The organism is Amycolatopsis sp. NPDC005232 (genome assembly GCF_040607795.1).
GTDB lineage: Bacteria > Actinomycetota > Actinomycetes > Mycobacteriales > Pseudonocardiaceae > Amycolatopsis.
The window spans coordinates 112,648-341,547 of the sequence record NZ_JBEXHL010000007.1 but is presented as its reverse complement, the minus strand read 5'-3'; the positions used below and the strand labels follow the sequence as shown (position 1 = coordinate 341,547).

Annotated in this window: 215 protein-coding genes, 11 tRNA genes, 2 pseudogenes and 1 riboswitch (2 of these 229 cut by a window edge); of the genes and pseudogenes, 153 read left to right on the top strand and 75 right to left on the bottom strand. The window is 71.8% G+C overall.

All coding sequences use genetic code 11. The features are described from left to right. From infB to rbfA, 3 genes are all read left to right on the top strand, one after another. On the top strand, positions 1–2,820 hold the 3' portion of the coding sequence (gene infB, locus ABZU76_RS16780) for a translation initiation factor IF-2 (protein WP_220242308.1). 231 nt of this gene lie to the left of the window's left edge; 2,820 of the gene's 3,051 nt are visible here — the last part of the coding sequence; the start codon falls outside the window, past its left edge; its stop codon occupies positions 2,818–2,820. Positions 2,821–2,898: 78 nt separating this feature from the next. Further along, a complete protein-coding gene (locus ABZU76_RS16775; RefSeq protein WP_220242307.1) occupies positions 2,899–3,192 on the top strand; it encodes a DUF503 domain-containing protein in 294 nt (97 codons plus the stop codon). Positions 3,193–3,224: 32 nt separating this feature from the next. Further along, positions 3,225–3,713, top strand: a complete 489-nt coding sequence (gene rbfA, locus ABZU76_RS16770) for a 30S ribosome-binding factor RbfA (protein WP_354869998.1) — start codon at positions 3,225–3,227, stop codon at positions 3,711–3,713. A gap of 179 nt (positions 3,714–3,892) precedes the next feature. On the opposite strand, the gene ABZU76_RS16765 is transcribed toward rbfA, so the two are convergent. Beyond that, positions 3,893–4,375 (bottom strand): MarR family transcriptional regulator, encoded by a 483-nt coding sequence (locus ABZU76_RS16765; protein WP_354869996.1) that lies wholly within the window; start codon positions 4,373–4,375, stop codon positions 3,893–3,895. Positions 4,376–4,445: 70 nt separating this feature from the next. Between ABZU76_RS16765 and ABZU76_RS16760 the strand changes: the two genes are divergently transcribed. Continuing rightward, positions 4,446–5,417, top strand: coding sequence for an amidohydrolase family protein (locus tag ABZU76_RS16760; protein ID WP_354869994.1), 972 nt, complete (start codon positions 4,446–4,448; stop codon positions 5,415–5,417). Between the two features lie 14 nt (positions 5,418–5,431). On the opposite strand, the gene ABZU76_RS16755 is transcribed toward ABZU76_RS16760, so the two are convergent. Further along, entirely contained in the window at positions 5,432–6,475 is a 1,044-nt protein-coding gene (locus ABZU76_RS16755) for an SAM-dependent methyltransferase (protein WP_354869992.1), read from the bottom strand. Between the two features lie 25 nt (positions 6,476–6,500). Here ABZU76_RS16755 and ABZU76_RS16750 point away from each other — a divergent pair, with 25 nt between their 5' ends. The 14 genes from ABZU76_RS16750 to ABZU76_RS16685 all read left to right on the top strand — a co-directional run bounded on the left by ABZU76_RS16750 (position 6,501) and on the right by ABZU76_RS16685 (position 20,993). Then, positions 6,501–7,526, top strand: coding sequence for a bifunctional oligoribonuclease/PAP phosphatase NrnA (locus ABZU76_RS16750; RefSeq protein WP_354869989.1), 1,026 nt, complete (start codon positions 6,501–6,503; stop codon positions 7,524–7,526). After that, positions 7,519–8,658 (top strand): cytochrome P450, encoded by a 1,140-nt coding sequence (locus tag ABZU76_RS16745; protein WP_354869986.1) that lies wholly within the window; start codon positions 7,519–7,521, stop codon positions 8,656–8,658. The genes ABZU76_RS16750 and ABZU76_RS16745 overlap by 8 nt, the downstream gene beginning before the upstream one ends. Before the next feature lie 67 nt (positions 8,659–8,725). Next, complete coding sequence (locus ABZU76_RS16740; RefSeq protein ID WP_354870085.1) at positions 8,726–10,039, top strand: MATE family efflux transporter; 1,314 nt, start codon at positions 8,726–8,728, stop codon at positions 10,037–10,039. A 21-nt stretch (positions 10,040–10,060) separates the two neighbouring features. Continuing rightward, positions 10,061–10,879 (top strand): PhzF family phenazine biosynthesis protein, encoded by an 819-nt coding sequence (locus ABZU76_RS16735; protein ID WP_354869983.1) that lies wholly within the window; start codon positions 10,061–10,063, stop codon positions 10,877–10,879. Positions 10,880–11,002: 123 nt separating this feature from the next. Beyond that, on the top strand, positions 11,003–12,325 hold the full coding sequence (locus ABZU76_RS16730; protein ID WP_354870082.1) for an MFS transporter: 1,323 nt from the start codon (positions 11,003–11,005) through the stop codon (positions 12,323–12,325). A gap of 46 nt (positions 12,326–12,371) precedes the next feature. Further along, complete coding sequence (gene truB, locus ABZU76_RS16725) at positions 12,372–13,286, top strand: tRNA pseudouridine(55) synthase TruB (RefSeq protein ID WP_220242299.1); 915 nt, start codon at positions 12,372–12,374, stop codon at positions 13,284–13,286. A 48-nt stretch (positions 13,287–13,334) separates the two neighbouring features. Further along, entirely contained in the window at positions 13,335–14,300 is a 966-nt protein-coding gene (locus tag ABZU76_RS16720) for a bifunctional riboflavin kinase/FAD synthetase (RefSeq protein ID WP_354870079.1), read from the top strand. Positions 14,301–14,450: 150 nt separating this feature from the next. Continuing rightward, positions 14,451–14,924 (top strand): helix-turn-helix transcriptional regulator, encoded by a 474-nt coding sequence (locus tag ABZU76_RS16715; protein WP_354869981.1) that lies wholly within the window; start codon positions 14,451–14,453, stop codon positions 14,922–14,924. Between the two features lie 4 nt (positions 14,925–14,928). Further along, positions 14,929–15,444, top strand: coding sequence for an RNA 2',3'-cyclic phosphodiesterase (thpR, locus tag ABZU76_RS16710; RefSeq protein ID WP_354869978.1), 516 nt, complete (start codon positions 14,929–14,931; stop codon positions 15,442–15,444). A 141-nt stretch (positions 15,445–15,585) separates the two neighbouring features. Then, positions 15,586–15,855: a 30S ribosomal protein S15 gene (gene rpsO, locus ABZU76_RS16705; RefSeq protein WP_220242296.1), complete on the top strand. Its 270-nt coding sequence runs from the start codon at positions 15,586–15,588 to the stop codon at positions 15,853–15,855. Positions 15,856–16,093: 238 nt separating this feature from the next. Further along, entirely contained in the window at positions 16,094–18,346 is a 2,253-nt protein-coding gene (locus ABZU76_RS16700; protein ID WP_354869975.1) for a polyribonucleotide nucleotidyltransferase, read from the top strand. 93 nt (positions 18,347–18,439) lie between these two features. Continuing rightward, positions 18,440–19,804: a pitrilysin family protein gene (locus ABZU76_RS16695; protein WP_354870076.1), complete on the top strand. Its 1,365-nt coding sequence runs from the start codon at positions 18,440–18,442 to the stop codon at positions 19,802–19,804. Next, a complete protein-coding gene (gene dapB / locus ABZU76_RS16690) occupies positions 19,801–20,550 on the top strand; it encodes a 4-hydroxy-tetrahydrodipicolinate reductase (protein ID WP_354869972.1) in 750 nt (249 codons plus the stop codon). The genes ABZU76_RS16695 and dapB overlap by 4 nt, the downstream gene beginning before the upstream one ends. Beyond that, positions 20,547–20,993: a tetratricopeptide repeat protein gene (locus ABZU76_RS16685; protein ID WP_354869969.1), complete on the top strand. Its 447-nt coding sequence runs from the start codon at positions 20,547–20,549 to the stop codon at positions 20,991–20,993. Before dapB ends, ABZU76_RS16685 begins: the two co-directional genes overlap by 4 nt. Before the next feature lie 88 nt (positions 20,994–21,081). Here ABZU76_RS16685 and ABZU76_RS16680 read toward each other — a convergent pair whose 3' ends face one another. Continuing rightward, positions 21,082–21,609, bottom strand: coding sequence for a hypothetical protein (locus ABZU76_RS16680; RefSeq protein ID WP_354869967.1), 528 nt, complete (start codon positions 21,607–21,609; stop codon positions 21,082–21,084). Positions 21,610–21,775: 166 nt separating this feature from the next. Here ABZU76_RS16680 and ABZU76_RS16675 point away from each other — a divergent pair, with 166 nt between their 5' ends. Then, the gene (locus ABZU76_RS16675) at positions 21,776–22,255 is read left to right on the top strand and encodes a GtrA family protein (RefSeq protein ID WP_354869965.1); all 480 of its coding nucleotides are present in this window, start codon (positions 21,776–21,778) and stop codon (positions 22,253–22,255) included. On the opposite strand, the gene ABZU76_RS16670 is transcribed toward ABZU76_RS16675, so the two are convergent. Next, positions 22,245–22,805, bottom strand: a complete 561-nt coding sequence (locus ABZU76_RS16670) for a GNAT family N-acetyltransferase (RefSeq protein ID WP_354869962.1) — start codon at positions 22,803–22,805, stop codon at positions 22,245–22,247. The genes ABZU76_RS16675 and ABZU76_RS16670 overlap by 11 nt on opposite strands. Before the next feature lie 64 nt (positions 22,806–22,869). Between ABZU76_RS16670 and ABZU76_RS16665 the strand changes: the two genes are divergently transcribed. Continuing rightward, positions 22,870–24,084: a crosslink repair DNA glycosylase YcaQ family protein gene (locus ABZU76_RS16665; RefSeq protein ID WP_354869959.1), complete on the top strand. Its 1,215-nt coding sequence runs from the start codon at positions 22,870–22,872 to the stop codon at positions 24,082–24,084. 569 nt (positions 24,085–24,653) lie between these two features. On the opposite strand, the gene ABZU76_RS16660 is transcribed toward ABZU76_RS16665, so the two are convergent. Beyond that, positions 24,654–25,643, bottom strand: a complete 990-nt coding sequence (locus tag ABZU76_RS16660) for a DUF4097 family beta strand repeat-containing protein (RefSeq protein ID WP_354869956.1) — start codon at positions 25,641–25,643, stop codon at positions 24,654–24,656. A gap of 15 nt (positions 25,644–25,658) precedes the next feature. Then, complete coding sequence (locus tag ABZU76_RS16655; RefSeq protein WP_354869953.1) at positions 25,659–26,165, bottom strand: toxin-antitoxin system HicB family antitoxin; 507 nt, start codon at positions 26,163–26,165, stop codon at positions 25,659–25,661. A 130-nt stretch (positions 26,166–26,295) separates the two neighbouring features. Between ABZU76_RS16655 and thyX the strand changes: the two genes are divergently transcribed. The 7 genes from thyX to ABZU76_RS16620 all read left to right on the top strand — a co-directional run bounded on the left by thyX (position 26,296) and on the right by ABZU76_RS16620 (position 35,162). Further along, positions 26,296–27,048 (top strand): FAD-dependent thymidylate synthase, encoded by a 753-nt coding sequence (thyX, locus tag ABZU76_RS16650; RefSeq protein WP_354869951.1) that lies wholly within the window; start codon positions 26,296–26,298, stop codon positions 27,046–27,048. After that, the gene (locus ABZU76_RS16645) at positions 27,048–27,446 is read left to right on the top strand and encodes an ACT domain-containing protein (RefSeq protein WP_220242284.1); all 399 of its coding nucleotides are present in this window, start codon (positions 27,048–27,050) and stop codon (positions 27,444–27,446) included. Before thyX ends, ABZU76_RS16645 begins: the two co-directional genes overlap by 1 nt. A 153-nt stretch (positions 27,447–27,599) precedes the next feature. Further along, a complete protein-coding gene (locus ABZU76_RS16640; protein WP_354869948.1) occupies positions 27,600–28,841 on the top strand; it encodes an Nramp family divalent metal transporter in 1,242 nt (413 codons plus the stop codon). A gap of 87 nt (positions 28,842–28,928) precedes the next feature. Further along, a complete protein-coding gene (locus ABZU76_RS16635) occupies positions 28,929–30,416 on the top strand; it encodes a serine/threonine-protein kinase (protein ID WP_354869946.1) in 1,488 nt (495 codons plus the stop codon). Positions 30,417–30,519: 103 nt separating this feature from the next. After that, entirely contained in the window at positions 30,520–31,533 is a 1,014-nt protein-coding gene (dapA, locus tag ABZU76_RS16630) for a 4-hydroxy-tetrahydrodipicolinate synthase (protein ID WP_220242281.1), read from the top strand. Then, positions 31,530–33,227: a ribonuclease J gene (locus ABZU76_RS16625; RefSeq protein WP_354869944.1), complete on the top strand. Its 1,698-nt coding sequence runs from the start codon at positions 31,530–31,532 to the stop codon at positions 33,225–33,227. The genes dapA and ABZU76_RS16625 overlap by 4 nt, the downstream gene beginning before the upstream one ends. Before the next feature lie 360 nt (positions 33,228–33,587). Then, positions 33,588–35,162, top strand: a complete 1,575-nt coding sequence (locus ABZU76_RS16620) for a substrate-binding domain-containing protein (RefSeq protein ID WP_354869941.1) — start codon at positions 33,588–33,590, stop codon at positions 35,160–35,162. Here ABZU76_RS16620 and ABZU76_RS16615 read toward each other — a convergent pair. After that, positions 35,159–35,731 (bottom strand): TetR/AcrR family transcriptional regulator, encoded by a 573-nt coding sequence (locus ABZU76_RS16615; protein WP_354869939.1) that lies wholly within the window; start codon positions 35,729–35,731, stop codon positions 35,159–35,161. The genes ABZU76_RS16620 and ABZU76_RS16615 overlap by 4 nt on opposite strands. A 94-nt stretch (positions 35,732–35,825) precedes the next feature. On the opposite strand from ABZU76_RS16615, the gene ABZU76_RS16610 reads away from it, so the two are divergent. Then, the gene (locus ABZU76_RS16610) at positions 35,826–36,566 is read left to right on the top strand and encodes an SDR family oxidoreductase (protein ID WP_354869937.1); all 741 of its coding nucleotides are present in this window, start codon (positions 35,826–35,828) and stop codon (positions 36,564–36,566) included. Here the strand turns inward: ABZU76_RS16610 and ABZU76_RS16605 are convergent. From ABZU76_RS16605 to ABZU76_RS16595, 3 genes are read right to left on the bottom strand one after another with little or no spacing between them, the layout of a single operon-like run. Further along, a complete protein-coding gene (locus ABZU76_RS16605) occupies positions 36,563–37,507 on the bottom strand; it encodes an EamA family transporter (RefSeq protein WP_354869934.1) in 945 nt (314 codons plus the stop codon). The genes ABZU76_RS16610 and ABZU76_RS16605 overlap by 4 nt on opposite strands. Positions 37,508–37,549: 42 nt before the next feature. Next, the gene (wrbA, locus tag ABZU76_RS16600) at positions 37,550–38,170 is read right to left on the bottom strand and encodes an NAD(P)H:quinone oxidoreductase (RefSeq protein ID WP_220242275.1); all 621 of its coding nucleotides are present in this window, start codon (positions 38,168–38,170) and stop codon (positions 37,550–37,552) included. A gap of 29 nt (positions 38,171–38,199) precedes the next feature. Next, positions 38,200–39,039 carry a lysophospholipid acyltransferase family protein gene (locus ABZU76_RS16595; RefSeq protein WP_354869931.1) on the bottom strand — a complete coding sequence of 280 codons (840 nt, stop codon included), beginning with the start codon at positions 39,037–39,039 and terminating at the stop codon, positions 38,200–38,202. Between the two features lie 100 nt (positions 39,040–39,139). On the opposite strand from ABZU76_RS16595, the gene ABZU76_RS16590 reads away from it, so the two are divergent. The 6 genes from ABZU76_RS16590 (at position 39,140) to ABZU76_RS16565 (ending at position 44,465) form a co-directional block, all read left to right on the top strand. Beyond that, complete coding sequence (locus tag ABZU76_RS16590; RefSeq protein ID WP_354869928.1) at positions 39,140–39,481, top strand: DUF732 domain-containing protein; 342 nt, start codon at positions 39,140–39,142, stop codon at positions 39,479–39,481. A 67-nt stretch (positions 39,482–39,548) separates the two neighbouring features. Beyond that, on the top strand, positions 39,549–39,737 hold the full coding sequence (locus ABZU76_RS16585) for a hypothetical protein (protein WP_354869925.1): 189 nt from the start codon (positions 39,549–39,551) through the stop codon (positions 39,735–39,737). Between the two features lie 49 nt (positions 39,738–39,786). Further along, complete coding sequence (locus tag ABZU76_RS16580; RefSeq protein WP_354869922.1) at positions 39,787–42,117, top strand: DNA translocase FtsK; 2,331 nt, start codon at positions 39,787–39,789, stop codon at positions 42,115–42,117. A gap of 84 nt (positions 42,118–42,201) precedes the next feature. Continuing rightward, complete coding sequence (locus ABZU76_RS16575) at positions 42,202–43,419, top strand: ATP-binding protein (protein WP_354869919.1); 1,218 nt, start codon at positions 42,202–42,204, stop codon at positions 43,417–43,419. Continuing rightward, complete coding sequence (locus ABZU76_RS16570; RefSeq protein WP_354869917.1) at positions 43,361–44,017, top strand: RloB family protein; 657 nt, start codon at positions 43,361–43,363, stop codon at positions 44,015–44,017. The genes ABZU76_RS16575 and ABZU76_RS16570 overlap by 59 nt, the downstream gene beginning before the upstream one ends. 4 nt (positions 44,018–44,021) lie before the next feature. Further along, positions 44,022–44,465, top strand: coding sequence for a hypothetical protein (locus ABZU76_RS16565; RefSeq protein ID WP_354869914.1), 444 nt, complete (start codon positions 44,022–44,024; stop codon positions 44,463–44,465). Here ABZU76_RS16565 and ABZU76_RS16560 read toward each other — a convergent pair whose 3' ends face one another. Beyond that, the gene (locus ABZU76_RS16560; protein ID WP_354869912.1) at positions 44,466–45,092 is read right to left on the bottom strand and encodes a nitroreductase family protein; all 627 of its coding nucleotides are present in this window, start codon (positions 45,090–45,092) and stop codon (positions 44,466–44,468) included. Between the two features lie 179 nt (positions 45,093–45,271). Continuing rightward, entirely contained in the window at positions 45,272–45,796 is a 525-nt protein-coding gene (locus ABZU76_RS16555; RefSeq protein ID WP_220242269.1) for an amino-acid N-acetyltransferase, read from the bottom strand. Between the two features lie 167 nt (positions 45,797–45,963). On the opposite strand from ABZU76_RS16555, the gene ABZU76_RS16550 reads away from it, so the two are divergent. The 9 genes from ABZU76_RS16550 to atzF all read left to right on the top strand — a co-directional run bounded on the left by ABZU76_RS16550 (position 45,964) and on the right by atzF (position 58,810). Beyond that, a complete protein-coding gene (locus tag ABZU76_RS16550; RefSeq protein WP_354869909.1) occupies positions 45,964–48,012 on the top strand; it encodes an acyltransferase family protein in 2,049 nt (682 codons plus the stop codon). A gap of 620 nt (positions 48,013–48,632) precedes the next feature. Beyond that, positions 48,633–51,287, top strand: a complete 2,655-nt coding sequence (locus ABZU76_RS16545) for an AAA family ATPase (RefSeq protein ID WP_354869906.1) — start codon at positions 48,633–48,635, stop codon at positions 51,285–51,287. Positions 51,288–51,405: 118 nt separating this feature from the next. After that, positions 51,406–52,854 (top strand): 30S ribosomal protein S12 methylthiotransferase RimO, encoded by a 1,449-nt coding sequence (rimO, locus tag ABZU76_RS16540; protein WP_220242266.1) that lies wholly within the window; start codon positions 51,406–51,408, stop codon positions 52,852–52,854. A gap of 110 nt (positions 52,855–52,964) precedes the next feature. After that, positions 52,965–53,567: a CDP-diacylglycerol--glycerol-3-phosphate 3-phosphatidyltransferase gene (gene pgsA, locus ABZU76_RS16535; RefSeq protein WP_354870073.1), complete on the top strand. Its 603-nt coding sequence runs from the start codon at positions 52,965–52,967 to the stop codon at positions 53,565–53,567. Then, positions 53,567–54,043 (top strand): CinA family protein, encoded by a 477-nt coding sequence (locus ABZU76_RS16530; RefSeq protein WP_354869903.1) that lies wholly within the window; start codon positions 53,567–53,569, stop codon positions 54,041–54,043. The genes pgsA and ABZU76_RS16530 overlap by 1 nt, the downstream gene beginning before the upstream one ends. A 99-nt stretch (positions 54,044–54,142) precedes the next feature. Then, the gene (locus tag ABZU76_RS16525) at positions 54,143–54,613 is read left to right on the top strand and encodes a helix-turn-helix transcriptional regulator (protein ID WP_285965682.1); all 471 of its coding nucleotides are present in this window, start codon (positions 54,143–54,145) and stop codon (positions 54,611–54,613) included. A gap of 239 nt (positions 54,614–54,852) precedes the next feature. Next, positions 54,853–55,698 (top strand): phage shock protein PspA, encoded by an 846-nt coding sequence (gene pspA, locus ABZU76_RS16520; RefSeq protein ID WP_354869901.1) that lies wholly within the window; start codon positions 54,853–54,855, stop codon positions 55,696–55,698. Between the two features lie 35 nt (positions 55,699–55,733). After that, positions 55,734–56,717 carry a hypothetical protein gene (locus ABZU76_RS16515; RefSeq protein ID WP_354869898.1) on the top strand — a complete coding sequence of 328 codons (984 nt, stop codon included), beginning with the start codon at positions 55,734–55,736 and terminating at the stop codon, positions 56,715–56,717. 347 nt (positions 56,718–57,064) lie between these two features. Beyond that, positions 57,065–58,810: an allophanate hydrolase gene (atzF, locus tag ABZU76_RS16510; protein WP_354869895.1), complete on the top strand. Its 1,746-nt coding sequence runs from the start codon at positions 57,065–57,067 to the stop codon at positions 58,808–58,810. Here the strand turns inward: atzF and ABZU76_RS16505 are convergent. The 4 genes from ABZU76_RS16505 to ABZU76_RS16490 all read right to left on the bottom strand — a co-directional run bounded on the left by ABZU76_RS16505 (position 58,779) and on the right by ABZU76_RS16490 (position 62,701). Then, entirely contained in the window at positions 58,779–59,810 is a 1,032-nt protein-coding gene (locus tag ABZU76_RS16505; protein WP_354869893.1) for a quinone-dependent dihydroorotate dehydrogenase, read from the bottom strand. The two genes, atzF and ABZU76_RS16505, sit on opposite strands and share 32 nt — an antisense overlap. A 94-nt stretch (positions 59,811–59,904) precedes the next feature. Continuing rightward, on the bottom strand, positions 59,905–60,471 hold the full coding sequence (locus ABZU76_RS16500; RefSeq protein WP_354869891.1) for a GNAT family protein: 567 nt from the start codon (positions 60,469–60,471) through the stop codon (positions 59,905–59,907). A gap of 550 nt (positions 60,472–61,021) precedes the next feature. Beyond that, positions 61,022–61,825, bottom strand: a complete 804-nt coding sequence (locus ABZU76_RS16495; protein ID WP_354869889.1) for a DNA-formamidopyrimidine glycosylase family protein — start codon at positions 61,823–61,825, stop codon at positions 61,022–61,024. 3 nt (positions 61,826–61,828) lie between these two features. After that, positions 61,829–62,701 carry a ParA family protein gene (locus tag ABZU76_RS16490; protein ID WP_354869887.1) on the bottom strand — a complete coding sequence of 291 codons (873 nt, stop codon included), beginning with the start codon at positions 62,699–62,701 and terminating at the stop codon, positions 61,829–61,831. A gap of 117 nt (positions 62,702–62,818) precedes the next feature. On the opposite strand from ABZU76_RS16490, the gene ABZU76_RS16485 reads away from it, so the two are divergent. The 3 genes from ABZU76_RS16485 to ABZU76_RS16475 all read left to right on the top strand — a co-directional run bounded on the left by ABZU76_RS16485 (position 62,819) and on the right by ABZU76_RS16475 (position 65,541). Further along, positions 62,819–63,556 carry a methyltransferase domain-containing protein gene (locus ABZU76_RS16485; protein WP_354869886.1) on the top strand — a complete coding sequence of 246 codons (738 nt, stop codon included), beginning with the start codon at positions 62,819–62,821 and terminating at the stop codon, positions 63,554–63,556. A gap of 103 nt (positions 63,557–63,659) precedes the next feature. Further along, positions 63,660–64,877 (top strand): DNA polymerase IV, encoded by a 1,218-nt coding sequence (locus ABZU76_RS16480; protein ID WP_354870071.1) that lies wholly within the window; start codon positions 63,660–63,662, stop codon positions 64,875–64,877. A gap of 256 nt (positions 64,878–65,133) precedes the next feature. Then, positions 65,134–65,541 carry a DUF3040 domain-containing protein gene (locus ABZU76_RS16475; protein ID WP_354869884.1) on the top strand — a complete coding sequence of 136 codons (408 nt, stop codon included), beginning with the start codon at positions 65,134–65,136 and terminating at the stop codon, positions 65,539–65,541. Positions 65,542–65,797: 256 nt separating this feature from the next. Here ABZU76_RS16475 and ABZU76_RS16470 read toward each other — a convergent pair whose 3' ends face one another. Genes ABZU76_RS16470 through ABZU76_RS16460 form a run of 3 tightly spaced genes read right to left on the bottom strand, consistent with a single transcriptional unit; the run spans position 65,798 to position 70,629 of the window. Beyond that, a complete protein-coding gene (locus ABZU76_RS16470) occupies positions 65,798–68,368 on the bottom strand; it encodes a DUF3488 and transglutaminase-like domain-containing protein (RefSeq protein ID WP_354869881.1) in 2,571 nt (856 codons plus the stop codon). Beyond that, on the bottom strand, positions 68,365–69,636 hold the full coding sequence (locus tag ABZU76_RS16465) for a DUF58 domain-containing protein (protein ID WP_354869879.1): 1,272 nt from the start codon (positions 69,634–69,636) through the stop codon (positions 68,365–68,367). The genes ABZU76_RS16470 and ABZU76_RS16465 overlap by 4 nt, the downstream gene beginning before the upstream one ends. 33 nt (positions 69,637–69,669) lie before the next feature. Continuing rightward, positions 69,670–70,629, bottom strand: coding sequence for a MoxR family ATPase (locus ABZU76_RS16460; protein WP_255638198.1), 960 nt, complete (start codon positions 70,627–70,629; stop codon positions 69,670–69,672). Between the two features lie 389 nt (positions 70,630–71,018). Between ABZU76_RS16460 and ABZU76_RS16455 the strand changes: the two genes are divergently transcribed. The 4 genes from ABZU76_RS16455 to ABZU76_RS16440 are packed head-to-tail and all read left to right on the top strand — an operon-like array spanning position 71,019 to position 73,254. Further along, positions 71,019–71,399, top strand: a complete 381-nt coding sequence (locus ABZU76_RS16455; RefSeq protein WP_354869876.1) for a hypothetical protein — start codon at positions 71,019–71,021, stop codon at positions 71,397–71,399. Beyond that, positions 71,392–71,937, top strand: a complete 546-nt coding sequence (locus ABZU76_RS16450; RefSeq protein WP_354869873.1) for a DUF3558 family protein — start codon at positions 71,392–71,394, stop codon at positions 71,935–71,937. Before ABZU76_RS16455 ends, ABZU76_RS16450 begins: the two co-directional genes overlap by 8 nt. A gap of 34 nt (positions 71,938–71,971) precedes the next feature. After that, positions 71,972–72,538, top strand: coding sequence for a PPE domain-containing protein (locus ABZU76_RS16445; protein ID WP_220242243.1), 567 nt, complete (start codon positions 71,972–71,974; stop codon positions 72,536–72,538). Continuing rightward, complete coding sequence (locus tag ABZU76_RS16440) at positions 72,535–73,254, top strand: ESX secretion-associated protein EspG (RefSeq protein ID WP_354869869.1); 720 nt, start codon at positions 72,535–72,537, stop codon at positions 73,252–73,254. Before ABZU76_RS16445 ends, ABZU76_RS16440 begins: the two co-directional genes overlap by 4 nt. A 12-nt stretch (positions 73,255–73,266) precedes the next feature. Here the strand turns inward: ABZU76_RS16440 and ABZU76_RS16435 are convergent, their stop codons facing one another. Continuing rightward, the gene (locus ABZU76_RS16435; RefSeq protein ID WP_354869866.1) at positions 73,267–73,719 is read right to left on the bottom strand and encodes an Lrp/AsnC family transcriptional regulator; all 453 of its coding nucleotides are present in this window, start codon (positions 73,717–73,719) and stop codon (positions 73,267–73,269) included. 120 nt (positions 73,720–73,839) lie between these two features. Between ABZU76_RS16435 and ABZU76_RS16430 the strand changes: the two genes are divergently transcribed. The 15 genes from ABZU76_RS16430 (at position 73,840) to ABZU76_RS16360 (ending at position 92,360) form a co-directional block, all read left to right on the top strand. Next, a complete protein-coding gene (locus ABZU76_RS16430) occupies positions 73,840–74,625 on the top strand; it encodes a hypothetical protein (RefSeq protein WP_354869863.1) in 786 nt (261 codons plus the stop codon). Between the two features lie 98 nt (positions 74,626–74,723). Then, on the top strand, positions 74,724–75,827 hold the full coding sequence (locus ABZU76_RS16425) for a lysylphosphatidylglycerol synthase transmembrane domain-containing protein (RefSeq protein ID WP_354869861.1): 1,104 nt from the start codon (positions 74,724–74,726) through the stop codon (positions 75,825–75,827). Positions 75,828–76,403: 576 nt separating this feature from the next. Continuing rightward, on the top strand, positions 76,404–76,835 hold the full coding sequence (gene mraZ / locus ABZU76_RS16420; RefSeq protein ID WP_354869858.1) for a division/cell wall cluster transcriptional repressor MraZ: 432 nt from the start codon (positions 76,404–76,406) through the stop codon (positions 76,833–76,835). 214 nt (positions 76,836–77,049) lie between these two features. After that, positions 77,050–78,006: a 16S rRNA (cytosine(1402)-N(4))-methyltransferase RsmH gene (gene rsmH, locus ABZU76_RS16415; protein WP_354869856.1), complete on the top strand. Its 957-nt coding sequence runs from the start codon at positions 77,050–77,052 to the stop codon at positions 78,004–78,006. Further along, entirely contained in the window at positions 78,003–78,719 is a 717-nt protein-coding gene (locus ABZU76_RS16410) for a hypothetical protein (protein WP_354869853.1), read from the top strand. The genes rsmH and ABZU76_RS16410 overlap by 4 nt, the downstream gene beginning before the upstream one ends. Beyond that, positions 78,719–80,638 (top strand): penicillin-binding protein 2, encoded by a 1,920-nt coding sequence (locus tag ABZU76_RS16405; protein WP_354869850.1) that lies wholly within the window; start codon positions 78,719–78,721, stop codon positions 80,636–80,638. The genes ABZU76_RS16410 and ABZU76_RS16405 overlap by 1 nt, the downstream gene beginning before the upstream one ends. A gap of 310 nt (positions 80,639–80,948) precedes the next feature. After that, positions 80,949–82,508 (top strand): UDP-N-acetylmuramoyl-L-alanyl-D-glutamate--2,6-diaminopimelate ligase, encoded by a 1,560-nt coding sequence (locus ABZU76_RS16400; protein WP_354870068.1) that lies wholly within the window; start codon positions 80,949–80,951, stop codon positions 82,506–82,508. Then, positions 82,505–84,040: a UDP-N-acetylmuramoyl-tripeptide--D-alanyl-D-alanine ligase gene (gene murF / locus ABZU76_RS16395; RefSeq protein WP_354869848.1), complete on the top strand. Its 1,536-nt coding sequence runs from the start codon at positions 82,505–82,507 to the stop codon at positions 84,038–84,040. The genes ABZU76_RS16400 and murF overlap by 4 nt, the downstream gene beginning before the upstream one ends. After that, the gene (gene mraY / locus ABZU76_RS16390; protein ID WP_220242233.1) at positions 84,037–85,119 is read left to right on the top strand and encodes a phospho-N-acetylmuramoyl-pentapeptide-transferase; all 1,083 of its coding nucleotides are present in this window, start codon (positions 84,037–84,039) and stop codon (positions 85,117–85,119) included. Before murF ends, mraY begins: the two co-directional genes overlap by 4 nt. A gap of 3 nt (positions 85,120–85,122) precedes the next feature. Continuing rightward, on the top strand, positions 85,123–86,544 hold the full coding sequence (gene murD, locus ABZU76_RS16385) for a UDP-N-acetylmuramoyl-L-alanine--D-glutamate ligase (RefSeq protein WP_354869845.1): 1,422 nt from the start codon (positions 85,123–85,125) through the stop codon (positions 86,542–86,544). Further along, positions 86,531–88,036 carry a putative lipid II flippase FtsW gene (gene ftsW, locus ABZU76_RS16380; protein WP_354869842.1) on the top strand — a complete coding sequence of 502 codons (1,506 nt, stop codon included), beginning with the start codon at positions 86,531–86,533 and terminating at the stop codon, positions 88,034–88,036. Before murD ends, ftsW begins: the two co-directional genes overlap by 14 nt. Next, positions 88,033–89,157: an undecaprenyldiphospho-muramoylpentapeptide beta-N-acetylglucosaminyltransferase gene (gene murG / locus ABZU76_RS16375; RefSeq protein ID WP_354869840.1), complete on the top strand. Its 1,125-nt coding sequence runs from the start codon at positions 88,033–88,035 to the stop codon at positions 89,155–89,157. The genes ftsW and murG overlap by 4 nt, the downstream gene beginning before the upstream one ends. Further along, a complete protein-coding gene (gene murC, locus ABZU76_RS16370) occupies positions 89,150–90,559 on the top strand; it encodes a UDP-N-acetylmuramate--L-alanine ligase (protein ID WP_354869837.1) in 1,410 nt (469 codons plus the stop codon). The genes murG and murC (ABZU76_RS16370) overlap by 8 nt, the downstream gene beginning before the upstream one ends. Continuing rightward, entirely contained in the window at positions 90,556–91,425 is an 870-nt protein-coding gene (locus tag ABZU76_RS16365) for an FtsQ-type POTRA domain-containing protein (RefSeq protein ID WP_354869835.1), read from the top strand. The genes murC (ABZU76_RS16370) and ABZU76_RS16365 overlap by 4 nt, the downstream gene beginning before the upstream one ends. Positions 91,426–91,526: 101 nt before the next feature. Continuing rightward, a complete protein-coding gene (locus ABZU76_RS16360) occupies positions 91,527–92,360 on the top strand; it encodes an NAD(P)H-binding protein (protein ID WP_354869833.1) in 834 nt (277 codons plus the stop codon). 49 nt (positions 92,361–92,409) lie between these two features. Here ABZU76_RS16360 and ABZU76_RS16355 read toward each other — a convergent pair whose 3' ends face one another. Together ABZU76_RS16355 and ABZU76_RS16350 are read right to left on the bottom strand one after the other, a co-directional pair. Further along, positions 92,410–93,618, bottom strand: a complete 1,209-nt coding sequence (locus tag ABZU76_RS16355) for an MFS transporter (RefSeq protein ID WP_354869831.1) — start codon at positions 93,616–93,618, stop codon at positions 92,410–92,412. 382 nt (positions 93,619–94,000) lie between these two features. Then, positions 94,001–94,435 carry an OsmC family peroxiredoxin gene (locus ABZU76_RS16350; RefSeq protein ID WP_354869828.1) on the bottom strand — a complete coding sequence of 145 codons (435 nt, stop codon included), beginning with the start codon at positions 94,433–94,435 and terminating at the stop codon, positions 94,001–94,003. A 134-nt stretch (positions 94,436–94,569) separates the two neighbouring features. Between ABZU76_RS16350 and ABZU76_RS16345 the strand changes: the two genes are divergently transcribed. Further along, the gene (locus ABZU76_RS16345) at positions 94,570–95,079 is read left to right on the top strand and encodes a DinB family protein (protein WP_354869826.1); all 510 of its coding nucleotides are present in this window, start codon (positions 94,570–94,572) and stop codon (positions 95,077–95,079) included. On the opposite strand, the gene ABZU76_RS16340 is transcribed toward ABZU76_RS16345, so the two are convergent. Together ABZU76_RS16340 and ABZU76_RS16335 are read right to left on the bottom strand one after the other, a co-directional pair. After that, positions 95,066–95,851 (bottom strand): DUF1295 domain-containing protein, encoded by a 786-nt coding sequence (locus ABZU76_RS16340; RefSeq protein ID WP_354870066.1) that lies wholly within the window; start codon positions 95,849–95,851, stop codon positions 95,066–95,068. The two genes, ABZU76_RS16345 and ABZU76_RS16340, sit on opposite strands and share 14 nt — an antisense overlap. Beyond that, complete coding sequence (locus ABZU76_RS16335) at positions 95,851–97,128, bottom strand: cyclopropane-fatty-acyl-phospholipid synthase family protein (protein ID WP_354869825.1); 1,278 nt, start codon at positions 97,126–97,128, stop codon at positions 95,851–95,853. Before ABZU76_RS16335 ends, ABZU76_RS16340 begins: the two co-directional genes overlap by 1 nt. Before the next feature lie 30 nt (positions 97,129–97,158). Here ABZU76_RS16335 and ABZU76_RS16330 point away from each other — a divergent pair, with 30 nt between their 5' ends. From ABZU76_RS16330 to ABZU76_RS16280, 11 genes are all read left to right on the top strand, one after another. Then, positions 97,159–98,508: an FAD-dependent oxidoreductase gene (locus ABZU76_RS16330; protein WP_354869823.1), complete on the top strand. Its 1,350-nt coding sequence runs from the start codon at positions 97,159–97,161 to the stop codon at positions 98,506–98,508. After that, complete coding sequence (locus tag ABZU76_RS16325; protein WP_354870064.1) at positions 98,502–99,248, top strand: DUF1365 domain-containing protein; 747 nt, start codon at positions 98,502–98,504, stop codon at positions 99,246–99,248. Before ABZU76_RS16330 ends, ABZU76_RS16325 begins: the two co-directional genes overlap by 7 nt. Then, positions 99,241–99,849, top strand: coding sequence for an ECF RNA polymerase sigma factor SigK (gene sigK, locus ABZU76_RS16320; RefSeq protein ID WP_220242223.1), 609 nt, complete (start codon positions 99,241–99,243; stop codon positions 99,847–99,849). Before ABZU76_RS16325 ends, sigK begins: the two co-directional genes overlap by 8 nt. Next, complete coding sequence (locus ABZU76_RS16315) at positions 99,846–100,610, top strand: anti-sigma factor (RefSeq protein ID WP_354869820.1); 765 nt, start codon at positions 99,846–99,848, stop codon at positions 100,608–100,610. The genes sigK and ABZU76_RS16315 overlap by 4 nt, the downstream gene beginning before the upstream one ends. A 306-nt stretch (positions 100,611–100,916) precedes the next feature. Continuing rightward, positions 100,917–102,218 (top strand): cell division protein FtsZ, encoded by a 1,302-nt coding sequence (gene ftsZ / locus ABZU76_RS16310; RefSeq protein WP_354869818.1) that lies wholly within the window; start codon positions 100,917–100,919, stop codon positions 102,216–102,218. Positions 102,219–102,305: 87 nt separating this feature from the next. Continuing rightward, positions 102,306–103,013 (top strand): peptidoglycan editing factor PgeF, encoded by a 708-nt coding sequence (gene pgeF / locus ABZU76_RS16305; RefSeq protein WP_354869816.1) that lies wholly within the window; start codon positions 102,306–102,308, stop codon positions 103,011–103,013. Positions 103,014–103,083: 70 nt separating this feature from the next. Beyond that, positions 103,084–103,818 (top strand): YggS family pyridoxal phosphate-dependent enzyme, encoded by a 735-nt coding sequence (locus ABZU76_RS16300; protein WP_354869814.1) that lies wholly within the window; start codon positions 103,084–103,086, stop codon positions 103,816–103,818. 80 nt (positions 103,819–103,898) lie between these two features. Next, positions 103,899–104,495, top strand: a complete 597-nt coding sequence (gene sepF, locus ABZU76_RS16295; protein WP_354869812.1) for a cell division protein SepF — start codon at positions 103,899–103,901, stop codon at positions 104,493–104,495. 126 nt (positions 104,496–104,621) lie between these two features. Beyond that, positions 104,622–104,897, top strand: coding sequence for a YggT family protein (locus ABZU76_RS16290; RefSeq protein ID WP_091616814.1), 276 nt, complete (start codon positions 104,622–104,624; stop codon positions 104,895–104,897). 52 nt (positions 104,898–104,949) lie between these two features. Then, positions 104,950–105,798 carry a DivIVA domain-containing protein gene (locus tag ABZU76_RS16285; RefSeq protein ID WP_354869809.1) on the top strand — a complete coding sequence of 283 codons (849 nt, stop codon included), beginning with the start codon at positions 104,950–104,952 and terminating at the stop codon, positions 105,796–105,798. A 1,053-nt stretch (positions 105,799–106,851) separates the two neighbouring features. After that, complete coding sequence (locus ABZU76_RS16280; protein ID WP_354869806.1) at positions 106,852–107,631, top strand: hypothetical protein; 780 nt, start codon at positions 106,852–106,854, stop codon at positions 107,629–107,631. Positions 107,632–107,643: 12 nt separating this feature from the next. On the opposite strand, the gene ABZU76_RS16275 is transcribed toward ABZU76_RS16280, so the two are convergent. Beyond that, positions 107,644–108,381 (bottom strand): metalloregulator ArsR/SmtB family transcription factor, encoded by a 738-nt coding sequence (locus ABZU76_RS16275; protein WP_354869803.1) that lies wholly within the window; start codon positions 108,379–108,381, stop codon positions 107,644–107,646. 66 nt (positions 108,382–108,447) lie between these two features. Between ABZU76_RS16275 and ABZU76_RS16270 the strand changes: the two genes are divergently transcribed. The 5 genes from ABZU76_RS16270 (at position 108,448) to ABZU76_RS16250 (ending at position 117,387) form a co-directional block, all read left to right on the top strand. Then, on the top strand, positions 108,448–109,779 hold the full coding sequence (locus ABZU76_RS16270; protein ID WP_354869800.1) for an MFS transporter: 1,332 nt from the start codon (positions 108,448–108,450) through the stop codon (positions 109,777–109,779). Between the two features lie 243 nt (positions 109,780–110,022). Beyond that, complete coding sequence (ileS, locus tag ABZU76_RS16265) at positions 110,023–113,193, top strand: isoleucine--tRNA ligase (RefSeq protein WP_354869797.1); 3,171 nt, start codon at positions 110,023–110,025, stop codon at positions 113,191–113,193. Between the two features lie 138 nt (positions 113,194–113,331). Then, a complete protein-coding gene (locus ABZU76_RS16260) occupies positions 113,332–114,972 on the top strand; it encodes a penicillin-binding transpeptidase domain-containing protein (protein WP_354869794.1) in 1,641 nt (546 codons plus the stop codon). A 43-nt stretch (positions 114,973–115,015) separates the two neighbouring features. After that, positions 115,016–115,702 (top strand): helix-turn-helix domain-containing protein, encoded by a 687-nt coding sequence (locus ABZU76_RS16255; protein WP_354869792.1) that lies wholly within the window; start codon positions 115,016–115,018, stop codon positions 115,700–115,702. A 206-nt stretch (positions 115,703–115,908) separates the two neighbouring features. Continuing rightward, positions 115,909–117,387, top strand: a complete 1,479-nt coding sequence (locus ABZU76_RS16250; RefSeq protein ID WP_354869789.1) for a potassium/proton antiporter — start codon at positions 115,909–115,911, stop codon at positions 117,385–117,387. Positions 117,388–117,414: 27 nt separating this feature from the next. Here ABZU76_RS16250 and ABZU76_RS16245 read toward each other — a convergent pair whose 3' ends face one another. Beyond that, positions 117,415–118,785 carry a PLP-dependent aminotransferase family protein gene (locus tag ABZU76_RS16245; RefSeq protein ID WP_354869786.1) on the bottom strand — a complete coding sequence of 457 codons (1,371 nt, stop codon included), beginning with the start codon at positions 118,783–118,785 and terminating at the stop codon, positions 117,415–117,417. An 84-nt stretch (positions 118,786–118,869) separates the two neighbouring features. On the opposite strand from ABZU76_RS16245, the gene ABZU76_RS16240 reads away from it, so the two are divergent. The 6 genes from ABZU76_RS16240 (at position 118,870) to ABZU76_RS16215 (ending at position 124,753) form a co-directional block, all read left to right on the top strand. After that, positions 118,870–120,081: a Tm-1-like ATP-binding domain-containing protein gene (locus tag ABZU76_RS16240; RefSeq protein ID WP_354869783.1), complete on the top strand. Its 1,212-nt coding sequence runs from the start codon at positions 118,870–118,872 to the stop codon at positions 120,079–120,081. A gap of 1 nt (position 120,082) precedes the next feature. Then, positions 120,083–120,904, top strand: coding sequence for a phosphoenolpyruvate hydrolase family protein (locus ABZU76_RS16235; protein ID WP_354869780.1), 822 nt, complete (start codon positions 120,083–120,085; stop codon positions 120,902–120,904). Between the two features lie 79 nt (positions 120,905–120,983). Continuing rightward, positions 120,984–121,098: riboswitch (SAM riboswitch) on the top strand. Between the two features lie 40 nt (positions 121,099–121,138). Then, a complete protein-coding gene (locus ABZU76_RS16230) occupies positions 121,139–122,482 on the top strand; it encodes an aminotransferase class V-fold PLP-dependent enzyme (RefSeq protein ID WP_354869777.1) in 1,344 nt (447 codons plus the stop codon). A 22-nt stretch (positions 122,483–122,504) separates the two neighbouring features. Then, on the top strand, positions 122,505–123,125 hold the full coding sequence (locus tag ABZU76_RS16225; protein WP_354869774.1) for a hypothetical protein: 621 nt from the start codon (positions 122,505–122,507) through the stop codon (positions 123,123–123,125). Positions 123,126–123,245: 120 nt separating this feature from the next. Next, complete coding sequence (gene lspA, locus ABZU76_RS16220; RefSeq protein WP_354870061.1) at positions 123,246–123,827, top strand: signal peptidase II; 582 nt, start codon at positions 123,246–123,248, stop codon at positions 123,825–123,827. Further along, complete coding sequence (locus ABZU76_RS16215) at positions 123,824–124,753, top strand: RluA family pseudouridine synthase (protein WP_220242206.1); 930 nt, start codon at positions 123,824–123,826, stop codon at positions 124,751–124,753. The genes lspA and ABZU76_RS16215 overlap by 4 nt, the downstream gene beginning before the upstream one ends. On the opposite strand, the gene ABZU76_RS16210 is transcribed toward ABZU76_RS16215, so the two are convergent. Beyond that, entirely contained in the window at positions 124,750–125,772 is a 1,023-nt protein-coding gene (locus tag ABZU76_RS16210) for an AsnC family protein (protein WP_354869771.1), read from the bottom strand. The two genes, ABZU76_RS16215 and ABZU76_RS16210, sit on opposite strands and share 4 nt — an antisense overlap. Positions 125,773–125,999: 227 nt before the next feature. Here ABZU76_RS16210 and ABZU76_RS16205 point away from each other — a divergent pair, with 227 nt between their 5' ends. After that, on the top strand, positions 126,000–129,329 hold the full coding sequence (locus ABZU76_RS16205; protein ID WP_354869768.1) for a DUF885 domain-containing protein: 3,330 nt from the start codon (positions 126,000–126,002) through the stop codon (positions 129,327–129,329). Next, on the top strand, positions 129,326–130,531 hold the full coding sequence (gene fahA, locus ABZU76_RS16200) for a fumarylacetoacetase (protein ID WP_354869765.1): 1,206 nt from the start codon (positions 129,326–129,328) through the stop codon (positions 130,529–130,531). Before ABZU76_RS16205 ends, fahA begins: the two co-directional genes overlap by 4 nt. Before the next feature lie 110 nt (positions 130,532–130,641). On the opposite strand, the gene ABZU76_RS16195 is transcribed toward fahA, so the two are convergent. Beyond that, the gene (locus ABZU76_RS16195; protein WP_354869762.1) at positions 130,642–131,913 is read right to left on the bottom strand and encodes an MFS transporter; all 1,272 of its coding nucleotides are present in this window, start codon (positions 131,911–131,913) and stop codon (positions 130,642–130,644) included. A gap of 296 nt (positions 131,914–132,209) precedes the next feature. Here ABZU76_RS16195 and ABZU76_RS16190 point away from each other — a divergent pair, with 296 nt between their 5' ends. After that, entirely contained in the window at positions 132,210–132,803 is a 594-nt protein-coding gene (locus tag ABZU76_RS16190) for a TetR/AcrR family transcriptional regulator (RefSeq protein ID WP_354869759.1), read from the top strand. A 157-nt stretch (positions 132,804–132,960) separates the two neighbouring features. On the opposite strand, the gene ABZU76_RS16185 is transcribed toward ABZU76_RS16190, so the two are convergent. Continuing rightward, entirely contained in the window at positions 132,961–134,271 is a 1,311-nt protein-coding gene (locus tag ABZU76_RS16185) for a glycosyl hydrolase family 8 (RefSeq protein ID WP_354869756.1), read from the bottom strand. Positions 134,272–134,411: 140 nt separating this feature from the next. Between ABZU76_RS16185 and ABZU76_RS16180 the strand changes: the two genes are divergently transcribed. From ABZU76_RS16180 to ABZU76_RS16165, 4 genes and pseudogenes are all read left to right on the top strand, one after another. Continuing rightward, positions 134,412–135,575, top strand: a complete 1,164-nt coding sequence (locus ABZU76_RS16180; protein ID WP_354869753.1) for an ROK family protein — start codon at positions 134,412–134,414, stop codon at positions 135,573–135,575. Between the two features lie 247 nt (positions 135,576–135,822). Further along, a pseudogene (locus tag ABZU76_RS16175) lies at positions 135,823–136,840 on the top strand (LLM class F420-dependent oxidoreductase). A gap of 210 nt (positions 136,841–137,050) precedes the next feature. After that, positions 137,051–138,013 carry an exopolyphosphatase gene (locus ABZU76_RS16170; protein WP_354869750.1) on the top strand — a complete coding sequence of 321 codons (963 nt, stop codon included), beginning with the start codon at positions 137,051–137,053 and terminating at the stop codon, positions 138,011–138,013. Positions 138,014–138,055: 42 nt separating this feature from the next. Next, on the top strand, positions 138,056–138,232 hold the full coding sequence (locus tag ABZU76_RS16165) for a hypothetical protein (RefSeq protein ID WP_354869747.1): 177 nt from the start codon (positions 138,056–138,058) through the stop codon (positions 138,230–138,232). 94 nt (positions 138,233–138,326) lie between these two features. Here ABZU76_RS16165 and ABZU76_RS16160 read toward each other — a convergent pair whose 3' ends face one another. From ABZU76_RS16160 to ABZU76_RS16150, 3 genes are read right to left on the bottom strand one after another with little or no spacing between them, the layout of a single operon-like run. Then, positions 138,327–140,708 (bottom strand): glycosyl hydrolase family 65 protein, encoded by a 2,382-nt coding sequence (locus tag ABZU76_RS16160; protein ID WP_354869744.1) that lies wholly within the window; start codon positions 140,706–140,708, stop codon positions 138,327–138,329. After that, the gene (locus ABZU76_RS16155) at positions 140,705–141,436 is read right to left on the bottom strand and encodes a beta-phosphoglucomutase family hydrolase (protein ID WP_354869741.1); all 732 of its coding nucleotides are present in this window, start codon (positions 141,434–141,436) and stop codon (positions 140,705–140,707) included. Before ABZU76_RS16155 ends, ABZU76_RS16160 begins: the two co-directional genes overlap by 4 nt. Positions 141,437–141,446: 10 nt before the next feature. Continuing rightward, a complete protein-coding gene (locus ABZU76_RS16150; protein WP_354870059.1) occupies positions 141,447–141,815 on the bottom strand; it encodes a metalloregulator ArsR/SmtB family transcription factor in 369 nt (122 codons plus the stop codon). Between the two features lie 177 nt (positions 141,816–141,992). Here ABZU76_RS16150 and ABZU76_RS16145 point away from each other — a divergent pair, with 177 nt between their 5' ends. Then, the gene (locus ABZU76_RS16145) at positions 141,993–142,481 is read left to right on the top strand and encodes an SRPBCC family protein (protein WP_354869738.1); all 489 of its coding nucleotides are present in this window, start codon (positions 141,993–141,995) and stop codon (positions 142,479–142,481) included. Between the two features lie 3 nt (positions 142,482–142,484). Here ABZU76_RS16145 and ABZU76_RS16140 read toward each other — a convergent pair whose 3' ends face one another. Continuing rightward, positions 142,485–143,633 carry an ROK family protein gene (locus ABZU76_RS16140; RefSeq protein WP_354870056.1) on the bottom strand — a complete coding sequence of 383 codons (1,149 nt, stop codon included), beginning with the start codon at positions 143,631–143,633 and terminating at the stop codon, positions 142,485–142,487. Between the two features lie 511 nt (positions 143,634–144,144). On the opposite strand from ABZU76_RS16140, the gene ABZU76_RS16135 reads away from it, so the two are divergent. The 3 genes from ABZU76_RS16135 (at position 144,145) to ABZU76_RS16125 (ending at position 148,329) form a co-directional block, all read left to right on the top strand. After that, positions 144,145–146,421, top strand: a complete 2,277-nt coding sequence (locus ABZU76_RS16135) for a molybdopterin cofactor-binding domain-containing protein (protein ID WP_354869736.1) — start codon at positions 144,145–144,147, stop codon at positions 146,419–146,421. 27 nt (positions 146,422–146,448) lie between these two features. After that, the gene (locus ABZU76_RS16130) at positions 146,449–146,904 is read left to right on the top strand and encodes a (2Fe-2S)-binding protein (protein ID WP_354869733.1); all 456 of its coding nucleotides are present in this window, start codon (positions 146,449–146,451) and stop codon (positions 146,902–146,904) included. A gap of 180 nt (positions 146,905–147,084) precedes the next feature. After that, a complete protein-coding gene (locus ABZU76_RS16125) occupies positions 147,085–148,329 on the top strand; it encodes a helix-turn-helix domain-containing protein (protein WP_354869731.1) in 1,245 nt (414 codons plus the stop codon). Between the two features lie 64 nt (positions 148,330–148,393). Here ABZU76_RS16125 and mgrA read toward each other — a convergent pair whose 3' ends face one another. Next, the gene (gene mgrA, locus ABZU76_RS16120) at positions 148,394–149,422 is read right to left on the bottom strand and encodes an L-glyceraldehyde 3-phosphate reductase (protein ID WP_354869729.1); all 1,029 of its coding nucleotides are present in this window, start codon (positions 149,420–149,422) and stop codon (positions 148,394–148,396) included. Positions 149,423–149,433: 11 nt separating this feature from the next. Then, positions 149,434–149,637: a hypothetical protein gene (locus tag ABZU76_RS16115; RefSeq protein ID WP_354869726.1), complete on the bottom strand. Its 204-nt coding sequence runs from the start codon at positions 149,635–149,637 to the stop codon at positions 149,434–149,436. A gap of 74 nt (positions 149,638–149,711) precedes the next feature. Between ABZU76_RS16115 and ABZU76_RS16110 the strand changes: the two genes are divergently transcribed. Both ABZU76_RS16110 and ABZU76_RS16105 read left to right on the top strand, forming a co-directional pair. Further along, on the top strand, positions 149,712–150,593 hold the full coding sequence (locus ABZU76_RS16110) for a MoxR family ATPase (protein ID WP_354869724.1): 882 nt from the start codon (positions 149,712–149,714) through the stop codon (positions 150,591–150,593). Continuing rightward, a complete protein-coding gene (locus tag ABZU76_RS16105; RefSeq protein ID WP_354869721.1) occupies positions 150,590–151,972 on the top strand; it encodes a VWA domain-containing protein in 1,383 nt (460 codons plus the stop codon). Before ABZU76_RS16110 ends, ABZU76_RS16105 begins: the two co-directional genes overlap by 4 nt. Here the strand turns inward: ABZU76_RS16105 and add are convergent. Then, positions 151,950–152,921 (bottom strand): adenosine deaminase, encoded by a 972-nt coding sequence (gene add, locus ABZU76_RS16100; RefSeq protein ID WP_354869719.1) that lies wholly within the window; start codon positions 152,919–152,921, stop codon positions 151,950–151,952. The genes ABZU76_RS16105 and add overlap by 23 nt on opposite strands. Before the next feature lie 137 nt (positions 152,922–153,058). On the opposite strand from add, the gene ABZU76_RS16095 reads away from it, so the two are divergent. Beyond that, a complete protein-coding gene (locus ABZU76_RS16095; protein WP_354870054.1) occupies positions 153,059–153,265 on the top strand; it encodes an antitoxin in 207 nt (68 codons plus the stop codon). A gap of 273 nt (positions 153,266–153,538) precedes the next feature. On the opposite strand, the gene recQ is transcribed toward ABZU76_RS16095, so the two are convergent. Further along, positions 153,539–155,374, bottom strand: a complete 1,836-nt coding sequence (gene recQ / locus ABZU76_RS16090; RefSeq protein ID WP_354869716.1) for a DNA helicase RecQ — start codon at positions 155,372–155,374, stop codon at positions 153,539–153,541. A 160-nt stretch (positions 155,375–155,534) separates the two neighbouring features. On the opposite strand from recQ, the gene ABZU76_RS16085 reads away from it, so the two are divergent. Both ABZU76_RS16085 and ABZU76_RS16080 read left to right on the top strand, forming a co-directional pair. After that, on the top strand, positions 155,535–155,969 hold the full coding sequence (locus tag ABZU76_RS16085; protein WP_354869714.1) for a DUF6314 family protein: 435 nt from the start codon (positions 155,535–155,537) through the stop codon (positions 155,967–155,969). 41 nt (positions 155,970–156,010) lie between these two features. Beyond that, complete coding sequence (locus ABZU76_RS16080; RefSeq protein WP_354869712.1) at positions 156,011–156,394, top strand: VOC family protein; 384 nt, start codon at positions 156,011–156,013, stop codon at positions 156,392–156,394. 16 nt (positions 156,395–156,410) lie between these two features. Here ABZU76_RS16080 and ABZU76_RS16075 read toward each other — a convergent pair whose 3' ends face one another. Next, positions 156,411–156,578 (bottom strand): hypothetical protein, encoded by a 168-nt coding sequence (locus tag ABZU76_RS16075; protein ID WP_354869709.1) that lies wholly within the window; start codon positions 156,576–156,578, stop codon positions 156,411–156,413. A gap of 182 nt (positions 156,579–156,760) precedes the next feature. Between ABZU76_RS16075 and ABZU76_RS16070 the strand changes: the two genes are divergently transcribed. From ABZU76_RS16070 to ABZU76_RS16060, 3 genes are all read left to right on the top strand, one after another. Continuing rightward, positions 156,761–157,426 (top strand): hypothetical protein, encoded by a 666-nt coding sequence (locus tag ABZU76_RS16070; protein ID WP_354869706.1) that lies wholly within the window; start codon positions 156,761–156,763, stop codon positions 157,424–157,426. A 1-nt stretch (position 157,427) separates the two neighbouring features. After that, positions 157,428–157,898, top strand: a complete 471-nt coding sequence (locus tag ABZU76_RS16065) for a hypothetical protein (protein ID WP_354869703.1) — start codon at positions 157,428–157,430, stop codon at positions 157,896–157,898. Between the two features lie 104 nt (positions 157,899–158,002). Then, positions 158,003–158,509 carry a DUF664 domain-containing protein gene (locus tag ABZU76_RS16060; protein ID WP_354869701.1) on the top strand — a complete coding sequence of 169 codons (507 nt, stop codon included), beginning with the start codon at positions 158,003–158,005 and terminating at the stop codon, positions 158,507–158,509. Between the two features lie 3 nt (positions 158,510–158,512). Here the strand turns inward: ABZU76_RS16060 and soxR are convergent, their stop codons facing one another. Next, positions 158,513–158,980, bottom strand: a complete 468-nt coding sequence (gene soxR / locus ABZU76_RS16055; protein WP_220242179.1) for a redox-sensitive transcriptional activator SoxR — start codon at positions 158,978–158,980, stop codon at positions 158,513–158,515. Between the two features lie 97 nt (positions 158,981–159,077). On the opposite strand from soxR, the gene ABZU76_RS16050 reads away from it, so the two are divergent. Next, entirely contained in the window at positions 159,078–159,659 is a 582-nt protein-coding gene (locus ABZU76_RS16050) for an NAD(P)H-dependent oxidoreductase (protein WP_354869697.1), read from the top strand. An 18-nt stretch (positions 159,660–159,677) separates the two neighbouring features. On the opposite strand, the gene ABZU76_RS16045 is transcribed toward ABZU76_RS16050, so the two are convergent. The 3 genes from ABZU76_RS16045 to ABZU76_RS16035 are packed head-to-tail and all read right to left on the bottom strand — an operon-like array spanning position 159,678 to position 162,270. Beyond that, a complete protein-coding gene (locus ABZU76_RS16045) occupies positions 159,678–160,160 on the bottom strand; it encodes a hypothetical protein (protein ID WP_354869694.1) in 483 nt (160 codons plus the stop codon). Next, positions 160,157–161,587 carry a HAMP domain-containing sensor histidine kinase gene (locus ABZU76_RS16040; RefSeq protein WP_354869691.1) on the bottom strand — a complete coding sequence of 477 codons (1,431 nt, stop codon included), beginning with the start codon at positions 161,585–161,587 and terminating at the stop codon, positions 160,157–160,159. The genes ABZU76_RS16045 and ABZU76_RS16040 overlap by 4 nt, the downstream gene beginning before the upstream one ends. Continuing rightward, positions 161,584–162,270, bottom strand: a complete 687-nt coding sequence (locus ABZU76_RS16035; protein WP_354869689.1) for a response regulator transcription factor — start codon at positions 162,268–162,270, stop codon at positions 161,584–161,586. The genes ABZU76_RS16040 and ABZU76_RS16035 overlap by 4 nt, the downstream gene beginning before the upstream one ends. Positions 162,271–162,381: 111 nt before the next feature. On the opposite strand from ABZU76_RS16035, the gene ABZU76_RS16030 reads away from it, so the two are divergent. After that, on the top strand, positions 162,382–163,287 hold the full coding sequence (locus tag ABZU76_RS16030) for a phosphatase PAP2 family protein (protein ID WP_354869687.1): 906 nt from the start codon (positions 162,382–162,384) through the stop codon (positions 163,285–163,287). A gap of 73 nt (positions 163,288–163,360) precedes the next feature. Next, positions 163,361–164,752 carry a pyridoxal-dependent decarboxylase gene (locus ABZU76_RS16025; protein WP_354869685.1) on the top strand — a complete coding sequence of 464 codons (1,392 nt, stop codon included), beginning with the start codon at positions 163,361–163,363 and terminating at the stop codon, positions 164,750–164,752. Here ABZU76_RS16025 and ABZU76_RS16020 read toward each other — a convergent pair. Continuing rightward, on the bottom strand, positions 164,730–165,701 hold the full coding sequence (locus ABZU76_RS16020; RefSeq protein WP_354869682.1) for a pirin family protein: 972 nt from the start codon (positions 165,699–165,701) through the stop codon (positions 164,730–164,732). The genes ABZU76_RS16025 and ABZU76_RS16020 overlap by 23 nt on opposite strands. A gap of 125 nt (positions 165,702–165,826) precedes the next feature. After that, entirely contained in the window at positions 165,827–166,282 is a 456-nt protein-coding gene (locus tag ABZU76_RS16015) for a hypothetical protein (RefSeq protein ID WP_354869680.1), read from the bottom strand. 63 nt (positions 166,283–166,345) lie between these two features. On the opposite strand from ABZU76_RS16015, the gene ABZU76_RS16010 reads away from it, so the two are divergent. Beyond that, complete coding sequence (locus ABZU76_RS16010; RefSeq protein WP_354869678.1) at positions 166,346–167,173, top strand: alpha/beta hydrolase; 828 nt, start codon at positions 166,346–166,348, stop codon at positions 167,171–167,173. Between the two features lie 23 nt (positions 167,174–167,196). On the opposite strand, the gene ABZU76_RS16005 is transcribed toward ABZU76_RS16010, so the two are convergent. The 8 genes from ABZU76_RS16005 to ABZU76_RS15970 all read right to left on the bottom strand — a co-directional run bounded on the left by ABZU76_RS16005 (position 167,197) and on the right by ABZU76_RS15970 (position 174,163). Continuing rightward, complete coding sequence (locus tag ABZU76_RS16005; RefSeq protein ID WP_354869676.1) at positions 167,197–168,123, bottom strand: Ku protein; 927 nt, start codon at positions 168,121–168,123, stop codon at positions 167,197–167,199. 62 nt (positions 168,124–168,185) lie between these two features. After that, on the bottom strand, positions 168,186–168,605 hold the full coding sequence (locus ABZU76_RS16000; RefSeq protein ID WP_354869673.1) for a DUF6292 family protein: 420 nt from the start codon (positions 168,603–168,605) through the stop codon (positions 168,186–168,188). A gap of 184 nt (positions 168,606–168,789) precedes the next feature. Then, positions 168,790–169,164, bottom strand: a complete 375-nt coding sequence (locus ABZU76_RS15995; RefSeq protein WP_354869671.1) for a response regulator transcription factor — start codon at positions 169,162–169,164, stop codon at positions 168,790–168,792. Further along, positions 169,161–170,588, bottom strand: coding sequence for a PAS domain S-box protein (locus ABZU76_RS15990; RefSeq protein ID WP_354869669.1), 1,428 nt, complete (start codon positions 170,586–170,588; stop codon positions 169,161–169,163). The genes ABZU76_RS15995 and ABZU76_RS15990 overlap by 4 nt, the downstream gene beginning before the upstream one ends. Before the next feature lie 43 nt (positions 170,589–170,631). Beyond that, on the bottom strand, positions 170,632–171,021 hold the full coding sequence (locus tag ABZU76_RS15985; RefSeq protein WP_354869666.1) for an ATP-binding protein: 390 nt from the start codon (positions 171,019–171,021) through the stop codon (positions 170,632–170,634). Positions 171,022–171,092: 71 nt separating this feature from the next. Continuing rightward, a complete protein-coding gene (locus tag ABZU76_RS15980; protein WP_354869663.1) occupies positions 171,093–171,743 on the bottom strand; it encodes a response regulator transcription factor in 651 nt (216 codons plus the stop codon). 96 nt (positions 171,744–171,839) lie between these two features. Further along, a complete protein-coding gene (locus ABZU76_RS15975) occupies positions 171,840–172,940 on the bottom strand; it encodes a glutamate--cysteine ligase (RefSeq protein WP_354869660.1) in 1,101 nt (366 codons plus the stop codon). Between the two features lie 29 nt (positions 172,941–172,969). Further along, positions 172,970–174,163, bottom strand: coding sequence for an amidohydrolase (locus ABZU76_RS15970; RefSeq protein ID WP_354869658.1), 1,194 nt, complete (start codon positions 174,161–174,163; stop codon positions 172,970–172,972). Positions 174,164–174,292: 129 nt separating this feature from the next. Here ABZU76_RS15970 and ABZU76_RS15965 point away from each other — a divergent pair, with 129 nt between their 5' ends. Continuing rightward, positions 174,293–175,234, top strand: a complete 942-nt coding sequence (locus ABZU76_RS15965; RefSeq protein WP_354869655.1) for a hypothetical protein — start codon at positions 174,293–174,295, stop codon at positions 175,232–175,234. Between the two features lie 78 nt (positions 175,235–175,312). On the opposite strand, the gene ABZU76_RS15960 is transcribed toward ABZU76_RS15965, so the two are convergent. The 6 genes from ABZU76_RS15960 to ABZU76_RS15935 form a co-directional block, all read right to left on the bottom strand. After that, on the bottom strand, positions 175,313–176,281 hold the full coding sequence (locus tag ABZU76_RS15960) for an aromatic acid exporter family protein (protein ID WP_354869653.1): 969 nt from the start codon (positions 176,279–176,281) through the stop codon (positions 175,313–175,315). A gap of 151 nt (positions 176,282–176,432) precedes the next feature. After that, entirely contained in the window at positions 176,433–177,146 is a 714-nt protein-coding gene (locus tag ABZU76_RS15955) for a TetR/AcrR family transcriptional regulator (protein WP_354869651.1), read from the bottom strand. Between the two features lie 122 nt (positions 177,147–177,268). Further along, positions 177,269–178,762, bottom strand: coding sequence for a pyruvate, phosphate dikinase (locus ABZU76_RS15950; protein ID WP_354869649.1), 1,494 nt, complete (start codon positions 178,760–178,762; stop codon positions 177,269–177,271). Then, positions 178,759–179,568, bottom strand: a complete 810-nt coding sequence (locus ABZU76_RS15945; RefSeq protein ID WP_354869647.1) for an SDR family oxidoreductase — start codon at positions 179,566–179,568, stop codon at positions 178,759–178,761. Before ABZU76_RS15945 ends, ABZU76_RS15950 begins: the two co-directional genes overlap by 4 nt. Next, positions 179,565–180,986, bottom strand: coding sequence for an aldehyde dehydrogenase family protein (locus ABZU76_RS15940; RefSeq protein ID WP_354869644.1), 1,422 nt, complete (start codon positions 180,984–180,986; stop codon positions 179,565–179,567). Before ABZU76_RS15940 ends, ABZU76_RS15945 begins: the two co-directional genes overlap by 4 nt. Then, entirely contained in the window at positions 180,979–182,196 is a 1,218-nt protein-coding gene (locus tag ABZU76_RS15935; RefSeq protein WP_354869641.1) for a cytochrome P450, read from the bottom strand. Before ABZU76_RS15935 ends, ABZU76_RS15940 begins: the two co-directional genes overlap by 8 nt. Before the next feature lie 150 nt (positions 182,197–182,346). Here ABZU76_RS15935 and ABZU76_RS15930 point away from each other — a divergent pair, with 150 nt between their 5' ends. Beyond that, positions 182,347–183,870: an AMP-binding protein gene (locus ABZU76_RS15930; protein ID WP_354869639.1), complete on the top strand. Its 1,524-nt coding sequence runs from the start codon at positions 182,347–182,349 to the stop codon at positions 183,868–183,870. Positions 183,871–183,873: 3 nt separating this feature from the next. Further along, complete coding sequence (locus ABZU76_RS15925; RefSeq protein ID WP_354869636.1) at positions 183,874–184,494, top strand: MarR family transcriptional regulator; 621 nt, start codon at positions 183,874–183,876, stop codon at positions 184,492–184,494. A gap of 76 nt (positions 184,495–184,570) precedes the next feature. On the opposite strand, the gene ABZU76_RS15920 is transcribed toward ABZU76_RS15925, so the two are convergent. The 3 genes from ABZU76_RS15920 to ABZU76_RS15910 form a co-directional block, all read right to left on the bottom strand. Next, on the bottom strand, positions 184,571–186,310 hold the full coding sequence (locus ABZU76_RS15920) for a PEP-utilizing enzyme (RefSeq protein ID WP_354869633.1): 1,740 nt from the start codon (positions 186,308–186,310) through the stop codon (positions 184,571–184,573). A 69-nt stretch (positions 186,311–186,379) separates the two neighbouring features. Beyond that, the gene (locus ABZU76_RS15915) at positions 186,380–187,537 is read right to left on the bottom strand and encodes an FAD-dependent oxidoreductase (protein WP_354869631.1); all 1,158 of its coding nucleotides are present in this window, start codon (positions 187,535–187,537) and stop codon (positions 186,380–186,382) included. A 3-nt stretch (positions 187,538–187,540) separates the two neighbouring features. Then, a complete protein-coding gene (locus ABZU76_RS15910; protein WP_220242154.1) occupies positions 187,541–187,729 on the bottom strand; it encodes a ferredoxin in 189 nt (62 codons plus the stop codon). Between the two features lie 192 nt (positions 187,730–187,921). Here ABZU76_RS15910 and ABZU76_RS15905 point away from each other — a divergent pair, with 192 nt between their 5' ends. After that, entirely contained in the window at positions 187,922–188,698 is a 777-nt protein-coding gene (locus tag ABZU76_RS15905) for a 5'/3'-nucleotidase SurE (RefSeq protein ID WP_354869628.1), read from the top strand. Between the two features lie 36 nt (positions 188,699–188,734). Further along, a complete protein-coding gene (locus tag ABZU76_RS15900; protein WP_220242152.1) occupies positions 188,735–189,616 on the top strand; it encodes an SMP-30/gluconolactonase/LRE family protein in 882 nt (293 codons plus the stop codon). On the opposite strand, the gene ABZU76_RS15895 is transcribed toward ABZU76_RS15900, so the two are convergent. After that, a complete protein-coding gene (locus tag ABZU76_RS15895; protein ID WP_354869625.1) occupies positions 189,591–190,082 on the bottom strand; it encodes a GNAT family N-acetyltransferase in 492 nt (163 codons plus the stop codon). The two genes, ABZU76_RS15900 and ABZU76_RS15895, sit on opposite strands and share 26 nt — an antisense overlap. Positions 190,083–190,158: 76 nt before the next feature. Further along, positions 190,159–190,608: an Lrp/AsnC family transcriptional regulator gene (locus ABZU76_RS15890; RefSeq protein ID WP_354869623.1), complete on the bottom strand. Its 450-nt coding sequence runs from the start codon at positions 190,606–190,608 to the stop codon at positions 190,159–190,161. A gap of 171 nt (positions 190,609–190,779) precedes the next feature. Between ABZU76_RS15890 and ABZU76_RS15885 the strand changes: the two genes are divergently transcribed. The 3 genes from ABZU76_RS15885 (at position 190,780) to ABZU76_RS15875 (ending at position 196,803) form a co-directional block, all read left to right on the top strand. Continuing rightward, entirely contained in the window at positions 190,780–194,271 is a 3,492-nt protein-coding gene (locus tag ABZU76_RS15885) for an indolepyruvate ferredoxin oxidoreductase family protein (protein WP_354870052.1), read from the top strand. 119 nt (positions 194,272–194,390) lie between these two features. Continuing rightward, positions 194,391–196,238, top strand: a complete 1,848-nt coding sequence (locus ABZU76_RS15880; RefSeq protein WP_354869621.1) for an FUSC family protein — start codon at positions 194,391–194,393, stop codon at positions 196,236–196,238. Between the two features lie 148 nt (positions 196,239–196,386). After that, positions 196,387–196,803 carry a hypothetical protein gene (locus tag ABZU76_RS15875; protein WP_354869618.1) on the top strand — a complete coding sequence of 139 codons (417 nt, stop codon included), beginning with the start codon at positions 196,387–196,389 and terminating at the stop codon, positions 196,801–196,803. An 85-nt stretch (positions 196,804–196,888) separates the two neighbouring features. Here the strand turns inward: ABZU76_RS15875 and ABZU76_RS15870 are convergent, their stop codons facing one another. Next, positions 196,889–198,196, bottom strand: a complete 1,308-nt coding sequence (locus ABZU76_RS15870) for an MFS transporter (protein WP_354869616.1) — start codon at positions 198,194–198,196, stop codon at positions 196,889–196,891. Between the two features lie 45 nt (positions 198,197–198,241). Then, complete coding sequence (locus tag ABZU76_RS15865; protein WP_354869614.1) at positions 198,242–199,171, bottom strand: dihydrodipicolinate synthase family protein; 930 nt, start codon at positions 199,169–199,171, stop codon at positions 198,242–198,244. Between the two features lie 88 nt (positions 199,172–199,259). Here ABZU76_RS15865 and ABZU76_RS15860 point away from each other — a divergent pair, with 88 nt between their 5' ends. From ABZU76_RS15860 to ABZU76_RS15835, 6 genes are all read left to right on the top strand, one after another. After that, positions 199,260–200,285 (top strand): LacI family DNA-binding transcriptional regulator, encoded by a 1,026-nt coding sequence (locus ABZU76_RS15860; protein ID WP_354869612.1) that lies wholly within the window; start codon positions 199,260–199,262, stop codon positions 200,283–200,285. Between the two features lie 115 nt (positions 200,286–200,400). Beyond that, positions 200,401–201,102 carry a phosphatase PAP2 family protein gene (locus ABZU76_RS15855; RefSeq protein ID WP_354869610.1) on the top strand — a complete coding sequence of 234 codons (702 nt, stop codon included), beginning with the start codon at positions 200,401–200,403 and terminating at the stop codon, positions 201,100–201,102. Positions 201,103–201,219: 117 nt separating this feature from the next. Continuing rightward, the gene (gene murC / locus ABZU76_RS15850) at positions 201,220–202,605 is read left to right on the top strand and encodes a UDP-N-acetylmuramate--L-alanine ligase (protein WP_354869607.1); all 1,386 of its coding nucleotides are present in this window, start codon (positions 201,220–201,222) and stop codon (positions 202,603–202,605) included. Positions 202,606–202,678: 73 nt separating this feature from the next. Next, on the top strand, positions 202,679–203,464 hold the full coding sequence (locus tag ABZU76_RS15845; protein ID WP_354869604.1) for a nucleotidyltransferase domain-containing protein: 786 nt from the start codon (positions 202,679–202,681) through the stop codon (positions 203,462–203,464). A 72-nt stretch (positions 203,465–203,536) separates the two neighbouring features. Next, a complete protein-coding gene (locus ABZU76_RS15840; protein ID WP_220242142.1) occupies positions 203,537–203,902 on the top strand; it encodes a hypothetical protein in 366 nt (121 codons plus the stop codon). Positions 203,903–203,922: 20 nt separating this feature from the next. Beyond that, complete coding sequence (locus ABZU76_RS15835) at positions 203,923–204,162, top strand: hypothetical protein (RefSeq protein ID WP_354869601.1); 240 nt, start codon at positions 203,923–203,925, stop codon at positions 204,160–204,162. Positions 204,163–204,347: 185 nt separating this feature from the next. Here ABZU76_RS15835 and ABZU76_RS15830 read toward each other — a convergent pair whose 3' ends face one another. Together ABZU76_RS15830 and ABZU76_RS15825 are read right to left on the bottom strand one after the other, a co-directional pair. Further along, entirely contained in the window at positions 204,348–204,716 is a 369-nt protein-coding gene (locus ABZU76_RS15830; RefSeq protein WP_354869598.1) for a DUF5313 family protein, read from the bottom strand. Between the two features lie 103 nt (positions 204,717–204,819). Beyond that, positions 204,820–204,948 (bottom strand): hypothetical protein, encoded by a 129-nt coding sequence (locus tag ABZU76_RS15825; protein WP_354869596.1) that lies wholly within the window; start codon positions 204,946–204,948, stop codon positions 204,820–204,822. A 233-nt stretch (positions 204,949–205,181) separates the two neighbouring features. Here ABZU76_RS15825 and ABZU76_RS15820 point away from each other — a divergent pair, with 233 nt between their 5' ends. From ABZU76_RS15820 to ABZU76_RS15790, 7 genes are read left to right on the top strand one after another with little or no spacing between them, the layout of a single operon-like run. Next, positions 205,182–206,117 carry an alpha/beta fold hydrolase gene (locus tag ABZU76_RS15820; RefSeq protein WP_354869594.1) on the top strand — a complete coding sequence of 312 codons (936 nt, stop codon included), beginning with the start codon at positions 205,182–205,184 and terminating at the stop codon, positions 206,115–206,117. Further along, positions 206,102–206,890 carry an ABC transporter ATP-binding protein gene (locus ABZU76_RS15815; protein WP_220242138.1) on the top strand — a complete coding sequence of 263 codons (789 nt, stop codon included), beginning with the start codon at positions 206,102–206,104 and terminating at the stop codon, positions 206,888–206,890. Before ABZU76_RS15820 ends, ABZU76_RS15815 begins: the two co-directional genes overlap by 16 nt. Beyond that, the gene (locus ABZU76_RS15810) at positions 206,865–207,734 is read left to right on the top strand and encodes an ABC transporter permease (protein ID WP_354869591.1); all 870 of its coding nucleotides are present in this window, start codon (positions 206,865–206,867) and stop codon (positions 207,732–207,734) included. Before ABZU76_RS15815 ends, ABZU76_RS15810 begins: the two co-directional genes overlap by 26 nt. Before the next feature lie 47 nt (positions 207,735–207,781). Beyond that, positions 207,782–208,879 carry an ABC transporter substrate-binding protein gene (locus tag ABZU76_RS15805; RefSeq protein ID WP_354869588.1) on the top strand — a complete coding sequence of 366 codons (1,098 nt, stop codon included), beginning with the start codon at positions 207,782–207,784 and terminating at the stop codon, positions 208,877–208,879. A gap of 40 nt (positions 208,880–208,919) precedes the next feature. Continuing rightward, entirely contained in the window at positions 208,920–210,098 is a 1,179-nt protein-coding gene (locus tag ABZU76_RS15800) for a CoA transferase (protein ID WP_354869585.1), read from the top strand. 57 nt (positions 210,099–210,155) lie between these two features. Then, positions 210,156–210,773 (top strand): TetR/AcrR family transcriptional regulator, encoded by a 618-nt coding sequence (locus ABZU76_RS15795; protein ID WP_354869583.1) that lies wholly within the window; start codon positions 210,156–210,158, stop codon positions 210,771–210,773. A 55-nt stretch (positions 210,774–210,828) separates the two neighbouring features. Continuing rightward, positions 210,829–211,179 carry a VOC family protein gene (locus tag ABZU76_RS15790; protein ID WP_354869580.1) on the top strand — a complete coding sequence of 117 codons (351 nt, stop codon included), beginning with the start codon at positions 210,829–210,831 and terminating at the stop codon, positions 211,177–211,179. Between the two features lie 25 nt (positions 211,180–211,204). On the opposite strand, the gene ABZU76_RS15785 is transcribed toward ABZU76_RS15790, so the two are convergent. Together ABZU76_RS15785 and ABZU76_RS15780 are read right to left on the bottom strand one after the other, a co-directional pair. Continuing rightward, positions 211,205–211,900 carry a type 1 glutamine amidotransferase domain-containing protein gene (locus tag ABZU76_RS15785; protein WP_354869578.1) on the bottom strand — a complete coding sequence of 232 codons (696 nt, stop codon included), beginning with the start codon at positions 211,898–211,900 and terminating at the stop codon, positions 211,205–211,207. Positions 211,901–212,003: 103 nt separating this feature from the next. After that, positions 212,004–213,077, bottom strand: a complete 1,074-nt coding sequence (locus ABZU76_RS15780) for a nitronate monooxygenase (RefSeq protein ID WP_354869575.1) — start codon at positions 213,075–213,077, stop codon at positions 212,004–212,006. Between the two features lie 27 nt (positions 213,078–213,104). On the opposite strand from ABZU76_RS15780, the pseudogene ABZU76_RS15775 reads away from it, so the two are divergent. The 16 genes and pseudogenes from ABZU76_RS15775 to ABZU76_RS15700 form a co-directional block, all read left to right on the top strand. Beyond that, positions 213,105–213,656: pseudogene (locus ABZU76_RS15775) on the top strand (LysR family transcriptional regulator); the annotation flags it as partial. A gap of 26 nt (positions 213,657–213,682) precedes the next feature. Continuing rightward, positions 213,683–213,994: a LysR substrate-binding domain-containing protein gene (locus ABZU76_RS15770; RefSeq protein ID WP_354869573.1), complete on the top strand. Its 312-nt coding sequence runs from the start codon at positions 213,683–213,685 to the stop codon at positions 213,992–213,994. Between the two features lie 97 nt (positions 213,995–214,091). Continuing rightward, positions 214,092–214,265, top strand: a complete 174-nt coding sequence (locus tag ABZU76_RS15765; RefSeq protein WP_354869571.1) for a hypothetical protein — start codon at positions 214,092–214,094, stop codon at positions 214,263–214,265. 202 nt (positions 214,266–214,467) lie between these two features. Further along, positions 214,468–214,552, top strand: a tRNA-Tyr gene (locus ABZU76_RS15760). A gap of 93 nt (positions 214,553–214,645) precedes the next feature. Next, a tRNA-Arg gene (locus ABZU76_RS15755) sits at positions 214,646–214,719 on the top strand. Positions 214,720–214,732: 13 nt separating this feature from the next. Further along, positions 214,733–214,805, top strand: a tRNA-Asp gene (locus ABZU76_RS15750). A 136-nt stretch (positions 214,806–214,941) separates the two neighbouring features. Continuing rightward, positions 214,942–215,013, top strand: a tRNA-Glu gene (locus ABZU76_RS15745). A gap of 1 nt (position 215,014) precedes the next feature. Further along, a tRNA-Leu gene (locus ABZU76_RS15740) sits at positions 215,015–215,088 on the top strand. A gap of 43 nt (positions 215,089–215,131) precedes the next feature. Beyond that, positions 215,132–215,205: transfer RNA gene (locus ABZU76_RS15735), tRNA-Leu, on the top strand. A gap of 5 nt (positions 215,206–215,210) precedes the next feature. Beyond that, positions 215,211–215,282 (top strand) — tRNA-Gln (locus ABZU76_RS15730). 10 nt (positions 215,283–215,292) lie between these two features. Next, positions 215,293–215,364 (top strand) — tRNA-Gln (locus ABZU76_RS15725). Between the two features lie 18 nt (positions 215,365–215,382). Beyond that, positions 215,383–215,472: transfer RNA gene (locus tag ABZU76_RS15720), tRNA-Ser, on the top strand. Positions 215,473–215,507: 35 nt separating this feature from the next. Further along, positions 215,508–215,597 (top strand) — tRNA-Ser (locus tag ABZU76_RS15715). A gap of 25 nt (positions 215,598–215,622) precedes the next feature. Beyond that, positions 215,623–215,694: transfer RNA gene (locus tag ABZU76_RS15710), tRNA-Arg, on the top strand. Between the two features lie 531 nt (positions 215,695–216,225). Then, entirely contained in the window at positions 216,226–216,672 is a 447-nt protein-coding gene (locus tag ABZU76_RS15705; protein ID WP_354869569.1) for a hypothetical protein, read from the top strand. A gap of 25 nt (positions 216,673–216,697) precedes the next feature. Then, entirely contained in the window at positions 216,698–217,282 is a 585-nt protein-coding gene (locus ABZU76_RS15700; RefSeq protein WP_354869566.1) for a uracil-DNA glycosylase family protein, read from the top strand. Positions 217,283–217,291: 9 nt separating this feature from the next. On the opposite strand, the gene ABZU76_RS15695 is transcribed toward ABZU76_RS15700, so the two are convergent. Further along, positions 217,292–218,203 (bottom strand): glutaminase, encoded by a 912-nt coding sequence (locus ABZU76_RS15695; protein WP_354869564.1) that lies wholly within the window; start codon positions 218,201–218,203, stop codon positions 217,292–217,294. Positions 218,204–218,250: 47 nt separating this feature from the next. Further along, complete coding sequence (locus ABZU76_RS15690; protein WP_354869561.1) at positions 218,251–218,700, bottom strand: group II truncated hemoglobin; 450 nt, start codon at positions 218,698–218,700, stop codon at positions 218,251–218,253. Between the two features lie 272 nt (positions 218,701–218,972). Here ABZU76_RS15690 and ABZU76_RS15685 point away from each other — a divergent pair, with 272 nt between their 5' ends. After that, complete coding sequence (locus ABZU76_RS15685) at positions 218,973–219,860, top strand: alpha/beta hydrolase (protein WP_354869558.1); 888 nt, start codon at positions 218,973–218,975, stop codon at positions 219,858–219,860. Here ABZU76_RS15685 and ABZU76_RS15680 read toward each other — a convergent pair. After that, positions 219,857–220,573: an SDR family oxidoreductase gene (locus ABZU76_RS15680; RefSeq protein WP_354869556.1), complete on the bottom strand. Its 717-nt coding sequence runs from the start codon at positions 220,571–220,573 to the stop codon at positions 219,857–219,859. The genes ABZU76_RS15685 and ABZU76_RS15680 overlap by 4 nt on opposite strands. A gap of 249 nt (positions 220,574–220,822) precedes the next feature. On the opposite strand from ABZU76_RS15680, the gene ABZU76_RS15675 reads away from it, so the two are divergent. Both ABZU76_RS15675 and ABZU76_RS15670 read left to right on the top strand, forming a co-directional pair. Next, positions 220,823–221,830 (top strand): alpha/beta hydrolase, encoded by a 1,008-nt coding sequence (locus tag ABZU76_RS15675; RefSeq protein ID WP_354869554.1) that lies wholly within the window; start codon positions 220,823–220,825, stop codon positions 221,828–221,830. Between the two features lie 15 nt (positions 221,831–221,845). Further along, the gene (locus ABZU76_RS15670) at positions 221,846–223,555 is read left to right on the top strand and encodes a CocE/NonD family hydrolase (protein WP_354869552.1); all 1,710 of its coding nucleotides are present in this window, start codon (positions 221,846–221,848) and stop codon (positions 223,553–223,555) included. A 53-nt stretch (positions 223,556–223,608) separates the two neighbouring features. On the opposite strand, the gene ABZU76_RS15665 is transcribed toward ABZU76_RS15670, so the two are convergent. Together ABZU76_RS15665 and ABZU76_RS15660 are read right to left on the bottom strand one after the other, a co-directional pair. Then, positions 223,609–224,997 carry a hypothetical protein gene (locus ABZU76_RS15665; RefSeq protein WP_354869550.1) on the bottom strand — a complete coding sequence of 463 codons (1,389 nt, stop codon included), beginning with the start codon at positions 224,995–224,997 and terminating at the stop codon, positions 223,609–223,611. An 81-nt stretch (positions 224,998–225,078) separates the two neighbouring features. Then, the gene (locus ABZU76_RS15660) at positions 225,079–226,839 is read right to left on the bottom strand and encodes a sulfatase (RefSeq protein ID WP_354869548.1); all 1,761 of its coding nucleotides are present in this window, start codon (positions 226,837–226,839) and stop codon (positions 225,079–225,081) included. A 158-nt stretch (positions 226,840–226,997) separates the two neighbouring features. Here ABZU76_RS15660 and ABZU76_RS15655 point away from each other — a divergent pair, with 158 nt between their 5' ends. Then, a complete protein-coding gene (locus tag ABZU76_RS15655; RefSeq protein WP_354869546.1) occupies positions 226,998–227,429 on the top strand; it encodes an OsmC family peroxiredoxin in 432 nt (143 codons plus the stop codon). 192 nt (positions 227,430–227,621) lie between these two features. Then, complete coding sequence (locus ABZU76_RS15650; RefSeq protein ID WP_354869543.1) at positions 227,622–228,356, top strand: VIT1/CCC1 transporter family protein; 735 nt, start codon at positions 227,622–227,624, stop codon at positions 228,354–228,356. Positions 228,357–228,371: 15 nt separating this feature from the next. Here ABZU76_RS15650 and ABZU76_RS15645 read toward each other — a convergent pair whose 3' ends face one another. Then, a protein-coding gene (locus ABZU76_RS15645; protein ID WP_354869541.1) for an inositol monophosphatase crosses the window boundary here: on the bottom strand, positions 228,372–228,900 show its 3' portion. Its footprint extends 254 nt past the window's final position; the window shows 529 of its 783 coding nt (coding positions 255–783); its start codon lies beyond the right edge, outside the window; it ends in the stop codon at positions 228,372–228,374.

Genomic DNA, 228,900 nt, shown 5'->3' with positions numbered 1-228,900 from the left:
AACGCTGCCGCTCCCGCTCCGCAGGCCCCCCGGCCCGCGGCCGCGCCCGCTCCGCAGCAGACCCAGCAGCAGGCGCCGGCGGCCAAGGCCGCTCCGTCCGCCGCTCCGCAGCAGTCCGGCCCGCGTCCGGCCACCCCGGGCAGCCGCCCGGGTCCGGGCCCGCGTCCCGGCCCGCGCCCGGCCACGCCTGCTCCGGCCCAGCCGCAGCAGGAACCGCAGCCCCAGGTGCAGGCCCCCGCGGCCAAGGCCGAGCCGTCCGGTGGCAGCACCGCGGCGCCGAAGCACGCGCCGAAGCAGGACGCAGCTGCGTCCGGCTCGGTCGTGCCGCCGAAGCCGCAGGGCCCCAAGCCCGGCGGTCCCAAGCCCGGCCCGCGCACTCCGCGCGTCGGCAACAACCCGTTCGGCGTCGGTTCCGGCGCCCCGGCCCCGCGTCCGCCGGCCCAGCGCCCCGGTCCGGGTCAGGGCGGCGACAACCGTCCGCCGCGTCCCGGCGGTGCCGGTGGCGGCGGTGACCGGCCCGCGCCGCGTCCCGGCGGTGGCGCCGGTGGCAACCGGCCGAGCCCGGGCAACATGCCCCCGCGGCCGAACCCCGGCATGATGCCGGGCCGTACCCCGCGTCCGGCTGGTCCGGGCGGTGGCGCTCGTGGCGGCCCCGGTGGCGGTGCCCGTGGCGGTCCCGGTGGCGGCGGCGGTCGTCCCGGTGGCGGCGGCGGTGGCGGCGGCTTCCGTCCCGGTGGCGGCGGCGGTGGCGGTGGCTTCCGCGGCGGTCCCGGTGGCGGTCCCGGTGGCGGTGGCGGCGGCTTCCGTCCCGGTGGCGGCACCGGTGCTCCTGCCGGCGGTGGCGGTGGCTTCCGCGGTGGCGGCGGCGGTCGTGGCGGCCCCGGTGGCCGTGGCGGTACCGCGGGTGCCTTCGGGCGTCCCGGTGGTCCCTCGCGCAAGGGTCGCAAGTCGAAGCGGCAGAAGCGCCAGGAGTACATGGACAACATGCAGGCGCCCAGCGTCGGCGGCGTCCGCCTGCCCAAGGGCCAGGGCGAGACGATCCGGCTGCCGCGCGGTGCCTCGCTGACCGACTTCGCCGAGAAGATCGACGCCAACCCGGCTTCGCTGGTGCAGGTGCTCTTCCACCTCGGCGAGATGGTCACGGCGACGCAGTCCGTGTCCGACGACATCCTCGAGCTGCTCGGCGGCGAGATGAACTACGTCGTCCAGGTCGTGTCCCCCGAGGAGGAGGACCGCGAGCTGCTGGAGACCTTCGACATCACCTACGGTGAGGACGAGGGTGGCGAGGAGGACCTGCAGGTCCGGCCGCCGGTCGTGACGATCATGGGTCACGTCGACCACGGTAAGACCCGCCTGCTGGACACGATCCGGAAGACGAAGGTGCGCGAGAGTGAAGCCGGTGGCATCACCCAGCACATCGGCGCCTACCAGATCGAGACCGAGCTCGAGGGCACGCCGCGGCTGATCACCTTCATCGACACCCCGGGTCACGAGGCGTTCACCGCCATGCGTGCTCGTGGTGCGAACTCGACGGACATCGCGGTGATCGTGGTGGCCGCCGACGACGGGGTCATGCCGCAGACGGTCGAGGCGATCAACCACGCGCAGGCCGCCAAGGCTCCGATCGTGGTCGCGGTCAACAAGATCGACAAGGAAGGCGCCAACCCGCAGAAGATCCGCCAGCAGCTCACCGAGTACAACCTCGTGGCCGAGGAGTACGGCGGCGACACGATGTTCGTGGACATCTCCGCGCGGGAGAACATCAACATCGATGGTCTCCTCGAGGCGATCCTGCTGACGGCCGACGCCGCTCTGGACCTCCGGGCCAACCCGGACATGGAAGCCCAGGGTGTCGCGATCGAGGCGCACCTCGACCGCGGTCGCGGCCCGGTGGCCACGGTGCTGGTGCAGCGAGGCACGCTGCGCGTCGGCGACTCCGTCGTCGCGGGCGACGCCTACGGCCGCGTCCGCCGCATGGTGGACGAGCACAACGTGGACGTCACCGAGGCGCTGCCCTCGCGTCCCGTCCAGGTCATCGGGTTCACCTCGGTGCCGGGCGCGGGCGACACCTTCCTGGTGGTCGACGAGGACCGCGTCGCCCGGCAGATCGCCGAGCGCCGCTCCGCTCGCACTCGCAACGCGCTCAACGCGTCGCGCCGCAAGCGGGTCAGCCTCGAGGACCTCGACTCCGCCTTGAAGGAGACGAGCAGCCTCAACCTGATCATCAAGGGTGACAACTCGGGTACCGTCGAAGCGCTCGAGGCGGCACTGCTGCAGCTGGACGTCGGCGACGACGTCGAGCTGAACGTGGTGCACCGCGGTGTCGGTGGCGTGACCGAGTCGGACATCGACCTGGCGACCGCGTCCGACGCGATCGTGCTCGGGTTCAACGTCCGTGCCCAGGGCAAGGCGACCGAGCGGGCCACCCGCGAGGGCGTCGACGTCCGGTACTACACGGTCATCTACCAGGCGATCGACGAGATCGAGCAGGCCCTCAAGGGCATGCTCAAGCCGGAGTTCGAAGAGGTGGAGCTCGGTCGCGCCGAGGTCCGCGACGTCTTCAAGTCCTCCAAGATCGGCACGATCGCGGGTTGCCTGGTCATGTCCGGGGAGATCCGGCGCAACGCCAAGGCGCGTCTGCTCCGCGACGGCACCGTCATCGCCGAGAACCTGCCGATCAGCTCGCTGCGGCGGTTCAAGGACGACGTGGTCGAGGTTCGTGAAGGGTACGAATGCGGTCTGACGCTGGGTTCGTACAGTGACATCAAGGTCGACGACGTGATCGAGACCTACGAACAGCGGGAGAAGCCCCGTGCGTAAGGGCTGATCGGTTCCGGGGTGCGGGTTTCGGCCCGCGCCCCGGGCCACCCGGTTCCTTACGGCACAACTTCGCTGCCTATGTACGTCGGAGCTCTCGAGCTCGACATCCTGCTCGATGACATTCACTCGTTGAAGCAGAAGCGATCCGTGATCAAGCCGGTCGTGGCGGAGGTGCGCAAGCGCTTCGCCGTCTCGGTGTCCGAAGCCGGTCACCTCGACCTGCACCGGCGAGCCCTGATCGGGGTGGCCGTGGTCGCCGCGGGTGGCGAGCACGTCCGGGACGTGCTCGACTCGTGCGAGCGGTTCGTGGCCTCGCGACCGGAGTTCGTCCTGCTGTCGGCACACCGCCGGCTGCTGGGTCCGGACGACTAGACCGGAGAACATTTCAGAAGGAGACACCTCCCATGGCCGATCCTGCTCGGGCTCGCAAGCTCGCCAAGCGGATCTCGCAGATCGTGGCGTCGGCGATCGAGCACGACGTCAAGGATCCGCGGCTCGGTGCCGTGACCATCACGGACACCAAGATCACCGCGGACCTGCACGACGCCACGGTGTACTACACGGTGCTCGGCGAAAGCCTCGACTCGGAGCCGGACTTCGCCGGCGCCGCGGCGGCCCTCGAGTCCGCGCGTGGTGTGCTGCGCACCAAAGTCGGGCAGGGCACCGGAGTTCGCTACACCCCGACCCTTGCCTTCGTGGCCGACAGCATCCCCGACGACGCGCGCCGCATCGAGGAACTGCTCGCCAAGGCCCGCGAGGCCGACGCCGAGGTGGCCCGCCAGGCCACCGGCGCCCAGCACGCCGGCGAAGCCGACCCGTACAAGGCGCCGCGCGAAGACGACGACGACCTCGCCGACACCGAAATCGAAGCCGAAGAGGAGACCCGAGGCTGAACTGCTCCGGAGGATCCCCGACGTCCCACGACGCGGCGCGCTGTTCGGTGGCGCCGCGCCGTTCGTCGCCACCTCCTCCGGGCGCTCCGCCCCGCTGGGTACGCCGCCCGCGGCTACCCCGCCCACCAGGCCGCCGGCCCTGAACGCACGACGTTCAGGGCCGGCGGTTTTTCGTCCGGTCAGTCCGCCGGCCGCGTGGCGGTCACGGCGTCGGTCAGCGCCTTCAGCAGTTCCAGCGCTTGAGGCCGCAGGTCGGCAGGCAGCAGGTCCCACGCCGCGCGCTGGTTGTCGCGCAGGCGGGTGCGGGCGCGGTCCCAGTGGGCGCGGCCGCGGTCGGTGAGGTCGACGACGACACGGCGGTCGTCGTGGGCGTGCGGGATGCGGCGCACGAGGCCGGCGGACTCCAGGGCCTTCACCGAGCGCGTGACGGTCGGCTGGGCGAGCTTCGCCTCCTGCGCGAGCTCGCCGATCGTCATGGCGCCGAGCCGGGCCAGGGGAGTCACGAGCTGGGCCTGCGAGTCGCTGAGGGCGGAGGCGGCCGCGGCCTGCGCGTCGAGGCGGGCGCGGTTGGTGCGCATGGCCGAGTAGAGCGCGTTGCAGGCGTCGGCGAAGCGGTCGACGGCGGTGTCGGCGGGCTCGGAGGACCCGGAGGGCACGGTCACCCGGAAAGATTAGATCACCTAAGTTCATAGCATGCTATGTTCAGACCACGGAACCGAGAGGAGACGCAGCATGGTCCGCAAGATCGCCCTCGAGGAACATTTCGGCACCGGTGACCCCGACATCGTCGAACAATCGCGCGAGCACTTCACCGAGCAGACGTGGCCGCCGCACCGCCGCCGGTTGCTGGACATCCAGGACGAGCGCCTGAAGCTGATGGACGCGGCCGGCATCGAGGTCGTCGTGCTTTCCCTGCTGGCGCCCGGAATCCAGGGGCTGCCCGACCGTGCGCAGGCCGTGGACTGGGCGCGCCGCACCAACGACGTGGCCGCGCGGCACGTGCGGCTGAGGCCGGATCGCTTCGCCGCGTTCGCCGCGCTTCCGTTGCAGGATCCCGAAGAAGCCGTCGTCGAGCTGCGCCGTGCGGTGACCGAGCTGGGGTTCAAGGGCGCGCTGGTGAACGGGTTCTCCGAAGTGGACGGTGACCGGATCGCCTACCTGGACGAGCCGCGGTACCGGCCGTTCTGGGCGGCCGTCGAAGACCTGGGTGTGCCCGTGTACCTGCACCCGCGCGACCCGCTGCCGCGTGACAGCCGGATGCTCGAAGGCCACCCGTGGCTCTACGGCTCGGCGTGGGGATTCTCGATCGAGACCGGCACGCACGCGTTGCGGCTCATCGCCAGTGGCCTGTTCGACGAACACCCGGGCGTGCAGGTGATCCTCGGGCACCTCGGCGAGCTGCTGCCGTTCAACATCTGGCGAACCGACCACCGGCTCAAGGTCAAGCCCGCGGGCATCCCGGCGCGCAAACCCTTGCGCGAGTACCTGCGCGAGAACTTCCACCTCACCACGAGCGGCAACTTCGCCACACCCGAACTGGTGTTCACGATCAACGAGGTCGGGGCCGACCGCGTGCTGTTCTCAGCCGACTACCCGTTCGAGTCGATGGGCGAGGCCGCCGCCTGGTTCGACGCGCTGGACCTCGACCGCGAGGTGCACGAGAAGATCGCGGAAGGCAACGCGCGCAAGCTCCTCGGGCTCTGACCACAAAGGACGCGTCAGGCCGGTTTCGCCGCCACCACGAGGTCCCGCTCGATCGCCTGGTCCACGCGGTGGGCGAACTCCTCGTACGGCCCGCCCTCGCGCACGTCGAGGCCGGCCCGTGAGAGCACCGCGACGAGCTCTTCGCGCGGGAGGACGTTGAGGTTCCAGGAGATCCCGAGCGCCCCGCCCGGGCGGAGCACGCGCGTCCACACGGGAACGGCCGCCGCCAGCAGGTCACGCGGGCTGCGCGCGAGGCTCGCGTCCTGCGTGCGGTGGCTGCCGTGCTGCACGCCGTACGGGGCGTCGGTCACGATCACGTCCACGGAGTTCGCGCGCAGCAGCTCGTCGGTGGTGAGGGTGTCGGCGTTGAAGTAGGTGAGCCGGCGCGTCTGGCCGCCCTTGTAGTCGTCCTTGTCGAACGCGTACTCGACGTCGAGGCGGCGCCCGAGGCGGACCTTGTTGCGCCGCAGCTGCCCGGAGTCGGCGGTGTGCTTCACCCGCTTGGTGCGCAGCCAGGTCTTGATGAACTGCTCGTAGGCCTCGAAGTCCTTGCCGTCCACGTCGAGACCGGTGGCGTCGAAGCCGTACATCACGGCCTGGTTGAGCGTGGTGCCGCGCCCGCACAGCGGGTCGAGCAGCGTCCGCGGGCGCTCGAGCCACCCGGTCGGGTCGGCGGTGGCGAGCAGGGTGACGTTGAGCAGCAGCTTCGTGAACTGCTCATTGGTCTTGCCCGCGTACTTCTGGATCGTGAGCAGATCCGAGTCCGTCTTCGCCAGCGGCCGCACCAGGACAGGGCGCAGCACGCCGTCGCCCAGCTCGAACAGGGCGTAGAGCGAGGACAGGTTGGACAGCAGCGCTACGTCCGGTTCAGTCAGCGGCTCCGGCGTCGCGAACTTGACGTAGCCCACGCCGCCGAGCTCCACCTCCTGGGCTTCCGACAGCTCGGCGGAAAGCCCGGCCGCGCCGAACACCGCCAGCTCGGCCCGCAGCAGCGCGGGCGACGAGGCGGCGTAGACCCGGTTGGCGGACGGGTGAACGAGAATCGCGTACTCAGGCATCCCGCAGAGCGTAGCGTGACGCACTGTGACAGCTACTTTGGCGCAGGACATCGAAGCCGCCGCCGCCCTGCTCGCCGGGGCCACCGACGTGACGCTGCTGGGCCATGTGCGCCCGGACGCCGACGCACTCGGCAGCGCACTGGCCCTCGGCCACGTACTGCACTTGCGCGGCGCCCGCGTGCGGGTGTCCTTCGGCGAGCCCGACAACGCCCCCGAGACCCTGACCTGGCTCGACGTCGACGGGCTGCTCACCAAGCCCGACGATCTGCCCGCGTCGGAGCAGCTGCTGGTCGCTCTCGACACGCCGGTACCGGCGCGGCTGGGCCGGCTCGCCTCGCGCGTCGACGCCGTCCGCGCCGCCGGCGGCGCCGTGCTGGTGGTGGACCACCACGCCACCAACGCGTTCTACGGCACGCACCACGTGGTCGACGAGGCCACCGAGGCGACCGCGGTGCTCGTCGCGCAGATCGTCGAGGCGATGGGCGTCGAGCTGGACGAGCCGGCCGCGCGCTGCCTGTACGCGGGGATCGTCACGGACACCAGCGGTTTCCGCCGCGCCCGCCCCGAAACGCACCGGATCGCCGCGCGCCTGCTGGAGGCCGGCGTCGACCCGACGGAGGTGGCGCGGCGGATCGTGGACGACCACCCGTTCGCGTGGCTGCCGATGCTCTCGGCCGTGCTGGCCGAAGCCGAGCTGGAGCCGGAGGCCGCGCAGGGCTTCGGGTTCGTGCACGCCGTGGTGCGCTCGGCCGTGGCGGCGAGCGTGCGGCCGGAAGAGGTCGAGTCGGTGATCGACGTGGTCCGCGCGACGCGTGAAGCCGGCGTCGCGGGGGTGCTGAAGGAGTTCGCGCCCGACTCGCGGGGTTCCGTGTGGACGGTCTCGCTGCGGTCCGCGGGCAGGGTCGACGTGTCGGCGGTGGCCTCGGAGTTCGGCGGCGGCGGGCACCGGATGGCCGCGGGCTGCACGATGGAGGGCACGTCGGAGGACGTGCTGGCGCGGCTGCGGGCCGCGCTCGGCCGGGCGCCGCTGCTGGGGAACCGGAGTGCGTGAACCCGTCCGGTTCGACGACGAGTTCCTGGCCGACCCGGTGTGCGCGTACGCCCGGCTGCGCGCGGCCGGCCCCGTGCACCGAGCGGAGTCACCCGACGGCGCGCCGGTCTGGGTGGTCACGCGCTACGCCGAGGTCAGGGCCGGCCTCGGCGATCCGCGGCTGTCGCTGGACAAGGCCCACTCGTCGGGCGGCTACCGGGGCCTCGCGCTGCCGCCCGCGCTCGACAAGAACCTGCTCAACCTCGACGCGCCCGAGCACACCCGCCTGCGCCGGCTCCTGGGGCGCGCCTTCACGCCACGGCGCGTCGAGGCCCTGCGGCCCGACGTCACGCGCATCGCCGAAGAGCTCGCCGACGCGCTCCCGGCCGAGGCCGACCTGATGGCCGGCTACGCCGTGCCGCTGCCGATCACGGTGATCTGCGTGCTGCTCGGCGTCGCTCCCGCGGACGTCGCCGTCTTCCGCACGTGGACGGACGCCGTCCTGATGCCGACGGACGCCGCGGTCGCGCGGGACGCCATGCGGTCGCTGTTCGGGTTCCTCACCGAGCTGATCTCGGTGAAGCGCGCGGCGCCGGGGGAGGACCTGCTCAGCGTCGTCGCCCCGGACCTCACCGACGACGAACTGCTCAGCGGCGCGTTCCTCCTGCTGCTCGCGGGGTACGAGAACGTGGTCCACGTGCTGGGCAACGGCCTGCACGAGTTGCTCACCCGCCCGGCACCGTGGTCGACGCCGGTCGGGTCCTCGGCGTCCATTGTGGATGAAATCCTGCGCCACGCGTCCCCGGTCCAGCTCGCCATCCGCCGCTTTCCCTTGCAGGATCTCGAAATCGGTGACACCAAGATCCCCGCCGGCGACACCGTCCTGCTCGCTCTCGCCTCCGCCCACCGCGACGACACGGTGTTCGACGACCCGGACACCTTCGACGCCGACCGCCCGGACAACCCCCACCTCGCCTTCGGCCACGGCCCCCACTTCTGCCTCGGCGCACCCCTGGCCCGCCTCGAGCTGGAGATCGGCTTCGACACGCTGCTGCGCCGCTTCCCGGCGATGGCCCCGGCGGGCGACCTGGTGTGGCGCTCGTCGTTCCGCAGCCGCGGGTTGGCCACCCTGCCGGTGATCCTGCGCGCTTGACGTCCGGAATGTCGGCGGCGGTCGTTACGCTCCCCGGGTGCCTGACGAAGCCCCGCCTGCCCCGCCCGTGACCTCCGAAGATCGGATCCCCGCGCGCCGCGTGCTCGGGCTTGCCGTGCCCGCGCTGGGGGTGCTGGCGGCGGAGCCGTTGTACGTGCTGGTGGACACCGCGGTGGTCGGGCACCTGGGCGCGTTGCCGCTGGCGGGGCTGGCGCTGGGCGGGGTGGTGCTGTCGCAGATCTCCACGCAGCTGACGTTCCTCTCCTACGGCACGACCTCGCGCACCGCGCGGCTGCACGGCGCCGGGCGGCGGCGCGACGCGGTGAGCGAAGGCGTCCAGGCCACGTGGCTCGCGGTGCTGGTGGGGCTGGTGCTGCTGGTGGCGGGTCAGCTGCTGGCCGGGCCGATCGCCCGTGCGCTGTCGGGCAGTGACGAGATCGCGGCGGCGGCCGTGTCGTGGCTGCGGATCGCGCTGTTCGGGGCGCCGCTGATCCTGGTCACCATGGCCGGCAACGGCTGGATGCGCGGCGTGCAGGACGCGGCGCGCCCGCTGAGGTACGTGCTGGCGGGCAACGGCATCTCGGCCGTGCTGTGCCCGGTGCTCGTCTACGCCGCGGGGCTCGGCCTGGAGGGCTCGGCGATCGCCAACGTGGTGGCCCAAGTGGTCTCGGCGTCGCTGTTCTTCGCGGCGCTGGTGCGCGAGCGCGTGCCGCTGCGGCCGGACTTCGGCGTGATGCGCGCGCAGCTGAGCCTGGGCCGCGACCTCGTGCTGCGCAGCCTCGCGTTCCAGGCGTGTTTCGTCTCGGCGGCGGCCGTGGCGGCGCGCACGTCGACGGAGGCGGTCGGCGCGCACCAGGTCGTGCTGCAGCTGTGGACGTTCCTCTCGCTCGTGCTCGACTCCGTCGCGATCGCCGCGCAGTCGCTCGTCGGCGCGGCCCTGGGCGGGGGAGCCGCGCGGCAGGCGCGCGGGGTCGCGAACCAGATCGTCGCGTACGGGTTGGTGCTCGGCTGCGTCCTGTGTGTGCTCTTCGGCGCGTTGTGGAGCACGCTGCCGCACGCGTTCACCTCGGACCCGGGCGTGCTCGCGGAGATCCCGCACGCGTGGTGGTTCTTCGTGGCGCTGCAACCGATCGCGGGTGTGGTGTTCGCGCTCGACGGCGTGCTGCTGGGCGCCGGCGACGCCGCGTTCCTGCGCACCGCCACGCTCGTCAGTGCGGGACTGGGCTTCCTGCCGCTGATCTGGCTGTCGCTCGCGTTCGGCTGGGGGCTCACGGGCATCTGGACGGGCCTGTCGCTGTTCATGGTGTTCCGCCTGGCCGCCGTGCTGATCCGCTGGCGGTCCGGCCGCTGGGCGGTGGTCGGGGCCGTCCGCGGCGCCTGAACGCCGTGCCAAGGTGGAGTCATGCGCTTCAGCCAGGTCGACGTCTTCACCGATGAGCTCACCCTCGGCAACGCACTCGCCGTGGTGCACGACGCCGAAGGCCTCTCCGATGACGGGATGGCCGCCTTCGCACGGTGGACCAACCTCAGCGAGACCACGTTCCTGCTCCCGCCGGCGCGCGCCGAGGCCGACTACCGCGTGCGGATCTTCACCGTCGAGCGCGAGCTGCCCTTCGCCGGGCATCCCACGCTCGGTTCGGCCCGCGCGTGGCTCGAAGCCGGTGGCACGCCGAAGGGCGAAGACCTCGTGCAGGAGTGCGGCGCCGGCCTGGTTCGCGTGCGGCGCACCGGCGAGCGGCTCGCCTTCGCCGCGCCGCCGCTCACCCGTGGCGGCCCCGTCGCGCCCGAGGACCTCGCCGCCGTCCGCAAGGCCCTGCACCTGGCCGAGAGCGACGTCGTCGACGCGCGGTGGGCCGACAACGGCCCCGGCTGGCTCGCCGTGCTCCTCACCGACGCCGAGGCGGTCCTCGCGGTCGAACGCGACGTCGCGGCGCTCGGGAAGTACAAGGTCGGCGTCGTCGGACCGCACCCGGCCGGATCGCCCACGGCGTTCGAGGTCCGGGCCTTCACGGGCCTGGTCGAGGACCCGGTGACCGGTAGCCTCAACGCCGCGATCGGCCAGTGGCTCATCGGTTCGGGCCGAGCGCCGGAGTCCTACGTGGCCGCGCAGGGCACCCGGCTCGGCCGGCGCGGGCGCGTGCACGTCGAGCGCGCGGACGGCGAGGTGTGGGTGGGCGGCGACACAGTGGTGGGAGTCGCAGGTCAAGTGGCGCTGCGGTGATCGGGTGATGTGGTGTATCCCACCGAGATAACGGCTATGTTTCGAGCTTGCTGAGGCGATACAACAATCGAGGCGGCAGTGTCGTCGTCCTTCCCCGACGACCGCTACCCGCAGGAGGAAACTTTGTCGCCCGGCCGCGCCACCGTCCGGTCCTGGCTCATCTGGCTCACCGCCGTCTTCGTGTACCTGCTCGCCGTGTTCCACCGCACCTCGTTCGGGGTCGCAGGCCTGGAAGCGGCGGACCGGTTCGGCGTCGGCGCCGCGGCGCTCGGCACGTTCACCGTGCTGCAGGTCGGGGTCTACGCCGCCATGCAGATCCCCACCGGTGTGCTCGTCGACCGCTACGGCCCGCGCCGTGTGCTCACCGCCGCCGTGCTCATCCTGGGCACCGGGCAGCTGCTGCTCGGCCTCGCCGAAAGCTACGGCGTCGGCCTGCTCGCCCGCGGCGTGCTCGGCCTGGGCGACGCGCTGACGTTCGTCAGCGTGCTGCGCCTGATCGCCGCCCACTTCCCGGCGCGGCAGTACGCGTTGATCACGTCCTTCACCTCCGCCGTCGGCTACATCGGCAACCTCGCCGCCACGGTGCCGCTCACGCTGCTGCTCGCCGGTCCCGGGTGGACGGTCACGTTCGTCTCGGTCGGCGCGCTCACGCTCCTGGTCGCGGTGCCGGTGGTGTTGCGCGTGCGGGACACCCCGCTCGGCGTCCCCGAGCCCGAACGCAAGCCGGTGCACCCGGCGCTGCTCGCGCGCCAGATCCGCGCCGCGTGGCGCGTGCCCGGCACCCGGCTCGGGTTCTGGACGCACTTCAGCACGATGTTCGCGCCCAACGTGCTCACGCTGCTGTGGGGCGTCCCGTTTCTCGTGGAGGGCCAAGGAATCCCGGCCGCCACGGCGAGCGCGATGCTGACCGTGTTCGTGTTCGGCTCGCTGGCCGGCGGCCCGGTGCTGGGCACGGTCATCAGCCGTCACCCGGAGCTGCGGATGCCGATCGTCGGCGGGTACCTCGGCACCGCCGCCGTCACGTGGGCCGTGCTGCTCGGCTGGAACGGGCACCTCCCGCTCGGCGTGCTCGGGCCCGCGTTCGCGCTGCTGTCGCTCGGCGGCCCGGTGTCGATGATCGGCTTCGCGCTGGCGCGGGACTACAACCCGATCGAGCGCGTCGGCACGGCGACCGGCCTGGTGAACGTCGCCGGGTTCGTCGCGACCACGGTCACCTCGCTCGTGGTCGGCATTCTGCTGCAGTGGACGGGCGGGAACTTCCGCCTGTCCCTGCTGAGCATCGTGGTCGTGCTCGCGCTGGGCACGTGGCGGATGCTCGTGTGGTGGCGCCGCGCCAGGGCCCACGTGTTCGCCGCCGAAGCCCGCGGCGAGGACGTGCCGGTGCGGCTCACGCGCCGGCGCTGGGACGGCGAGGTGCCGGCCGAACCCGCGGCCGTCGCCGCCTGAGAGGTGCTCGCCGGTCCGAACCGGCGGTCTCGATAGGGTTCGGCCCGTGTCTCGCCCGAAAGAACCGCGCCGCCCCGCTCCGCCGCCCGGTCTGCTCATCGTCGACAAACCGGCCGGAATGACCTCACACGATGTCGTCGCCAGGGCGCGCCGGATCATGGGCACCCGCAAGGTCGGCCACGCCGGCACGCTCGACCCGATGGCCACCGGCGTGCTCGTGCTCGGCATCGAGCGCGCCACCAAGCTGCTGGGCCACCTGGCGCTCGATCGCAAGACCTACCTCGCGACGCTGTCGCTGGGCAGCTCCACCACCACCGACGACGCCGAGGGCGAGGTGCTCACCGAGGGCGACCCGGCGGTGCTCGCGAAGATCACCGACGAGCAGCTCGCGGCCGGCGTCGCCGAGCTCACCGGCGACATCCAGCAGGTGCCCAGCGCCGTCAGCGCCGTGAAGATCGACGGCAAGCGGGCCTACGCGCGGGTGCGCGCGGGGGAGGACGTGGTGCTCCCGCCGCGGCCCGTCACCGTCTACCGCTTCGACGTGCTGGCCACGCGCCGCGAGGACGACCGGATCGAGCTCGACGCCGTGGTCGAGTGCTCGTCGGGCACCTACGTGCGCGCGCTGGCCCGCGATCTTGGCGCCGGGCTCGGCGTCGGCGGGCACCTGCTCGCGTTGCGGCGCACCACGGTCGGGCCCTTCACCCTCGCCCGCGCGCGCACGCTCGACCAGCTCGAGGAGACGCCCGAGCTGTCGCTGGACCTCGACGCCGCCGTCGCCGCGGCCTTCCCGCGCCGCGACGTCGACGCAACCGAAGCGCAGGCCGTGCGCCACGGCCGGGCCATCCCGGCGGCCGGCATCGACGGGACCTACGGCCTCTTCGCACCCGACGGCCGCGTGCTCGCCCTGGCCGCCGACACGGAGGGTGTGGCCCGGTCGGTGGTGGTCCTGCTGCCCGCATAGGGTGGGTCGCGGTTGGGCGAGAGACCGGCGCGGGGAGAGTTGACGACAGTGCAGCGGTGGCGTGGCCTCGGGGACCTCCCGAGCGGCTGGGGACGGTGCGTGGTCACCATCGGCGTGTTCGACGGCGTGCACCGCGGGCACCAGGTGCTCATCTCGCGCACGGTGCGGGCGGCGGCCGAACGCGGCGTGCCGAGCGTGGTGCTCACGTTCGACCCGCACCCGTCGGAGGTCCTGCGCCCGGGCAGCCACCCGGCGCAGCTGACCACCTTGCGGCGCAAGGCCGAGCTCGTGGAGGAACTGGGCGTCGACGTGTTCGCCGTGCTGCCCTTCACTCTCGAGCTCTCGCGCCTGTCGCCGCACGAGTTCGTGCACGAGGTGCTGGTGGACCGGCTGCACGCCGCCGCCGTGCTGGTGGGTGACAACTTCACCTTCGGCGCCAAGGCCGCGGGCGACGTGACGCTGCTGCGCAAGCTCGGCAGCCGCTTCGGCTTCGTGGCCTACGGCGCGGAGCTGCAGGGCCGTTCGCTCGCCGACGACCGCATCGCCAACGACATCACCTTCTCCTCCACCTACGTGCGCTCGTGCATCGACGCCGGCGACGTGGTCGCCGCGGCCGACGCGCTCGGGCGCCCGCACCGGCTCGAGGGCATCGTCGTGCGCGGCGACGGCCGAGGCCACGACCTCGGCTACCCGACCGCGAACCTGTCGACGCCGCGGTTCGCCGCGGTGCCCGCCGACGGCGTCTACACGGCGTGGTTCACTCGCCCGTCGGACCCGGGCCGGCGGCTGCGCGCCGCGGTGTCGGTGGGCACGAATCCGACGTTCTCGGGCCGCGAGCGCACGGTCGAGGCGTTCGTGCTCGACGTCGACGAGGACTTCTACGGCCAGCACGTGGCCCTGGACTTCGTCACGCGGCTGCGCGACCAGGAGCGGTTCAGCCGGTCCGAGGAGCTCGTGGTGCGGATCGACGACGACGTGGCGCGCACCCGCGAGGCGCTGGGCGCCGAAGACTGAGGGCGTTCCCCCGGACGGGGTCCGGCAGGGGGCGGAATGGGCGGTTCCGGCCGCCCGGGTACGGGTCCGGTGGCAAGATGCTCACGGGCGGGTGAAACGGTCCGGACATGCCGGTCCGGCCGGACGAGGGGACCAAGGGGAGCGGAACTGGTGGAGGACCACAAGATCGTCCAGCGGAACGTCGCGCTGCAGCGGGAGTGGTACGGCGAACCACTGGGTGATCGGGTGCGCAGACTGGTCGTCGCTTTCGACATCTCGCAGGCGTTCCTCGCGGAGGTCCTCGGCATCAGCGCCCCCATGCTCAGCCAGGTGATGAGCGGCCGGCGCGCCAAGATCGGCAACCCCGTGGTGCTGGCCCGCATGATCATGCTGGAGCGCAAGATCCTCGTGCCCGAGGTCGCGGCGGGCAACCGCGACGCGATGCAGGCGGCGCTGGAGGACGTGCGCGACTCGCGGCCCACAGTCGGGCGCGACAACATCCCGGTGGGTTCCGACGAGCGGCTCGTGCTCGCCGCGCTGCGCGAGGTCGCCGAGGAGGAGGACCTCGTCGAGGCCGCGAAGCGCCTCGACGACGACTTCCCGATCCTCGCCGAGCTCCTGCGCCGCGCCGGGGCCAGCCACTAGCCCCGTGCGACTGTTCACCGCGCTGCGCCCGCCGGCCGACGTCGTGGCCGCCGTGGCGCTGTCTCTGGGCGAGTCCCTCGGCGAACCCGGCCCCGGCCTGCGCTGGTCGGCGCCGGAGGACTGGCACGTCACGCTCGCGTACTACGGCGAAGCCGACCCGGACGAACGGACGGCCGAACTCGTCCCCGCACTGGCCGGCCGCCCGGCCGTCGACGTCCGGCTGACCGGCCCGGGAACATTTCCCGGCGTGCTGTGGTTGGGCGTCGCGGGGGATGGGCTGGCGCGGCTCGCGGAAGCGGCCGGCGCGGACCAGGAGGAGCGTCCCTACCAGGCGCACCTCACGCTGGCGCGGTACCCGCGTGAACGCCGGGGCGCGGCCGAACCATGGACGCGGCGGCTCGCCGGGTTCTCCAGTCGTAAGTGGACCGCCGGCGAGGTGGTGCTCATGGCCAGTGCCGGCACGGTCGGCCCGCGCTACCGGGAGCTGCGGACGTTCCCGCTGGGCGCCGCCGGAACGTGAACCGCGACTGAAGGCACTGATCACACGGCTGGTAACCTTGACAATCGGGTCCGGCTGCAGTCCGTGGCGGCCGAGACCGACTACCCGGCCGCGCAGCGCGGTACGGGCCCCACGGCACCGATTTCACGAGGAGCAACACCAGTGGCGCTGTCCACCGATGAGAAGAAGTCGATCCTGACCGAGTACGGCGTGCACGACTCGGACACCGGATCCCCCGAGGCCCAGGTCGCGCTGCTGACCAAGCGCATCGTCGGCCTCACCGAGCACCTCAAGGCTCACAAGCACGACCACCACTCGCGTCGCGGGCTCCTGCTGCTGGTCGGCCGTCGCCGCCGGCTGCTGAACTACGTGATGAAGGTGGACATCGAGCGCTACCGGTCGCTGATCCAGCGGCTCGGCCTGCGCCGATAGCGTGACCCGAGGGGGAGTGACCGGTCCGGTCGCTCCCCCTCGGTGCCAGAACAGAAGAAAAGAAGCGGCGCGAGCGCGCTGGAGGATCCGTCCGCCGGTCCTCGGTAGTGGTTTCCGGGTGAGAAGACCCGGGGACTTCGATCGAAGACCGGCCTCATTCCTCGAGCGTCCGCGGGCGAACCGGGTCCCAGGGTGGGAGACTCGCGCCGGACGTAGCACAAAAGAGGAGATACACCCTATGACCGACTCCACCGGAGTCACCGTGCACGAGACCGAAGCCGTGATCGACAACGGCCGGTTCGGCACCCGCACCGTGCGTTTCGAGACGGGCCGCCTGGCCAAGCAGGCCGCCGGCTCCGTCGTCGCGTACCTCGACGAAGAGACCATGCTGCTCTCGGCCACCACGGCGTCGAAGCACCCGAAGGACCACTTCGACTTCTTCCCCCTGACGGTGGACGTCGAGGAGCGCATGTACGCGGCCGGCCGCATCCCCGGCGCGTTCTTCCGCCGCGAGGGCCGTCCCTCGACCGACGCGATCCTGACCTGCCGCCTGATCGACCGGCCGCTGCGCCCGTCGTTCACCGACGGTCTCCGCAACGAGATCCAGGTCGTCATCACCGTCCAGAGCCTCAACCCGGACGACCCGTACGACGTGCTGGCCATCAACGCCGCCTCGGCGTCGACCCAGATCGCCGGCCTGCCGTTCTCGGGCCCGGTCGGCGGCGTCCGCGTCGCCCTGATCGAGGACCAGTGGGTCGCGTTCCCGACCTGGTCGCAGCTCGCGAAGGCGACCTTCAACATGGTCGTCGCCGGTCGCATCGTCGGTGACGACGTCGCGATCATGATGGTCGAGGCCGAGGGCACCGAGAACACGCTCGACCTGATCGCCGACGGCGGCAAGGCGCCGGACGAGGTCTCGGTCGCCGAGGGCCTCGAGGCCGCGAAGCCGTTCATCAAGGTGCTGTGCGAGGCCCAGCAGAAGCTGGCCGACGTCGCCGCCAAGCCGACCGGCGAGTTCCCGGTCTTCCTGGCCTACGAGCAGGACGCCTTCGACGCCGTCGCCGCGATCGCGACCGACGACCTCGCGAACGCGCTCCAGATCGCCGGCAAGCAGGACCGCGACGCCGCGACCGACCAGGTCAAGGCCGCGGTGCTGGAGAAGGTCGGCATCGGCGAGGGCGAAGCCTTCGAGGGCCGCGAGAAGGAGATCGGCGCCGCGTTCAAGGCACTGTCCAAGAAGGTCATGCGCAAGCGCGTCCTCACGGACAAGATCCGCATGGACGGCCGTGGCCTCACCGACATCCGGTCGCTCGCGGCCGAGGTCGCCGTCATTCCTCGGGCGCACGGTTCGGCGCTTTTTGAGCGTGGAGAAACGCAGATCCTGGGCGTCACCACGCTGAACATGCTTCGCCTGGAGCAGCAGATCGACTCGCTGTCCCCGGAGACGCACAAGCGCTACATGCACCACTACAACTTCCCGCCGTTCTCCACCGGTGAGACCGGCCGCGTCGGTTCGCCGAAGCGGCGCGAGATCGGCCACGGCATGCTCGCCGAGCGCGCCCTCGTGCCGGTGCTGCCGAAGCGGGACGAGTTCCCCTACGCGATCCGCCAGGTCTCCGAGGCCCTGGGCTCCAACGGCTCGACCTCGATGGGCTCGGTCTGCGCGTCCACCATGGGTCTGTACAACGCCGGCGTGCCGCTGAAGGCGCCGGTCGCGGGCATCGCGATGGGCCTGATCTCGGACGAGGTCGACGGCGAGACGCGCTACGTCGCGCTGACCGACATCCTCGGTGCCGAGGACGCCATGGGCGACATGGACTTCAAGGTCGCCGGCACCAAGGACATCATCACCGCGCTGCAGCTCGACACGAAGCTCGACGGCATCCCGTCGGAGGTCCTCGCGGCCGCGCTGAAGCAGGCGAAGGACGCCCGTCTCACCATCCTGGAGGTCATCGCCGAGGCGATCGACGGCCCGGACGAGATGAGCCCGTTCGCTCCGCGCGTCACCTCCGTGAAGATCCCGGTGGACAAGATCGGCGAGGTCATCGGCCCGAAGGGCAAGATGATCAACTCGATCACCGAGCAGACCGGTGCCGACATCTCCATCGAGGACGACGGCACGATCTACGTGGGCGCGGCCGATGGCCCGTCGGCCGAGTCGGCGATCGACATGATCAACGCCATCGCCAACCCGCAGCTGCCGAAGGTCGGCGAGCGCTTCCTGGGCACCGTGGTGAAGACGGCCGCATTCGGCGCGTTCGTCTCGCTGCTGCCGGGCAAGGACGGGCTCGTCCACATCTCGAAGCTGGGCAACGGCAAGCGGATCGCCAAGGTCGAGGACGTGGTCAACGTGGGCGACAAGCTCCGCGTCGAGATCGCCGACATCGACAACCGCGGCAAGATCAGCCTGATCGTGGTCAAGGAAGACGACGCCGACGCCAAGCCGGCCGAGGGCGGCGACAAGGCCGACGCCGAGAAGGCCGAAGCCTGAGATAGCTTCGTCTTCTGAACAAGCAACTGTCGTTGAAGGCCTCCTCGCTGATTGCGGCGAGGAGGCCTTCGCGGCATCGTGAGTAAGGAACCCATGGCACGGCAGGTTTCCGGGCACGAGCAGCCCGTCGGCAGTACCCGCACGCTCGAGTCCACTCCGGACGGTGCGATCGTCAGGCGGAGCGTGCTCGCCGGCGGCCTGCGGGTGATCACCGAGTACGTCCCGGCGTCGCGCTCGGCCACGGTGGGGTTGTGGGTCGGCGTCGGTTCGCGCGACGAACCGCTCGCCGTCGCGGGGGCCGCGCACTATCTGGAACACCTGCTGTTCAAGGGAACGGCCAACCGGGACGCCACGCAGATCGCCGAGGAGATCGACGCCGTCGGCGGTGAGTTCAACGCGTTCACGGCCAAGGAACACACCTGCTACTACGCGCAGGTGCTCGACGCCGACCTGCCGCTGGCCATGGACCTCGTGACCGACGTGGTGTTCGAGGCGCTGTGCACCGACCGCGACATGGACACCGAGCGCAGCGTGGTGCTCGAAGAGATCGCGATGCGCGACGACGACCCCGAGGACCTGCTGCACGAGACGTTCGTGGGCGCGATCCTCGGCGAGCACCCGCTCGGCCGGCCGGTGCTGGGCACCGAGAAGTCCATCACGGAGATGTCGCCCATGGCGTTGCGCGGCTTCTACAAGCGCCGCTACACGATGCCGCGGATGGTGCTCGCGGTCGCCGGGAACATCGAGCACAACCAGGTGCTTCGCCTGGTGCGCAAGGCTTTGGGTGATCGGCTCAACGGCGCGGGCGTCCCGGTGCCGCCGCGGGCGGGCCGCGCGCGCATCCAGACCGTGCCGAAGCTGGCGCTGCACACCGACGACACCGAGCAGGCCCATGTGATGCTCGGGATGCGCTCGCTGCCGCGCCACGACGAGCGACGCTTCGCGCTGTCGGTGCTCAACGCGGCGCTGGGCGGCGGCATGAGCTCGCGGCTGTTCCAGGAGATCCGGGAGCGGCGCGGGCTCGCCTACCAGGTGTACTCGTCGGTGGCGAGCTATGCCGACACCGGGCACATGGCCGTGTACGCGGGCTGCCAGCCGGAGCGGCTCGGGCAGGTCGCGGGCGTGATCCGCGAGGTGCTCGACGGCGTCGCCGCCGACGGGCTGACCGAAGCCGAGGTGGCGCGAGCCAAGGGGCAGCTGCGCGGCGGATTGGTGCTGGGCCTGGAGGACACGTCGTCGCGCATGTCGCGCATCGGCAAGAACGAGCTGAACTACGGCCGTTACCTGGGTGTCGACGACACCGTGGCCCGGGTGGACGCGGTGACGACCGAAGAGGTGTGTGCGCTGGCTCGCACTCTGCTGCGCCGCCCCGGTGGGGTGTCGTCGGCGGCGGTCGTGGGGCCGTACGCTCACGCCGACGACCTGCCGGACGATCTGCACGAGGTGATCGCGTCATGACCGACTCCCCGATCCGCGTCGGCGTGCTGGGCGCGCGCGGCCGCATGGGTGCGACGGTGGTGAACGCCGTCGAAGGCGCCGCCGACCTGAAGCTGGTGGCCGCGCTCGACGCGGGAGACGACTTCGCGCCGCTGGGCGAGGCCCAGGTGGTGGTGGACTTCACCCACCCCGACACCGTGATGGACAACCTGCGGTACTTGATCGAGCACGACCTGCACGCCGTGGTCGGCACGACCGGGTTCAGCGAGGAGCGGCTGGCGGAGGTGCGTTCGCTGCTGGCCGGGAAGCCTTCGCTGGGCGTACTGGTCGCGCCGAACTTCGCGCTGGGCGCGGTGCTGGCGATGCGTTTCGCGGCTCAGGCGGCGCGGTTCTACGCGTCGGCCGAGATCATCGAGCTGCACCACAACCGCAAGGCCGACGCACCGTCGGGCACCGCTTCGCACACCGCGCGCATGATCGGCGAGGCACGCCGGGCCGCCGGCCTGGAACCGGGTCCGGACGCCACGACGTCCGAACTGGACGGTGCCCGAGGGGCGCGGGTTTCGGAGGTTCCGGTGCACTCCGTGCGCCTGCCGGGATTGGTGGCGCACGAGGAGATCCTGTTCGGCGGCGAGGGGGAGACCCTGACCATCCGGCACGACTCGCTGGACCGCACGTCGTTCATGCCCGGGGTGCTGCTGGGTGTGCGTTCGGTGGTGTCGCGCCCCGGCCTCACGGTCGGCCTGGAGAACGTGCTCGACCTGTGAGGGCCCGCAACGTCGCGCTGCTGCTGACCGCCGCGCTGGTCGTGTACCTGGTCCTGCTGGCGGACCGGGCCGTGGCGCTGTTCGCCACCGGTTCGCCCGCGGGCATCGCGCTCGGCGTGGGCGTGTTCGTGCTGCCGCTGCTAGGCGTGTGGATCGTGGTGGCCACCTGGCGTTCCGGCCTGCAGATCCAGCGCCTCTCCCGTCGTCTCGACGCGGAGGGCGCGCTGCCCGACGTGTCCGACCTCCCGCGCCGCCCGTCCGGCCGCGTCGACCGCACCGCCGCCGACTCCTGGTTCGACGCCCGCCGCGAGGAAGTCCAGGCCAACTCCGAGGACTGGCGCGCGTGGTACCGCCTCGCCTACGCCTATGACATCGCGGGCGACCGCCGCCGCGCCCGGGCGACGATGCGCAAGGCAGTGGAGCTGGAAGCCGCCGACCGCTGAAAAGCAGGGGTCGCCGCGGACTAGCGGTTGCCGTTCTGCGGCGTCCGTGCGGGTCGACGATGCAGCGATGACCCGGCCGCCGAGTGGCTCAGTGCATCCAGCCCGCGAGCAGCGCCGGCGACGCCGCCAGCAGGCTGAAGCGCACCCAGCGGCCCGCGAGCCCCGTGGCCAGGAACGTGACCAGCCGCATCCGCACCATGCCGGCGAGCACGCTCGTCGCCATGAAGGGCGGGAGGCCGATGAGCGAGCTGACGCCGTAGGTGCCCGCCATCCAGTGCGGGTGGCGCTGGCAGCGTTCGCGCAGGGCTTCGATCTTGGCGCGCAGCACCTTGGTGCGCCGGTGCCAGCGGTCGTGGCGGGCGCTGGGCAGGCGTTCGCGGTGGAGGCGATTGTGGAGGCGGTCGTGCAAAAACGGCGGGAGGCGGATGGAGCCGCGCGCGGCAAGGTAGTACAGCAGCTTGCCGGCGATCTGGCCGACGGCGACGGCCGCGCCGAGCCACAGCCAATGCACGTCGTGCTGGCTCGCGCAGAGGCCGACCACGAACAGCTCCGCGTTCACGACCGGCACGATCGCCGAGCCGAACGCGACGCCGAGCGTCACGAGCAACCAGCCCATCGTGCCTCCCCCCTGAAGTGAACCGCCCGAAGTGATCCTCGTCATTCGAGGCTAGCAGTCGTCACGAAAAGGTCACGGGGGCTAACCCCCTATTCCGGCGGGTGCTGACCCCAGAAGATCACCTGGACGTTCGGTTCAGGACACCTCCACCTGCCACCATTCGGGCGTGACCGACGTGCCCTTCGCCGATCGCTTCGCCGGGTTCTGCGCGGCCGTCGTCCGAGTCCTGCCCTTCGGGCTTTCGCGTCTCGTCGCGCCGAGCTTCCTCGGGTTCGTGATCATCAACGGGTTCACGTTCGGCGTCGACCTCGGGCTGCTGACGGTGTTCCACAGCAGCCTCGGCTGGCCGGTGTGGCTGGCGATCAGCGCGTCCTACGTGCTCGCGTTCGCGCTCAGCTTCGTGCTCAACCGGGCACTGAACTTCCGCTCGCACGCGCCCGTCGGGCGGCAGGCGGTGCTGTACGTGGTGGCGATCGGGGTGAACTACGCGGCATTCCTGTTGGGCGTCGGCGCCGGGCTCGCCGCGCTGGGCATGGAGTACCACCTGTCGCGGCTGATCGCGGGGGCGTGCGAGGGCGTGTTCATGTACTCGGTGCTGCGCTGGGTCGTCTTCGCGAAGCGCGAAGAGCCCGCCGTCAGTGCGTGAGCTCAAGCTCCAACGTGCCGGTGAGGCGCACTTCGCGCAGCGTGCCGCGGCCCGTGTCGAGGGTGCGGACGGTCCCGTCGGGCGCCCAGCCCGCGCGCCGGTAGAACCCGAGCGTCGGGTGGTCCGACTGCGCGACCCACGTGACGCCGCGGTCGAGCCCGTCTGAGCGCAGGTCGGCGGCGGCCGTGCCGAGCAGCCGGCCGGCGTGCCCACGGCGACCCCAGCGCGGCTCGACGACGAGCGTCGCGATCAGCGCGGTGGTGGCGGCGTCGGGCGGGGCGGTGCCGTCGGCGGTGGCGATCTCGTCGGCGGGCGCGGGGCCGGCCACGCAGTAGCCGACGGTGAACTCGCCTTCCACCGCGAGGTAGACCCGCGTGCCGGGGAACTCGATGGTCTCGGCCCACGTGCCTTCGAGGTCGGCGGCGTCGAGCGCGTCGATGGCCTCGGCGCCCAGCAGGTCGGTGTAGGCCGCCCGCCAGGTGAGGCGCTGGATGCGGGCGATCTCCGCGGCGTCGGACAGGCTCGCGGGACGGACTTCGGCGGCACTCACGCGGGGGAATCTACCGCCCGCCGTCGCGGAAACTGTCGGGGGCGGCTGGCACGATGGCGAGACCATGCAGACGATCAGCCTTCAAGCGGCCCGCCGCACGGCGCTGGCCGCCCAGGGGTTCGCCGACGCGCGCCCCGCCGCGCCGCCCACCCGCCGGCACCTGGCCAAGGTGCTTTCGCGTGTCCAGCTGCTGCAGCTGGACTCAGTCAACGTCGCCGTCCGCGCGCACTACATGCCCGTGTTCTCGCGCCTGGGCGCCTACGACCAGGCCCTCGTCGACGACGCCGCCTGGACCGGCACCGCGCGCAAACCGCGGATGCTAGTCGAGTCGTGGGCCCACGAAGCGAGCCTGCTGCCCGTCGAAGACTGGCCGCTCCTGCGCTCCGGCGCCAAACGCGACGGCTGGTGGCGCAACTACACCCGGGTCGTCGAAACCGTGCCGGGCCTGATCGACAACGTGCTCGCCATCGTCAAGGAACACGGCCCCATCGGTGCGGGCGCGATCGAGAAGGCGCTCGAAGCGGAGGTCGCCGGCCGTGGGCCCGGTGCGTGGTGGGAACGCTCGGTGGTGAAGAAAGCGTGCGAGTACCTGTTCGGCCTCGGCCGCCTGTCCACGGGCACGCGCCGGTCGTTCGAACGGCTCTACGACCTGACCGAACGCGTGGTGCCGCCGGAGATCCTGTCCCGGCAGGTGTCAGCCGAGGAGGGTGCCCGTGGCTTGATCGACCGCTCCGCGCGTGCTCTCGGCGTGGCCACGGAGACCGACCTGCGCGACTACTACCGGCTCGGCCCGGACGTCGCGCGCCAGGCCGTCGCCGAGCTGGTCGAAGCGGGCACCCTGGAACCCGTCCAGGTCCGCGACTGGCGCGGCATCGCCTACCGGCACACGGCCGCCCGCACCCCGCGCGCGGTGACCGGGCGGGCCCTGCTGTGCCCGTTCGACCCGCTCATCTGGGAGCGCGCCCGCACCGAGCGGCTCTTCGGCTTCCGCTACCGCATCGAGATCTACGTGCCGGAACCCAAGCGGCTCTACGGCTACTACGTCTTCCCGTTCCTGCTCGACGGTTCGCTGGCCGCCCGCGTGGACCTCAAGTCCGACCGCGCCGCCGGCGTGCTGCGCGTGCAGGGCTCCTTCGCAGAGGAGGGCGCCGACGTGCCGCGGGTCGCCGACGAGCTGGCGGGGGAGCTGGCGCACATGGCGCAGTGGCTCGGGCTGGACGGCGTGGCGGTGGGCCCGCGCGGTGACCTGGCAGGGCCGTTGTCGCGCGCGGTGCGTTGAGCGACGCTTGAACGCGTTGCGGCGCAGGGACTTCGCGCCGGAACAGGTGGGCGGGCGAGAAGCGGTGGGCCGGAGCGGATATCTGGTGCCGACGCTGCTCACGTGGCGGCACGGCCGGTTCCGGCGACCTGGCGACTTGGCGGTGCGGTTGTCACGCGCGTTGCGGGGAGTCAGATTTGAACGCCTTGCCGGGCAGGTGCTTCGCGCCGGAGCCTGCGTGTCGCACGAAGCCTCACGCCGGACCGGAGCTGTGCATCTTGGCGGAAGAACCAGTTTCAGCGGCATGGCGGTGCTGTCGGCGCGGGCGGTGCGGGCGGTGCGCTGAGCTGGCCTGAATGCGTTGCCGGGCAAGGATCTTGCGCGGAGTTGCCGGCCGGAGCGGATTCCTGCCGCAGGAGAGCTGGGCACCTGGCGGGAAAGTCGATGTTCGGCGGCGGAGTTCCTGGTGCGCCGAAAGCGCGTGCGCCGAGCCTGAATTCCGTGCCGCACAAGCGTTACGCGCCGGACAGGCGGTGGATACGAAGCGGCGGGCCGGACCGGATGCCTCGGTCCAGCCCGCCGCCTCCCCCTTAGCCGGCCGCGCGGGTCACCACCGCGTTGCCGGTGCCGGTGCGGGCGCGGACGCGCAGGGTGGTGCCCGCTTCGGGCGGCACGTCGGACACGTCCAGCTCGCTGTGGACGCGGCCCGCGGACGAGGCGAGCTCGACTTCGGCCGCGACGCCGCGGCGGATGCCCACGCGGACTTCGCCGGAGCCGGTGATCAGGTCGACCGAGCCGGAGGCCGCTTCGGCGACGGAGAGGTCGCCGCTGCCGGTGCGGGCCATGACTTCGCCCGCGACGGACCCGAGCCAGACGCTGCCGGTGCCCGTGGCGAGCGTCGCGGAGCCCGAGACGGACGCCGCCTCCACCGAGCCGCTGCCGGTGCGCAGCTGGAGGCCGGCGGGCGTCGGGCCGAGCTTCACGCGGCCCGTGCCGGTGCGCACGGTGGCGGCGCCCTCGGCTTGTTCCAGGGTGACCTCGCCGGAGCCGGTGAGGATGTCGGCGCGCCCGGCGGTGCCGGTGACCGTGACGTCGGCGGCGCCGGCGCGGACCTCCACGTGGGAGCCCTTCGGCGCGTGCACGGTGACGGCCACCGGCACGTTCCGCAGCTGCCACTCCTTCGCCGCCCGCACCACGAGCCGGTTGCCGGTCTTCTCGATGCGCGCCTGGCGCACCGCGTCGGCCGGCGACGCGTCCGCGGTCACGCCCAGCTGGTCGCCGAAGCGCTCGCCGACCCACGACAGCAGGTTGTTCACACCACTGACCCACGGTGGCTGCTCGCCGACGTCGTGCCGTAGCTCGACCCGCGCGCCGGACTCGCGGTCCAGCACCAGCTCCACGCGGCCGATCGTCACGCCGACGTCGAGCTCCAGCGGGCCGTCGGCCTCGAACTCCTGTGAACGCGCCAGCGGATCGTCCGAAGTGGACGAACCAAAGTCGGCCGCGGCGACAGCCTCCTCCGCTGCACCAGCGACGGCTTCCTCGGCGGCTTCGTCTCGATTGGAATTTTCTTCACTCATCGTCGCTTCCGCCTTCTAGCTCTGGACCCAGCCGTGCAGCTTGGTCTCCGAGCGGCCGCCCTGGTGGTGCCGCTGCTGGTGGTGCTGCGCCTGGCCGAGCGCCCCCTGCACGGCCTGGGCGACGAACGTGTTGAGCGAGACCCCCTGCGCGGCCGCCGCCTGCTCGGCCTGGCTCTTGATCTGTTCCACGAGCCGCAGCGTGATGCGCGAGATGTCTCCGCCGTCGATGGGCGGGGGCGGCGTGCGCGCCTGGTCCGTCCGGGCCGGTTCGCCGGGCTCGGGTGCGCCGGTCATGACCACGCGCACGTCGCGGCCGTCGAGCCGGACGTCCACGACCTGGCCCGGCAGGGCGGCGGTCACCTCGGCGGCGAGGTCGGCCAGCGCGTTCATCAACGTGAGCCGGGCCGAGGGTTCGAGTGCGGACGAAAGGAGAGCGGCCGTTCGCCGGGTCTGCTCGTCCCCGGCGGAGGCCGTGTTCGCGAGGTCTTCGCGAAGGTTCGCGATGTACGGCGTCAGGTCCATGACACCACTATGACGTCACCAGTGACGTCAGTCAAGGAAGTCGTGACATCAAGTGGTGTCACGCCGGTGTCGAACACGCAAGCGGTTAGAGTGCGGGCCGGGAGCCGCAAGCCGGAGAAGGAGTGCTGACGTGGTCGAGACCGTGTCGCCCAGAGTGCAACTGGTCGCGAAAACGGAGTTCTTCCCGCCGGAGGACGTGCCGTGGACGACGGACGCCGACGGGGGACAGGCCCTGGCCGAGTTCGCCGGGCGCGCCTGCTACCAGTCGTGGAAGAAGCCGAACCCGAAGACGGCCACCAACGCCGGGTACATCGACCACATCATCGAGGTCGGCCACCTTTCCGTGCTGGAGCACGGATCCGTGAGCTTCTACATCACGGGCGTCTCGCGCTCGCTCACCCACGAGCTCATCCGCCACCGCCACTTCTCCTACTCGCAGCTCTCGCAGCGCTACGTTCCCGAGCGTGACGCGGCCTTCGTCGAGCCCGACGTGATCGCGAACGACCCCGAGCTGCACGAGAAGTTCCTCAAGGCCGCGCAGGCGAGCGCCGACGCCTACACCGAGCTGCTCGCCGGGCTCGAGGAGAAGTTCGCCGACGCGCCGAGCGCCACGCTGCGCCGCAAGCAGGCCCGCCAGGCCGCTCGCTCCGTGCTCCCGAACGCCACTGAGACGCGCATCGTCGTCACCGGCAACTACCGCGCCTGGCGCCACTTCGTCGCCATGCGCGCCACCGAGCACGCCGACGTCGAGATCCGCGCGCTGGCCATCGAGTGCCTGCGGGAGCTGCAGAAGGCCGCGGGCAACGTGTTCGCCGACTTCACCATCTCCACCCTGCCCGACGGCACCGAGGTCGCCTCGTCCCCGAAGGTGCTCGAAGGCTGATGAAACGACTCGCGATCGACGTCCGCCCGGGCGACTACTCGGTGGTGCGCCTGCCCGCCGACGCACCGGTGCCCGCAGACCTGCTCGACCCGGCCGAGCCCGCGCTCGTGTCCGTGACCCGCACGCCGGAGGAGCTTTCGGTGATCTGCCCGACGGGCCGCGAGCCCTCGGGCGGCGTCGTCGAGCACGGCTGGCGCCTGATGAGCGTGCGCGGTCCGCTGGAGTTCACGCTCACCGGCGTGATCTCGGCGCTGGCCTCGGAACTCGCCGCCGCCGGCGTCGCGCTGTTCTCACTGTCCACTTTCGACACCGACCACATCCTCGTGCGCGCCGCGGAGCTCGACCGCGCGGTGAAGGCGTTCCGCGACGCCGGCCACGAGGTCGGCCTGCCCGCCTGAGCAGACTCACGACGACGGCCCTCCGCCCGCAAGGCGGAGGGCCGTCGTTGTCCGATACGGCCAACCGGCTGGTGGCCGAGCACACCCTTGCCCTGGAAAGTTCGGCATGCCTAAACTTCGAGTTGGGACACCCGATAGATGGAGGGCGACGAGATGGCAGTGGCGGAAGCGGTCCGACCCAGGCGGCTCGCCCGCCTGCGCGCGGGCTCGGCTCTGCTCGGTCCGGCGTTCGTCGCCGCCGTGGCATACGTGGATCCGGGCAACGTCGCGTCCAACATCAGCGCGGGCGCGCGGTTCGGGTACCTGCTGGTGTGGGTGATCGTCGCGGCGAACCTGATGGCCGTGCTGGTGCAGTACCTGTCGGCGAAGCTCGGCCTGGTCACGGGCCGTTCGCTGCCCGAGGCGCTGCGCGAGCGGCTGCCGCGCTCGGCGCGGCTGGCGTACTGGGCGCAGGCCGAGGTGGTCGCCGTGGCGACGGACCTGGCCGAGGTCGTCGGTGGCGCCATCGCGCTGAACCTGCTGTTCGACCTGCCGCTCGTGGTCGGCGGCCTGATCACCGGCTTCGTGTCGCTGACGTTGCTCGCGGTGCAGGACCGCGGCGGCCAGCGCCCGTTCGAACGCGTGGTGACGGGTCTGCTCGCCGTGATCGCCATCGGCTTCCTGGCGAGCCTGTTCGTGGAGCCGCCCTCGGCTTCGGGGATCGCCAGCGGGCTCGTGCCGCGCTTCGACGGCGCCGACAGCGTGCTGATCGCCGCCGCGATGCTCGGCGCCACTGTGATGCCGCACGCGGTCTACCTGCACTCCGGGCTCGTCCGCGACCGCCACGGCACGCCGGCGCCCGAGAAGCGGCGACGCCTGCTTCGCGCGACCCGCTATGACGTCGGCTTAGCGATGCTCCTCGCCGGCGCGGTCAACTTAGGCATGCTGCTGCTCGCCGCCACGAACCTGCAAGGCCTGCCCGGCGTCGACTCGATCGAGGGCGCGCACGGAGCCGTCGCCACCGCGCTCGGCCCGACGGTCGCGCTGCTGTTCGCGATCGGATTGCTGGCCTCGGGCCTCGCGTCCACGTCGGTGGGCGCCTACGCGGGTGCGATGATCATGCAAGGCTTGCTGCGCAAGAAGTTCCCGATCCTCGTGCGCCGGCTCGTCACGCTCACGCCGGCGATCCTGGTGCTCGCGCTGGGCGCCGACCCGAGTGCGGCGCTGGTGGTGTCGCAGGTGGTGCTGTCGTTCGGCATCCCGTTCGCGCTCGTGCCGCTGATCCGTCTCACATCGGACGCGCAGCTCATGGGCACCGACGTGAACCGCCGGATCACCACGGTGCTGGCGTGGTGCGTCGCGGCCGTGATCATCACGCTCAACATCGCGCTCATCTACCTCACCGTCACGGGCTGAAACCGGGGCTGAAACCCGAAGGAACCGGCCTGGGCCTCGCGCGGTCCGACTAGCATCTGCGCGACCCCGAACGAGGAGCCCGGCCCCGTGACCGACGAACAGACGCGTCCGTACGACCCGACCCGCCCGGCGCCCGGGCCGCGGCTCGTCGCCGGCCGCTACCTGCTGCTGGGTGAGCTCGGCCGCGGCGGCATGGGCGTGGTGTGGCGCGCGCAGGACCAGGTGATCGGCCGCCAGGTGGCCATCAAGGAACTGCGGCTGCCGGACACGGAGGGCCAAGCCGTGTTCTCCGAACGCGTGCTGCGTGAGGTCCGCACCGGCGGGCGGCTCAACGACCCGGCCGTGGTCACGGTCTACGACATCATCACCGACAACGGCACCACGTTCATCGTGATGGAGCTCGTCGAGGCCCCGACGCTGGCCGACCTCGTGCGCCGCCAGGGCCCGATGCCGGCCGCGCACGTCGCGGTGATCGGCGACCGCGTGCTCGCCGCGCTGCAGGCCGCGCACGCCGCCGGGATCGTGCACCGCGACGTGAAGCCCGCCAACATCATGGTCGCGCCCGACGGCCGCGTGAAGCTCACCGACTTCGGCATCGCGCACGCCATCGACGACCCGCGTCTCACCACGAGCGGCGTGATCGTGGGCTCGCCGGCGTTCATGGCGCCCGAACGGGTCGAGGGCCGCGAGGCCATGCCCGAGTCGGACCTGTGGTCACTCGGCGCGACGCTGTTTTTCGCCGTGGAGGGCATCGTCGCGTTCGAACGGCCGACCACGGCCGCGACGCTGCACGCGATCATGACCGAGGTCCCGTACCTCACCCGAGGCCAGGGCCCGCTCGCCGCGGCGATTCTCGGGCTGCTGGTGACCAAGCCGGAGGCGCGGCTCACGGCCCCGCAGGCCCGGAACCTGCTCGCCACCGCGGCCGGCCAGCCGCCCACGCCGCCGTCGGGCAGCGCCGCCCCGGCACTCGGCACCGCCCCGACGCGGGTCGCCGCGCCGCCGAAGCGTTCGCGTCGCGGCTGGTGGCTCGCCGGCGCCGCCGTGCTCGTCGTCGCCGCGCTGGTCGGCGGCTTCTTCCTCGGCAAACCCGTGTGGACGCCGAAGGTCGACCCGCAGCTGCAGCCCACCGTCACCTACGGTCCCGACGGCTTCCTCAAGACGCAGATCGGCCTGTCCTACCGCTGCTTCAACGCGGCAGTGCAGCAGGGCGTCGTCATCGGCGACGACAACAGCGCGACGTGCGACAAAAGCCACACCCTCGAGGTCTACGACGTCGGTGACATCCTGCCGACCGAGAACTTCGGCAGCGACGACGCGCAGGTCGCCGCCTACCCCGGTCTCGAGTCCGTGACCCGGCTCGCCGAGGCGCGCTGCGCGGCGTCGTTCCACTCGTCGGTGGTGCCGGAAAACCAGCGGGCGAGCCTGACCTACCAGGCGATCGTGCCCACCCAGCGCCAGTGGGAGCTCGCGCCGCCCAACGACTACAGCCAGCCCAGCCGAGAGTTCTACTGCGTGCTCGCGAAGCCCGGCAACGCCCAGATCCCGGCGCAGATCACCACTAAGATCAAGTGACCGGGGCGAGATGTTCCGCCCGGCGCCCGCCCAGCCGGGAAAATCTCCGATCTTCACCAGGTCGGGCCCGGGTTCACCCGTTCGACGAGGTACCGTCAACACCATGTCCACTCCACCTACCGCCGCGCCCGGACGCCCGTTCGGCCGCGTGCTCACCGCGATGGCCACGCCCTTCGACAGCGACGGCGCGCTGGACCTGAAGCGGGCCCAGGAGCTCGCCGAGCACCTCGTGGAGCTGGGCAACGACGGGCTGGTCCTGAATGGCACCACCGGCGAGAGCCCGACCACGAGCGACGAGGAGAAGACGGCGCTGATCCGCGCCGTCGTCGAGGCCGTCGGCGACCGGGCCACCGTGGTGGCGGGCGCCGGCACCAACAACACCGCGCACAGCGTCGAGCAGGCCCGCGCCGCCGCCGAGGCAGGCGCCCACGGCCTGCTCGTGGTCACGCCGTACTACTCGCGACCCAGCCAGGCCGGCCTGTTCGCGCACTTCACCACGGTCGCCGACGCCACCGACCTGCCGGTGATGCTCTACGACATCCCGCCGCGCTCGATCGTGCCCATCGAGGTCGACACGCTGCTGCGGCTGGCCGAGCACCCGCGGATCGCCGCGGTGAAGGACGCCAAGGGCGATCTCATCGCCGGCTCCGAGGTGATCGCCAACACGCACCTGGCCTACTACTCGGGCGACGACGGCCTGAACCTGCCGTGGATCGCCGTCGGCGGCGTCGGCGTGGTCAGCGTGATCGGTCACGTGGTGGCCGGGCGCATCCGCGCGATGATCGAGGCCTACGAGAGCGGCGACACCTCCACCGCGCGCACCAACCACCGCGCCATGCTGCCGGTGATGCGCGCGATGTCGCGCGTCGGCGGCGTCGCGTTCGCCAAGGCGTCGCTGCGGCTGCGCGGCTTCGACATCGGCGACCCACGGCTGCCCGTCGTGCCCGCCACGGAGGAGCAAAGTGCCCTGATCGCGGCCGATCTCGCCCAGGGCGGCGTGCCGCTGGGCGACAGCGCGGCCCAGGACTGGCATGGTGCACGGGTGGCACAAGCGGATTCCCAGGCGGCCTACGTCGCCCCCACCTCACACACCAGCGTTGGGACCTTGCCCCGGTGAGCTCACTTCCCCCCGGACCCGGACCCACGAACCTCCCGCCCGCCCTTCCCGAAGGCGCATTGCGCGTCGTCGCGCTGGGCGGCATCGGCGAGGTCGGACGCAACATGACCGTCTTCGAGTACGACGGCAGGCTCCTGATCGTCGACTGCGGCGTGCTCTTCCCCGAGGACGACCAGCCCGGTGTCGACTTGATCCTGCCCGACTTCCGCGCAATCGAGGAGCGGCTCGACGACATCGACGGCCTCGTGCTCACCCACGGGCACGAGGACCACATCGGCGCCGTCCCGTTCCTGCTGCGGCTGCGGCCCGACCTGCCGATCTACGGCTCGCGCTTCACCAACGCGCTGCTCGCGGCCAAGGCCAAGGAGCACCGTCAGCGGCCGAATCTCATCGAGGTGCGCGAAGGCGAGCGGCGCAAGGTCGGCGCGTTCGACCTCGAGTTCTTCGCCGTGAACCACTCGATCCCCGACGCGCTCGCGGTCGCCATCCGCACGCCCGCCGGGGTCGTGCTGCACACCGGTGACATCAAGCTCGACCAGCTGCCGCTCGACGGGCGCCTCACCGACCTCGCGGGGTTCTCGCGCCTGGGCGACGAGGGCGTGGACCTGTTCTGCGTCGACTCCACCAACGCCGAGGTGCCCGGGTTCGTCATGCCCGAGCGCGACATCGGCCCGGTGCTCGACGACGTGATCCGGCGGGTCGACCAGCGCGTGATCGTCGCGTGCTTCGCGAGCCACGTCCACCGCGTGCAGCAGGTGCTGGACGCGGCGGTGCGGCACGGTCGCCGGGTCGCGTTCGTGGGCCGCTCGATGGTCCGCAACATGGGCATCGCGGCCGAGCTGAAGCTGCTCGAAGTGCCGGACGGCCTGCTCGTGGACCTCGACCAGGCGAGCACGCTGCCCGAGAGCAAGGTCCTGTTCGTCTCGACCGGTTCGCAGGGCGAGCCGCTCTCGGCGCTCTCGCGCATGGCGCGTGGCGAGCACCGGCAGATCTCGATCCGCGCGGGCGACACCGTGGTGCTCGCCAGCTCGATGATCCCGGGCAACGAGACCGCCGTGTTCGGCGTGGTCAACGGCCTGACCCGGCTCGGCGCCAACGTGGTGCATCAGGGCAACGCCAAGGTCCACGTGTCCGGTCACGCGTCGGCGGGCGAGCTGCTCTACCTGTACAACGCGGTGCGCCCGAGCAACGTGATGCCGGTGCACGGCGAATGGAAGCACCTGCGCGCCAACGGCGAGCTGGCCATCCGCACGGGTGTGTCGCCCGACAACGTGGTGATCGCCGAGGACGGCGTGGTCGTGGACCTCGTCGACGGCAAGGCTTCGCGGACCGGCCGCGTCGAGGTGGGCCACGTGTACGTGGACGGCCTTTCGGTGGGCGACGTCGGCGAGTCGACGCTGTCCGACCGGCTGGTGCTCGGCGAGGGCGGGTTCATCTCGATCAGCGTCGCCGTCGATTCCAGCACGGGCCGCGCGGTCAGCAGCCCGACGGTGTCGGGGCGCGGCTTCTCCGACGACCCGAAGGCGCTCGACGCCGTGGTGCCGCTCGTGGAGATGGAGCTGGCGCGCACGGAGGCCGAGGGCATCACCGACACCCACCGCATCGCGCAGGCGGTGCGCCGGGTCGTCGGGCGCTGGGTCGCCGACACCTACCGGCGCCGGCCGATGATCGTCCCGACGGTCATCCCGGTCTGAGTACTCGCGTCAACGGCCGCCGCCGCTCTCCTCGTCAGGGGAGCGGCGGCGGCCGTTTTGTCAGCGCTGCCTGCCGGGTTTTTCAGCGGGTGATGGCGGCGATCAGCAGTGCGAAGGCGACGACGGCGCCCTGGCGGGCGAGTGCGTTGCGGGCCCGGCGCTGCTCGGACTTGTTCGGTGTGGTCACGGCTGCCCCCGTTTCTCGTGGTCGGTCCCATGGTCACTCGTGCGGCGGCCCGGCACATCCCGCGTGAGGCGGGTCCTGGCTCCCCCTCAGGTACGAGTCCGGGTCTGAACCGTCCGTCCTACAGCTGCGGGCCGCGGCGGCGTTAACCTGCGTTGAGCAGGAGGGCTACGCCGATGGGGCGTCATTCGAGCGTACGGGGACGAAGCCGGCTGCTGGTGCCGCTGGCCGTCTGCGTGCTGCTCGTGCTCGGCGGAGCGGTGTGGGTCGCGGCCGCGCTGGAGACCCGGTGCGCGCGGGGGCACGTCCTGGTGTCGGCTTCGCCCGACATCGCCCCGGTGCTGTCCCAGGTGGCGCAAGGACTTTCAGCGAGGTGCCGGTCGTACGAGATCCGTCCGCGCGATGCCGAGCAGGCCGTAACCGAGTTCGGCGCGCCCGGCGGGGAGCGGGCGCAGGTCTGGGTGCCGGACTCGACGATCGCGTTGCAGCGGGCGCGGCAGCTCGGCGCGACGAACGTGCCGGAGTCGGGACCGTCGGTCGCGAGCTCCCCGGTGGTGCTGGCCGTGGCTGAAGGCGCCGCGCGCGGCCTCGGCTGGCCGGGGCGCACGCTGACCTGGACTGACGTCGTCGAAGCGCCGGACGCCGTGCTCACCATCCCGGACCCGACCCGCGATCCGGTGGGCACCTCGGCGCTGGTCGGGCTGCGTGACACGGTGGGCGCGGCACCGGACCCGGCGGGGGCCTTCGCGGCGGTGCTGCGGCGGTTCACCGTCGGCGGCGGCGAGGGAGCGACGGCGTATCCGGCTTCGGAGAGTTCCGTGGTGCAGCACAACGCCGTTTCGGGGGCTTCGCCGCTGGTGGCGGTGTATTCGGCCGGTGCGCCCGCGCTGGACTACCCGTTCGCGCGGCTGACCGGCGCCGGCGGCGGTGACGCGCAGAGCGCCGCCGTCGACGCGTTGCAGCAGGCGCTGCTGGGCGGCGCGGGAACGGCGGCCCTCGGGCGCGCCGCCCTGCGCGTGCCCGGGCAGGCACTGGCCGGACACGAGGACGACCCGCACGTGCAGGCGGCCGCGCAGCGCAGCGCGCCCGTGCCGTCGGGCGCCGATCTCAAGGTGCTGCTCACCCAGTGGGCGGGCGTGAACCTCGACGCGCGCGCGGAGGTGCTGCTGGACGTCTCGGGCTCGATGGAGGCCCGCGTGCCGGGCACGAACCTGAACCGGATGCAGGTGACCGTGGCCGCCGCCGAGCAGGCGCTGCACCTGTTCCGGCCCTCGACGCAGCTGCGGATCTGGGAGTTCGCCACGAGGCTCGACGGGACCAAGGACTACCGCGAGGTGCTTCCCCTCGCGCCTGTCGCGCAGCACCTCACGCCAGGTGACCTCGCGCGGCTCACCGCTGTGCGCGCCATTCCGAGAGCGGGCACCGGCCTCTACGACTCCGTGCTCGACGTCTACGCCCTCGCCCGCCGTGACTGGCAGCCCGGCGTGCTCAACGTCGTGATCGTGATGACCGACGGCCGCAACGAGGACACGTCCGGCATCACCCGCGACGCGTTCCTGGCCGGCCTCACCCGCCTCGCCGACCCGGCGCACCCGCTGCCGGTGATCGCGATCGGCATCGGCGAGGATGCCGACGAGACCGAGCTGTCCGCCATCACCGCGATCACCGGCGGCGGCGCGTACGTGACGCGCGACCCGACGAAGATCGGCGAAGTGTTCTACGGGGCGCTGGCCCAGCTCGTGGCGCGCTAGGCCGGGTCTCTCGGCGGACGGAGACCGTCGACGATGACCGTGACCACGGTGCGGGCCCGCGGCTCCCACTCCGCCTCGGGAATCCGCGACAACGCGCCCAAGAGCAGGATTACGTCGGCGGCATCGACCCCACCGCGCACCTGACCGGCGGCTTTCCCTCGATCGAGCAGCGTGCCGAGCGCTTCGTCGAGCCGGTGGTGCTGCCCGGCGTACAGGTCGTGCCACGCCGAGGCCTCGATCGCCGCCATGACCCCGCGTTTGACGCGCGCGTACTCGACCAGCCGGTGCAGCCAGTGGGTCAGGGCCATCAGCGGCGGGTGCTCGGCCAGCAACGGCGGCACGGCGTCCACGAGCTGGGTCAGCTCGTGGCGGTACACCTCCGCCAGCAGGTGCTCGCGGGTGGGGAAGTGCCGGTAGAGCGTGCCCTGGCCCACGCCCGCGGCCTTCGCGACCCCGTGGAGCCTGAGGTCGTCGATCGCCCCGTTGGACCTGCTCAGCTCGGCCCGCGCCGCCTCGACGATGCGGTCCCGGTTGGCCACCGCGTCGGACCGCAGCTCACGGCTCGCCACCGGCGTCACCTCGCTTCGTTCGACTAAGTGGACAAGTGTCCGGTACGGTGGAGCCATAAGCGGACAGTTGTCAGCTTATGGCGGAGAGGTCGAGATGAGCACAGTGGAGGGCAAGGTCGTCGCCATCACCGGCGCGAGCAGTGGGATCGGGGAGGCGACGGCACTGGAGCTGGCGACCCGCGGTGCGGCGGTGGTGCTGGGTGCGCGGCGCACCGACCGGCTGGCCGTGCTCGTGGCGCGGATCCGGGCCGCGGGCGGGCGCGCGGAGATGTTGGACGTCGACGTGACGAAGCGGGCCGATCTCGAGCGGCTGGTGGCACTGGCCGTGGACCGGTTCGGCCGGCTCGACGTGCTGGTGGCCAACGCCGGCGTCGCGCGCATCGCCCCGGTGGGCGATCTCGACGTGGACAGCTGGGACGCGATGATCGACGTCAACCTGCGCGGGGTCCTGCACGGCATCGCGGCCGCGCTGCCGGTGTTCCGCGAGCAGGGCAGTGGGCACCTCGTGACCACCGTGTCGACGTCGGGCCTCAAGATCGTGCCGGCGCAGGCCGTGTACGCGGGGACCAAGAACGCCGTGCGCACGCTGCTCGAGGCGCTGCGCCAGGAGTCCACCGACGGCGTGCTGCGGACGACCTCCATCTCGCCGGGGTACGTCCGCACAGAGCTCGTCGACTACGTCGAGGATCCCGGGCAGCGGGCGCAGGCGCGGGAAGCCATGGCGGCGCTGGGTATCGCGCCCGAGGCCGTGGCGCGGGCCATCGCGTTCGCGATCGAGCAGCCGGACGACGTCGAGATCGGCGACCTGACCATCCGGCCCGCCCGGCAGGGTTAGGTCACGCCTTTCGAAAACCGTTGCACCACATACGCTCCGCCGAGCAGGATCGCCGCGCCGAGGGCCTGGGGCCACGCCAGCGCCTCGCCGAGCAGCGCCCACGCGAAGGCCGTCGCCGTGACGGGTTCGAGAAGGCCGAGCACGCTGGCGACCGAGGCGGGCAGGTGGCGCAGCGCCGTGATGCCGAGCAGGTAGGACAGCACGGTCGAGAGCAGCACCAGCAACGTCAGCAGCAGCCAGATCGGCGGCGTCCACGGGCCGAACTCCACGGCGTGGTCCAGCAGTGACCACGGGATCGTCCACGGTGGACTGACCACGGACACGATCACGGCGCCGATGACCATGCCCCACGTGACCAGGCCGAGGGGATCGCGGTCGGCGACGGCGCGTTCGCCGATGAGGAAGTAGCCGGCGGAGCACACCGCGGCGCCCAGGCCGGCGAGGACACCGATCGCGTCGAGGGTGAGGCCCTGCCAGACCTGGCCGACGAGCGCGAGGCCGGCGATGGCGAGCCCGATGCCCGCCCACATGGCGCGCGGCAGGTGTGTGCGGCGGACCACGCGCACCCACAGCGCGATCAGCACGGGGGAGAGGAACTCGAGCAGGATCGCGATGCCCACGGGCACGCGGTCGGCGGCGATGAAGTACGCGAACTGCGTGCCGGCGACGCCGAGCAGGCCGTACGCGAGCAGCATCGGCCACTCGCCGCGGCGGACCTTGAGCGTGCGCGGCGCGATGGCGGCCGTGCCGGCGAGCAGCAGCAGGCCCGCGAAGCCGATGCGGAACGTCGCGACCTGCTCCGGCGTCATCCCGGCGGCCATCGCGGGCTTGCCGAGCGTGCCCGACGTGCTGAAGAACAGCGCGGCGAGCAGTACGAACGCCACCCCGCGGGCGCGGTGCGCGACGCGGGGCGGCGTGAGGACGGGCAGTTCGGTGGTCACGCCCGTCGACAGTACGACTTTCTCGTCACCACCGAAACCGTTTTAGCGGTTATCGTCCGCTTTCAGTCCGGTGGCGACGTGGGTGGTGATCGTCGCGAGGCGCTTGCCCTGCCGGGTCAGCGCGCCGAGCGCCAGGTCGTCGGGCGCGGCGGACTTGCGCGAGACGAACGAGCCGCCGTACGGGTTGCCAGACTCCTTCAGGTGCGGGTCGCCGTAGCCGAGCGGGAGGACGATGGCGCCCCAGTGGTAGAAGATGTTGTTCGTGGCCAGCACGGTCGCCTCGAGGCCGCCGTGCGCGGTCGACGCCGTGGTGAACGACGTCGCGACCTTGTCGGCCAGCTTTCCCTGTGCCCACAAGCCACCCGTGCTGTCCAAAAAGGACTTCAGCTGGGCCGCGGGACCGCCGAAGCGGGTGGGGCTGCCCACGGCGATGCCGTCGGCCCACTCGAGGTCGGCGAGGGTGGCGTACTCGTGGTGCGGACCGGAGTCCACCCACGCCTGCCAGCGCGGGTTGCTCGCGACGGCCTCGGGGGGCGCGGTCTCGCGCACGGTCCGGACCCGGACTTCGGCACCGGTCTCCCGGGCGCCCTCGGCCAGCGCGGAGGCGAGGGCGGCGGTGTTGCCGGTGGCGCTGTAGTAGACGACGAGGATGCGTGTGCTCACGCCCCGCGACTCTAGGCGAAAGCGCGGGTTCAGGACTGTGGTGTCCGAGGGGTGGGCGGTCCCGGCTTCCACGGGCTCACGGTGTCCGTCGGCCGCGTCGGGTCGTTGAACCGCGGCCGCACGGGCTCGTCGCGGCGCAGCGGCACGAGGCCGTCGGTGATCGCCTGCATGATCTTCGCGTGCGCGCGCACCCCGGCGCCCGGCCGCTCCGGCTCGACGTCCGCCAGGTCCACCGGCGCCCCGAAGTGCACCTTGAACCTCGGGCGACGCAGGGGCGCGCTCAGGCCCGAACGCGCGAGCGGCACCAGGTCGGCCGGGCCGTTCACGGTCTCGGTGCCCCAGTACACGGCCTCGTGCGCGCCCCACTGGCTGATCGGGATCACCGGCACATCCGCGGCCAGCGCCAGGCGCGCCGCCCCCGTCTTGCCGCGCTCCGGCCACAGCCCGGGGTCGTGGCTGATCCGCCCCTCCGGGTAGACGACGATCGGCTCCCGCGTGGTCTTCAGCTCCTCCACGGCCTCGGCGAACTGCCCGATGGCCGTCGCCGCGTGCTTGCGGTCCACCCGCAGATGCCCGCTCACGCGCAACGCCGGCCCGATCACCGGCGCGTCCAGGATGCCCCCGGCCAGCATGAACCGCGGGTTGATGCCGATCCTCTTGCACGCCGCCATCAGCACGAACGCGTCGAACACGCCGATGTGGTTCGCCGCCATCAGCAACGGCCGCCCCCGCAGCTCCCGCGGCACCGCCCCCGACACCGTCAGCCGGCCCACCATGTTGACCAGCCCGCGGTCGATGTTGAGCATCGTCCGCCAGATCGCCGGGGCACGACGCGGGGCCGGGAACTCGTCCTGTTGCAGCGCGAACATGGGCAGAGCATGTCACGGGGTCGATCTCGGCCCGCTGGGGTGGTTGACCACGTGACCTCGGCTTCGTAACGAACCGGCGCGTACCCACGCTGTAGCGGCCGTGCGCAAACTCGTCCTGATCCCCGCCGCGCTGGTCCTCCTCGCCGCCTGCGGCGGCCCGGACCCCGCCCCGGTGCCGACGCCAAAGCCTTCGCCGCGGGCCGTCGCGATCGGACCACGTGAGCGGGCCTACCTCGCGGCCCTCGGTTCGATCGATCCCGGCCTCGTCACCAACATGGGCGCCGCGATCGTGCACGCGCACGACCTGTGCGACGACGTCGCGCAGGGTAAGGACCACGCGGCCGTGCTCGCGAGCGCGACCTGGTATTTCATCAGCGCCGATGTGTCGGTCGACCAGGCGAAGGCCGAGAAGATCCTCGCCGCGGCCGAATCGCTCTGCTGAGCGGAGATCCACCAGGTCGGCCGGGACCTTCGCGACGATTGTTTCTCCTGCGCTGAGAGTGGCGCATGTGACTATCGGTCCCGGGCCGTTACCGTGGAGGCATGTCTGGGTCGGCGACGAGGAAGCGGAGCACGGCGGGAAGCGGCGGGAAGGCACCGGCGCGTGGTTCGCGCACGCCGGCGAAGCCGCGCTCGTCCGGGGCTTCCGGGTCGCGTTCTTCAAGTTCTGGGTCACGGCCGCGGAGCACGGCGCGTAAGCCTCCGCCGCGGCGGGGAAAGGCGAAGTCCGGCGCGTTCGGGCGCGGCGTGCGCGGCACGTGGAACCTGGTGGCCAAGGGCGTCGGCTCGCTGGCCCGCACGGTCGGGCGCACGCGGGAGCTGGAGGCGGAACACCGCCGTGACGGGCTGGCGCTGGGGCTGATCGCGCTGGCGATCGTCGCGGCCGTGGGCGTGTGGTGGCGGGCCGCGGGGCCGATCGGGGCGGCCGTGGAGGTCGCGACGCGCACGGTGCTGGGCGCCGGCGCGGTGACGTTGCCGCTGGCGCTGGTGGTGGTCGCGGTCGCGTTGATGCGGTCGGAGCCGAACCCCGAGACCCGGCCGCGGATGGTGATCGGCACGGTGCTGGTCGTGCTGTCCGTGCTGGGGATGCTGCACATCTTCACGGCGCTGCCCGAAACCAACGACGGCCGCATGTACGCCGGCGGCATCATCGGGCTGTTGTCCGGCGGGCTGCTGACCAAGGGCGTCACCACGTGGGTCGCCGTGCCGTTGCTGATCCTGGCGCTGCTGTTCGGCGTGCTGGTGTTCACCGGCACGCCCGTGCGCGAGATCCCGCACCGCCTGCGCACGTGGGGCCTCGACGAAGACGAGCTGGCCGACCTCGAGGGCGACAACGCGGAACCCGAGGCCGACGAGGTCGTCGAGGCCGACCCGAAGGCCGTGCGGCTGCGCAAGCCGTCGCGTCGCCGCCAGAGCAGTGCCGACACCGAGGGCGAGCAGCTCGACCTCGACGCGATGCTGGCCGAGCCGCCGATGCCGGTGCGCCCGCCCAAGCCGAAGCCCGCCGAAGAGGTGCCGGAGAAGAAGCCGAAGAAGGCGCCGGAGCCGCCGCTGGCGATGACGCGGACCGTCGAGGGCGATTACCAGCTGCCGTCACCCGACCTGCTGAAGCTCGGCGACGTGCCGAAGTCCCGCAGCAAGGCCAACGACGCCATGATCGAGGCGATCACCGGCGTGCTCGACCAGTTCAGCATCGACGCGCAGGTCACCGGCTTCACCCGCGGCCCCACGGTCACGCGCTACGAGGTCGAGCTCGGCCCGGGCGTGAAGGTCGAGAAGATCACGGCGCTCACGAAGAACATCGCGTACGCCGTGGCCACGGACAACGTCCGGCTGCTCGCGCCGATCCCCGGCAAGTCGGCCGTCGGCATCGAGGTGCCGAACTCCGACCGCGAGATGGTGCGCTTGGGCGACGTGCTGCGCGCGCCGTCCACGGTCAAGGACAACCACCCGATGGTGATCGGGCTCGGCAAGGACATCGAGGGCCACTTCGTCACCGCGAACCTCACGAAGATGCCCCACCTGCTGGTGGCGGGCTCGACCGGTTCCGGTAAGTCGAGCTTCGTCAACTCGATGCTGGTGTCGCTGCTCGCCCGCGCGACGCCGGACGAGTGCCGCATGATCCTCATCGACCCGAAGATGGTCGAGCTCACGCCGTACGAGGGCATCCCGCACCTGATCACGCCCATCATCACCCAGCCGAAGAAGGCCGCCGCCGCGCTGGCCTGGCTCGTGGAGGAGATGGAGCAGCGCTACCAGGACATGCAGGTCAACAAGGTCCGCCACATCGACGACTACAACCGGAAGGTCCGCTCCGGCGAGATCACGGCGCCCCCGGGCAGCGAGCGCGAGTACCGCCCGTACCCGTACATCATGGCGATCGTCGACGAGCTGGCCGACCTCATGATGACCGCGCCCCGCGACGTGGAAGACGCGATCGTGCGCATCACGCAGAAGGCGCGCGCCGCCGGCATCCACCTGGTGCTGGCCACGCAGCGGCCGTCGGTCGACGTCGTCACCGGCCTGATCAAGACCAACGTGCCCTCGCGGCTCGCGTTCGCCACGTCGTCGCTCACCGACTCGCGGGTCATCCTCGACCAGCCGGGCGCCGAGAAGCTCATCGGCATGGGCGACGCGTTGTATTTGCCGATGGGCGCCGGCAAACCGGTCCGCATCCAGGGCGCGTTCGTGGGCGACGAGGAGATCGCGGCCGTCGTCTCGTTCGCCAAGGACCAGGCGCAGCCCGACTACACCGACGGCGTCACGGCTCAGAAGGCCGGCGAGAAGAAGGAGATCGACCCCGACATCGGCGACGACCTCGACGTGCTGCTCCAGGCCGCCGAGCTCATCGTCACCTCGCAGTTCGGCTCCACGTCCATGCTTCAGCGCAAGCTCCGCGTCGGCTTCGCCAAGGCCGGCCGCCTCATGGACCTGCTCGAAAGCCGCGGCGTCGTGGGCCCCTCGGAGGGCTCGAAGGCCCGCGACGTGCTCATCAAGCCGGAAGAGCTGGAGGGCGTCCTGTTCATGATCCGCGGCGGCGACGCCTCGCCGGGCGACTCGGACGACGAGGACTTCTGACGCGGCTCCTGCCGGAGCTTCGTGCTGTTCTATGCGGTTTACTGGTAGAGAACAGCGCGAAGCTCCTCCGAGGAGGTGGTCAGGGTGCTTCGAAGTTTTCGGCTGGGCAACCATCGGTCGTTCCGTGACGAGCACGAGTTACTCCTGATGCCGGCGTTGCCGGGTGATCGTCGGCAGGCCGTGCCTGTCGCCGCGATCTTCGGTGCCAACGCGTCGGGCAAGTCGAATCTCCTGGACGGCCTGGCCATGGCCAAACGCCTGGTGGCGGGTCCCGCGGTGTCCCGCTGGGGCGAGGCGGTCGAAGGCGCGGCGAAGATCCAGAGGCCCTTCAGGCTCGACCCGCGGACGAAAGACGAGCCTTCGGTCTTCGTCACGGACTTGCTTGCGGATGGGGTCCCGCACACCTATGGCTTCGTGGTCAAAGACGACATGATCGTCGAGGAGTGGTTGTACTCCTACCCGGAAAAGCGCAAGCGGGTCCTGTTCGAACGCACCGGTGCGACGATCAAGGTCGGCAGTTCCGTCACGGAACTGCGCACGAAGATCGGTCTCCTCGAAGAGCTCCTCCGGCCGGACACCTTGCTGCTCGCCGAGTGCGATCGGCTGTCGATGGGACCGTTGATGGCGGCCTTCCAGTGGTTCAACCTGCAGCTGCAGGTCGTCGATCCCGGCGCGCTGGACAGAGTGGGGCCCGGCTTCCTCGAGCAGTGGGTCGGGGCGTACCTGCTCGACGAATCGGCACGGTCGGACACGTTCTTGTCGTTGCTCAAGGCGGCGGACATCGGCATCACCGACCTGGTGGTCGGCGTGGTGCCGGATCGTCCGGGCAGCGACGGCCGGAGGATGAAGGTGAACCTCGTCCACGGATCACAGGGCGAGGCGTTCGAACTCGACGACGAGTCCGCGGGGACGCGAAACTGGCTGGGCCTTCTGCCGCCGGTGCTCGGCGCGCTTGAACGTGGTGCGGTGCTCGTCGTCGACGAACTGGAGACCAGCCTGCATCCCGCCCTGCTGGCCAGGTTGATCAGCCTGTTCCGAGACGAGGCCACGAACAAGACCGGGGCCCAGCTGATCTTCACGACCCACGACACCACCCTGCTGGGCACGATGCTCGGCGATGAGGTGCTGGCGCGTGACGAGATCTGGTTCGTGGACAAGAACGCCGACGGCGCCAGCGAGCTGTACCCGCTCTCCGACTTCAAACCCCGGAAGGACCAGAACACCGAACGGCGTTACCTCGCGGGTGCTTACGGCGCGGTGCCGGTCCTCGGCGACTTCACAAGCGCGCTGCGGCGCGGATGATCCGTCGCGAGAACACCACCCGTCGTCGGCGTGCCTTCCGGGCGGAGGGCGCGACGCTGCTCGTGGTCTGCGGAGCCAAGGCCACGGAGCCGGTGTACTTCGACGAGCTGAAACGCGCCCGGCGCAACCCCGCGGTGACCGTGAAGATCATGGCGAAGCAGCGGATCCGGAGACCGTTGTCGCCTATGCGGCCGCGGTGCGGGACCGCGCGAAAGGCTCACACGACGAAGTGTGGTGCGTGGTCGACGTCGACGAGTTCGATCTGACGCGGGCACTGGTGCTGGCCAGGCAGTGCGGGATCAACCTCGCCATCTCCAACCCGTGTTTCGAGTACTGGCTTCTTCTCCACTTCGAGGCATGCGCTGCTCCGATGACCCGGTACGCCGAAGTCGAGCGCAGGCTGCGTAGACACGTCCCGGGCTACCGCAAGTCCGCGCTCGACTTCCAGGATTTCGCCCACGGAGTCGACGCCGCGGTCAACCGGGCGTGCCGGGACTCCGCCGGGCATGAGATCAATCCGTCGACCCAGGTCGGCACCCTGGTCGCGAAGATCATCCGGCCGGTCGTGCAACCAGGACCGGTGATCCTTCCGTCCTGATCACATGGACGCGCACAAGCTCGCTCTGGCCATCGGGACCGTCGCCGTGCTCGCGGTGGGCGCGGGGAGTTCGGTGGCGCTCGCGCACACGCTCGACGGTGCGGGCGGTGCGCCGCCGCCGGCCGCCGCGGTGGGGACCGTGCCGGCGGACCCCGGCCGGGACGTGGCGCTCAAGGTCGGTCAGGAGGCGCAGCTGAGCACGAAGGACCTGACCGTGCGGTACACGCGCCTGGTCGAGGACTCGCGGTGCCCGGCGAACGTCACGTGCGTGTGGGCCGGTGACGCGGTCGTGGCCGTGTCGTTGAGCCAGCCGGGGCGCGGGGAGCAGACCGCGGCGCAGCTGCACACCGGCGGGCGCGGGCCGCACGACCTGACGTACGCGGCGGCTCACGTCGAGCTCGTCGACGTGAGCCGCGCGGGCGAGCGGATCACGCTGCGGGTGAGCTGATCAGCCGAGCGACTTTCCCCAGTGGTCGAGGTAGGCGACCTCCGACAGCGGGCGGCGCGGGGTGGGCTTGAAGTCGGTCGTGGTCGTGTAGGCCACGGGCAGCAGGCAGGCCTGCGTGTAGCCCTCGGGGACGCCCAGGATCTCGGCCGCTTCGGCCTCGGTCTGCAGGTGGTAGGTGGTGAGCGTCGAGCCCAGGCCGCGCGAGCGCAGGGCCAGCTGGAAGCTCCACACGGCAGGGAAGATGCCGCCGTAGAGCACCGCGTCGGCCACGTTCGCGCCGGTCGTGCGGCCTTCGACGCACGGCACCACGAACGCCGGGACCTGCTCGATCACGTCGATCAGGTGCCGGCCGGAGGCGACCGAGCGGGCCATGGCCGGGTCGGCGGCGGCGGCGTCCGCGTACTGCTCCAGGTACGCCAGTCCGACGCGGCGGAACAGCTCGCCCAGCCGGTTCTTCACGTCCTGGTCGCGCACGACGAGCCAGCGCCACGACTGCTGGTTGCCGGGTGTGGGTGCGTGCAGGGCCAGCTCGAGGCACTCGGCGAGCACCTCGTTCTCCACCGGACGCCGCAGGTCCAGCTTGCGCCGCACCGACGGCGTGGTGGTCAGGACGTGGTCGAACTCCATCAGGGCTCCCTGTCGCGAGGCGAAGATCGTCTCGGCCGCCGCGGCGGCCGCACTCGATCTTGGCCGCGGGGAGGCCGGCGCGCGCCCGCAACCGGCCGAGCGTGAGCGAAGGGCCCGAGGTTTTCGGCTTTCCGAACGGACGAGGCCGCGCGACGGCGCACCGCGAGCTCCGGGCCGGTCTAGAACTCCAGCAGCATGCGCGAGTTGCCCAGGGTGTTCGGCTTGACGTAGGGCAGGTCGAGGAACTCCGCGACACCCGGGTCGAGCGAGTGGCGCATCTCCTCGTACACCTCGTGCGACACGGGCGTGCCGTCGATCTCGACGAAGCCGTGGCGCAGGAAGAAGCCGGTCTCGAACGTCAGCACGAACAGCCGCTTGAGGCCCAGGTCGCGCGCCTCGTCCACGAGCCGGCCCACCAACGCGTGACCGATGCCCCGGCCGCGCGCGGCCTTGTCGACCACGACCGTGCGCAGCTCGGCGATGTCCTCCCACAGCACATGCAGCGCCGCGGCACCGAGCACGTCCTCGTCGCCGGTGCCGTCCTCGTCCACCGCCACCCAGAACTCCTGGATCGCCTCGTACAGCGTGACCAGGTCTTTCTCGAGCAGCACGCGGCCGGCGTCGGCGTCGACCAGTGCTTTGATCTTGCGGACGTCGGCTATGCGCGCGCGGCGGACAGTGGGTCGGACGGAGTCAAGGGGCACACGGTCCAAGATATCGATCGCGGCGCCCGGCGCCCCGGACGGCTCGATCGAGGTACCCCGGATGCGTGACCTAAACGGCCTTCACGTATAGCTATTGCACGCCCCGATCGATCAGTAGCCGCTCAGAACATCAGGCCGCCCCGTGTGGCCTCTGGGGGAGGAAGCGCATGTCCGGGACCACCGTGGTCGCGCCTGAACGACCCGGTAAGCCTCCGGCGCCTGCTGCTGCGCAGAGCCGTTTCCGGCCCGAGCTGCAGGGCGTGCGAGCCCTCGCTTCGCTGCTGGTCGTGGTCTACCACGTGTGGCTCGACCGGATCTCCGGCGGCGTCGACGTGTTCTTCCTGGTGTCGGGCTTCCTGATCACCGGCCAGCTCTACCGCGCGCTGCTGCGCGGGAAGATCGAGCTGCGGCCGATGTGGGGCCGGATGATCAAGCGGCTCCTCCCTGCGGCGATGACCGTGCTGCTCACGGTGGTGGTCGTCTCCACGCTGCTGCTGCCCGAGGACCGCTGGTTCCAGACCATTCGCGAGGTCTTCGCCTCCGCGCTGTTCTACGAGAACTGGCAGCTGGCTGCCGACTCCGTCGACTACTTCGCCCAGCACAACAGCGCGAGCCTGGTCCAGCACTTCTGGTCGCTGTCGATCCAGGGCCAGTTCTACTTGCTGTGGCCGCTGGTCTTCGTCGCGCTCGGCTTCCTCGTGCGCCGCCTCGGGCTGTCGCTGCGCCACACCGTGAACACGCTGCTCATCACGCTGTTCGTGACTTCGCTGGCGTACTCGGTGTACCTCACCGCCGTCGACCAGCCGCTGGCCTACTTCCACGGCCTCACCCGCGTGTGGGAGTTCGCGCTCGGCGGCCTGATGGTGATGTTCCTCGACTCGTTCACGCTGCCGCGGGGCCTGCGCGTGGTGCTCGGCTGGATCGGCGTGGCCGGGTTGGTGCTGTGCGGCATCGTGCTGCGCGTCGACTCGGTGTTCCCCGGCTGGATCGCGCTGTGGCCGACGCTCTCGGCCGGGCTCGTGCTCGTGGCCGGCCAGACGAACACCGTTTTCGGCGCCGACCGCTGGCTCAGCTCGAAGCCGCTGGGCTACCTCGGCAACCTGAGCTTCTCGCTGTACCTGTGGCACTGGCCGGTGCTGGTGTTCTACCTGGTCGCGCGCGACCGCGCGGCCGTCGGCCTGCTCGGCGGCGCGGTGGTGATCGGCGCGTCGTTCGTGCTCTCGATCCTCACCTACCACTTCATCGAGAACCCGATCCGGCTGTCGAAGATCGGCACGGTGAAGCGCTGGGGCGCCTACCGGTTCGGCATTCTGGCGCTGGCGCCGGTGCTGATCGCGGCCGGTGTGTGGGGCACGTACACCTCGGCACAGGCCAACTACACGATCTCGCTCGCGGACGCCGACCACCCCGGAGCCGCCGCGCACGCACCCGGGTTCACCTACCGCGGTTCGGCGGAGCCCTCGATCGTGCCGCCGACGCTGAAGCTGCCCGAAGACTGGGCGGGCATCACCGACGACAAGTGCACGATGTCGCCGCGCAACGAGGAACTGAAGGTCTGCACGCAGAACCCCGAAGGCCCGCCGAAGAAGCGCGTGGTCCTCGTCGGCGACTCGCACATGCAGCAGTACATCGCCGCGTTCCTGCCGATGGTCCAGACCGAGGGCTGGGCCGTGACGTCGATGCTGAAGGGCGCCTGCCCGTTCTCCAGCAACGCCGACCTGATGCCCGGCGACCAGGCCTGCATGGACTGGAACAAGGCCGCGGCCGACGAGATCGTCGCGATGCACCCCGACGCCGTGGTCACCCTGGCGAGCGTGAACACCCACGCGGGCATCACCGAGACGACCCCGCCGGGCTTCGTGAACCAGTGGTCGGCAATGGACAAGGCCGGCATTCCCGTGGTGGCCTTGCGCGACAATCCGCGATTCGCGTTCAACATGGCCGCCTGTGTCGCGCAGCAGGGGCCGACCAACCCGGTGTGCGTGCTCGACCGCGACGCCGTGCAGCCGGCCACGCCGTCGTACACGAGCACGCGCGGCGTGCCGGGCAACGTGTCGTTCCTCGACTTCACGGATTACTTCTGCGACAAGGACACCTGCCCGCCGGTGGTCGGCAACGTGCTGGTGTACATGGACGACAACCACCTCACCGCCACATTCCTGACCACGCTGGCCCCCATCGCCGACAAGCAGATGAAGGCCGCCCTGAAGTGGTGATCGCCCCGGTTCCTTGATGCCCGTGTGCTGCGGCACCGGGAGATCGACAGGGGGAAGCGGGGGAGATGACGCGCGCGGGGTGGGACGCATTCCAGGCCGCCCAGGCCGAGGCTGCGGTGGGCCGGACGACGACGCTGGCCGGACCGGACGGCACTTCGTGGCTGCTGGTGCCGGGACAGCCGTGGCAGTGGTCACGACCGGGTGGTGCGTGGCAGTTCGGGGTGGTGCCGCCGGATCCGGCGTATCGGGCCGGGACGCGGATGATGCCGCCGAACGGCGGGCAGCCGGGCCTGGGACCTGGCGGCCGAGGTGGTCCGCGGGGACCGTTCGCGGCGCCGGCCGGACCTGGTGCTCCGGGCGGGCAAAACGCACGGCCGATGCCGCCCGGACCGCAACCCGCTCAGCCGGTCCAGACCGGTTTCCCGCCCGCGCCACCGCCCCAGTCCGGGCCGGTGCCCGCACAGTCGTGGCCGGGTCGGTCCGCGCCACCGCCGATGCCGGCACAGGCACCGCCGCTCCCGTCCGCGCCGGTGCCCGCTCAACCCGCGCCGCCGCAAAACGGTCCGGCCGGTCCTGTCGCGCCGCCGACGCCGGCGCGTCCGGCGGAAACCTCCGTCCGGGTGGAAAACCTGAGCGGCGGCGGGTTCGTCTCCGGTGACGAGCCGGCGGCCGAGTTCGTGCGCCGCGTGGTGCAGGTCGTCTCGTGGGCCGACCGCACGCGACACGGCCAGGGTGGCTCGGGTGAACCGCCGCCGCCGGAACCCGAGCGACCCCAGGGCAAGCAGGGCGGGCTCCTCGACGACCTCGCCCGCAACACCCGCTCGATGACCTTCGACCTGCTCGCCGCCGGCAACCGGGCCCGGGGCCGGAAAGAGCAGGAGCGCTACGAGCAGGCGTACGCCGAGTGGACCGTCGCGTACCAGGAATGGGAGCGGCGCAACGCTTCCGGCAACCGGCAGCCGAACCCGCTGGTGCTGCTCGTCGGCCAGCCGCACACGGGGCAGCGCCGGCTGTGGCGGTCGGTGCGCGACGGGCTCGGCGCGGCCGACGTCGGGTTCGAGGACTTCGTCACGGCCGGCGCGGCCGAGGTGCTGGGCGACGAAGACTCGGCCGGCGACGCGCTGCGCGGGTTTGTCTCGCGGCGCACCGACCCGGCGCTGGTCCTCGTCGAAGACCTCGACACGCTCCTGGACAAGGATCCGGCCGGTGTGTTGCGCGCGTTGCGGGACTACGCGCACGACCAAGGCAGCTGCCGCCTGCTCGTGCTCGCGGGCACCGAGCGCGTGGCCGAGCGGCTGCGCACCGAGGCACCGGACCTGGTTTCCGCCGTGCTGCAGTACCGGCTGCCGAAGTTCACCCGGCCCGCGCACGCGGCCGCGCTGCTGGACGTCGTCGCGGTCGAGCGCTCCTTTGTGCTGCCTCCGGACGTCCGCGACCGGCTGGCGCAGCTTGCGAACCTCTCCGCCGGCGCCCGCGGTGTCGAGGCGTTGCTGGACGCCGCCGGGCGGGAAGCCGTCGCGAGCGGTCCGTCGGCGGACGGCCGGATCCACCTGACGCAGCAGCACCTCGCGCCTCTCGTCGCCGCGGCCGAGCAGCGGAGCGGGCAGCCGATCGAGGAGCTGCTGGCCGAGCTGGACACGATGATCGGCCTCGACTCGGTGAAGCAGCGCGTGCGCGCGCTGGTCGCCGAGGCCCAGATCGACGCCCGGCGCCATGACGCGGGCCTGCCCGTGGCCAGCCGCAGCCGACACCTGGTGCTCACCGGAAACCCCGGCACGGCCAAGACGACCGTCGCGCGGCTGCTCGGCAAGATCTACCAGGCGCTGGGGACGCTGCCGAAGGGCCACGTCGTCGAGGTCGCGCGGCCGGACCTGGTCGGCGAGTACGTCGGCGAGACGTCGAAGAAGACCCGCGCCGTGTGCGAACGCGCGTCGGGCGGTGTGCTCTTCATCGACGAGGCCTACAGCCTCGCGCTGGACAAGGACGACGACTACGGTCGCGAAGCCGTCACCGAGATCCTGCTCCAGATGGAGAACCACCGCGACGACCTCGTCGTCTTCGCCGCCGGTTACCCGAAGGAGATGGACGGCTTCCTGGAGACGAACCCGGGTCTGCGCTCGCGGTTCGCCACCCGGATCGAGTTCCCCGACTACACCGCCGACGAGCTCGCCGGGATCTACCGCGTCCTCGCGCGAGGCCAGGGTTACGAGCTCTCCGACGACCTCCTCGCGGAACTGCCCGAGGCCATGCGCCGCATCCCGCGTGGGCGCGGCTTCGCCAACGGCCGCTCCGCCCGCGGCGTGCTGGAGTCGACGATCGGCAAGCAGTCGGCCCGGCTCGCGGCGCAGCCGGACACCCCGACGTCGGCACTGTCCACTTTGGTCGCCGCCGATCTGCCGGGCGCCGGGGAGTCCGGCGTCGCGGTCACGGACGACGCCGGACCCCGCCGTGGTCTCGACGACCTGCTGGCCGAGCTCGACGGCATGATCGGCCTCGACGCGGTCAAGCAACGCGTGCGCGCGCTCGTCGCCGGCGCGCGGCTGGACGCGCGGCGGCGCAAGGCCGGCCTGCCCGTCGGGGCGAGCAGCCGCCACCTCGTCTTCACCGGCAACCCGGGCACGGCGAAGACGACCGTCGCCCGGCTCATGGGGCGGCTGTACCGGGAGCTGGGGCTGCTGACGTCCGGGCACCTGGTCGAGGTCGCGCGGCCGGACCTGGTCGGGGAGTACCTCGGCCAGACCGCGCCCAAGACCCGCGAGGTGTGCGAACGCGCGCTCGGCGGCGTGCTGTTCATCGACGAGGCCTACGCCCTCGTGCAGACCTACGGCGGCGGCCACGCCGACTACGGCCAGGAAGCTATTGCCGAGCTGCTGGTCCAGATGGAGAACCACCGTGACGACCTGATCGTCATCGCCGCCGGCTACCCCGCCGACATGGACCGCTTCCTCGACGCCAACGCCGGCCTTCGCTCGCGCTTCGGCGGCACCGTCGAGTTCGCGGACTACTCCGACGAGCAGCTGGCCGCGATCTTCACGGCGATGACCACCCAGCGCGGCTACCGGCTCGCCCCCGACCTCACCGCGGCGCTGCCCGCGGTCATGGCCGGGATCGACCGCGGCAGCGGCTTCGCCAACGGCCGCTCGGCCCGCGGCTTGCTGGAGCAGGCGATCGCCGCGCAGGCACTGCGCCTCGCCGGCCCGGACGTCGACCTCGAGTCCGTCGACGACGCCGAACTGACGCTCCTGACACCGGCAGATCTGCCCGCGCACGGGTGACCTTCGGCGCGCCCCGCCGGTGGGGGAGCGGGAAAGCCCGCCCACCGGCGGGGCCGGGCCACCGCACTGGGTGACGCCGTCGCCGACCGGCGCGGGTGCGGCGGCTACCCTGAACGTCGTGCCTTCTCCCACCACTGAGCCAGCCCGCAGTCGTCGTGTCTCCCTCGTGACCCTGGGCTGCGCCCGCAACGAGGTCGACTCCGAGGAGCTGGCCGGACGGCTCGCGGCCGGGGGCTGGGAGCTGGCGGCGGACCCCGAGGACTCCGACGTGGTCGTGGTGAACACGTGCGGCTTCGTGGAGTCGGCGAAGAAGGACTCGGTCGACACGCTGCTCGCCGCGTCCGACACCGGCCGCAAGGTCGTGGCCGTCGGGTGCATGGCGGAGCGCTACGGCACGGAGCTGGCCGAAAGCCTGCCCGAGGCCGACGCCGTGCTCGGGTTCGACCACTACGCCGAGCTGTCCGACCGCCTCGACGACGTCGTGGCCGGTCGCACGGTCGCGTCGCACACGCCGTCGGACCGGCGCAAGCTGCTGCCGATCAGCCCGGTGCAGCGGCCCGCGGCCGCGGAGGCCGTGGAGGTCCCCGGGCACGCCCAGCACGGCTGGGGCCCGCGCGTGCTGCGCACCCGGCTCGACGATTCGCCCGTGGCGGCGCTGAAGATCGCGTCGGGCTGCGACCGGCGCTGCTCGTTCTGCGCGATCCCGTCGTTCCGCGGTTCGTTCGTTTCGCGCCAGCCGGAGGAGATCGTCGCAGAGGCACAGTGGCTCGCCGAGAACGGCGTGAAGGAACTGTTCCTCGTCAGCGAGAACTCCACCTCCTACGGCAAGGACTTCGGCCGGGACGGCACGCGCGCCCTCGAGCTGCTGCTGCCGCGCCTGGCCGAGGTCGAGGGCATCGACCGCGTGCGCGTGTCCTACCTGCAGCCCGCCGAGACGCGCCCGCAGCTGGTGAAGGCCATCGCGACCACGCCGGGCGTCGCCGACTACTTCGACCTGTCCTTCCAGCACTCGAGCGAGCAGGTGCTGCGCCGGATGCGCCGGTTCGGGTCCACCGACTCGTTCCTCGCGCTCACCGAGCAGATCCGCGAGTACGCGCCGGAGGCCGGGATCCGCACCAACGTGATCGTCGGCTTCCCCGGCGAGACCGAGGACGACCTCGCGGAGCTCGAACGCTTCCTCACCGGCGCGCGCCTCGACGCCGTCGGTGTGTTCGGCTACTCCGACGAGGACGGCACGGAGGCCGAGACCTTCGACGGCAAGCTCGACCCCGCCGTGGTCACCGAGCGCGTCACCCGGATCTCGGCGCTGGTCGAAGAGCTCACCGCCCAGCGGGCCGAGGATCGCATCGGCACGTTCGTGGACGTGCTGGTGGAGCAGGAGGCCGAGGACGGCGAAGACGCCGTCGGCCGTGCCGCCCACCAGGCGCCCGAGGTCGACGGTGAGTGCGTGATCCTCGAAGACCCGGACCGCGCCGCCGTCGAGGTGGGCGATCTGGTGCGCTGCGAGGTCGTCGACTCCGCCGGGGTCGACCTGATCGTCCGCCCGGTGCCGGACGCGGACCGGTGAGTGCCGCACCCAGCGACGCCGGCGAGGGCATGACCCGCGCCGCGCAGGCGTCGTCCCAGGGAGCGGCCCCCCAGACCCACGAGGTGCCTGCTGAAACGGGGGCCGCCCGCATGCCCGAGCCTGCCGTACCCGAACCGACGCCCGTCCCGACGCTGAACGTCGCGAACCTGCTCACGCTCTCGCGGCTGGTGCTGGTGCCGCTGTTCGTCCTCGCGCTCTTCGCCGGCGACGGCGTGGACACCACGTGGCGCGCGATCGCCACGGGCCTGTTCGTCATCGCCTCGGCCACCGACCAGGTCGACGGGTGGGTCGCCCGCAAGTACGGCCTGATCACCGACTTCGGCAAGATCGCCGACCCCATCGCGGACAAGGCGCTCATCGGCGCCGCGCTCGTCGGGCTCAGCGTGCTCGGCGAGCTGCCGTGGTGGGTCACGATCGTGATCGCGGTCAGGGAGATAGGCGTCACACTTCTGCGCTTCTGGGTGATTCGTCACGGTGTGATCCCGGCGAGCCGCGGCGGTAAGGCCAAGACGATGACGCAGATCCTGGCCATCGTCGTCTACCTGCTGCCGCTGCCGCTGCCGGCCGGGGCGGACGCGGTGCGCTGGGTGCTGATGGGGCTCGCCGTCCTGCTGACCGTGGTCACCGGTGTCGACTACCTGATCCGCGCCATCCGCCTGCGCGCGGCGGGCCGCCGGGCGACGGGCGCTTGATGGCGGAGCTCGACGAGGCGGCCGCGCAGCTGGTGGCCGTCCTGACTCGGCGCGGGGAGACCGTGGCCACGGCCGAGTCGCTGACCGCCGGGCTGGTGTGCGCCACCGTCGCCCGCATCCCGGGCGCGAGCGTGGTGCTGCGCGGCGGGCTCGTCGTGTACGCCACGGAGCTGAAAGTCGCGCTGGCGGGCGTCGACGAGAAGTTGCTGGCCGAGCACGGCGCCGTGCACCCCGAGGTGGCGGCGCAGCTGGCCGACGGAGCGCGCGAGCGGTGCGGCGCCACGTGGGGCCTCGGGCTGACCGGCGTCGCCGGCCCGACCGCCCAGGACGGGGTGCCTCCGGGCACCGTGCACATCGGTCTCAGCGGGCCGTCGACGCGGATCGTCCGTACCCTGGCGGAGACCGGTGACCGGGACATGATCAGGACCGCGTCGGTGCGTTCGGCGTTTTCCCTGCTCGGGGAACATCTACACTGAAGGGGGCGTTCGCCCTTGGCGGACGCACGTGTCAAGTCCTGCGCTCGGGGCACCGCTCTGGGTAACGTAGGAGGCACCAGTTCGGGAAGGAGGCGCGTGATGACCGTGCTGTTGCGTGAGGCGATCGGTGATCGGCTCCGTCATGCCCGCACCAACCAGCGTCGGACGCTGCGTGACATCTCCCGCGCCGCCAGGGTGAGCCTCGGCTACCTGTCCGAGGTCGAGCGTGGTCAGAAAGAGGCCTCCAGCGAGCTGCTGGCTTCCATCTGCGACGCCCTGGACCTTCCGCTCGGCGAGTTGCTCCACAAGGTCGCGGCAGACGTGACGGCCCTCGAGTCGGTGGAGGTGGCTCCGGTCGACGAGCGCGTGGTCGACGGTGCCCCGAGGGAGACCGTGCCGGCGGAGCGGGAAGCCACCGCGTCGGCGAGCGGGTTCGAAGGCGGCCGCCTGGTCTCCGAGCTGGTCGGCGACGACCTGTCCGACCTGCGGCTTTCGCCCGCTCCGCGGATGAACACCCAGCTGCGGACCACGATCGGCGCGCCGAAGCTCGCGTCCACGATCGCCGCCTAGGAACGCGCAGAGAAACGCTTCGTACGCGTACGGCCCCGGGTTGTGACCCCGGGGCCGTACGCGTATCCACAGAATCGATCAGGGTCGTCCCTGAATTCCCCCGGGGTCGCCTGGAACGGCAGGGGCTGACCTGACACGATGGAACCCAACGCCGGGGTCGGGACGTTGTGAACTAGGGGAGCGACGCCCCACCTCGAGACACACAGGGCCCGTGGGACGCAAGAAGGCAGGCGGAGGAGATGGCCAACCCGTTCGTGAAGTTCTGGAAGTACCTCATGGCGTCGTTCTCGTCGAAAATCGACGAGCACGCCGACCCGAAGGTGCAGATCCAGCAGGCCATCGAGGAGGCACAGCGCAACCACCAGGCGCTGACGCAGCAGGCCGCCTCCGTGATCGGCAACCAGCGTCAGCTGGAGATGAAGCTCAACCGGCAGCTCGGCGAGGTCGAGAAGCTGCAGGCGTCGACCCGGCAGGCCTTGGTGCTCGCCGACGAGGCCCGCGGCAAGGGCGACGAGCAGAAGGCGACCGAGTTCGAGACGGCGGCGGAGAGCTTCGCCGCGCAGCTCGTCACGGCCGAGCAGAGCATCGAAGACCTCAAGACGCTGCACGACCAGTCGCTGCAGGCGGCGGCCCAGGCCAAGAAGGCCGTGGAACGCAACGCCACGATGCTGCAGCAGAAGCTGGCCGAGCGCACCAAGCTGCTCTCGCAGCTGGAGCAGGCCAAGATGCAGGAGCAGGTCTCCGCGTCGCTGAACCAGATGAGCCAGCTGGCCGCGCCGGGCAACACGCCGTCGCTGGAAGAGGTTCGCGACAAGATCGAGAAGCGCTACACCACCGCGCTGGGCCAGGCCGAGCTGGCGCAGAACTCGGTGCAGGGCCGCATGCTCGAGGTGCAGGAGTCCGCCACGCAGATGGCGGGCCACTCGCGCCTGGAGCAGATCCGCGCGTCGATGCGTGGTGACTCGGTCGCGCAGGTCACCGACGGTGGCGGCGCCGCGAAGTCGGCCGGCACGGCGGGCGCCGCGGACATCCAGCGTGAGATCCAGGCCCGCGTGCAGGCCGAGCAGGGCAAGAACCCGGCCTGACCGCCGGACGCGAGGACGACTTCCGGGGGTAGGGCATGGCCGGCAGCAGCGGACGGCGGGACTTCAACGAGTTCAACGCCAAGCTCGAGAAGCACATCGAGAAGCTGCCGGAGTACGCCCAGCGTGCCCAGGAGAAGCTGCAGCGGTACTTCCCGCCGGCCGATGAGGCCGGCGGGAAGCCCGCCGCGAGGCCGTCCTCGCCGAAACGTCCCGCGCCGCCCGTGGTGCGCCGGACCGCCATGCCCACCGCGTTCGCGCAGGTGGCCGGTCAGGTCCCGGCCGTCGCTGAGGCGCGCGCGAAGTGGCAGCGGTGGAACGAACCCGCGGCCAAGCACCAGCGGCGCATCACCCGCACCTCGCGGGTGCTCACGTTGTGGCTGCTCATCACGATCTTCCTTGGGGTCCTGACCGTGCTCGCCGGCACCGGCCTGATGGGCGCCGGCGGCACCGACGTGGCCCAGACCGTGCTCGCGGGCTTCGGCACAGTCGTGTTCGGCACGTTCAGCGTGCGGACCGGCCTGAAGCTGCGTCAGCTGAAGAAACTCGAACTCCCCGAGGCGAGCAGCGCGGCCCCGCCGCCGCTGCCCCCGGCCGCCTCGGCCGCCCGTGAACCGATGGAACGGCTGGCGGAGTCGGAAGCCTCCCTCGGGGAACTGCTGCGGCAGCTGTCCGTGCCCACCTCGCTGGGCACCACCGCCGTCCCCGAGGTCTCCGTGGCCGACGCCCGTGCCACGGCCCAGGAAGCGGCCCGCGCCCTGCGTGGTCTGGCCGCCCGCATCCAGGCCATCGAACGCGGCCGCAACTCCGCCCCCGAACGTGAGCGCGGCGCACTGGACGCGGCCGTGGCGAAGCTGCGCGAGCAGCTGGACGACGGCATCGAAGGCTTCGGCAGCCTGGTCGCCGCGGCGGGACGCGCGGTCGCGGCCAGCAGCGACGGCATGGGCACGTCCAAGCAGGCGCTGACCGACGCGACCGACCACCTCGCAGGGCTCGCGTTGGCGTTGCGGGACCTGTCCTAGGGGCCGCCACGCGGTTCGGCGGATTTTCCGCGGGTGATTTTTCCCGCGTGTACGGATTCCCATGCGGTGACCGGGTGCTGTGTGCGGCACCGGAACGAGCCGGATGGCGCAGTTTGGGTTTCCGGTCGGCCTAGTCCTCGTCACCCCGCGCCGACGGTGGGTGAGTGTCCCCGAATACCGAAACAATGGCGTAATCCGAAACAGCTGGTTACGGAAACGCGTGCGGTTTAACGTTTTTCTCATGAAGTCAGTGGTGGCACCCGCCAGGATCAGCGCCGTGGCCTGAGGTTCCGCGGCGCCGGTCGTACACAGTGGACTCATCCGTTCCGTCGAGGAAAGGACCCTCCGTGACCACGCTCCCGCCCGAACCGGAACCCGTGCCCGTCCCGCCGCCCAGCTCGCACCAGCGGGTGGTGGCCGCGTTCGAACGCCTCGCGCAAGTCGACCGCCCCGAGCTGTGGATCAGCCTCCGCACGCTGGAAGAGGTGCTGGTCGACGCGAAGGCCGTCGACGAGCGCGTCCGCGCCGGGGAGGACCTCCCGCTGGCCGGGACCGTCGTCGCGGTCACGGACCTCATCGACGTCGCCGGGCTGCCCACCACCGCGGGGTGCCCGGGTTTTTCTCAGGTGCCCGTGACCAGCGCCACGGCGGTCACGCGGCTCACCGGCGCGGGTGCCGTGGTGCTGGGCAAGACGAACCTCGATCAATTCGCCTCCGGGCTGGCCGGCACGCGCAGCCCGTACGGCGCGGTGGCTTCGGCCGGCGACCCCCAGAAGGTCGCGGGTGGGTCCAGCAGCGGTTCTGCCGTGGCCGTCGCGCTCGGGATCGCCGACCTCGCGCTCGGTACTGACACCGCCGGCTCCGGCCGGGTGCCCGCGGCGCTGAACGCCGTCGTCGGCCTCAAACCGACCCTCGGGCTCGTGCCGAGGACCGGGGTTTTCCCGGCGTCGCCGTCGTTCGACTGCGTTTCGGTGTTCGCGAGCAGCCTCAAGCTCGGTCAGCGCGCGCTCGCCGCGCTGACCGGCGCGGACGGCCAGGACGCGTCCGTACGCGAGTGGCCCGCCGACGTCCGCCTCGGCGCGGGGGAGCGGCCGCGGGTCGCGATCCCCGACGTCGCCGGGCTCGCCGCGTTGTCCGGACCGGCGAGGCGCGCTCTCGGCGTGGCCGTGGCGTCGCTGGAAGCGTCCGGCGCCGTGATCGAGCCAATCGATCTCGGCGTGTTCTTCGAAGCCGGGGAGCTGCTCTCCGGCAGCGCGCTGGTGGCCGAGCGCTTCGCGTCGGCCGGAGACGTGCTGGCCGGGAAACCGGAAGGCGCCGATCCGACGGTCGCCGGACTCGTCGCCGCGGCGGGCACCCACCTCGCGCACGAGCTCGCCGACGCCCACGGCCAGGTCGCCCGGTTGCGCGCGGCGGCCCGCGAAGCGCTCGGCGAGTGCGACGCGCTGCTGCTGCCCACCGTGCCCGACCACCCGGACCTCGGCGAGGCGCTGGCCGATCCGCTCGGCGTGAGCGCGCGGCTGGGGACGTACAGCGCGTTCGTGAACGTCCTCGACCTCGCCGCCGTGACCGTGCCGGTCTCGCCGGGGGACCAGCGGCCGTTCGGCGTCACGATCGCCGTGCGGGCGTTCGAGGACCAGATCGCGCTCGACCTCGCCGCAGTGCTCACCGGGGAGCAGGCGAGCGAGCCGTACCCGGCCGAAGGGGTCGACCTGGTCGTGTTCGGCGCGCACCTGCGCGGCCAGCCGCTGCACGACGAACTGCGGGGCGCGCGGTTCGTGACGCCGGTCCAGACCGCCGAGCGGTACCGCATGGTGTTGCTCGACACCGAACCACCACAGCCCGGCGTGATCCCCGGCAGCGGCGCGCTGGACGGCGAACTCTGGCGGCTTTCGCCGGCGGGCTTCGGCCGGTTCGCCGCGGCACTGCCGGAGCCGTTCGTGCTCGGGCACGTGGAGCTGGAGGACGGCAGCACGCCGCTCGCGGTGCTGTGCCCACCGGCCGCCACAGGCGACGCGCCGAACCTCGACCGGTACGAATCGTGGCGCGGCTACCTGCGGTTCGTCAGCACGGCCGGCCTGCGATCCCCCGGCTGACGCGGCGCACCAGCGCCGGTCCGTGCAGTGCGAAGCCGGTGTAGAGCTGCACGAGGCTGGCGCCGGCGTCGAGCAGCCGGCTCGCGTCGTCGGGGCCGAGGATGCCGCCGACGCCGATGATCGGCAGCTTGCCTTCGGTGCGCTCGTGGACGAAGCGGACGACTTCGAGCGAGCGCGCCGTGAGCGGACGGCCGGACAGGCCGCCGGCCTCGGTGGCGAGGTGGGCTTCGGCCGCGGCGACGCCGTCGCGCGAGAGCGTGGTGTTGGTGGCGATGAGCCCCGCGACGCCGTGGCCGAGGCACACCTCGAGCAGCTCCGCGAGCGCCTCGTCCGTGAGGTCAGGCGCGACCTTCACCAGCAGCGGCGTGTCCCCGCCCAGCTCGGCGGACGTCTTGCGCAGCTCGGCGAGCAGCTCGCCCAGCGCGGCCTTGTCCTGCAACGCGCGCAACCCCGGGGTGTTGGGCGAGCTGACGTTGATCGCGAAGTAGTCGGCGTACGGGTGCAGCACGCGCAGCGAGAAGCGGTAGTCGGCCACGGCCTCGTCGAGCGGGGTCACCTTGGACTTGCCGATGCTGATCCCCAGTGGCACGCGGGGCTTGCCCTGCGCGGCGAGCCGGCGGGCCAGGGCTTCGGCGCCGTCGTTGTTGAAACCCATCCGGTTGATCACGGCGTCGCTCTCGGGGAGGCTGAACAGCCGCGGCTTCGGGTTGCCCGGCTGCGCGTGCCGAGTGACGGTGCCGACCTCGACGAACCCGAACCCCAGCGCCGGCCACGCCGTGAGCGCGCGCCCGTTCTTGTCCATGCCCGCGGCCAGCCCCACGCGGTTCGGGAACCGCAGCCCCAGCACGGTCACCGGGTCGTCGGTGCCGTAGACGCGCCCGAGCGGCCCGAGCGCGGGCCCCACGCGGCTCAGCAGCCGCACGGTGCGCTCGTGCACCAGCTCGGGATCGTGGTAGGCCAGCCGGTACAGCCCGGGGCGGGCGATCTTCTCGAAGAGCACGCGCCCATGCTGCCTCATCGGCTCCGGAGCGGCGCCCGGAACCCAGCTCGCCTGTGGCGCCGGTCGCCGTCGGACCCGCCGGCCACGACACCGGTCAGCCGGTGGCGCCTTCTTTCCACTCGTCTTCGAGCATGGCGTAGACCAGCTCGTCGGTCCACTCGCCCTTGACGATCTCGTTTTCCTTCAGGTGCGCTTCCTTGCGCATCCCGAGGCGTTCCATCAGGGCGCTCGACGCGCTGTTGCGGCCGTCGCAACGCCCCACGACGCGGTGCAGGCCCAGGTCCTCGAACCCGAGGCGCAGCAGCTCCTTCGTGGCCTCCAGCGCGAGGCCGCGGCCGTGGTGGTCGGGGTGGAAGACGAACCCGATCTCGCCCTGACGGTGCTCGGAGCTGAGGTACTCGAGGTTCAGGTCGCCGATCAGCTGGCCGGTCTCGGCGAGCTCGACCGCGACGGCGAGGAACTGGCCCTCCTGGGTCAGCGAGGAGCTGTGCACGCGCTTCGCGAGGGCGGCGGCGGATTCGGCCCGGCTGCGTGGTCCCCAGTAGAGGTAGCGGGCGACGTCGGCCCGGGACTGGAAGGAGTTCAGCGCGTCGAGGTCCTCGAGCTTGAACGGGCGCAGGAGCAACCGTTCCGTCGTGATCGGGTAGTCGGGCCTGAGCATGCCGTTCAGGCTAGCCACATACGGCCGTTCGGGGTATGCGCTCGTGCCGATCGATCGGCGAGGAACGGGGATCAATCGCCGGACGGTCGCCCAGCGGGGCCCGGCGGCGAGATCTCGTATATGAAGGGGTGCTCCCGGGGTGCCTCTCGGACGCCGTCAAACGTCCGAGTCCAAGCCGGACCGGTGCTCGAAAGCCCCGGGAGCCCGGTGACTGCCTGGTATTCGCTATCAGGCAAACACGCGAAGCAGGCGATGAGCCGAAGGTGGCTCAGGTTGTATCGCTGCTCAAAGTCCCTACGCGTGCCATCCGCTAGCGGACAGCCACCTCACGAGTCCTGTGAGAATACAACTTAGGACCACCTCCTCTCTCGTGTAAGACCACGCTAACCGCGAATGCCGGTGCCCGGCAACATCATTTGGGCGAACTCACGGTTGCCTGCCTGGGATGTCCGAATCCGTTCGCCCGCCGCGAACAGTGGCCGGCGGGCAGGGTTGGCGGACAAGAGCCGGCGGGCACGGTCGGTTTCGCGGCCTTGCCCGGTCCGTCGGTTCAGTCCACCGGGCGCGGACCGGGCTGGCAGCGCGGGCAGAACCACGTGGGCCGCCGGTGGACGCCTTCCCCCTGGTCGTGGACCTCGACCCGGCCGCCGCAGCGGAAACAGCCCTGGCGCGTGCGCTCGTAGACCCAGTTGCGCCGGCCGCGGCCGAGGTCGCCGGTGGTCACCTGCTCGTGGCGCCACGCGTTGGCCAGCAGCAGCTTCCGGGCCAGCGCCACGACCCTCCGGGTGTCCACTTCGGACACCGGCGTCCACGGTGACACCTTGAGCAGGTGGCAGATCTCGACTTTGTACAAGTTGCCGACGCCTGCCATCACGCGCTGGTCGAGCAGTGCGTCACCCAGCTCGCGGTCCGGCTGCGCGGCCAATGCAGCCGCGGCTTTCTCGGCATGCTCTTCGCTCCACTGTGGATCGAGGAGGTCGGGACCGAGGTGGGCGACGAGGTCGTGTTCCGCCGTCGTGGGCACGAGTTTCAGGTCGTGGACGCGGAAGCCGATCGCCTGCACGTCGGCGGTAGCCAGGATCACGCGCGCGTGGTGGGCCGGGGTGCGCCAGCGGCCGTCGGCGGGATAGATGTCCCAGCTGCCGTCCATGCGCAGATGGCTGTGGAGCGTGAGGTCGCCGGAGAAACGTGTGAACAGGTGCTTGCCGACCGTCCCGACGCCGAGCACGGCACGGCCCGAAAGGTCCACAGTGGCCAGTGCGGGATGGCGGAACTCCCCGCGTACCAGTGTCTTCCCGGCCAGCGCCTTGTCGAACAGCTTGCCGGTCAGGAAGACGGTGTCGCCCTCGGGCACGGCTCAGCCCGCGGCGTCGGGCACGGCCGCCGACGGCTCGGCGGTGGTCTCGAGGGCCTCGCCCTCGTCGCCGCGCACGCGGTGGCGCCCGGCGCGGTTGGACCGCAGGATCTTGGCCAGCACCATGTTGAACGTCAGCGCGATCTCCTGGGCGCCGGGGGAGTGCCACTCGTGGATCGGGCTGCACGCGCCCTGCGCCTGCTGCACGGCCAGCCGGTCGGGGATCGCCGTGGGCATCACCAGTGAGCCGAAGTTCTCACGCAGCTCGGCGACGCGGAACTGGTGCTCGTAGGAGCGCACGCGCAGCTTGTTGACCAGTACGCCGATCGGGCGCAGACCCGGGTTGCTCTCCTCCCGGATGCGCTCGATGGCCTCCAGCGCGCGCTGGGCGCCCGCCACGGCGTACATCGTGGGCTCGGTGACGATCAGTGCGCTGTCGGCCGCCACGAGGGCGGACTTCGTCAGCCGGCCGAGTGACGGCGGGCAGTCGATGACCACGAGCTCGTACGGCTCTTCGCGCAGCGGGTTCTGGTGCAGCTCGTCGAGCGCGCGCGAGAGGTTCTCCAGGCGCCGGCCGTCGGAGTCGGGCTCGTTGAGCAGCTCCAGCTCCTCGGTGCCGACCAGCACGTCGACCTCGTCGCTCCACACGCTGGGCGCGATCGCGCGTTCGAGGACCGCCCGTACGGGGGTCTCGAGGACGTCGGCGAGCGTCGCGTCGGTGTAGGGCGGGTCGAGCGAGGTGGTGGCGTTGCCCTGCGGGTCGAGGTCGGCCACGAGCGTGCGGGTACCCCTACGCAGAGCGGCCGACGCGATACCGAGCGCTACCGTCGTTTTACCGACGCCACCCTTGAGGCTGAGAACGGCGACCGTGTGCACTCGGCACAGCCTACGGGCCGCGGGCGGGGCGGGTCGCGAGGAAGGTGCCGAACACCTCTTCCGGGCAGGCCCGGGTGACGGCGGGTGACCGGCAGGCGGGCACTACCCTGTCCGACTATGAAGACGGACACCGTGGCGGCCCGGGGTTCGGGCGCCGTTCGCCGGGCGCTCGAGGCGGAGCTGCGGGCTGCCCGCGCCCGCGGCGTGGAGCAGCCCTCCGTCGTCGACGTCGGCGGCGGCAGTGGCGGCTGGGCGGTGCCGTTCGCGTCGGCGGGCTGCCTCGTGACCGTGGTCGAGCCCAATCCCAACGCGCTGGCGACGCTTCGTCGGCGCGCCGAGGAGGAGGGCGTCTCGCACCGGATCACGGTGATCGCGGACGACTCCGACGCCCTCGGCGCCCACGTCGAGGCCGGTTCGGCCGACCTCGTTCTCGCCCACGGCCTGCTAGAGGTCGTCGACGACCCGGCGGTGGCGCTCGCCGCGCTGGCCGCGGCCGTCGCACCCGGCGGGGCGCTGTCCGTGCTCGTGGCCAACCGCAACGCGGCCGTGCTGCACCGCGCGCTGGCCGGCCGGATCGCCGAGGCCCAGCGGCTGCTCGACGGCACCGACGGTGTGGTGCCCGGCGGGCGCGACACCGTGCTGCGCCGTTTCGACAGCGCCGGCCTGACCGATCTGCTGGCGGCGGCGGGCCTCGAGGTGACGCTGCTGCAGGGCGACCGCGTGATCGCCGACGTCGTGCCCGGCGAGGTGCGCGAGGACGAGCTGGCGGAGTTCGAACTTGCGGCGGCCGCGGTGCCGGCGTTGCGCGACGTGGCCGGGCGGCTGCACGCGATGGCACGGCCCGCGCAGGTCTGAACCTGCGATCTTCCGGCGCTGAGCAGGGCGTTCCCGGAATTGTCGGAGGTCCCCGGTAGCGTCGGTTCCCGTGGGGAGCAGAAACGCCGAACTGCCCAGTGGCATGGCCCGCTACCGCGTCACCACGGGTGCCGAGACCCTGCCGGACGACACCGGCTGCGGGATCCTGCACGTGGACATGGATGCGTTCTTCGTGTCGTGCGAACTGAGGACCCGGCCTGAGCTGGTGGACAAACCCGTCGTGGTGTCCGGCGGCGGGCCGCGGTCGGTGGTGGCCGCGGCCAACTACCCGGCGCGCACGTACGGCGTGCAGTCGGCGATGCCGTTTTCCACGGCGAAACGGCTGTGCCCGCACCTGATCTGCATCACGCCCACGTCGGGGCTCTACGGCGAGGTCTCGCGGCAGGTGATGGACATCTTCCGCGAGCTGACGCCGCTCGTGGAGCCGCTGAGCCTCGACGAGGCGTTCCTGGACGTGAGCGGGGCGTTGCGGCGGCTGGGGGCCACGCCCGCGCGGCTGGGCGCGCGGATCCGTTCGCGGGTGCAGGCCGAGCACGGGATCACGTGCTCGGTGGGCGTCGCGAAGGTCAAGTTCGTCGCGAAGCTCGCGTCGGGGATGGCGAAGCCCGACGGGATGGTCGTGGTGCCGGCGGCCGAGACGCTGGCGTTCCTGCACCCGTTGCCGGTCTCGGCGCTGTGGGGCGTGGGGAAGCGCACCGAGGAGCAGCTGCGGGGGCAGGCGCTGCACACGATCGCCGACGTCGCCGCCGCGCCGCCCGCGCGGCTGCGGCGGTCGCTGGGCAACGCGATGGGGGAGCACCTGTGGGCGCTCGCCAACGGGCACGACGACCGCGCCGTGGTCCCCGAGGCGGCGGAGAAGTCGATCGGGGCGGAGCGGACGTTCGACGTCGACCTGCACAGCCGCGACGAGCTCGGGCTGGAGCTGCTGCGGCTGTCCGAACGGGTCGGCGCGACCCTGCGGGCGCGCGGGCTGCGCGGGCGCACGGTGTCGATCAAGGTCCGCTTCGCCGACTTCACCACGATCACCCGGGCGCGCACGCTGTACGCGGCCACGGATGTCGCGCGCGACATCCACCGGACGGCGGTCGAGCTGCTGGCCGAGCACGCGCCCACGGGGGCCGTGCGGCTGATCGGCGTGCGCGTGGAGGGCCTCGACACGGGCGAGGGCGGAGAGCAGCTCCAGTTCGCCTCCGCCGAGCCGCGCTGGCGCGACGCGGAAGTGGCCGCCGACGTGGCGAGGTCGAAGTTCGGGTCGGCCGCGGTGCGCCCGGCGTCGTTGCTGACGCCCCGCGAGACGTGAACTCCGTGGCCCATTGTGTTGTCTATTGTATCGTCTATTGTGTCGCTCGTTGTACCGTCACCGGGCCGTCGTGACCCAGTGTCAACCCACGTCAGTCGTGATTTCCCCCAATTCGATCCCTTCTGGATGCGGGATCGGGTAGTCGGACGCGCGTGGGGCTCGTATCCTGGACAGTGCGGCCCCGCCTGGGGCCGGCAGTTGGGTCCAGAACGTTGCGCGGCCCGGCGCCCGCGACAGCTGTGCCGGAGGAGGAAAGATGCCACTCTCCGAGCATGAGCAGCGGCTGCTCGATCAGATCGAGCGCGAGCTCTATGCCGAGGACCCCAAGTTCGCATCCACGGTGCGTGGCACCCGGTTGCGCCGCCCCGCCCGTCGACGGCGCATCCAAGGGATCGCGCTGTTCGTGGTAGGGGTAGCGCTCCTGGTGCTCGGCGTGGTGGTGCCCGTGCTGCGGGTCGCCGACATCCCGTTGATCAGCGTGCTGGGGTTCCTCGTGATGTTCTTCGGGGTCATGTTGGCGGTCACGTCGATACGTCACGGCGACAGCGGCGGAGGCGGCAAAGACTCCGGCCGCGGCGGTGGCGGCGGCAAGGGAGCGGGCGGCAAGAGCTCGTTCACGCAACGCATGGAAGAGCGCTTCCGCCAGCGCTTCGAGGAGCAGTAGCTCCCTTCGGCGACGTCGTGGGATCCGCGCTTCACCCGGCTGGGGTGGAGCGCGGATTCTCGTGTGCGCGGGTCCAGTCGAAGCTGCCACGGCACGGGCGATGTCCGAGGCCTGTTCGATCGTGCACCAGCGGGTGACTCTCCGGGCCCGGGCTACGCGTGCTGGGCCGGATCGTCGTACCCCTCCCGGCTGACCCAGGACAAGCGCCGGCCCCGGTCGTCAGGGTCGACGAGCCGGGGCCGGGAACCGCGTCAGGTCAGGAGTGGCGCCGCAGGATCGACTTCGGGAACAGCCGCCCCCGCCAGGACAGGGGGGCCGTCGTACGCAGGCTGTGGCGGAGGCTGTCGAAGGCCGGGGCCAGTTCCGGGTCCGCCGTGGTCGCGCCGCTGTACCAAGTGCGCTCGACGGCGCCGATCACCGTGCGCAGGCTGTCGCGGCCGGAGTCGTCGAGGTGGTGGCGCTCGGCGATCTTCTGACCGGCCACGCGGACGGTGTCGCTGTCGGCCAGCGGGAGGCCGCGGTCGGCGCACTCGGCCTTGAGCTCGCGCCACGCCGCGTCTGCGGAGCCGGGGGCGTGGGTGACGATCGCCTGGAGGTGGCGGCGACGGGTGAAGTCGCGCAGGGCCGCTGGGCCGCCGAAGCCGACCAGGAGCAGCACGACGATCACGGCGAACCACCAAGCCACGAGACCGGCCAGGAAACCCAGCGCGGCAACGAGGAGCACGCCGCCCGCCAAGGGCAGCCACAGGGCGACCTGGCTGGCGCGCGCGGCCGCGGGAGCCGGGGCGTGGACCAGGACGTCGCCATCCGGGACGGCGCCGGGCGGCAGGCCCGGAGTCGCGGTACCCGGAGCGGGCGGCCGCCGCCGCAGGACGTACGCCGTGACCACCGCCGCGGCGCCCAGGACGGCGAGCACGGCGGCGAGGATCGCGAGCCAGCCGTCGTTCGATTCGGCGGTGGCCGTGGTGGTCGGGGTGGCCTCGTTCTGGCCCTTGTCGAGTGGCGACTGCGTGGACGGGGAGTTGGAGCGCGGCGCGGTGGGCAGATCGTCGGTGGCGTCGGGCTGCTGGGAGTTCTGGTTGTTCTGCTGCAGGTACGACGGGACGATGCCGCGGCCGTCGGCGAGCGGTGTCGGGTCGAAGCTGACCCAGCCCTTGTCGCCGAAGTACGCCTCGACCCACGCGTGGGCGTCCTGCGAGCTGATCGACTGGTAGTCACCCTTCGGCACGCCCGGTGTGAAGCCGATGGCCACCCGCGCGGGGATGTGGGCGACGCGCAGCATCACGGCCATCGCCGACGCGTACTGCTCGCAGTAGCCGCGCTTGCCGTTGAGGATGAAGTCGGCCAGTGCGTCCGCGTCAGTGGCGTCCGCGGTCTTCGTGTCGTACACGAAACCGTTCTGCGCACTGAAGAACTGCCACAGCGCGGTGGCTTTGTCGAAATTGTCGGTCTTGCCCGCGATGAGCTGGTTGGTCTTCGCGACGACCCGTGGGTCCACTCGGCCGATCTGCGAGTAGAACGCCGGCACCTCGTCGGACTTCGGATCGGTGCCCCTCAGCTCGGCGGCCGTCGGTTCCTTCAGCGACGCGACCTCGGTGTAGGTCGGCGCGGACTCGCTCTTCGTGGTGAAGACGGCGCCACTGACCCGGTCGTACAGCCACTGTGGCGAAAGCCCGCGCAGCGCGCGCGGCGCACCGTAGACGGGCAGCCAGTTGTCCACCCACTGCGTGGGCTGGATCTGGATCTGCCGCGACACGCCGGTGCCGTCGTCGCCGGGCGCCGCGGGCAGCGTGCTGTTGGCGAGCACGCCCGTCTGCGCCTGGCCGCCGCCGCGCAGGCCCCAGCCCTGGTTGGGCGTGTACGTGTCGAGCGTGAACGCCCGCAGGTACCGCCGGTCGTTGCCGAGGCCGCGGACCTGGAACAGCTCGGCGTTCTGACCCTGGTCGAGCAGGCCGCGCAGCTGCGTGAACGGCGCGACGCCGAACCCGCCACTGCCGTCCCCGCCCGCGCCCGAGCCGGCGCCGAAGGGGATCTTCCCGACGGTGCCCACCCACGTGATCCCGCCGCCGAGCAGACCGAGCACGACGGCCGCGCTCACCACGGCCACGGGCGCCTGCAACGCTCGCGCGCGCCCGCCCGAGCCCGGCGCCTCACGGTTGCGCCAGCGCCGGTGCCGGTGGTTGCCGTCGAGGGCGAGCAGGCACGCGAACGCGGCCGCGCCGAGCAGGAACGTCCACCACGGCAGCATTTCGTCGGACAGCGCCGCCGGCACCGCATACACGCACAGGAGGACCAGACCGGTCGCCGCCGGTGCCGCGGCGGCCACCGCGAGCGTGTCGACGAGCACCGCGACCAGCCCGATCGCGATCGTCACCAGGCAGAGGATCGGCTGCGTGCCCTCGACCGGCGGCAGCCCGGTGCGGATCTGCTCGGCCGACGCCGCGAGCGTCGCCTGCAGCTCCCCGAACGCCGTCGGCCCCGGGATGATCTTGAGGATGCCCTGCGTGGTGAACGCGCCCGTGACCAGGAACAGCAGCACCACGAGCTGGCCGAGACCGACCAGCACGGTCGGCGCGCGCAGCGAGCGCAACGCCAGGCCGGTCGACGCGATCAGGATGACCGCCACGAACAGGTAACCGAACCACGCCCACCCGGAGACGACGCCGGTGAGCGACGTGGCCGCGCACAGCGTCGCGATGCCCGCGGCGACCGGCGGCAGGATCCCGCTCGACCACACCGGCGGTGGCGCGGCCGGCTGCGGGGTCGGCGTGTGCGGGATCGGCGGGGGAGCCTGGGAAACGGGCGGACGGGGTGCCGTCGTGGTCATCGCGCACCGCCGATCAGGGCGCCGCGGTGGGCACCCGTGCGGCACAGCTCGGCCCACGCCTGCGGCATCTGCGTCTGCGGGCCGGCGATCACGACGCCCCAGCCGTTCGCGCGCAGCAGCTCGGCGGCGTCCTTCGTGGCCGCGGCCTGATGGTCGGACGAGCCGGACCCGGCCCAGCTCGGCGTGTCCAGCAGCACCGCGAGGCTGCGCACTCCGCGTGGGCGGTAGCGGGCCAGCTCGTGCACCGACTCCGCGCTGACCGTGCCGAGCACCGCGATGAGCTCCTGTCCTTCGGCCGGGTCGTGCCCGAGCGTCACGTCGCGCTGGTGCGCGGGCTGCAGCCCGGCCAGCGCGTCGAGCACCACGTTGTCGTAGCCTTCGCCGCCTTCACCCGGGGTGTCGGCGAGCGTGATGCCGTGTTCGGTGACCAGGCGGACGCGGTGGCCGGAACGGCGCAGGTGCAGCGCGACCGAAGCCGCGAACGACACCGCCCACTCGAGACTCGCCGTGGGACCCGTGCCGTGGTGGGCGGCGGCGCGGTGGTCGACCAGCACGGTCGTGCCGCCCCGCCACGGCCGTTCCTCCACGCGCACCATGACCTCGTCACGGCGAGCGGTGGAGCGCCAGTGGACCTTCCGCATGTCGTCGCCGGTGCGGTAGTGGCGCACGATCACGTCGGGCTCACCCTGCCCGGCGTGCAGGCGCACGGTGCCGTCGTCGCCCGCGCCGACCCCGGCGCCGCCGGGCAGCCCCCACAGACCGACGACGCGGGGCACCACCACGAGCCGCGAATGCCCGATCAGCTCGCGTTCGAACTCGCACAACCCGAACGGGTCGGTGATCGTCGCGCGCAAGGGCCCCACCTGCTGGATACCGCGCAGCAATGGCTGCAGCGGGTAGCGCAGCAGCACTCGGCGGTCGTGCGGCAGCCGCTCGACCACGAACCGCGGCTTCGAGCCCAGCGCGTACGGCACGCCGTCCTCGAGCAGGACCTCGCCGCCCGGGAGCCGGCCGCTGCGCCACAGCTCGAGGTGCACCTCGCCGCTCGCGCCGACGGCCACGCGCTCCGGCCGCAGCGCCCGCGTGGCGCCGAGCCTCAGCCGGGTCGCCGAGATGAACGCCGCGACCAGCAGCGGCAGCGCCACCACGAAGACGGCGACGCGCAGCAAATCACGCTCGTTGAGCACCAGCGAGCACACGGCCGCGGCGATCCCCGCGGCCAGAAGGCAGCGGCCACGGGTGGTGAGGCCGGACAGTGCACGCAGCATGCGGTTCTCGGATTCGGGTAAGGGGATCGCCGGTCAGCGGGTGCCGGTGGAGCCCTGGGGGACGGGGACGCGGTGCAGCACAGCGCGGACCACGTCGGTCGCCGAGCGGCGGGCGGCGTGCGCCTCGGTGGTGAGCACGAGCCGGTGCGCCAGCACGGGCACGGCGACCGTGTGCAGGTCGTCCGGCACCACGTACTCGCGGCCCGACAGCGCCGCCTGCGCCCGCGCGGCGCGGACCAGGTGCAGCGTCGCGCGCGGCGAAGCGCCCAGCCGGATCTCCGGCACCTGCCGCGTCGCGGAGACCAGGTCCACGGCGTAGCGGCGGACCTCGGGCGCCATGTGCACCGCGCGCACGGTCTCGATGAGGCGCTGCACGGTGGCGCCGTCGGACACCGCCGACAGCTCGGCCAGCGGGTTGTGGCCCGCGTGCTCGTCGACCATGGCCAGCTCGGCCTGCTGGTCGGGGTAGCCGATCGACACCCGCGCGGTGAAGCGGTCGCGCTGGGCCTCGGGCAGGGCGTAGGTGCCCTCCATCTCGATCGGGTTCTGCGTGGCGATCACCATGAACGGCGCGCCGAGCAGGTACGTGCTCGTGTCGACCGTGACCTGGTGTTCTTCCATGCACTCGAGCAGCGCCGACTGCGTCTTCGGCGAGGCGCGATTGATCTCGTCGCCCACCACGATGTTCGCGAACACCGGGCCGGGCCGAAACTCGAACTCGCCGGTCTGGCGGTTGTAGATCGACACGCCCGTGACGTCGCTCGGCAGCAGGTCGGGGGTGAACTGCACGCGGCTCACGGTGCAGTCGATCGACCGCGCGAGCGCCTTGGCCAGCGAGGTCTTGCCGACGCCCGGCACGTCCTCCACGAGCAGGTGACCCTCGGCGAGGAGGGTCACCAGCGCGATCCGGATGACGTCGGGCTTGCCGACCAGTACGCGTTCGACGTTGGCGGCGATCCGGCGGGCCGTGTCGTGCAGCTCGTCGAGGGACACTCTCGGGGCGTACCCGTTGCCTCGCCCGTTCGGGGCATCCGCCGAGGGGTAGGGCGGCTGCCCGGCCCCGCCGCCCTGCGGTCCGGCAGGGGTGGCGGACTGGATTCTCGACGTCACTCGTCCTCCTGGTGGCGCATGGCTGTGCGGCTTCCACCGGCTCCGCCGGGTCGCTCGCTGTCCACGCAGCGATCAGCCTTCCATCCAGTGTGTCAAACTCGGGCGAACTCGGCGCCGGAACCCCGCGAACGGCCGCCGATGACTCTCCGGTAATGCCCTCCGTCCACCGTTCGGGTGTACGGAGCCGCATTTTCGGGTGCTCCCGCTGACGGACTGCTCTCACGTATGCTCCGAATCCGAGGTCGCTCGACTACGGAGAGGCGTAACCGCTCATGAGCGAGGTGGGGGCCGCACCGCTGCCCGACGTGCCGGGCCTGACGAGTTCGGGATCCGGCTCCGGCCGGTTCGCGGTGGCGCCGGAGCTGGCGACGGCCACCTACACGAAGCTCGGCGAGCTGCAGGACGTGGTGGGCGAGATGGTCCGCGAAGCCAACGTCCTGGGGCGATCGGTGCCGCTTGGCAGCGGGTACGCCGGTGAGGTCGGCACATTCATGGCGCAGTACGGCTTCGGCCGAGACGGGTCGGCGGTCGCGCAGCTGATCGCGTTCGGCAAGCAGATCGAGAACCTCAAGGAACGCATCGAGAGCGCGTTGAAAAAGTACCAGCGCGAGGACGACGCGGCGGCCGACGGCGTGGACTGCGCCGGTGGCTGAGCCCGTGCGCAAGCTCCTGCTGCTCGTGCCGGTCGTCCCGGCCCTCGTCGTGCTCGCCGCGTGCGGCCGCCCGGTGACCCCGAAGGCGGTCGCGGCCGACGGCGGCCCGGAACCCGCGCCGTCGAGCGAGGCCCACGTGACGTTGGCCGACCTGGACCCGTGCGCGCTGCTCTCGCCGAGCGACCGCTCGAGCGCGGGGCTCACCGAGCTGGGCAAGCCGAAGACGATCGGCGAGGCGCGCGCGTGCGACTGGACCGTGCCCTCGACGTTCGGCGTCACGGTCACGCTCGACGAGACCGCCGGGCTCGCCAACCTCGACGTCTCCCACGGCACCCGCACCAAGAAGAAGGTCGGCGCGCACCAGGCACTGCAGGTGGCGGACAAGAAGGCCGCCGCCGGCACGTGCGCCGTGCTGCTCGGCGTCGGCGACTCCGCGAGCGTGCAGGTGGACGTGAGCAACGCGAGCTTCTCCGACACCACGCTGGCGTGCTCCCGCGCGACGACCGTCGCCGGGCTGGTCGAGCCGAAGCTGCCCTGAGCTGTTCCCGATCCCGTCAACCGGAAGGTGTGCCGTGTCCGCAGCCGTGCCCGAGCCGACGGCCCGTTACGAGTCCTTCAGCCACGAAGCGCTGGCGGCGCAGGTCGAGCACGGCAACGACCCCGTCGCCGCCGGCCAGGCCGGGGCGCGCTGGACCGAGCTGGCGCGCAGGTTCGAGGACTCGACCGCGTCGCTGGCCGCGTTGTCGGCGGGCAGCCAGGAGACGTGGGAAGGTGAGGCGGGCGACGCGATGCGCGCGGTGCTCGCGCGGGCGGCCGGCTGGCTCGGGGAGTCCGCCGCCGTGTCCACTGTGGTCGGTGACTCGGTGGCGGGGCAGGCCGACGTCGCGGCGCGGGCGCGGGCCGAGATGCCGCCGCCCGTCGAGTTCGACCCGGCGGCGATGATCCGCTCGGCCGCCGCGAGCGGCAACGTCCTGGAGCTCGCCGGATTGTCCTTCGCGATGGACGCGCGCCGCGCGGAAGCCGAAGCGGCGCGGCAGAAGGCGATCGACGTCGTGCGCACCCGCGATACGGCGTTGCACGGGCTGGTGCCGGGCATCGCGTTCCCGGACACCCCGGCGCTGGGCTCGGGGCCGGCTTGATCCGGCTCTCCGCGTCGGCCTTCGACGTGGTGTGGCACGACCTCGGGCTCGGCCACGTGCCGGTGCCCCTGGCGGTGCCCGGCGTCGGCGCGACGGAGGCCGAACGCGCGGCCGTGCGCGCCGAGGTCTACCGCGGCCTGACCGACCGCGGCCTCTTCGACGGGCAGCTCGCGCCCGAGCTGGAGAACCGGCTGCGGCTGCTGGACAGCGGTTCGCGCTACGTCGCGTGCGAAGCCCTGGTGGACATGACGGCCGACACGCCGTTCCGCGCCGTGACCGCCGTGCGCGGACGCAGCGGAGTGCTGGCGGTGCAGCCGGAACGGACGATCGGGCTCAGCGGGATCCGTGAGGGGGAGCTCGTGTCGGCGCTCGTCGAGGTGCTGCCGGCGCTGTCCGCCGGGCCCGGGTTCGGCGTGAGCCTGCCGGCTTCGGGGTGGGATTCGACGTCTTCCGCGACCTCGGCTTCGACGGCGCGCCAGGCCGAGGAGGTCGCCGCGATCCAGGCGCGGCCGGTGTTCGCGGCGGGGCAGTTCGGCGTTTACACGCGGGGCAGCGGCGGGCGGATCGAGCGCTGCGGCGGGCTGACCTGGTTCGACACCGACGTGGGCGCTTACTCCGCCGGCGTGTCGAGCGGGCGGGGTGGGCAGGACTGGGTGAACGTCGCCCCGGTCGACGGGCCACGCTTGGTCGAGCGGGTGCTGGCGCTGTTCGGCTGAGCCGCCGGCAGCTCAGGCGAGGTCGAGCAGGCCGGTCGCGCTCACGTCGAGCTCGTGGAGCACCAGGCGGCTGCGCAGCTCGCGCACGCCGTGGTCGCGTTTGAGACGGTCGACGACCGTTTCGAACTCCGCGGGGTCCAGGCAGGCGAGGCGGAGCTGGTAGTCGTACTCGCCGGTCATGCGGGCGCCCGACACGACCTGCGGGACACGATGCAGCTCGCGTTCGAAGTGGGTGCGGTCGACGTCTTCGCGCAGACGTATGTCGCTCACCATGGTCAGGCCGCGGCCCAGTGCGGCGGGGTCGAGGTCGGCCCGGAAGCCGCGGATCACGCCGGCGGCGCGGAGGCGGCGGACCCGGTCCGCGACAGTGTTGGCGGACAGGCGCACCTGGGCGCTGAGCTCGTTGTAGGTGCGGCGGGCGTCCTCTTCGAGGAGCCGGACGAGTGAGCGGTCGATGGCGTCCACACGGCTGAGTGTGCAGAACTCGACGGAACTCGGCAAGTGCCGAGGAAAGCTCGGCAACAACCCTGAGTGGGCCGTGATTTCCGAGCCATCTGCGGCGGAATTCCTGGAAACGTTCAGGGCATGGAAGTTCTGCTGCCGCCCGTTCTGCCCGTGTTCAGCGTCCTGCTCGTGACCGTCGTCCAGCGCCGCTACGGCCCGCGGCTCGGCGGGCGGCTCGCGGGCTTCCCGACGACCACCTTCCCGTTCCTCCTCGTTCTCCTCGCGCGCGACGGCACCGCCGCCGTGGCCGACGCGGCGCGCGGGATGATCGCCGGCCAGCTGGTGGTGGCGGCCTTCTGCCTCGGCTACGGCCGGGTCGCCCGCAGGGTGCCGCGCCCGGCCGTCGCGGTCACGGTGGCGCTCGCCGTCGCCGCCGGGGCGTTGTCGCTGGTGGCCGAAGTGCGGTCGCCGTGGCTCGCGGCGGCGGTGACCGGCGCGGTCGTGCTCATCGGGCTGGTGACCTGGCCGCCGGCGCCCCGGGTCGACATCGTCGCACCGGCCCCGCGCTGGGAGGTGCCCGTGCGCGTCGGCGCCGCGGCGGCCGTCGTGACGGCGCTGGCCGTTCTGTCCAGCCTGCTGGGCCCGCACCTGGCCGGCGTGCTCGCCTGCACGCCGGTCGTGCTGGCGATCCTCACCCCGACCACTCACCACGGGTCCGGCTTCGCCGCCGCGGAAACCCTGGTGCGCTCCGCCTTGCGCTCGCTGCCGGGGACGCTGGTGTTCGCCGTGGTCACGGCGTGGTGCGTGGTGCCGCTCGGGCCGGTGGCGGCGTTCGCTCTGGCGGGGGCCGGGCTGTTCGCAGCCGACCACCTCGCCGGCCGGTTGCCTGCCGCGCTGCAGCCGATCGGTGCCGGTCAAGCCCGCTGACGGTAGTTCGCGGCGTGATACTTCACGCCGTGGTGGGCGGAATGCTCGGCCGCACACTGGGGTTGTCGCCAGTGAGACCAGCGTGGGAGGAGGCCGGCGTGACGAGCCTCGAGATGGCGGACACGGAGTCCGGAGCGGTCGAGCACCGCACCCGGGCGCGGCGCCGCCTGCCCTGGCGGCCCGTGCTCCACTGGGCTGTCGTGGCCGCCGCGCTCGGGTACCTCGTGTGGCGCGTGCCGGAGCTGGCCACGGAGTTCTCGCAGCTCGACCACGTGCAGTGGGGCTGGGTCGCGGCCGCCGGGCTCGCCGGGCTCACGGCGCTGGCCGTGTACGGCGAACTGCACCGCCAGCTGCTGCTCGTCGGGGGAGCGCATGTGCCGGCCTCGGCCGTGCAGGGCATCACCTTCGCGCAGAACGCCGTCTCTACCACGGTCCCCGTGGTCGGCGGAGCCGGCTCGCTCGCCTACGCGATCAACCAGCTGCGCCGCCGCGGCGTCGACAGCGCGCTGTCGGCCTGGGCGGTCCTGCTCGCCGGCGTGATCACCACCGTGCTGCTCATCGTCCTCGGCTGGCTCGGTCTCGCTTGGGCCGGCCGGGTGCCGTTGCGCCTGGCCGTGCCCGCGGCCATCGTGGTCGCGGCGGGTTCCGCGGGGGTGTGGGCGCTGCTGACGCACCCGACGGTCCTGCGCCGCGGGCTCACCTCACTGCTGCGGGTCTTCGGCCGCACCCCGGGCACGTGCGCCACCTGCCGCAAGACCTGGCTCGAGAAGGCCGACGCCGCCGCGCTCCAGCTGTCGGAACGCGTCGCGCGCCTGCGCCCGGGCGGGGCCCGCTGGAGCATCCTGCTGGTCCTCGCGCTCGCCAGCTGGGGATTCGACTTCTTCGCCCTCATCGCCAGCGCCGAGGGCACGGGCACGCACATCCGCTGGGACGTTCTCGCCGTGGGCTTCCTGGTCGTCCAGGCCAGCATCGCCCTTCAGATCCTGCCCGGCGGCGCCGGCCTCGCCGAAGCCGGTCTGCTCGGCGTGCTGGTGGCCGCTGGCGTCCCCGCCGCACCGGCCGCCGCGACGGTGCTCATCTACCGCGCGATCAGCTGGGCGGGCCTGTCGCTCGTCGGCTGGGTGGTCTACGCCCTGCAACCGCACGCGACGCCGGCCCACGGCCACGAGCCGATCGCCGCCGCCGCCCTGCCCCAGGCCTGATCCGCCCGCACGTTCGAGCCCGGTGGCCGCCCGGAGTGTCGGTGACCACGAGCGCTTGGCGACGACCAGTGCCTGGTGGCCTGAAGTACTCGGCGACTCGGAGTGCGTGGTGACCCGGGAGTGCTCGGTGACCAGGGGTCTCGGATTCGCCACGCCGCTCCACCGGCGGTCCCACCGGTCTCCCCACCACACCCCACACGCGTCGCCACCGTTCCCCACCCGCGGCCCCCACTGCGCCCCACCGCGATCCCCACGGGGCCCCACCTGGGCTCCCCACCGGGCCCCACCCAGGGGATCCCTGGTCTTCACGCTGCCGTTCTGCGGACGTTCGGCACCCGGTCCGGGTTGCTCCGAGACCCCGGCGCGGGGGATCTTGACCACGGCCCCCCACCCACCCCCCACCAGGCCCCACGGCGCTGACCTGCGTAAACGCGTGACACGACGGAGTTAACGCGAGGCAGGTCGCGTTGACTGTGGTGAAAAGTGGGGTACGGTGGTGACCAGTGGGGCAGAAGGGAGCCCCGGGGCCGGAGTCGGGTGGTTCGCCAGCCGGAGCCGGTAGGGAGGTGGAGGCCGGTGTTCCTCGGCACCCACACCCCGAAGCTGGACGACAAAGGGCGGCTCGCGCTGCCCGCGAAGTTCCGCGACGAGTTGGCCGGCGGGCTGATGGTCACCAAGGGGCAGGACCACTGCCTCTTCATCTTCCCCCGCGCCGAGTTCGAGCAGATGGCACGGAAGGTCGCCGACGCCCCGTTCACGAACGAGGCGGTCCGGGCCTACCAGCGCTACCTGTTCGCCGGAACGGACGAACAACGCCCGGACGGGCAGGGGCGCATCACCATCGCGTCCGAGCTCCGGCGCTACGCCGGGCTGAACAAGGAGTGCGTGGTGATCGGTGCGATCACCAGGCTGGAGATCTGGGACGCCCAGGCGTGGCAGGGCTACCTGGACGAACACGAGGACAGCTACGCGAAGGCTCGAGAGGAAGTTCTACCGGGCGTCTTCTAGGGGACACGGACACCGGAGCACCTGCGTCGTCGGGGGACGCGGGTCCGCCGAGGCCGTGGAACCGGAAACGTCCCCGCGGATGCCGTGAGGCCTCTGTCCGCTCTTTGGCCCTGGCGCACCTTCCCCGGTGCCAGGTCGGACCGCGGGCGGGCAGGGACCTGACGGCATCCGCCGCATCTTCCCCGGGAGTACGGAGCGCGAAAGGGGGAGGGGCATGGCGAACGAGCACGAGCACGTTCCGGTGTTGCTGGACCGCATCGTCGAACTGTTCACCCCTGCCTTCGCCGACCGCGACGCGGTGCTGGTCGACGCGACCGTCGGCCTCGGCGGCCACTCCGACGCGCTCCTGACGGCTTTCCCCCGCCTGAGGCTCGTCGCGCTGGACCGCGACCCCGCCGCGCTCGAGCGCTCGGCCGAGCGGCTCGCGCGGCACGGTGACCGCGTCGACCTCGTCCACACCGTCTACGACGGGCTACCCGAAGCCGTCGAGGGTCTGGGACTGTCCCGTGTGGACGGCATCCTCTTCGACCTCGGGGTGTCCTCGATGCAGCTGGACCGTGCAGAGCGCGGCTTCGCGTACTCGAAGGACTCCCCGTTGGACATGCGGATGGACCCGACCACCGGGTTCACCGCCGCCGACGTGCTCAACACCTACGCGCCCGGCGAGCTGATCCGGATCCTGCGCGACTACGGCGAAGAGCGCTTCGCACAACGGATCGTGCGGGCGGTCGTCGCCGAGCGGGAGAAGGAGCCGTTCACGCGCAGCGCGCGGCTCGTCGAGCTGCTTTACGACGCCGTGCCGGCCGCGAGCCGCCGCACCGGCGGGCACCCGGCCAAGCGCACGTTCCAGGCGTTGCGGATCGAAGTCAACGGCGAGCTGGAAGTGCTGCGGCGGGCGATGCCGGCCGCGCTCTCGGTGCTCGCGATGGACGGCCGCATCGTCGTGGAGTCCTACCAGTCGCTCGAAGACCGCCTGGTGAAGCAGGCGTTCGCGGAGCTCGCGAAGTCGCGGACCCCGGAGGGGCTCCCGGTCGAACTGCCCGGGCACGGCCCCGAGCTGAAACTCCTGACCCGAGGAGCCGAGAAGGCAGGCGAAGGCGAGATCGAGCACAACCCGAGGGCCGCCTCCGTGCGGCTGCGGGCAGCACAGAGGATCGGAGAGCCGCGATGACCGCACCCACGAAGTCCCGTCGCCGCTCCGGCGCGCCGGCGACGCGCCGGAGCGCGCAAGCGGGGACCACGGTCGAGCAGGAACCGCAGACCACCACCGGCCGCACCACCACCGCGAAGCCGGAAACCACTCCGCGCCGGTCCTCGCGCGGCCGCACCACGGCCGCGGAGCGGGCCTACGCGCGCCGCGCGCAGCGGGCCGACCTGCTGCAGCAGCGGGAGCCGAAGAAGGCCCAGCCCCAGGCCCAACGCACCGAGGTCGAGGTCAAGCCGAAGCGGCTGCTGCTGCGCTGGCCGCGTTCGCGCGCCTCGTTCGTGCTGGTCATGATGGGGCTGCTGGCCGTCGGCGTCGCCTCGACGTTGTGGCTGACCACGCAGGCCATCGCCGACTCGTACCGCCTCGAACAGCTGCGCACGACCAACGCCGGCCTGGCCGAGGCCAAGGACCGGCTCGAGCGCGACGTCGCGAAGGCGCAGTCGCCCGCGTCGCTGGCGCCGGCCGCGAAGCAGCTGGGCATGGTGCCCGGCGGCGACCCGGCCCGCATCGTCGTGGGGCCGGACGGCAAGACCACCGTCGTCGGCGAGCCGACGAAGGCCCAGCCCGCCGCCGGCTCGACGGACGAGACACCGCCGCAGCAGGGCACCTCCGGGCAGCCCGCCTCGGGTCAGCAAGAGGGCGGTATCGAGGGCGACCTGCCGTCGGCGGGGCAGTGATGGTGGCTTCGGGGGCGAGCCGGGCGCGTGCCGCGGGCAGCGCCCGGCGCACCTACGCCGCGGGCACGCGCCGCGCGGTGGCCAAGCGCGGCAACGGCGGGCAGCGCAGCCGCTTCTCGGCGGTGCGCATCCTGCTGGTGGCGCTCATGGTCGTCGCGGGCGTGAAGCTCGTGCAGGTGCAGTGGTTCGAGGCGCCGACGCTCTCGGCCGCGGCCGAGCGGCAGCGCAGCCTCACCATCGACATCCCCGCGCAGCGCGGGTCCATTGTGGACCGCAATGGCAACAAGCTCGCCTTCAGCGTGGAAACCCGCACGCTGTCGGTGAACCTGCGCGTGCTGCACAAGACGATGGACGACTACGCGAAGAAGAACCCCGCGAAGGGGGTCAACTTCGAAACCGAGGTCACCCGCGCGGCCAAGTACATCGCGGCGAGGGTGCCGAACCTGACCACCGAGCAGGAACTGCTGACGAAGCTGCACAAGCCCCAGTCGTTCACCTACCTCGTCGACAACGTCGAGCCGTCCGTGGCCACCGACATCGTGAAGCAGTTCGCGTGGATCGGCGTCGAGAACCGGGCAATGCGCGAGTACCCGGGCGACACGCTCGCGTCGAACATCGTCGGCCTCGCCAACTGGCGCATGGACGACCCCGACGTGTCCAAGCACAACCTCCACGGCGTGGTCGGGCTGGAGCAGTCGCGCGACAACGACCTGGCGGGCACGCCGGGCCGCGAGATCGTGAACACCCAGAACGGCAACGACAACCTGTACCTGCCGGGCTCCGAGCACGTGCTGCAGGCCGCGATCCCCGGTTCGGACCTCGAGCTCACCATCGACTCGGACCTGCAGTACGAGCTGCAGCGGCAGCTGAGCGACTACGTCGCGCAGTCGCACGCCAAGGGCGGTCAGGCCGTGATCATGGACTCGAAGACCGGCGAGATCTACGCGCTGGCCGACGACAAGACGTTCAACCCGAACGACCAGTCGACCTTCCAGGACGAACTGCTCAACGACCGCGCGGTGACCACACCTTACGAACCGGGGTCGGTGAACAAGATCGTCACGGCCACCGCGGCCATCGACGACGGCATCGCCACGCCGCAGTCGACGATCGCGGTGCCCGGCGAGATCAAGATCGCCGACCGCACGGTGCACGACGCCTGGGTGCACGGCACGCAGAACTTCACCACCACGGGCATCTTCGCCAAGTCCTCCAACGTCGGCACGCTGGAGCTGGCGCAGAAGATCGGCCCGGACCGCTACTCGGACCTGCTGAAGAAGTTCGGCATCGGCCAGCGCACCGGCCTCGGCCTGCCCGGTGAGAGCCCGGGTTACGTGCCGCCGCGCAGCCAGTGGTCGGCCAGTACGTTCGGCAACCTGCCGATCGGCCAGGGCCTGTCGATGACCGTGGTCCAGATGGCCGGGATGTACCAGACGATCGCCAACAACGGCCTGCGCGTGCCGCCGCGGATCGTGAAGGCGAAGAAGAACCCGGACGGCACGGTCGTACCCGAGCCGGCGCCGAAGCCGGTGCAGGTCGTCAGCCCGCAGACCGCGACGACGGTGCGCGACATGCTGCGCGCCGTGGTGCAGAACGCCAAGAGCCCCAACGCGGGCACCGCGCCGTCGGCCGCGCTGGAGGGCTACCAGATCTCGGGCAAGACGGGCACCGGCCAGCAGGTCGACCCGCGCACGAAGGCCTACAGCCAGAGCCTGGCCAACATCACCTTCGCCGGAATCCTGCCCGCCGACCACCCGAGGTTCGTCGTCGGCATCCGCCTCGACGCGCCCGACACCACGCTGCCGGCCGGGCACTCGGCGGGGCCGCTGTTCCACTCCATCGCCTCGTACCTGACGCAGCGCTACCAGATCCCGCTGTCCGACGGTCCGTCGCCGGAGGTCCCGCTCATCATCCCGTGACGCGCCCGCGACGTTCCCGGGACACAACCGGAACGCCTTCGCGACACTCGGCCAAGGGCCGCCTCGCCCGACGTCAGCTCGCTGCGAGGCGGCCTTTGCCGCGTGTTTCCGCCTGCGATAGTCCACATCGGCTGGTGGCAGTCACCGGAAACGCTTGCCCCGCAACGACGTTGCGCGCGCCGCATAGCACACGCGGCGCGCGCCGGCGCGTTCGCCGTACCGCCTTGGGTCACCCGATCGCGCTCTCGGTAACCTCTCGGACGTGTCCGTGTCCTCGTCCAAGCCCCAGAGCGGGCCGGCTGCCTCGTCGCTGCCGGAAAGCCCGGCGAAGGCGGTTGCCGCCCCGCCCCGCCCGGCCCGGATCGACCCGGTCCCGCTGGCCACCCTGCTCGCCCGTGCGGGCGCCCGGCTGATCGCCGAGCGCCCCGAGGCCGCCGACCTCACCGTCACCGGGACCACGCTGCGTGCGCAGCACGTGCTGCCGGGCGACCTGTTCGCCGGCCTGCCCGGCGCGCGCGCCCATGGCGCCGACTTCAGCGACCAGGCCGTGGCCGCCGGCGCGGCCGCGGTGCTCACCGACGCCGAGGGCGCCGAGCGCCCCGCGTTGCGCGACGCCGGCATCCCGGTCCTCGTGCACCCGGACCCGCGCGCCGCGCTCGGTGAGATGGCCGCGTGGATCTACGGGGAGCCGTCGCTGCACCTGTCGGTGCTGGGGGTCACCGGCACGTCGGGCAAGACCACCACCTCCTACCTCGTCGACTCCGGGCTGCGCGCCGCGGGCCTGACCACGGGCCTGATCGGCACGGTCGAGACGCGCATCGCGGGCGAGCGCCTGGTCAGCGGCTTCACCACGCCGGAAGCGCCGGACCTGCAGGCGCTGCTCGCGGTGATGCTGGAGCGCGGCGTGACCCACGTGCCGATGGAGGTCTCGAGCCACGCGCTGTCGCTGGGCCGCGTCAACGGCACGCGCTTCGCGGTCGGCGCGTTCACGAACCTCTCGCAGGACCACCTCGACTTCCACCACGACATGGAGGAGTACTTCGCCGCCAAGTCGCTGCTGTTCGACGGCCGCTCGACCACCGAGGTCGTGGTCGTGGACACCGCGTGGGGCCGGGCGCTGCTCACCCCGCAGACGGTGACGGTGTCGATCGAGCAGGGCGTCGACGCCGCGTGGCGCGCCTCCGACATCGAGCCCACCGCGGCGGGGGAGCAGACCTTCACCCTCCACGGCCCGGACGGGCTTACGCTCGCCGCGAAGATCCCGCTGCCGGGCACGTTCAACGTGGCCAACGCCGTGCTCGCCGCCGCGATCCTGGGCAGCGCCGGCGTGGACCCGGCGGCCATCATCGCGGGCCTGGGCGCCGTGGAGGTGCCGGGCCGGATGGAGCGGGTGTACCTGGGTCAGGACTTCACCGCCGTCGTCGACTACGCGCACAAGCCCGCGGCCGTCGCGCAGGGGCTCGACGCGCTGCGCGCCCGCACCGACGGCCGCATCATCACGGTGCTCGGCTGCGGTGGCGACCGCGACACGGCCAAGCGCCCGATGATGGGCGAGGAAGCCGTGCGCCGCAGCGATGTGCTGATCGTGACCGACGACAACCCGCGGTCCGAGGACCCGGCCCTGATCCGCGCCGCGATGCTCGCCGGCGCGCGGGGCGTCGGGCCGTCCCACGGCGGTGAGGTCATGGAGATCGGCGACCGCCGCGAGGCCATCACCCACGCCGTGTCCCTCGCGCGCGCGGGCGACATCGTCTTCATCGCCGGCAAGGGCCACGAGACCGGCCAGGAGGTCCAGGGTGTCGTGCACCCGTTCTCCGACCGCGACGAACTCGAGGCCGCCATTCGCAAGCATCTCGAGGTGAGTGCGTGATCGAGCTCAGCCTGGCCGAGATCGCCGACGTCGTCGGCGGCCGGCTGCACGGAGCCGACGGCTCGTTGACCGTGACAGGGAGTGTCGAGTTCGACACGCGCAAGATCGGGCCCGGCGGCTTGTTCGTCGCCCTGCCCGGCGAGCGCGTGGACGGGCACGACTTCGCCGCGAAGGCCGTGGCGGCCGGTGCCGTCGCGGTGCTGGCCGGTCGCGAGGTCGACGCGCCCGCGATCGTGGTGCCGCCGCTGCCCGAGGGGCAGGCTCACGAGGGTTCGGTCGCGCTGACCGGCGACACCGACGGGTCCGGCGCCGCCGTGCTGGCCGCGCTTGCCAAGCTGGCCAGCCATGTCGTCGGCCGGCTCGCCGCCGAAGGCCTCACGGTCGTGGCACTGACCGGCTCATCGGGCAAGACCTCGACCAAGGACGTGATCGCGCAGCTGCTGGAGCCGATGGGCCCCACGGTCGCGCCGCCCGGGTCGTTCAACAGCGAGCTGGGCCACCCGTGGACCGCGCTGCGCGCCGATCACGACACCAAATTCCTGGTGCTGGAGATGTCCGCGCGCGGACCGGGCCACATCGCCGAGGCCGCCTCGATCACGCCGCCGCGCATCGGGGCCGTGCTCAACGTCGGCAGCGCGCACGTCGGCGAGTTCGGCTCGCGCGACGCCATCGCGAAGGCCAAGGGCGAGCTCGTGGAGGCGCTCCCCAGCGCCGACGCGGGCGGTGTCGCCGTGCTGAACCTCGACGACCCGCTGGTCGCCGCCATGGCCGGCCGCACGAGCGCCCGCGTGGTCGGCGTCGGCGAGACCGCGTCCGCGCAGGTCCGCGCCGCTGACATCACGCTCGACGCCGAGGCCCGCGCGTCGTTCCGGCTGATCACCCCGGACGGCGAAGCGCCGGTAACGCTGCCGCTGCACGGCGAGCACCACGTCGGCAACGCGCTCTCGGCCGCCGCCATCGCGCTGGAGCTCGGCGCGACGCCGGCCGAGGTCGCGCAGCGGCTGTCCGCCCTCGAGCGCCGCTCGGCCCACCGCATGGCCGTGACCACGCGCGCCGACGGCGTCACCGTCCTCAACGACGCGTACAACGCCAACCCCGAATCAGTGCGAGCCGCGCTGAAGGCCCTCGCGTCGATGCGCCGGACCGGCCGCCGCGCGTGGGCCGTGCTCGGCGTCATGGGCGAGCTCGGCGCCGACTCCGTGACCGAGCACGACTCCATCGGCCGCCTCGTGGTGCGCCTCAACATCGACAAGCTCGTCGTCGTCGGTGACGAGGCCGCGCCGATGCACCAGGGCGCTTCGCAGGAGGGCTCCTGGAACGAGGAGTCGGTGCAGGTACCCGATGGCGACGCCGCCGTCGCCCTGCTGCATGATCAGCTCCGTCCCGGAGACGTCGTGCTGGTCAAGGCCTCCAACGCCGCCGGCCTGTGGCACGTGGCCGAGGCGTTGCTCGCCCCCTCCGGACAGAGCTCGCACTCGCTTCCCCTCTCCCCGTCCCCCTCCTCTGAACGCTCGAACGGTGGTCACGCGTGATCAACATCCTGATCGCGGCCGCGGCGGGTCTGCTGGTCTCCATCCTGCTCACGCCATACCTGATCCGGGTCTTCTCCCGGCAGGGCTTCGGGCAGGAAATCCGCGAAGAAGGGCCCCAGGGCCACAAGTCGAAGCGCGGCACCCCGACGATGGGTGGCGTCGCGATCATCATCGCGATGGTCGTCGGCTACTTCGTCGCACACCTGATCAGCTGGCTCGGCAACTCCCACAGCTCGGCGCCCTCGGCGTCCGGCCTGCTGGTGCTCATGCTGGCCGTGGGACTCGGCATCGTCGGGTTCCTCGACGACTTCATCAAGATCCGCAAGCAGCGCAACCTCGGCCTGAACAAGACCGCGAAGCTGGTCGGCCAGCTCGTGGTCACGATCCTGTTCGCGGTGCTGTCGCTGCAGTTCGCCGACGAGCACGGCCTGACGCCCGCGTCGCAGAGCCTCTCCTACGTGCGCGACCTGGCGCTGATCACGTTCCCGTGGATCGTGTTCGTGATCTTCTGCTACGTGGTCATCTCCGGCTGGTCGAACGCGGTGAACTTCACCGACGGCCTCGACGGCCTGGCCGGCGGCGCCGCAGCGATGGTGCTGGCGACCTATGTGATCATCTCCTTCTGGCAGGCGCGCCTTTCCTGCGCCGACGGGCCCACGACCGCCTGTTACGACGTGCGCGACCCGCTGGACCTCGCGGTGGTCGCCGCCGCGGCGACCGGCGCCTGCGTCGGCTTTCTGTGGTGGAACGCCGCGCCGGCCAAGATCTTCATGGGCGACACCGGTTCGCTGGCGCTCGGCGGTCTCGTCGCCGGCCTGTCGATGACCACCCGCACGGAGCTGCTCGCGATCGTGATCGGCGGCCTGTTCATGGTCGAGATGATCTCGGTGGTCACCCAGATCGCGGTGTTCCGCACAACGCGGCGAAGGCTCTTCCGGATGGCGCCCTTCCACCACCACTTCGAGCTCGCCGGGTGGGCGGAAACCACGGTGATCATCCGCTTCTGGCTGCTGTCGGCCATCTGCTGCATGTTCGGCCTGGGCCTGTTCTACAGCGAACAGCTCGGTGTCGGGAGCTAGGTCGTGACCGACAGGGAACTCCTGCTCGAAGGCAAGAACGTGCTCGTGGCCGGCGCCGGTGTCACCGGGAAGTCGGTGGTGCCGGTCCTGCGGGAGCTGGGCGCCCACGTAACGGTCACCGACGGCAACGCCGAGCGGCTCGAAGAGCTCGCGGGCCTCGGCGCCGAGCTGGTGCCGGGCCTCAGCGCTCCGCCGCCGGGCACCGTGCTCGTGGTGACGAGCCCGGGCTGGCGGCCCACGTCGCCACTGCTGGCCGCCGCGGCCGCCGCCGGTGTCGAGGTGATCGGCGACGTCGAGCTGGCCTGGCGCGTCGGGCAGCTGCGCGAGCGGCCGCCGTCGTGGCTGGTGATCACCGGCACGAACGGCAAGACCACCACCGTCGGCATGCTCGAATCGATGCTGCGCGCGGGTGGGGTCGACGCGGTGGCCTGCGGGAATGTCGGCTACGCGGTGCTCGACGCCGTGCGGGCCGGCCACGCCGTGCTCGCCGTGGAGCTGTCCAGCTTCCAGCTGCACTGGTCCTCGACGCTCGCGCCCGACGCGTCGGTGGTGCTCAACCTCGCCGAGGACCACATCGACTGGCACGGCTCGATGGAGGAGTACGGCGCCGCGAAGGGCCGGGCCCACGAGCGCTCGCGCGTGGTCGTGCACAACGCCGACGATGAGTGGTCCACCCGCATCGCCGAGGAGCACGCGCCCGAGAGCGCCCGCCGCGTCGGGTTCCGCCTGGACACGCCGTATGCCGGCGAGCTGGGGCTGGTCGAGGACCTGCTGGTGGACCGCGCGTTCGTGGCCGATCCCGCCACGAGCGCGGAAGAGCTGGCGACCATCGCCGACGTCCGCCCGGCCGGGCCGCACAACGTCGCCAACGCGCTGGCCGCAGGCGCCCTCGCGCGCGCCCACGGCGTGTCGCCCGAGGCCGTGCTCAAGGGGTTGCGCGAATACCAGCCGGCGCCGCACCGCGCTCAGGAGGTCGGCGAGATCGGCGGCGTGCGCTACGTGAACGACTCGAAGGCCACCAACCCCCATGCCGCGGGCGGTTCGCTGCGGGCCCACGAGAGCATCGTGTGGATCGCTGGGGGCCAGCTCAAGGGCGCCGCGGTCGACGAACTCGTGGCCTCGATCGCTGGCCGGCTGCGCGGAGTTGTGCTACTCGGCGTGGATTCACCCGTGATCGCAGCCGCTGTCGCGCGACACGCGCCGGATGTCCCGGTGAACCGCCTCCGTCCGGGTGACCATGAACCCATGACTGCGGCGGTGGATGCGGCCAGCGCGATGGCTCGCCCTGGTGACGTGGTGCTGCTCGCGCCCGCCGCTGCCTCGTTGGACATGTTCCGCAACTACGGCGAGCGCGGCGACGCGTTCATCGCGGCGGTGCGTGTCCTCGCGGGCGGTGCGGCGGGGGCGGCGAATGACGGTAGTTGACGACAAGCGGACCCAGGACCGGCCCGAGCGGCCGCGGCAGCGCGAGCGCAAGGAAAGCCCGTTCGTGGCGTTCCGCACCGCGCTGACGGCGTGGCTCTCGCGGCCGCTGGCGTCGTTCCACCTCGTGCTCGCCCTCACCGGCGTGCTCACCGTGATCGGCATCGTGATGGTGCTGTCGGCGTCGTCGGTCGCCTCTTACGACCCCACGACCGGCAGCGGCGTGTATTCGCTGTTCTTCCGGCAGCTGTTGTTCGTCGCCATCGGGTCGGTGGTGTTCTGGGCGGGCCTGCGGATCAAGCTCGAACGCATCCGCCGGATGTCGGCCACGATGGTGGTCGTCTGCCTCGGCATGCTGATGCTCGTGCTCACCCCGCTGGGCGCCACCGTGAACGGCTCGCAGGGGTGGTTCAAGCTCGGCGTGTTCACGTTCCAGCCGGTGGAGGCCGCCAAGGTCGCGCTGGCGTTCTGGGGCGCGCACATCCTGGTGATCAAATACAACGTGATCCACCAGTGGCGGCACCTGCTCGTCCCGGTCGTCCCGGTCGCGCTCGTGATGTTCGCGCTGGTCATGCTTCAGCCCGACCTCGGCGGCACGGTGACGCTCGCCGTCGTGCTGCTGGCGCTGCTGTGGTTCGCGGGCGCGCCGAAGCGCCTCTTCGGGGTGATCCTCGCCGGTGGTCTCGCGGGCATCCTCGTGCTGGCCATCATCGCGCCGTACCGGCTCGCCCGCGTGATGTCGTTCCTGTCGCCGAACGCCGACACCACGGTGGAGGGCTACCAGGCCAACCAGGCCAAGCTCGCGCTCGCCGACGGCGGCCTGTTCGGCAAGGGCCTCGGCCAGGGCGCGTCCAACTGGGGTTACCTGCCCAACGTGCAGAACGACTTCATCTTCGCCCTCGTCGGCGAGGAGCTCGGCTTCGTGGGCTGTGCCGTGGTGCTCGCCCTGTTCGCGCTGGTGGCGGTGGTGGGGCTGCGCATCGCGACGCGCAACATCGACCCGTGGATCCGGATCGTGGCGGGCACGCTCACGATGTTCCTGGTCGCGCAGGCCGCCATCAACATCGGCTACGTCGTCGGCCTGCTGCCCGTCACGGGTGTCACGCTGCCGTTGATCTCCTACGGCGGCACCTCCCTGGTGATCACGATGCTCATCATGGGCGTGCTCGCCAACGCCGCCCGGCACGAACCGGAGGCGGTGGCCGCACTGCGTTCGCAGGGCCCGGGTAAATTCGGACGCCTGCTGAGGCTGCCCGCGCCCGACCCGTACCGCCCGCCCACGACCACCCGCAAGGGACAGGCCGGGCGGGGGACCGGTTCGGGGGCCAAGGCGGCCCGGCCGGCGCCACGCGCGGCCCGGCCCGCACCGGCGCAGGAGCGCCGCAGGTCGGTCCGCCAGCCGACGCGGCGCAGCACTGCCGCACGGACGAACGCGGCGCGGACAACAGCGAACCGCGGTGCCAGGGGTACCGCGAACCGGAGAGGTCATTGGTGAGTAACCCCGTCAAGGGAGCCGAGCGATCCCCCTCGGGCAAGGTGCCCGTGGTGGTCGTCGCCGGAGGTGGCACCGCAGGACACATCGAACCCGCCCTCGCCCTGGCCGACGCCGTCATGCGGCTGCGCCCCGACGCGAAGGTGATCGCCCTGGGCACGGCGCGCGGCCTGGAGAACAAGCTGGTGCCGGCTCGCGGTTACCCGCTGGAGCTCATCCCGCCGGTGCCGATGCCGCGCAAGCCGACCCCGGAGCTGCTGCGGCTCCCGCTGAAGGTCCGCGACTCCGTGCGCCGGACCCGCGACGTGCTGGAGCGCGTCGGCGCCGACGTCGTGGTGGGCTTCGGCGGCTACGTCGCGCTGCCCGCGTACCTCGCCGCGCGCGGCCGTACGCCGATCGTGGTCCACGAGGCCAACCAGTCGCCGGGCCTGGCCAACAAGGTGGGCGCCCGCTTCGCCGCGCGCGTCGCCGTCGCCGTGCCGGGCACGCCGCTACCGAAGGCCGAGGTCGTCGGGATCCCGCTGCGCCGGTCGATCACGACGCTCGACCGCGCCGCGCTGCGCGCCGAGGCCCGCAAGTTCTTCGACCTCGACCCCGAGGCCCCGACGCTGCTGGTGTTCGGCGGCTCGCAGGGCGCGCAGTCGATCAACAGCGCCGTGTCCGGCGCCGCGAAGGAGCTGGCCGAGGCCGGCGTCGGCGTCCTCCACGCCCATGGCCCGAAGAACACCCTGGTGGTGCAGGAGTTCCCGGGCAAGCCGGCCTACGTGCCGGTGCCCTACCTGGAACGCATGGACCTCGCCTACGCCGCGGCCGACGTGGTGCTTTGCCGCTCGGGCGCGATGACCGCGGCCGAGGTGTCCGCCGTCGGGCTGCCCGCGGTGTTCGTGCCGCTGCCGCACGGCAACGGCGAGCAGGCCGTGAACGCCCGTCCCGCCGTCGACGCGGGCGCCGCCTTCGTGGTGCCCGACGGGGAGCTCACCCCGGCGAAGGTGGCCGAGCTGGTGGTGCCCCTGATCACCGACGCCGCGCGCGTCGCGAAGATGAGCGAGGCCGCCGTGGGGATGGGACACCGCGAGGCCGACGAGACGCTCGCCAAGATCGTGCTGGAGGCCGCAGGTGCCTGAGCTGCCCGAAGAACTGCGCCGCGCGCATCTGATCGGCATCGGCGGGGCCGGCATGTCCGGCATCGCGCGGATCCTGCTCGCCCGCGGGGCGGCCGTGTCCGGTTCGGACGCCAAGGAGTCGCGCGCGGTGCTGTCGCTGCGCGCCCAGGGCGCCGAGCTGTTCGTGGGCCAGCGCGCGGAGAACCTCGACGCGCTCGCCGAAGCCCCGTCGGCCGTCGTGGTGTCCACGGCGATCAAGGAGTCCAACCCGGAGCTGGCCGCGGCCCGTGCGCGCAACATCCCCGTGCTGCACCGCGCGCAGGCGCTCGCGGGGTTGATGGAGGGCCACCGCGTGGCCTGCATCGCCGGCACGCACGGCAAGACGTCGACCACGTCGATGCTCACCGTGGCGCTGCAGCACTGCCGGCTCGACCCGTCGTTCGCGATCGGCGGCGACCTCAACGAGTCGGGTGCCAACGCGCACCACGGCGAGGGCGGGCTCTTCATCGCGGAGGCCGACGAGAGCGACGGCTCGTTCCTGACGTACTCGCCGTCGGTCGCCGTGGTCACCAACGTCGAGCCCGACCACCTCGACCACCACGGCACGGCCGAGGCCTACGTGAAGGTGTTCACCGAGTTCGTCGGCCGCCTGCAGCCGGGTGGGCTGCTCGTGGTGTGCGCCGACGACCCGGGCGCCGCGAAGCTGGGCGACGAGGCCGCGGCAGAGGGCGTGCGCGTGCGCCGCTACGGCCGCACCGCCACCGGCGAGGGCGACGCGCGCGTGCTCGACTACAAGCCCGCCCCGGACGGCGGGCAGGTGCGGCTTTCGCTCGACGGCGAGGAGCTCGACCTGCGCGTAGCCGTGCCGGGCGAGCACATGGCGCTCAACGCGGTCGCAGCCCTGCTGGCCGGGCTCGAGCTGGGCGCGCCCGTGGCCGGCCTGGCAGAGGGGCTCGCCGCGTTCGGCGGGGTGCGCCGCCGCTTCGAGTTCAAGGGCCGCTCCGGCGATGTCCGCGTGTACGACGACTACGCCCACCATCCGACCGAGGTGGCCGCGCAGCTCAAGGCCGTGCGTACGGCCGCCGGGCTCGGCCGGGTGCTCGTGGTGTTCCAGCCGCACCTGTACTCGCGCACGCAGACGTTCGCGGCGGAGTTCGCCGAGGCGCTGTCGCTGGCCGACGAGGTCGTGGTTCTCGACGTGTACGGCGCTCGCGAAGAGCCGGTGCCGGGCGTGACGGGTGCGCTGATCGCCGACCGCGTGACGAACCCGGTGCACTACCAGCCCGCGTTCGACCTCGCGGCAAAGCTCGTGGCCGACCTCGTGAAGCCGGGTGACCTCGTGGTGACCATGGGCGCGGGTGACGTGACGCAGCTGGGCCCGGAGATCCTGGCCGAGCTCGACCGGAGGACCGCGGGCGCATGACGTCGACCAGGGAGCGCCGCAACCCGCCCTCGTCCGAAGAGGACGAGCGGGATCGCGCTGCCCTGGCCAGGTCTCGGAGGGGGCGGCGCTCGGAAGAGGAGCGCCGCCGTACTCGTTCGAGCCGCTCGGCGGCCCCGCGCTCGGGCCGCGCGACTCGGGCGGAGAGCCTGCGCGCGCGTCCGACGCGGAAGAAGGAGATCCGGCGCCGCTGGGTCGCGCTGCTTGCGGTCGTCACGCTCGTGGGTCTGGGATACCTGCTGTTCTTCAGCTCCATGCTCGGGGTGAAGGACGTGGCGGTGCAGGGCGCGAAAGCGGTGTCGGCGGAGCAGATCCGGGCCGTCGCCGCCGTGCCGGCCGACAAACCGATGCTGCTCGTCGACGTCGACGGGATCCGCGACCGCGTGGCGGAGATGCCGGGTGTCGCGACCGTGGACGTGTCGCGCTCGTGGCCCAACACCGTGGAGATCACGGTGACCGAGCGCACGGCCATCGCGTTCTTCGACAGCGGCCCGGGTGGTGACGGGGTGCACCTCGTCGACGGCGGCGGGGTCGTGTTCAAGACTGTGAAGACGCGCCCGGCGGGGCTGCCGGAGCTGAAGCTGCCGAAGGTGTCGGCCGACGACCCGGTGACGCGTGCGGTGACCGCGGTGCTCGGCGTGATCCCGCAGGCCCTGCTCAAGCAGGTCACCACCGCGACGGCCCAGACGCCGGCCAGCGTCCAGTTCACCCTCGCCGACGGCAAGACCGTCCGCTGGGGCGACGCCGGCAAGACCGACCGCAAGGCGAAGGTGCTGGCCGCCCTGCTCACGCAGAAGGGCAAGGTCTACGACGTCTCGGCGCCCGAGCTGCCGACCATCACGTCCTGACCTCGTCTTTCCCACTGGCACCATCTTCTCCGTATGCTGTACGCTGTTTAATTCCGTACGGCATACGAGAGGCTGTGGCAGATGAGAAGAGGCGGGGCAGCATGCCGATCCTGGTGACGGGTGCGACCGGAAACGTCGGGAGGCTCGTGGTCGACGAACTCCTGGCCCGCGGCGCGGCGGTGCGCGCGCTGACGAAGGACCCAGTGCAGGCGGCGCTGCCGGCCGGGGTCGAGGTGGTCGTGGGGTCGCTCGCGCGGCCGTCGACGCTGCCGCAGGCGCTCGAAGGCGTCGAGGACGTGTACCTCGCGCCGATGGCGCGCACGGTCACGCGGTTCTGCGAGCTCGCAGCCGAGGCGGGAGTGCGGCGGGTGGTCGCGCTGTCCGGGAGCAGTGTCGGGGACGAGCACGACGGGTCGAGCGGGCCGGAGTTCGCGGCGGTGGAGGCCGCCGTGACGAAGGCCGGGTTCGCCCGGACATTCCTGCGGCCGGGGGTGTTCATGGCGAACTCGCTCGGCTGGGCGCATTCCGTGCACACGCACGGGGAAATCCGCACCGCGTATGCGGAAGCGACGCAGACGCCGATCGACCTGGCCGACATCGCGGCCGTCGCCGCGCACGTGCTCACCACCGAGGGCCACGACGGACGGACGTACGTCCTCAGTGGACCGGAGGCGCTCACGTTGCGGGAGATGGCCGGGAAAATCGCCGCGGCGCTGGGCCGCGAGGTGCCGTTCGTGGAGCTGACCCGGGAGCAGCAGCACGCCGAGTGGGTCGAGCTGGGGATCCCGGGGGAGATCGCCGACTGGCTGCTCGACGGGTTCGCCGCCGTTGTGGCGCGGCCGGAGGCGCCGACCGGGGTGGTCGATGACCTGCTGGGCCACCGCGGCGTGACCTACGCCGAGTGGGCCGCGCGCCACACCGGCGCGTTCTCCTGAGGGCGGCTCAGTTGTCAGCGCTCAGTTGCGGGCGCTCAGTTATCAGCGCTCAGTTGTCAGCAGAGCGCCGTTCGGTTGCCCACCAGGCCAGCGCGATCAGCGGGATGACGGCGCCGAACACCGACACGGCCGTCCAGCCGCCCAGGTGGTAGAGGACCGAGCCGATCTCCGACCCGATCGCCCCGCCCACGAAGAACGTGGCCAGGTAGATGCTGTTCACGCGGGCGCGGGCGTTCGGGTCGAGCTGGTAGATCACGTGCTGGCCCGACACCATCGTGGTCTGCACGGCCATGTCGAGGGCGATCGCGCCCACGGCGAGCAGGATCACGCTGTGCGCGCCGAACCCGCCGACGGCGAACGCCGCCGCGCACAGCAGGAAGGACGCGCCGGTGGCCACGCGGCCGTGGCCGTGGTCCGCCCAGCGCCCGGCGAGCGGCGCGATCGCCGCTCCGGCCGCGCCGACGAGCGCGAACAGCCCGACGCCCAGCTGCGAGTAGTGGAACGGCGCGGAGGTGAGCACGAACGCGATCGTGGTCCAGAAGGCGCTGAACACCGAGTAGAGCGCGGCCTGGTACAGCGCGCGGCGGCGCAGCGCCGGGTGGTCGCGGGCGAGCCGCAGGGTCGAGCGCAGCAGCTCTCCATAGTGGACGGACGTCTTCGGCGCGCGCCGCGGGAGGCTGAAGCGCAATGCCACGGCGAGGATCGCCATCAGCCCGGCGGAGATCAGGAACACGACCCGCCAGGTCGTGACCTCGGCCAGCAGGCTCGCCGCGACGCGGGAGAGCAGGATGCCGAACAGCAGCCCGCTCATCACCCGCCCGACGATGCGCCCGCGCACGGCGTCGGGCGTGAGGTCGGCCGTGAGCGGGATCAGGATCTGCACCACCACCGACGTCGAGCCGGCGATGAGCGATGCGATCAGCAGCACGGAGAACTGCGGCGCGAGGCCGGTGGCCACGAGCCCGGCGCACGCGATGGCCAGCAGCAGTGACACCAGGCTGCGGTTCTCCACGCGGTCGCCGAGCGGGACGATGAGCAGCATGCCCGCCGCGTAGCCGATCTGCGTGGCGGTGACCACACCGCCGGCCGCGGCCTCGCCGACGCCGAAGGTGGTCCGCAGCTCATTGAGCAACGGCTGCGCGTAGTAGAGGTTCGCGACTGTCAGTCCACAAGAGACGGCGAGGAGCAGGACGAGCCACGAGGGTGGCGCCTGCTGGGGCGCCGCGGGGGACGTGGTCTCGGCTTCGGGCTGGGCCACGGGCACCTCGTTCTCGACAACCGGAACAACCGGTTCCCGATTCTAACAGCCGGTAACCGGCGGCCAGGGGTGATCTTCGCGACCCGGAACCGCTTGCGCGACGCCGGTTTCCGCCCGCGTGTCCGGGTTACCCGGAGCGCACTCCGGCCACTGTGGACAGTCGTGGGCTCGTCGCCGTGGCCGGAGCGGCCGCCCGCGGGCATGGCCTTGGGGCGGCAAGGGGAGCGAGTCGCCGGCGGTCCGCGTGAGGTCGCCGGGCCCTTCTGTCGCAGCCGATCGTGAAGCCCGGCTGCCCTGGCGTCAAACGGGTCGGTAAGCCGCTCGGGGACCGGAAAGTGCGGTGAAAGCCCCTCCGCCGGAGGGGCTTTCACCGCCTGGTGAATCAGACGAGCGCCGCGTCCATCGTGATCGTGGTGCCGGCGAGCGCCTTGGTGACCGGGCAGGTCTTCTCGGCGGTCTCGGCCAGCTCCGCGAACTGCTCCGGCGTCACGCCGTCGAGCTTCGCGCGCAGGGTGATGGCGATGCCGCTGATCTCGAAGCCGCCGCCCTTGGCCGGGCCGAGCGTGACCTCGGCGGAGACGTCGATGGACTCCGCCTCGAGCTTCTGCGACTCCAGCACGCCCGACAGGTTCATCGCGAGGCACGAGGAGTGCGCGGCGGCGATGAGCTCTTCGGGACTGGTCTGGCCGTCGGGGTTGCCCGAGCGGGTGGGGAACGACACGTCGAACGAGCCGGCGTTGGACGAGTCGAGCGTGACCTCGCCCTTGCCCTTCTGAAGTCCGCCGGTCCAGTGGGTCGTCGCGTCGCGGCTGGGCACAACTGCCTCCTCGGTGCTGGATCCCCCGGAGTGGGGGATCGCTGTGGTTCGTCTTCCATGAAGATAGTGCGCAATCAGATTGCGTGCAACCTATCTGGCGAAAAAAGATTGCCCGGTGCGGAAAGCTGCACCTCGTGACCACGCCACCGGAACGCCCCGACCCGCCCATGGACGCCGACGAGCGCACCCAGCTCACCGGTTTCCTCGACTTCCTCCGCGCAAGCGTGGTGTGGAAGTGCGGCGGGCTCACCGACGAGCAGGCTCGCCGCCGCCACCTGCCCAGCGAGCTGACCACCATCGCCGGCCTGCTCGGGCACCTCACGCTCGTGGAGAACTACTGGTTCCGCGTGGTGCTCGACGGTCAACCCGACGAGTGGAAAGAGGCTCTGGAGCTCGACCGCGACGCCGAGTTCCGCGTGGCGCTGACGACCCCGATCGAGCAGCTCGTGGCCGGCTACGAAGCCGAGGTCGCGCGCTGCCGCGAGGTCGTGGCGGCGCGCGAGTTCACCGACACCGTGCTCTTCAAAGGTGACCGGCAGCTCAACGTGCGCTGGGTCGTGACGCACATGATCGAGGAGACCTCCCGCCATCTCGGCCACCTCGACCTGCTGCGCGAGCTGACCGACGGCCTCACCGGCGAGTGAGCTTCTTCGGTGGCAACGGGAAGAACCCGCTGGTGCGCTCCACGTACGTCGCGTAACCCGGCCGCGTGCGCGCCATGCTCTTCTCCAGCATCGGTTTCCCGGTGCCGCGGGCGAGGGTGAACGTCATGGCGATGGGCGAGAGGATCGTCGCCGCGCCGGGCCACGTCGAGCACGCCAGCAGGTACAGGCCCCACCACACGCAGGCGTCGCCGAAGTAGTTCGGGTGCCGCGTGTAGCGCCACAGCCCGGTGTCGAGCACCGCACCGCGGTTGCCCGGGTCCGCGCGGAAGCGGCTCAGCTGGGCGTCGCCGACGGACTCGAACGTGAAGCCGAGCACCCACACCGCGACGCCGATCCAGCCGAGCACGCCGAGGCCGGTGCCGTACATCGCGAACTGCACCGGCAGCGAGACGAACCAGAGGATCACGGCCTGCAGGAGGTAGACGCGGACGAAGATCCGCGCCCCGGGGTTGTCGCCGGCGCGCTCGACCATCCGCTGGTAGCGCGGGTCCTCGCCGCCGCCACGGTTGCGCACGTGCAGGTGGACGGCGAGCCGCACGCCCCACACGACGGTGAGCGCGGCCGTGACCAGCCGCAGCACGAGTGGTCCGCTGCCCAGCGGGAACGCGACCACGGCGACCAGGGCGAACCCGAGCCCCCAGAACGTGTCGATGGTGTCGTAGCGGCCGCGCAGGCGGGCGATCCCGAACGTCACCGTCACCGCCACCAGCACCACGCCGGCGGTGATCGCGACGAGCGGGCCGAGGCCGATCACGCCCACTCCCGCGTGGCCGGCAGCCCGCTACCGCCGGTTTCGGTCGGCCGCACGGCCAGGATCTGGTCCACGCCCATGCGGTTCTCCTCGAACGCCAGCGCGCCGCCGACGAGGTAGAGCCGCCACACGCGGGCCTCCACCTCGCCGACCAGCGCGACGGCCTCGGCCCAGTGGAACTCCAGGGTCTCGGCCCACTCGCGCACGGTCGTCACGTAGTGCTCGCGAAGCGCGTGCACGTCGCGGATCTCGAACCCGGCCGTCTCGAGGTGCCCGAGCGTGCGGCTCAGCGGCCGCATCGTCATGTCCGGGGCGATGTAGCGCTCGATGAACGCGCCGCCGCCGGGCGCTGTGTCCCCGGCGCGCCCGCGCGACATCTGCTGCAGCACGAGCCGCCCGGCCGGGTTGAGCATGCGGAACAGCGTATTCGTGTACGTCGGATAGTTCTCTTCGCCGACGTGCTCGCCCATCTCGACGGACGCGACGGCGTCGAACGGCGCGTCGGTGAGCTCCCGGTAGTCCTGCTGCCGCACCTCGACGCGGTCTTCGAGGTCGTGCTGCTTCAGGCGCGCTCGCACGTGCTGCACCTGCTGGGCCGACAGCGTCACCCCGACCGCGCGCACGCCGTGATGCTTGGCCGCGTGCACCAGTAGCGAGCCCCAGCCGCAGCCGACGTCGAGCAGCCGCATGCCAGGGCGCAGGCCGAGCTTGCGGCAGATCAGCTCCAGCTTGTCGTGCTGCGCCTGCGCGAGGCCGTAGCCGGGTTCCTCCGAAGTCCAGTAGCCCGACGAGTAGGCCATCGAGTCGTCGAGCAGCAGTTGGTAGAAGGCGTTGGACAGGTCGTAGTGGTGGGCGATGGCCGACCGGTCGCGCCGCAGGCTGTGCAGCACGCCGGTCAGCCTCGCCTCCTCCTCCGGCGGTTTCGACGGCAGGCCCAGCACGCCGAGGCGTGCGGCGAGCCCGGCCGCGCCGGCCCAGTCCCGCGGGGCGAGCTGCACCCTCCTCAGCTCGCCCGCGCGGGTCAGGGCCCAGATCCGCCGGAACCCCTCGGTGAGGTCTCCTTCCACGTCGAGGTCGCCCGACACGTAGGCGCGCGCCAGACCCAGCTCGCCCGGTGCGTAGAGCAGCCGGCGCAGCGCGCGGCGGTTCTTCAGGACGACGGTCGGGCCCTCGGGGCCCACGCGCTCGCCGTCCCACGTGCGGACGGCGATCGGCAGCGGCGCGCCGAGGAGGCGTTCGACGAAGGTGGCCAAGCGGTTCGCGGTGCTGTTCGGCATACCCGGGGTTCGGAGCCCTCCGCCGCGCGGATGGGTCCCGATTTTCCGGCCGCGCCCACCAATCCACGACGGCACCGGTCCCGAATCCCTGCCGTGCACCAGACCACGGGACACCACCCCAACCGACACCGCATCGCCGTCATCGGCAGCGGGGTCGCCGGCCTCACCGCCGCCTACCTGCTGCAGCGCCGCCACGAGGTGCTGCTGTTCGAAGCCGACCCGCGGCTCGGCGGGCACGCCCACACCCACGACGTGCCCAGCGCCCACGGCGGCACGATCGGCGTGGACTCCGGCTTCATCGTCCACAACGAACGCACGTACCCGACGCTGCTGCGCCTGTTCGGCGAGCTCGGCGTGCGCACCCGCGAGACCGAGATGTCGATGAGCATCCGCTGCGACGGCTGCGGCCTCGAGTACGCCGGCGCGAAGGGCGTGCGCGGCTTGTTCGCGCAGCGGCGCAACGCCACCGACCACCGCTACCTGCGCATGCTCACCGAGGTCAAGCGCTTCCACCGGCATGCGGCACGGCTGCTGCAGCGCGAGGACGCCGGCGACGTGGGCCTTGGCGCCTTTCTCGCGATCGGCGGGTACTCGCGGTACTTCGTGGACCACTTCGTGCTGCCGCTCGTGTCCACCGTTTGGTCGGCCGACCGCACCGACACGCTGAAGTACCCGGCGCGCTACCTGTTCGAGTTCCTGCGCAACCACGGGATGCTCACGGTGAAGAACTCGCCGGCGTGGCGGACGGTCGAGGGCGGCTCGCGCGAGTACGTGGAGCTGGCCGCGAAGCAGCTCACCGCCGTGCACCTGTCCACGCCCGTGCGCTCAGTGCGACGGACCGCGCGCGGCATCGAGATCCGCGACGACGCCGACACCCGCCACCGCGTCGACCGCGTCGTGGTCGCCACCCACGCCGACCAGGCGCTGCGGCTGCTGGCCGACCCGACGCCCGCCGAGCGCGAGGTGCTCGGCGCGTTCCGCTACTCCCGCAACGACGCCTGGCTGCACACCGACACGAGCGTGCTGCCGCACGCCGACGCCGCGCGGTCCGGCTGGAACTACCGCACACCCGTGTGCGGCGCGGGCAGCGACGCCGTGCAGGTGAGCTACGACATGAACCGCCTGATGCGCCTCGACGAACCCACTGGCTACGTCGTCACGCTCAACCCGCGGGCCGAGCCCGACGCGTCGTCGGTCGTCGCGAAGATGACGTACGAGCATCCCGTGTACACGCCGGAATCGGTTGCGGCGCAACGGAAGCTCGCCGCGTTGAACGACGGGGTGATCGCCTACGCCGGCGCCTACCACGGCTGGGGGTTCCACGAGGACGGCTGCTCGTCGGGCGTCCGCGCGGCCGGGAGCTTCGGGGTGGGCTGGTGACCGCCGCGCTGTACGACGCCACGGTCGGCCATGTGCGCCGCGCCGACCCGCCGCACGCGTTCGTGCACAAGCTGTACCTGTGGCTGACCGACCTCGACTCGCCGCCGCGATTGCCGTGGTGGCTGCGGCCCTTCGCGACCTTCGACGGCCGCGACCACTTCGACCCCGGCGACGCGGGCGGCATCCGGTCCAAACTGGACCGCTGGCTCGCCGACCGCGGGGTGGACCTGCGCGGCGGGCCGGTGACGATGCTCGCGTCGGCGCGCGTGCTGGGGTACGTGTTCAACCCGATCACCGTCTACTGGTGCCACACACCGGACGGGCGGCTCGAGTGCGTCGTCGCCGAGGTCCACAACACCTACGGCGGCCGGCATGCGTACCTGCTTCGCCCCGACGCGGCGGGCGAGTCCCGCGCCGAGAAGGAGTTCTACGTGTCGCCGTTCCAGGAGATGGCGGGGGAGTACCGCATGCGCCTGCCGCGGCCTGACGCGCTGCTCGACCTCACTGTCGCCTTGCACCACCGTGCCCAAAACAGTGACACCGCGCCGTTGCTCGCTACGCTGCGAGGAGTCCGGAGGCCGGCCGGCGCGCGTTCGCTCGCGCGGCTCGTGCTCGGCCGGCCCCTGCAGCCGCAGCGCGTGGCGGCCCTGATCCGCCGCCACGGCGTCACGTTGTGGCTGCGCAAGGCCCCGGTGGCCACCCGGACCCCGCAGAACTCGTCAGGAGCGCTCCATGGATGAGACCGCCCGCCCGCGCCCGGTCGCGGCCGTGCCGGTGGGCGCCGAGCAGGCGGCGCCCACCGCCGAAGACCTCATGGCCCAGGTCGCCAAGGGCGACGAGCGCGCGTTCGAGCTGCTCTACGACCAGCTCGCGGGACCGGTGTACGGCCTCGTGCGGCGGATCGTGCGCGACTCGGCGCAGTCGGAGGAGGTGACGCAGGAGGTGCTCGTCGAGCTCTGGAAGACCGCCACGCGCTACTCGCCCGAGAAGGGCAGCGCGCTCAACTGGGCGATGACACTGGCGCACCGCCGCGCCGTGGACCGCGTGCGGTCCGCGCGGGCCGGCACCGAACGCGAGCAGAAGGCGACGTTCGAGGCCGCGCGCGGCCGGCCCTTCGACGAGGTGGCCGAGTCGGTCACCGCCCGGCTGGAGCGCTCGCAGGTGCGCCGCTGCCTCAAGTCGCTCACGGAGCTGCAGCGCGAGTCGGTGCTCCTGGCGTACTACCAGGGCTACACCTACCGCGAGGTCGCCGACGTGCTGGCGACTCCGCAGGGGACGATCAAGACGAGGGTGCGCGACGGGCTGATCCGGCTGCGCGACTGCCTGGGGGTGACCGCGTGAACTCGCCGGAGATGCACACGTTGACCGGTGCGTACGCGCTCAACGCCCTGTCGGACACCGAGCGCGCCCTGTTCCGCCGGCACCTCGAGCAGTGCGTGGCCTGCGCGCAGGAGGTCCGCGAGCTGCGGGCCACCGCGGCCCGGCTCGGCGCGGCGATGGCCGAGGAGCCGCCCGCGTCGTTGAAGCAGCGCGTGCTCGGCGAGATGCGCTCGACACCGCAACTGCCGCCGTTGTCCGGGCCGGAGCCAGGGGAGCGTTCGCGCGGCCGGCGCCGCTGGCCGCTGATCCTGGCCACGGCGGCCGCGGTCGTGGGCCTCGCGCTCGCCGGTGTGTTCGGCGGGCTCGCCGTGACCACGCAGGGGCGCCTCGACGCGGCGCAGTCGCAGCTGGACCAGGCGCGCGTGCGCTACCAGCCCGTCGCGGACATCCTGGCCGCGCCGGACGCGCAGGCGATCCACGGCACCGCGCCCGGCGGGGGCGGGGGCACGGTGGTCGTGTCGAAGCAGCTCGACCGCATGATGTTCATGGAGTCGGACCTGCCGCCGTATCCCGCGGGGCACGTCTACCAGGCGTGGCTGATGGGCCCGAACCTCGCGCCGCGCCCGGCCGGGCTGCTGCCGGGCGGACCCGCGGGTTCGCTGGTGGTGGCCGACGGGCTGGCCGGCGCGAATCAGTTCGCGATCAGCGTGGAGCAGGCCGGCGGCTCGCCGACCGGAAAGCCCTCGGACGACGTGGTTCTCGTGATGTCGATGCCCGCCTGATCTGGTGCTGACCTGCCGGGAGCGGCGGTACCGGTTTCCCGCCGGTGCCGCCGCTCTGGTGTTTCCCGGGTGCCGTAGCAGACGAGTGGATCACGGGGTGATCGGGTTCCCGGCCTTGCGCACTCGGTCGCGTTGTGGCAAAACACCTTTGCGGCACACGGCGTGGCTACTGGATTAGAGCCTGCCTGGTGCCTACCGTCCTGCTCTAACGCCGGTGGTTGACATAACTCTCATTCTCGGGTTGAGGGTCAGGGTTGCGGCCCCGGCGGGCAGCACGAGCACATCACGATCAGGAAGGCGGCCACGATGACGCCCCCGCACAACTACCTTGCGGTGATCAAGGTCGTCGGCATCGGCGGCGGCGGCGTGAACGCCGTGAACCGGATGATCGAGGTCGGCCTCAAGGGCGTCGAGTTCATTGCGGTGAACACCGACGCGCAAGCACTGCTCATGTCCGACGCCGACGTCAAGCTCGACATCGGCCGCGAGCTGACGCGCGGTCTCGGTGCCGGCGCCGCCCCCGAAGTGGGGCAGAAGGCCGCCGAGGACCACCGCGAGGAAATCGAAGAGGTCATCAAGGGCGCCGACATGGTGTTCGTGACCGCCGGCGAGGGCGGTGGCACCGGCACCGGTGGCGCCCCCGTGGTCGCGCAGATCGCCCGCAAGCTGGGCGCGCTGACCATCGGCGTGGTGACCCGTCCGTTCACCTTCGAAGGCAAGCGCCGCGGCAAGCAGGCCGAGGACGGCATCCAGTCGCTGCGCAACGAGTGCGACACGCTGATCGTGATCCCGAACGACCGGCTGCTGCAGCTCGGCGACATCGGCGTGTCCCTCATGGACGCGTTCCGGTCGGCCGACGAGGTGCTGCTGTCCGGTGTCCAGGGCATCACCGATCTGATCACCACGCCCGGTCTGATCAACCTCGACTTCGCCGACGTGAAGAGCGTGATGTCCGGCGCGGGGTCCGCGCTCATGGGGATAGGGTCCGCACGCGGTGAGGGCCGCGCCATCCAGGCGGCGGAGAAGGCGATCAACTCGCCGCTGCTCGAAGCGTCGATGGACGGCGCCCACGGCGCGCTGCTGTCGATCGCGGGCGGCTCCGACCTGGGCCTGTTCGAGATCAACGAGGCCGCGTCGCTGGTGCAGGAGTCTGCGCACCCCGACGCCAACATCATCTTCGGCACGATCATCGACGACTCCCTCGGCGACGAGGTCCGCGTCACGGTGATCGCGGCCGGCTTCGACGCCGGCGCGCCCACGCACAAGAAGCTCGACCCGCCGGCGTTCGGCTCGCGCTCGGGCGGCACTACGGCGTCGGCCTCGGCCGGGCACGTGGGCGGCTCGCAGCCGCCCGCGCCGTCGGGTGGCGCCACGCCGGTGCCGCCGGCGAGCGGCTCCGGCTACCCGGTGGCGCCGCCGCGCACCCAGCCGCCGCTGCCGCAGCCCGGCACCCCGCCGGGCGGCCTGCCCCAGCCTGGCGGCGGCTCGCGCGGTTACTCGCCGATCGGCTCCGGGCCCACGTCCGGCAGCCTGCCGAGCCGTCCGGCCACGGTGCACGACGACCCGTCGGACGACGAGGTCGACGTGCCGCCGTTCATGCGCCGGTAGGAAATCCGGGATCGCCGCCGAAGGCCACCTCGACCGACGTCGAGGTGGCCTTCGGCGTGTTCTGGCGTGCTTTGGAAGGATGGCCGGGTGCGAGTACGACGAGTCGTGACGACCAGGGCGGGCGGGGCTTCCCGGCCGCCGTACGACAGCTTCAACCTCGGTGACCACGTCGGGGACGAAGAGGGCAACGTCTTCGCGAACCGCAAGCGGCTGGCTTCCGAGCTCGGCCTGGCGGAGGAGCGGCTGGCGTGGATGGAGCAGGTGCACGGCCGCACGGCCACCGTGGTGGACGGCACCGAGACCCGGGCGGCGGAGGCCACCGACGCGCTGGTGACGGACAAGCCGGGCGTCGCGCTCGTGGTCCTCGTCGCCGACTGCGTGCCGCTGCTGCTGGCCGACCCCGAAGCGGGCGTGGTCGCGGCGGTGCACGCCGGGCGCGTGGGCGCGCGCATCGGCGTGGTCCCGGCGGCGGTGGAGGCCATGCGCGGCCTCGGGGCCGAACCGGCCCGCATCGAGGCGCTGCTCGGCCCGGCGATCTGCGGCGCGTGTTACGAGGTGCCCGCAGACATGGCGGCCGACGTCGAGAAGCACGTGCCCGGAAGCGCCTGCAAGACCCGCCAGGGGACCGCGGGGCTCGACCTGCGCGCCGGGTTGTGGCGTCAGCTGGCCGGGCTCGGTGTCGGGCGCATCGGCGTGGATCCGCGGTGCACGGCGGAGGACAAGACGCTCTTCAGCTACCGCCGGGACGGGACCACCGGCCGGATCGCCGGGATCACGTGGCTGGAGGCGGCGTGAGTACCGGATCGCGCCGGCTTGCTCGTGCCGCCGACCGGGTGCGGGTGTCCCGCGAAACACCGGAGGCGGCATGAACGAGGCCGCCCGGCGGGACGAGCTGGCGGCCTCGCTGGCCGCGATCGAGGACCGGATCGCCGCGGCGTGCGCGGCCGCGGGACGCGCGCGTGACGAGGTGCGGTTGCTTGGGGTGACCAAGACCTTCCCGGCGTCCGACGCGGCGCTCCTCGTGGATCTGGGGCTGCGTTACCTGGCCGAGAACCGCGACCAGGAGGCCGGTCCGAAGGCCGCGGAGGTCGGGCAGCTGCGTCCGGACGCCGCGCCGCGCTGGCACATGGTCGGCAGCCTGCAGCGCAACAAGGCGCGCTCGGTTGTGCGCTGGGCGGCGGAAGTCCAGTCGGTCGACTCGGCGCGGCTGGCCGACGCGCTGGGCCGCGCGGCCGGCACCGCGCGGGAGGCGGGGGAGCGGGCCGATCCGCTCGACGTCCTGATCCAGGTGAGCCTCGACGGCGACCCGGCGCGGGGCGGCACACCCCTGTCCGACGTCGCCGCGCTGGCCGACCACATCACTCACGTGGGTGAGCTCAGGTTGCGTGGCGTGATGGCCGTCGCACCCCAGGAAGAGGATCCGGGCAGGGCCTTTGCCCTGCTTGCCCACGTGTCGGAGCGACTTCGCCAAGATCACCCGATTGCCGCAGAAGTCTCCGCCGGGATGAGCCATGATCTCGAACAGGCGATCACGCACGGCTCGACATGTGTGCGTGTCGGAACCGCACTGCTCGGTGGGCGCGGTTTAGCCTCGCCGTAGGGAGTCCGCGTGGCCGTCACGTTTCGTGATCGGTCGGGTGGGGTAGCACGGTGCGGGAGCGGTTAGGGCTAGGGAGAGGCATGAGCGCGCTGCAGAAGCTGAAGGCCTACTTCGGGATGGTGCCCGCGGACGAGGACGGCTACGACGTCGAGGACGAGGACTACCGGCGTGACTACGACGACGAGTACGACTCCTACGACGAGCCGCCGGCGCGATCGCGCTCACGGTACCGTGAGACCGATGACACGTACGACGAGCCCGCTCCGCGGGCCCGATCACGGTCGGTCACCGTTGCGGAACCGACCACACACGGCGCTCTCGCCGTGGACCGCCAGCCCGAGCCCGTCGCCCGGCTGCGGCCGGTCACCGAGCCCGTGCGCGCACCCGTCCGCGATCCGTTGAGCCGCATCACCACGCTGCACCCGACGAGCTACGTCGAGGCGCGAGCGATCGGCGAGCACTACCGCGAGGGCATCCCCGTGATCATCAACCTCACGGAGATGGAGAACGCGGACGCCAAGCGGCTTGTCGACTTCGCCGCGGGGCTCGCGTTCGCGCTCCGGGGGTCGATGGACAAGGTCACCAACAAGGTGTTCCTTCTCTCACCGCCGGATGTCGACGTGACCGCGGAGGACCGCCGGCGGATCGCCGAGGGCGGACTTTTCCTGCGCAGCTGAAGTGCGGCTGAAGTCCGGCGGACCGCTGGGCGCAGCCAGACGTGATTTTGTCGACTCGGCGCCACGCCGGGGCCGCTTGCTGCGACTTCCCCCGGCGTCCCCCGCTAGAGTGGTCGAGTGAATGCTGTGTGGCTGGTGGTCTGGTACGTGCTGTTCGCCTTCTGGCTTCTGTTGACGGCGCGTATCGTGATCGAGCTCGTGCGGACCTTCGCACGAGAGTGGCGTCCCGCCGGAGGGGTTGCGGTCACGCTCGAGACCATCTACACAGTGACCGACCCGCCGGTTCGTCTGTTCAGACGAATGATCCCGATGGTTCGGATCGGCGGGATGGGACTGGACTTATCGATTATGGTTCTGCTGTTGGTTGTGTTCTTCGCGATGCAACTGGCAACTCCCAGGTGATCGGGGAAACTTGGGTGGACCCTGCAGGCCATGGAGTGCGTGAGGTGATCTGATGTCGTTGACCCCCGCTGACGTGCATAACGTCGCGTTCAGCAAGCCGCCCATCGGCAAGAGGGGCTACAACGAGGACGAGGTGGACGCGTTCCTCGACTTGGTGGAGACCGAGCTTGCCCGGTTGATCGAGGACAACAACGAGCTGCGTCAGCAGGTCGAACAGCTCGACAACGAGCTGGAATCGACCCGGGGCGAGCTCGAGAACGCGAAGGCGAGCGGTCCTCCGCCGGTGCGGGACGAGCCGTCCCGCCGCCTGGCGCCCGTGCCGCCGCCGGCTTCGGCGATGGAGCAGACGCAGGCGCACTCGATGGTCGGCGACAGTGGTGAGCCGAACGTGCAGGCCGCCAAGGTCCTCGGCCTCGCCCAGGAGATGGCCGACCGGCTGACCGCCGAGGCGAAGACCGAGTCCGACGGCATGCTGGCGGAGGCGCGGACCAAGTCCGAGCAGCTGCTTTCCGACGCCAGGGCGAAGTCCGACTCGATGGTCAACGAGGCGCGCACCCGCGCCGAGACCATGCTGAACGACGCGCGCACGCGCGCTGAGACGCTCGAGCGCCAGGCGCGCGACAAGGCGACCACCATGGAACGCGAGTCGCAGCGCAAGTACACCGAGACGATGAACAACCTGAACGCCGAGAAGGGTTCGCTGGGCAAGAAGATCGAAGAGCTGCGCACCATCGAGCGCGAGTACCGCACTCGCCTGCGCGGTTTCCTCGAGTCCCAGCTGCGCGAACTCGACGATCGCGGCTCCGCGGCCCCGGCCTCGGCGTCGTCGAACTCGGGCCAGCCCTCCGGCTCCAACAGCGGCCAGGGCTACTCCTTCGGCCCCCGCGCCGAAGCCGGCTGAGGTTCGTCGCTCGTCTGAGTCTCTGACTTGGCTGACGCCCCGCCTGATCCCCGCTCACTGGGGATCCGGCGGGGCTTCGTCATGCGCGGCGACAGGGTGGGCGTCCTGCGGTTTCCGCATTTTCGGTAGTCGGGCAGTGGCAATTCGTGATCGGCGTTTACGCGGCCCCGGAATGCCCCTGCGCATTCGGTGATGGAATGCGCACGGAATGTCGCGGGCGTGAATTTTGGAGTGGGCTTTTGGGTCGGGAAACTGCCCGTTCGGGCCGACCTTGATCGCCAGTTTTTTCCGTGTGGCCTGGCGATTTTCCGGTGTTGGTTCGGAGTGGTGGGCACGGAGTGCGCTGGACCGCTCGCGCTCTGCGAGACCGGGGTGCGCTCGGTCGGCTTTGGCCTTGCCCGACGCGCCCGGGGTCCGGACCGACTTTCGGTGACCTGAGCCTCGCGCCCGACTCGCGAGCGCCGGTTCGCTGGGAGCAGGCCGGCCCGGCGGGTGCGGCGACCCACGGCCGGGCAGGTGTCCTCGACGCACGCGACTCGTGAGAGCTTCGGCTCGTTGGGTGCGGCCGGGTGAAGTGTTCGGGTTGGCCGGTTCGGACGTTGCGCCCGACCCAGGTGCCGTCGCGGCCACGCGGGGCTCGCCGAAGCAGGTCGCGACCGGCATCTCTCATGCGCCGACCCGGTGGAGATGCCCGGGGTTGGCGAGTGCGCCGCCGACGCCAGTGATCGACCGCCGGGCGAGTTCGGGGTGCTGCCGTTTGGTGCGGCGAAGCTGTCGCGCCCGCGGTCGGTGGTGGCGTCGAACCCCGGCGGGAGCGGGCGCGCCCGGTCGGTCCGGTGTTGTGGCGGATCGGCGGTTTGTGCGGTTCGGCGCAAATGATCAACCGCTTGGCGACTGGGGGCCGGAGGGTGACTGGTGGGCGGTCGTCGCTGAGGGTGGTGTGGATCTTGGGGGCGGGTGCGGCGGTGGGGTGGCCACGGAATGCAGCCGGTGCAGTACCCGGCGTGGGCGGGTCGTGTCCCGGGATCCGGGTTTCGCGTGCTGTAATTCAGCGTGCTCTACATCGTCCTCGTTCTGGTGCTGGCGGCGCTCGCGCTGCTCGTCACGGCGCTCATCACGGCAAGCTCGCTGTGGGCGTGGGTCTCGATCGGCCTGTCGGTGCTCGCCGGGCTGATCCTGCTCGTGGACTGGCTGCGGCGGCGCAACCGCCCCGAGCCGGGCGAGGCCAAGGCGGCCGTCGAGGACGCCGGAGTGGGTGAGAAGGCCGCCAAGGCCGAGAGCTTCGACGCCGAGCAGACCGCGCTGCTGCCTTCGAGGGGCGAGCTCGGCAACCCGGCCGACGTGCCCGAGCCCGAGATCGAGCCGGCACCCGAGGCGGAATCCGAAACCGCGCCCGCGCCTCAGCCGGCCGGAGCCGCCGCGGACAGCGATGCCACTGTGGACACCTCCGCAGCCAAGGAGACCGCGCCCGCCGAGTCCGCGCCCGCCGAGTCCGCGGCCACTGAAACCGCCACCGCCGTGACTGCTGCGACGGCCGCGACCGCTACCGCCGCGACGGCCGAGACAGCGACCGCCGCTGCCACCGAAAAGGCGCCCGTCCGCGAAACCCCGCCCGCCGAGGAAAACACGAGCGCCGAGGACCTGGCGGTCGTCAAGGAGCTCGAGGACTTGGTCGTGGTGGTCGACGAGTACCCCCGCTACCACCTCGTCGACTGCCCCTGGCTCTCCGGCCGCGACACCATCCCCATCGGCGTCGGCGAAGCGCGCCAGCTCGGCTTCACCCCGTGCGCGCGCTGCGGCCCCGATGCCGTCCTCGCCGCCGCGCACCGCTGACCGGCCGCGCCGCTAAATCCCCAGGATCTCGCCCAGCGCGGCGCTTCCCGCGGGCGTCAGCCGGACCGCGCGGTGGGCCTGAGTGCGGCGGCGCAGCCAGCCGGCGTCCAACAACCGCTCAGCCACGGCCGCACCGAGCGCACCGGCCAAGTGGTGCCGCTGTTCGCTCCAATCCAGACAGAAGCGCAACAACGGCCGCCGCGCCGCGGATGCCGCCTCAAGATCGACGCCCAAATCAGTGAACACCGTCGGAGCCGCAGGCCCCAACGCATACGGATGATCCCGTAGCTGCGCCGAAATCCGGTCACCCGGCCGACGCGCAGTGCTCGGGTCACCGTCCACAGTGATCAGTGCGCCGTGCGAAACCAGAGCCGCCGTGATGGCGACGCCAAGCTGACCGGCGACGTGGTCGTAGCAAGTCCGCGCCGAGCGCAACGCGGCCGCACGGGTGCCTTCGCGCAGCGAACGGACCGGTTGCGGCGGGGAGAACCGGGCCAAAGTCTCCAGCAGCTCCGGGGCCGGGCCGGCGAGGCGGTAGAAGCGGTGCCGGCCGGAGCGTTCGGCCGTGACGAGCCCCGCGTCCAGCAGCTTGGCCAGGTGGGAGCTCGCGCCCTGGGCCGACAGGCCCGCCTCGGCGGCCAGCACCGACGCGGCCAGCGCGCGGCCGTCGCCCAGGGCGAGCAGCACGCGGACCCGCGCCGGGTCGGCGAAAAGGGCCGCGGTCGCGGCGATGTCTGCGTCTCCGTCCACGACGTCCAGGGTGCACCCACGACACTTCCACCGCGACGGAAGCGTCCACGAGGTCCACTGGACACCATGAGACCGGCGCTCCTGATCACCCTGTGCACCGGGATGTTCCTGGTGCAGCTCGACGTCACCGTCGTCAACGTCGCCCTCCCCACCCTCGGCGAGCAGCTCCACGCAGGACTGACCGCGCTGCAATGGGTCGTGGACGGCTACTCCGTCGTCCTCGCGGCGTTGCTGCTCGCGGGTGGCGCGCTCGGCGACGTCCTCGGCCACCGCGGCGTGGTGCTCACGGGGCTGGTGGTGTTCGGCGTCGCGTCCGCCGCGTGCGGGTTCGCCCAGTCCGCGTCCTGGCTGATCGCCGCCCGGGCCGTGCAGGGGATCGGCGCGGCGCTGCTGCTGCCGGGCACGCTCGCCGTGATCAACCAGCAGTGCCCGGATCCCAGCACCCGAGCCCGCGCCCTCGGCGTCTGGGCCGGTGTGTCAGCGCTCGCCTTGCCCGCCGGCCCGCTGCTCGGCGGCGTGCTCGTCTCCCTCGCCGGCTGGCGGCCCGTGTTCCTGCTCAACGTGCCGATCGTCGTGGCAGCGGCGCTCGCCGTCCGGAAGCTGGTCCAACCCGGCGCCCGCACACCCGGCCGCATCGACCTGCCCGGCGCCACCACGGCCGCCCTCGCCCTCGGTGCCGGCGTCTACGCCGTCATCGGACACCAGGCCGGCGCCGCCGTCATCGCTGTGACGGCAGCAGCGACATTCGTCGTCATCGAGCACCGGTCCGCCGACCCGATGCTGCCCCTTGGCCTGCTCAAGTCCCGCCGCACCGCCGGCGCCACCACCATCTCCGGCGCCATGAACTTCGTCGGCCTCGGCGCGGTCCTCGTCTTCACCCTCTACCTGCAGAGCGTCCTGCACCTGAAACCGCTCGACGCAGGACTCGCCCTGCTCCCGCTCTTCCTGCCACTGGTCCTGCTCGGCCCGTTCAGCGGCCGCCTCACCGCGAAACTCGGCCCCCGCCCGCCGATCATCGCCGGACTCCTCCTCGGCGCAGCCGGCCTCAGCGCACTCCTGCGCGTGGACACGGCGACGACCTACCCCACCCTCCTCGGCCTCGGCGCCGGCATGGGCCTGCTCACCGCCGCCGTCGTCACGGCCGCCGTCGCCGACGCGCCTCCCGAACGCGCGGGCATCGCCGGCGGCGTCAACAACGCCGCCCGCCAAGCCGCCGGTGCCCTGGGCGTCGCCGTTTTCGGCGCCGTCGCGGGAGATCCGGCGAACCGCCCGGCCTTCGTCCACGGCCTCCACACCCTCGGCGTCATCGCCGCCGCGCTGTGGCTCGCCGCAGCGGCCCTCGCCGCCGTCACGACCGGACCCCGGGCCACCGCAAACGCGGTTGCGCGCCCGGGCTAACCTGGTACCAGTAAGGCGTCGATCCGGCCATCACCGGGGAGCCTCCGGAAGAACGGGGCGCGTGCGTCCCCAGTAGACCCGGACGGGGCGGCCCGTCACAGCCGACGAACGAGTGGCCCGGCAGTACGAACGCCGGGCAAGCGGGGTGGTACCGCGTGACGCGCGAGCGTCTCGTCCCCGTGTGGGTGACCGGTAGGCACCGGTCGTCCGTACGCGAGCGACGAACGCAAGGAGCGCACCCCGATGTACCCGAAGGCCCAGGTGGACGGCGAGACGTCGGTCCCGGCCCAGCCGTCGTTCCCCGCGCTGGAGCAGCGCGTGCTCGAGTACTGGGAGACCGACCGGACGTTCCAGGCCTCGATCGACGCGCGCCCGGCCGGGGCGAACGGCGACAACGAGTACGTGTTCTACGACGGCCCGCCCTTCGCCAACGGCCTGCCGCACTACGGGCACCTGCTCACCGGGTACGTGAAGGACATCGTCCCGCGCTACCAGACGATGAAGGGCAAGCACGTCGACCGCCGGTTCGGGTGGGACACCCACGGCCTGCCCGCCGAGCTCGAGGCGATGCGCCAGCTCGGCATCACGGAGAAGGAAGAGATCGAGGCGATGGGGGTCGCCAAGTTCAACGACGCCTCCCGCGAGTCCGTGCTGCGCTACACCAAGGAGTGGGAGGAGTACGTCACCCGCCAGGCGCGCTGGGTCGACTTCGACAACGACTACAAGACGCTCGACCTGCCCTACATGGAGTCGGTCATCTGGGCGTTCAAGCAGCTGTGGGACAAGGGGCTGGTGTACGAGGGCTACCGCGTGCTGCCCTACTGCTGGCGCGACGAGACGCCGCTGTCCAACCACGAGCTGCGCATGGACGACGATGTCTACCGCACCCGCCAGGACCCGGCCGTCACGGTCGGGTTCCGCTTGGAGGGCAACGGGAACGAGCTCGACGGCACGTACCTGCTCATCTGGACGACCACGCCGTGGACGCTGCCCTCGAACCTCGCCACCGCCGTGCACCCCGAGGTGCGCTATGTCGTGGTGGAGAGCGAGAACTTCCCCGGCAAGCGGTTTCTTCTCGCCGAAGCCCGCGTCGGCGCGTACGCGCGCGAGCTCGGCGAAGAGCTGACGGTCGTGGCGCACTACACCGGTGCGGATCTGCTCGGAAATCGTTACGCCCCACCGTTCCCGTACTTCCTCGGCCGGGAGAACGCGCACCGGGTCCTGTCGGCGGGCTACGTCACGACCGAAGACGGCACCGGCGTCGTGCACATCGCGCCCGCCTACGGTGAAGAGGACAAGGTCGTCACCGACGCTGCGGGCATCACGCCGGCCACCCCGGTCGACGCGCGCGGCCGCTTCGACGCGACCGTGCCCGACTACGAGGGCCAGCAGGTGTTCGAGGCCAATCCGAACATCATCCGCGACCTCAAGAACGGCACGGGTTCCGCCGCGCAGCAGAGCCCGATCCTGTTGCGCCACGAGACCTACGAGCACCCGTACCCGCACTGCTGGCGCTGCCGCAACCCGCTGATCTACCGCGCGGTGTCGTCGTGGTTCGTCGCGGTGACGCAGTTCAAGGACCGCATGGTCGAGCTCAACCAGCAGATCACGTGGTACCCGGACAACGTCAAGGACGGCCAGTTCGGCAAGTGGCTGGAGAACGCCCGCGACTGGTCGATCTCCCGCAACCGCTACTGGGGTTCGCCGATCCCCGTGTGGCAGTCGGACGACCCGGCCTACCCGCGCACCGACGTCTACGGCTCCCTTGATGACCTCGAGCGCGATTTCGGGGTGCGGCTGGACAACCTGCACCGCCCGTACATCGACGAGCTGACCCGGCCGAACCCGGACGACCCGACCGGGAACTCGACCATGCGCCGTGTGCCCGAGGTGCTCGACGTGTGGTTCGACTCGGGCTCGATGCCGTACGCCCAGGTGCACTACCCGTTCGAGAACGCCGAGTGGTTCGAGCACCACTACCCGAGCGACTTCATCGTGGAGTACATCGGGCAGACGCGCGGCTGGTTCTACCTGCTGCACGTGCTCGCGACGGCGCTGTTCGACCGGCCCGCGTTCCGCACCTGCATCAGCCACGGCATCGTGCTCGGCTCCGACGGGCAGAAGATGTCGAAGTCGCTGCGGAACTATCCGGACGTGACCGAGGTGTTCGACCGCGACGGGTCCGACGCCATGCGGTGGTACCTCATGGCGAGCCCGATCCTGCGCGGCGGCAACCTCGTCGTGACCGACCGGGGCATCCGCGACGCGGTGCGCCAGGCCGTGCTGCCGCTGTGGAACTCGTACTACTTCCTCGCCCTCTACGCCAATGCCGAGGGCGTGGAAGGCCGGTGGCGTACGGATTCGGCGCACCTGCTCGACCGCTACGTGCTCGCGAAGACCCACGAGCTCGTGACGGACGTCGAGTACGCGCTGGACAACTACGACATCGCCGGCGCGTGCCAGACCGTGCGCGACTTCCTGGAGGTGCTCACGAACTGGTACGTGCGCCGTTCGCGCGACCGGTTCTGGGCGGGTGACCAGGACGCGATCGACACGCTGCACACGGTGCTCGAGGTGACCTCCCGCGTCGTCGCGCCACTGCTGCCGCTCACGACCGAGACGGTGTGGCGCGGCCTCACCGGCGGCCGTTCGGTGCACCTGACCGACTGGCCGAGCTCGCTCGACCTGCCGGCCGACGCGGCGCTGGTCACGGCCATGGACCGCGTGCGGCAGGTGGCGTCGACGGCGCTCTCGCTGCGCAAGGCCAACAAGCTGCGCGTGCGGCTGCCGCTGGCGAAGCTGCTGGTCGCGGCCGAGGACGTGGAGGCGCTGCGCGAGTTCACCGACATCCTGCGCGACGAGGTGAACGTGAAGTCGGTCGAGCTGACCACCGACGTCGCGGCGCACGGCTCGTTCGAGGTCGCCGTGAACGCGCGGGCGGCCGGGCCGCGGCTGGGCAAGGACGTGCAGAAGGTCATCAAGGCCGTGAAGGCCGGCGACTGGACGACGAACCCGGGTGGCGCCGTGGTGGCGGCAGGCGTCGAGCTGCTCGAAGGCGAGTACGAGCGGCGCCTGGTGGCCAAGGACGGCGGCGCGGCGGCCGAGCTGCCGGGCGGCAGCGGGCTGGTGCAGCTCGACACCGAGGTCACGGCCGACCTGGCCGACGAGGGCATCGCCCGTGACCTGGTGCGCGTGGTGCAGCAGGCCCGCCGCGAGGCCGGCCTCGACGTGTCCGACCGCATCGCGCTCACGATCGACGCGCCGGACGAGGTCGTGGCCGCGGTGCGCAAGTTCGAGGAGTTCGTGGCCTCGGAAACGCTGGCCACGTCGGTGACCTACGGCGACGCGCCGGAGGGCTTCGAGGGCACTGTCGGCGACGGCGTGAAGGTCCGCGCCGCAGTGGAGAAGGCGTAGTGAACCGGCCTTCCCGGCGTTGATCACGAATCAGCGTCGGGAAGGCCGCTTTCTCACCTGTAACGCCTCCTGTCCGTCAGCGATGGGCAAGCTGGGCCGAGTGCGCGCACGCCGCACAGGCCTGGGGGAGAGTCGCAAGTGAGTCCTGCCGGAAAGAGAGCCGTCCTCATCGGGGGCGCGGTCGCCATGGTCGCGATCGTCGTCGTGGCGGTGGTGTTGCTGACCGGCGGTTCGCCGGCACCCGAGGCGGCGGCCGAGCCGACCGAGAGCTCAGTTGCGGCGGGACCGGTCGCCCCGGACCCGACGTCGGCGGCGCAGCTGTACCTGAAGGACTTCGCGGGCAATCAGACCGACGAGGCCAGCCTCCTCACCGACAACCCGCACGACGCGGCCGCCGCGCTGCGCGACGCCTGGTACACGCTCAAGCCGCAGGACGTGCAGGCCAAGATCGACAAGGTCGAGCCCGCCGCCGCGAGCGCGACGAAGACGGCCGCGAGCTACACACTCACCTGGAACCTCGGCCCCGGCCACGTCTGGTCCTACAGCGGCAGCTTCGACGTGGTGAAGTCCGGCGACAGCTGGCGGGTGCACTGGACGCCCGCCACGCTGCAGCCGAAGCTGCAGGCCGGCCAGCGGCTCGTGATCGCGACCGCGGCGGCCGACGAGGCCGCAGTGGTGGACCGCGACGGCAAGCCGGTGGTCATCAGCGGGCCGGGCGGCACGCACCTCGATCCTGCGGCGAAGTTCCCGTTGCTGACGCAGGCGTTGACCGGACAGGGCACGTCGGCGCCGTCGGACACCTTCGCGGTCCAGCGGGTCGACACCTCGGGCAAGGCGCTGGAAACGCTCTTCGGCAAGACCGAGAGCGGGCAGCAGGCGGTGAAGTCCACGGTGAGCGTCTCGGTGCAGAACGCGGCCCAGTCGGCCGTCGACTCCTACCGCGGCAAGGCCGTGATCGTGGCGATCCAGCCGTCCAACGGCGGGGTGCTGGCGGTGGCGCAGAACGCCGCCGCGGGCACGAGTCCCTCGGCGCTGAACGGCCTGTACGCGCCGGGTTCGACGTTCAAGATCGCGACCGCGACGGCGGCCCTGGAGGCCGGCGTTGTCACGAAGGACTCGCAGGTGCCGTGCCCGCTCACCGCGCGGATCGGCACCCGCACGATCTCCAACGAGGGCTTCGACCTCGGCACCACCACCGTGCACCGCGCGTTCGCGCATTCGTGCAACACCTCCTTCGGCCAGCTCGCCTCGCAGCTGCCGCCGGATGCCCTCGCCAACGCGGCGAGCCAGTTCGGCCTCAACGCCGACTTCGACATCCCCGGTATTTCGACCGAGTTGGGCAAGGTTGTCGCCGCCGGCAGTGCCGACGAGCAGGTGGAGGACGGGATCGGCCAGGGCACCGTGCAGGCGAGCCCGCTCGGCGAGGCGCTGATGGCCGCGACCGTCGCCGCGGGCAAAGCGGTGACGCCGAAGCTGTGGCTGGACGCCGATTCCGCCACGACCGTGAACGAGGGCTACCACGCGCCGCCCGCGAGTGTGCTGGCGTCGGTGCGCTCGATGATGCGTGAGGTCGTCACGGGCGGCACCGCGACCGGACTGGCGCGCTCGGGCACCGTCTACGGCAAGACCGGCACCGCGCAGTTCGGCGACGGCGCCGAGGCCAACGGCTGGTTCGTCGGCTACCGCGGCGATGTCGCGTTCTCGGTCTTTCTGGAGGGCAGCAACGACTCCGGTCCGGCCGTGACGCTGGGCGCCAGGTTCCTGACCGGCGTGAAGTAGCGCTTCGGCGGCGGCCGAAGCGTCGGGCTCCTACGGTGGGGGCATGGAGACCGTCGCGTTGGCCGAGGTGGCCGCGGTGCTCGCCGACCCGAGCCGGGCGACGATGTGCCTCGGCCTGCTGGACGGGCGCGCCTGGACGATCGGCGAGCTGGCTGCGGCGGCGCGGATCGCGGTGTCGACCGCGAGCGAGCACGTGACGCGGCTGCACGACGCCGGGTTCGTCGCGCGGGTGAAGCAGGGCCGGCACGCGTACGTCCGCATCGCCGACCCGCGGGTGGCCGAGCTGATCGAACACTTGGCGCAGCACGCCGAGCACCGCGAACCGGTGGGGCTGAAGGCGTCCCTGCGTACGCAACGGCTGAGTTTCGCGCGCAGCTGCTACGACCACCTCGCGGGCACCGTCGGTGTGGCGCTGCGCGAGGGCTTGATCGCGAAGGGGATCGTCGACACCGACGACGGGCTGACGCTGACCGCAGCCGGGCGCGAGGTGCTCGGCGCGCTCGGTGTCGCCGTGCCGGAGCGCGGCCGGCGCCCGCTGCTGCGTGACTGTCTGGATTGGACGGAGCGGCGCGACCACCTCGCCGGTGCCGTGCCCGCGGCGATCCTGGCGCGGGCCGTCGACGCGGGGTGGGTGACCCGGGACCGGCAACGCGCAGTGCGGTTGAGGCCGGCCGGCGAGAAGCCGTTCGCGGCGCTCGGTGTCGATCTGGCGACACTCGGTGGCGGCTGAGTGTCCTACAGCGCCATTCGTTACCGATCCGACCACAGCCACGGCGGGGATAGTTGCCAGACGGGGTAACGCCCAGTCAGGTGCCCGCCTGCTTTTGGCCGGATCGGTAACACACCACTTTGCCCGAGTTGTCCAGTGGTGCACGAACGAGTGAACGGCTCCGTCTCTCTATTCTGGAAGCCCACGGCGACCGGGAGGGGGCGGACATGGACCAGCTTCCCGTCGTGCTCGGCGTCGGCGGTGTCGTCCTGCTCGCGTCGGTGCTCGCCGTGCGCGTGTCGATCCGCCTCGGTCTCCCGTCGCTGCTGCTGTACCTCGGCATCGGTGTGGCGCTGGGCGAAGCGGGCATCGGGATCCACTTCGACAACTCGAGCCTGACGCAGTCGCTGGGGCTGGCCGCGCTCGTCATGATCCTCACCGAAGGTGGCCTCACCACGCGCTGGAGCGCGGTGAAATCCTCGCTGGGCCCGGGAATCCTGCTGTCCACAGTGGCCGTGATCGTGAGCATCGTGGTCACCGGCACGGCTCTGCACTGGCTGCTCGGCCTCGACTGGCGGTTCGGGCTGCTGTGGGGCGCCGTACTCGCGTCGACCGACGCGGCGGCGGTGTTTTCGGTGCTGCGCACGTTCTCCGTGGGGCCGAGGCTCGTGGGCACGCTGGAGCTGGAATCCGGGCTCAACGACGCACCCGCGTACATCGCGGTCGTGGCGCTCTCCTCGGCGGCCGCGTTGGACTGGACCCTGCCGCTGTTGGTCGTTTACGAACTCGCCGCCGGGCTCGTGCTCGGTTTGCTGTTCGGGTGGCTGGGTGCGATGGCGCTGCGCCGGGCCGCGTTGCCGGCCACGGGCCTCTACCCGCTCGCGACGGTGGCCGTGTGCATCCTCGCGTACTCCAGTGGGCAGCTGGCGCACGCGTCGGGCCTGATGGCCACCTACGTCGCCGGTCTCGTGCTGGGCAACTCGCGGCTGCCGCACCGCTCCGACACCCTCTCGTTCGCCGAGGGGCTCGGCTGGCTCGCGCAGATCGGGCTGTTCGTGCTGCTCGGTCTCTACGCCTCGCCCGGCCGGATCCTCGAGGCGCTCATCCCGGGTCTCGTCGCGGGCGCGGTGGTGCTGCTGCTCGCGCGCCCGTTGTCGGTGGTCTTGTCGTTGCTGCCGTTCCGGCTGCCGTGGCGGGAGCAGACGTTCCTGTCGTGGGCCGGGTTGCGCGGGGCGGTGCCGATCGTGCTGGCGCTGATCCCGCTGTCCCAGGGCGTGCCGGGCGCGGAGCGACTCGTCGATGCCGTGTTCGTGCTGGTCGTCGTGCTGACGCTGCTGCAGGGGGCCACACTCGGCCCGGTCGCGCGGCTGCTGGGCCTCGCAAAACCCTCCGAGGCGCACGAGATCGAGGTCGACGCCGCGCCGCTGGACGAGCTCGGCGCCGAGCTGCTGCAGGTGCGCATCCAGAAGGGCTCGAAGCTGCACGGCGTGTACATCTCCGAGCTCGGCCTGCCCGCCGGCGCCACCGTGAGCCTCGTGGTCCGCCGCGGCTCCGGATTCACGCCGCAGAAGACCAGCCGCCTGCAGGAGGACGACCAGCTGCTGGTGGTCACCACGGCCGGGGTCCGCGACGCGACCGAGCGCCGGATCCGCGCCGTCGACCGGGCCGGGCGGCTCGCGCGCTGGCGCGGTGAGCTGGGCCGCTGAGTCGAGCTGGGGTCATCGAAGCGGGGGTTACCGCAGGGACGCGAGCACGGGCTCCAGCTCCTCCAGCGCGTGCCACAGCGGCAGCCGCAGATGCGTCCGGAACCCGTCGTAGACCGAAAACGCGGGTCCCGGCGCCAGTTTCACACCCGTGGCGAGCGCCCGCTGGGCCAGGCGCACGGCGTCTTCGCCGGTGTCAGTCCACAGCCCGGTGCCGCCGGCCGGCCGCGTCCAGCGCCAGTGGGGGAACAGCCGGCCGAGCACGTCCACAGTGGACTCCAGGCGCGCGGTGAGCAGCGTGCGCCGGGCTTCACGGGCTTCGGCGACGCGGCGCAGCAACCCGGCGGCGAGCAGCTGGTCGACGACCGAGCAGCCCAGGTCGATCGCCTTGCGGGCCTCGATCAGCCGGGCGACCGTCGGCGCGTCCGCGCGGATCCACCCGATCCGCACGCCGCCCCAGAACAGCTTCGACGCGGTGCCGATGCTCACCAGCAGCTCCGGTGGCACGTGTGCGGCCAGCCCCGGCGCCGTGCCGCGGAACACCAGGTCGGCGCTGCTGCGGTCCTCCACCGTGCGCAGACCGGCGGCAGTGACGAGCTCGCCGAGCTCACGCCGCGCGGCCGCGGGCATGCGCTCGCCGGTCGGGTTGTGCACGGACGGCTGGCAGTACAGCAGCGCGGGGGAGCGGCGCAGCGCGGCGCGCAGGTGGTCGCGGTCGATCCCGCCCGCAGTCCAGCGGATGCCCCGCAGCCGGGTCCCGGCGCCGGCGAACGCTTCGAGCGCGCCGCGGTAGCTCGGTTCCTCCACCAGGACCAGATCACCCGCCGCGACCAGCGTGTTGGCCACGAGCCACACGGCCTGCTGGGCGCCGGCGGTCACCACGACCTGCTCCGGGGCGGTGGGCACGCCGTCGTCGGTGAGCAGCCGGGCGATCGTGGCCCGCAGCCGCGGGACGCCGGCGGGGAAGTAGCCGTCGGTGTCGAGATAGGGCACCAGATCGGCGGGGCCGAGCGCGGCGAGTGCGTCCGCGGTCAGGGCCGAGCCGGGCAGGGCGCCGCTCGACAGGTCCGCCGGCGCCGCCGCACCGGTGAACGAGACGAGCCGGCCACCCGGCACGCCCGGGCCGCCGGGCTGGCGCCGCCGCACCCGGGAGCCGGAACCGGCTTCGGCCGTGAGGAGCCCGTCGGCCGCCAGCCGGTCGTACGCCGAGGTCACCGTGCCCCGGGAAACGCCGAGTGCTCGCGCGAGCGGCCGCTGCGCCGGCAGGACGGCGGCTTCGGGCAGCACGGCGGAGTCGACCAGTTCAGCCAGCGTGGTGGCGAGCGCGGCCGGGAGCGTGGGCCCGCCGCCACGCCACGCGCCGAGTAGCCGAGCCAGTTCGGCGGTCTCGACCCGGTGCATAGGCACCTCCTTCACCAGCCAGTTTGGACCACTTCCGGCCAACTGGCCCAGCGGCGGCGCCCGCAGGGGGTGACGATGGCGGACATGGCCACGGTCTGCCTCGTCGGCACCCTCGACACGAAACACGCCGAATACGACTGGCTGCGCACCCGCCTCGAAATCGACGGGGTGCACACGCTGCTGGTCGACGCCGGTTCGTCGGCGTCCGACGGCGCCGACGTACCCGCCGAGGAGGTGGCCCGCGCCGCCGGCGTCGACCTCGCGTCACTGCGGGGAGACCGCGGACGCGCCGTGGAGACGATGGCGCGCGGTGCGGCGATGGCCGTGCGACGGCTGTTCGACGAAGGCCGCGTCGACGCCGTCCTGGCGGTCGGTGGCTCGGGCGGCTCGTCGATCGCGGCGGCCGTGATGCGCGAGCTGCCGGTGGGGGTGCCGAAACTGCTGGTCTCCACCATGGCGTCCGGCGACGTGCGCCCGTACGTGGGCGAGACCGACGTGACGCTGATGTACTCCGTGGTCGACATCGCGGGCCTCAACACGGTGTCGAAGGCCGTGCTGGGCAACGCGGCGGCCGCGATCGCCGCCATGGCCCGCCACCACGAGACCGGCCGGGAGATCAGCGATCGGCCGGTGGTCGCGGTGACGATGTTCGGCGTCACCACCCCCGCTGCAGACGAGGCCCGCGCCGAGCTGGAACGGCTCGGCTACGAGGTGCTCGTGTTCCACGCGACCGGCTCCGGCGGCCGGGCGATGGAGAAGCTGGTGTCCGACGGCCTGGTGGCCGGTGTCCTCGATCTGACCACCACGGAGCTGGCCGACGAGCTCGTCGGCGGGGTGCTGTCGGCGGGTCCGCACCGGCTGGAGGCGGCGGGGCGAGCGGGCGTGGCGCAGGTGGTCAGTGTCGGCGCGCTCGACATGGTCAACTTCGGCCCGGCCGACACCGTGCCGGAGCGGTTCGCGGGCCGGCACCTGCTGGTGCACAACCCGACCGTCACGCTCATGCGGACCACGCCGGAGGAATCCGCGGAGCTGGGCACGCTGCTCGGGCGCAAACTCCGGGCGGCACAAGGGCCGGTCTCGGTGTTCCTGCCGCTCGGCGGAGTGTCCGCTGTGGACGTTCCGGACGGCCCGTTCCACGACCCGGCGGCCGACGCTGAGCTGTTCGCCCACCTCACCGAAGCGTTGTCCGGCAGCGCGGTGACCGTGACCCGGCGCGAAGAAGCCATCAACGACACCGGGTTCGGCGCCGCCGCCGCGAGCGAACTGCACCGGCTCATCGGCGAAGGGAAGTCCTGACGTGGACCGCGAAACAGCGCTGACCCGGCTCACCGCGGCGGTCGCAGAAGGCGGGCCCGTGATCGGCGGCGGCGCGGGCACCGGCCTGTCCGCCAAGGCCGCCGAGGCCGGCGGCATCGACCTGCTGATCATCTACAACTCCGGCCGCTACCGCATGGCCGGGCGCGGGTCGCTCGCCGGGCTGCTGGCCTACGGCGACGCCAACGGCATCGTCGTGGACATGGCGCGCGAGGTGCTCCCGGTCGTGCGCGACACGCCGGTACTGGCCGGTGTCAACGGCACCGACCCGTTCCGGCTGATGGGCCCGTTTCTCGACGAGCTCAAGCGGATGGGGTTCGCCGGCGTGCAGAACTTCCCGACGGTCGGGCTGATCGACGGCGTGTTCCGCCAGAACCTGGAGGAGACCGGCATGGGCTACGGCCTGGAGGTCGACCTCGTCGCGCTGGCCCGCGAACGCGACCTGCTGACCGCGCCGTACGTGTTCGACCCCGAGCAAGCCGCCGACATGACCCGCGCGGGCGCCGACGTGCTCGTGCCGCACCTCGGGCTCACCACGAGCGGCACGATCGGCGCGCGCACTGCCGTCACGCTCGACGAGGCCGTGACCCGTGTGCAGGCGATGCACGACGCCGCCAAGCGGGTGAACCCGGACGTGCTCGTGCTGTGTCACGGCGGCCCGATCGCCGAGCCCGCCGACGCGCAGTACGTGCTCGACCACACCGAGGGAATCGTCGGTTTCTTCGGCGCTTCCTCGATCGAACGGCTCCCGGCCGAGCGCGCGATCCGCGAGCAGACGGAAGCTTTCCGCGCCCTGCGGCGGTGATCGCCGGCGTGTGAGCGCCATCTCAGATCACGGGACGGGGCTTTCTCCGCACGCCTGGAATCGGTTACCGTCATCAACAGGTCATGAGTGCCAGCGTTCAGCCCCGGCTTGCTGGCCGGCAACCCTCCAACCGCGGTGGGGTGCCCCGGGTGAAGACCGGGCCGGTCGTGTTGTGCGACGGGCAAGCGCGGGCCCCTCGCCGGGGGTCCCCCGGACTGCCGAGGAGGCACCGCCATGACTCTCGCTCTGGACCGTACCGCTGAAAACACCGAAACTGTTGCCGCACAGGGGATTCCCGGCGTCGCGGGGGCGGCGCTGCGGGTGCCGCTGGTGACCGGCGGCGAGATCGGTTACGCCAACCTCGACCACGCCGCGAGTGCGCCGTGTCTCGACGCGGTCCGCTCCGCCGTCGACGAGTTCCTGCCCTGGTACGCGAGCGTGCACCGCGGCGCGGGCTTCGCTTCGCAGGTGTCCACGCGCCTTTACGAGCGCACGCGCGACATCCTGCGCCGGTTCGTCGACGCGCGCGCCACCGACACCGTCGTGTTCACCCGCAACACCACGGATTCCTTCAACCTGCTGGCGCGTTCGCTGCCGCGGCGCACGTCCGTGGTCGTGTTCGACACCGAGCACCACGCGGCTCTGCTGCCTTGGCGGGGCCCGAATGTGCGCCGCGTGCAGCTGCCGCGCACGCGGCTGGCCGCGGTGTCCGTTGTGGACGAAGCGCTCGCCGCCTGCCCGGAGGGGCCGCGGCTCGTGGTGGTGACCGGAGCGTCCAACGTGACCGGTGAGCTGCTGCCGGTGGCCGAGATCGCCGCCGTGGCAAGGAAGCACGGCGCCCGCGTGGCGCTCGACGCCGCGCAGCTCGCGCCGCACCGCCGGATTTCCCTGCGGGAGCTGGACGTCGACTACGTCGCGCTTTCGGGGCACAAGCTCTACGCGCCCTTCGGCGCCGGCGCTCTCATCGGCCGGTCCGACTGGCTGCGTGCCGCCGAGCCGTACCTCGCCGGCGGTGGAGCGACGAAGCTCGTGACCGAGGACGCCGTGGTGTGGAACACCGGTGCCGAGCGGCACGAGGCCGGCTCGCCGAACACTGTCGGTGTCTACGCGCTCGGCGTCGCGTGCGAGCAGCTGTCCGCGCACTGGGCCGCCGTGGGCGAGCACGAGGCCACGCTGCTGGAGCGGCTGCGCAAGGGCCTGGCCGGCGTGCCCGGCTGCGCCGAGCTGCGCCTGTTCGACGCGCCGGTGGACCGCGTGGGCACGGTGAGCTTCATCGTCGACGGCTTCGAACCCGGCTGGCTCGCCGCCGTCCTCTCGGCCGAGTACGGCATCGGCGTGCGCGACGGCGCGTTCTGCGCCCACGTCGCCACCAAGCGCCTCATCGGCGAATGCGGCCGCGACGGGCAGCAGGCCGTGCGCGTGAGCCTCGGCCTGGGCAGCACCGAGGAGCACGTGGACCGCGTTGTGCTCGCGCTGCGCCAGATCGTCGCCCGCGGCGCCCGCTGGGAGTACACGAAGGTCGACGGCCGCTGGGCCCCGGTGGGGGACCCGCGGGAGCTGCCGCCGTTCTGCGCCTGAGCCCGCTCGCTACCCTCGGCGCGTGGGGAGATCTTGGGGTTTCTGGGTTCCGCTCGCGCTGCTGGGCTTCGCCGAGCTGATCCTTGCCGCGGTGCGGCTCGCGGCCGGCGCCGGTTCTGCCGCGGGCGAGTTCGTGAACCTGTCCGCGGTGCCGATGGACCGCGTGCACGTGGACTACTTCGACACGGCCATCGGCGGTGAGCAGTTCCTGAGCCAGGACCCGCTGCCCGCGCCGACCTCCACGTCAGCGCTGGGCTGGCCGATCGCACTCGCGCTTGTCGTGGCGATCGTGCTCGTCGGCTATGCGCGAGCCGGGACCAGGCCGAAAACCGGCCGGTTCGCACTGGCCCTCGCCGGCGGTGTGCTGGCGGTGCCCGTGCTCGACCTCGCCGCCTACGCCCAATTCGACCTCGACGCCGATGCCCGCGGCCCGGCGCTGGCCGCCGTGGGGCTGGTGGTGCTGGCGGGGTACGAGCGCAGTCTCCTGGTCCTCGCGGTCACCGTGGGCTTCGTGGCGGTGGCGATGCTGCTACCGGGTGTCGCGGGGGTGGTTTCGTCGGCCGTGGTGCTGCTCGCGGTGGCATTTCTGGTGGTCGCCGGACCCGTGAAGGGGCGTTCGCGGCCTGCCGCCGCGAACGGGTGAGGCCGGGGCGTGGACAATGGGGGCGTGAGCACCGAGTCCTCCTCGTCCGAACACGATCTGTCCGAGCCCGGTTCGCCCGAACCCGGCCGGCCCGAAGGCGCGCCCGCCGTCGAACCGGCGGTGAGCGGTGACGCGGCCTCAGCGGTCTCGGAGGAGCCCGAAGCGCCCGTGGTGCTGCCCAAGCGCCGGGTCGGGCTGGTGTTCGCGGTCGCGGCTCTGATCTGGGTGATCGACCTGGTGTCGAAGAACCTCGTGGCGGCCAACCTCGAGGGCAAGGAGCCGGTGCGCATCCTCGGCGGTCTCATCTACCTGCAGGTGATCCGCAACCCCGGTGCCGCGTTCTCGATGGCCACGGGGATGACGTGGGTGCTCGCGCTGGTCGCCGCGGCCGTGGCCGTCGCCATCATCTGGCTCTCACGGCGGCTGCGCAGCGTCGGCTGGGCCATCGGCCTCGGCCTGGTGCTCGCGGGCGCGCTCGGCAACCTCACCGACCGCATCTTCCGGGCCCCCGGCCCGCTGCGCGGCCACGTCATCGACTTCATCTCGGCCTTCGCCCCCAACGGCGAAGGCTTCGCGATCTTCAACATCGCCGACTCCGCGATCTGCTGCGGCGGCGTGCTCATCGTGCTGCTGTCGCTGCTGGGCAAGGACTACGACGGCACCTCGACCCGCGACAAGAACAGCAAGAAGGAGACCGCGTGACCGCGCGCCTGCTGCCCGTCCCCGACGGGCTCGACGGCATGCGCGTCGACGCCGGCCTCGCCAAGCTGCTGGGCCTGTCCCGCACGGTCGTGGCGGAGCTCGCCGAAGCCGGGGACGTGCTGGTGGACGGCCGGCCCGCCGGCAAGTCCGACCGCCTGACCGCCGGCGGCCTGCTCGAAGTGACGCTGCCGGAGCCGGAGTCCCCGATCCAGGTCATCGCCGAGCCAGTGGAGGGCATGAAGATCCTCCACGACGACGACGACATCATCGTGATCTCCAAGCCCGTGGGCGTCGCCGTGCACCCGAGCCCCGGCTGGACCGGGCCGACGGTCGTCGGCGGCCTGGCCGCCGCGGGCCTGCGCATCTCGACGTCGGGCGCCGCCGAGCGCCAGGGTGTGGTGCACCGGCTCGACGCGGGCACCACCGGCGTGATGGTGGTGGCCAAGAGCGAGCACGCGTACACGGTGCTCAAGCGCGCCTTCAAGGAACGCACCGTCGACAAGGGCTACCACGCCGTGGTCCAGGGCCACCCGGACCCGACGCGCGGCACCATCGACGCGCCGATCGACCGCCACCCGCGCCACGACTACAAGTTCGCCGTGGTCGCGGGCGGGCGCCCGAGCGTGACGCACTACGAGGTGGTGGAGGCGTTCCGCGCCGCGTCGCTGGCCCACGTGAAGCTCGAGACGGGCCGCACGCACCAGATTCGCGTGCACTTCTCCGCGCTGCGCCACCCGTGCGTGGGCGACCTGACCTACGGCGCCGACCCGGTGCTGGCGCGCCACCTCGGCCTCACGCGGCAGTGGCTGCACGCCCGCACCCTCGGCTTCGCGCACCCGGCCGACGGCCGCTGGGTCGAGTTCGAGGCCGAGTACCCCGACGACCTCGCCCGCGCGCTGGAGATCCTGCGCGAGGAGAGCTACTAGCCCTCGACGGCCCAGGTCAGCGTACGGTCGTCCGGCTCAGGGCGGGGGCTCCAGCGGACCGAGACCACGCGCGTCGCGTCCGGGAGGACGTAGACGGTGTGGCCGCCGAGTGTCTCGCCGGGCCGCACGCCGATCTTGTGGGGCGGCCGGGAGGTCAGCGACACGGGCGCCTTGGTGACGGTCGTGCCGTCGGCCGTGACGAGCTCGAGGTAGTTGTCCGGCAGCGACGCGAAGGGCACGCTGCCGCGGTTGGTGATCTCGGTGTGCACGACCACCGCCCGCTCGCCCGCGTCGAGCCGGTAGCCGGCGGCGCCGAACAGGTAGTCCGCCGGGTCCTGCACCTCGAGCAGCTGCACGGTGAGCTGCTCGCCTTCGAGTCCCTGCGTCGCGAGCGTCTCGCCGATCCGGCCGTGTCTGCCCTCGGCCGGGCCTGCGCGGCGCGGTTCGTCGCCGCGCGCCCAGGACGCCGTCTGCGGCACACCCCACGTGCTCAGCGCGGGGTCGAGCGGGGGCGGTGCAGCTGCGTACGCGCCAGACGGCACGCCATGGGGACCCGAGGGGACTCCGTACGGGCCCGACGGCACGCCGTGCACGGGTCCCGACGGTCCACCGTGGACGGACGGCGCACCCGGCGTTCCGGGTCCGTTCCCGGGACGCGGAACGGGGGCGCTCAGCGGGGCCGCGGCCGGAAATCCTTGTCCCGTCGGCATCCCGGGACCCGCTCCGGCCGGCATGCCCGGGCCGGGCCGTCCGCCGGGTGCGGCGACGGGCATCGCCCCCGAGGGCGGTGGGGCCTGCTGCCACGACGGCGGCGCTCCCGCGATCGCCGCGCGCAGCCCGGCCGGGTCGCTCTCCACGCCCACGAGCAGCGGCAATCCGCTGCCGGACAAGGCAACCAGGCGGTAGGCGACCTCACGCGGGTCCATGCCCACCTTCGCGGCGAGGTCGTGCACGGCCGTTTTGCCCAGCTCGGCGAGCGCGGCGAGCAGGCGTACATCGGCGGGATCGGTCACGGCCACTCGGGGAACGCTACCTTCCGGGCCGCTCCGGGCGCGGCGAGGCCGGGCCGCGTCGCCCGGTCCGGTGGCCCCAGCCGGGTTTCGGTGGCTCCGGGTATCAGGAACGGCACGGATCCGCCGTTCACCATGAGTGAACGGGACGCTCGTGCCGGAACGCCATCCCGGGGCCCGGGTCTCCATTAGGGTCGGAATCACACGGCACCACCGAACCCCGGGAGTCCGCACCCATGACCGTCGTCACCGATCTCGCCGACGAGCTCGTCGACGAGATGTTCGGCTTCGAACCGCTCTCCGCCGCGATCCTGGGCATCAAGCCCGACGCGCCGGGGCTCGGCGACCCGAGCGCCGCCGCCGAAGCCGCGTACCGCGAGCGGCTCGCCGGTCTGCTGGAGCGCGCGCGGGCGATCGAGGCCGGCGAGCTCGACGCGACGGACCGCGTCACGCGCGAGGTGGTGATCAACTCGATCGAGGGCAAGCTCGACCTCATCGACAGCCGCTTCGGCGAGTTCACCGTGACCGACCTGTTCGTCGGGCCCGCGGCGGGCCTGCTCTCGGCGCTGCCGATGGTGCCCGTGCTGCCGGGGGACAAGGCCTCGGTGCACCTCGACCGGCTGGCCGGCATCCCGGACTTCCTGCGCGCGGTCGCGCTGCGGCACCGCGAGGGCATCGAGGCCGGGCTGGTGCCCGTCGAACGGCTGGTGAAGGGCGCGATCGCCCACGTCGACCGCTACCTCGCCGAGCCGGCGGGCGACCCGCTGCTGCGCCAGCCGGCGCCCGACGAGGGGTTCGCGAGCCGGCGTGAGGAGCTGCTGCGCGACGTCGTGCGCCCGGCGTTCAAGGAGTACCGCGACTTCCTCGAAGCCGAGGTGCTCGCCCACGGCCGGCCCGACGACCGCGTGGGCGTGTCGTGGCTGCCCGGCGGGGACGAGATCTACGCGCGCCTCGCGCGCATGCACACCACCACCGACCGTTCGCCGCAGGAGCTGCACGACACCGGCCTCGAGGTGATCGCGGGCCAGGTCGAGCAGTACCAGGCGCTGGGCGAGCGCGTGTTCGGCACGCGCGACCTGCAGGAGATCTTCGAGCGGCTGCGCACCGACCCGAAGCTGCGCTGGACGAGCGCCGAGGAGCTGCTCGACACCGCGCGCTCGGCCATCACGCGCGCGGCGGCCGAGTCGCCGAAGTGGTTCGCCACGATTCCCGAGCAACCGTGGACTGTCGAGGCCGTGCCGGAGGACTCCGCGCCCGGCGCGCCGCCCGCGTACTTCATGCCGCCGGCCGTCGACGGCTCGCGTCCGGGCACCTACTTCGCCAACACCTACGAGGCCACCGAACGGTTCCGGCACACCGCCGAGGCCACGGCGTTCCACGAGGCGATCCCGGGTCACCACTTCCAGCTCAGCACCGCGCTCGGGCTCACCGATCTGCCGCTGCTGCGCCGCCTCGGGGACTTCAACGCCTACGTCGAGGGCTGGGGCCTCTACACCGAGCGCCTCGCCGACGAGATGGGCCTGTACTCCGACGACGTCTCGCTGCTCGGCATGCTCACGCTGGAGTCGATGCGCGCCGGGCGGCTCGTGGTCGACACCGGGTTGCACGCGCTGGGCTGGAGCCGGCAGCAGGCCATCGACTACCTCGTCGGGAACACGCCGATGGGCAAGCTGGAGATCGAGGCGGAGATCGACCGCTACATCGGCTACCCGGGCCAGGCGCTCGCGTACCTGGTGGGACGCCTGGAGATCCAGCGGATCCGTGCCGCCGCCGAGAACCGGCTGGGCAGTGAGTTCGACGTCCGCGCGTTCCACGACGTGGTGCTCTCCGGCGGCGCGCTGCCGCTGTCGGTGCTCGACACCGTGGTCGCGCAGTGGGTCGCCGGCCACGGGGACACCGTCAACGGCCTCGCCGAGGACCTGCTGGAGCTCGAGTTCGAACGCGCGCCGGTCGAGCGCACGATGTACGGCCTGCCCGGCGACCACGGCGCGCTGCCCGACCCGAGCCTCGCCGCGACCGCGAGCTTCCGCGCCCGCTTCACCGACCTCGCCGACCGCGCGGAGGCCATCGACCGCGCTGGTCTTTCGGCGACGGACGCAGTGACGCGCGACGTGGTGATCGCCCGGGCTCGCGGCGTTGTCGACACGCTCGACTCGCGGCTGTCCGGGTTCGCCGTGAGCGACGGGTTCAGCTCGCCCGCGCTGTACCTGATCACCAACCTCTCCGCACTGGTGCCGGAGGACGAGGAGAAGGCCCGGGGTTACCTCCGCCGGCTCGCGGGCATCGGCGACTACCTCGACGCCGTGATCGAAGCCCAGCGTGCCACAGCGGCCGACGGCTTCGCGCCGCCGGACTTCCTGGTGCGCGTGGGCATCGGGTACGTCGAGCGCTACCTCGCGGCCGAGGATGCCGACCCGCTGCGGGTCACGCCGGCGGTCGAGGTCGCCGGGTTCGCCGAGGAGCGCGACCGGCTGCTGGCCGAGGTCGTGCGTCCGGCGTTCGCGCGCTACCGCGCGTTCCTGGCCGACGAGGTGGCGCCGGTCGCCAAGTCCGAGTCGGAGCCGGGCATCGGGCACCTGCCGGGCGGGCAGGAGAAGTACCAGGGCCTGATCCGCGCCGAGACCACCACCGACCGCACGGCGCAGGACCTGCACGACACGGGCCTGCGGATCGCCGAGAAGCTGGCGGGGGAGTACCGCGAGCTGGGCGGGCGGGTGTTCGGCACCGAGGACCTCGCCGAGATCTTCGAGCACCTGCGCAGCGACCCCGAGCTGCGCTGGCGCGACGGCGAGGAGCTGCTGGCCGGCGCGCGCGCCGCCATCACGCGGGCGGAAGCCGTTGCGCCGCAGTGGTTCTCACGCGTGCCCGCCGCGAAGTGCGTGGTGGCGCCGGTGCCCGAGGCCGACGCGGCCAGCGGCACGATCGCCTACTACCTGCCCGCGTCGCTCGACGGCTCGCGGCCGGGTACGTACTACGCCAACACCCACGAGGCGAGCTCGCGGCCGCGGTTCACCAGCGAGGGGATCGCGTTCCACGAAGCCGTGCCGGGGCACCATTTCCAGCTCTCGTTCGCGCAGGAGCTCACGGACCTGCCGCTGCTGCGGCGGCTCGTGCCGTTCAACGCCTACATCGAGGGCTGGGGCCTCTACTCCGAGCGGCTGGCCGAGGAGATGGGCCTGTACTCCGACGACGTCACGCGCCTGGGCATGCTCACACAGGACTCGATGCGCGCCGCCCGTCTCGTGGTCGACACGGGCCTGCACGCGCTGGGCTGGACCAGGCAGCAGGCCGTGGACTACGCCGTGGCCAACACGCCGATGGCGCGGATCGAGATCGAGGCGGAGATCGACCGCTACGTCGCGAACCCGGGCCAGGCGCTCGGCTACATGGTGGGCCGCCTGGAGATCGAGCGAGTGCGCGCCGCGGCCGAGGAGGCGCTGGGCGCGGACTTCGACATCCGCGAGTTCCACGACGTGGTGCTGGGCAACGGGAACCTGCCACTGTCCACACTGGACACGCTCGTGACCGGGTGGATCGCCGCCCGGCGGGCGGAGGGCGCGCGGTGACCTGGCCCGACCTGCCCGAGGACACGGACTTCGGGCTCGACAACCTGCCCTACGGCGTGTTCTCCCGCGGCGGCGAGCCCGAACGCCGCGTCGGCGTGGCGGTGGGCGAGCACGTGCTCGACCTGTCGGCGGCGGCCGAGGAAGCGGCGGCGCCGTTCGCGCAGCTGCTCACGAGCGGTGTGCTCAACCCGCTGCTGGCGGCCGGGCCCGCGACGTGGCGCGACGTTCGCGAGCAGGTGCGGGAGTGGCTTACGGCCGAGCGCTACGCCGACCAGGTGCGCCCGCACCTCGTGCCGCGCGCGGAGATCACGAACCACCTGCCGTTCGAGGTCGCGGACTACGTCGACTTCTACTCGAGCGAGCAGCACGCGATCAACGCCGGGCGGATCTTCCGCGGCGCCGACGACGAGCTGATGCCGAACTGGAAGCACCTCCCGATCGGCTACCACGGGCGCGCCGGCACCGTCGTGGTGTCGGGAACGCCGGTCGTGCGGCCGTCGGGGCAGCGCAAGCCGCGCACCGCGACCGAGCCGTCGTTCGGGCCGTCGCAGCTGCTCGACATCGAGGCCGAGGTCGGCTTCGTGGTGGGCACCCCGTCGACGCTGGGCACGCCGGTGCCGGTCGAGGACTTCGCGAAGCACGTGTTCGGCGTGTGCCTGGTCAACGACTGGTCGGCGCGCGACATCCAGGGCTGGGAGTCGCAGCCGCTGGGGCCGTTCCTCGGGAAGTCGTTCGCCACGTCGGTGGCGCCGTGGATCGTGCCGCTGGCCGCGCTGGAGCACGCTCGCGTGCCGCAGCCGGCGCAGGATCCGGAGCCGCTGGAGTACCTGCGGGTCACCGAGCCGTGGGGGCTGGACCTGGCGCTTGAGATCCGGATCAACGGCCACCTCGTGTCGAGCCCGCCGTTCGCCACGCAGTACTGGACGGCGCCGCAGCAGCTCGCGCACCTCACCGTGAACGGCGCGAGCCTGCGGACCGGCGACCTGTACGCGTCGGGCACCGTCACCGGCCCGGCCAAGGAACAGCGCGGGTCGCTGCTGGAGCTGAGCTGGGGCGGGCGCGAACCGTTCGCGCTCGGCGACGGCGAGACACGGACGTTCCTCGAAGACGGCGACGAGGTCTCGATCAGCTCCACCGCACCCGGGCCGGCCGGCAGCCGGATCGGGTTCGGGGAGGTGGCCGGGCGGGTCGTGCCCCGCTAGGGGCGGCACGCGAACACCCCAAGGGGCCGTACCCGCGTGGGCACGGCCCCCGAGGCGCGCAGGCAGATCCGCGCAGCCGAAAACTCCGAGGTGATCGGGGATGGAAGTGATCACACGGAGTCGAGGTCGGCACTCCCTCGGGCCAGTGCCGCCCGGCTGACGCCCAGCACGCAGCCCAGCGACACCAACGACACCAGACAGACGTAGACAGCCACCGAGACGACCGAGCCGGTGGCCCGCACCAGTGAAGCCGCGATGATCGGCGCGAGCGCGCCGCCCAGCAGGACGCCGATCTGGAAACTGGTCGACGCGGCGCTGAACCGGACCCGGGCGTCGAACATCTCCACGATGAACGTGGCCTGCGGCCCGTAGCTGATGCTGAAGAAGATCGCGCCCACGAGGTAAGCCGCCATCACGGCGGCGAAGTTGCCGCTCGCGACCGCGAGGATCGTCGGGTAGATCCACACCGCCATCGCGGCGAGGCCGATCAGGATCATGCGGCGCCTGCCGAACCGTTCGCTCATCGAGCCGAAGTACGGCAGTGCCGCGCACGCGACCACTCCGGAGACCATGATGGCGGTGAGCATGGAGGCCCGGTCGATGGTTTTCGCCGAGGCGGCATAGCTCAGGGCGTAGGCGTTGACGATGTAGTAGTAAGCGCCGGTGCTGACCATCGATCCGATGGCGAGCAGAATCTGCTTGGGGTACGCGCGGATCGCGGTGATCAGCGGCGCGCGCTGCGCCTCGTTGCGTTCACGGACCTTCTCGAACACCGGCGTCTCGCGCAGCTGCAACCGCACTACGAGCCCCACGGCCACCAGCACGATGCTGATGAGGAACGGAATCCGCCAGCCCCACGCCATGAACTGCTGCTCGGGCAGCTGCGAAACCAGCAGGAAGACCAGGGTGGACAGCACCAGCCCGGCCGGGACGCCGATCTGGGGGAGGCTGCCGTAGAGGCCGCGCTTGCGGGGCGAGGCGTATTCCACGGCCGTGAGCACGGCGCCGCCCCATTCGCCACCGACTCCGAAGCCCTGCACCAGGCGCAACAGCACCATGAGGATCGGCGCCCACACGCCCACTTGCGCATACGTCGGCAGCACGCCCATGAGGAAGGTCGCGAACCCCATCATGGTCAGCGACAGGACCAGCATCTTCTTCCGGCCGATCCGGTCGCCGAAGTGGCCGAGGATGATCCCGCCGATCGGCCGGGCGCCGAACCCGATCGCGAAGGTGGAGAACGCCAGCAACGAGCCGGCGAGCGGGTCCGCGGAGGGGAAGTACAGCGGCGCGATGACCAGGGCGGCGGCGATCCCGTAGAGCTGGAAGTCGTACCACTCGATGGTCGTGCCGATCAGCACCGACAGGGCGACCCGCCGCATCGGTGGACGAGCTTGGGGCGACGGCCCCGCGGGAGCACCCTGCGCGGTCGAGGATCTCGATGTGCCCCGTGACTGGTCCGGCGGCGTCAGCTCACTCGCCATGTACCTCTCCTCGTCGTTTTGGGGACGGCGGGCAGCGCCGTCCGAACCCGATGACTGCGTTGGCATCCAGGAGCGAGGGCGGCCGCGTGGCTGTGGCTGGAGTCGGCCGTTCGCGAGATCGATCGGCCGGAGTCGGCCGATCGACAGTTAATTAACGTTCATTAATGGGTGGAAAGGGACGATAGTCTGGAGCTGTGACCAAGTCAACGGCCGTCTCGCCGCAGGCCGTGCACGAAGCCGCTCGCGATCTTTTCGCGAGCCGGGGCTACCGCGGCACCTCGATGAAGGACATCGCGCAGGTCTTGGCGGTCTCGGCGCCGAACCTCTACAACCACGTCACGTCCAAGCAGGATCTCCTCTACCGGATCATGGACGTGGCGATGGACCGCGCCCTGGCCGCGCTCGCCGCCGCCCTCGACGGCGTGACCGACCTGGCGGACCAGCTGCGTCGCGCCACGGAGGTCACGGTGCTGGACTTCCTCGAGAACCCCGCCGAGGTCACGGTCTGCAACAGCGAGATCCGCAACCTGGAAACACCGTTGCGCCAGGCCATCATCGACAAACGTGACGCCTACGGCGCGCAGATCCTCGCCATCGTCGACCGCGGCTGCGCGCAAGGCCTGTTCGACGTGGCCGAACCGCGGGTCGCCTCGTTCGCGATCCTGGAGATGGGTAACAACGCGAAGGCCTGGTTCCACCCGGACGGCCACTACACCGCGGCCGAAGTGGCCGCACTCTACGGCACTTTCGCCTTGCGGATCGTCGGCTGCCGGCCTGCGGAGCGGTGATCCGTGCCGGTGGCCGGGCGGGTCGTGCCCCGCTGGGCCAAGCGCACTCTCAGAGGAGAGAACTGCTGATACGACCCTGATCTGGTGAAAAGGAAGCAGGGCGGGAGAGGATTTCGCCTCGCCCGCCCTGATTTCTGCTTCTCGCCCGGTCTGTCGCTCAGTTGTGGTTACCGTGCGGTGCCCAGATCCTGAACTGGCCGCTGTCGTAGAGCAGGCCGAGCAGGTAGAGCATTCCGTCGTAATAACGGGCCCGCCCGGTCGGGATCGGCGTGTTCCAGAAATCCCGGACAAAGCCGTTCTTGTCCGGATTGGTGGCCGAGATCGCGGAGGTCGAGTTCATCGCCACGAGCCCCTCGGCGTGCGCGGGTTCGTAGGTATTCTGGCCGGCGGTCAATGGGGTGCCGTCGAGGTGGTAGCGGCTGACATAAGTGCTGACACCCTGGCCTTGGAAGAAGCGCTCCAGCGTGTTGGAGTACTGCGTCTCCCACGGCTTGACGCCGTACCAGGAAGCGTCGACGTTGGCGTTGGCGATGGCGCGCCACGCGTCTTCCTGGAAGTTGTGGTCGTAGGCATTGTCGGTGACCGTCTCGGTCGGCCGCAGGTACGGCGTGCCGTCGAAGTGGGCGTAGTCCGGCGCCAGGCCCGTCACCGGGTTCGCCGCCTTCTGCAGCAGATTTTCGCCCGCGGTGTAGGCCTTGTCCCACAACTCGCGATCCGACGGGTCAGCCGCGGCGAACACCTTGTAGAACCCGGTGAGGCTGTAGGAGGGATCGGTGTAGTCGACCGCGAACGGCGGCGAGAACGTCGGCAGGGAGGACTGGCGGTCGAACATGTCGACGCCGCCGTGGTCGGACTCGTGCCACATCGCGTGCAGGATCTGCTCCGCCTGCTGCCCGTAGTCGTAAGTCCCACGCCCGTCGCCCCACCGGCCGGACGCGAAGTCGAGCGCCGCGGCCATCCACTGGTCCCCATCGGGCGCCACGCCGGTGTCGATGATCTTCCCGGTGGTGTCGGTGTGCCAGGCGAAGTAGTACTGCTCGGGCCCACTCTGGATCTGCATCTTCGTCTTCGCGAAGTTCCACAGCGCGTCGAACTCCTGCTTGTGGCCCAGCTGCACCGCGATCATCATGGCGTAACCCATGCCTTCGGTGCGCACGTCCTGGTTGCCGATGTCCTCGACATAGGCCAAGTCCGGCGCGAGCTGGTAGTACAGCGTCTGGCCGTCGTAGCGGTTCGCGTCGGTGCCCGGGCTGCCGTGGAAGAGCTGTTGCCAAGTGGTGTTCACCTTGGCGTCGACCTGTCTCTTCGAGTAGCCGGCGCGGGCGAACGCGTCGGGATACGGCCCGGCGTGCAGATTTCCGGGCGGATTGTGGGCGGGGAATGGTGCGGCGAATGCGGTCGCGGATACGGAGGACAACAAAGCAGCGGTCGCGAGAATCAGCGTGCTGAGTTTCGTCGTCTTGCGCACACGACACCTCCTCGTGTCAGGGCGGGCACGGTGGCCGCGGGGCCGTCGTCAACTTAAGAGGCCGAGATAGAGCGAGTCAATGGCCAACCCTCGTCAGAAATGGGGGAGGTTATTTCAATTATGGGGCTAACCTTGCTAACGTGACCGGAGTGGAATCGCGACAAATGCGCAATCGGCGCGCAGTGCTCGCCGCGGCACGATTCGGGCGTCCGACGACCCGTCTCGAGATCGCGCGCATGACCGGCCTCTCGGCGGCCACCGTCTCCGGCCTCGTCGCCGACCTGATCACGGACGGTGTCCTGGTCGAGCTGGCCCAGCGAGTCCCCGCCGCGGGCGTGGCCGGCGGGCGCCCGGCCGCGGCGCTCGCCGTCAACCCGGCACTGGGCGCGCTGATCGGCATCCACCTGGCCCACGCGGGGGTCCGGATCCTGCTCGCCGGCGTGGACGGCGCCGTGCGCGCCGAACACGCCCACGACATCGACGTCGAACACCAGCCGGCCGACACCCTCGAGTACGTGGCCTCCACGGCGCTCGACCTTGTCGCGGACCTCGAAATCCCGCATCGGGAGCTGCTGGGAGTCGGGGTGGCCGTCTCGGCTCCGGTGCTGCTGCATTCGCAGACCCTCAGCTCACCGCCGATGCTGAGCGATTGGGGGGAGGTCGACATCGCGGCCCGGCTCGGGAAGCGCATGGGCCTGCCCGTGCACGTCGGCAACGACGCCGATCTCGGCGCGCTCGCCGAATGGCGCCTCGGCGCGGCGGCGTCCGCGGACAACTTCGTCTACGTGATGCTGTCCGAGGGGGTCGGCGCCGGCCTCGTCCTGCAAGGCCGGCTCTACGCGGGTGACGCCGGTGCCGCGGGTGAGCTCGGGCACGTCACAGTGGTACCGGACGGGCTCATCTGCCGATGCGGCAGCCGGGGCTGCCTGGAGACCGTCGTCGGGGCTCGCGCGCTTGCCACCACGCTCGCCCACAGCCACGGCCCCACCTGCAGCTTCGCCGATCTGATCTCCCTGGCGCACCAGGGAGATCCCGGCGTCCGGCGCCTGCTCGGCGACGCGGGCCGGGCCGTCGGCACCGCGCTGGCCCCCGTCTGCACGGTGCTCAACCCGAAACTGGTCGTCGTCGGCGGCACCCTCGCGCAGACCGGCGAGCCGCTGCTCACCGGCATCAGGGAGACGCTGGCGCGCAACGTTTCGCCAGTCACTAACCGAACGCCGGAGGTCCTCCCGGGCGCACTCGGCACTGGCGCCGAAGCGCTCGGCGCGGTGATCACGGCGAACCAGTTCGCCGACCTCGGCTGAGAGCCGTGCCTCGCGTGCCTTCCGCGAGCAGGCGGTCCGCCGTTGCGCATCGGTCGCGTGCGCGACCTCCGACCACCGCCTGGCGATTCGCGCCGGAGGACGCAGAGTCCAGGCTCGACGTCGCGGAGACCGGTATCTCCTGCGCCGGATCGGCTTCGGGGAGGTGGCCGGGCGGGGTCGTGCCCCGCTAGGCTAAGCGCACGCTTAGCCAGGCTGGTGCGCCGGGCCGTGGGAAAGAGGGAGCACGATGAGGATCGGGACGGGCATCAACTACTCCGGCGGGTTCGCCGACAGCGTGGCGGACATCGTCGAGCTGGAGAAGGTCGGGCTCGACATCGCCTTCGTCCCGGAGGCCTACAGCTTCGACGCGGTGAGCCAGCTGGGGTATCTCGCGGCGAAGACCGAGCGGGTGCAGCTGGCGTCGGGGATCTTCCAGATCTACACGCGCACGCCGAGCCTCACCGCGATGACGGCGGCGGGCCTGGACTTCGTGTCCGGCGGCCGGTTCACGCTCGGGCTGGGCGCGTCGGGCCCGCAGGTGATCGAGGGGTTCCACGGCGTGAAGTACGACGCGCCGCTGGCCCGCACGCGCGAGATCGTGGAGATCTGCCGGCAGGTGTGGCGGCGCGAGCGAGTGGTGCACGAGGGCAAGCACTACCCGATCCCACTGCCGCCGGAGCAGGGCACGGGGCTGGGCAAGCCGCTGAAGCTGATCAACCACCCGGTGCGCGAGCGGATCCCGATCCTGCTCGCGGCGCTGGGGCCGAAGAACGTCGCGTTGACCGCTGAGCTGGCCGAGGGCTGGGAGCCGATCTTCTTCCACCCGGAGAAGGCGAACGACGTGTGGGGCGAGGCACTGGCCGAGGGCAAGGCCAAGCGCGACCCGGCGCTGGGCGAGCTGGACGTGTTCGCAGGCCCGGCGCTCGCGATCGGCGACGACGTGGAGCACCTGCTCGACCAGATCCGGCCGCACCTGGCGCTCTACATCGGCGGGATGGGCGCGCGCGGCAAGAACTTCTACAACACCCTCGCCCAGCGCTACGGCTTCGAGGCCGAGGCGAAGGAGATCCAGGACCTCTACCTGGACGGCAAGAAGGAGGAAGCCGCGGCCGCCGTGCCCCTGGAATTGCTGCGCGCGATCTCGCTCGTGGGCCCCGCGTCCTCTCAAGGAAGCGGGGGTGACCACGCTCGTGGTCAGTCCACTGCAGCCCGGTCGCGAGGCCCGGGTCGACGCCGTGGCGAAGCTGCGGGAGATCATCGGCTGACCTGCGCCGACGCGCCGGTGAGCGGGACGAATCCGGTTCGCTCAGGCGTTCGGTTTATCATGTCGTAATCGGAAGGTGTGAAGAAGTCGCACCTCGGGCCCGCGGCTGTGGTGGAAAACCGTAAATCTGCCGCTGGTGGGTCACTTCGGGTGTAAGAACGGTCTTCCGGGGGAACACGACGGCGAAGGCGAAAGCGAGGTAGGCCTGACTGTGCGCAGAGTAGCGGGGCCGGCTGCAGGAGTGCTGGACGTGGGTTCGTTCAGCGCCCGCCTTGTCGTCCTCGAGCCCGGGGGTACGCCGCTGGAGCCGGCCTTGAGCCACCAGACTCGGCTGCGCCTCGACCGTGAGCTCGACAACGACTGCCGGCTGAGCCCGCGCGGGATCGCCGCCATCTCCGCGGCGGTGGCCGACGGGGTGGCCGTGGCGAAGGAACACGGCGTGCGCGACGTGTTCCCGCTGGCGACGTCTTCGATCCGCGACGCGGCCAACGCCACCGAGGTGGTGCGCCGCGTCCGCCGCGACACCGGCGTGGAGCTGCAGTTCCTCTCCGGCCGGCGCGAGGCCGAGCTGACCTACGTGGGCGCGCGGCGCTGGTACGGCGCGTCCGCGGGCCCGCTGCTGGTGCTCGACATCGGCGGCGGCACGGTGGAGCTGTCGGCCGGCGGCGGTTCGCAGGCCGAGTTCGCCCGTTCGCTGCCGCTGGGTGCCCGCTCGGTCACTCGCGACTGGTTTCCCGCCGAGCCGCCGGTGCGGTCCAAGAGGGTCCGCGCGCTGCGTGAGCACGTGCTGGAGGAGGTGTCCGGCGCCCTGGGCGACGCGACGGAGCACATCGCCGGCCACCGCGTCGTCGGCTGCTCGAAGGTGCTGCGCCAGCTGGCCCGCCTCGCGGGCGACCGCCCCGGCAAGGACCGGGAGCTGCACCTCGACGACCTGCGCGTCTGGATCCCGCGCCTGGCCGCCATGCCGTCGGCGAAACGCGCCGAACTGCCCGGCATTTCGCGCCAGCGCGCCCAGCAGGCCCTCGGCGGCGCCGTCGTGGCCGAAGCCCTGCTCACCATCACGGGCGGCCGCATGGCCATCTGCCCGTGGTCCACCCGCGACGGCCTCCTGCTCACCCTGCTCGACGCGCTCGCCACAACGCCGGACAGCACGGGTTCGCGTCCGGCCGCGTGACACCCCTGGTGCGACCAGGCCGAAACGAGGTATCCCGGACCCATGACACGTGAGCTCTTCCCGCGCGACCGCTCCGAGGACGACGAAGACGACCTGACGCTGCCCGACCCCAGCAGTGTGCGCTCCGAGGTGCCCACGGCTCCGGGGCCGGATCTGACGCCGAGCCATACGGAGGAAGTGGAGCCGCCACCGGGCACCGAAGACGCTGAGGACGCCTGAGCGGTTTGTCTTGCGGCCGGCGGATTCGGGGTGGCTGCAGGTCGCGCCGGTGGTAGAGCCCCGCGGAGCCTGAGCGCCCGCGGGGCAAGCAAACTCAGGCCTCCGGGGACACGAACTGGCGCAGCTTCGACCCGTCCCGGCGTTGGGGTGCGCGGCCGTAGGGCTGGAGCGGCGGATCGCCAGGGTCGACGTCCGCGATGGGGAGCGTCACCGGGGCCGTGGTGACCGTGAATCGCTCGCCGTGGTGGACGAGTTCCAGGGGCTCGCCCTCGAGGACGTGGTAGGTTGCCTCGCCCGGGCGGATGGCGACCTGGAAGCGCGTGCCGCGGAAGGCCAGGCGGAAGGTGATGCCGCCGAGCTGGCGGGGCAGGCGAGGGGCGAACGAGAGCTGCCCGCCGTGGTCGCGCAGGCCGCCGAAGCCCGCGACGGTGCCCTGCCACGCGCCGGCGAGCGAGGCCATGTGCAGGCCGTTGCGGACGTTGTTGTGCACGTCGTGCAGGTCGGTCAGCGCGGCCTCGGCCAGGTAGTCGTACGCGAGGTCCAGGTGGCCCACCTCGGCCGCGATCACGGCCTGCGTGCCGGCCGAGAGCGACGAGTCGCGCACCGTGCGGGCCTCGTAGTAGGCGAAGTCGCGGGCCTTCTCCTCGGGGCTGAACGAGTCGCCGCACAGGTGCAGCGCCAGCACGAGGTCGGCTTGCTTCACGACCTGCTTGCGGTACAGGTCGAAGTACGGGTAGTTCAGCAGCAGCGGGTAGAACGCCGGGTCGGTGCCCTTGTAGTCCCACTCGTCGTGCTCCAGGAAGCCCTCCGACTGCGGGTGCACGCCGAGTTCCTGGTTGTAGGGCAGGAACATCGCCTCGGCCGCGGAGCGCCAGCTGTCGATCTCCGTGATGTCCACTTCGAACTGCTGCACGTCGTCGGGGTACTTCTCGCACACCTGCGCCGCGGCGAGGAGGTTCCGTCGCGCCATCAGGTTGGTGTAGACGTTGTTGTCCGCCACCGCCGAGTACTCGTCCGGGCCGGTCACGCCGTCGATGCGGAAGTGCCCGTGCCGGTCGTAGTGGCCCAGTGAAGCCCACAGCCGCGCGGTTTCCACCAGGAGCTCGGCGCCACAGCCGCTTTCGAACTCCTCGTCGTCGGTCGCGTTGATGTAGCGCAGCACGGCGTCGGCGATGTCGGCACTCACGTGGAACGCCGCGGTGCCCGCGGGCCAGTACGCCGAGCACTCGGCGCCGGTGATGGACCGCCACGGGAACGCCGCGCCGCTCAGGCCGAGCTGCTTCGCGCGTTCTTTGGCCTTGTCCATTGTGGAGTGCCGCCAGCTGAGCGCATCCCTTGCCGCGCCCGGGATCGTGTAGGTGAGCACGGGCAGCACGAAGGTCTCGGTGTCCCAGAACGCGTGTCCGTCGTATCCGGGACCGGTCAGGCCCTTGCCGGCGATCGCGCGCTGCTCGCCACGGGCCCCGGCCTGCAGCAGGTGGAACAGCGCGAACCGCACGGCTTGCTGAAGCTCGGGGTCGCCGTCGATCTCGATGTCCGAGGTGGCCCAGAAGTCGTCGAGGTACTGGCGCTGCTCGCTGATCAGCCCCTTCCACCCCGTCTGCCGCGCGCCGGCGAGCGCCGCCTCGACCTGCGCGCGCAGCGCGGGCACGGAGCGCTGCGCGGACCAGCCGTAGGCGAGGAACTTCGTGATCCGCAGGCGCCCGCCCTTCGGGACGTCGACGGCGACCGTGAGCCGCGCGAGGTCGTCCTCGCTGTGGATGCGGGTGCGGATGCCGTCGTCGACCTCGATCTTGTGGTCCATCGCGGCGGCCATGCGCAGGCCGGAGTTGCGCGTCTGGTGCACGAGCACGCCCTGGTAGTTCGCCGCCCGGTTGAACTGCGACATCAGCGGCGTGTCGAGAGCGGCGGCCACGCGCGGGTCGCGGGTGTCGGACTCGATCGGCTCGTTGGCCAGCAGGTCGGACTGGACCACGAGCTGCAGGTCCTCGTCGAGCGGCTCCACCTCGTAGCGGATCGCCGCGATCGCGCGCTGCGTGAACGACACGAGCCGCTCGGTCTTCACGCGCACGCGGCGGCCGGTGGGGGAGGACCACTCGGTGGAGCGGCGCAGCGTGCCGCTGCGGAAGTCGAGCACGCGGTCGTGCTCCAGCGCCGTGCCGTAGCGCATGTCGAGCGGCTCGTCCTCCACCAGCAGCCGGAGGATCTTGCCGTCGGTCACGTTGACCACGGTCTGCCCCTCCTCGGGGTAGCCGTAGCCGCCTTCGGCGTAGGGCAGTTCGTGCTGCTCGTAGAAGCCGTTGAGGTACGTGCCGGGCAGCCCGCGCGGCTCGGCTTCCTCGAGCGTGCCGCGCAGGCCGATGTGGCCGTTGGACAGCGCGAACGCCGACTCCGTGCGCTGCAGCGCGTCGACGTCGAGGCCGCGCCAGCGCAGCTCCCACGGCGAGCACTCGTAGCCGAACGGCGTTTCGGTCATGCCTTCTCCAGGAGTTCGGCGAGGTCGTCGACCACGACGTCGGCGCCGTGGGCTTTCAGTTCGTCGGCCTGGTCGGCGCGGTTCACGCCCACCACGTAACCGAAGTGGCCGGCGCTCCCGGCCTGCACGCCCGAGAGCGCGTCCTCGAACACGGCCGCGTGCGCGGGCTCGACACCGAGCGCCTTCGCGCCGGCGAGGAAGGAATCGGGGGCGGGCTTGCCCTTGAGGTTGTCGCGCCGGATGACCAGGCCGTCGATCCGGGCCTCGACGAACTTCGTCAGGTCCGCGGCGTCGAGCACCTTCGCGCCGTTGGCCGACGACGTCACCACGGCGATGCGCAGGCCGGCCGCCTTCGCCTCTTCGAGGTAGCGCACGGAGCCGGGGTAGGGGTTCACGCCGCGTTCTTCGATGATCTTCAGGACCAGCTCGTTCTTGCGGTTGCCGACGCCGTTCACGGTCGGCTCGTTCACGCCGTCGTCGGGGGAGCCTTCGGGCAGCCGGATGTCGCGGGAGCGCAGGAACTCGCGCACGCCGTCGGCTCGCGGGCGGCCGTCGACGAAGGCCGCGTAGTCGTGGTCGGTGAACTCCCGGAACGTGTCGCCGTCCCGGCCGCGAAGAAACTCGTCGAACGTCCGTTTCCACGCTTCACGGTGGAGTACGGCCGTTCCGGTCAGCACGCCGTCGAGGTCGAACAGACAGGCGGTGATGGTGTCCGGCAGTCCGATCATGAGCGCAAACCTACCGGTCCGGACCCGCTTCCGCGGCACCCGTGTCGTGGGGGCGCACGCGGTGGATCAGCTCGTGCACGGTCGCGTCCGCCAGCCGGTACCGCACCACGCGCCCGTCGCGGTGCGCGGTCACGAATCCGTGGGCTCGCAGCAGCCGCAGCGCCTGCGAAACGGCGGTGTCCGTCATGCCCGTGGCCGCCGCGAGGTCGGTGACGCTGATCTCGCGCGCGTAGTGGATCGACACGAGCAACGCCAGCCGCGACGGATCGGCCACCACGGCGAACCGCCCGGCCCACTCTTCGATGACCGCCCTGTCCCCCAACCCGGCGACAGCGGCGGCCACGCGCTCCGGGTCGATCAGACGCCGGTCGGGCTCGATGCTCACAACGCCCGATGATTCCACCCCGGCCGCCCGCCTACCACCGCGGCCGAGCAGTCGGCCGCGCGGGAATGTTCAGCCGCGGTGTCGAACCGGCGCCGGTGCGTTCGTCGAGTGGGTGCGCAGGGCTTCACACCGGAGGAAGCCCGACACGAACTGATGAGGAGCGTGCCTGTCATGGCCGAGAAGAACGTGAGTGCCACCCTGACCATCGCGGTACCCGCCGGCACGGTTTTCGCGGTCCTGACGGACCCGGCGACCCACGCCGCGATCGACGGCACCGGCTGGGTCCGGGAACCCGTCGACCGGGCGCTGCTCACCGAGGTGGGGCAGCTGTTCCGGATGGACATGTACTACGCCACCGGCTACCGGGTGGTCAACAAGGTTCACGTGCTCGAGCCGCCGCGCGTCGTCGGCTGGTTCACCGGGCAGGAGAAGGAAGACGGCGAGCTGGAGTTCGGGGGCTGGACCTGGCGTTACGACCTCACGCCGCTCGGTCCGTCCGGCACCGAAGTCACGCTCACCTACGACTGGTCGGCGGTACCGCAGTTCATCCGCGATCGCGGTATCCGGTTCCCGCCGTTCCCCCCTGACCACCTCGTCAATTCGCTGCACCACTTGGCCGAGCTGGCCGGCGCGTCCCGGCTCGCGGCCGGGTCGCAGTGAGGTTCAGGCCGCCCCGACCCGACGTTCGAACACCAACCCCTCCGCGGCCCGCAACCCCACACTCATCGCCCCCGTCAGTACACCGTCGTCGCCCAGTTCGCCTTGGACGACGGTCGGGAGGAGGGGCGTGAAGGAGCGCAGGGCGCGGTCGATGGGGTCCAGCAGGAGGTCGGCGGCGGTGCCGATGCCGCCGCCCAGGACGATGAGTTCGGGGTCCACGACGGCGGCCACGGAGGCGACCGTGTAGGCGAGGCGGTCGGCTTCCATCCGCACCGCGCGCTGGGCCAGTTCGTCGCCCTCGCGGGCCAGGCGGAAGACCTCGCGGGCCGATTTCGCCGTGCCCAGGCCGAGTTCGCGTGCGCCGCGGACCACGGACTGGGCGGCGGTGGCCTCTTCGAGGTGGCCGCGGGCGGGGACCTCGCCGCCCGACTGGGTGCGGCCGTAGGGGAGGTAGCCGATCTCGCCGGCGGCGCCCGTCGCGCCGCGGAAGACGCGGCCGTCGACCATGAGGCCCATGCCGACGCCGGTGCCGATCATGAGGCAGCCCACCACGGACGCGCCGCGGGCGGCGCCGCTTTCCCACTCGCCGACGGCGGTGAGGTTGGCGTCGTTCTCCACGACCAGGCCGGCGCCCAGCGCGGCCTCCAGATCGTCGAGCAGGCCGGGTTTGCCCCAGCCCGGCAGGTTCGGCGCGTGCCGGAAGCAGCGCTTCGCCGGGTCCGCGACGCCGGGGGAGCCCAGCACGCGCACCACGATGTCGGCGTCGGTCAGCCCGGCCTCGGCCACGATCTCGCGCGCCAGCCGGCCGACGGAGGCGACGAGCGCGCTGCCGGAGCGGGCCGTGTTGCGGGCGTCGCGCCTCGCGACCATCGTGCGGCCCAGGTCCGACACGGCGACGCGGATGTGCTCGCGCCCGATGTCCACGCCCAGCACGTACCCCGCGGTGGGGTCGGCTTCGTAGAGCACGGCGGAACGGCCGGTTCCGGTGGACGTGTGCCCGGTCGCCCGCGCGAGGCCCGCGGCCTCCAGCGCCAGCAGCGCCTGGCTCACCGTCGGCTTGGACAGCCCGGTGTCCTTCGCGACCTGCGGCCGCGTCGCCGGCCCGCCGCGGCGCAGCAGGTCGAGCACCGCCCGCTGGTTGATCCTGCGCATCCCGGCCGGCGTGCCGACCGGCGGAGTACCCGCGCCCACCACGTGCCGCCCGCTTCCTAGTCGTGCCGATGTCATCACTGCCAAGGTAACCGGCTTCGGCAGGAAACCTTCTTTTCACCCGTTCGGTGACCAGCGGCAGAGCGTCCAGGCGACGATACGGGCTGTCGGCGCCATCCCGGCGCAGGGCGCGCGGAGCCGGGGCGTCGCGAGTGTCCGAACGGCCATCCGGCGCAGCCCGCGCTCACCCGTCGGCACCCCCGTGAACACCCGATCCGACCAGTGGTGAATGTGTCACGACGCACATTCGAAGGCGGTCGGCTGTTACCTCGTCACAGACATCAGTCGACACGACTACTGCGCGTTGCGTCGTTTCTGTCACGTCCTTAGCGTGGCGCGCCAGACCTCCCGTTCCACCACCGCGTCACACCCCACCACCCGGGCTGCACCGTCGCAGCGGCGCTCGCCCGGCCGCGCCGTCCGCACCGGCGCGAGTGCCTCGAAGGGATTCCCGATGGCCAGTCCCACCACCAGCCCCGGACCACAGGGCGGTACCGAGCCGGACAACGCAGCGCCGGACGACGACGGGCGCGTCGGCCGCCGCCGCTTCCTCACCTACCTCGTCGCCGCGCCGACGCTGACCGTCGCGACGAAGCTGTCGTTCGACACCCTCGTGCCGGACAAGGCCGAAGCCGTGGTGCCCACGCTGCCGCAGCCTGCCGAGATCCTCGACCTCGGCGACGTGCTCACACTCTCGAACGCGCCCACGGCCGGCATGCTCGTGCTCGAGGTGACCACCGACGGCGGCGTGCGCCTGCAGCTGCCGCGCGCCGAGGTGGGCCAGGGCATCAACACGGCCAGCGCAATGCTCGTCGCCGAAGAGATGGACCTGCCGCTCGACAAGGTCGACGTGGTGCTGGCCGACGCGCGCCCGGAGCTGCTGTTCAACCAGCTCACCGGCGGCTCCAACACCATGCGCTCGCTGTACGACCCGATCCGCACCGCCGCCGCGACGGCCCGCGCCCGGATGGTGGCCGCCGCGAGCTCGCAGTGGAACGTCCCGGCGGCGCGCCTGTCGACCCGCGACGGTCTCGTGCGCTCGCCGGACGGGCGCAAGGCCTCCTACGGTGTGCTCGCCGGCCCGGCGGCTCGCGCCGACCTGCCCACCGCGGCCGTGAAGCCGAAGGCCGAGTCGGCCCACACGCTGGTCGGCACCCCGACGTCGCGCAAAGACGCGCTCGCCATGGTCACGGGCAAGCAGGTCTACACGCTCGACCTCGACATCCCCGGTGCGATGCCGGTGATGGTGCGGCGCCCGCCGACGATCAACGGCACGGTCAAGAAGGTCAACAACGAGGCCGCCGTGCGCGCGATGCCCGGCATCATCGACATCGCCGTCGTGCAGACCGGCGTCGCGGTGATGGCCGAGACCTTCGGCCAGGCGCTCGACGGCAAGAACGCCCTCGACGTCAGCTGGAACGCGGGCACCGTCGACGGCGAGAACAACGCGTCCATCACGAAGAAGCTGAAGGCCGCGGCGCTGCCGTTCGTGGTGCCGCCGCTGCTGACGCAGTACGTGGACGGCGAGTTCGACTTCGCGTTCGTCAGCCACGCGCCGATGGAATCGAACTCCGCGGTCGCCGACGTCCGCGAGGACAGCGCCACCATCTGGGCCGGCCTGAAGTCGCCGATCGTCGCGAAGCAGACCATCGCGCAGGAGCTGGGGCTGCCGGAGAACAAGGTCACCGTGCACGTCCAGCAGGGCGGCGGCTCGTTCGGCCGCCGGCTGTTCTTCGACGCCGCGCTGGAAGCCGCGCACATCTCCAAGGCCATGAAGAAGCCCGTCCGGCTCATGTGGAGCCGGATCGACGACATGCGCCACGGCCGCGCCCGCGCCGCGAGCCACCACAAGATCCGCGCGACGTTCGCGCTCGGCCAGGTGCTCACGTTCGAGCACAGGGTGGCCAGCGTCGAGACCGACTGGGGCCACGGCCTCGGCGAGATCCTCACCGCGTTCGCCGCGAAGCTGCCCGTGGGCGGCAACCTGAGCTTCGCGCAGACGGTGTTCCTGCTGACGGTGAAGTCGCCCTACAACTACGGCGTCACGACGCAGCTGCTCAACGAGGTGCCGCTGAAGTTCCACACCTCGGCGTGGCGTTCGGTGTACTCCGCGAACACCCGCGGGGCCGAGGAGATCATGGCCGACGAGATCGCGGCCAAGCTCGGCAAGGACCCGCTGGAGTTCCGCCGCGAGTTCATCAAGGAGCCGCGCCAGAAGGCGGTGCTGGACAAGGTCGCCGAGCTCGGCGAGTGGGGCAAGAAGATGCCGAAGGGCTTCGCCCAGGGCATCGCGGTCCACGGCGAGTACAAGTCCTACACCGCCTGCCTGGTGGAGATGGACGCGCGCGACCCGAAGAACCCGCGCGTGACCAAGGCGACGATCGCCGTGGACGTCGGCAAGCCGGTGAACCCCCGAGGCATCCAGTCGCAGATGCTCGGCGGCCTCACCGACGCCATCTCGACCACGCTCACCGCGGGCCTGCACATCGACAACGGACTCCCGCTCGAAGGCAGCTACTCGCAGTTCCACTACGCGCGGCAGAAGAACGCGCCGATGGACGTGAACGTGTTCGTGATGCCGGCCAACGGCAGCGAGATCGGCGGCGCCGGCGAGCTCGGGCTGCCCGCGCCGGTGGGCGCCATCGCCAACGCCTACGCCCGCGCGACCGGCATCAAGCCGCGCAGCTTCCCGATCAACTTCCCCGTCGACTTCGATCCGTTCCCCCGCTGATCTTCCCCACCACCGCAAGGAGTTCCCATGCCCAACTACAGCTTTGTGGTGAACGGGAAGACCGTCACCGTGGACGCGCCGGCCGACCTGCCGCTGCTGTGGGCGCTGCGCGACAAGCTGAAGGTGCGCGGCCTCAAGTACGGCTGCGGCATCAACGTCTGCAAGGCCTGCACCAGCCACCTCGACGGCGAGGCCATGAACCCGTGCGTCACGCCGGTCTCCGAGTGTGAGGGCCGCGAGGTCACCACGATCGAGGGCCTGGCGGACGGCGACAAGCTGCACCCGGTGCAGGAGGCGTGGCTGGAGCAGGACGTCGCGCAGTGCGGTTATTGCCAGCCGGGCCAGATCATGGCCGCCGTCGCGCTGCTGAAGAAGACCAAGAACCCCACCGACGCCGACATCGACGCGATCGAGAACGTGTGCCGCTGCGGTTCGTATTTCCGCATCCGCGAGGCGATCAAGTCGGCCGCCGCGAAGATGTGACCCGCGAATGCGGAAGTTCTACATCAGTTCTTCCGCATTCGCGGCAAGTGTCACAAGTTCACCCGGCCGAGTGAGCGGGTGTCGTGTTAGATGACCTTCCCGAGGGCTCAACGACGAGTCCCCGTACGGTCACGGGCGAGGGGCGCGCGAGCGCCCTTCGCCCAGGCCTGGAGGGCGTTGATGCACTACCAGACAGTTCTGCGCGACGGGCTCGCCCCCGTGGTCTCGGTGCTCGCCGCCGAGGTCGAAACCGCCATGCCCGAGCTGATCGAAGCGACCACGCACCAGATCCTCGAGCAGATGCCGGTCTACCGCGACGAGCGGTTCGTCACCCACGCCGAACTGCGCAATTCCGTGCGCGCCAACCTCGACTACGTGATGCGCACGCTGCGCGGCGAAGACGTGCCCGACCTGTCCCAGGCGCGGGCCACCGGCCGCGCGCGGGCGCTGCAGGGCGCGCCGCTGCCGGAAGTCCTGCGCGCGTACCGGATCGGGCTCACCGAGGTGTGGCACCGATTCGTGCTGCTGACCGCGCGCGGCGACCACCAGGACCTCGCCGGGCTCGTCGCCGCGACGTCCGCGGTGTGGGCGCTGGTCGACGACTACGCCGAGGCGCTCACTTCGTCCTATCGGGACACCGCGGCCGAAGTCGTGGTGGCGCACCAGAACCGGCGCTCCGCTCTGGTGGAGGCGTTGTTCGCCGGCGGCGCCGCGACCGAGGGCACGCTGTGGGACATCGCGCGCGTGCTGGAGCTGACCGTGGACGGCAGCTTCGTAGTCGTCGCGGCCGAAACGCCGCGGCTGGGCCACGAACCGCTGCCGAAGATCGAGCAGCGCCTGCGCGAAGCCCAGCACGCCTCGGCGTGGCGGCTCACGCCGGACCTGCAGGTGGGTGTGGTGTCGCTGCGCGACCCGTCGGCGTGCAAGGTGACCATCGACCTGTTGCGCGAAGCCCCCGTGGGCCGCGTCGGCATGAGCCCGGTGTTCTCGGGCCTCGGCAACACCTCCCGGGCGCTGCACTTCGCGCGCGTGGCACTGTCCAGCATGGCGCCCGGCTCGACGGGCCTGGTGCAGTTCACGGAGTCGCCGCTCGCGGGCCTGGTCGCCAGCGCGCCGGAGGCGTCGGTGCAGCTCGCGCACCACGTGCTGCGCCCGATCCTCGACCTGCCCGGCGACGACCGCAACGTGCTGCTGCTGACCCTGCGCGCGTGGTTCGACTGCCAGGGCTCCACGAAACTCACGTCGGAACGGATGTTCTGCCACCCCAACACGATCCGCCACCGCCTGCGCCGCATCACCGACGAGCTCGGCCGCTCGCTCACGGACCCGCAGGACATCGCGGAGCTGGGTGCGGCGCTGCGCGCGCTGCACCTGTTCCCGGAGACCTCGCACCTGCCGGCACCGCGGCCGACCCGCGCTGGGTGAGCCGTCGACGACCGTCCACAGTGGCCGGTGACGCGAACATCGCCACCGGCCACCGGACGGACCGTCAGCTGTCGCTCGAGCGCTTCCAGAGGTTGATGTCCGACTCCGTCGCGTACCGGTCGATCTCGGCCAGCTCCTCGGCGGTGAACTCGAGGTTGTCCAGCGCGGCGACGTTGTCCTCGAGCTGCTTGACACTGCTCGCGCCGATCACCAGCGACGTCATGCGCGGGTCGCGCAGGGCCCAGGCCAGCGCGAGCTGCGCCAGCGACTGGCCGCGGCGCGTGGCGATCTCGCCGAGGCCGCGGATCTTCGCGAGCCGGTTCTCGGTGATCGTGTCCGGGTCGAGGGACTTGCCCTGCGCCGCGCGCGAGTCGGCCGGCACGCCGCCGAGGTAGCGGTCGGTGAGCAGGCCCTGGGCGAGCGGAGAGAACGCGATGCAGCCCGCTCCGGCCTCTTCGAGCGTGTCGAGCAGGTGGTCGTCCTCGGTCCACCGGTTGAACATGGAGTACGAGGGCTGGTGGATCAGCAGCGGCGTGCCCAGCTCACGCAGCAGGCGTGCGGCCTCGGCGGTGCGCTCGGAGTTGTAGGAGGAGATGCCGACGTAGAGCGCCTTGCCCGAGCGCACGGCGCGGTCGAGCGCCCCGACGGTCTCCTCCAGCGGAGTCTCCGGGTCGAAGCGGTGGGAGTAGAAGATGTCGACGTAGTCCAGGCCCATGCGGCCCAGCGACTGGTCGAGCGAGGCCAGCAGGTACTTGCGCGAGGCCCAGTCGCCGTACGGGCCCGGCCACATGTCGTAGCCGGCCTTGGTCGAGATCACCAGCTCGTCACGGTAGGGCTTGAAGTCCGTGGCGAGGATCTGGCCGAAGTTGGACTCGGCCGAGCCGTAGGGCGGGCCGTAGTTGTTGGCCAGATCGAAGTGCGTGATGCCGAGGTCGAAGGCGCGGCGCAGGATGTCGCGCTGGACCTGCAGCGGCCGGTCGTGGCCGAAGTTGTGCCACAGGCCCAGGGAGATGGCGGGCAGCTTCAGTCCGCTGCGCCCGCAGCGCCGGTAGGGGATCGAGTCGTATCGGCTGGTCGCCGCAACGTAGGTCACGTGGCCAGATGCTAGCTCGCGACCGGCCGCTCGGCTCCCGCACCGTGCGGCCGGGCCACGGTCCCGGTGCGGCGTGCGGCGACCCTGGGCGGCGCCGTGACCGGTCCCGCGACGAGCGTGCCCTGCCCGGCCGGGCCGTCGGTGTGGGCGGCGACCAGCCGCGGGCCGGCAAGCCTGACCTGCTGAAGGGTGACGGTGGCGGAGCTCAACCGCACACTCGCGCGGATCGTGGAGACGGACTGAGGCCCGGCCAGTACAGTGCGAGGTGAGCATCCGCTTAGGAGGTCACGTGGGCACCGGGTTCTTCTCGTCCGTCGACGACGTGTCGGCGCAGCTGGCCGAGGTCGGCTACCTCGCCTCGACGGCGGTGGCGACCACCGTGTTCCTCGCCGACCGGCTGGGCAAGCCCTTGCTCGTCGAGGGCCCGGCCGGCGTGGGGAAGACGGAGCTGGCCAAAGCCGTGGCCGCCGTCAGCGGTTCGCGGCTCGTGCGCCTGCAGTGCTACGAGGGCATCGACGAGGCCCGCGCACTGTACGAGTGGAACCACGCCAAGCAGTTGCTGCGCATCACCGCCGGGCGCGACGAGACGTGGGAGGACTCGCGCACCGACATCTTCGGTGAGGAGTTCCTGCTGCGCCGCCCGCTGCTGCAGGCGATCTCGGGCACCGAGTCCACGGTGCTGCTGATCGACGAGACCGACAAGGCCGACATGGAGGTCGAGGGCCTGCTGCTGGAGGTGCTCGGCGACTTCCAGGTCACCGTGCCCGAGCTGGGCACGATCACCGCCACCCGCGACCCGTTCGTGGTGCTCACCTCCAACGCGACGCGCGAGCTGTCCGAGGCGCTGCGGCGGCGCTGCCTGTTCCTGCACATCGACTTCCCCGACCCGGAGCTCGAGCTGCGGATCGTGAAGCTGCGCGTGCCCGGCATCGACGCCGCGCTGGCCGACTCCGTGGTCCGTGTGATCGCCGCGCTGCGCGCCATGGACCTGCGCAAGCTGCCGTCGGTCGCCGAGACCATCGACTGGGCGCGCACGCTGCTGGAGCTCGGCTCCGGCACGCTCGACGAGCAGATCGTGCGCGAGAGCCTCGGCGTGGTGCTCAAGCACCAGGACGACATCACCAAGGCCGGCGTGGGCCTCAAGCTCGACCAGGTGCTGGACGCGTCTTGAGCGCGCCCGGCGTCACCGAGCGGCTCACGGCGTTCGTGCAGGCGCTGCGGGCGCAGGGCATCCCGGCGGGCCCGGCCGAGACCGTCGACGCGGGGGCCGCGCTGGAGGTGCTCGGCTTCGACGACCGCGAGCTCGTGCGCGAGGGCCTCGCCGCCGCGCTCGTGCGCCGCGGCGGGCAGCGGGCGGTGTTCGACGCCGCCTTCGACCTGTACTTCCCGGCCGGCGTGGGCGTACCCGAGCTGGCGCGCGACGACCGACCGCGCGACCTCGAACAGCTGCGGGAAGCCGTGGCGGCCGCGCTCGCCGAGGGCGACCAGCAGGCGCTGGCGCAGCTGGCCGGCGTCGCCGTGGAGATGCTCGGCGGGTACGGCGCGGGTTCCGGCGCCGGCGGCGGGTTCTCCGCGCACCAGACGCTGGACCGGCTGCAGCCGCAGACGCTGATCGTGCGTGTGCTCGCCGCGATCCGGGCCGCGGGCGGCGGCTCCGACGAGGGCGGCGAGTTCACCGACCGGCTCACGCGCGACGAGGTCCGCCGCCGTGTCGAGGACTTCCGCGGGAACGTCCGCACGGAGGCCCGCCGGCGCGCGGCCGAGGTGCGGGGCCGCGACCGCGTGGCCAAGCACGCGATCGCGCCGGCCGCGGACCGCGTGGACTTCCTGATCGCCAGCCGGGCGCAGCTGGCCGAGCTGCGCCGCGCCGTGCAGCCGTTGTCGCGCAAGCTCGCGACCCGGCTGGCCGCGCGCCGCAAGCGCACCAGCCGCGGACAGATCGACCTGCGGCGCACGCTGCGGCGGTCGTTGTCGACGGGTGGCGTGCCGGTGCGTCCGGCGTTCCGGCACCGGCGGCCCGGCCGGCCCGAGATCGTGCTGCTGTGCGACCTGTCGGGTTCGGTCGCGGGGTTCGCGAACTTCACGATGCTGCTGGTGCAGGCGCTGCGCGACCAGTTCAGCAAGGTGCGCGTGTTCGCGTTCGTGGACAGCACCGACGAGGTCACGCACCTGGTCACCGCGGGTGTCGCCGACCCGGAGCACCTCGGCGCGCGCATCCTCGAAGAAGCGGCCGTGGTGCGCTGGGACGGGCACAGCGACTACGGCGGCGCCCTGCGCGGGTTCACCGGCAAGTGGATCGACGCCGTCGGCCCGCGCACGTCGGTGCTCATCCTGGGAGACGCGCGCACGAACGGCGGCGACCCCAACCTCGACGCCGTCCGAGCCATCCGCGACCGCGCGCGGCACGTTTACTGGCTCAACCCCGAGCGTCGCGCCCTGTGGTCCACCGGCGACTCGGCGGCGCTGGCGTACGCGGAGCTCGTGGAAATGCACGAGTGCCGCAACGTGCAGCAGCTGAGCACGTTGGTCACGCGCCTACTGCCGGTGTGAGCCACGCGGCGATCTCCTTGCGCAGCGCGGTTTTCGTCTCCTCCGGCGCGAACGACGCCGTGACGGCGGTTTCGGCGAGGGCCGCGAGAGCGGTGTCGTCGTAGCCGAACGTGTCGCGCGCGGTGGTGAACTCGTCGGTCAGCGTGGTGTGCGTGACCGAGGGGACGTCGGTGTTCAGCGTGACGGCCAGGCCCGCGGAGACGAGGCGGGGGAGCGGGTGCTTCGCCATGGTCGGCACCAGGCCGAGGACGACGTTGGACGTCGGGCACACCTCGAGCGCGATCGCGCGGTCACGGACCTCGGCCACCAGTTCGGGGTCGTCGAGGACGCGGATGCCGTGGCCCAGGCGCTCGGCGCGGCCGACGTCGAGGGCTTCGCGGATGCTCTCTGGCCCGGCGTCCTCGCCCGCGTGGTGCACGAGGTGGAGCCCGGCTTCGCGCGCCTTGGCGAAGACGCCGGTGAAGGGAGCGAGCGAGTGGCGCTCCTCGCCCGCCATGCCGAGGCCAACCACCTCGTCGTGGGCCAGGGCGAGCCGCAGCGTGCGCTCGGCGCGTTCGACGGACCGGCGGCGCGAGTGATCGAGGATCACCCGGGTCTCGAGGTCTCCTTCAGACAGTCCTTTGAGGACGGAGCCGAGCGGCATCTCCAGGTCCCCCAGCCGTTCCCCGTGCGACGCGGCCGTGAACGTCACCTCGGCGTACCGCGTGCCCTGCGCGGCTTCGTCCAGGCAGAACTCCCGGGCGACGCGCTCGAAGTCCTCCGGCGTGCGGAGGCAGGCACGGATGAGGGAGTTGTAGTCGGCGAAGTCCCGGAACCCGGTGAACGCCCGTGCCGCACCCGGCAGCGGCACGCCGTTGGCGTTGGCCAGCTCGCGCAGCGTCGCCGGCCGCACGGTGCTCTCGAGGTGGACGTGCAGGTGCGCCTTCGGGAGCGCCGCGAGATCTCGCATGGGGCCGATCATGCCTGGTCAGCCGCCGCGGGTCGCGGGGATTTCGCCCCTACCCGCGTCCGGAATGTTCGAATCGGGGAACTCCGGGTACTCATCACAGCGTTGACGGGATGACGAGAAACCCGCGGGAGGACTCCATGGCAATGCTCAAACGACTCGCCGTACTGGCCGGCGCGGCCACCGCCGTCACGTCGTACGCGAAGAAGAACCCGGAGAAGGTCAACCAGGCCGTGGGCAAGGCCGCCCAATTCGTCGACCAGAAGACCAAGGGCAAGTACCACGCGAAGATCAACGGTGTGACCCAGAAGGTCTCCGACGCGACCAAGCCGAAGCCGGGCCACTGACCGACGCGAGGTAAGCTGGCGGGTGCCGAATCGACCGGATGCTCACCTGGTGAACGCCGGTCACCGGAACCGGCCGCGGCGGCAGGCCAGCGTCCCGACCGCCTGCGGCGGGGTGCGTTCTCGAACCACCTGCGGGCCACCGCCGCGGCCGGGCGCCGCTTCGGCTTCGTCCAGCTGAGGACGGCGAACCCGATCGCTTGCTGTCGCGGCGCGAGGCCGGCGGCGATGCCCGCAGGAGTGCGCCTTCCTCGCCGACTTCCCAGACCGCCGCGCCTATTCCGCCGCCAACGCGGCCAGCACGCTCTCGCCGTACTTCGCCAGCTTGGCCTCGCCGACGCCGCTGACGGTGCCCAGGTCGGAGAGCGAGCCGGGGCGTTCGGCGGCGATCTGGCGCAGCGTGGCGTCGTGGAAGATCACGTAGGCGGGGACGCCCTGGTCCTTGGCCGTGGCGGCGCGCCAGGCGCGGAGGCGTTCGAACACTGGCGCGGCCTCCGCGGGCATTTCCACGGCCGCGGCGGTGCCGCGGCGGGAAGTGCGCGCGGCGCGGGCCGGGCGCTCCGGTTCGCGGCGCAGGGACACGGTGCGTGAGCCGTTGAGCACCGAGGCGCTGCCGTCGGTCAGGACCAGGGAGCCGTAGTCCCCTTCCACGGCAAGGAGGTTCTGCGCCAGCAGCTGCCGGACGACCGCGCGCCACTCCTGCTCGCGCAGTTCGGTGCCGATGCCGAACACCTTGAGCGTGTCGTGCTGGAACTGGGTGACCTTCGGGGTCGTCTTGCCGAGCAGGATGTCGATGATCTGGCCGGCGCCGAACTTCTGGCGCCGTTCGTTGCGCAGCCGCACGACGGTGGAGAGCAGCTTCTGCGCCGGGATGGTGCCGTCGAAGCGTTCGGGCGGGGCGAGGCAGGTGTCGCAGTTGCCGCAGGGTTGGCCGGTCTGGCCGAAGTAGGCGAGGATCTGCGTGCGGCGGCATTCGACGGTCTCGCACAGCGCCAGCATGGCGTTGAGGTGCGCGGCCTGCCGGCGACGGTGGGCCTCGTCGCCCTCGCCGTTCTCGATCATCTTGCGCTGCTGCATCACGTCCTGCAGCCCGTAGGCGAGCCACGCTGTGGACGGCAGCCCGTCTCGGCCCGCGCGGCCCGTCTCCTGGTAGTAGCCCTCCACGGACTTCGGCAGGTCGAGGTGCGCGACGAACCGCACGTCCGGCTTGTCGATGCCCATGCCGAACGCGATGGTGGCCACCACCACGAGCCCGTCCTCGCGCAGGAACCGCGACTGGTTCTCCGCGCGGGTGCGCTTGTCGAGCCCCGCGTGGTAGGGCACCGCGCGGATTCCGTTCTGCACCAGGAACTCCGCCGTCTTCTCCACCGACGCGCGCGAGAGGCAGTAGACGATCCCCGCGTCGCCCTTGTGCTCGGTGCGCAGCAGCTCCAGCAGCTGCTTCTGCGGCGAGTTCTTGCCGACGATGCGGTACTGGATGTTCGGCCGGTCGAAGCTCGCGACGAAGTGGCGCGCGCCGTCGAGGTTGAGCCGCGCGGAGATCTCCTTGTGCGTGGTCTCGGTGGCCGTGGCGGTGAGCGCGATGCGCGGCACGTCCGGCCAGCGTTCGTGCAGCGACGACAGCATCAGGTAGTCGGGCCGGAAGTCGTGGCCCCACTGCGACACGCAGTGCGCTTCGTCGATCGCGAACAGCGCGATCTTCCCGCGGTCGAGCAGCCGCACGGTCGACTCGACCGAGAGCCGTTCCGGTGCCAGGTAGAGCAGGTCGAGCTCACCCGCGACGAACGCCTCTTCGACGCGCTGGCGCTCGCCGAAATCCTGCGTGGAGTTGAGGAATCCCGCGCGTACGCCGAGGTTGCGCAGCGCGTCGACCTGGTCCTGCATCAACGCGATCAGCGGCGAGATCACCACGCCGACGCCGGGCCGCACGAGCGAGGGGATCTGGTAGCACAGCGATTTCCCGCCGCCGGTGGGCATCAGCACCAGCGCGTCTCCGCCGGAGATCACGGTTTCGACGATGTCCGCCTGATCACCGCGGAACGCGTCGTAACCGAACACGCGATGCAGGGTCTCGGCGGCGGGGGAGCGCTGGGCCTGGTCGGGGTGAGCCACCCGGCCGATTCTAGGCGCCGGGACCGACACCGCGGTGCCACCCCGGGCGCCTCGGCGCGTTTCCGGTACGAGTGTCCCGCTCGCACCGCACCGGTCACGCTGTGTGTGATCCCCGCCCCGCCACTGCGTCACGCCGCACGCGCGGGCGCAGAATGGCGGGGTGGACTTCGCGATCACCGACCTCGCCGCGCACTTCGCCGGCACCTGGCGGCTCTCGCGCGACATCGTGGCCGCCGACGGCGAGCCGATGGGCGAGGTCACCGGCACCGCGACGTTCACCCGAGACAGTGCCCGCGACGGCGTCCTCGTCTACCACGAGACGGGCGAGCTGCGACTCGCCGGCTACACCGGCCCGGTGAGCCGCACCCTGCTCTACCACCCCGACGGCGCCCGCGCCGCCGTGCATTTCGACCACGGCGGGTTCTTCCACGACCTCGACCTGGCCACCGGCCGGTGGAGCACCGACCACCCGTGCCGTGACGACCTCTACCGCGGCGAGTACCGCGTGCTCGACGCCGATCACTGGCGCCAGGAGTGGGTGGTCGCCGGCCCGGCGAAGGACCACGTGATCACCACCCGCTTCACTCGCGCCTGACCCGCCCGTCGACAGAACCCGCCGAAAGAAGGGGACACCCGATGCGCATCGACCGCCTGGACCACCTCGTGCTCACCGTCGCCGACGTCGAGGCCACGGTGGCCTTCTACACGCGGGTGCTCGGCATGGCGGAGGTGACGTTCAAGGGCGGGCGCAAGGCACTGGCCTTCGGCACCAGCAAGATCAACCTGCACCAGGCGGGCCACGAGTTCGAACCCAAGGCACTGCGCCCGACGCCGGGCAGCGCGGACCTGTGCCTCATCACCGAAAACGCGCTCGACGACGTGATCGAAGAACTGCGCCGGGCGGGCGTGCCGATCGAGGAGGGACCGGTGGAGCGCACCGGTGCGACGGGCGAGATCCGCAGCGTCTACTTCCGTGACCCGGACGAGAACCTCATCGAGGTCAGCAACTACCTCCGCTGAGCAGCCGCGAAACGGCTCAGCGCCGCCGGTTGCGCACGATCAGCAGCAGGACCGCGAGCGCCGCGATGATGCACACCACGGCCAGCAGCGTGCCGGCCCAGCCGGGGATGGGGACGCCGGCGACGGTGTCGAAGCTGGACACGACGCGGAGCGCGCCGGAAGCGAGCCGCACGGTGGTGTCCACGCGCCGTCCTCCCGTCCGCCGGGTTTCGCCCTGATGTCCGAACCGTACCTCATCCGGCGGCTCGCGCTCGGCCACTCGGCCGAAAACGCCGTTCATCCGGCGGCATTCGCGTTTCGCCTGGGCAGCGGCGGGCATCCGAGCGGTACGGGGGGCTCGACAAAATCCGTGAAGGAGTTCGTGCGATGCCCACTTGGCTCATTGTCGTGATCGTCGTGGTCGCCGTCGTGGTGATCGGCGCGGTTGCGTGGCTCGTCGTCCAGGAACGGCAACGAAAACGACTGCAGCAGCAGTTCGGTCCCGAGTACTCGCGCGCGGTCGAGGAGAGCGACAATCCGCGTGCGGCGCAACGGGAGCTGGCCGAACGCGAACGCCGCCACCGCGACCTCGACATCCGGCCGCTCTCGGCTTCGGCGCGCGAGCGCTACGCGCAGCATTGGGCGCTGATCCAGGAGAAGTTCGTGGACCAGCCCGCCGGCGCGCTCGACGAGGCCGACGACCTGCTCGTGGCCGTGATGTCCGAGCGCGGCTACCCGACCGAGGGCTACGACCAGCAGCTTTCCGACTTGTCCGTGCGCCACTCGCGCACGCTGGAGCACTACCGCGCGGCGCACGAGACGCACCGCCGCCACTCGGAAACGGCACTGTCCACAGAGGAACTGCGCTCGGCGATGGTGCACTACCGCACCGTGTTCGAGGACCTGCTGACCGATGAGACCGGCGCCGGAAGCCGCACGGACACCCGTGCCGACAGCCGCACCGACGAGGACACCGTCGAGCGCCGCCGCGAGCACACCGCCGCGCGCGGCGGCACCCACCGCGGCGCCCACGAGCGGAACGGAGACCGCTGACATGACCGACCAGGAGACCCGGGGACTGAGCACCGCCGATCTGGCGGGTGCCGCCGAAAAGCCCCGCACCGAGGAACGCCGGGACGTTCCGGCAGAACGCTCGCGCGAAGTATCCGATGTGGACACTCGTGCTAGGGATGCCGGCGACGTGGACGACCGTGCCCTGGACAGAAGTTCCGCGGACCGGGGCGCCCGCACCGACGGCGCTCCGCCGCTGTTCGAAGGCGGCGACGTCGACCGCTTCCGCAACCGCTGGCAGGAAGTGCAGACCGACTTCGTCGACGACCCGCGCCGCGCCGTGCGTGATGCCGACGAGCTCGTCGCCTCCGTGATCAGCTCGCTGGCCGAGACCTTCGCCGAACACAAGGGCGAACTGGAAGCGCAGTGGCGCGACGGCGAGCCCGCCACGGAGGATCTGCGGATCGCGCTGCGCCGCTACCGCTCGTTCTTCGACCAGCTACTCGGGGCGTAGCCGGCCTGCCGCCGCGCCAGACCGCCGGAATTCGGTGGCGGCGCGGCGGTTTGTGTGCGGCATGATCGGGGTAGCAGGCAGGAACGAACCGAGGAGGACTACGGATGAACGTGGCCGATCTGCTCGTGGACGGCTTCGGCCGGATCCAGGAGGTCGTGCACCAGTCGGTCGACGGCCTGACCGGCGACCAGCTCGTCGCCCGGCCCGGGCCGGGCGCCAACTCGATCGCCTGGCTCGTCTGGCACCTCACGCGCGTGCAGGACGACCACGTGGCCGACGTCGCGGGCACCGGGCAGATCTGGACCGCGCAGGACTGGCACCGTCGCTTCGGCCTGCCCTTCCCGCCGGCGGACACGGGGTACGCGCACAGCAGCGACGACGTCGCCGCCGTGCAGATCGACGACCCCAAGCTGCTGACCGGCTACTACGACGCTGTGCACGAGCACACCGTGGCGTGGGTCGGCGGCCTCGAGGGCAAGGCGCTCGACGCCGTCGTCGACGAGCGCTGGGACCCGCCCGTGACGCTGGGCGTGCGGCTGATCAGCGTGCTTTCGGACGATCTGCAGCACGCCGGGCAGGCCGCTTACGTGCGCGGCCTCGTGTTGGGCTGAGCGTCACGGGTAGCCGTCCCCGCGGTGGTCCGGGAGCCGCCTCGGCCCCGGGCCTTCGCGGCCGAGGCGGTCGCCGGGGTTCGCGAGCCGGCACTTGGTGAGCGACATGCAGCCGCAGCCGATGCAGTCGGTGAGTTGGTCGCGCAGCTGCTCCAGCTGCCGGATGCGCTCGTCGAGGTCCTCGCGCCAGCAGTGGGAAATGCGGGCCCAGTCGGCGCGGGTGGGGGTGCGGTCGTCCGGCAGCAGCGCGAGGACCTCGCGGATCTGCGACAACGGCATGCCCACCCGCTGCGACATCCGGATGAACGTGACGCGTCGCAGCGTGTCGCGGCGGTAGCGGCGCTGGTTGCCCGCCGTGCGCCTGCTGCGGATCAGCTTCTCGTCCTCGTAGAAGCGCAGGGCCGAGGCGGGCACCCCGGTGCGGTGCGCCAGCTCGCCCACGGTCAGCTCGGGCAGCTCCGTCTTGGTCATGCAGGCGAGGATAGCTTGACTTCAAGTGAGCTTGAAGTTCCAGACTCGGTTCCGTGCGGGACACCCGGTCCCGCACGGTGATTCGAGGAGAACAATCGTGTCGGAAGTTCCCGTCCGGGTTGCCGTGATCGTCGGCAGTGTCCGGGAAGGACGGTTCGCGCCGACGGTCGCGAACTGGTTCACCCGCGAGGCCGCCGCGCACGGCGGGTTCGAGGTGGACGTGGTCGACTGCGCCGATCTGGCTCTGCCACTGGCGTTTCCCGCGTTCGGGTCCGAGCCCGCGCCGGAGGTCGGGCGCCTCGCGGCCCGGCTCGCCGCGGCCGACGCGTTCGTCGTGATCACGCCGGAGTACAACCACAGCTACCCGGCGCCGCTCAAGAACGCCGTCGACTGGTTCCGCTCGGAGTGGCAGGCCAAACCGGTCGCTTTCGTGGCGTACGGCGGACTTTCCGGCGGCCTGCGCGCGGTGGAGCACCTGCGCCCGGTCTTCGCCGAGCTGCACGCCGTGACCATCCGCGAGACCGTGAGCTTCCACGGCGCCCACGGCCGGTTCGACGAGTCCGGCAGCCCCACTGACGCCGAATCCACCGGCGCGGCGGTGAAGAAGCTGCTCGACCAGCTGGAGTGGTGGGCGCGTTCGCTGGCCGGCGCGCGGGCCCTGCGGGCCTACCCCGCCTGACCGGCTTCTGTCAGCGGCTCAGAAGGTGCAGAGCGTCGGACCGATGCGTGAATCGGGCGTGACCACCGAAACGCCGCGCAGGTCCACGGGCAGGCCCGCCGCCGACATCGCCGCGACGGTGGTGCAGACCACCTGGTCCACGCCGAGGTAGAGCGGCTTGATCGAGAACGGGATGGACACCGTCGGCGGCACGCTGCCGGTGTCGATCGTGACCTGGCCGTCGCCGGGGAACAGGAGCGAGTAGTACCCGCTCTTCTGCTCGACCGGGCTGGGGCCCTGGAACAGCTCGTTCACTGCCAGCTCCGGCGACACCGGGCTGCCCCAGCTGCGCACGACGGGGGCGAGCTGGCCGTCGACCAGGAAGTAGAGCGTCAGCTGGTTCGCACGGGCGCCGGGGCCGACCGCGGTGGGGGCGGGGCCGGCGGGCACGACGACGGTGGGCTGGATGCCGCACGCGCTCACGAGCAGGAGCACGGCGAGCGCGGTCACGAGCTTCTTCATCGCGCCTCTCCAGGCCGGGGGTGGCGGGGCAGCCACAGGGTGAACCGCGCGCCGGAACCGGTGTTGGCGGCCTCGACGTCGCCGCCGTGCAGCCGGGCGTTCTCCCGCGCGATGGACAGGCCGAGCCCGCTGCCCTCCGAGCGCGCTCGCGCCGAGTCGGCCTTGGTGAAGCGGTCGAACACGTGGGGCAGCACGGCCTCGGGGATGCCGGGACCGTGGTCGGTGACCTCCAGCGTCACGGTGTGGGCGTCGGCGGCCAGGTGCACCTCGACCGGCGGTTCGCCGTGGCGCAGGGCGTTGCCGACGAGGTTCGCGACCACGATGTCGAGCCGGCGCGGGTCGACGGTCGCGACGACACCGGCCGGCAGGTCGGTGACGATCCCGTCGGCGGCGGTCCAGCCGCGCGCGGCGAGGCTGTCGGTCACGCCCTGCGCCACGTCCCACTCCTCCAGCCGCAGCTCGGCGCGCCCGGCGTCGAACCGCGAGATCTCCACCAGGTCCTGCACGAGCCGGGTCAACCGGCGCGTTTCGGTCGAGACCAAGCGCGCGGCGACGGCGGTGTCTTCGGGCAGCTGCTCGGCGTCCTCGTCGAGCACGTCGGTCACCGCGTTCATCGCGGCCAGCGGGGTGCGCAGCTCGTGGGAGACGTCGGCGACGAAGCGGCGCGCGTCGGCTTCCATCTCCCGCAGCGTGCCGACGGTGCGTTCGAGCTCCGCCGCGGTGCTGTTGAACGTGGTCACGAGCTGGGCCAGCTCGTCGGAACCCTTGGCGCGCAGGCGGACGTCGAGCTGCCCGTGGCCGAGCTTGCGCGCCGCGGTGTTCAGCGCGCGCACCGGTCGCAGCACCTGGCGGGCGGCCAGCAGCGCCAGCGCGACGGCGATCGGCAGCGCCAGCGCGGCCGTCTGCCACGCGCGGGTGGCCAGCTGGTCGATCGCGGTCTGCTGGGCGGCCAGCGACACCATCGAGTAGACCTCGACGCCCGTGTGCGCCACCCCGTTGTCGCCGCGCTGCAGCACCGGCATTCCGACCATCAGCAGCGGGGTGTCGCCCTTGATCACCCGCTTGAACTGGATCGTGCCGCCGGCGGCGACCTCCTCGCGCAGGTCGGCGGGCAGCTCCGAGGGGTCGAGCCCCGACCGCGAACGCAGGTCCCGGTAGACCGCGACGGTGGTGCCCTTGAGGTTGTCGGCGAGGTTGTCGAGCTGGCGCTGGTCCGGCGGCAGCGTCATCTGCGGCAGGTACGCGGTCACCTGGTCGCGCAGCTGGACCATGGCCGGGTCCTGCACGCCCTGCAGGATCGTCGTGCGGGCCGTCACGTAGCTGGCGCCGGCCGCGGCGGCCGCGCCGACCAGGGTCATCGCCGCGAAGGACAGCACCAGCCGGGGCCGCAGCCCCGAGAGCCACGGCCGCAGCCGCGGACGCCTCACGAGCGGCCGAACCGGTAGCCGAAGCCCCGCACGGTCTGGACGTGGTCGGGCCGCGCCGGCACGTCCTCGATCTTGGACCGCAGCCGCTGTACACAGGCGTCGACCAGGCGGGAGTCGCCGAGGTAGTCGTGGTCCCACACCGCGGTGAGCAGCTGCTGGCGGCTGTACACCTGGCCCGGCGTGCGGGAGATCTCGAGCAGCAGCTTGAGCTCGGTGGGTGTGAGCGCCACCTGCTCACCGCGCTTCTTCACGAGCATGCCGGCGCGGTCGATCACCAGCTCGCCGTGGCGTTCGACCTCGCCCGCGCGCGCGTCGTGATCGCTGACCGCGCGACGCAGCACTGCGCGGATCCGCGCGTCGAGCACGCGTGGCTGCACCGGCTTCACCACGTAGTCGTCGGCGCCGGCCTCCAGGCCCGCGACCACGTCGAAGTCGTCGCTGCGCGCGGTCAGCATGATGATGGGCACCTCGCCCAGCGCACGCATCCGGCGGCAGGTCTCGAACCCGTCCATCCCGGGCAGCATCAGGTCGAGCACCACGATGTCGGGCAGGTTCTTGCGCACCAGGTCCAGCCCCGCCTCGCCCGAGCCGGCGGTGTGCACCACGTGGCCCTGCCGGCGCAGGGCCAGCTGGAGTCCTTCCCGTACGGCCGCGTCGTCCTCGACCACCAACACCTCTGCCACCCCGGCCATTATTCGGAAAACCGCAGCGTGGGGCGAACCGGGGCGATCTTGTAGCAAAACCATGACACGGCACTGACGGAAGCGCTAAATCCCGCGCCGAGACTCGGGTCCATGGCAGTGACGTTCCCCGAGGCACCCCTGATCACCCCGTCCGGCTCCCCGCGCCACGCGCTCGAGGCGCGGACACCGTCGCGCACCGTGCTGCTCGTCGCGAGCGCGGTGGGCTGCGCGGTCGCGTTCCTCGTGGCGTACCTGCTCTTCGTGCGCACGGCGGCGGGCCAGGAGGCGGAGAACGGCGTGGTGCACAGCGCGCAGGCTACCGACCCGTCCACTGTGGACTGGGCGGTGCCGTTGCGCGACGTGGACCTCGTGGTGCTGCTCGGCGCGGTCGCCGTGCTGGTCCTCGCGCTGGCGTTGGTGCGGCGCCGGTTCGCCCTGGGCGTGACGGCGCTGGTGCTGCTCGCGACCCCGCTGGTCGCCGCGCAGCTGCTCAAGATCTATGTGCTCGACCGGCCCGCCACCCTCGACGGCTACGCGGTCGCGAGCCACAACAGCTTCCCGAGCGGGCACGTCAGCGCGGCGACGGCGGTGCTGTTCGCGCTGGCGGTGGTGCTGCCCGCACGGATGCGCACCTGGGTGCTCGCCGTGGGTTCACTCGGCGTCGCCTGGGTCGCCGCGGCGACCGTCGCGCTCGGCTGGCACCGGCTTTCCGACACCGTGGGCGGCTGCCTCCTCGTAGCCGCAGTGGTGTGTGCCGGCGCGGCGGTCGTCTCGGCCCGGCGGCCCGACGGGCGGCGGGTCCCGGTGCCGGCCACGGTGGCGGCACTGGCGGGCCCGACGGTCGTGGTGCTCGCCGGTTTCGCGGTGCTGGCCTCGGCCACGTCCGAGGCGGCGCAGTTCGTCGCCGCTCTGGTGCTGGCGGGCGTGTCGGCCGTGGCGCTGGTGCTGCTGGTCGCCGGTCCGCTGCGGAAGGTGAACTTCGACCCGGGGCGGGCACGGACGCGCCTGAGCCGCTGAGCGGGCCAGTTCCGGAGGATTGGCCTGCGACGGGCGTGGCCGCGCGCGGCTAGGGTCGCCGCAGGAGGTGGCTGTGTACTCGAAGCTGGCCGAAGACCTCGACGGCCTGCCCGCGCTGCTCGATGCCGCGCGTGAGCAGGCCGGCGAGCTGCTCGCGGGGGTGGCGGACCGTCCGGTGGCGGTGCCGCCGGGGACGTTCGAGCCCGCCGGGCTGCCGGAGGACGGCATGGGCGCGCAGGCCGCGCTCGCGGAGTTCGGGCGCCGCTGGGCGCCGGGGTTCGCCGCGAGCGCCGGGCCGCGGTACCTGGGGTTCGTCACGGGCGGCGCGACCCCCGCGGCGGTGGCCGGCGACTGGCTTACGGCCGCGGCGGACCAGAACCCCGTGTCGTCGCTGGATTCCTCGGCTTCGGACCTCGAACGCGAGACGGTCGGCTGGCTCGCGAAGCTGTTCGGGCTGGGGTCCGAGTTCAGCGGCGCGTTCGTGTCCGGCGCGACGATGTCCAATGTGGTCGGTCTGGCGATCGGGCGCGAGTGGCTGGGGGAGCGGCTCGGCGTCACGGTCGCCGACGCCGGGGTCGCCGCACTCGGCCCGGTCGAGGTGCTCAGCGGGTCACCGCACTCCAGTGCGCTCAAGGCGATGTCCGTGCTGGGCCTGGGCCGCTCGGCCCTGCGGCCGGTGACCGTGCAGCCCGAGCGGGAGGCCGTGGACGTCGAGGCGCTGGACCGGGAGCTCGCCGAGCTGGGCGGGCGGCCCGCGATCGTGATCGCCAACGCGGGCACGGTGAACACCGTCGACTTCGACGACCTGCGGGCGATCGCGGCGCTCAAGGAGAAGTACCCGTTCTGGCTGCACGTCGACGCGGCGTTCGGCGGGTTCGCCGCGCTCTCGCCCGAGCACGCGGGGCTCGTCGAAGGGCTGGAGCTGGCCGACTCCGTGTGCGTCGACCTGCACAAGTGGCTCAACGTGCCCTATGACTCGGCGATCCAGTTCAGCCGCCGGCTCGACCTGCAGGTGCGGGTGTTCCAGAACTCGGCGGCCTACCTCGGCCATCCGGGCGACAACCCGGACTTCGTGCACCGCACGCCCGAATCCTCACGGCGGTTGCGCGCGCTGGCCGCGTGGTGCACGCTCGCCGCGTACGGGCGGGCCGGGCACCGGGAGATCGTGGAACGCTGCGTCGCCCACGCCCGTGACCTCGGCGAACGCCTGGCCGGCACGCCGCAGTGGCGGCTGCTCGCGCCGGTGCGGCTCAACGTCGTGTGCTTCACGCTGGCCGAGAACCTGACACAGGAGCGCATGGACGCCGTGGTGCGCGCCGTCGCCGCCGAGGGCGAGACGTTCGTGACGCCGACGGTCTACGCGGGCGTGCCCGCGCTGCGGGCCGCGTTCAGCAACTGGCGGACCGGGCGCGAGGACGTGGACCGGATCTTCGCGGCGCTCGTCAGGGGTTGCGGCGCGGCTTGATCCGCACGTTGGGCAGGACCGGCGCGGGCAGCCGCGCGGGGTCACCCGGCACCTCGGGGATGGCGCCGAACTGCGACGACTCCGCCTGCCAAGCCTCGCGGTACTCCACGATCTCCTCGTGCGTGCGGGCCACGAAGTTCCACCACATCACGATCTCCTCACCGAACGGCGGCCCGCCGAGCAGCATCACGCGAGCGCGGCCTTCGCCGGTGTTCGCGAGGTCCAGGGTGGCGCGGCCGGTGCCGAGGTAACCGAGGTCGGTGCTGTGCAGGGCCGAACCGGCGAAGGTGACCTCGCCGGTGTCGACGAGCACGCCGTGTTCGTACTCGCGGTCGACGTCGAGCGTCACACGAGCACCGGGCTCCAGGACCAGCTCCGCGCCGAGCAGCGGCGTGAACGTCTTGACCGGCGACGTCTCTCCGGCGAGCGTGCCGAGGAAAACGCGCGCGGTGGCGCCGCCGAGGTCGGTGGCGGGCGGGGCGTAGTGCTGGAAGTCGCGCTCGGCGTGGCGGTGGGCGTCGGGCAGTGCGACCCACAGCTGCACGCCGTGCAGCGTGGTGGTCTCCGGCGTCGACACCTCGGAGTGGCAGATGCCGTGGCCGCCGGTCATGAGGTTCAGCTCGCCCGGGCGGATCATCGCGTGGGACCCGAGGCTGTCGCGGTGCTCGATCTCGCCGGCGAACAGCCAGCTCACCGTCTGCAGGCCGGTGTGCGGGTGCGAGCCGACGGACATGCCGCCGGTCGTGCGCGGGTCGTCGGGCCCGTAGTGGTCGGCGAAACACCAGGCGCCGACGAGCGAACGCTTGCGCTGCGGCAGCGTGCGGCGCACCTTCATCGCGCGCGGCCCGCCCAGCGGCACGTCCCGCGCGCCGAGCACCTCGACCCCGCCGTGGCCGGCCGCGTCGTCCCCGCAGTCCAGGACTCGTGGCTCGGTCTCGACGTTGCTCATTCCTGGTGCCTCCACTCGCGCGGTCGGTTCACCGAAACCTTAGCGGGAAGGCTTGTGCCGCGTCGTTTCCGAGGCGCTGCAGGTTCAAGCGGTGGGTTTGCGCGGTGGGGGTTCGAGACGGTGGCTCAGTCCGAGGAGTTCGGGGTGGCTTCGTGGCCCGCCAGCCCGGGAGTGCGGCTCTCGCGCTTCACGCGGGCCTCGGCGAGGTGGCGGACGCCGCGGGTGAGCGCGCGCACGCGAGTCTCGTGGTCGTGGAACGCGCGGTAGTAGGTGGTGTCGTACTCCTCCACGATCTGGAACGTCCAGCGCCCGTGCAGCACGTTGCGGCCCAGCAGGTGCTCGGTGAGCCGGTCGGCGTGCGCGGCGTGGCCCGCGTCGCGCAGCATGGTGATGCCGTCGGCGAGCTTGCGGTCCGCGGCGCCGGTGAGCTGGTGGAACTCGTAGAGGTGGCCGCGAGCGATCTCGACGGTCTCGAGCGCCTCGGTGATCTTGCCGACCGCGTCCAGTGTCGCGCGGTCGGGTTCGAGGTGCTCGGCCGCGGTGTCGTCGAGCCGGAGGTCGGGGTGCGCGTCTGAGTCCATACCTCGCGAGGTACCCCGTGAACGCCGTTCCCTCACGCGCGCGGGCCGCTAGAGTCGCGGCGCATGGGGACCTCACACGATCTGACCCTCGCCGGCGACCGCGTGTTGCGCGTACACGACAGCGGCCGCGGCGACGCCCTCACGGTGGTCTGGCTCCACGGCACGCCGCAGACCGGAGCGCTGCTGGCACCGGTCCTGCAGGCCGCGGACGCCCGCGGGATCCGGGTCGTCTCCTACGGCCGCCCGGGCTACGGCGGGTCGAGCACGGTGCCGGGCCGCACCATCGGGTCCGCGGCCGAGGACGTGCGCCTGGCAGCCGGCGCGCTGGGTCTCGGCCGCTTCGCGGTGGTCGGCGCTTCGGGCGGCGGGTCGCACGCGCTGGCGGCCGCCGCGCAGCTGCCGGACCGCGTCACCGCGGCCGTGGCGCTGGCCGGGGTCGCGCCGTACACCGAGGACTTCGACTGGTTCGCCGGCATGGCCGACCCGACTTCGCTGCGCGCGGCCCGCGAAGGCCGCGAAGCGCGGATGGCCCATGCGCTCACGCACGAGTTCGACCCGGAGAGCTTCGTCGCGTCCGACTGGGCGGCGCTGGAAGGCGCGTGGGGACCGCTCGGCGCCGACGCCGGGGAAGCCGGCGGTGCGGGCCACGACGGAGAGGTCGACGACGACGTCGCCTACGCATCGGACTGGGGCTTCGAGCTCGCCGACGTGCGCACGCCGGTCCTGCTGGTGCAAGGCGGTGCCGACCGCGTGGTCCCCGCGTCGCACGCACAGCACCTGCTGGCCCACCTGCCCGACGCCCAGCTGTGGCTGCGGCCCCGCGACGGGCACATCTCGGTGCTCAGCGCGCTGCCCACCGCGCTCGACTGGCTGCTCGCGCAACCCCGGTAACTCCCGGTGTCCTCCGCGGACGGTCAGGACGCCTCTTCCAGCGCCCGTTCGAGATCCGCGCGCTTCATCTTCGAGCGGCCCTTGATCTCGCGTTCCTTGGCCAGCTCGTCGAGCTCGGCCTTCGTGAGATCCGCGAGCTGCGGCCCCTTCTCCTTCTTGCCGCGCCGTTTCCCGTTCTTCACGCTGCGCTGCAGGGCCTCGAACAGGTCGACCACCTTCGTCGGCTCCGCGGCTTCGGTGGCCGGCGTGACCTTGTCGCCCTTGCGCTTGGCCTCGATCAGCTCGTGGACGCGGTCGGTGAACGTGTCGCGGTAGTCCTCGGGCCGCCAGTCCTCCGTCAAGGCCTCGATGAGGTCCACGGCCATGTCGAACTCCCTGCCGCGCGCCGGCGCCTTCTCCGGCAGGTCCGGCAGCGACTTCTCCCGATCCCGCAGGTCCGCGGCGAAGTGCAGCGTGTCGAGCAGCATCACCCCGTCGCCGGCCCGCACGAGCGCCAGGTACTCGCGCCCGCGCAGCACGAACTTGGCCACGCCCGCCTTGTCCGTCTTCGCCATCGCCGTCAGCAGCAGCGAGTACGGCTTGTCGTAGTCGGAGCTCGCGGGGGCGAGCCAGTAGGTGCGGTCGAAGAACATCGGGTCGATGTCGGCGAGGTCGGCGAACGCCTCCACGTCGAGCGACTTGCTGCGCCCGGGGGCGATCTCGTCGAGCTCCTCGGGCTCGATCAGCACGTAGTCTCCGTCGTCGAGCTCGTAGCCCTTCACGATCTCGGCCAGCTCCACCTCGTCGCCGGTGCGCTCGTTCACCCGCCGGTAGCGGATGCGGTCGCTCGTGCCGCGCTCGAACTGGCGGAAGTGCACGGTGTGGTCCTCGATCGCGCTGTAGAGCCGCACCGGCACCGTCACCAGGCCGAGGGTCAGCGAGCCGCTCCAGACGGGCCGTTTCGGTGCCATGACGCGCTCCTTTCCCGACCGGGGACTACCCGCTTTCGCCCGCGCCGACGCATCACCCCGCGTCAGGCCAGGCGTTCCAGCAGCTCGTCGTGCCCGCCCGCGCGGCGCAGCTTGCGCGGGTCGGGGTGGCCGAGGGAGTGGTCGGCCGCGCGCAGCGCCCCCAGGAAGCACTCGACGGCGGCGGGCTCGGCGAGCACGTCGTCACCGTCGAGGTAGGCCAGCACGATCAGGTCCTCCCCGCACGAGGCCTCGATCGCCGCCGACCAGCCGTGCACCTCGTCCCACAGCAGCGCCAGGTCCCGGTCGGGGAACCGCTCGAGCCGCCGGTCGAGGGCGACGTAGGCCGAGACGGGCACGTCGAGGTCGACCGTGCAGGACTCCAGTCCCACGCCGACCGCGGCGGCCACCCGGGAGAGGTAGCCGCGCAACGCGCGGTCGAAGCCGTGGTCCACGCCGAGGTCCGCATCCACGAAGCTGCTCACGACGGACACCCTCTCTGTCGCCGGGGAAGGGGATCGCCCAGGGGCGAGCGACGGCTACTCGGTTCCGGGTCGCGTCACACCCCATTTTCGGGTGAATTTCCTGCCACACGGGCGATCCGGTGCACAGTGGCTCCGATCGGACGCACGCCGGTCCCGGGGACCGGAACCCCTCGTGAGCGCGCGGCTACCGTCCGGCCAGCCGCCGCACCGCCGCGACGATCTCGCGGTTCGGCACACCCTTCGCGAGGTACTCGACGGCGCCCGCGCTCTCCATGGAGGCCATGGACGCGTGGTCGGAGTAGGCGGAGAACGCGAGCACCGCCGTCCCCGGGCAGCGTGCCGCGATCTCGCGCGCGGCGCGGGCCCCGCCTCCGCCGGGCATGCGCACGTCGAGCACCGCGACGGCGGGCCGGTGGCGCTCGGCGAGCGTGATCGCGTCTTCGGCGTCGCGTCCGACTCCGACGACCTCGATGTCGGGCTGCTCGTCGAGCACCTCGCGCAGAGCGTCGCGGATCATGTCGTCGTCGTCGCTGATCACGACGTGCAGGGGGCCGGTCACCGCTGCTCGTCCGGGGCGCTCGGCAGCCAGAACTCCACGGTCGTCCCTTCACCGGGTTCGCTGGACATCGACCACCAGCCGTCGGCCGATTCGGCGCGTTCGCGCATCTCGATCAGCCCGAAGTGGTCGCGGCCGGGGTCGGTACCGGTGACGGCGGTGCCGACGCCGTCGTCGGTCACGCGGAACAGCGTGCCACTATCCACTGTGGACAACGAAACCTCCACTCGCGACGCGCGGGCGTGCTTGTGCACGTTGGTGATTGCTTCCTGGCAGATCCGGTACCCCGTCACGGCGGCTTCCGAGGTGGGCTCGGCCGTGAGGTCGTGGCGCAGCGTGTACGCCAGCCCCCAGCCGGGCAGGACCTCTTCGAAGTGACCGGTGAGCGCCACCACGAGCCCGTGGCGGTCCAGGTCCGGCGGACGCAGCCGGGAGACGAGCGTGCGCAGCCTGCCGATCGCCGCGCGCACCGACTCGTCGAGCGTGTGCACGCCCTCGCGGTGCTCCTCGGGCAGCCGGTCGGCCAGCAGCTGCAACCGCATGCTGACGGCGACCATCGACTGGATCGAGTCGTCGTGCACGTCCCATGCGATGCGCCGCCGCTCCACCTCCTGGGCGTCCACGAGGTGGCCGACGAGCCGGCGCCGCTCGCCGAGAGTTTCTTCGGCGATGCGGCGTTCCGTCATGTCGCGGGTGACTTTGCCGAAGCCGCGGTGGTTGCCGGCGTCGTCGAACAGTGCGGTGATCACGACGTTGGCCCAGAACCGGGTGCCGTCCTTGCGCAGGCGCCAGCCTTCGTCTTCGAGCCGGCCTTCGGCAAGGGCGGTTTCGAGCTCACGCTCGGGCTTGCGCGCGGCGATGTCCTCGGCGGGGTAGAACACGGAGAAGTGCCGGCCGATGATCTCGTGGGCGCGGTAGCCGTTGATGCGCTGGGCGCCGGCGTTCCAGCTGATGATGTGGCCGCCGGTGTCGAGCATGAAGATGCCGTAGTCGACCACGTCCTGCACCAGCAGGCGGAAGCGCTCCTCGCTCTCGCGCAGGGCCTGTTCGGCGGCACGGCGTTCGGTCATGTCGCGGGTGACCTTGCCGAACCCCCGGTGGTTTCCCTCGTCGTCGAACAGCGCGGTGATGACGACGTTGGCCCAGAACCGGGTGCCGTCCTTGCGCAGGCGCCAGCCTTCGTCTTCGAGCCGCCCTTCGGCGAGCGCGGTTTCGAGTTCGCGTTCGGGTTTGCGCGCGGCGATGTCCTCGGCGGGGTAGAACACGGAGAAATGCTGCCCGATGATGTCCTCGGCCCGGTAGCCCTTGATGCGTTCGGCGCCCGCGTTCCAGCTGACGACGCGGCCGGTCGGGTCGAGCATGAAGATCGCGTAGTCGAGAACGCCGCGCACCAGCATGCCGAGGTCGTCGCCGGCGGGTTCGTCCATGCCCCAACTCTGCCCCATCCACGTCAGCGGAGCAGCTTTTGGCTCACGCGCGAGGAACCCGGCCCAGCTCACACCAGACGACCTTCCCTCGTGCGCAGGGCGCGACGCCCCACTCGAGTGAGAGCTCCTGCACCAGCCGCAGGCCCCACCCGCCGTCCGGGCCGGGCGGGCGGGTCGCGGGCAGCGCCGGGCTTTCGTCGGCGACTTCGAGCCGGACCACGGCGTCGCCGTACTTGAGCCGCAGCACGGGTTTCCCCTCGCCGTGCTGCACGGCGTTGGTGGCCAGCTCGGTCACGATCAGCAGGGCGTCCTCGGCCACGGCGCCGAAACCCCAGCCGGTCAGCGTCACCCGGGTGAAGTCGCGCGCGAGCGCGAGACCGGCCACCGACTCGGGCAGCGCGCACTCGGCATCGACGGGCGCAGGGACCTCCACGTCGCCACTCTGCGCGAAACGCCCATCGTGTGGCAGACGCAGATCAACACCGCGTCACTGACGCAGGTGCATCAATCGAGCAGGCCCTCACGCCGTGCGAGGGCGACCGCTTCGAGCTTCGAGCGCGCGCCGAGCTTCTCCAGCACGCGCTGCACGTGGTTGCGCGTGGTGTTGCGGGTGACGCCGAGGCGGTCGCCGATCTCCTCCGTGCTGGCGCCTTCCGCGAGCAGTTGCAGCGTCTCGCGCTCGCGCGCGGTCAGCGCCGAGCCGTTGCCGCGGGCCCGGCCGGTGAGCCGGTCGAGCACGCCGGGCAGGAGGGCGGCGTCGAACACGACCTCGCCCTCGGCGACGCGCTGCACGGCCGACTCCAGCTGGTCCAGCGGCGCGGACTTGAGCAGCAGCCCCTGACCGCCGGCCTCGGCCACGCGCGCGGCGACGGCCGCGGTGGCGTCGCCGGTGAGGACGAGGACGCGCGAGCCCAGCGCGGCAAGGTCGCCGATCGCGGCCACGGCGTCGCCGTCGGGCAGACGCCGGTCGAGCACCACGACGTCCGGCCGCAGCCGGGCCGTGTCGGCTGTCGCGGCCTCGCGCGAGCTGGCGCGCCCGACCACGGAAATCGCGGGGGAGCGTTGCAGGGCGAGCTCGAGAGCCTGGGCCACCATGTCGTGGTCTTCGACGAGCAGCACTCGCACCGGGCCGGCGGGCCGGAGCTCGACAGGCATGTTCCTGCCTTTCCTCTGGGGCCGGGGACTGGGGCGGGACTTGAAAGCTGAACACTCATCGTAACCGTGTGTGGGCGCGGCCACCGTCCGGGCGGGTCAGGCCGTTGCCGGTCTCGGTTCTGTGGCGCCCACGGCGAACTGGTCGACGACGTCGGCGGCGTTCTCCCGCTCGGCGAAGAGCCGGCGCTGGCGGTCGGCTCCGCCGCCATCGCGAGCGAGCCGCGCGAGGCCTTCGCGGACGAACTCGGTGTCCCCGGCAGAACGGAGCGCGGGCGCGCAGAACTCGGCCAGCCGCTTGAGCACCTCCACGGCAGGCAGCAGGTCGCCGGTGGCCGGGTCGGGGCAATGGCCCGTGACGCCTTCGCGGGCAGCGCGCCAGAGCTGGCCGCGCAGCACCTCGTTGGACAGGCGCGGGGGATCGCCGGCTTCGAGCACCGTGGCCACGAGTGCACGGCACAGCACGGCGAGCAGCGTGGCCTCTTCGGCGGTGGCGGCGACATCGGCGACGCGGAACTCGATCGTCGGCTGCTCCTCCGAGAGGCGCACGTCCCAGTAGACCATCCCGCGGTCGAGGATCGCGCCCGCGCGCAGCCACGCGTCCACGACGCCCTCGTAGTCGGCGTGCGAGGCGAAGCGCGGCGGGGGCCCGGCCGAGGGCCAGCGCGCCCATTCCTGGTTGCGCCAGCTGCAGTATTCGGTGTCGATGCCGTCCGCGATCGCCGAGTTGGCCGTGACGGTGAGCAGCGCGGGCAGCCACGGCCGCACGTGCCCGAGCACTCGCGTGCCGGTCTCCGGGTCGGGCACGGCGACGTGGACGTGGCAGCCGCAGGTGAGCGTGGTCGGCGCGGTGGCGCCGAAGTGCGCGGCCATCCGCCGGTAGCGCGGGGTCGCGGTGATGGCCGGGAGCTCGCCGGCGGAGACGGGCGGGCTCGCGCAGGGGAGGATCCGCAGCCCGCGCCGGTCGGCCGCGCGGGCGAGCGAGGTGCGCATCGCCCGCAGCTGCTCGACGGCTTCGTCGCGGGTCACGCAGATGCCGGTCGCGGTCTCGGCCTGCGACTTGGTGAGCTCCTGCTGGAGGTCTCCGACGCCGCTGTCGCCGGCCGAGTCCAGCACGGCGTCGGCCGCGTGCACCGGGCGTCCCCGGTCGTCGACGACGAGGAACTCTTCTTCGATCCCGAAGGTGAGCACGTCGGCCATGGTGGTCCTTTCCGCGTCCCTTGTCGGGGTCAGCCCGTGCGCTCGGCCCGGGCCTGGTCGGCGAAGCAGTCCCACGCTTGGCTCACCAGCGCCGGGTGCGCCAGCAGGTCCACAGTGGTCCTGCCGAGCGCCGCGGCCGCCGCGAGGAGCACCGAATGGGCCCGCGGGGACGCGGCCGCCGCGGCGAACTCCGGCGTGCGCTCGGCGTGGCCGGGATCGAGGATCGAGACGAAGGGGTGGATCGTGGGCACCTTCAGGCTCACGTCGCCGACGTCGGAGGAGCCGGGGAACACACCCGGGTCCGGCGGCGTCGCGTGGATGCCGCGCGCGGCGAGGTGGCGGGCGAAGTGGGCCGACAGCACGGGGTTGTCGCGGAAGTTCGCGCAGCCGGCGCCGAGCCGGTCGGTTTCGGCTTTCGCGCCCGTGGCCAGGGCCGAGCCCTCGGCGCACGCCGTCACGTCGGACACCAGCTTTTCGAGCGCGGCGGTGGTCGGGGCGGACAGCCCGAACCACGCCTCGGCCAGGTCGGGCACGACGGCGGTGGACTCGCCGCCGCGCGTGATGATGCCCTGCACGTGGAAGCCGGCGGGCAGCCGCGACTGCAGCGCCGCGACGGCGGTGAAGGTCTGCACGAGCGTGGCCACCGCGTCGACACCGCGGCGCGGCTCGGCGGTCGGGTGCGCGGCGCGGCCGTGCACGGTCACTCGCACGTCGGTACGGGCGGTCAGCGGCGCCCACGTCCAGGAGTGCGTGCCGGGGTGAAAAACCAGTGCCGCGTCGACGTCGTCGAACACCCCGGCGGCGGCGAGGGCGGCCTTGCCCGTGGCCGGTTCCGCGGCGGGGCAGCCGACGACGAGGATCGAGCCGCGTTCGTTGCCGGTGACGGCCCGCGCGGCGAGCGCGGCCCCGAGGCCGGCGGCCGCGACGAGGTTGCGTCCGCTCGCGTGCCCGAGGCCGGGCACCGCGTCGTACTCCAGCAGCAGCGCCACGCACGGCCGGGTTTCGCCGTGGCGCGCGGTGAACGCCGTGGGCAGGTCCGCCACGCCGTGCTCGACGGCGAAGCCCGCCTCGGCCAGCTCGCCGGTCAGCGCGTGGACGGCCTCGTGCTCGGCGTTCGCCGGCTCGGGGCCGGCGTGCAGCGCGCGGGCGACCGACCACAGCCTCTCGTCCAGCCGCTCGATCTCCTCGTCGACCCGCTCGTGCCGGGTTTCGTCCGCCTCCATATGCCACAAATACCCACCCGGGTCCGATTCGATACGGGCGGGGTCCGCGAGTGGGTAATTCGACCGTGTGCCCGGCGCGGTCGGTGGGGAATTCTCGACGGGAAAGCAGCCGAGTCGGACGGAGCAGGCATGACAGCGGGAAGCTACCGGGTATTGCCGGCCGAAGTTGCGTCGATCGTGAAAAACGTGGAGAGCCTGGGCTCCTCGGCGTTGTCTTCGACGCGCGACCTCGAGTCACTCGTGATCGACGCGCTCTCGTTCGCCGGGATCGGCAGCGGGGTGGCCGCGGCGAACTCGACGCTGCAGTCGCAGCTGGTCTCCTCGCTCGGCAAGTTCGTGAACCTCATCGGCGAGGTCAGCGGCAAGGTCCAGTCGGCGGTGCAGGGGTACACCGACGCGGACACGGCCGTGGCGCAGGGGCTTGGTGGCGGTACCCAGGCTGCTGCTGGTGGTGGCGCGGCCGCACCGGCTGCCGGTCCGGCTGCCGCTCCGACGCAGCTCGACGATCGCGTCGTCGACTCGATCATGCGGTCGGAAGGCGCGACCGGCGAACAGGGCGGCGTGCCCGAGGTCTACGGCTTCCGCCAGAACATGCACAACGGCTACGACGAGATCATGGCCGCGCGCAACCAGTACGGCATCGGCAGCGCCGAGGAGCACGCCGTCGTCGCGCGCCTCATGTCCGACAACGCCCGCACGGCCGGCGCCCTCGACTTCACCGACCCCGGCACCCAGGCCGCCGTGATGTCCGGCGCGCACATGCGCGGCGCCGGCGGCGTGCGCGCCATCCTCAACCACATGGGCGGCGCCGACATCGTCCGCAGCGCGGGCACCCTCGACCCGGCTGCCGTCCAGCACATCCAGGGCCTCACCCCCGAGCAGTTCCAACAGGACTTCCACGACGCCCGCATCGAGTACGACCGCCACGTCTACGGCGCCACGACCACCACGCAGGGCGGGCACACCCAGAACTGGTGGGACCGCTACGGCAACGGCCTCACACAACGCTACGACCGTGAACAGCAGGAATTCCTGGGGTTCTCGCAGCCTGCTCAACCGCCGGCACAGTAGGCGTTCGACACCCCACCGACCCCACCGCGAGATCGGCTCAAAGGCGATCTCGCACGCCCCGGCGGAGCCGGAGCCGAATTACAGCTCGCGCAGGAGGGCGGCGATGCGCCGCAGAGGTCGGCGAGCGACCGCGCCGAGGCGGGTGCCGTCGGTTTCGACGTTGTGCAGGATGGCGGCTTCGGCGGTGGCCAGGGCCGACGGGTCGGGCGTGCCGTTGAGGACGGCGGTCACCGCGTCGGAGAGGGGGCCCGCGACTTCGGACGTGTCGGTCGGTTCGCCGCGGGCGGTGAGTTCGGTGGTGTCCTCGAAGTGGATGCGCACGAGGGTGCCGATGTCGGCGGCGGTGCGGGCGAGGGGCACGAGGGCGGCGAGATGGTCGGTCTCGGTGCGGCGCCACCACGGGTGGGAACGCACGGCTTTACGCGCCAGGGCGAGCTTTCCGGGCAACGCGCGGGCGCGGGTCTCGACCGCGCGCACCGCTTCTTCACTGGCCGGCGCCCGGATGTTCTGCGCCAGCTCGGCCGTGGTCTCGTGGAGTTCTTTCACGAACGTGCGGGCCGGGTTCGCGGGCAGCAGCAGGGGCGCGAGCACCACGGTGACCCCGGCGCCGACGGCCGTTTCCCACAGGCGCGACAAGGCGTAGGAGTCCGGGTCGGTGCTGGCGAACACCAGCAGCGCCGACACGGCGACCTGGATGTTGAGCGTGCCGCCGATCCGCAGCACGATGCCCACGGCGAGTGCCAGCGCCAGCACGAGCGCGAGCGCCCCGGCGGAGGGCTGGACCACGCGCAGCACGAGGATCCCGATCGACAGCCCGCACACCACGCCGGCCAGGCGCGCCAGGGACACGTTGAACGTCGAGTACGGGGCGTCCCGCATGGACACCAGTGGCACGATCACCGCGTACACCGGCGGCTGCCGCGCGCCCAGCCACACGCAGATCTGCCACGCCACGGCCGCCGTCACCACGATCCGCAGCGCGAACGGACCGTCCGCGCGCAGCAGCTCGCCCGCGCGGCCCACGCGACGGGTGAGGACTCCGGTCATCGCCCCGCCGTGTTGTCGGCCTCGGCTCCGCCGAGGCGTGCGAGATCGCCTCGCGCGTGGCTCTCGGAATTCCGAGGTGCGGCCGCGAGGGCATCCGCGCAGGTCTCGGTGGTTGCCATTGACCCATCCTCGGGCCAAGCCTCGGATCCGTCTAGCGGTCGGCCACGAACGGTAGAGATCGGTACCAGATCTGGCCGATCACCGCGCCGAGGTCCTGGATGCGCTCGGGGCGCGGGGTGACGGGCAGGAGTCCGATGTGGACGTAGGCCATCTGCTCGATCATCGACCCGAGTGCCTCGGCGTGCAGTTCGCAGTCGGTTTCCTCGATCACGCCGCTCTCTTGCAGCCGTCGCAGCCAGCGTTCGGTGCGGTGCACGAACCCGGATCGCACCTGCAGCCACAGCTTCAGGAACCCCTCGTTCTCGCTCGCCGCCGCGGCTTCACGCATCACGCGCAGGAGGTGGCGGTTGCGCGCATACGAGTGCAGGTACGCGATGGTCTGCTCCACCAGGTGGTGCTGTTCGTCGCCGGAGCGTGGGGCGGTGGCCGACGCCGCGGCGAGTTCTTCCAGCGCCGGCTGCAGGGCCGCGAGGAAGATGTCGTCGAGGCTGGTGAAGTGGCGGTAGAAGTTGCCCTGCGCGGTGTCGGCCCGGTTGGTGATGTCCGAGACGCGGGTGCGCGTGTAGCCGTACTCGGAGAAACACGCCGTGGCCGCCTGCACGAGCTTGTCCCGGGTCTGCGCGCCGCGTTTGTTGGGGCGCTTGTCCACGGCGTCGGGCTGCAGCGCGGCGATCAGCTCGCGGACGCGCACGCGCGCGGCCTCCGCCCGGTCCTCGCCGGTCGTTTCCTGCGTGCTACTGCTCATCTTCTGCTCACCCAACCGGTCATTCGCGTCCGCCGACCTTACTGTGCCGATCGTTACTGATCCGACCACAGTCACGGCCGAATGGCTTCGCGGCAACGGTTACGTGCCGCGCGGGGGTCGGCCTACTTTTTGGCCGGATCAGTACTGTGCACCAGCGCGAGCAGCTCGGGCAGCGCGCCGTCGCGGCCGGTCCGCGCGGCGGCCCACTCCGTGAGCGTCGCCGCGGGTCCGTCGGAGGTCTTCCCCGCTCCGCTCGCCCGGTCGCCGTCGAGCACCGCGCCGGTCGTGCCGTCGACGGTCACGACCCGGCCGCGCAGCACGTCGAGGGTGCCGTCGCCGCAGCCGACCACGCACGGGATGCCCGCCTCGCGGCACACGAGCGCCGCGTGGGAAGTCGACCCGCCGTGCTCAGTCACGACGGCGACCGCGGCGAACATCGCCGGCACGTCCTCCGGGGAAGTGAACGGCCGCACGAGCACCACCGCGGTCCCCTCGTCGGCGGCGTCCAGCGCTGCGTCGGGGTCGGTCACGACCTGGCCCACGCCGAGGCCGGGCCCCGCGCCGGTGCCGCGGGCGAGCTCGACGCCCTCGGCCGCGCCGGCCGTCTCCAGCAGCTGCGTGGCCTGGGCCGGGGTCACGCGCGTGAGCGCCGTGTCAATGTCGATCAGGCCTTCGCCGACGAGGTCCACGGCGATGCGCGCCGCCGCACCGGGCGTGCGTTTGCCGGCCCGGGCCTGCAGCACGTAGAGCGTGCCGGACTCGATCGTGAACTCCACGTCGACCATGTCGCGGTACTCGCGCTCCAGCACCCCGGCCAGGCGAAGCAGCTCACGGTGGTTGCCCGGCTGCGTGCGCGCCAGCTCGTCGAGCCGCGCCGGGGTGCGTTCGCCGGACACGACGTCCTCGCCCTGCGCGCGGGCCAGCCACTCGCCGTAGACGCCGGGCTCGCCGGTGCCGGGGTCTCGGCTGAACAGCACGCCGGTGCCGGACTCGGCGTCGCGGTTGCCGAACGCCATGGCCTGCACAGTCACGGCCGTGCCGCCGAGATCGGTGATGCCGTGGTGCTCGCGGTAGCTCACCGCGCGCGGCGAGAACCACGAGCGGAACACGGCGCCGATCGCCGCGCGCAGCTGCTCGCGCGGGTCGTCGGGCGGCGGGCCGCCGACGATGCCGGAGTACGAGCGCTCGAACCGCTCCCAGGTGTCGGCTGCCCACGCGGGGTCGCCCGACTGCTCGGCCAGCGCGTCGCGCAGCTCCCGCGTCAGGCCGAGGTTGAGGACGGTGTCCATCATCCCGGGCATGCTACGGGCGGCGCCGGAGCGCACGGAGACCAGCAGCGGCCAGCCTGGCCCGCCGAAGCGGCGGCCGGTCCGCGCCTCCAGGTGCGCCAGGTGGTCGAGGACTCGCAACCAGACGTCGTCGGGCAGCGTGCCGCCCGCGTGGTAGGCGGTGCAGACGTCCACGGTGATCGCGAACGCCGGCGGCACCGGCAAGCCGAGCGAACGCATCCGATTGAGGCTGTGGGCCTTGCCGCCCACGAGGTCGCGCCCCAGCGGGCGCGTGCCGTCGAGGGGGAGCACGGTCTCGGTCGACTCGGGAAGCGCCGTGGTGATCACCGGGTGGTCCTTTCGGTGCTAGGCTCGGCGGTGCCGACTGGAGGCGCCGCGGACAGGTGCGTGCGCGCGGCGGCCAGGCCGCCTTCGACGGGCAGGTCGATGCCGTTGACCCAGGAGGCCGCGGGGCTGAGCAGGAACGCGGCCGCTGCGGCAACTTCGCCGGGTAACCCGTGCCGCCCGACCACCGCGCCCGCGCGGTCGATCGACTCGGCACCCATCGACTCACGGAAGTCGGCCAGGATCGGCGTGTCCACGGGTCCGGGGCTCACGCTCACCGCGCGGGCGCGCGGCAGCAGCCGGGCGGCCAGCCGCGCGCTCCACGCGACGAGCGCGGCCTTCGACGTGTCGTAGGCGGCAGCGCCCGACAACGGGTACTCCGCGAGCCAGTCCGCCAGCTCGGCGTCACTGTCCACAGTGCACAGCCGGTCGAGGGCTTCGGCCGGGAGAGTATTGCGGTGGGCGGCGATGGACGCCACCGTCACCACGGCGCCGCCCTCGGCCAGCCGCGGCAGCAGCGCGTCGGTGAGCACGCGGGTGCCGACCACGTTCACCGCGAGCACCGTGGCGGCGGGCGCGGTGCCGGGCACTCCGGCGACGTTCGCGATGCCGTCCAGCTCGGTGACGCTCGCCGCGACCTCGCGCACGGCGGCGAAGTCGGTGAGGTCCACCCGCAGAGCCCGGTCCACGGGCACGGGGATCTCGGCGCGGTCGACGCCGATCACGGCCACGCCGTCGTCGGTCAGCTGCCGGGCCAGCGCGAGGCCGACGCCGGAAGCGGCGCCCGTCACGAGGATCCGGCGCGTCATCGCAGCACCGCCTGCACCGCGGTGACGTCGGCGATGCCCTCGGCGCCGAGTTCCCGGCCGTAGCCGGAGGACTTCCGGCCGCCGAACGGCACGCCGGGGCGCTCGCGGGTGCGCACGCCGTTGATCTTGACCTGGCCCACGCGCAGCGTCCGCGCGAAGCTCTCGGCCCGGTCGGGGTCGGCCGACCAGACCTCGGCGGACAGGCCGAAGTCGCTGTCGTTCGCGACCGCGGTGGCGTCCGCCTCGTCGGTGTAGGACTGCACGACGAGCACGGGACCGAACACCTCCTGGCGCACCAGCGGATGCCGGGCGTCGAGTCCGAAGTAGACGCGCGGGCCGACGAAGAACCCGTGCGAGGGCAGCAGCTGCAGCGGTGGGGTCACCGCGCGGTCGTCGCCGGCGGTGTCGAGCAGGTGGCGCACCCGGTCGCGCTGGCGCGCCGAGGCCAGCGGCCCGAACGTGGTGGCCGGGTCACGCGGGTCGCCGGCGATCACGGCGTCGAGCGCGTCGATGACGAGTGCTTCGACGTCGGCGAGCGTGCTGCGCGGCACCACGATCCGCGTGGTCGCGTTGCACGCCTGGCCCGAGTTCACGAGCCCGCTCTTTACCGCCGCCGGAACGGCGCGCGCCAGATCCGCGTCCGGCAGCAGCACCGCGGCCGACTTCCCGCCCAGCTCCAGCGTGGTCGACGCGGTGTGCCCGGCGGTGAGCACGGCGACCGCCTGCCCGGCCGGGACGCTGCCGGTGAAGGACACGTGGGCCACGCGCGGATCGGCCACGAGCGCCTCACCGGTGACCGGCCCGGTGCCTTGCACGACCGAGAACACCCCCGGCGGGAAACCCGCTTCCAGCGCGGCGGCCGCGATGAGGTTCGCGTCGAACGGCGTGGCCTCACTCGGCTTGAGCACTACGGTGTTGCCGGCGGCGAGCGCGGCGCCGACCTTCGCGATGATCTGGTGCGCGGGCATGTTCCACGGCGTGATCGCGCCGACCACGCCGAGCGGCACGCGGTGCAGCTGCGCGCCGTCGATCTTCTCGGTCCAGCCGAATGCCCGCGTGGCCGTGGCGAACGCGCGCAGCACCCGCGGCGGCAGATCGCCCTGGCTCGCCGTCGCGAGGGTGGCGGGCATGCCCATCTCACGTGTGATCAGCGCCGCCAGCTCGCCCGAGCGAGCTTCCAGCAGGTCGGCCAGCCGGTCGAGCAGGTCCGCACGATCGGCCGGGCCGGTCCGTTCCCACGCCGGGAGCGCCGCCTCCGCCGCGGCGACGGCCTCGGCGGTGAGGCCAGGACCGGCTTCGGCCGTCTCGCCGATGGGCTGCTCGGTGTACGGGTCGACGACGGGGACCGCGGGGCCATCGGGCGTCCGCCACTCACCGCCGACGAGGCAGGCCGCGCGCCCCAGCCACTGCTCAGCCACGGTCGTTCACCAGCCGCACCGGCAGCCGCTTCACGCCGCGGAAGAAGTTGCTGCGCAAGCGTTCCGGCGGGGCCTGCACGTCCACACGCAGGCTGCGCTCGCGCAGGCGCCGCAGGAACAGCTGCGCCTCCAGCCGCGCGAGGTGCGCGCCGAGGCAGGCGTGCACGCCCCAGCCGAAGCCGAGGTGCTCGTTGGGCGTGCGCTCGGCGCGGAACTCGTCGGGCGTGGCGAACACCGTCTCGTCGCGGTTGCCCGAGGCGAACCACAGCACCACTTTCTGCCCGGCCTCGATCGTGCGGCCGTGCAGCTCGACGTCGCGCGTCGCGGTCCGGCGCATGCACAGCACCGGCGACACCCAGCGCACCATTTCTTCGACCGCACCCGGGATCCGGTCCGCGTCGGCGCGCAGCGCGGCCCACTGCTCGGGGAACGCGCCGAACGCGATCATGCCGCCCGTGAGCAGGTTCCGCGTGGTCTCGTTGCCGGCGACCATGAGCAGCAGGTAGTACGCGTCGAGCTGGCCGCGGTTGAGCGGCTCGCCGCCCGGCGCGGCGTGGGCGAGCACGCTCACCAGGTCCTCGGCCGGGTTCGCCCGCCGTTGCGCCTCCAGCTCGTGGAAGAACGAGAAGATCTCGTCGCGTGCCCGGGCGGCGGTCTCCGGGCCCGTGCTGTACTCCGGGTCGTCGGACGCCATCTGGTTGGTCCAGCGCTGCATGTGCGGGCACGCCTCGGGCGGCGCGCCGAGCAGGCGGCCGATCACCAGCAGTGGCAGCTGGGCGGCCACCGTGTGCACGAAGTCGAACGTGTCGCCCTGGGCCAGCGCGGTGTCGAGCAGCTCGTCGATGACCGTGACGATGTCGCCCTCGAGCGGGCGGACCTTCGCGGGCCGCACGTGCGGCACCACGAGCTTGCGCAGCGCCCCGTGGCGCGGCGGGTCCATGTTGTGGATGCTGGGTTCGCCGTGCCCCTCGGCGCGGCGGTCCGGTATCTGCGTCCCTTCGGCGGAGGAGAAGCTCTCGTGGTCGGCGGCGATGCGCTTGATGTCCGCGTACCGCGTCACCGACCAGAATCCACGGCCGCCGGGTTCGTCGTTCCAGTGCAGCGGATCGTGCTCACGCAGCTCGCGGAACGCCTCGTGATCGGAGCCCGATGCGAACAGGTCCAGATCCATGAGGTCGACGGCTGTCGCGCCGGACGTCTGTTCGGACACCGCTGTCCCTTCTGTCGCGCCTTGCTGGATTGCGAACGCTCAATCACTACATCACATCAAGTCGGAGAACGGAAGAGCTAAGTAAGAGCGTTGCGGTGGCGCTCGTTCGTGACATAGCATTCACAAACAATCGAGAAGGAGGTCGATGGCGTGTATCCCGCCCCGATTGCGCGCGAGCGGCCCGGTGCCCGGGCGTACGTGATGGCGCCGAGCGGCGAGAGCCTCACCTACGCCGAGCTCGAGGCCCGCTCCAACCAGGTCGCGCACCTGCTGCGCGAGCGGGGGATCGGCCCCGGCGGCACGCTGCTGCTCGTGCTCGAGAACCGGCTGGAGTGGCCGGTGCTCGTCGCCGCGGGCATGCGCTCCGGACTCTACGTGACCCCGGTGAACTGGCACCTGCGCAGCGGCGAGCTCGGCGCGCTGCTCGCGGAGGCGGTGGGCGACGGCACCTCGTGCGCGATCGTCACCAGCGCCCGCTGCGCCGACGTCGTCGCCGAAGCCCTGCGCGGGGTCGGCAAGCCGGCGCTGCTGCTGTCCGTGGACTCCGGCGGCGAGCCGGAGTTCCTCGGCGACGCCGTGGCCGGACTGCCCGAGACGCCGATCGAGGGCGAGCTGCTCGGCGCGCGGGTGCTCTACAGCGGTGGCAGCACGGGGCGGCCCAAGGCGTTCCGCCAGCAGCTGCTCGGTGTGCACCCGGCCGACGCGCCCGCCCGCCACGCGGGACTGGCGGCGAAGCTGGAGCTGGCCGCCGACACCGTGTTCCTCTCTCCGGCGCCGAACTACCACGCCGCCCCGTTCACCTTCCAGCTCATCACGCTCTCGCTCGGCGGCACCGTGGTGTGCCTCGACCGCTTCGACGCGGAGGGCTCGCTCGCGGCGATCGCGGCCCACGGCGTGACGCACTCGCAGTGGGTGCCGACGATGCTGCTGCGGCTGCTGCGCCTTTCGCCGGAAGCCCGCTCGCGCCACGACCTGAGCAGCCACCGCGTCGCGTTCACCTCCGGCGCGCCGTGCCCGCCCGAGGTGAAGACGGCGGTGATGGACTGGTGGGGGCCGATCCTGCACGAGTACTACGGCGCGTCCGAGGGCTACGGCCACACCTACGTCGGCCCGCACGACGCGCTGACGCACCCTGGGACCGTGGGGAAACCGTTGTCCGGCAGCGTGCACGTGACCGACGACGGCGGGCGTGAGGTCCCTGCGGGCACCGTCGGGAAGGTGTGGTTCGCGCCGGGCGGCTCGGCCTACCGCAACTCCGGCGACGCAGGCGCCGACCTGCGCAGCGTCGGTGACCTCGGCCGCCTCGACGAGGACGGGTTCCTCTACCTCGTCGGCCGCGAGGGGCACACGATCATCTCCGGCGGCGTGAACGTCTACCCGACCGAGGTCGAGGACACCCTGCTCACCCACCCCGCGGTGGCCGACGCCGCCGTGATCGGCCTGCCGGACCCCGAGTTCGGCGAGGGCGTCACGGCCGTGGTCGAGCCGGCCGGCGCCGTGAGCGGGGCCGAGCTGATCGAGTACTGCCGCGAGCGGCTGGCCGGGTTCAAGGCGCCGCGCCGCGTGGAGTTCGTGGTGAGCCTGCCGCGGCTGCCGACGGGCAAGCTGAACAAAACCCTGCTGCGTGACCGAATCCTGTCCGGCGACTCCGGTGTAACCGGCGAAGGAGCGTGACCCATGACGACGTCCACCCGAGCGCGGTTCCTCGTGCTCCACGCGTTGCGCGTGAAGGGCCTCGCGCCCGACCCCGTGCTGCAGGCGCTCACGGGACTGCCTGCGGACGAGGTGGCCGCCGAGGTCGCCGCGCTGGTCGCGGACGGGCTCGCCGTGCGCCGGGACGGCCGGCTCGCCGGGACCATACCGACCCCGGCCGGCCGCGCCGCCCACCCGGAGCTGCTCGCGGCCGACGTCGCGGACTCCACCGAGGCGCTTTCCGTGGCCTACGAGGCTTTTCTGCCCGTGAACGGCGAGTTCAAGCGCGTGTGCTCGGCCTGGCAGCTGCGCCCGTCCGGCGAGCCGAACGACCACGCTGACGCCGCGTACGACGCCGGGGTGGTCGAGTCGCTGGCGCAGGTGAACGCGACGGTGACCGGACTGCTCGACGAGCTCACCGCGTCCGCCGGCCGGTTCGGCACCTACCCGGTGCGTCTCGCCGGGGCGCTGCAGCGCGTGCGCGCGGGGGAGACCGCGGCGTTCGCCCGGCCGATGGCCGACTCGTACCACGACATCTGGATGGAACTGCACCAGGACCTCCTGCTCAGCGCCGGCCGGGAACGCTCGGCCGCCGACGAAGGCTGACCTTCTGAACCCGCTTCGCCCCCACGGAAAAGGGCCTGCACCCCACGCGGAGTGCAGGCCCTTTCCCTTACCGGGACTAGACTTCCAGCACCGTGACGGTGCCGGTGGTGCCGTCGACCTCGACGAGGGCGCCGTCCGGGATCCGGGCCGACGCGGCCGTCGCCGAGACCACGCACGGGATGCCGAGCTCGCGGCTCACGATCGCGGCGTGGGAGAACGGCGCGCCGACGTCCACGACCACCGCGGCGGCCGGCACGAACAGCGGCGTCCACGACGGGTCGGTCAGCGGGGCCACCAGGATCTCGCCGGGCTCCAGGGCCGACGGGTCGTCGGCGTTCGTGACCACGCGGGCGCGCCCGCGGGTCGAGCCGTTGCAGCCGGGCACGCCCTGGATGACCTCGCCGGCGACGGCAGGCTGCACCTCACGGCCCGAGCGGCGCGGCCAGTTCTCCACCGGCTCCGGCTGGCCCACGACCACGAACGGCGGCTCGCGGTCGAACAGGTCCAGGTACGCCGCTTCGCGGTCGCGCAGCGTCGTGCTGAAGCTCGCCGGGTCGGCCAGGAACGCGTCGAGCTCGCCGGCGAACAGCATGAAGATCTGCTCGGGGCGCTCCAGGTGCCCTTCGGCGGTGAAACGGCGGCCCAGCTCGAGCGCGGGCAGGCGCAGCTCGTGCATGACCATGGCGCACGACGTGCGGCCGCGTTCCCGGCCCCGCAGCCACAGCGCGGCCGCGTGCAGCACGGCCTCGAACTGGCCCAGTGCCTCGTCGTTGCCCGCCAGCGCGGCGCGCACGCCGGCCGACGCCGCTTCGCGTTGCTCGACGCGTTCGGCGTTCTTCACCGAGGGCGACGCGGAGTCGTCGGCCTGGCGCATGCGGTCCACAGTGGACAGGACGAGCGAAGGTTTGACGCCCCAGGTCTTCGCGCGGATCTCCCACTCCGACGGGCCGCGGAAGTCCCAAGCCGTCAGGAACTCGTCGAGCTGACGCGTGAACGCCACGACCTCGGGATCGCCGCTCGCGCGCAGGCGCTCGTCCAGGCCGTCCTGGCCCTCGTCGAACAACGCGGCCACCGCGCCGGTGCGGGTCAGGCGCGAGAGTGCCCACATGCCGGTGGACGGGCCGGTCGAGTCGATGTCGCCGATGCCGGCCACGAGCGTCAGCGCGAGCTCCGGCTGACCGATCGCCTCCGTGAACTGAGCGACGGCACCCAGGCCGACGCCGGCCTTGAGGCTCGCCTCGATGTGGCGGCTCAGCAGCGGCCGCAGCACGTCGCCGAACGAGGTGATCCGCTCGCGCAGCTCCTGGTTGCCCAGGTCGGCGATGGCGGGACGGTTCTTGCGGATGTCCTCGACGGTGCGGCGGTCGGCGTCGTAGGCCGCGAGGTCCGTGGCGCCGAGGACCTGCTCGGCCAACCACTGCCCGGCCGTGGCCTCGAACTCGGGGTTCTCGTCGAAGTCGCGCTTTTCGCTTTCGTAGGAGGGGATCCCCGGCATGTCGCCGAAGTACTGCAGGTCCACTGCTTCCGGCGTCATACCGGGCACGCGCACGCCGAACAGGCGCATCAGGGACATGTTGATGTAGAGGTAGCTGCCGAACGCGGGAAGCACGTTGTGCTGCACGGCGGAATCGTAGGTGGCGTGGTCCCACACCCCGCACGCGACGAACGCGTCGTCCCAGCCGGGCGAGAGGTTTGCCTGGAAGCCCGCCGACGCGTTGAGCGGGCTGATCGGGTCGGGGAAGATCTCGCCGATGTTGGCGCGCGAGTAGATCGGGAAGACCGCCGACGCGTCGTCGTAGATGGGCCACTGGGTCATGGAGACCTCTCCTCGTCTTTGAGTTGGGCAGTTGAGTGGTAGTGGTGGGTTTTCTTGCTGTGCGGTGACTCAGGCGGACGTGAGCCGCCGCCGTTCGAGGGCGAGTTGCTTGGGCAGTCCGAAAGCGACGGAGCCGACGTGCCGGCCGTCCGTCGAGTAGCGGGCGACGAACTTGTCCCCGGCGAGGTTGCCGTGCACGAGCTCCACGTGCTCGCCGCGGCCGGGCAGGCCGACGCCCTGGATGCGCAGGCCGCACTGGTCGGACCAGAACGAGGGCACGGCGTCGAACGGCGCCTGCGGCCCGTGCAGCAGAGTGCGCGCGGCCGCGGCGCCGCCGAGCGCCGCGGTGGTCCAGTGCTCCACGCGCACCGGCGCACCGAGCAGCGGGTGCGTCCAGCAGGCGACGTCGCCCGCGGCCACGACGTCCGGCACGACGGCGCCGGATTCGTCGAGCACGCGCAGGTGCTCGTCGCATTGGACGCCACCGGACACGTCGATGCCGCTGCCGGCGAGCCAGCCGGTGGCCGGGCGGACGCCGGTGGCGATGACGACCACGTCGGCGCGCACCACGCGGCCGTCGGACAGCACCGCTCCGGTCACGCGGTCCCGGCCGAGGAACTTCACGACCTGGGTACCGAGCAGCCAGCGCACGCCGCGCTCGCGGTGCAAGCGCTCGGCGCGCCGGGCGACGTCTTCGCCGAGCACGCGGATCAGCGGGTGGGGGAGCGGGTCGGCGACGGCCACGGGGAGGCCGAGGTCGCGGCACGTCGAGGCGAGCTCGCAGCCGATGAAGCCCGCGCCGAGCACGAGGACGCGACCGGTGAGGTCGGCTCGGAGGGCGCGGGCGTCGTCGAGCGTGCGCAGGACGTGCACACCGGGCGGGCGGTTGAGGCCGGCGGGGATCACGGGGGTCGAGCCGGTGGCGATCACGAGACCCGTGAAGTCGAGCTCTTCGCCGTCTTCGAGGACGACGGTGCGGCCGCGCAAGGCGGCGACGGGATTACCGAGGCGCCAGGTGACTTCGGTGTCGGCTGTGTCGCTGTCGGACAGCGCCAGCGCGGTTTCTCCGGTGGCGCCGGTGAGCAATCCCTTGGACAGCGGCGGCCGGTCGTAGGGCCGGTGCGCTTCGGCGCCCGCCACCACGATCTCGCCGCGGAACCCCTCGGCGCGCAGCGCTTCGGCGGCCCGCCAGCCGGCGAGCCCCGCTCCCGCGACCACGATCCGCACGGGCTACTCCGCGATCCGGATCGCGCGGGTCGGGCAGGCGCGGGCCGCGCGGTGCACCGCTTCGCGCAGGTTCGCGACCGGCCCGTGGTCGATGTGCAGCACCGCTTCGTCGTCGAGGCTGAACACCTCGGGCGCGGCGAACTCGCACTGCCCGTGGCTCTCGCACAGCACCGGGTCGACTTCGACGTTCACGGGTCACTCCTCGCGGCCAGTTTGTGACGTGCAGATCACATAATGCGGACCTGTGGGCTTCTGGTCAAGGGGGATACGTGGGTATCTTGGCTGGACAAGTTCGCCGCGTCCGACTTGGGCGTGGACACAACAGCGAACGTGTGGTCACAATCTAGCGATCCGAACACTCCGACGAACCGGGAGCGGGCGACTGTGCGGGTACTGCTCACGAACGACGACGGCATCGAAGCCCCGGGCCTGCTCGCGCTGGCCCACGCCCTGCGGGACGCGGGGCACGACCTCGTCGTGGCCGCGCCCGCGGGGGACAGCAGCGGCAGCGGCACGTCGCTGGGTGCCATCGACCACGGCACGATCGTCGCGTGCGAGCCGCACGCGCTGCCCGGCCTCGACGGCGTGCCGGCGCACCGCGTGTCCGCGCCGCCGGCGTTCGCCGTGCTCGCCGCCTGTTTCGGCGCGCTCGGCCCGCCGCCCGACGTGGTGGTCGCCGGCATCAACGACGGCCACAACACCGGCCGCTCCGTGCTGCACTCCAGCACCGTCGGCGCGGCGCTCACCGCGTCGACCGCCGGCCGCTCCGCCCTCGCCGTGAGCTGCGGCGACCGCCCCGGCGCGCGCTTCGACACGGCGGCAGCGGTGGGTGTCGCCGTGCTCGACTGGCTGGTGGCCCACGCGCCCAAGCGGACCGTGCTGAACGTCAACGTGCCCGACGTCGACCTCGCCGACCTGCGCGGCGTGCGCTGGGCCCGGCTCGGCCGCGTGGGCTCGTCCGGCCTGATGATCAAACCGGCCGCCGACGGCCTGCGCCTGGAACGCTTCCCGACGGCGCAGGACGTCCTGGCGCTGGACGAGCACGCCGACACCGATGCCGCCCTGGTGGCCGCGCGGTGCGTCGCGGTGACGGGGTTGCTGGGCGGGCCGCGGGAGGTCTCGGGCCTGGGCTCGCTCGAGGGTGTTCTGCCCGTCGGCTGAGTATGCTCCAGGTCGGAAACCGGCGGCTGGGGGCAGATGTACGTCGAGGCGGAATTCGAGAGGTTCGACGAGCGGTTCGCGCGCGTCGACGGTGATTCGCGGCTGGAGCGGCTCTACGACGGCTGCCGCTGGGCCGAAGGCGCGGTGTACTTCCCGGCGGCGCGCTCGCTGGTGTGGAGCGACATCCCCAACGACCGGATGCTGCGCTGGGACGAGACGACCGGCGCGGTGGGCGTGTTCCGCCACCCCGCGGGCTACTCGAACGGCAACTCGCGCGACCGCCAGGGCCGGCTGCTCACGTGCGAGCAGGGCCCGCGCCGGGTCACCCGCACCGAGCACGACGGCTCGATCACCGTGCTCGCCGACCGCTTCGAGGGCAAGCGGTTCAACAGCCCCAACGACCTCGTCGAGGCGGCCGACGGCGCGATCTGGTTCACCGATCCCCGTTACGGGATCTCCAGCGACTACGAGGGTTTCCGCGCCGAGAGTGAGATCGGCGGCGACCACGTCTACCGCATCGACCCGTCGGGCTCGGTCACCGTCGTGGCCGACGACTTCGAGCGGCCCAACGGCCTGGCGTTCTCCCGCGACGGCTCACAGCTCTACGTCGTCGACACGAAACGCGGCCACCTGCGCCGCTTCGACGTGACCTCGCGCGGAGTCTTGACCGGTGGCGCCGAGATCGCGCACTGCCGCCAAGGCAACTTCGACGGGCTGCGCCTCGACGACCAGGGCCGCCTCTGGGCGGCCACCGGCGGCGGCGTCGACTGCTTCGCCCCCGACGGCACGCTGCTGGGCGGCCTCAAGGTCCCCGAACCCGTGGCGAACCTGGTCTTCGGCGGCCCGAAGCGCAACATCCTGTACGTCTGTGCGACGACGTCGATCTACTCGATCATGCTGAACGTGACGGGCGCCTGAGGCCGCGCACCATCTTCAGCGCCAACCGCCGGTAGTGCACCGTGCTTTCTTCGAGGAACCCGCATCGGCGGTAGAGCGCGATCGCCGCCGCGTTGTCCTCGAAGACCTGCAGCCGCACGGAGTGGCCGCTCTGGCTCTCGGCCCACTGCGCGACGGCCTCGACGAGCGCTTCGCCGACGCCGTGGCCGCGTGCGGACGGAGCCACGTACATCGAGTGCAGGTCCACCACACCGTCGTCGTCCGGGGCCGTGCCGCTCGCCATGCCCGCGTCGCGCCCGCCCACGGCCGCGAGGACGTTGAACGGCCAGTCCGTGAGCCGTCCGCGCCAGCGAGCCTCGGTGTCGCCCTCGCCCTGCCAGTCGGCGAGCCGCGCGCCGAACGCGTGCGGCGCCTCGGCGAGCGCGCTGAGCCGCAGGGCCCGCCACGCGCGCCAGTCGTCCGCCGTCAGTTCCCGGATCTCCACCACGCCGTCCACGATCGCGGCGACCGGCCGTGGCTCGCAAGGTGTTTTCCGTATAACGACCTATACCGCCGCCCGGAGATCAACCGGCTTCCGCGGCCTCCGTCGAGCTGCCCAGCGTGATGAACGTCTTCGTGCCCACCACCCCGCCCGACACGCGGATCGCGTCGATCACCTGGCGCAGGTGGGTCACGTCGCGCGCGCGGATGTGGCACAGGGCGTCCGGGTCGCCGGCGATGAGGTACACCGCCCGGACCTCCGGCAGGTCGCGCGCGAGGCGCTCGATGTCCGGGGGCCGGGTGCGGCCCGTGTAGCGCAGCTCGGTGAAGGCCTCGATGTTCCAGCCCAGCTTGGTGTAGTCGATCTGCGCGGTGAAGCCGGTGATCACGCCGGCGGCCTGCAGGCGGTCGACGCGGCGCTTCACCGCGGGCAGGGAAAGTCCGACTTCGACGGCCATGTCCGCATACGAGCGCCGGCCGTCGAGGCGGAGGAACTCCACGAGGCGCAGGTCGATGTCGTCGACGCCGGCCATGTCGCCTCCTGGCAAGAAATTAAAGTGGATACCAGGTCCACGTTACATAGTTGCGTCATCGTGGCCAGGCCGCGCACCGATCTTGCGCCGTGAGAGGCTGAGGTTTCTCCTGTGTCCCACGCCACCGTGTTCCATCCCGCCGTGTCCCATCCACCGTGCCCCACCCGGGCCCTGCCACGCCCCTGCGAGAGGAGCGCCCACGTGCTCACCGAACCGGTTTCGCTGGACGACAAGTACGTCGCCGACCACGGGCGAGCGTTGATCTCCGGCGTCCAGGCGCTCGTGCGGCTCACGCTCGAGCAGCGCCGGCTCGACGAGGCCCGCGGCCTCGACACTCGTGTGTTCGTCTCCGGCTACCAGGGTTCCCCGCTCGGCGGGCTGGATCAAGAGCTCGGGCGCGCCAAGAAGTTCCTCGACCCGGCCGGTGTCGTGTTCCGGCCCGGGGTGAACGAGGAGCTGGCCGCGACCGCCGTCGCCGGCACGCAGCTGCTCGGCAACGTCCCCGGCCGCCGCCACGCCGGCGTCACCGGCTTCTGGTACGGCAAGAACCCGGGCCTGGACCGCGCGGCCGACGCGATCCGCCACGGCACGCTCGCCGGCACCGCCTCGCTCGGCGGCGCGGTGGCGTGGATCGGCGACGACCCGGCGTGCAAGTCCTCGACGGTGCCCAGTTCCTGCGAGCCGATGGCGCAGAGCCTGGCCATGCCGCTGCTCGCGCCCGGCAGCGTCGCCGAGATCATCGAGTTCGGCCTGCACGCGGTGGCACTCTCGCGGGCGAGCGGGCTGTGGACCGGCCTGAAGATCGTCGCGGACATCGCCGACGCGTCGGCCACGGTCGACATGCACACGCTGGCCCACGGCATCCCGATGCCGCCCGAGACCCTCCGCCCGACCGGGCGCGCGCTGGTCGGCGCGCCGGCGCTCGACGCCGAGCACGACATGTTCACCCGCCGCCTCGACCTGGCCCGCGCGTACGCCCGCGCGACCGGCCTCAACCGCATCACCTTCACCGCCCGCGCGGCCAAGCTCGGGGTGCTCGCGTCGGGCACCGGCTACGCCGTGGTGCAGCGCGCGCTGCAGGACCTGGGGCTCGACGAGGCCGCCATGGAGGCGCTCGGCCTGCGGCTGATCCGCCTCGCCATGCCCTACCCCCTCGACGCCGACGTGCTGGCCGAGCTCACCGAGGGCCTCGACGAGGTGCTCGTGGTCGAGGACAAGGTGCCGTTCCTCGAAGGTCACCTCAAGGAGGCGCTCTACCGCCGCCCGGGGGCGCCCAACGTGGTCGGCCGCCACGACGAGACCGGCCGGCCGCTGCTCACCGGCCGAGGTCAGCTCGTCGCGGAAGACGTGGCGAAGGCGCTGGTCAAGCGGATCGAAGCCGTCGTCGGCCCGGACCGGCTGCCGCGCACCGCCGCCGTGCACCTGGACGCGATCACGCCACCGCGCCCGCCGCGCATCGCGCTGCCCACCGCCACCGCGCCGCGTACGCCGTTCTTCTGCTCCGGCTGCCCGCACAACGTCTCCACGCGCACGGGCGACGACACGCTCGTGGGCGTCGGCATCGGCTGCCACGCGATGGTGGCCATCGACGGCGCGGGCCGCGGCCACCAGATCGGCCTCACGCAGATGGGCGGCGAGGGCGCGCAGTGGCTCGGCCTCGCGCCGTTCACCGACGACCGCCACTTCGTGCAGAACCTCGGCGACGGCACGTTCCACCACTCCGGCTCGCTCGCCATCCGCGCGGCCGTGGCCGGCGGCGCGACCATGACGTACAAGCTGCTCTACAACGATGCCGTCGCCATGACCGGCGGTCAGCGTGCCGAGGGCCGCCTCGACGTCCCCTCCATCACACGCCTGCTGGCCGTGGAGGGCGTGCGGCGGATCGTGATCACGACCGAGAGCCCGGCCGACTACCGCGGCGTGTCGCTCGACCCGATCGCGTCGGTGCGCCACCGCGACGACTTCGCCGAGGTCGAGGCGGAGCTGGCCGCGACCGACGGCGTCACCGTGCTGATCCACGACGACCGGTGCGCGGCCGAGGAACGCCGACTGCGCAAGCGCGGCCAGCTGCCGACGCCGGCCGAGCGGGTGGTCGTCAACGAGCGCGTGTGCGAGGGCTGCGGCGACTGCGGCGACGTGTCCACCTGCCTGTCGGTGCGGCCGGTCGAGACGGAGTTCGGCGCCAAGACGCGCATCCACCAGTCCTCGTGCAACAGCGACTTCACCTGCCTCAAGGGCGACTGCCCGTCGTTCCTGCTCGTGACGCCCGGCACGAAGAAACCGCGCCGCGAGGTACCCGAGCTCCCCGTGGCGCTGGCGGAACCGGCGGCTCGGCTGTCCGAAGTGGACACCGTGCTGATGCGGATGCCCGGCATCGGCGGCACGGGCGTGGTCACGATCTCGGCGGTGCTGCAGATGGCCGCGCACCTCGACGGCCGGTTCGCCGCAGGCCTGGAGCAGACCGGCCTGGCGCAGAAGGGCGGCCCAGTCGTCTCCGACATCCGGATCTCCAAGTCGCCCGTGACCGGTTCGCTGCGGGCCTCGCGCGCGACCGCCGACGTGCTCGTGGGCTTCGACCTGCTGGGCGCGGCCGACGCGGGCAACCTCGCCACCGCGCGGGCGGGCCACACCGTCGCCGTGGTCAACACGGCGCTGGTGCCCACCGCCGCGATGGTCACCCATCGCGTGGTGCTGCCCGGTTCGAACGACGACGCGCTGGAGAAGATCAGCGCCGTGACCCGCGACCTCGTGGCGCTCGACGCGAACGAGCTGGCCGAAGAGCTCTTCGGCGACCACATGCCGGCCAACATGCTGCTCGTCGGCGCGGCCTACCAGCATGGCGTGGTGCCGATCTCGGCCGACGCGATCGAGGCGGCGATCCGGCTCAACGGCACCGCAGTGGAGAAGACGCTGACGGCGTTCCGCTGGGGCCGCGCCGCGGTCGTCGACCCGGCCGCCGTGCGGGCCGCCGCGATCTCCCCGGCCGTCGCGGAAGTGCCGGTGGACGCGGTGGCCGCGACGATCGCCGCCGGCGACTTCGAGCAGGTGCTGGCGCCGCGCGTCGCCGACCTGATCGGCTTCCAGGACGAGACGCTCGCGCGCCGCTACGCCACCCAGGTCCGGGAGCTGGCCGCGGAGGCGGCCGAGCGCACGGACGCCGACACGGGCGCCCGCATCGCCGCCGCGTACGCGCGCGGGCTGCACAAACTGCTGGCGTACAAGGACGAGTACGAGGTCGCGCGCCTGCACCTCGACCCGGTCGAGCAGGCGCGGCGGGCGGCGGAGTTCGGCGCGGACGCCGACGTCGCCGTGCTGCTGCACCCGCCGGTGCTGCGCGCGATGGGCATGAAGCGCAAGATCCGCCTGCGCGGCCGCACCGCCACGGTGGCCTTCCGCGCGCTGAAGGGTGCCCGCCGCCTTCGCGGCACCCGGGCCGACGTGTTCGGTTACGCGAAGGTCCGCCGCGTCGAGCGGGCTCTGCCGGGGGAGTACCAGCACCTCGTGGAGCGCGGGCTCGCCCACCTCACCCCGAAGACCGCCGACGCGTTCGAGGAGCTCGCCGCGCTGCCCGACGTCGTACGGGGCTACGAGGACATCAAGCTCGCCAACGTCGAGACCTTCCGCACCCGCGCGGCGGAGCTGCTGGCCACGATCACCGCCTGAGCGCTCCCGGTCCCGCTCCACAAAGGACTCAGCCACAAAGGACTCGGACCGGGAGTGGCGCCGCCGCTGCCGGGGTGCGAGGCTTCCGCGGGAAGAAGCGCGAAGACGGTGAGGTGCGGGTGAATGTTCTGGCGCGCGGCGGCGGTTTGCTCGTCGTGATCCTGGCGGTGGTCGGCGGCACGGCGGGGCTCGGGGCGGTGCTCGGCCTCGGCGGCACGATGATCCTCGCCGGGCTGACCGCGTTGTTCTGCTTCATCGCGGCCAACGGCGGCCCGCTGCTGCCGGACCTCAAGCTGCTGGCGGCGTTCGCGCCGGCGGTGGTGATCGGCGCGGCGGGGCCTCGGCTGCTCGGGCAGGTGTCGCACGCCGCGGCGATCGCGCTGCTTGTGCTCGTGGTGTTCTGCGCGGCACTGCTGCCGGCTCTGGGCGCGCGGTACGTGACCGTGGGCCTCGGGCTCGGGATGTCGTCGGTGTTCGGCTACGGCTTCCAGCTCACGGGCGCGGCGAGCGTCGGGCAGATCCTCGGCGCGCCCGCGCTGGCCATCGGCGTGGTGTTCGTGCTGCGGCTGCTGACGGGCCTGGGCGACCCGGGCAAGCCGACGCGCGCCGCGCTCGCCGACGCGCTGGCCGGACCGGACCGCGAGAGCGCCGAACGCGCCGTTCGGCTGTGGCTGGCCGACCGGCCGCTGCGCTGGCAGGCGCGTGTGGTCGCGGCGGGTCTGCGCTGCCACGGCACAGCTGCGGTGCTACGCGACCGGCTGCGCGTACTGGACGCGGACCAGGCGGCGGCCGTCACAGCGGTGCTGGCGGCCGCCGAGGCGGCGCTGACGCAGCTCGCGGACGCGGTCCGGGCCAAGACCCTCGACCCGGCCGGCGTACCCGAGTTCGAGCACGTCGATCCGGAGATCGGCCTGCCCGGCGACACCCGCGTGCTCGTCGACGACCTGTGGACGGCGGTCGCCGCGGTGCGCGACGCCGTCTCGACGCGCGACGAGTCCCTCGTGGACTTCCCGCGCCACATCGTGCGCACGGCGTTGCGCCGCGAGGCCGCCGGCGCGTTGTCGTGGCGCTCGGCCCAGCTGCGCCACGCCGTCCGGTGCGCGCTGGGCATGCTGCTGGCCGTCGTGATCGCGTCGTTCCGTCCGGGCGACCCGCTCGCGGTGTCGTTCCTGATGACGACGTTCGCGATCATGCAGCCCGAATGGCGCGACACACTCGCGAAGGTCTGGCAGCGCGTGGCCGGCTCGGTGGCCGGGGCCGTCGTGCTCGGGCTCGCGCTGTGGCTCCTGCCGCACTCGGCGCTGCTGCCGCTGGGGCTCGTCGCGCTGCTCGTCGGGTTCCCGTTCATGCAGGCGCAGCCCCTGGTGTTCAACGGATGCGTCGTGCTGATGAGCGTGAGCGTCAACGCGGTCACCAAGCACCTCGACCCGGGCGCGACGCTCACGGAGTACGTACTGCTGGTGGCGCTCGCCGTCGCGATCGCGCTGCTGTTCGGGTTCGCCGCCGTGCCAGGCGTGCCGAAACCCCCGGTGGCGCAACGCTTTTCGGACGCGACGGCCGCGATGGGCGAGCTGCTCGGATCCGTCGCCGCGCGCCTGCGCGGAGAACCGGGCGGCGACGCGCGCGAGGTCGGCCCGCGCTTCCGCACGGCCGTGCGCACGCACCAGGACCTGCTCGCGCCCGAACCCGGCACCCGCGGTCCGGACTCCACTCAACGCGACGCACTCGACGAGTCCGTGGAAGGCCTGCGCGGCCTCGCGGCGTCGGCCGGCGCGATGCTCCAGCGTCGCACCGGTTCGGCCGAACTGGCGGGCTTCACCGCCGACGCCGCCGCGGCGCTGACCACCGGCGCGCCGCCGCCCTCCCGGCCGGACCTGCCGGACGAGGAGGAGCGCCTGCTCGCCGATCTGGTCCTCGCCGACGTGCTGCGGATCAGCCGCGGGCGCGCGGTCCTGACCCCGGCGTGAATGCGATTCATTTTTTGCGGAGGAATTCGCGCCAACCCTAAGTCATTCCTAAATGGCCACTTTCGAGGTGCGCCGCTCGGCTGTTCCGTTGTACGTTCGGTTCCGCGGCGAGATGATCTTGCCGCTCCTACTGGAGGGAACAGAACACATGGGGAAGCGGATTTCGCGGATCGGTGCGCTCGTCGCCGCGGTCGCGGCGGCCGGCACGCTCGTGGGTGGGGCGGGGGTCGCGAACGCGGCACCGGCCAGCGCGTGCACTGACCCTCACCAGGCGTCGGGCATCATCGGGAAGTGGGGCCCGGTCAGCAAGTCGAGCTGCGCGATCTTCGGCCACGCGGGTTTCCGCGCGGGTTACGGCTGGAACGTGCAGGAAGGTACCAACCAGTCCGCCTGCGTCCAGGGCTGGGGTTTCGACGCCAAGCACCCGAAGGGCGGCTGGTTCAGCCTCGGCTGTGGCAAGAGCGGAAAGATGACGGTGCCGTGGGGCAACATGGCCGCCAACCCGCAGGTCCGGGTCAAGAGTATGGGCGGCAGCATCGCGGTGATCGTCGACTGGCGCCAGTGACCTGATTCCGGTGCCCGCCGGCCATTCCCCGGCGGGCACCGGAACCATTATCCGAAAAACAGCAATTCTCTCGAATGGCACTGCCCTATTCGATGGCCACGATGTCGCGTCCGGTTCGGTCCGGCGCTATCGCGGAGAAAACAATTCCCGCCAACGGCCCCAGAATGCCCAGTGCCAACGCGAGCGGAATGCCGCCGCCCGCCAGGGTCAGCGCGAAAAGCGGGTACACGCCGGCGCCGAGGCCGCGGCCGACGTAGTAGCTGCTGTTCGCGCCCGTGGATCTTATGCGCGTCGGGTAGTACTCCGACATCCACACGCCCAGCACGCCGAAGCCGCCGCAGGCCGCGGCCGACCACATCAGCGCCCAGAACGTGGCGTCGCCCCAGAAGGACGAGCTCACGTGGTCCGTGCCGCTCAAGACCTGTCCGAGGAACCAGGCGAAGCCTGCCACGCCGAACACGCAGGCGGCCAGGAACGCGTACTTGCGCCGCACCAGGTCCGACAGCGTGCCCGTCGCCGAGTAGGCGAGGATCGTGAACACGTAGCCGATCAGCACCACGCCGCTCGCCGTGCCCAGCGGCAGGTGCTGCACCTTCAGCAGGTACGTGGACAGGTACACGCCGACGGAGTTGGTCGTGAGGAACATGGCCGTGGACAGCACCATGAAGATCACGCTGCCGTAGACCACTTTCGAGCGGAACACGTCCAGGATCGGCACGCGCGTGCGCCGCAGCTCGGGCGGCACGGTGCCCTCGCGCAGCCGCCGTTGGTACTCGAGCCAGTGACGCGACTCCGGCAGCAGCCGGAAGGCCGCGAGCCCGATCACCACGCTCACCACGCCGATCACGACGTAGCCGGTGCGCCAGCCCAGGTCGTTGCCGAACCAGGACAGGCACGCGTAGAGCACGCCGACCGTCACGATCTCGCCGAGGAAGTACATCGACTGGATCAGGCCACCCATCGTGCCGCGGCGGGTGGTTTTCCAGCACTCGGTGAACATCGAGAACGACAGGCCGAACAGGCCGCCCATGCCGAGCCCGGCCAGCAACCGGGTGGCCAGGAACGTCCCGAAGCTCGGCGCCAGCCCGCCGAGCACGGCGGCGACGCCGAACGCGAGCACGGAGATCGCGTACGTGCGGCGGCGCCCGAGGGTGTCGCCGAGCCAGCCGAACAGGAACCCGCCCGCGATCGAGGCGAAGCCCTGGAACGTCGCCACGCTCACCAGTGCCACCGTGGACACGTGCAGTGAGCCGGACAGGTAGGTGAGCGGGTAGCCGACGAGGTTGATCTCGGCGCCGTCGAACAACGAGCCGAGGAACGCGAACACGAGGATGAACCGCAGCTCCCGGCGGTTCCCGGTTCTCGGTGGTGCCTCTGCTGACACAGCAGTCATCGGTGTGCCTTCCCAAGCGAAGCGGTGGAGAAGGAAAACGCAGCGTCAGAGCACCTTGCCGAGCCCGGCGTGGGCGAGAGCGGCGGCGACCTCGTCGTCGGCCTCCGGAGCGAGCGGCAGCAGCGGCGAGCGCACGTAGGCGTTGGGGATGACCCCACGCTGCACCAGGCCCAGCTTGAGCGCGACGCTGCCTTCCATGTGCGAACCGCGGTGGTACACGGCCTTGGTGAGCGGCAGCAGCCGGTCGTGCACCGCGCGCGCCGCCGGGTAGTCGCGGCGCTTGCCGGCCTGAAGCAGTTCCCACATGCCTTCGGGCGCCAGCGCGCCGTAGCCGACGAGCGCGCCGTCGACGTCGAACATCGTGTGCAGCAGGTACTCGTCGTGACAGGTGAGGATCTGCAGGTCGGGAACCTCCTTGCGCAGCACCGGGACCTCGGTGTCCCAGCGGCGCATGTTGCGCACGCCGTTCTTGATCGCGAACACGGAGTCGAGCTCGGCGATCTTGAGCTGCTCGGTGAGGTTGTAGCTGGCCTTCGTCACGTCCGGGTACTGGAACAGGATCTGCGGCAGGCCGGAGATCTCGCCGACGATGCGGTAGCGGTCCGCGGCGGCGCCGGGCTGGAAGCCGAAGCGCAGCCAGCTGTGCGCCGGGTAGAGCAGCACGCCCGCCGCGCCCGCCTCGCCGTAACGCTTGGCCTCTTCGCCCGCGACGCGGCTGCCGTCGCTGATCACGCCGGTGATGATGGGCTGCTTGCCCTCCACGGCGTCGACCAGGGTTTTCACCACGTCGCCGCGCTCGGTCTCGGTCATGCTCGCGCCTTCGCCGGCGTGCCCGTTGCACACGATGCCCTTGACGCCCGGCAGGCCGGCGAGCCAGCGCCCGTGCACCGCAAGGGCTTCGTGGTCGACGTCGCCGCTCTCGGTGAACGGGGTGACGCACGCCGGGACGAGGCCGCGCAGATCCAGAGACTTCATGACACTCCCTTGTTTCAGGCTGTGCAAACGATGAGGGAATCGGTTGCACAACGGTAGGCTGCGGATTGCCCGAGAGTCAAGGAGCCGCATGAGCGAGCGAACACCGGAGGTCACCCGGGAGCCGGGGGCCCGCCCGACGATCAGCGACGTCGCGCTGGCGGCCGGCGTCAGCAAGTCGACGGTCTCGCGCGCGCTCAACCCCGAGCACCGGTTCTTCCGCAGCCCGTCGGCGGCACGGATCCGCGAGATCGCCGAGGGCGTGGGCTACGAGCCGAACCCGGTCGCGGCAAACCTGCGACGCCAGCAGACCAACACGTTCGGCGTGCTCGTGCCGCGGCTGACCGACACGGTGATGGCGATGTTCTACGAGGAGGTCGCCACGGCGTGCACGCGCCGCGGGTACCACGCGCTGGTCGCGACCTCGCACGACGAGCCGGAGCTGGAACGCGAAAACGGCCGCATGCTGCTCGGGCGCCGCGTCGACGGCCTGATCCTCACCACCGCACGCACCGAGGGCGGCTTCTGCCAGGAGCTGCTGGAGCGCGGGGTGCCGCACGTGCTGGCAATGCGCACGTTCGGCGACAGCGCCGCGGCCGTGGGCGACGACCGTCTCGGCGGCTACCTCGCCACGCGGCACCTCCTGGACCTCGGACATCGCCGCGTTGCCCTGGTCGCGGGTCCGGCGTATGCGTCCAGCGCGCTCGGCCGCCGGGCCGGTTACGAGGACGCGTTGCGCGAAGCCGGCCTCCCGGCAGTGGTGCTGCCCTCGACGTTCAGCATGGAGAGCGGCGAGGACGCCGGGCGCGCCCTGCTCGCTCTCGACCCGCGTCCTACCGCCGTCTTCGCCGTGAACGACAACACCGCCGTCGGGCTGCTCTCGGCCGTGCAGCGCGCCGGTGTGCGCGTGCCCGAGGAGCTGTCCGTGGTGGGGTACAACGACATTCCGCTTGCCGCGCGCCTGCCGGTGCCGCTCACCACGATCCGGGTTCCGTTCACGGAGATCGCCGGCGCGGCTGTGGACCTGCTGATCGACGCGGGCGCTGGGGTGCCGGCCACCACGCGCCGGTTCGCGCCGACGTTGATCCCGCGGGGGACCACACTGCGGGTGGGGTGAGGAAGGCCCCGTCCGTCCACAGGGGACTGGTCCGTGCGGAACCAATGCGCAGTTGTTGCAGACCCATGACATTTCCCGGGCCCACCGCGGACGAAGCGTTGGCAGGCTGGACGGGGTGAACAACCGAGTGCTCGGCATCGCCTGGCGGCTGGTGGCCGCCGTCCTCCTCGTCGTGGCGACGGGGGTGACGTACTTGCTGCTGGTCCGCACGGAGTCCGGCCAGGAGGCCGACCAGCGGGTCCTGGAGACGTTCGACCCGTCGTTCACCCGCGCGTCGGGGGAGGTGCCGCTGCCGCTGGAGGTCCCGGTGCCGGTGCTGTTCACCCTCGCGCTCGTGCTGGTCGTGGTGATTGGCCTGCTGCGGCGCGCGTACCGGCGCACGGCGGCGGCCGTCGGGCTCATGGTGGTGGTCGCGGGCTTCGCGCAGCTGCTCAAGGTCGCCCTCGACCGGCCGAACCTGGCCGAGCGCATCCACTCCACCAGCAACAGCTTCCCCAGCGGCCACGTGACGGTGGCGGCGATGAGCGTGTTCGCGCTGCTGCTCGTGCTGCCGCGCGCGGGGCGGTTCGTGGCGGCGCCACTGGGCGTGGCGTGGATCGTCGCGGTGGGCGTCTCGACGCTCACCGTCGGCTGGCACCGCCCCAGCGACTGCCTCGGCGGCTTCTTCCTCGCGGCGGCCGGCTACGCGCTGGCCTCGGCGTGCGTGGTCGAGCGCCACGGTCCGCGGCTGCCCGCCGACGCCACGACCGTCGTCCTCGCCGCGCCTCAGCCGGCACCCGGGCACCCGGACCGACAGCCGTTCTCAGTGCCGCGCTGACGGATCGGCACACGGCTGTTGCCTTGCCGCGACAGAGCGCGCGCGGTCCGAGGACATGCCGGTCGCACCCTCGAATCCGGGGACAGGGAGTCCTCACCGGACACAAGAGAGTGCGTGATGAACGAGCTGACCGTGCGGGACCTGGGCCACGTGTACCTGATCGGCATCGGCGGGGTGGGAATGTCGGGCCTCGCGGAAATCCTGCTGCGCCACGGGGTGCCGGTGAGCGGCAGCGAGGTGGGCGACCGGCCGGCCCTGGCGTTGCTGGAGGAGCTGGGCGCCACCGTGCACCGCCGGCACTCGGCCGGGCACCTCTGGACCGCCGACACCGTGGTGTACTCCACCGCGATCCCCGACGACCACGTGGAGCTCGTCGAGGCTCGCGATCGGGGACTGCCGCTGCTGCACCGGTCCGAGGCGCTCGCGGCGGTGCTGGCGGGGCGCCGGGCGATCGCGGTCGCGGGCACGCACGGCAAGACCACCACCACCGCGATGATCACGGTCGCGCTGCGCGCCGGCGGGGCCGACCCGTCGTACGTGATCGGCGGCGACGTCCGCACGCTCGGCTCCGGCGGCGTCGGCTCGGGGGAGTACTTCGTGGTGGAGGCCGACGAGAGTGACCGCTCGTTCTTCGCCTACACACCCGAGGTCGCGGTGGTCACGAACATCGACTCCGACCACCTCGACACCTACGGCGACGTCGAAGGGCTGCAGCAGGCGTTCCTCGACTTCTGCCGCCGTGTGCGCCCCGGCGGTTTCGTGGTGACCAACGCCGACGACGAGCGGTGCCGCCGGCTCGCCTCGGCGCTGCGAGCGGAAGGCCGGACCGTGTACACCTACGGCCAGGCCAACGACGCCGACCTCGTCGTGGTGGGGCTTTCGTCGGTGACCACGGGGGTCCGCTACGACGCCGTGCTCGACGGCGCCCTCGTCGGCGCGGTGCACGTGCCGGTGGTGGGCAAGCACCTCGGCCTCAACTCCGCGGCCGCGCTGCTCACCGCGCAGCGGCTGGGCATCCCCGGCGCAGCCCGCGGCTTGCGCCGTTTTCCGGGCGTCCGCAGGCGGTTCGAGCTCCGCGGTGTCGCGCGCGGCGTTCGGGTGTACGACGACTACGCCTGCCACCACACGTCGATGGCCGCTTCGCTGACGGCGTTGCGGTCGGTCGCGCAAGAACATCGGCTGGTCGTGGTGTGCCAGCCCAATCGTGCGTACCGCGTGCGGCAGTTCCTCGGCGAGATGGCCGAGTCGCTGAGCCTGGCGGACCAGGCGGTGGTGCTTCCGGTGTTCGGCCCCGGCGAGACCGTTGCGGCCGGTTATGACGGCGAGGCGCTCACCGCCGCGATTCCGTTGCCGGAGAAGGACAAGGTGTACGCCGGGTCGGGCTCCGTCGCGTGTGCGGAGGTGGTGCGGCGAGTGCAGCGGGGCGACGTCGTGGTGACCATCGGGTCGCCCGAGATGGCGACGCTGGCCGGCCGCATCGTCGAGGCGCTGCACGAGGACTGAGCGCTTATTCGCGTGCCGGCCGGAGCGGTGTCGTGCTACTTTGCCCGACTTTGCTCCCGCCGAAAGGAAGGTCATGACCGTTCCCACGCTGCACCGCGAGTTCCTCGACGACGTGCTCCCGAAGATCAGCCGCGACCCACGCGTGGCCGGGGTGGCCGTCGGCGGCTCGATCGCCCACGGCGAGCCCGACGTCTACTCCGACGTCGACGTCCTCGTGGTCGTCGCCGATGACGCGTTCGACGCGGTGACGGCCGAGAGGTTCGTGTTGATCGGCTCGTGGGTCGACCTCGTCGCGGGCTTCACCGGCGAGCACGTCGGCGAGCCGCGGCTGGTCATCACCCTGACCGGGCCGCGCCTGCTGCACGTGGACTTCAAGTTCGTGCGAGTGGCTGATTTCGGCGAGCGGACGAGCGACCCGAAGATACTTTGGGAGCGCGACGGTGCGCTGACCCGGGCCCTCACCGCCGCGCCCCTGGCCAAGGAGCCGCTGGACGAACAGTGGCTCGAAGACCGGTTCTGGGTGTGGGTTCACTACGCGGCCACGAAACTCGGGCGCGGCGAGCTGTTCGACGTCCTCGGTTTCCTGGCTTTCCTGAGGGAAACCGTCCTGGGGCCTCTGATCGCCGCGCGCGCCGGCATTTCTCCTCGAGGCGTGCGCCGGCTGGAGTTCGCCGCTCCGGAAGAGGCGCGTGAGCTGCGGGCCACCGTCTGCGGGTACGACACGAAGGAGGCCGGGGCGGCGGTGCTGGCGAGCATCGAGCTGTACCGGCGCTGGCGCGGCGACGTCGAGCGGCGTGACCGGGCCGAGGAGCTGGCGGTGCGGTACCTCGCCGACGTGCTGGAGTCGGGCGGCAGGTAGCGGACACGCTCGGGAGGGCTCCCGCCGTCCGCGGTTACCGTCCCCGGTGATCAACCGGAGGAGGGGTGCGTCGTGGGCGGGTGGCAGGTCAGGACCGCGCGGTGGGTGATGGCCGTGCAGGCCGTGGCGTCGATCGGGATCTGGGTGGTGCAGCTGCTCACGGTGCTCGAACGCCTCGACCACGGCCAGGACGTGCCGGGGTCGGTGTGGCTCGTGCTCGTGCTGAACCCCGTGATCGCGGTGCTCGTCGCCGTGGCCGCGGCGTTCCTGGCGCGGCACGCGTGGGCGGCGACGCTGGGGGTGGCCATGGAGGTGATCGGCGTGGTGAGCGCCCTGATCAGCGTGATCACCGGGTACTACCAGGCCGTGGTGGCGATCGTGCTGGCCATCGCCGTGATCACGCTGATCGTCCGCCGCCGGCAACCTGCCGTCGTCTGAGCCCGGGAAGGGGTTCCGCCGTGTCACGCTTGCGTCTGGCCGCCGCGGCCGCCGCCGTCGTCTTGCTCGCCACCGGCTGCGCCGGGCCGCCGCCCGAGCAGTGCGACGAGTTCATGTGCGAAACCGTCGGCTACTGGCCCAGCACCGAAACGCAGATCGAAAACGGTTTCGTCGCCGTGCTGAGTGCCCTCGGCGTCGTCCCGATCGTGCCGCGCAGCGCCAACGGCCCGGCGCGGCGCACCGTCACCATCGGTGGGTAGCGCCTCAGCTGGTGGTGGCGCCTCAGCTGGCGGCGACGAAGCCGAGGATGGCGACGAGCGCGATGAAGACCATGCCGACCCCGCGGATGACCGGGGGCCCACGCCGGCACGGGTACCTGGTCCTTCCCGGCCGAGTGGCTCTTCACAGCGCCAGTGCGGTGGAGTGACAGGGTCCTGCCACGGCGTCACGGCCAGGTCGCGGCACCGCCGCGACGTTTCCGGACTTCTTTGCCGGTGTTCGGCGGGAAGCCGTGCTTGGCGAGACGCACTTCGGCGAGCTCGTCGGCGCTGCCGAGGGTGAGGAAGAGGCCCAGCACCAGCGCCATCAGCAACCCGAGCAGCACCAGACCCGCCGGCAGCGGCGTGAGGAACACCAGCAGGAGGAACCCGGCGGTGAGCCAGGGCAGCGCCTCGAAGAACACGCGGAGCGCGAACCGCAGCACCCAGGTCCGGGCGGTCGCGTCGTGCAGCACCCACGGGCGGTACTCATCGGGCAGCCGCGCGCCGTAGACGTAGCGCAGCCACCGGATCGGGCCTGGCCGTGGGCTGACCATGACACCAGTGTCGGCGCGATCGGCGAGATCTGTCCACCTGGTGCCGGCGCCGCTCAGGTGTTTTGTCCGCCCGGCGCGCGTCACGGCGCCGGCGCAATGCGCGTCAGCCCAGCGAAGCCAGCGCCGCCTCCGCGAAACCCGCGTGCTTCGCCAGATCCCGCCACGGGTCGGCCTTGCGCGCCGGCCGTTGCTTGCGCTGCGCCGTGGTGAGGTGGATGCGCGGCTGCAGCACGGCGAAGCTGGTGTTGTCCCGGCGAACGCCACGATCTCCCCGTCAGCCACGAACCGCGGGCCGCCCTGCCGGTCGAGCGCCTCGACGAGCTCCGGGTAGGCGCTGTCCATGACTGGTCGGTGCTCACTACGCAGCCACGGAGAGTGCTCGCGCCCCGCCACTTCCGCGACGAGTCTTGTCAACGCCGGCTAACTAGCATTACGTTACTAACAAGTCGCTAGTTAGGAGCCAGCGTGGGCTGCAACGAGCACCCGGGCCCTCGGTGGGCCCGGCCGGGACGCCATCGGGTCGTCGCGAGCGAAGTCGACGAATGGGCGACCGCGGACGTGCAGCGGGTCGCCGTTTTCGTGCAAGAACCGGACGGTGCCGGGGAAAAGCCGGTAGTCGTCCTGTGTCACGGGCTGGGTGGGAGCCACCGCGGGTACGCGGGCCTCGGCCACCACCTCGCGTCCCACGGCTACGCGGTGCTGCACCCGCAGTTCCGCGACGCCTTTGAGCTCGCAGGTCCGGAGCTCGGCCTGTCCGGTGTGGACGAACGAACCTGGGCCGCGGATCCCGTGGCCAAGCAACGGATGCACGCGCTGCTGTTCGACCCGGAACACTGGCTGTCGCGGGTCGGCCGGGTGCACGCGGTGCTCGACGCGCTCGCCGCCAAGCCGGGCCTGAAGCCCGGCCACGTACTGCTCGCCGGGCACTCGTTCGGCGCCTACACCGCGCAGCTCCTCCTGGGCACGCGCCTGTCCGGCCACGAGACCTTCAGTCACCCGGCCGTCGCGGGCGGAATCCTGTTGTCACCGCAGGGAAGTGGCGACCGCGGGCTCACGCCCGGCTCCTGGGAAGACGTCGAGCTGCCCCTGCTGGTCGTCACCGGCACGCGTGACTTCGGTGCCCGCGGCGAGGGCGTCGAGTGGCGCCGCGAGCCGTACGACCGGGCGCGCTCGCGGTTCAAGCACCTCGCCGTGGTCCACGACGGCGACCACCAGCTCGGCGGAATCCCACGCCACGACAACGAAAACAGCCCGACGGCGGCCGCGATCTCCGCGGTCGCCACGGCGTTCGCCGACCGTGTGCACGGCGACCGGGCCGCGGGGGAGTGGCTCGCGAACGCACCCTTTCCGACGATCCTCGACCACACCCATCAGGAGGAGGCCGCATGTCCGACGTCGTGATCAGCGCGACGGGCGTCGAGCGGACGTTCGTTTCCCGCGGCCACGCGGTCCACGCGCTGGGCCCGGTCGACCTGACCGTCGAAAGAGGACAGTTCGTCGCCATCGTCGGCCCGTCCGGCTGCGGGAAGTCGACGTTGCTGCGGATCGTCGCGGGGCTGGCGGCGCCCTCGGCCGGCGAGATCGTGATCGATCGTGCGGACGCGGATTCGCCGCTGTGCTCCATGGTCTTCCAGGACTACGGCATCTTCCCCTGGAAGACCGTGCTCGCCAACGTGCGGCTCCCGCTCGACATCGCCGGCGTCTCACGGCCGAGGGCGAACGAGGTGGCCCGCGACTGGATCGAGCGCGCCGGCGTCTCCGGCTTCGAATCCGCCTACCCGGCCACGCTTTCCGGCGGCATGCGCCAGCGCGTGGCACTGGCCCGGGCGTTCGTGGCCAACCCCGAGATCCTCCTGATGGACGAGCCGTTCGCCGCCCTCGACGCGCAGCTGCGCCTGGTCCTGCAACAGGAGCTGCTGCGGGTGTGGGAGGCACACCGGCGCACCATCCTGTTCGTCACCCACGCCATCGACGAGGCACTGCTGCTGGCCGACCGCGTCGTCGTCATGTCCTCGCGGCCCGGGCGCATCCTCGACGACATCGAGGTCCCGTTCGCCCGGCCGCGCACCCGCGCCGCGCGTTCGGCGGCCGAGTTCGGCGCCCTCGAAGACCACATCTGGCGGCTCCTGAAAGGTGAGGTGGAAGAACGTGAGCACGCTCATGACGTCGCATGAGGAGCTCGGAGGTCGTGAGCTCGTCCGCCGCACGCCCGGTCCTGCCGAGCTGGCGCCCCAGCGGCACGCCCGGCGCCGCCGCGGTGTGACCCTCACGCTGGCCTGGGCGACCCCGGTGCTGATCGTCGTGGTCTGGGAACTCACCGCGCAGTTCGGCATCCTCGACACCCGGTTCTTCCCGGCCCCCAGCGTGATCTGGCAGGCGGGCGTGCAGTCCATTCAGGACGGCGTGATGACCGACGCCATCGTCGACACCGTGCGCAAACTCGTGATCGGCTACGGGGTCGGCGTCGTGGCCGGCGTGGCGCTCGGAGTCCTGTTGGGACTGTCGTGGATCGCCCGGGCTGCGCTGGAACACACGCTGGTCGCGCTGTACACGCTGCCGAAGCTGGCGCTGTTCCCCGTGTTCCTGCTCATCTTCGGCCTCGGTGGGCTGCCGCAGATCGTGCTGGTCGGCGTGTCCGTGTTCTTCATCGTCGTACTCGCTTCCACCACCGCGGTGCTGTCGGTCGAGCAGGGCTACCGCGACGCCGCGGAAGTGCTCGGCGCCAAACGCACCCAGCTGCTGCGCCACGTCATCCTCCCCGCTGCGCTGCCGGCCATCGCGACGTCGATCCGGCTGACCGCGGGCATCGGCATCCTCGTGATCGTCGGCATCGAGATGGTGTCGGGCGACAGCGGCCTCGGCTACCTGATCTTCCAGCGCTCCCAGGTGTTCGACCCCGCGACGATGTACGCCGGCGTGATCATCGCCGGGGTGATCGGCGTGGCCTTCACCGGCCTCGTCAGCCTCGCGCTGAAGTTCGCCGTCCCCCAGCAGCGGCCGCGCCTGCGCCGGTCCTGAGTCCCTCCCCGTCCCCCACCCCTTCCCGTGTTTTCCTCAGGAGAGCCATGTCCAGAACCACCCGGGCGCTCTGCGCCACCGCCGTCACGGCCGGCCTGGTGTTCGCGAGCGCGTGTGCCCCGTCGTCGCAGCAGAACCAGGCCACCGACGCCAAGCAGGTGTCCGTGCTGCCGGCCGGCGTGAGCCTGTCGGGCAAGGCCGGCACGCCTGCGCCCAAACCGCTGGCGCAGCGTGCTTCGCTCAAGGTCGGAATCCCGTCCAAACTGGAACTCGAAGCGCCGGCGCTGCTCGCCCAGGTCTACGGCGAGTTCGGCAAGGAGAACCTCGACGTCACCTTCGTCACCGACACGGTGCCGAACCTGCTCACGTTGCTGGGACAGGACAAAATCGACCTCGTCTACGCCGGCGCGCAGGCACTGGTCTTCAACGCGCTGCGCCACGGCGTCCCGATCCGCTGGGTCTCCGGCGTCGCTTCGTCCTCTCCGGACAGCGGCGTCTACATGAGCACCAAGTACGGCAGCAAGGCGAGCGACTTCAATCCGGCTTCGTTGAAGGGCAAGAACATCGGCGTCAACCCCGGTGGCCTGGCGGCTCCGTCGGAGTACGGCTTGTACGACCTCATCACCAAGGGCGGCCTCAAGCCCGCCGACGTGCGGATGACGCCGTTCAGCGACATCGCCGCGATGGTCCAGGCGCTCAACAACGGCTCGATCGACGGCGCCACCCTCGGCCCGCCGTTCACCGCGAGCATCAAGCCGGGTACCGCGTTCAACGCCGAAGGCGGGTACCCGGACAGCATGCAGATCGCCGGCTACTTCGCGACCACCGACCTGCTCGGTGAACACCGCGACGCGGGTGTCGCGCTCTTCCGCGCGGTGGAGCGGACCGTGAACACGCACCTGTCCGGTGACTACCACCAGGACGGCGACGTGATGACCAAGATGGCCCAGCAACTCGGCACGACCGTCGACACGCTGCGGATCGCGCCGTCGGTGCCGTTCGACTTCGACGTGCCCGCCGAATCGGTGGCGAGCCTGCAGACGATGTACAAGGCCGTGCCGAACACGCTGCAGATCGACTCCCCGGTGAAGCCCGAAGAGCTGATCGACCTGTCGCTCGTGATCGACGCGGCGCAAGGCAAATGAACCCCCGCATCCCGACGCGAGCACGGAGGACAACCACACGATGAGCGACGCGCTGGCCGGTGTCCGGGTCCTCGACGCCGCGACCGTCCTCGCCGGACCGGTCTCGGCGACGATCCTGGGTGACTTCGGCGCCGAGGTGGTCAAGATCGAAGACCCGAAGGTCGGCGATTTCACCCGCGGCGGCGGGCGGTCGCCGGGCTGGCTCCAGGAGGGGCGCAACAAGAAGTCCGTGGCGCTCGACCTCCGGACGTCCGAAGGGCAGGCCGTGTTCCACCGGCTGGTGCCGCACTTCGACGTGGTGGTCACGAACTTCCGCCCGCCGACGCTCGAGCGCTACCGCATGTTGCCCGAGCACCTGCAGCCCCTCAACCCGCGGGCGATCCTGTTGTACCTCACGGGGTTCGGCCTCACGGGGCCCTACCGCGACCGCGGCGCGTTCGACCGGATCGCGAGTGCCTACAGTGGACTGACCTACGCCACGGGCGAGCCGGAGCGGCCGCCGGTGCGCAGCGGATACTCGGTGATCGACTACATGAGCGCCTACCTCGCGGCGTTCTCCGTCGTGTCCGCGCTGTACCACCGCGATCACGGTTCGGGCTCGGGCCAGGTCATCGACCTGGCGCTGTACGAGGCGGCGTTGCGGTCCAGTGAGGACTCGGTGACCGCCTACGGTCTCGACCGCCAGGTCCGGGAACGGCTGGGCAACAAGAACCCGTCCATCGTTCCGGCGTCGGACTTCGTGACCTCCGACGACCGCCGGGTGTCGCTGCACGCGGGCACCGACTCGCTGTTCCGGCGCTTGTCCGCGGTGATGAATCAGCCCGAGCTGGCCGACGACCCGCGCTTCGCCGACCGCCCCGCCCGGATCCGCCACCAGGACGAGCTGTACCCGCTCATCAGCGAGTGGGTCTCGCGGCTGACCGCCGACGAGGTGGTGAAACTGCTGAGCGACGCCGACATCCCGGCGTCGCCGATCATGAGCGTCGCCGACCTGATGAACGACCCGCACTGCCGGGCCCGCGGCTCCGTGATCACCGTGGACGACGCGGAGTTCGGCGAGGTCCCGATGGTCGCGCCGCTGCCGCACCTGAGTGCGACGCCCGGCAGCGTCCGCTGGGCCGGCACGACGTTGGGCGCGCACACCGAAGAGGTGCTCGGCGGCCTGCTGGGCCTGTCCACCGCGGAACTCGACGCGTTGCGGGGCCGGGGTGTGGTGTGAGCGATCACTAGACTGCGAGATCGGAGGCAGGTGAGAAGAGTGCACACGGGAGATGATGTGAACGACACCGCCGGGCAGGCGTCGAGCCGGCGCGGGCGCGACCGGGCCCGCACCGAGGCCGACCTCCTCCAGGCGACTTTCGACCTGCTTCAGCGCGACGGGATCTTCGCCGGACTGAACCTGCAGGAGGTCGCCGACCGCTCCGGGGTGAACCGCGGCCAGATCTACCAGTACTTCGGCGACCGGCGATCCCTGCTGAGGGCGGCCGTGGCCCATCGGGCCCGGGAATGGGCGGCCGGCGCGAAACGGCACTGGGAGGCGTCGTTCCTCGGCCGGCGCAAGGCGATGTTCCGCAGCGCGCTCGCGAACCCGGCGCCCACGCTGGTCGAGGCCCTGCTCGCGATCGACGGCGACCCGGACTACCACGCCCTGCCCGAGATCGAGAAGACGAGAGCCGCCCTCCAACGCGACCAGGCCACCGGCGCCCTGCCCGCCGACGGCGACGCGATCGCGATGCACGTGTTCATGGTCGCGGCTTACAAGGGCTACCTCATCTTCCGCGAGGCGCTCGCGCGCGACGTCGGCGTGCCGGTCGAGGAGCTCGATGCCCGCGTGCTGGCCGTGCACGACCACGTGGCCGGGGCGATGACCGAGGGCGACCCGCGGGACCGATGAGTTTTCGCGGCGGCGGTGGTCTACCCCTCCGTCAGCCGCCGGGAGGAGTGGTTCCGTGGACCTGTACACGATCATGTGCGTGAGCGACCTGCCCCGGGCTCTGGAGTGGTTCACCGCGTTCCTGGGCCGGCCCGCCGACGAGGTCATCGGCGAGGAGCACCTGTGGCAGCTGGGCGAAGCCGCGTGGCTCGTGGTCGACGCGCGGGAGGTGCGCGCCGAGTGCGTGGGCCGGGCGATGGTCACCCTCGGCGTCACCGATCTCGACGGGATCCTCGCCCGCCTCGCCGCGCACGGCATCACGCACGAACCCGTCGAGACCTACGCCAACGGCGTGCGCCACGTCGTGGTCCTCGACCCGGACGGGAACAGCCTCTCGCTCGCGCAGTCGCCGGCGGAGCCCGCGTAGCCGCGCACTCCGCCGGTGATCGGGCCTATTTCAGGGCTTTGAGGAGTTCCTGGGCCAGCGGCGCGGCCGAGGCGGGATTCTGTCCCGTGTAGAGGGTGCGGTCGACGACCGTGTACGGCTGCCAGTCCGGCCCGCGCTCGAACGCGACGCCGAGCTTGCCCAGCTCGTCCTCCAACAGCCACTTCGCCTTGGGGCCGAGACCGACCGCGTTCTCCTCGTCGTTGGTGAACCCGGTGACGCGGTAGCCGGCGAACGGCGACTCGCCCCGCTCGTCGCGCGTCGCCAGCAGCGCGGCGGGCGCGTGGCACACCACGGCGAGCGGCTTGCCCGACGCGAGGGCGGCGTTGAGCAGGGCACCGGAGTCGGCGTCGTGGGAGAGGTCCTCCATCGGACCGTGGCCGCCGGGGTAGTAGACGGCGTCGTAGTCCGACAGGTTCACGTCCGTGAGCACGATCGGCTCGCGCAGTTCGCCGGCGGACTCGAGGACCTGCGCGAGCTTCGCGGCCCCTTCCTCGCCGCCGGCCATGTCCGGGTTCAGGCTGCCCTGGTCCACGGTCGGCACCACGCCGCCCGGGGTCGCCACCACGATCGTGTGGCCCGCGTCCTTGAGGGCGGTGTACGGGGAGGCGAACTCCTCGGCCCAGTACCCGGTCGGATGCCGAGTTCCGTCGTTGAGCGTCCAGTGGTCGGCGCCCGTCATGACGAACAGGACTCGTGCCATGGTTCTCGTTCTCCTCTGGTCGATCATGGATTGTCTTGGTGGGGTACCCGTTCTGGCCGCCGGCGACCTGTCGCCGAGCTCACCCGTCCGGTTGACGGGTGGGCTAGAGCCGGGGGGAGAGCCGCGTGAGGATGTCGGCCGCGGGTTCGGCGGTGGCGTGCCGGTAGCCGGTGCCGGCCCACAGGTTGACGCGCTCGGGGTCGCCGGCCTGCACGGCCGCCTTGCGCAGCGCGCTGGTCAGGTGATGCAGGGCCGGGTACCCGGCGGGAGCTTCGGCCGAATGGTCGTCGGTGAACGCGTTGCGCAGGCCCCGCGCCGGGCGGCCGGTGAACGCGCGCGTGACGACTGTCTCCCGGCGGGCCGGGTCGGCCAGCGCTTCGCGGTGGGGCTTCGACGCCCCGCTCTCGTCGGACCGCAGCAGCACGGTGCCGACGGCCACGGCGGTGGCTCCGGCGTTCAGCACTTCGGCCACGGCCTCGGGAGTGGCGAGCCCGCCGGCGCCGACCAGGGGCAGCGACACGGCGGCCCCGACTTCGCCGAGGAGCCGCGGCAGCGCGACCGCCGGCGGGACGCGGTCGGGCGTGAGCGTGCCCGAGTGCCCGCCCGCGGCCGCGGCCTGTACGAGCAGGAGATCCGCACCGGCGTCGGCGGCCAGCCGGGCCTCGTCGGCCGAGGTCACGGTCTGCGCGACCAGCGTGTCCGCGCGGCGAAGCCGGGCGAAGACCGACGCGTCCGGCAGGCCGAAGGTGAAGCTGACCAGCGGGACGGGGCCGGCCAGCAGGAGGTCGAGCTTGGCCTCCCAGTTGTCGTCGTCCTCGGTGATCGCCTGCGGGAGGTCGAGGCCGTAGCGGTCGGCGTCGGCCTGGAGGGTGTGGGCGTAGCGGCGGTAGGCGTCCGGGTCGACGGGCACCGGGTTGGGGGCGAACAGGTTGACCCCGAACGTGATGCCCAGCGCGCGCACCTGTGCGATCTGCTCGGCGAGCGCTTCGGCCGTCTTGTACCCGCCGGCGACGAAGCCGAGGCCCCCGGCGCTCGCCGCCGCGGCCACGATGGCGGGCGTGGTACCCCCGCCCGCCATCGGCGCCGCCAGGACCGGCGAGGTCACCCCGAGACCGGACAGCGAGCTGTGCATGTCGAACGCCTTCTCTCTTCCCCGCGTGAACCCCTTCGGCTCCACGCTAGGCACCCGCGGCCGCGTTGGGAAATGCCCGTCCGGCCGCGGCTATGCTCTGCGGGCATGGTTGAGGGCACACCGGCGGGCATCGAAATCCGGCCCCTGCGCGCGTTCGCGTCGGTGGCCCGGCTGGCGTCGTTCACCAGTGCCGCCCAGGAGCTCGCCATCACGCAGCCCGCGCTCAGCCGGACGGTGCGGCAGCTCGAGGAACTGCTGCGCGTCACCCTGCTGGACCGCTCGTCGCGGCACGTGGAGCTGACGGAAGCGGGCCGCGCGTTCCTGGAGCACACGCAGCGCGTGCTGGCGGAGCTCGACCGCGGCGTCAGCGCGGCGCGGCGCCGGGGCACCGTGAAGCTGGGGTTCAGCTGGCTGCTGCCCACGCCGTGGGCGCAGGAGACCGTGGTGCGGTTCGAACACGCCACCGGCAGTTCGGTCGACCTCGTGCGCATCGACGACCCGCTCGCGGCGGTGCAGCAGGAGAAGGTGGACGTCGCGCTCGTGCGCGGGCAGGTGCGTTCGTCGCGGCTGCAGGTCGTGCACCTGTTCGACGAGGACCGGGTCGCCGTGTTCGCGGACACGTTCCCGCTCGCCGGCGAACCGGAACTGGCGTGGGCCGACGTGCCGAACTGGCCGCAGTGGTCAACGTCGTCAACGGCACCACCGGCCCGTGGTCGTGGCCCGAGGGGCAGCGGCCGGCGATCGTCGTCGAGACGGCCAACTTCGACGAGTGGATCGAGAGCGTCGCGGCGGGGCGCGGGCTGGGGGTGGTGCCGGAGGTCGCGGTGCGGCGCAACATCCACCCGACGGTGCGGTTCCTCCCGATCGCCGGTGCGCCGCCGATCCCGGTCGCGCTGGCGTTCCTGCCGAGCGCGAACGGGCCGGTGCTGCGGCAGTTCGTGGAAGCGGCGCTCGGGCGGTGAAATTGGTCCGGTAATAAAGATTGACACCCGGGTGCGGGTTCGCGATTATGTAATGGAGCTGAACGCAAGAGCTCACAGAAACTAAGAAGGAGCCATCGTGGCGAGCATGGAGATGCGAGGGTCGCAGCGCCGTTATCTTGGCGATCTGCGCGATGCGCTGCGCTCGTCGGATGCGCTTCGATCAGCCGCGCCGCGCCTGCTGCAAGAGCGGCTCTGTGGCTCGATGCTGCCTGAAGAGCGGCTTCTGAGCATCGGAGGCTCCCCACCGTGACGTCGTCGACGTCATGACCGGGAGCCGCCCATCGGGAAACCGATTCGGGCGGCTTTCTCTATTTCGTGCACCCATAAATGGCGGGATATCCATTTCGTTGATGTGCTGCGCCCATTTTGTCGGCGCCTATTCTTTCTTGGCTACCTGGTCTTTGTCAACTACACAGCGGAGCAGAAACACGCTCGCCGGCCGCGGCGAGCACGGTGGGGCTGGGCACAGGTGAGCCCACCCGGCTGTAACCCGGACGCCCTTCGGCGGCTTTGACGGTTCGACTCCGTCCCCCACCACCGACACACCAAGACAAGGCCGATGCGACTGCTGGCTAGGTCACCGCCCCTTCAAGGCGGGGAACCGGGATCGATACCCGGATCGGCTGCCACACCCCTGTAGCTCAGCTGGACAGAGCGCCGGATTACGAATCCGGAGGTCCCAGGTTCGACTCCTGGCAGGGGTACGCAGGTTTTCAGGCTCACGTGGCCCAGCGGCGAGGGCAGCTCCTTGTCGAGGAGACGATCGCGGGTTCGAGTCCCGTCGTGAGCGCGCGCCCGGCACCCGAGGGGGGTGCCCGGCCGACGAGTGCGAGGGAGACGGGAACCCATCCGCTTCGGGAGCGGAAGACACCGCGTTCGACTCGCGGGCACTCGACTGAGGTTGATCAAAAGACTGTCAAAAGCACGGCGCGTTGGTCCAGCGGAACGGACACCGGCCCCTCAAGCCGAAGACGCGGGTTCGACTCCCGCACGCGCTACGCGGTTGTAGCCCAACTGGAAGAGGCACCTGGCTGAGGGCCAGGCCAGTCGGGGTTCGAATCCCCGCAACCGCACGCAGTTCCATCGAAGACGGGTCCCCGCGCGCGGGGACCCCACGCCCTCGTAGCCCAATTGGCAGAGGCACCGGACCCAGGCTCCGGACAGTCCAGGTTCGACTCCTGGCGAGGGCACGCTTTCCCGGGTGGTGTATCCGGCAACACGGCGGATTTTGGTTCCGCAGAGCCAGGTTCGAGTCCTGGCCCGGGAGCACCACGTGATGCCCGTTCGTCCAACCGGCAGGACTCCGGACTCTGGATCCGGCAACCGAGGTTCGAACCCTCGACGGGCAGCGGGGCGCGGCACAACGAGGAGGGCTGGCCGAGAGGCAAGGCACCGGATTGCTAATCCGTGGTCCGGGGCGGCACGTCCCGGCGCGCGTTCGACCCGCGCGCCCTCCGCGCACGACGGCGGCACTCGGGTGCCGCCGGGCCAGGGAGGATTGGCCGAGTGGTAAGGCAGCCGTTTCGAAAACGGTGGTCGGGTGTGTTGAGCACCCGCGTGGGTTCGACTCCTGCATCCTCCGCACCTCGCCGGCGGAACCCGGCGAAGCCCTCGTGGTCCAACGGACACGACTCCGGCGTCCGAAGCCGGGAACGCAGGTTCGACTCCTGCCGGGGGCACCGCGGCACACCGCGACGCGCGGGGCCCAGTGGCCGGCCGGGGCTCATATCCCCGGATCGCCTGGATCGACACCAGGACGCGCGACCGAACTCTGCTCCGCTGGTAGTCGCCGGCTCCTTCGCGGGCTGGGGCCGGACTCGGCCCTCCGCCGCCCGGACTCGGCGTCGAGGGGCTGAGCAGTAGACGGTGGACGGAGGCAGGAACGGTCCGAACTCCAAGAGCCGGTTTACCCTACTGCACAATGGAAAGGGTCCGTACCGCGAAGTTCGGGCCTGCCAACGAGGGCAGCCCTCGTTCGCATCGTCGACCGGGCGCAGTTTCGCGACCAGGCCGCCCTGCTGCGCACGGCCACCTTCGCGAACACTGATTTCAAGTTGTCCCGCCGCGCTTGCCCTCGGCCGCCCGCGCAACTCGGCGCGGGGTGAGGTCGTGGCGCAGCTTGGGGCCCCTGGTGGTGGTGCCGGCGATCGTCTTGTCGTGACGGATCCTCGCTACGATCGCGGGATCGCCACACCGAGGGGGACCCGCCGATGCCGCAACTGCTGGGCGCGATCGACAGCAGCATCACGGTCGAGTACGGCCAGTTCGTGCTGCAGGAAATCCCGATGAGCCGCAACGCGCTGGTCGTGGGGGAGGCGAGCGGTGACTGGCTCGTCCTGGGCGGGGCCGGGGGTCTGCTGCTGCACAGCGCCGGGAACGACCACGACCCGGCCGTGCGGGTGGAACTGTGGGACGCCGAGCCGCCGGCGGCGCACGGCGAGTGGGACCAGGTCGTCACGGTGGGGTGCGACCTGGCCGATCAGGTGCGCCTGCAGTCCGTCACCGCCGCCATGTCGCCCGACGTGCTCACCCTGGGGCGGCCCGGCCCGCACCACGCCCGGGTGCACGAGGGCGGCCGCGCCGCGACGGCGGAGCTGGCCGAAGGGACGTTCGCCGAGGGCGTCGAACGCTGGCTGATCCAGCTCTGGCCCGCGTGAGGGGCCCGGATATTCTCGCCGGACCATGACGAACCTCGACCGGATCCGCGCCGACCTCATCGCCGACCCCGACAACGCGTGGGCGAAGGACGCCGGTTACGAGCCCCTCTACACCGCGGAGCCGTCGGCGAAGGTGGCGCTCATCGGGCAGGCGCCCGGGCGGAAGGCGCAGGAGAGCGGCGTCCCCTGGCACGACGCCAGCGGCGTGAAGCTGCGCGGCTGGCTCGGGGTGACCGACGAGGAGTTCTACGATCCCGGGCTGTTCGCGATCGTGCCGATGGATTTCTTCTACCCCGGCAAGGCGGCCTCCGGTGACGCGCCGCCGCGCCGCGGGGTTGCGGACAAGTGGCATCCGCGGATTTTCGCCGAGCTGCCCGAGATCCGGCTGACGGTGCTCGTCGGCAGCTACGCGCAGAAGCACTACCTGCACGCCGGGCGCGGGTGGAGCCTCACGGAGACCGTCCGGTCGTTCCGCGACTACGTGCCGTCGACGATCCCGCTCGTGCACCCGTCGCCGCTGAACGTCGGGTGGCACCTGCGGAACCCGTGGTTCGAGCAGGAGGTCGTGCCGGAGCTGCGGATGCTGGTGGCGGCCGCGTTGAAGTCCTGAGTGGACGCATCAGAAGATGCTGAGCCCCGTGACGTTGCCGAATGTTTCGAGCGCCATCGCCGCGGACACGGAGTTGCCCTTCTCGTCGAGCCCCGGCCCCCACGCCGCGATCGCGCAGCGGTCCGGCACGATCGCGAGGATTCCGCCGCCGACACCGCTTTTGCACGGCAGCCCCACGCGGTACGCGAACTCGCCGGCGTCGTCGTAGGTGCCGCAGGTGAGCATGATCGCGTTGATGCGCCGGGCGTCCTGCTTCGACAGCAGGCGCGTGCCGTCGAGGCGGACGCCGTGGCGCGCCAGGACCAGCCCCGCGCGGGCGAGCTCGACGCACGAGGCCATGATCGAGCACTGGCGGAAGTAGTGGTCGAGCATCTCGTCGACGGGGTTGAGAACGTTGCCGAAATCGGCCATCAGGTAGGCCAGCGAACGGTTGCGGTTCCCGGTGCGCGTCTCGGACTCGGCCATCGCCGGGTCGTAGGTGAGGTCGGGGTTCCCGGTCTCCGCGGCCAGGAACGCGCACAGGGCACCACAGGCGTCGCCGGTGTCCGCGAGGAGCTGGTCGGTCACCAGCAGGGCGCCCGCGTTGATGAACGGGTTGCGCGGCACGCCGCGCTCGATCTCCAGCTGGATCAGCGAGTTGAACCGCGTCCCCGACGGCTCGCGGTTCACGCGCCGCCAGATCGACGCGTCGTCGTGCCCGAGCACGTGCGCGAGCGCGAACGCCTTCGAGATGCTCTGGATCGAGAACGGCACCTCCGCGTCACCGACCTGGTGCAGCTCGCCGTCGACGGTCGCCACCGCGAACCCGAACTGGCCCGGGTCCACACAGATCAGGTCGGGGATGTAGTCCGCCACCTTGCCGGCCCCGATGTGGGGCTTCGTGGCCGCCCAGACCTCACCGACAGCGCGCTCGTAGTCCACCGGCCGCCTTTCCACACGTGATCACGGCGGCTCCGATGATGTCACGACTACTGCGGGTCGTCGCCTGCCCAGGTCCAGTGGGGGACTTCGCGCAGGGGGTGGAGGTCGGCGTCCGTCTCGGCGTGGGAGTTCTGCAGGGCGACCCGGGAGCCGAACTCGACGTGTTCGCGGACGGCGTCGCGGAACGGCGCGTCGCGGGGCATCCCCGCGGTGTCGAGGGCCGCGAGGTAGAGCTGGACGAACCGCTGCCGCTGGGCTTCGGTGATCTTCAGTCCCCGGTGGACGGAGATCAGGTGCGCGAACCCCAGCTCGCGCGAGAAGCGGTCCGGCCCGCCGAACGACTCGGCCGTGAACGACGTCAGGTGCTCGACGTGCCGCGGCTGTCCCGCGCCGAACAACGGCTGCAGCAGCGGATCCGCCAGCACGCTGTCGTAGAACACCTGCTCCAGCCGGTGCAGGGCGGCTTCCCCGCCGGCGTGCTCGAACAGTGAGGGCATGCGTCCAGCGTAGGGCAGGTATCGGACATTGGCGGGCAATTTCACCGGTGGCTTGAGCGCGTGGTGGCCGCGACCCGATTCCCCATGGTTGCGCTCGTCGCAGCGATCGTGCTCAGGGGTGTGGCGATCCTGGTCTGCGGCGCAGCACAGACGGTGCTGCAGTATCTGGCGACGCGAACGACGAATCGAAGCCGTCATCGTCCGGTCCCTTGGGCAGGCCGGCGGTTCTGACAGATACAGTCGATCATGAAGCCGCCCCACCGGAGGTCTCGATGAGTGTTCCCTTGCCGGAGAAGTTCGGGTACCAGCGGGTCGACGCGGGGGGCGTGCGGATCAACTGCGCGGTCGCCGGGGAGGGGCCGCCGGTGTTGCTGCTGCACGGTTATCCGCAGACGCACCTGATCTGGCACCACGTCGCGCCGCGGCTGGCGGAGGAGTTCACCGTGGTGCTGACTGATTTGCGTGGGTACGGCGACAGCGACAAGCCGGCCGGCGGCGACCAAAAATATGCCAAGCGGGCCATGGCCGACGACCAACTCCAGGTCATGGCGAAACTGGGCTTCGACCGCTTCGCCGTCGCTGGGCACGACCGTGGCGGGCGGGTGGGGCACCGGCTCGCGCTCGACGCGCCCGAAGCGGTAAAGGCGCTGGCGGTGCTGGACATCGTCCCCACGCGGTATGCGTTCCAGCACGCCGACAAGGACTTCGGGATGGGCTACTACCACTGGTTCTTCCTCGCCGCCGGCAACGGCATCCCCGAACGGCTGCTCGCCGGCGACCCCGAGTTCTGGGTCACCTCGCGTATGAACTCCCGCCACGACGGCGGCACGCCCTTCGATCCCGCCGCCGTCGCCGAGTACGTGCGGTGCTTCTCCCCGCCGGAGGCGATCGCCGCTTCGTGCGCGGACTACCGTGCCGCCGCGGGCATCGACCTCGAGCACGACGACGCGGACGCGGCAGCGGGCCGGCTCGTCACCAGCCCGCTGCTCGCGCTGTGGGGGAGCGGCAGCTTCGTCGGCCGCTCCTACGACGTGCCCGCCGCGTGGCGCGAGTACGCGACGGACCTGCGCACGCTCGCCGTCGAGAGCGACCACTACCTGCCGGAGGAACAACCGCACGTTGTCGCCGAAGCATTGCGGGACTTCTTCGCGGAGACCTAAGCCCCGGGCGTCTGCAGCGGCACCGGGCCGTCCATCAGCCGCACGCCGCCGTCGACGTGGAGGTCCAGCGCGTTGACGGCGGGGTTGCGCAGGAGGAACTGCGTGGCGTCGACGATGTCGGCCATCGTGATCGGCGTGCCGGTGAGCGTGCGCGCGGGCGGGTTGCCGGGGACCCTGCGCCAGACCGGGCTGTCGAGGACCACACCCGGGTGCAGCGCGTTGACCCGGATCGGCGCGAGCTCCCACGCCAGCGTGCGCACGAGTGAGCTGACGCCGCCGTTGGTCGCGGACACCATCGTCGACCCGGGATACGGCCGGTCTTTCGCGCTACCGCCGAACAGCACCACCGAGCCGTGCGGGGTGAACCGGTCGCGAAGGGCGCGGACGGCTTCGGCGTACCCGACCAGCTTGACCGTGACGGCGCGCACCGCGTCGGCCACGCTGAACGCGTGGATGCTGCCGCCGTCCTGGTGGATGGCGGTGATGACGAGCCCGTCGATCTCGTCGACGCCAGTGAGGGCGCCGGCGATCGTCTCCGGCATCGCCAAGTCGACACCGAGCCCGGTCGCCCGTCCGCCGATTTCCCGCGCGGCGGCTTCGGCGCGGCCCGGATCGCGGCTGGTGACGATCACCGCGTCCCCGCGGTCGGCCAACGCCCCGGCGACGGCCCGCCCCAGTCCGCCGCTGCCCCCGATGACCAGGATTCGAGACACGAGCTTCCCTTCGTGAAACCTGCCGGAATGGCTATTCGCCGTTCTGCGGACAACTGTCCGGCAACAGTGGACCGGAGCCACAAAGCGTGTCAAGTGCTCCCAGGATGCCAGTCTAAAGGGGAACTCAACAGCTGTTGAGTCTTGACAACGGCCGCATCGGGTTGAATCGTCAGTCGTCTGACGGACAGCTGTCCGACGTTGGTTGCAGGCGCACGAACCTGGGCGTCTGCCGCTGAAAGGGACCAACCCATGGAGCACTACACCGCACCGGCGGTCGCGGCCGGGCTCGAGTTCACCCCGCCGACGCAACGCGCGCAGGACGCGATCGCGGCGGCGATCGCGCGGCAGGACGCGCCGGACAAGCACGTCTTCGCCGCCGAAAAGCCGATCGCGAACGAGGACGGAGAAACCGAACGCCTCCCCGGCGGCACGACCGTGACCCACCGCTTCGTCGACGGCCCGGGCGACATGGAGACCGTCCGCTGGCACTTCGTCGAGGCGGGCGCGCAGGACAAGCCCGTGGTGGTGTTCCTGCACGGGATTCCCGATTCGTGGTACCTGTTCCACCACCAGATCACCGATCTCGCCGCCGACTTCCGCGTGCTGTCGATCGATCTCAAGGGATACGGCCAGTCGGAGAAGTCCCCGGGCGACTACCGGCACGTCGGGGTGGCCGACCAGCTCGTGGGTCTGCTGGACGTGCTCGGCATCGAGCGGCCGAGCTTCGTCACCCACGACCGCGGCGGCCCGATCGTCGACTACCTCGCCTCGCGCCACCCGGAGCGGATCCACAAGTACGTGCGCGGTGAGCAGCAGCTGTGGCACTGGCACCCGGACGTGTCGCCGCAGGAGCAGTGGTTCACCGACCTCGACCACAACCCGTTCGGCGACCCCGCGGAGCTGGTGTCGAATCTGCACGCGATCCTTTCGACCCGCCCGGTCGCCGAGGAGGACGTGCGGCGCACGATCCGGGAGGCGAGCCACCCGGGCATCAAGTGGGCGGTGCCGCGGTACTTCCAGTCGACCACCATCAAGAAGGAGTGGATCGACCGGCGCCTCGACCTGATCCGCACGTGGCAGTGCCCGATCCTGGTGCTGCAGGGTTACGAGGACCCGTTCCAGCCGTACGAGTACTTCGAAGACATCGAGAAGCACATCCCGAACTCCCGGCTCGCGTTCGTCGGCGCGGGGCACTTCCCGCCGCTGGAGAACCCGGGTGAGACGAGCGAGAAGATCGTGGCCTTCCTGGCCGGCTAGGAGCAGACGAGAACCATGCACATCGACTGGGATGTCCCGATCACGATGGACGACGGGCTGGTCCTGCGGGCGGACGTGTTCCGGCCCGAGGACACCGGGCCGCACCCGGTGATCATGACCCACGGCCCGTACGCGAAGGGGCTCGCGTTCCAGGACGGCTACCAGGCCATGTGGAGCAACCTGGAGGCCGAGCACCCGGACGCCCTGGCGGGTTCGTCGAACCGGTACCAGAACTGGGAAACCGTGGACCCGGAGAAGTGGGTACCGGACGGGTACGTCGTGATCCGCGTCGACTCGCGGGGCGCCGGCCGTTCGCCCGGGTACCTCGACATCCTCTCGCCGCGCGAGACACGGGACTACTACACCTGCATCGAATGGGCCGCGGTCCAGCCGTGGAGTACCGGCAAGGTCGGGTTGCTCGGCATCTCCTACTACGGCATCAACCAGTGGCAGGTCGCCGCGCTGCAGCCGCCGCACCTCGCGGCGATCTGCCCGTGGGAGGGCGCGAGCGACTACTACCGCGAGTTCACCCACCACGGCGGGATCCTCGACGTCTTCGTGAAACAGTGGTACCCGGTCCAGGTTTCCTCGGTGCAGCACGGGGTCGCGGACAGCCCGCGCAGCCGCGTCACCGGCGAGCCGGTGGCCGGGCCCGAGGTGCTCACTCCCGAGGAACTGGCGAAGAACGTCGCCGACACCGTCGCCGAGCTGCGCGACCACCCGCTGCTGGACGAGTACTACCGCGAGCGCACGGCCGACCTGGCGAAGATCACCGTGCCCGTGCTCTCGGCCACGAACTGGGCCCACCACCTGCACACCCGCGGCGGGTTCGAGGGCCACGCCGGCGTGTCGAGCGAGCAGAAGTGGCTCGAGGTCCACGGCCTGCAGCACTGGGTCGAGTTCTACACCGACTACGGGGTCGCGCTGCAGAAGCGGTTCTTCGGGCATTTCCTCAAGGGCGAGGACACCGGGTGGGCCGAGCAGCCGCCAGTGGTCGTGCACGCCCGCCGCGTCGACGGGACGTTCGAGAAACGCGGCGAGACGGCGTGGCCACTCGACCGGACACAGTGGACACGGTTCCACCTCGACCTCGCCGGCGGGACGTTGGCCGCGGCCGGGGATGTGACGCGGCGCGAGACGGCGTTCGCGGCGCAGGGCGAGGGGCTCACGTTCTGGACCGAGCCGTTGACCGAGGAGCTGGAGCTCACGGGCCCGGCGTCGGCGCACCTGCGCGTCGCCTCGTCCACGACCGACGCGGACCTGTTCCTCGCCTTGCGCGTGCAGGATCCCGACGGCCGCGACGTGACGTTTCCCGCCGCGATGGACCCCCACGGCGGCGTCGGGTTCGGCTGGCTGCGTTCGTCGCTGCGCAACACCGACCCGGCGAAGAGCCTGCCGTACCGGCCCTGGCACACCTACGACGAGCGGCAGCCGCTCACCCCGGACGAGCCGGTGGACGTCGACGTCGAGATCTGGCCCACGTCGGTGATCATCCCGGCCGGCCACCGGCTCGGTGTTTCCCTGCTGGGGCACGACTTCGAGTTCCCCGGCGACGGTCCGTGGCCCTCGGCGTACGGGATCTCCATGCGCGGCAACGGGATCTACGTCCACAACGATCCCCACGACCGCGGATCGGACGTCTACGCCGGCACGACCACCCTGATCAGCGGCGGCGAGCACCCGTCCTACCTCCTGCTCCCGGTCGTGCCCCGCACGGCCGGCTGAGCCGGGTGGCCGCGGTGGGACGCCACCGTGGCCACCCTGGGTTCAGCGTCGGCTCAGAACCGGCCGAGGCCGCGCGGCGAGCCGAGACCGGTCGGGCCGTCCCAGCCGGGGCCGGCCTGGCACACCTTCGGGCCCCAGCCCAGCCCCTGGCAGACCGACGGTGCCGCACCGTCGGTCGTGACGTCGTGGAACGCCGAGGCCGGCGCCCCGTACAGCGCGCTCGGGCCCGTCGCGCCGGTGGTGTGGCCGCTGCTGCGCACGTACCACGCGGCCACGAACGGCGACGAAGCGCTGGTGCCGCCGCTGACGATCCAGTTCTGCGGCTTGCCCGTGAAGGGCGCGTAGGTGTCGTACACCGCCGGGCCGTTCGCCGGGTCGGCGATGGCGGCGACATCGGAGGACGCGCGGTGCCCACCGCAGTTCGCGGCGATCGAAGCGGGCTGGCCGGCGGCCGGCGGGAACGTCAGCGCGCACTCGCCGCCGAGGTTGTGCCACGCCTGCTCGGTGAACTTCGTGCGCGCCGCGTCGACGGGTTTCAGCGCCGTGCCCCCGACGCCGACCGCCCACGGCAGGTTGGCGGGCCAGGTGTAGAAGCTCGTGTCGGCTTTGCTCTCGGCCGAAGCCGAAACCGCCGTCGTGTCGGCGCTGCCGACGTCACCAATCGACGCGAACAGCGGCACCCCCGGGTGGTTCAGGGCCTTGCTGTAGGGCGCGTTGATCGTGGCCGAGTCGAGGACCTCGATGTCGCTGAGGCTCACGGCGTTCGCACCGAGGCGGACCGCCGTTTGGTACGCCGTGGCGTAGTCGGCGGCCTTCTCGTCGGGGTCGGGCTCACCGGTCGCGTCGAGGTCCGGCGTCTGCACCACCGTGATGCGACAGGCCGGGCACGCCGCCGAGGCCATGTCGACGTCGAGTGACGTCTCGACGGCCCAGTCCTCCTCGGACTCCTTGAACTCGTCGGTGGTCTCGGGCCGCACCGGCGGCCCGCCGTGGAAGTCGGTGATCGTGAGGCACCCGCTCGCCGTCGTGCACGCGGGCAGCCCGTACTGCTTGCGGTAGACAGCCAGATCCGACTCCAGGTTCGTGTTCGCGCCCGCGCTGATCACCGCGATCGTGCCGTTGCGCCCGACGCCCGCGGCCGGCAGCGAGTATGCGCGCGCGAGGTCCGTGGCCCCGAGCCCGACCGGCGTCGTCATCGACAACGCCTTTGCCGAGCCGGGGCTCTCGGTGACGACGGCGGCTTGGCACCCGGCCGCACACGCGGTCCGCACGCCGTGGTCGCTCAGCAAGGTGCCGTCCTGGATCTGGGCCCGAAGGCCCGCGATGTCCGAAGTGCCGGGCGCGGCCTGCGCCGGGGCGCCCGCCACGATCATCGCCGCGAGCACCGGCAGTGCCGCGGCCGCGGCCAGCGCCCGCCTGGTTGTGACTTTTCCCTTGTACAAGGACGTTTCGCCTCCTAGGACTGTCGGCGGCGCCACCGCCGCCGCGCGGGCCCATCCTGGGTGACGATCTTTCGGATCCTGTCAGGAAGTTGTGTGGATCTTCGGCTGAGACAGCTGCGCGTCGAGTGAGCGCAGGGTCCGGGCCGTGAGGCTGGGGGTCGTGGCGGCCAGTTCCCACACGGACAGCGTCGCGACTGAGACGGCGAAGTCGGCGTTGGCGAGCATCGGCAGGTGGCGCACGAGGATCTCGCGGGCGGCCGGGGCCAGTTCGCCGATCGGGGTCAGGACGGCGGAGCCGAACTCGGCCGCCGGTGGGAGGTCCTCGAGTACGGCGAGGGCGTTCTCGCGTTGGGCGCGGACGAGGAGGTGGTCGCGGGTGACGGGGCCGTCGACGGGCAGGCCGAGGCGCTCGAACTGGGACGCGGGTGCGTCGGCGGCTCGCATCAGCTCGACGAGGTGGGTGGCCATGGTGAGTTCGAGGTCGTCGTCGACGAGGGGGTGGGTCTGGCCGGGGTCGGTTTCGAGGTCGAACAGCAGGGTGCCGAACGCGTGCGGGTCGCCCCAGGCGTAGCCGGGAATGCGCAGTACGGGGGCGCCCTTGGTGAAGGGCAGGGGCGGGATCAGTTCGGCGTCGCGGAGTTCGGCGGGGGAGAAGCGGTTGTTCATGTGGGTGGGCATAAGGGTGTGCTCGAACAGTGGTGTGTTGGCGGAGGTGGCGGAGGCGCGCAGGTAGACGTAGCGGCCGTCGGTGACGTTGACGTGGGCGCCGAAGCTGCCGAACAGGCAGGCTTTCCGCGTGGTGGGGACCGTCAGCGGGAGGCCTTGCATGTCGGCAGGCCTTGCTACGCCGAAGAAGTCGAGCAAGGTCGGTCCGAAGTCGACGGTCTGCACGAGCTCGGCCCGGCGTTCGCCGCGCGCGCCGCTGCGGGGGTCCCAGACGAACAGGGGGGTGTGGATGTTCTCGTCGTACCAGGGCTGGACGTTCTTGCCCCACCAGCCGTGCTCGCCGAGAAGGAGGCCGTGGTCGGTGCAGACGATGAGGAGGGTGTCGTCCCACAGCGCGTGGGTGTCCATCGCGTCGAGGACGCGGCCGAGGGAACTGTCGCACATGGACAGCAGGGCGCGGTACTCGTCGCGGACCTTCAGCTTGTCGCCGGGTTGTTCGGTGACCCTGCGGTAGGCGGGCCAGTCGTACTTCGCGCCTTCGTGCTGCAACGAATACCGCGCGCGGTGGTCTTCGGTGGCGACGAATGGTTCGTGGGGGTCGAAGCACTCGATCTGGAGGAACCAGTCCTGCTCGTCGGCGTTGGTGCCGAGGAATTCGAGGCCGGCGTCGACGGTGAGTGTCTGCGGGTGCTGCCCGGGTTTGAGGAAGTGCTGCCGGTTGACCCAGTGCTGGCGGATCATCGCCGACGCCCGCCGTCCCCCGACCGCCGGTTCCGGCATTTCGGGATCGGCCACCTGGCCCTTCCAGCGGTCGCCTTCCTGGCCGCGGAAGAACTCGTAGGTGTCGAAGCGGTTGTGGTAGGTCGCGCCACCGTCTTCCCAGTAGTGCTGGTGATCCGTGACGAGGTGGGTGTGGACGCCGTTGCGCGAGAGCAGTTCGGGCACCGAGTCGTCGAACGGCTCCAGCGGCCCCCACGACCGGTGCAGGAAGTTGTACCGGCCCGTGTGCAGCTCGCGTCGCGCCGGCATGCACGGCATGCTGCCCGCGTAGCAGTTGTCGAACGTCACGGCCGCCTCGGCCAGCCGCTCGAACTGCGGCGCCTGCACATCCGTCGCCCCGTAGGGCGGCAGGTACCGGCGGTTGAGCGTGTCGAACAGGACGACGATCGCGCGCATGGGCCGGGCTCCTCCTCAGGTGGGTGCCACCCCGCCCAGCCTAGGGAACCCGTGGGACGGGCAGCGGCCGAACTTTGGCGAACGCGGCCCCCGCCTGATTGACTGTGGTTGCCCGGCTCTGCCGGGCATCAGACACCCAAGACGATTCTGGAGGACGCATGCCCGTCTCGAAGGCGCACGCGAACTGGAACGGCGACCTTCCCACCGGGTCCGGGCAGTTCACCGCCGGGGGAGGAAGCATCAGCGGGAGCGTGACCTTCAAGTCGCGCTTCGAGGACGGCCCCGGGTCGAACCCGGAGCAGCTTATCGCCGCGGCGCACGCGTCGTGCTTCTCGATGGCGCTGGCCAACACGCTGGCGAGTGCGGGATTCCCGGCCGAGTCGATCGAAACGGACGCTTCGGTCACCCTGCGCCCGGTGGACGGCGCGCCGACGATCATCAAGGTCGAGCTCGTGACGGAGGGCCGCGTGCCCGGTGTCAACGAGGAGCAGTTCAAGGAGTACGCGGCGCAGGCCAAGGCCGGCTGCCCGGTCAGCCGCGCGCTGGCGGGCGTCCCCGAGATCACCGTGCAGGCGTCGCTGGCCGGCTGAGCCGTGCGAGCGCTCGCTCCCGCGCGGGGCGAGCGCTCGATCAGCCCGGGGCCGCCGCGACCTCGCCGTGGTGGCCGAGGTGATCACCTCGGTGCGCCTCACCGCGGAACACGTCCGCACGTGCAGGCCGGGCGGGTGATCCCGGCCGGTTTCCGGCAGGCAGGCCTGGACCGGGCCGGTGAGAATCGGGGCATGAGTGAACGCTCCGACCCCGACCGTCGCCGGGCCGCGACCACCGGCTGGGCCCACCGCCACCGCGACGTCTCCGGCGGCTGGCTCCGCCCGACCGTGTTCGGTGCGGTGGACGGCCTGGTCACCAACGCGGCCCTCATCGCAGGCGTCGGCGGCAGCGGCGTCGCGCCGCACACGATCGTGCTCACCGGGTTGGCGGGACTGGTCGCGGGAGCGTTCTCGATGGGCGCGGGCGAGTACGTGTCAGTGACCAACCAGAACGAACTCGTGCACGCCGAGGTCGCGCTCGAAGCCGACATGCACGCGCGCTTCCCGCAGCAGGAGCACGACGAGCTGGTCAGCCGCTTCGTCTCCTACGGTGCCGACGACGACACCGCCCGCCGCATGGCCGAAGCCGTCGCGCGCGACCCGGCCCAGGCGCTGCGGCTGCACACGCGCGAGGAGCTCGGCGTCGACCCGCAGGACCTGCCATCCGCCCTGCTGGCGGGTGGCGCGTCGTTCGTCGCGTTCTCGATCGGTGCGCTGCTTCCGTTGCTGCCGTACCTGCTCGGCGCGAGCACGCTGCTCGTGTCGCTGATCCTGACGGCGGTCGCGCTGCTGGCCGGGGGGATGACGGTCGGCAAGCTGACCGGACGGCCGTTGGTCCACTCCGGACTGCGGCAGCTCGTCCTCGGGGCGCTTGCCGTCGCCGTCACCTACGGCATCGGCCAGCTGATCGGTGCGCCCGTCGGCTGAGGGCGGCGGTCGTGATCAGGCGTTCTTCAGCAGGTCCAGCAGGGCGGCGTGGAGCTGGGCCGGCGCGGCGAGGAACGAGGTGGCCCCCGGGTGCCAGGGGGTGCCGTCGGCATCGGTGACGACCGCGCCGGCCTCGCGGGCGATCAGGCTCGCGCCGAGGAGGTTGCCGGCGTCGCGGCCGTACAGCCAGAAGCCGTCCATGCGCCCGGCGGCGACGTCGGCGATCTGCAAGGACGTCGGGCCCAGGTTGCGGACCGCTCCGACGTGGGGGAGGACGGCCGAGAGCGAGCGGCCGGCCTGCTCGGCGGCGTTCGGCTGGGTGGTGATGAAGGGCGGCTGGCTGGTGCCGACGAGCGTGACCGGGAGCTCAGCCGTGGCCGCCGGGGCGAGGCGCTCGCCGTCGAGGAACGCGCCGAGGCCGGTCGCCGCGTGGTAGGTCTCGCCGCGGACTTCGCTGTGGATCACGGCGGCGACCGGGGTGGCGTCCTCGACCAGGGTGATGCTGACGCACCAGTACGGCAGGCCGCGCAGGTACTGGACGGCG

Coding starts and splice junctions, on each gene's coding strand:
- ABZU76_RS16155 (WP_354869741.1), bottom strand. CDS start 141,436: ATGATCGGACTGCCGGACACCATCACCGCCTGTCTGTTCGACCTCGAC.
- ABZU76_RS16485 (WP_354869886.1), top strand. CDS start 62,819: ATGAAGACGGACACCGTGGCGGCCCGGGGTTCGGGCGCCGTTCGCCGG.
- ABZU76_RS16700 (WP_354869975.1), top strand. CDS start 16,094: ATGACCGACTCCACCGGAGTCACCGTGCACGAGACCGAAGCCGTGATC.
- ABZU76_RS16365 (WP_354869835.1), top strand. CDS start 90,556: ATGACGTCGACCAGGGAGCGCCGCAACCCGCCCTCGTCCGAAGAGGAC.
- ABZU76_RS16135 (WP_354869736.1), top strand. CDS start 144,145: ATGGCCAGTCCCACCACCAGCCCCGGACCACAGGGCGGTACCGAGCCG.
- ABZU76_RS16560 (WP_354869912.1), bottom strand. CDS start 45,092: ATGGAGTTCGACCACGTCCTGACCACCACGCCGTCGGTGCGGCGCAAG.
- ABZU76_RS16500 (WP_354869891.1), bottom strand. CDS start 60,471: ATGCTCAGGCCCGACTACCCGATCACGACGGAACGGTTGCTCCTGCGC.
- ABZU76_RS15955 (WP_354869651.1), bottom strand. CDS start 177,146: ATGAGCAGTAGCACGCAGGAAACGACCGGCGAGGACCGGGCGGAGGCC.
- ABZU76_RS16595 (WP_354869931.1), bottom strand. CDS start 39,039: ATGTTCGCGCTGCAACAGGACGAGTTCCCGGCCCCGCGTCGTGCCCCG.
- ileS (WP_354869797.1), top strand. CDS start 110,023: ATGTACCCGAAGGCCCAGGTGGACGGCGAGACGTCGGTCCCGGCCCAG.
- ABZU76_RS16530 (WP_354869903.1), top strand. CDS start 53,567: ATGGCGGAGCTCGACGAGGCGGCCGCGCAGCTGGTGGCCGTCCTGACT.
- ABZU76_RS16430 (WP_354869863.1), top strand. CDS start 73,840: ATGGAAGTTCTGCTGCCGCCCGTTCTGCCCGTGTTCAGCGTCCTGCTC.
- rsmH (WP_354869856.1), top strand. CDS start 77,050: ATGGCGAACGAGCACGAGCACGTTCCGGTGTTGCTGGACCGCATCGTC.
- ABZU76_RS15785 (WP_354869578.1), bottom strand. CDS start 211,900: ATGGCACGAGTCCTGTTCGTCATGACGGGCGCCGACCACTGGACGCTC.
- ABZU76_RS16620 (WP_354869941.1), top strand. CDS start 33,588: ATGGGGCGTCATTCGAGCGTACGGGGACGAAGCCGGCTGCTGGTGCCG.
- ABZU76_RS16245 (WP_354869786.1), bottom strand. CDS start 118,785: ATGCACCGGGTCGAGACCGCCGAACTGGCTCGGCTACTCGGCGCGTGG.
- ABZU76_RS16480 (WP_354870071.1), top strand. CDS start 63,660: ATGGCCCGCTACCGCGTCACCACGGGTGCCGAGACCCTGCCGGACGAC.
- ABZU76_RS15990 (WP_354869669.1), bottom strand. CDS start 170,588: ATGGACGAACCCGCCGGCGACGACCTCGGCATGCTGGTGCGCGGCGTT.
- ABZU76_RS15830 (WP_354869598.1), bottom strand. CDS start 204,716: ATGGTCAGCCCACGGCCAGGCCCGATCCGGTGGCTGCGCTACGTCTAC.
- ABZU76_RS15655 (WP_354869546.1), top strand. CDS start 226,998: ATGCCCGTCTCGAAGGCGCACGCGAACTGGAACGGCGACCTTCCCACC.
- ftsZ (WP_354869818.1), top strand. CDS start 100,917: ATGACGCCCCCGCACAACTACCTTGCGGTGATCAAGGTCGTCGGCATC.
- ABZU76_RS16360 (WP_354869833.1), top strand. CDS start 91,527: ATGCCGATCCTGGTGACGGGTGCGACCGGAAACGTCGGGAGGCTCGTG.
- ABZU76_RS15670 (WP_354869552.1), top strand. CDS start 221,846: ATGCACATCGACTGGGATGTCCCGATCACGATGGACGACGGGCTGGTC.
- ABZU76_RS15870 (WP_354869616.1), bottom strand. CDS start 198,196: ATGACTGCTGTGTCAGCAGAGGCACCACCGAGAACCGGGAACCGCCGG.
- ABZU76_RS15960 (WP_354869653.1), bottom strand. CDS start 176,281: ATGACCGGAGTCCTCACCCGTCGCGTGGGCCGCGCGGGCGAGCTGCTG.
- ABZU76_RS16080 (WP_354869712.1), top strand. CDS start 156,011: ATGCGCATCGACCGCCTGGACCACCTCGTGCTCACCGTCGCCGACGTC.
- ABZU76_RS16665 (WP_354869959.1), top strand. CDS start 22,870: ATGCAGACGATCAGCCTTCAAGCGGCCCGCCGCACGGCGCTGGCCGCC.
- ABZU76_RS15800 (WP_354869585.1), top strand. CDS start 208,920: ATGAGCGACGCGCTGGCCGGTGTCCGGGTCCTCGACGCCGCGACCGTC.
- ABZU76_RS15660 (WP_354869548.1), bottom strand. CDS start 226,839: ATGCGCGCGATCGTCGTCCTGTTCGACACGCTCAACCGCCGGTACCTG.
- ABZU76_RS15900 (WP_220242152.1), top strand. CDS start 188,735: ATGTACGTCGAGGCGGAATTCGAGAGGTTCGACGAGCGGTTCGCGCGC.
- ABZU76_RS15650 (WP_354869543.1), top strand. CDS start 227,622: ATGAGTGAACGCTCCGACCCCGACCGTCGCCGGGCCGCGACCACCGGC.
- ABZU76_RS16145 (WP_354869738.1), top strand. CDS start 141,993: ATGGCCGAGAAGAACGTGAGTGCCACCCTGACCATCGCGGTACCCGCC.
- ABZU76_RS16755 (WP_354869992.1), bottom strand. CDS start 6,475: ATGCCTGAGTACGCGATTCTCGTTCACCCGTCCGCCAACCGGGTCTAC.
- ABZU76_RS16455 (WP_354869876.1), top strand. CDS start 71,019: ATGAGCGAGGTGGGGGCCGCACCGCTGCCCGACGTGCCGGGCCTGACG.
- ABZU76_RS16330 (WP_354869823.1), top strand. CDS start 97,159: ATGGGTCCCGATTTTCCGGCCGCGCCCACCAATCCACGACGGCACCGG.
- ABZU76_RS15845 (WP_354869604.1), top strand. CDS start 202,679: ATGACCGTTCCCACGCTGCACCGCGAGTTCCTCGACGACGTGCTCCCG.
- ABZU76_RS16010 (WP_354869678.1), top strand. CDS start 166,346: ATGGGGACCTCACACGATCTGACCCTCGCCGGCGACCGCGTGTTGCGC.
- ABZU76_RS16130 (WP_354869733.1), top strand. CDS start 146,449: ATGCCCAACTACAGCTTTGTGGTGAACGGGAAGACCGTCACCGTGGAC.
- ABZU76_RS16515 (WP_354869898.1), top strand. CDS start 55,734: ATGGCCGGCAGCAGCGGACGGCGGGACTTCAACGAGTTCAACGCCAAG.
- ABZU76_RS16640 (WP_354869948.1), top strand. CDS start 27,600: ATGGCAGTGGCGGAAGCGGTCCGACCCAGGCGGCTCGCCCGCCTGCGC.
- ABZU76_RS16300 (WP_354869814.1), top strand. CDS start 103,084: ATGAACGAGGCCGCCCGGCGGGACGAGCTGGCGGCCTCGCTGGCCGCG.
- ABZU76_RS16410 (WP_354869853.1), top strand. CDS start 78,003: ATGACCGCACCCACGAAGTCCCGTCGCCGCTCCGGCGCGCCGGCGACG.
- ABZU76_RS15970 (WP_354869658.1), bottom strand. CDS start 174,163: ATGGAGGCGGACGAAACCCGGCACGAGCGGGTCGACGAGGAGATCGAG.
- ABZU76_RS15865 (WP_354869614.1), bottom strand. CDS start 199,171: ATGAAGTCTCTGGATCTGCGCGGCCTCGTCCCGGCGTGCGTCACCCCG.
- ABZU76_RS16020 (WP_354869682.1), bottom strand. CDS start 165,701: ATGAGCAACGTCGAGACCGAGCCACGAGTCCTGGACTGCGGGGACGAC.
- ABZU76_RS16760 (WP_354869994.1), top strand. CDS start 4,446: ATGGTCCGCAAGATCGCCCTCGAGGAACATTTCGGCACCGGTGACCCC.
- ABZU76_RS15925 (WP_354869636.1), top strand. CDS start 183,874: ATGACGACGTCCACCCGAGCGCGGTTCCTCGTGCTCCACGCGTTGCGC.
- ABZU76_RS16030 (WP_354869687.1), top strand. CDS start 162,382: ATGGCAGTGACGTTCCCCGAGGCACCCCTGATCACCCCGTCCGGCTCC.
- ABZU76_RS16610 (WP_354869937.1), top strand. CDS start 35,826: ATGAGCACAGTGGAGGGCAAGGTCGTCGCCATCACCGGCGCGAGCAGT.
- ABZU76_RS16335 (WP_354869825.1), bottom strand. CDS start 97,128: ATGCCGAACAGCACCGCGAACCGCTTGGCCACCTTCGTCGAACGCCTC.
- ABZU76_RS16525 (WP_285965682.1), top strand. CDS start 54,143: ATGACCGTGCTGTTGCGTGAGGCGATCGGTGATCGGCTCCGTCATGCC.
- pgsA (WP_354870073.1), top strand. CDS start 52,965: ATGCCCGAGCCTGCCGTACCCGAACCGACGCCCGTCCCGACGCTGAAC.
- ABZU76_RS16655 (WP_354869953.1), bottom strand. CDS start 26,165: ATGGACCTGACGCCGTACATCGCGAACCTTCGCGAAGACCTCGCGAAC.
- ABZU76_RS15980 (WP_354869663.1), bottom strand. CDS start 171,743: ATGCCTGTCGAGCTCCGGCCCGCCGGCCCGGTGCGAGTGCTGCTCGTC.
- ABZU76_RS16165 (WP_354869747.1), top strand. CDS start 138,056: ATGACACGTGAGCTCTTCCCGCGCGACCGCTCCGAGGACGACGAAGAC.
- ABZU76_RS16205 (WP_354869768.1), top strand. CDS start 126,000: ATGACCGTCGTCACCGATCTCGCCGACGAGCTCGTCGACGAGATGTTC.
- ABZU76_RS16405 (WP_354869850.1), top strand. CDS start 78,719: ATGGTGGCTTCGGGGGCGAGCCGGGCGCGTGCCGCGGGCAGCGCCCGG.
- ABZU76_RS16470 (WP_354869881.1), bottom strand. CDS start 68,368: ATGACCACGACGGCACCCCGTCCGCCCGTTTCCCAGGCTCCCCCGCCG.
- ABZU76_RS15675 (WP_354869554.1), top strand. CDS start 220,823: ATGGAGCACTACACCGCACCGGCGGTCGCGGCCGGGCTCGAGTTCACC.
- ABZU76_RS15685 (WP_354869558.1), top strand. CDS start 218,973: ATGAGTGTTCCCTTGCCGGAGAAGTTCGGGTACCAGCGGGTCGACGCG.
- ABZU76_RS15920 (WP_354869633.1), bottom strand. CDS start 186,310: ATGACCCAGTGGCCCATCTACGACGACGCGTCGGCGGTCTTCCCGATC.
- murC (WP_354869607.1), top strand. CDS start 201,220: ATGAACGAGCTGACCGTGCGGGACCTGGGCCACGTGTACCTGATCGGC.
- ABZU76_RS16015 (WP_354869680.1), bottom strand. CDS start 166,282: ATGGACTCAGACGCGCACCCCGACCTCCGGCTCGACGACACCGCGGCC.
- ABZU76_RS16255 (WP_354869792.1), top strand. CDS start 115,016: ATGGAGACCGTCGCGTTGGCCGAGGTGGCCGCGGTGCTCGCCGACCCG.
- ABZU76_RS15890 (WP_354869623.1), bottom strand. CDS start 190,608: ATGGCCGGCGTCGACGACATCGACCTGCGCCTCGTGGAGTTCCTCCGC.
- ABZU76_RS15815 (WP_220242138.1), top strand. CDS start 206,102: ATGTCCGACGTCGTGATCAGCGCGACGGGCGTCGAGCGGACGTTCGTT.
- ABZU76_RS15860 (WP_354869612.1), top strand. CDS start 199,260: ATGAGCGAGCGAACACCGGAGGTCACCCGGGAGCCGGGGGCCCGCCCG.
- ABZU76_RS15690 (WP_354869561.1), bottom strand. CDS start 218,700: ATGCCCTCACTGTTCGAGCACGCCGGCGGGGAAGCCGCCCTGCACCGG.
- ABZU76_RS16095 (WP_354870054.1), top strand. CDS start 153,059: ATGGCAATGCTCAAACGACTCGCCGTACTGGCCGGCGCGGCCACCGCC.
- ABZU76_RS16065 (WP_354869703.1), top strand. CDS start 157,428: ATGACCGACCAGGAGACCCGGGGACTGAGCACCGCCGATCTGGCGGGT.
- ABZU76_RS16465 (WP_354869879.1), bottom strand. CDS start 69,636: ATGCTGCGTGCACTGTCCGGCCTCACCACCCGTGGCCGCTGCCTTCTG.
- ABZU76_RS16565 (WP_354869914.1), top strand. CDS start 44,022: ATGGACGCGCACAAGCTCGCTCTGGCCATCGGGACCGTCGCCGTGCTC.
- soxR (WP_220242179.1), bottom strand. CDS start 158,980: ATGACCAAGACGGAGCTGCCCGAGCTGACCGTGGGCGAGCTGGCGCAC.
- ABZU76_RS16735 (WP_354869983.1), top strand. CDS start 10,061: ATGCGCTTCAGCCAGGTCGACGTCTTCACCGATGAGCTCACCCTCGGC.
- ABZU76_RS16695 (WP_354870076.1), top strand. CDS start 18,440: ATGGCACGGCAGGTTTCCGGGCACGAGCAGCCCGTCGGCAGTACCCGC.
- ABZU76_RS15945 (WP_354869647.1), bottom strand. CDS start 179,568: ATGACGCGCCGGATCCTCGTGACGGGCGCCGCTTCCGGCGTCGGCCTC.
- ABZU76_RS16005 (WP_354869676.1), bottom strand. CDS start 168,123: ATGGCACCGAAACGGCCCGTCTGGAGCGGCTCGCTGACCCTCGGCCTG.
- ABZU76_RS16160 (WP_354869744.1), bottom strand. CDS start 140,708: ATGACCGAAACGCCGTTCGGCTACGAGTGCTCGCCGTGGGAGCTGCGC.
- dapB (WP_354869972.1), top strand. CDS start 19,801: ATGACCGACTCCCCGATCCGCGTCGGCGTGCTGGGCGCGCGCGGCCGC.
- ftsW (WP_354869842.1), top strand. CDS start 86,531: ATGACGGTAGTTGACGACAAGCGGACCCAGGACCGGCCCGAGCGGCCG.
- rbfA (WP_354869998.1), top strand. CDS start 3,225: ATGGCCGATCCTGCTCGGGCTCGCAAGCTCGCCAAGCGGATCTCGCAG.
- ABZU76_RS16140 (WP_354870056.1), bottom strand. CDS start 143,633: ATGCGCAGGATCAACCAGCGGGCGGTGCTCGACCTGCTGCGCCGCGGC.
- ABZU76_RS16680 (WP_354869967.1), bottom strand. CDS start 21,609: ATGGGCTGGTTGCTCGTGACGCTCGGCGTCGCGTTCGGCTCGGCGATC.
- ABZU76_RS16125 (WP_354869731.1), top strand. CDS start 147,085: ATGCACTACCAGACAGTTCTGCGCGACGGGCTCGCCCCCGTGGTCTCG.
- dapA (WP_220242281.1), top strand. CDS start 30,520: ATGTCCACTCCACCTACCGCCGCGCCCGGACGCCCGTTCGGCCGCGTG.
- pspA (WP_354869901.1), top strand. CDS start 54,853: ATGGCCAACCCGTTCGTGAAGTTCTGGAAGTACCTCATGGCGTCGTTC.
- ABZU76_RS16550 (WP_354869909.1), top strand. CDS start 45,964: ATGTCCGGGACCACCGTGGTCGCGCCTGAACGACCCGGTAAGCCTCCG.
- ABZU76_RS16070 (WP_354869706.1), top strand. CDS start 156,761: ATGCCCACTTGGCTCATTGTCGTGATCGTCGTGGTCGCCGTCGTGGTG.
- ABZU76_RS16285 (WP_354869809.1), top strand. CDS start 104,950: ATGTCGTTGACCCCCGCTGACGTGCATAACGTCGCGTTCAGCAAGCCG.
- ABZU76_RS15705 (WP_354869569.1), top strand. CDS start 216,226: ATGCCGCAACTGCTGGGCGCGATCGACAGCAGCATCACGGTCGAGTAC.
- ABZU76_RS15975 (WP_354869660.1), bottom strand. CDS start 172,940: ATGGCCGACGTGCTCACCTTCGGGATCGAAGAAGAGTTCCTCGTCGTC.
- ABZU76_RS16660 (WP_354869956.1), bottom strand. CDS start 25,643: ATGAGTGAAGAAAATTCCAATCGAGACGAAGCCGCCGAGGAAGCCGTC.
- ABZU76_RS16195 (WP_354869762.1), bottom strand. CDS start 131,913: ATGCGGCGGGTCGCCCTGTCGGTGCTGATCGGCACGACCATCGAGTGG.
- ABZU76_RS15965 (WP_354869655.1), top strand. CDS start 174,293: ATGACAGCGGGAAGCTACCGGGTATTGCCGGCCGAAGTTGCGTCGATC.
- ABZU76_RS16775 (WP_220242307.1), top strand. CDS start 2,899: ATGTACGTCGGAGCTCTCGAGCTCGACATCCTGCTCGATGACATTCAC.
- ABZU76_RS16060 (WP_354869701.1), top strand. CDS start 158,003: ATGAACGTGGCCGATCTGCTCGTGGACGGCTTCGGCCGGATCCAGGAG.
- ABZU76_RS15875 (WP_354869618.1), top strand. CDS start 196,387: ATGGGGAAGCGGATTTCGCGGATCGGTGCGCTCGTCGCCGCGGTCGCG.
- ABZU76_RS16240 (WP_354869783.1), top strand. CDS start 118,870: ATGGCCACGGTCTGCCTCGTCGGCACCCTCGACACGAAACACGCCGAA.
- ABZU76_RS16645 (WP_220242284.1), top strand. CDS start 27,048: ATGAAACGACTCGCGATCGACGTCCGCCCGGGCGACTACTCGGTGGTG.
- ABZU76_RS15700 (WP_354869566.1), top strand. CDS start 216,698: ATGACGAACCTCGACCGGATCCGCGCCGACCTCATCGCCGACCCCGAC.
- ABZU76_RS16250 (WP_354869789.1), top strand. CDS start 115,909: ATGGACCAGCTTCCCGTCGTGCTCGGCGTCGGCGGTGTCGTCCTGCTC.
- ABZU76_RS16230 (WP_354869777.1), top strand. CDS start 121,139: ATGACTCTCGCTCTGGACCGTACCGCTGAAAACACCGAAACTGTTGCC.
- ABZU76_RS16045 (WP_354869694.1), bottom strand. CDS start 160,160: ATGAAGAAGCTCGTGACCGCGCTCGCCGTGCTCCTGCTCGTGAGCGCG.
- ABZU76_RS16475 (WP_354869884.1), top strand. CDS start 65,134: ATGCCACTCTCCGAGCATGAGCAGCGGCTGCTCGATCAGATCGAGCGC.
- ABZU76_RS15805 (WP_354869588.1), top strand. CDS start 207,782: ATGTCCAGAACCACCCGGGCGCTCTGCGCCACCGCCGTCACGGCCGGC.
- add (WP_354869719.1), bottom strand. CDS start 152,921: ATGCGAGATCTCGCGGCGCTCCCGAAGGCGCACCTGCACGTCCACCTC.
- sepF (WP_354869812.1), top strand. CDS start 103,899: ATGAGCGCGCTGCAGAAGCTGAAGGCCTACTTCGGGATGGTGCCCGCG.
- sigK (WP_220242223.1), top strand. CDS start 99,241: ATGGATGAGACCGCCCGCCCGCGCCCGGTCGCGGCCGTGCCGGTGGGC.
- ABZU76_RS16270 (WP_354869800.1), top strand. CDS start 108,448: ATGAGACCGGCGCTCCTGATCACCCTGTGCACCGGGATGTTCCTGGTG.